The following is a 226,431-nucleotide window of genomic DNA, read 5'->3' as shown; positions in this document are numbered from 1 at the left end:
AGGCCGCTTTGTCAGTATCCCAGACCAGCTTGATCTTCTTCTTTTTCAGCTTTTTCGCATAGGCTAGTTTCCAGTGGCTGTACTTGCCCAATGCGTCCTGCTGCCGTTGCAACATTTCTACAAAAGCCAAACGGTGTTTGTCTTTTTTTAGATCCTTGAACAGTGACTTCTGCGCCTTTGTCATCGAACATCCGATACAGTGCCCGGCGCGTTTGAATTTGCAAACGTCAATGCAGGGGCTGGGAATTTTGGCCATATGATCCTCGCAAATAGCAGGCGACGCCTGTCCTGTTTTGGCTGGGTATGAAGAGATACTTTATATGTGTCATCAGTGTCTGGTGATCTGTGAATTGGTCAACCCGTCGCGTGCCGGATTGTGCCCTCGGACCAGCTCGCGCGTGCCGGTTCCTACCTCTGCGGATAGCAATGCCAGGTGCTCTGCAAATGCGGGCCAAACCAAAAGTGTTGCAATCAGTGATGCCTCGTGCAGATCGCCGTCACTGGCAAAGCGCACCATGTTGGCAAAGACCGCTTCGTCCGATCCGATGCACCGACATGCAACGCCGTGCCGGACCATGGGCCGCACCATATGGGTGTCGATCATCGCAATCAGCCGTTCAAACCGCAAAAGTTCGGCCCGTCCGTCCTTTTGTCCAAAAGCCGTGGCATAGCTGTTCCAGACCAGAGTTTGTCCATTCGGGCCATCCTGCCAAAGGCGGAGGTTGAGGATCAACTCGGCCTCCCAGGCTGTGACTTCGGTCAGCTGCCCCACGGCGGCGGCGCCGCGAATGTCGCGCTCCATTTTCATTTCGTCAGAATTAACTTGCCGGCGCGGGTGATCCGAAGCGTGTAAACCTGCGCGTCGAGCACGATTTTTGCCTGCACCCCGTCAGGGATCAAGGCGCGTGCGTCATGAACCTGAATCTCGCAGTCAGAGTTCGTTGTGGTGGCAGCACTTAGCTTGTCGCTCATGGCGTTCATGTCCGACCTCGCATAACGTCTGACAGCGTCTCAAAGCTGCATTCGCACCCGCCATCTTGTGACAGGCAACCATACAGAGCGTCTCGCCAACACTGCGCGTCTTGTTCGTGTTTTGGAAATAACAAATTCAACAACCGAACCATTGCATGCATCCTCGTTTGTGTCCGGGCTGCCCTGCATCAGACAGGTGGCTGGGATTCTCTCATGGCGATAGTTGTCGACTATTTTAATCAGAAATGCAATCCTTACAAAAACACTCGACTGAAAAAACCTTTTTCCGCCGATGCACCTATGGCGCAGATTGCGACATGTGATCCGGTCTCGCAGCCGGGGTCGATCAGCTTATCCAATATGCCGCGTAAACCAGACTTGACGCACCAGACCGTCAGGGTGCAGATGGACATGTTTACGGTCCGATCGTTGCAAGACGGTTGGTGAAAAGGGAACGCGGTGCTTCTTTCGAAAAATCCGCGACTGCCCCCGCAACTGTGAGCGGCGAGCGACGCTGAAAGTGCCACTGGGTCCGGTGAACGGAACTGGGAAGGCCAGCAGAGCACAGACCCGCAAGTCAGGAGACCTGCCGTAAGCCAACACCCAGTCCGGACGCGGGGTGCGTTGGGGCGGCGGCACGTCCGCAGTGGTGTCTATCACCGTCTGCGGATGCTCAGGCATTCCAGATTATTTATTAAGCCGGCGCGGTGCGCCAGACAAAGCCGGGAGACATGTCATGTCACGCCTCACATCCAAACTTCTTCTATGCACAATCATGGTCGCCCCGTCTTTGGCCGCGGCTCAGGAGACAGGTGGTGCCGTTGTCGAACTCGATGAGATCGTTGTCTACGGGGGCCTTCTGCCGACCAACCTTGAGACCACCGGCGCGACCATTGATGTGGCCGAAGGTCCCGAATTGTCGATCAAAGGGATCGGTGCGTCCGCTGCGCTGGATGCATTGCCGGGTGTGTCGGTGACATCGAACGGTGGTTTGGGCACCCGCGCCACCGTCCGCATTCGCGGACTTGGCGGGTCGTATATTGGCGTTCGGGTCGACGGCATCGACGTTACAGACCCGTCAAGCACCCAGACAGCCTTTAATTTTGGAACGCTTCTTACCGGATCACTGGATCGCATTGCAGTAATCAAGGGCACGCAATCCGCGATTTACGGATCGGACGCGATTGGTGGTGTTGTCGATGTCCAAAGCTGGCGACCCTTGGTCGACGGGTTTTCGGGCAACGCCAAGCTAGAGCTCGGCAGCTTTGAAACAGGGGCCGCCAATCTGAGTTTCGGCTACCTGGACGAACGTGCCGAACTGGCGCTTAGCTTGGGTCGTGTCACATCCGAGGGCTTTTCGGCGCGGGATACCAATGACGAGAATGATGGCTTTGAACAAAGCTCTGTCAACCTGTTCGCAGCCTATCAGGTCAGCGATACGATCCGGTTGGGAATGTCGGGCATCTGGTCTGACAGCACGTCTGAATTTGATCGCTCGACAACGGACGCCTCGGGCGAATTCGACGAGACGCGCAAAGGTGTACGTCTGTTCGGCGAATACCAGCTTGGAGCGTGGTCGCATGAGCTGTCATTCAGCACATACGAGGTTGATCGCTTTGATGCGGGCGGGTTCACGCAAGATTTCAATGGGCAACGTGACACCGTTGCCTATCTTGCGCAGGGCGAAATTTCACCGACCGTCGGCTTGGCGTTTGGTGCCGACTGGACCGAAGAGCGCGCGTCGCTGGACGGCAATAAGTATGACGCGTCCAATGCCGCTGTTTTCGGCGAAATCAAGGCCACGCCCAATGATCAATTGGAAATCTCGCTGACCCTGCGATACGATGATTATTCTGACTTCGACGGCCAGGTGTCAGGTCGCGCGGCACTGTCCTATGCTCTGACCGATACGACAAGCCTTCGCGCGTCTCTGGGCACGGGATACCGCGCGCCGTCGCTTTATGAACGGTTCGGTCCCTTCGCAGGATCGGGCGTTCTTGATCCTGAAACCAGCCGCAGTTTCGATCTGGGCATTGACCACAGCTATGGAACCCGTGGTGCAGTACGCGCGACGCTGTTCTGGTCCGAGATCGACAATCTGATTGATTTTGGGTCTTCACCGGATTGTCTGCCGTCGCAAAGCTTTGGCTGCTATACACAAATTGACGATACGGTCGAAACCCGCGGTCTTGAGCTTAGCGGTTTTTATGCGTTTTCTGACCGGGTCCGGCTGACGGGGGCCTATACTTTGACCAACGCAGAAGAAGGCGGAGATCGCCTTATTCGTGTCCCGCGTCACGATCTTTCGCTGGCATTGGATGCTGACGTGACCGATCAGCTTCAGGTCGGGGTGTCGATGACCCGTGTAGCGGATATTCTTGATGGTTTTGGCTCACCAACGCCGCTTGATGATTATACACTTTGGAACCTGTCAGCCCGCTATGCCATCACGGACAGAGCTGCTGTCTATGGCGCAATCGATAACATCGGTGATGTCGAATACCAGACGGTGCGCGGCTACAATGCGCCAGAGCGGACCATCCGTTTTGGTATCGAAACGACGTTCTAGGCGATGCTGCGTCTGCTGACGCCTTTGCTTTTGGCGCTGACCCCTGTCTGGGCCAGCGCCTCGGATCTGCCGAAAGTCGTGTCGGTCAATGTGTGTACCGATCAACTGGTGATGCTTTTGGCCGATCCGGATCAGATTGTGTCCCTCAGCGATCTGTCCGTCGATCCCCGATCGTCATCCATGGCATCACAAGCACAGCGCTTTGCCCAGAACAATGGTCGTGCCGAAGCGATTGCCGTCACCCAGCCTGACATTGTGGTGGCTGGCAGGTTTACCGATCCGGCGCTGTTGGACATGCTGCGCGAGGTTGGCATCGAGGTGATACAGTTTCCGCTGACCCGCGCGCTGGATGAGATCCCGTCACAATTGCGCGCAATGGGGCGTGTGTTGAAACAGGATGTTGCGGCTGACACTCTGGCCCGCGACGTGGAAGACCGGCTTGCAAACCGGGCCAATGTCGAACCGACCGCCCCGCTCGCCGCGTTCTTTTATCCCAACGGGTTTGCCTTGGGCGAAGGCACGTTGAGCCATGATATCCTGACGGCAGGCGGTGCGCGCAACCTGTCGGCCGAGCTTGGCGTGGCGGGCAATGGGCGGTTGGCTTTAGAACAGGTTGTTCTGCACGAACCTGATCTTTTGGTCGGATCGCCCAGCTATGGTGGTTTTTCACGATCCGAGGAAATGACCACGCATCCCGCGCTGGGCGATTACCCGGTGCTGCACAGCTCGCCCGACTGGGTCTGCGGCACACCATATGCATTGCGGGCGGTTGCCCAGGTGGCGGATGCGGTTGACCGGCTGGTCACTGAACGCCGGTCCGCGACCCAAGGCACCACCCAATAGCAATCCGGGCGCATCCGACCGATCCTGCAATAGACAGTCAGCGCCGCGTCACACTCCGATGTAACGGCCTGAAATCTCGGGAGTAATTTCCGATAGCTTTCCGGTCCAAACGGTTTTCCCACGGGCCAGGATCACGGCACGATCGGCCACTTGCGACAGTTCTTTCAGCGATTTGTCGATCAACAGGATGGATGTTCCGGTTTCTCTTTTTAAACGCGCAATGGCGGTCCAGATCTCTTGACGGATGATCGGGGCCAGACCTTCGGTCGCTTCGTCGAGAATGAGCAAACGCGGGTTGGTCATCAGCGCCCGTCCGATCGCAAGCATCTGCTGCTCGCCGCCCGACAAAGATGCCGCGAGCTGGTGTTTTCTTTCCTCTAGCCGTGGAAACAAGTCCGCCACAGTTGCAAGGGTCCATGCGCCGGGTCGCGATGTGGCCAGCAGATTTTCCTCGACGCTTAGATCACGAAAGCAGCGGCGGCCTTCCGGGGCAAGGCCAATACCAAGGCGCGCGGCTTTGTGGCTGGGCAGGAGGTGAAGGCTTTGTCCGGCAAACGTCAGATGACCTTGGGACGGGATCATGCGACAGATCGCCTTGACCGTTGTTGTCTTGCCCATGCCATTGCGGCCCATCATCGCGACGACTTCGCCTTCGGCTACGCGCAGATCAACGCCAAACAGGGCTTGTGCCGCACCATAACTGGCGGTCAGATCCTGAACGTCCAGTATGGTCATGCGTCATCTCCAAGATAGGCCTGCCGCACCTCGTGGTTGGCGCGGATTTCATCCACGCTGCCGGTGGCAATCACTCGTCCATAAACCAGAACCGTGACCCGGTCGGCCAGCGCGAACACTGCATCCATGTCGTGTTCCACCAACAGGATCGGGGCCTCATCGCGCAACGTGTCAAGAAACCCTGTCAGCTGTTTTGATCCTTCGCTTCCCAGACCGGCCATGGGTTCGTCCATCACAAACGCCCTCGGAGACAGTGTGAGCGCGACCGCGACTTCAAGCTGTCGACGTTGCCCATGGGACAGGTTCGCACAGCGGACATGACGCACATCCCCCAGTCCGACACGCTCTAGCGCCGCCTCGCTTTTGGCGCGCAATGTGTTGTCGGACAGGGCAGGTTGCCAAAACCGCCATGGCCGCCCCGAGGCCCCCAATGACCCAAGCAGCACATTTTCAAGGACGGTATCTTCCATCGCCAGGGCCGAAATCTGAAAGGTGCGGGCCAAACCCGCGCGCGCCCGTATCGCGGTGCTTTGCCGTGTCACGTCCTGACCCAGAAAATGCACCGTTCCGGCATCCGGCTGCAGACCACCGCAGATCTGGGCGATCAGCGTGGATTTTCCCGCGCCATTCGGGCCGATCACCGCGTGTATCTCTTGCGGGCGCAGGTCAATTGACACGTCATCCGTTGCGGTCAAAGCACCAAACCGTTTTTGCAGGTTGTGTGTGGCAAGCACGGGATCAGACATGAGCCCCCTGCTTTCCCGTCAGCAGGCCAATGATCCCGCCGCGTGCAAACAGCACAATCGCCAGAAGGATCAGGCCCAGATAGACGTGCCAAAATTCGGTCAGCCCCCCCAGCCAGTGTTCAAGTGCCACAAACAGACAGGCACCAATGACCGGGCCAAACAGACGGCCAACGCCACCAATGATGATCAGAACGATCAATTCGCCCGACAATTGCCAACTGAACATCGTGGGTGACACAAACCGGTTGAGATCAGCAAAAAGCGCCCCGGCCAGGCCTGTCACCGCGCCGGACAGCACAAAAGCCACCAGTTTTAACCGCATCGGGTTCAGTCCCACGGTTTCAACACGGTTCGGCACCTGTCGCGCGGCATTCAGCGCCAGACCAAAGCCGGACGCTTGCAAGCGTGCCTTGAGGAACAGAACAAGACATAACAACACGAAACAGACGCCGAAAAACTGGATCGGAACCAGTGTATTCAAACCGGGAAACCCGTTGCGCACATAGATCGACAACCCGTCCTCGCCGCCATACGCGCTCCAGGAGATGGCGAAGTAATAGAACATTTGACCGAACGCCAAGGTGATCATGATAAAATAAACGCCCGAGGTCCGCAGGCTCAAAAGCCCGATAATCCACGCAATGCAGGCCGAAATTATCGTGGCAACCAGCCATATCACCGGCATGGACGTGGTGCCCGCCAGTGAGATACCGGCAAACTCAAGCGGCGTATAGGTTTGGGCGTGGAAGGCCAGAATGCCCATTGCATACCCACCAAGGCCGAAAAACACCGCATGTCCAAGGCTGACAAGCCCCCCGATCCCAAGCGCGATATTGAGCCCCACCGCAGCAAGCGCGAGAATGACCGCGCGCGTCACCAAAGTGATGGTAAACGGCTCATCCGCAATCAGCGCCCAAAGCGGCAAGCCAATCAGCCCGGCAAGCACGACCCAGTTGATAACGCGTTCCGGGATCATGCGCGCGCTCCGAACAAACCGGTTGGACGCCAGATCAGCACAATACTCATCAGGATGTAGATCGACATCGATGCCAAAGCCGATCCGGTTTGCGTGGCCGCGCCGGACTCCATGAAAAGTTTGAAAAGTTCCGGCAGGAAAATCCCGCCCAGCGTGTCGGTCAAGCCGACCAACAGCGCCCCGATGAACGCTCCTTTGATCGACCCGATGCCACCGATGACAATCACCACAAAGGCAAGGATCAAAACCGGCTCTCCCATGCCCACCTGAACCGATTGAATGGCCCCAACCAATGCCCCCGCCAAACCGGCCAATGCCGCACCAATCGCAAAGACGAATGTGTAAAGGCGCGAAATATCAACACCCAAAGCGGCGATCATTTCGCGGTCATTTTCCCCAGCGCGGATCTGAATGCCGATCCGCGTTCGTTCGATGAACCGCCACAAACCAAGACCGACCAGCAATCCGGCCAGGATAAGCGCAAGACGATACAGCGGGTATTGAATGCCCCCTGGCAATGTCACCGGCCCGGACAACGCGTCGGGGATATCCAGAAACAAGGGAAACGAGCCGAAAATCCAACGCGTGCCTTCAGAGAAGATCAGGATAAGCGCAAACGTGGCCAGCACCTGATCCAGATGGGCTTTGCCATAAAGCCGACGGATCACGGTAACCTCGATCAAGGCTCCGGCGATAGCCGCAACAGTCAATGCCGCAGCCAGCGCAAGCACAAAAGACCCGGTTGCCCCGGCAACAGCAGCGGCTGCAAAGGCACCGATCATGTAAAGCGATCCATGCGCCAGATTGATCAGCCCCATAACGCCAAAGATAAGCGTCAGTCCGGCGGCCATCAAAAACAGCATGATGCCAAACTGAAGCCCGTTCAGAACTTGTTCGATGATAAGAAGCGTAGACATGCCAGCCCCGACCAGGGCGCGCCGGATGCGATGTCCGGCGCGCCGTATGGACTACATTTTGCAGTCGGTGACATAAGCATCAGCATGGTCTTCAAGCGCCACGCCGATAATCTTATTGGTGAACACGTCCCCTTCCTTGATCACTTCGCGGGCATAGATCGTTTGCACCGGGTGGTGGTTGGGGCCAAATTTGAAATCGCCACGCGTGCTGTCGAAATCAGCGGCTCTCAGCGCTTCGCGAAAGGCGTCTGCATCCGAAACGTCGGCTTTGTCCAGGGCCGACAGGATAAGCTGGGCTGTATCAAAGCCCTGGCTTGCATAGAGCGACGGCAGACGGTCGTATTTGGCAACAAAGCTGTCGACAAAGGCCGCGTTTGCCGGGGTGTCGATATCCTTGTTCCACTGGCTGGTGTTTACCACGCCCAAGGCTGCGTCGCCAACGGCCTGCAAGATCCCCTGATCAAACGAAAACGCGGGTCCGACAACCGGCAGGTCCACACCACTGTCGGCATATTGCTTGAGAAACGAGATCCCCATGCCGCCGGGCAGGAAGAAGAACACGCTGTCCGCACCGGACGCCCGGATCTGAGCGATTTCGGCGGCATAGTCGGTTTGTCCCAGCTGGGTATAAATCTCGCCGGCCAGATCACCTTTGAACATGCGTTTGTAGCCGGTCAAAGCGTCTTTGCCAGCCGGGTAATTCGGCGCAAGGATAAAGCTGTTGGTGTAGCCAGCCTCAGTTGCATATGCGCCGGCGGCTTCGTGCAGGTTGTCGTTCTGCCAGGCGACATTGAAGTAATTTGCGTTACAGCCCCGACCGGCCAATGCGGATGGGCCTGCATTTGGCGAGATGTAGAATTTGCCCTGCGCTGTCACGCTGGGAACAACCGCCATGGCAAGGTTGGACCAGATTATTCCGGTCAGGATATCGACCCGTTCAGATTGCACCATCTTATCGGCGAGCTGCACCGCGATGTCCGGCTTTCGCTGGTCGTCTTCAATGACAACGTCGACATCGCTGCGGCCCGACTGTTCGATGGCCAGCATAAACCCGTCGCGCACATCAATGCCCAGACCGGCACCGCCACCTGATAGCGTAGTAATCATACCGATCTTTGTATCGGCCAGCGCCGTTGTCGCGCCCAAGGCCAAAGCGGCGGTCGCCATGAATAGCTTTTTCACGTATCTCTCCCCGTTGAGAACATTTTTATAGTGACCCCGTCCTGCGCGCTGTGCGCGACACGGACGCGGCCTTTGGATATTGCGCGTGAATGTGTTGAACAATGAACGGCGAAATACAAGACAATGCAGCCATGTCTGAGACTGTTTCCCGGTCAGAACGACAAAAACTGCGCAGGGTTCATGCCAAAACCGGCTGTTGGTAAGGAAGGTCGGGCTTTTACGGACCTGACCCTGCATTCGGATGCACATCGGTGCCGCCATCACTCAATGCCCGGTGGCGATCCTGAATATGCCTGTGTATTGTTCATCGGAATATGGGTGCAAAAAACGCACCCCACCCGCGATTGGCCCAAAGACCGACGCAGTCATCTTGGGGTTCGAACATTAGGAGATGGCGATGCCTGATCTGCTCAGAAAACCGTTCGGCACCAGAGGCAAGGTACACGAGATCACGCCCGCAAACGCAGGTTGGCGGTATGTCGGTTTTTCCGTGTACCGGCTCCAGCCCGGTGATACCGCCAGCGAACACACCGGCACGCGCGAAGTCATTCTTGTTATGATCGAGGGCAAGGCAAACATCAAAGGGGCTGGGCAAGAGTGGGGTGTGCTCGGAGAGCGGCAGAGCGTGTTCGAAAAAACCCCGCCACATTGTCTTTACCTGCCCAATAACAGCGACTGGACCGCCGTTGCGCAAACGGATTGCGTGATTGCGGTATGTTCTGCACCCGGGCGTGGCGGCCATCCGGCGCGTCGGATTGGGCCGGACGGGATCACATTGACCGATCGCGGCATCGGGACCAACACGCGGTATATCAACAATATCGCGATGGAGGCCGAAGATTACGCGGACAGTTTGCTTGTCACCGAAGTGTTCACGCCCGCGGGTCACTGGTCGTCCTTTCCCAGCCACCGCCATGATGAAGATGATTTTCCGCGCATCACCTATCTTGAGGAAACCTATTATCACCGTCTGAACCCGTCATCCGGCTTTGGTGTCCAGCGGGTCTATACAGATGACCGCCTGCTTGACGAAACCATGGCGGTGTCTGACGGGGATGTGGTGCTTGTTCCGCGCGGGCATCATCCCTGTGGCGCGCCATATGGGTTTGAGATGTATTACCTGAATGTCATGGCCGGCCCCTTGCGCAAGTGGCGATTTGTACCCGCGCCGGAAGTGCAATGGATTTTCGACCGGGACGGGTGACATCCGCCGTCAAACGCGCCGCCAAGGGCCTTGCCGGTGCCGGAAAAGACCGGCCGTCCGTCTGTTATTGATCCCGGACTTCGCGGACCCAGGCGATGATGGCGCGTCGCGCCTCGTCATCCATCTGGACCGCGTTCGGCGGGGGCATCGCGTGGCTGACACCCGCCTGCAGGTAAATATCGCTGGCATGACGCGCAACATCCCCCGGTGTTTCAAGGTGAACGCCCTTGGGGGCCCATTGCATGTTGCCCCAGACAGGTTCGCGCGCGTGACACATGGAGCAATTTCCGACCACGACGTCATAGGCGTCTTCAAACCCGTCGGCGGACGCGAATTGCAGTTCGTAGGGTGTCAGCTGTCTGGCTTCGGCCTCGTCCCAGGTTTCGCCTGTTCTGACGGTCGACAACCAGGCAATGGCCACCATCAACAAGACCGTCACCGCCCAGGTCCAGTGCGGACCGGTTCCGGTTTTGTGCATCGTGTTGAAATAATGCCGGATGGTGACACCGGTCAGAAAAATCAGGCTTGCAATAATCCAGGCGAATTCTGTGCCGAACGACAGCGGGTAGTGGTTTGACAGCATCAGGAACACCACCGGGAGCGTCAGGTAATTGTTATGCGTTGACCGGACCTTGGCGATCTTGCCGTATTTGGCATCCGGTGTTCGGCCCGCCTTGAGGTCCTCGACCACGATCCGCTGGTTCGGCATGATCTGAAAAAACACATTGGCCGTCATGATCGTTGCGGTAAAGGCCCCCAGATGCAGCAGCGCAGCGCGGCCGGTGAAGATCTGATTGTAGCCCCAGGACATGATCACCAGGATCACAAACAACAGCAGCATCAGCAGTGTGGGTTGTTCGCTGAGCCGGGATTTGCACATCGCATCATACAGCAACCATCCGATCGTCAATGACCCTGCCGAGATCGCGATGCCCTGCCACAGGGACAGGTCAACCTTTGTGGGGTCAAGCAGGTAAAGTTCACCACCGACCCAGTAAATGATCATCAAAAGCGCCGCACCGGAAAGCCAGGTGGTGTAGCTTTGCCATTTGTGCCAGGTCAGATGCTCGGGCATCCGGGCCGGGGCCACCATATATTTGACGGTGTGGTAAAACCCGCCGCCATGCACTTCCCATTCTTCGCCATAAGCGCCTTCGGGCAAGGCATCATTGGGTTTAAGCATCAGATCAAGCGCGATGAAATAGAACGATGCGCCGATCCAGGCCATTGCTGTGATGACATGAAGCCAGCGAACCGAAAACGCGATCCAGTCCCATAAAATGGCCAAATCATACATGGGGGTCCCTCCAAAACCTGTGTTTGACAGCACTCTATCCGCCGTAAAATTGTTCTGCTATGCATGTCAAACGCCAAGCAGCATCAAAAAAATCAGAATAATGTCCTATCTCGATAACATACGAACCTTTGTGCGCGTCTACGAGCTTGGCAGTATGTCCGCCGCGGGACGTGATTTGCGAATCTCACCTGCGGTTACATCATCGCGCATTTCGCAACTTGAGGAACATCTGGGCGTTCGCCTGTTTCAGCGCACAACGCGCAGCCTGACACCAACCGATCAGGGCAAAACATTTTTTGACGCCGCCTGCGACGTTCTGGACGCCGTTGAAAAAGCCGAGGCGCGCGTGATCAACATGACCGACAACCCCAAGGGATCGCTATATGTCGCGGCACCGCTGGGGGTGGGCCGACGGCTTATCGCACCTCAGGTTCCGGGGTTTCTTGAGATGTATCCCGAAGTGAACATGCGGCTCAGGATGACGGACCGGAAGGTGGATCTGACCACAGAGGGGCTTGATCTTGCGTTTTACCTGGGCAACCCAAAAGACAGCAATCTGCGCATTCGCAAGATTGCCGATGTCGCGCGAGTCCTTTGTGCGTCGCCGGAATATGTGAAACGCAAGGGCCATCCCAAAGACGGGACGGCGCTGATTTCAGACAATCATGAGTGCCTCAACCTGAGGTTTCCCGGCGCGACGGAGTTTCAATGGCGTCTGGTCACAGAGGACGGTCCCAAGAAGTTTCGCGTCACCGGGCGCTACGAATCCGATGACGGAGATGTCCTGACGGATTGGGCATTGCACGGACATGGCATCGCCATGAAGCCGATTTTCGAGGTCAGCGATCACCTGCGGAACGGGCGTCTTGTGCCGGTCGCCGAAGAGACGCCGCCGGAGCCGATCCAGATGGCGTGTCTTTTCACGCACCGTAAAAGGCAGGACCCGAAAACCCGCCTTTTCATGGAATACATCATCGAGGAAATCTCGGATGTGGTCAGCGCGGTTTAACTGCCGCGATAGGTGGAATAGCCGAACGGAGAAAGCAAAAGAGGCACATGGTAATGTGATGCCTCAGACATGCCAAAACGCAGCGGTACAACATCCAGAAAGCGCGGGTCTTCGGCTGGTGTGCCGGATGCGGTCAGATAGTTACCGGCGTGAAACACCAGCTCGTAGACACCGGTTTCAAATTCGGCTTCCGGCAGGATCTGTTCATCGGTGCGGCCATCATCATTGGTCGTCAGGGTCTTGAGATGTGTTCGCGCCTCACCTTGTAGACGGAACAATTCGATCCTAAGACCTTTGGCCGGGCACCCCCGCGCCGTGTCGAGGACATGTGTCGTCAGATAACCGCTCATATTACGCTCCATCAAGTTTGATATATGTGTGCCAGAGCATCGGTTGGCGTCAAAGCCCGATACACAAGAGGCTGTTTTAAGTTTTTTTTGAAAAACTACTTGATTGTTTTGCTCTATTGAGGAGTGGAAGTAAAAAGGAAAAGAGACATGGCTCGTTATCCACGCGATTTGACAGGGTATGGACCAACGCCCCCCGCCGTGACCTGGCCGAACGGGGCTAAAATAGCAGTCCAGATTGTCTTGAACTACGAAGAAGGTGGCGAAAACAACATCTTGCACGGGGACGCCGCGTCCGAAGCATTTCTGTCCGAGATCACCGGTGCCGCGCCTTGGCCAGGTCAACGTCACTGGAACATGGAATCAATCTATGACTATGGCGCGCGGGCCGGTTTTTGGCGCGTTCATCGTTTGTTGGGCGATTTGCCGATTACGGTCTACGGTGTTGCCACCGCCTTGGCGCGTGCGCCGGGACAGGTGGCCGCCATGCAGGCGTCGGGATGGGAAATTGCCAGCCACGGCCTGAAATGGGTCGAACACAAGGATATGCCACCTGAGGAAGAGCGCGCCCAGATCCAAGAGGCTATTCGCCTGCACACCGAGGTCACCGGGGCTCCACCGCGCGGCTGGTACACAGGGCGATGCTCTATGAACACCGTCGATCTGGCGGCGGAGGAGGGCGATTTTGCCTATATCGCCGACAGCTATGCTGACGATCTGCCCTACTGGGTCAAAGCGGGGGGCAAGGATCAGTTGATCGTGCCCTATACCATGGACTGTAACGACATGAGGTTTGCTATTCAGGCCGGTTACACCAATGGCCGCCAATTCGAAAGCTATCTCAAAGACAGCTTCGACATGCTGTATGCCGAAGGGCAGGCAGGGCACCCTGCGATCCTGTCCATTGGTCTGCATTGCCGCCTGATCGGGCGTCCCGGTCGCGCGATTGCGCTTCAGCGCGCGATCGAACATTTCAAGGCGCATGACGGCGTCTGGTTTGCAACACGCGAACAGATTGCCGACCACTGGGCCAAACAGCACCCGCCGACAACCAAACCGCGTCCGTCGGAAATGGATCGCGACACCTTTGTGGCAGAGTTTGGCGGCATTTTTGAACACAGTGCCTGGATCGCAGAAGCCGCGCATGCGCTGGAGCTTGGTCCAACGCATGACACCGCCACCGGGGTTCACAATGCGCTGGCGCGGGTGTTCCGGTCCGCGTCAGAAGAACAACGGCTGTCTGTTCTGACGGCGCACCCGGATTTGGCGGGTAAACTGGCTGCTGCGGGAAAATTGACTGCGGAAAGCACCGCCGAACAAGCGGGCGCGGGTCTTGATCTGTTGACTGATCAAGAGCGCGAGACGTTCCAGGACCTGAACGCGCAATATGTGGCGCGGCACGGGTTTCCTTTCATCATCGCCGTCAAGGACAACACAAAGGCGTCAATCCTTGAGGCGTTCTATCGCCGTATCGACAATGACCGCGGCACAGAGTTTGCCGAGGCGTGCAAACAGGTCGAACGCATTGCCGAGCTGCGTCTGATCGACAAGTTCGCATCATGAGCACAGTATTAAAAGCCGAACCGATCACACAAGCCGCAATCGCCGGTCTGGCCGATCTGATCGAGGCCAGTGGCGAAGCGGACAAGCTGATCAATCAAGGGCAATGCGGCCGTTATCACAACCGCGCAAAGCTGGACATCGTCGACGGAGAGCCAGGTATCAGCGTTTTCAAATCCGTGTCGTTCTCGCTTCCGTTCACGATGGAGATGATGGAACGGCATCCGTTTGGGTCACAGGCATTCCTGCCCATGCAGGATGGGGATTACCTTGTGGTTCTGGCTGAGGACAAAGACGGCGCACCGCACAATCCGCGCGCGTTCATCGCAGGCGCGGGGCAGGGCGTAAATATCGGGCGCAATGTCTGGCACGGGGTTCTGTGCCCATTGTCCGACCCCGGCCTGTTCATGGTTGTTGATCGGATTACAGACGGTCCCAACCTAGAAGAGCATTGGTTCGAAGAGGCCTACACTATCGAGAAATAAGAAGAACTGCTGGCATAAGGCCAGCGCGACGCATCATAAGGGAGGGACAGTTATGTCAGATGCATCTATCGGGACGCCGGAACAACTCCGCGATCCCAATTACACACCAGCCTTACACAAAGCGATTCCGCTGGGCATTCAGCATGTTTTGGCGATGTTCGTTTCGAACGTCACACCGGCCATTATCATCGCGGGGGCTGCTGGCTTTGGCTTTGGTTCAGATGCGGGCGCGCAGGGTTTCCCTGACATGACGTATCTTATCCAGATGTCGATGTTATTCGCGGGCATTGCGACCCTGTTCCAGACCATCGGTCTTGGCCCGGTTGGCGCGCGGTTGCCGATTGTGCAGGGAACCAGTTTTGCCTTTATCCCGATCATGATCCCGCTGGTGGCTGGCAAGGGGGTTGAGGCGCTGCCGGCGCTGTTTGGGGGTGTTATCATTGGGGGGCTTTTCCACACTTTCATTTCAACCTTTATCGGCAAAATCCGCTTCGCGCTGCCACCTTTGGTGACAGGGCTGGTGGTCACGATGATCGGTCTGGCGCTGGTCAAGGTCGGGATCGAATATGCCGCCGGGGGCGTCCCGGCCAAGGCAAATGACCTGCCGGAATATGGCAGCATGTTAAATTGGTCAGCGGCGTTGGTTGTTGTTTTCGTGACGCTGGGTTTGAAATTCTACGCAAAAGGAATGCTGGCTGTTTCAGCCGTCGTGATCGGAATCATCGTAGGCTACTTTTACGCATTGGCCATGGGGATGGTGACGTTTGAGGGCATCGCAACAAGCTGGAATCGTGCAGCGCCAGTCGCTTTCCCTGTTCCTTTCAAATACGGTATCGAGTTCGGATTTGCAGCAATCGTTGGTTTCTGTTTGATGGCCTTTGTCTCTGCCGTTGAAACTGTCGGCGACGTTTCGGGTATCACCAAAGGCGGTGCGGGCCGTGAAGCAACTGACAAAGAGATTCAGGGCGCAACATATGCCGATGGTGTTGGTTCGGCTGTCGCGGGCATCTTTGGCGGTTTTCCGAACACGTCCTTTAGCCAAAACGTGGGTCTGATCGCCATGACGGGTGTGATGTCACGCCATGTAGTGACCATCGGCGCGATTTTCCTGATTATCTGTGGGCTTGTTCCAAAGGTCGGCGCGGTGATCCGCACGATCCCCATCGAAGTGTTGGGCGGCGGTGTGATTGTCATGTTCGGTATGGTTGTGGCGGCCGGGATCTCGATGTTGTCAGATGTGAACTGGAACCGTCGCAATATGGTGATCTTTGCAATTGCCCTGTCGGTTGGCCTGGGCCTGCAACTTGATCCAAAGGCGGTTCAGTACCTGCCTGACACGCTGCGCATCCTGATGACCTCTGGTCTGTTGCCAGCAGCGGTGATCGCCATCGTGCTTAACCTGATCTTGCCAGAACAACTGTCCGGAGAGGCCACCGAAGAGGTTTCCGGTGGGCATCAGGGACATGGCGCGGGGTCGCTCGAAAAGGGATGATCGCATTCTGATCAACAAAAACGGCCCGGTCACTGCGACCGGGCCGTTTTGCATTTTGATGTCCGGCGTGCTTAGTCGTATGCGGCATCCACGATGAATTCGACTTTTAACTCTGGTCTGGCAAGCTTTGCCTCACCACAGGCGCGCGCCGGAGCATGTCCTTTGGGCACCCAAGCATTCCAAACCTCGTTCAGGCCAGCAAAATCTTTCATGTCGGCAAGCCAGATCGTCACGCGCAGCATTTTCTCGCGGGATGATCCGGCCTGGACCAACAGGGCATCAACCTTTTCAAGGCAGGTGCGGACCTGATCCTGAATGGTCTCGCCTTCTGCAACCTGACCGGTCAGATAGGCAACGCCGTTGTGCTTCACAATTTTCGAGGACCGCTCTCCGGTATCAATGCGTTCGATCAACGTGTGTCTCCTTTGTGATCTACGTGATGAAAATACGCTTATCGTGATTGCGCCGGCAGTCCACCTGCAAAGACACTGTTGTGCAGACAATGCACCAGACGTCCGCGCCTAGGGTCAAGAAATCTGCGTCCAAAGGGCGATTACAAAAAACCGCGCGGTGTGTGATCACCGCGCGGTTTCTGGATGTTGTGCCGAAAGGGCGACTGCCGGAACGGGACATTACGATGTCAGAGAGAAAAAGATCAGAAATCGACCTCAATCGCGATGCCTTTTTGAACCGCCAGATCGACGACAGAGGCCGCGACAGCCAAGTCTTGAAGACCGACGCCCGTACCATCAAAAAGCGTAATCTGATCATCCGAAGTGCGACCCGCGTGGGTGCCGTTAATCACAGCACCCAGTTGCGAGACGTCACTTTCCTTGATCAAACCTGCGCCAACCGCGTGCTGGGCTTCGCCGATCGAGATAGATTGGGCGACCTCGTCGGTAAAGACATCGGCTTTGACCAACAGCTCGGCCTCGACCTCTTGTTTGCCTTTGGTGTCAGTGCCCATACACGCAACATGCGTTCCGGGTGATACATGATCGGCCAAAAGCGAGGGCGCGAACGCAGAGGTGATCGAGATGATCACGTCCGCCTCGGTCATCCCCGGCAAATCCACCGCCACGAACGGCAAGCCTGCCTCTTGGGCAACTTTTTCGATATTGGGCAGCATTTCGGGGTGGTAGTTCCAGCCGATGACTTTTTCAAAGTCTCGCTGTTCCAGCGCAGCGCGCAGTTGGAATGTTGCCTGATGCCCGGCACCAATCATACCCAACACCTTGGCGTCTTTGCGGGCCAGATGCTTGATCGACACCGAAGATGCGGCAGCGGTGCGCAACGCGGTCAATAGGTTGCCACCGACCATTGCACTGACCTTGCCAGTGTCGGGATCGAACAGGAATACGGTGGACTGATGGTTGATCAGGCCGCGCTTTTCCAGATTGTTGGGCCAATAGCCACCCGCCTTGAGACCAAGCGTCAGACCTGCCTGATCGAAGCCCCCTTTGAAACCATAAAGCGCATCTTCGTGCCCAATCGCTTCCCGCACGACCGGAAAGTTATAGGCGTCTCCGGCGGCCATCGCCGCAAACACTTTTTCGACGGCGTCAAACGCGGCTTCTCTGGTCATGAGATCGGCAATCTCACGTTCTGGAACGATCAGCATAGTGTCTCCCCTGCTCTGAATTTTCTGCGCCCGAGTGCCATTGCTGGAGGCAGGCATACACAACGGGCGGCGTCCCGGCTCTTGCCAAGCCGGGCCCTCCAAGGTGTGTGTTGGCGTTGATTAGAACGCGCGACCGCGGGCAGATACCGGCCAGACGGTCTCGACCTTGCCGTTGCGCACACCGACATACCAGTCATGCACGTTTGCGGTTGGGTCACAGTGACCGGGAACCAGCTTGAGCTTGTCGTTCACCTTGAGAACGCCTTTGGGATCGGCCACAACGCCATGCTCGTCCGAGCATTTGACGTATTCAACATCATCGCGGCCATAAATCACGGGCAAACCGGAATCGACTGATTGCGCCTTAAGGCCCGCATCGACAATCGCCTTGTCGGCTTTGGCATGCGACATGACCGATGTGAGAATGAAAAACGCGTTTTCCCACTCGCCTTGGTCGATCCGCTTGCCATCCTTGTCGAGGATGCGGCCATAATCGGCATCCATAAACGCGTAAGAGCCGCACTGAAGCTCGTTATACACACCCGAGTTGCTCTCGAAATAATAGGAGCCAGTGCCGCCGCCGCCGACGATGTCACATTCCAGACCTTCGGCCTTGAGCGTATCGACCGCATCTTTGACCATCGCAACCGCCACTTCGATCTTGGCTTTGCGGTCTTCATAGGAATCCATGTGCTGCATCGCGCCTTGATAGGCTTGGATGCCCGCAAATTTCAGACCCTCTGCCGCGTCAATCGCCTTGGCGATCTCGACGACTTCCGGGGTTGTCGTCACACCGCAACGTCCCGCGCCACAGTCGATTTCGACCAGGCATTCGATCTGTGTGCCGTGCTTCTGCGCCGCTGCCGAAAGATCGGCTACGTTTTCGATGTCATCCACACAGCAAATGGCGCGCGCACCCAGTTTGGGCAGACGGGCCAGACGGTCGATCTTGGCCGGATCGCGCACCTGATTTGAAACCAAAACGTCCTTGATGCCGCCGCGCGCAAACACTTCTGCTTCAGAGACCTTCTGACAGCAAACGCCACAGGCACCGCCAAGCTCTTCTTGCAGTTTCTGAACGTCGACAGATTTGTGCATCTTGCCATGGGTCCGGTGACGCATGCCGTGATCCTTGGCATAGTCGCCCATCTTTTTGATGTTGCGCTCCAGCGCATCAAGATCAAGCACAAGGCACGGCGTTTGGATATCTGCCTCGTCCATACCGGGCTTTGCGGGGATGTCGAAGCCGACTTCGTAGTCGTCGAAATGGGTCATGTCTTTCATCGGATCACTCCAGAATTAAAGTGCAGTTGAAGCCGAGTCGGCCGGTTGGCCGAGTCTGTGAATTGTTGTGCGTGTTTCCTATAGGAAACAAAGGGGCTTGAAAAGGCCGTGACGGATGTTCAATCAGCTGTTCAACCACGGCAGTTTATCAAGGTCGACATTGCCGCCCGTGACGATCACACCAACCCGTTTGCCGGCGAATGCCTCTTTGTTTTTCAGGATCACCGCCAAAGGCACAGCGCAGGAGGGTTCCATCACGATGCGCAGGTATTTCCACGTGATTTTCATCGCATCGATGATTTCGTCTTCGCTGGCGGTGTAAATCTCGTCGACAAAATTGGACACAAAGTGCCAGGTGCGATCCTTAAGAGGAACTTTCAGACCGTCGGCAATTGTGACCGGTGCGTCATCGGCAATGATATGACCTGCCTTGAAGCTGCGATAGGCGTCATCGGCCTGTTCAGGTTCGGCTGCGATGATCTTGATCTCGGGTGCCAGGGTGGACAGCGTCAGGCAGGTGCCCGAAATCATCCCGCCCCCGCCGATGGGGGCCACCATCATGTCAAGCGCGCCGCCGCCGATCTCTTCCATCTGTTCGACGAATTCCTTTGAGCAGGTGCCCTGACCGGCAATGACCCGAGGATCATTATAGGGGTGCACAAATTCACCTCCTGTCTTGGCCTGTACCTCGGCGAATACGGCTTCGCGCGATGTGGTCGATGGCTCACATTCGGTGACCACGCCACCATAGCGTTTGACCGCGTCTTTTTTCGCCTGCGGTGCTGTGCGCGGCATCACAACATTACACGGAATGCCGCGACGTCCTGCAGCATAGCTGAGGCACAAAGCATGGTTGCCAGAGCTGTGCGTGCAGACCCCCTTGGCAGCCTGCGCATCACTCAGACCAAACACCGCATTGGACCCGCCACGGACCTTGAACGCACCGGGTTCTTGAAAATTCTCGCATTTGAAGAACAGGTCTGCACCGGATAGTTCGTTCAGATAGGCCGATTGCAAGACAGGGGTGCGGTTGATGTGCGGCTTGATGCGTTCATGGGCATCCAGCATGTCCTGATATGTCGGCAGGTTAAGGTCGTTTGCGTCTTTCATCATGCGGCATCCTTCTGCTTGAGAGCGGGGTTCGCGCGGTAAAATTCCTGTGCTGCGGCCACACCGGAGCCGAGTTTGATATCAAGGCCCAGATCGGCCATGCACATCTCGGCTGTGGCCAGACCGCTGAGCATCATTACATCGGTCAGACTGCCAAGGTGACCGATACGGAACACCTTGCCTGCCACCTCTCCAAGACCCACGCCAAAGGCAACGCCATAGGTGTTGGCGGCATGCGTGACGATGTCCGTCGCGTTGAACCCGACCGGAGTCCGGATCGCGCTGACGGTATCGGAATAGACATCCGGTGACACGGCGCACAGCTCAAGCCCCCAGGCATCAATCGCGGCGCGTACACCTGTGGCGATCCGGGTGTGCCGGGCAAACACGTTGTCCAGACCTTCTTTGAGGATCATGTCGCAGGCTGTGTTCAGCCCGTTCATCAAACCAACGGCGGGTGTGTAGGGATATGCGTTGTTGTCATAGCCTTTGGCCATGTCGTGAACATCAAAGAAGGTGCGCGGCAGGGTGGCCGTCTTGGTCGCGTCCATTGCCTTGGCGCTGAAGCCGACAATCGCCAATCCCGCGGGCAACATGAAACCTTTTTGTGACCCGGTCACAGCAACATCGACGCCCCAGTCATCAAACCGAAAATCCATTGACGCAATGGATGACACGCCGTCCACAAACAGCAACGCAGGGTGGCCCGCGGCATCAAGCGCGCGGCGCACCGCGGCGATGTCGGATTTCACACCCGTGGCCGTTTCGTTATGTGTGGCCAGAACCACTTTGATCTTGTGGTCCTTGTCGGCTGTCAAAATCTCTTCATAGCGATCTGCGGGCAGGCCATGGCCCCAGGGGGTTTCTACGATCTCAACATTCAGGCCGTGGCGCTGGCACATGTCGATCCAGCGATGCGAGAACATGCCATTGCGCGCAGCAAGCACCGTATCGCCCGCCGACAGGCAGTTGGTCAGGGCTGTTTCCCACCCGCCGGTGCCGGTCGATGGGAAAATGAACACCTCCGCGCTCTTGCTTTTCAAGATGGTCTGAACTGCCTTTCGCGCAGGATGCAGGATTTGTCCGAACAAGGGCGACCGGTGGTCGATTGTTGGCATGTCACAGGCCTTGCGGAGAGACTCCGGCATGTTGGTGGGGCCAGGAATGAAGACGGGGTTCTGAAAGCTCATGTCGGTCTCCTTAAGGTTTGGCACACCTTAATGTGCTTCGCGAGTCGTCGACAGATTTTCGTATCCCCCTGCGGAACGCATGGCTTTGTGGTATTATTGTTTATTGTCAAAGTCTTGCATTTTTCATATCGTGAATGGTAATTTCATAGTAACCTGAAGGAGTTTCTGTTTATGGCGAACAATGAACAGGACCACAGGCCAAGAGCCCGTGGACGGCCGCGCGGCTGGCACGATAAAACTGCGCAGAATACGATCAAGTCGCTGGATCGTGCGATGCATGTATTTGGGTATCTCAGTGAACACCAAGGCAAGGCGCTGAGCAGTCTGTCCAAAGAGCTGAACGAAGCACCTGCCACGCTCTACCGCATTCTGGTCACCCTTGAGACACACGGGCTGGTCGAATTCGACCCGGTCGATCAGGTTTGGCATATCGGCGCACAGGCGTTTACCATCGGAACGAAATTTCTGCGGCGCACGTCACTGATCGAACGCGCGCGGCCGGTTATGCGTAAACTGATGGAAGACACCGGAGAGACGGCAAATCTGGGCACAGAGCGGGACGGTCAGGTTCTGTTTCTCAGTCAGGTCGAAACCCACGCCAGCATTCGTGCGTTTTTCCCGCCAGGCACGTTGTCGGACATGCATGCGTCGGGCATCGGAAAGGCGCTAATGGCTGAAATGGATTCAGATCGCTTGGACAGGCTGCTTTCAGACAGGCCGCTGACCGCGTTTACGGACAACACGGTGACGGATGCCGATGCCTTGCGCCAGGAACTGGCGACCATCCGGCGAAACGGGCTGTCGATTGATCGGGAAGAACGCAACGAAGGCATGCGTTGCATCGCGGCCCCGGTCTTTGACGCCAATAACGAGGCCGTCGCGGGAATATCCGTGTCCGGCCCGACCAATCGCATGAAAGATGCTGCGATGGAACGGTTGAGCGGGCATGTCAAAGACGCCGCTCAAGCGCTATCACGGGCGATTGGAGGTCAAGCTATTCTGCAGCAGCCTTGATCCGGGATGGCAGCGCCGGAGCCTGAGAGCCCAAACGCAAATTCATGTGGCGGTTCACGTCTTTGTAGAGCAGATAGCGAAACCGCCCCGGCCCACCGGCATAACAGGCTTGCGGGCAAAACGCGCGCAGCCACATATAATCGCCTGCCTCAACCTCGACCCAGTCATTGTTCAGGTTGTAGACGGCCTTGCCCTCAAGCACGTACAGCCCGTGTTCCATGACATGCGTTTCAAGAAACGGAATGACGCCGCCTGGTTCAAAGGTGACAATGGTCACATGCATGTCGTGGCGCAGATCGGCGGGATCAACAAACCGTGTCGTCGCCCATTTGCCATCCGTGCCCGGCATTTCGGTTGGGGTGATGTCCTGCTCATTCGTTACGATGGGATCGGGTGTGGGTAGGCCCGGAACGGGCTCATACGCTTTGCGCACCCAATGAAACCGCAGCATGTCATCGCTTTTGTTATACAATGACCATTCGGCAGTTGGGGGAATGTAGGCATAACCGCCTTCGGTCATCGCATGCTCTGTGCCGTCGATGGTCAGAACAGCGGTGCCTTCAACAATGAATAAAACGCCTTCGGCTTCAGGGTCAAGCTCGGGTGTGTCCGACCCACCGCCCGGCGACACTTCCATGATGTATTGGGAAAAGGTTTCTGCAAACCCGGACAAGGGGCGCGCAATCACCCACAGGCGGGTCTTGTCCCAGAAGGGCAGAAAGCTGGTCACGATATCGCGCATCGTGCCTTTGGGAATAACGGCATAGGCATCGGTGAATATGGCACGATCCGTCAACAGTTGGTCCTGTCCGGGGTGACCGCCCCGAGGGGCAAAATATTTCGGTGACATATGCGCTCCGCCAAATAAGGATTATCTTTAATATGGGGCCCAGCAGCACCTTCATCCACCCTGGAAAGTGCGACAGGACCTTTCGCATTTTCTTGATAAATGAAAAGATCCGCGTTACCCGGCGAAATCCCGATAAAAACAATCAGACCTACACTCTGTTCGGTTTCCGGGATAGACACCCACGACAGAACACCACCCTGGAAAGAGCCTGCGGCATGGACAAAAAGATAATCACAGGCATCGCGCTTTTTGTTGCTGCGGTGTGCGTTTTGCCGATCATCGGAGTGATCCTTGCAGCCGTGTTTGGCAATTTGGATACGCTTAGCCAACTCGCCGAGACGGTGCTGTGGCGCTATACCTGGACAACCGTGGCATTGGTTGTGCTGGTGGCGGTGGGCAGTATCGTGATCGGTTCCACAACGGCGTGGCTGGTTGTGGCCTGCGAATTTCCGGGGCGACGGTGGCTTGAGGTGGCGCTTGTGATTCCGCTGGCATATCCGGCCTATGTTCTGGCTTATGCTTATACGGATGTTCTTGATCATCCCGGCATCGTGCAATCCACATTACGCAGCATGATGGGGTGGGGGCCACGGGATTACTGGTTTCCGGAAATCAGATCGCTTGGCGGGGCCGCGTTGATGCTGACGCTTGTGTTGTACCCATACGTGTATCTTCTGGCGCGCGCGGCGTTTCGGATGCAGGCCGCGACCCCGTTCTACGCCGCACGGTCGCTGGGTGCGACGCCGTTCAGTGCATTTCTCAGGGTGTCACTGCCAATGGCGCGGCCAGCCATCGCTGCAGGAACGTTGTTGGTTGTCATGGAAACAATCGCAGATTTTGGCACAGTGGCCCATTTCAGCGTCCAGACCTTTGCAACCGGAATCTACACAAGCTGGTTTGGTCTGGCCGATCGTGGCGCGGCGGCGCAGCTTGCGCTGGGCTTGTTGATGTTCGCCCTGCTGATTGCAGCGCTCGAACATATCAACAGAGGGGCGGCTGCCTTTGCGCCAAAAGGACGCCGTGAACCCTTTGTCCGGTTCCCGCTTGGCAAAGGGCAAGCGCTTGCGGCGCAAATTGTCTGCGTTCTGCCCGTTCTGCTAGGTGTTTTGATCCCGTCACTGACTCTGGTGCTGATGGGAATTCGATCGGAGCAGAATATCTTTAGCCCGCGCTACCTGCATTTTGTTCAAAACTCGCTCACGCTTGCGAGCGTCGCGGCGATTGTCACGGTGGCCGCGGCTGTGTTTCTGGGCACGTTCAACCGCATTTCGCCACATCGGATCTCACTGGCGTCACTTTTTATCGGTCGGCTGGGGTATGCGGTGCCCGGAGGGGTGATTGCCGTGGGCCTGTTGGTTCCCTTTGCGACATTCGACAATTGGCTGGATGCCCGCATGGAGGCCTGGTTCGATATATCGACCGGACTTTTGATCACCGGATCTATCTGGCTGATGATCGCGGCCTATATGATACGGTTTCTCGCAGCGGCCATCGGAGCTTATGACAGCGGGCTGGCCACGGTCACACCCAACATTGATGCCGCGTCTCGCGTGTTGGGCAGAACCGCCTGGGGCACTGTGCGCGATATCCATCTTGCAGTCTTGCGGCCCAGTATCCTGACCGCGCTGCTGATCGTGTTTGTGGATACGATCAAGGAATTGCCGGCCACTCTGATCTTGCGCCCCTTCAATTACGACACCCTTGCGGTGCATGCGTTCCGCCTTGCGTCCGATGAACGGCTTGATGGTGCGGCAGTGCCAAGCCTGATGATCGCGGGTATTGGGTTGATCCCGGTTATCCTGCTATGCGCCCAAATCGGCGATTGGCGGCGCGCGCGGGCCTAAACGAAAAAAGGCGCGCCTGTAGTCAGGCGCGCCCTGTTCGAAAGCTCGGGATTGCTTACTTCCAGCCTGCTTCGTTCAGGATGTTCTGGGCCGCCGCGATGTTGTCGGCAATGTCGGAAAGCTTAATCGCATCCGGACGGAAAATACCGAGCGCTGCCACCGATGGGGACAGGCCAACGCCGGGCACAGCCGGGTATTCGTCATTACCTGCCGAGAAATATTCCTGCGCCTGATCCGAGGCCAGATATTCGAGGAACCTGACCGCATTTTCTCGGTTGGGGGCGTTAGCGGCAACGCCGCCACCGGAAATATTCATATGCGCGCCAATGTCGTCTTGGTTTGGAAACACCCAACCGATATTGGCGATATCGTCTTCCGACATGCTCTTGTCGCCTTTGCGCAGAACGCGGGCATAGTAATAGGTGTTGGACATGGCGATGTCACATTCGCCAGACGCGATGCCGCGCAGCTGGTCGGTGTCGCCCCCCTGCGGATCACGAGCGAAATTGCCGACGACAGCGTTGGCCCAGTCTCCGACCGCCTCTTCTCCAAGATGGGCGACTAGGGCTGCGGTTATGTTCTGTGTGTAGACGTTAGAGGATGAGCGAATGCAAACCATGCCTTCGTATTCCGGGTTTGCAAGATCCTGATAAGTCCGTGGTGGGTTCTCGACATCGGTTTTGTCGTAAAACAGGATGCGGGCGCGTTGCGAGAAGGCAAACCACTGGTTGTCTTCATCCTGCAAATAATCCGGGATGCGCTGTTCGAGAACGTCGCTTTCGACAGATTGCAAAAGCCCCAGTTCTTTTGCGCGTGTGATACGGACGGTGTCGACCGTCAGGAACACATCAACCGGAGAGTTCGCGCCTTCTGCTTCCATACGCGCGATCAGCTCGTCTGCGTTGCCCTCGATCCGATTGACGGTGATGCCGGTCGCTTCGGTGAAATCCGAATACAGACGTTCGTCCGTGTCGTAGTGTCGGGACGAATACAGGTTCAGTTCGCCTTCGGCAAAGGCCGGGACTGCCGTGATGCCGACGGCGACTGCCGCAGTTGCGAGCAGCGAGGATTTGAATGACATGAACTTCTCCTTGTTGATCCAAAGTTTACTAAAAACGTCAGGTACCACAGTTGAAATCAATTGCAAGATATCCTGATAAAAATACTCTGAAAATAATCTGCAGGCCTGACATTCTGCGAAATCGCCATAGGCACACGCCGCGCGTCGAAACGCTTCGGTGCCTCGCGCGTTTTGGGCGAGAGACAACCAAAGACGCATTTGTGACCACCCCTACTTGCGAACCATTCTCAACTGTGGTTCTTATTGCGAGTGATTTGCATTTACAGGGCAAATGCCTGTATGTCTCATAAGGAGGGTTCAACATGAAAACACCGTTTCTTGCCGTTTCCATTGCCGCGATCGGGGCGGTCTGTGCCGGACAGGCGTCGGCTGATGACAAGATGAAGGTGGTGACCACGTTCACGGTTCTTGCCGATATGGCGGCGAACGTGGCCGGAGATGCGGCCGAAGTGGTGTCCGTCACCAAGCCAGGCGCGGAAATTCACGGCTACGAGCCGACCCCCCAGGACATTGTGCGCGCATCTGATGCCGACCTTATTCTCTGGAACGGCATGAACCTTGAGCTGTGGTTTGAACAGTTCCTGTCCAATCTTGGCGATGTTCCGTCTGCAACCCTGACCGAGGGCATTGATCCGATCTCCATCTCGTCCGGCAATTACGAAGGAAAACCCAACCCCCATGCCTGGATGGGTTTGGACAATGCGCTGATTTACATCGACAATATCGAAAAAGCCTTTGTCGAACATGACCCGGAAAATGCCGATATCTACACCGCGAATGCCGCTGCCTATAAAGACCAACTGCGTGCTACGCTGGAACCCTTGCGCGAAGAGGTCGCCGCGATCCCCGAAGATCAGCGCTGGTTGGTGACGTGCGAAGGCGCGTTTAGCTATCTGGCCCGTGATTTCGGTATGAAAGAGCTCTACCTCTGGCCAATGAACGCCGATCAAAACGGCACACCCCAGCAGGTGCGCGCGGTGATTGACGGTGTCCGAGAGAACAACATTCCCGTGGTGTTCTGCGAAAGTACGGTGAACACGGCCCCGGCCCAACAGGTCGCGCGCGAAACCGGAGCAACCTATGGCGGTGTGCTTTATGTCGATTCGTTAAGCACAGCCGACGGCAATGTGCCGACTTACCTTGATCTGCTGACCGTGACATCGCGCAGCGTCGCAAACGGATTAACCGCCGCCACCAACTAGGGCGGCAAACTTCAAATAGCGGGTCTGCGGCAACCCAACCGCAGGTTCGCGCATTTCAGAACTGACGGACCGCAAAACCAAGGATATTGCCATGCTCGATGAGCAGAGCCAACCACACGTGACCCACCCCGCCCGCATGGAAAAGCCCGGATTGTCGGCACAGGATGTCACTGTGACCTACCGCAACGGACACACCGCGTTGTGGAATGCGAGCTTTGAGATCCCGCGCGGCACGGTGACCGGGCTGGTTGGGGTCAATGGCGCGGGCAAGTCGACGCTGTTCAAGGCCATCATGGGGTTCGTGCCTGCGTCGCAGGGCGAAATCCGCATTCTGGGGATGGACGTCAAAGAGGCGCTGTCCAAGAACCTTGTGGCCTATGTTCCCCAATCCGAAGATGTCGACTGGGCATTTCCCGTGCTTGTCGAAGATGTTGTTATGATGGGGCGCTATGGTCACATGGGGTTTTTGCGCCGCCCGAGATCCGCAGATCATGCCGCGGTTGACGAAGCGTTGCGCCGGGTGAACATGCAGGACTTCCGTCATCGCCAGATTGGCGAATTGTCAGGCGGCCAACGCAAGCGCGTGTTCCTGGCGCGCGCCCTAGCGCAGGATGGGCAGGTGATCCTGCTTGATGAGCCGTTTACCGGTGTTGACGTCAAAACCGAGGATCAGATCGTGGCCCTTCTGCGCGAATTGCGCGACGAAGGGCGCGTGATGTTGGTGTCGACCCACAATCTGGGTTCGGTGCCCGAATTCTGTGATCGTACCGTGCTCGTCAAAGGCACGGTGCTCAGTTACGGACCGACCGAAACCACCTTTACCCGCGAAAACCTTGAGGCGGCGTTCGGCGGTGTTCTGCGCCACTTTACGCTGGGCGGGGACACGTTGCACGACGATGAAGATGCGCGTGAGGTGACGATCTTTACCGATGATGAACGCCCCTTTGTCCAATATGGGGAAAAGACGCAAGTTACGGACCCAAAGCCATGATGGACAGTCTTTGGGAACCCTTCACCTACACTTACATGATGAACGCGATGTGGGTTTCGGCGCTTGTCGGTGCGGTCTGCGCATTTCTGTCAGCATATCTTATGCTGAAAGGCTGGTCGCTGATTGGCGATGCGCTGTCCCACTCTGTGGTGCCTGGCGTTGCGGGTGCGTATGTTCTGGGCCTGCCATTCGCGCTGGGCGCGTTCATTGCCGGGGGGCTGGCGGCCGCAGCGATGTTGTTTCTGTCTGAACGCTCTGGTCTCAAAGCAGATGTGATCATTGGGCTGATCTTTACCTCGTTCTTCGGCCTTGGCCTGTTCATTGTGTCGATCAATCCCATGTCCGTGTCGATCCAGACAATCACAATGGGCAATATCCTGGCGATTACACCGGAAGATACGCTGCAACTGGCGATCATCGGTTTTGTGTCTCTGGCGGTTCTGCTGGCCAAGTGGAAAGACCTGATGGTTACCTTCTTTGACGAAAACCACGCCCGCACCATCGGGCTTCGGCCGGGTTTGCTCAAAGCCGTTTTCTTTGTCCTGCTGTCTGCTTCTGTGGTGGCCGCGATGCAAACCGTCGGCGCGTTTCTGGTCATTGCGATGGTCGTCACACCCGGGGCCACGGCGTATCTGCTATGCGATCGGTTTCCCCGTTTGATCATCCTGTCCGTCGCGATTGGCGCGTTCACCAGCTTTTTCGGGGCGTATATCAGCTATTTTCTTGATGGCGCGACCGGCGGGATCATTGTGACATTGCAGACGCTGATCTTTCTGATGGCGTTCGTGTTTGCACCGCGCCACGGCATATTGGCGGCCAAACGCAAAGCGCGACACGCCTTGCGCACTGGGCCAAAAGACAGCCTTGTGTCGCAAGATACCGCGCAGGAGGCAGCGTGATGGATCTTGAGACACTGCTTTTGCCGTTTCGGTTCGCTTTTATGCAAAACGCGTTCCTGATTTCGATGATGGTTGCGGTGCCAACAGCGCTTTTGTCGTGTTTCCTCGTGCTCAAGGGCTGGGCGTTGATGGGAGATGCCGTCAGTCATGCAGTTTTGCCGGGAATCGTTCTGGCCTATATTCTGGGCATTCCCCTGATCATCGGCGCGTTTGCGGCGGGCATGACCTGTGCAGTTGCGACCGGGTATCTGGCTTCCAACAGCCGTGTCAAACAGGACACCGTGATGGGGGTAGTGTTCTCGGGCATGTTCGGGGTCGGGATCGTTTTGTATGTGTCGGTGGAGACCAATGCGCATCTTGATCACATCCTGTTTGGAAACATGCTGGGTGTCGAACGTCACGAGTTGTGGACAGCGGGCCTGATCTCGGCGGGTGTTGCAGCGATTTTGGTGCTTAAGTGGAAGGACTGGCTGTTGCACAGTTTCGACCCGGCGCAGGCGCAAGCCTCGGGTCTGTGGGTCAATGCGTTGCATTACGGACTGCTGGCGGCGCTTTCGCTGACGATTGTCGCGACCTTGTCGGCGGCGGGTCTGATCCTTGCCATTGGCCTGTTGATTGCACCCGGCGCGATTGCTTTTCTGCTGGTGCGCACATTCTCGACCATGCTGTGGGTGTCGGTGCTGATCAATGTGGCGGCCATGTTGGCGGGCACGTATTTAAGTTTCTTTCTCGACAGCGCCCCGGCTCCGACGATCGTGCTGATCCTGACCGCCCTGTTTATCGTGGCCTTTGTGCGTCGTCAGGTTTTGACACGCCGCGCCTCGACGTTGCGGCGTGAAGGCGTTCTGGACGTTTGACAGCGTACGGTCCGCCGCCGGGGCGTCAGGTCATCACATCCGGCGCGGTCCGCCCAGTGCGAAGGCGTAGTTCACTGATCCGGTCCACCGCAGTGGCGATGTCCTGCAAGGCGGTTTGGGGTTCAACATCAAGGTCTCCCTCTGGGCGTTCATATCGTTCCAGATAGACCCGAATTGTGGCACCTTCTGTACCGGTGCCGGACAACCGCAGAACCGCGCGCCCCCCACCCTCGAAAGTGATACGCAGCCCCTGATTGTGACTGACTGATCCATCGACAGGATCGTGATATGAAAACTGATCTGCCTGACGGATTTTGCACGATCCAAAAGTCTGGCCAGAAAGCTCCGGCAGGCGTGCTGTCAGATCTTCCATCAAAAGGCGCGCGATGTCGCTGTCAACCGCTTCGTAATCATGGCGGGAATAATAGTTGCGCCCATATGTGCTCCAATGATCCAGCAGGATTTCCCGGACCGACATTTTGCGAACCGCCAGAATGTTCAGCCACAGCAGAACCGCCCAAAGCCCATCTTTTTCTCGGACGTGATCGCTCCCTGTTCCGGCGCTTTCTTCTCCGCACAAGGTGACGCGCCCCGCATCAAGCAGGTTCCCGAAAAACTTCCAACCGGTCGGGGTTTCAAAGCAATCCACCCCCAAGGCGTCCGCCACGCGATCACAGGCTGCGCTGGTGGGCATCGACCGGGCCACACCCGCGATGCCGTTGGCGTAACCCGGGGCCAGATGCGCATTGGCCGCAAGAACGGCAAGGCTGTCAGACGGGGTGACGTAGACGCCTTTGCCCAGGATCATGTTACGATCCCCATCCCCGTCCGAGGCCGCAGCAAAATCGGGTCCATCCGTGGCCATCACCATGTCGACCAAAGGTTTGGCCCAGATCGGGTTTGGATCGGGATGGCCCTTGCCGAAATCCGGCAATGGCACCCCGTTCAAAACACTCCCTTTCGGCGCACCCAACTGATCTTCCAGAAGCGCCGTTGCATAAGGGCCGGTGACGGCGTGCATCGCATCAAAGCGAAGCGTCATACCACCGGCGATCATCGCGCGGATGGCGTCAAAATCAAACAATGTCTGCATAAGCTCCGCATAGTCCGCGACCGGATCGACGATCTCGACCGTCATGTCTCCAAGCAATGTATCGCCCAAGGTTTCAAGGTCGATGTCGGAGGTATCACAGGTTTTGTATTGGGTGATCGACGCGGTTTCGGAAAAGATGCGGTCGGTGATGCTTTCGGGGGCCGGACCGCCGTTTGATATGTTGTATTTCAATCCAAAATCCGCGTCGATCCCGCCGGGATTGTGACTGGCGGACAGGATCAATCCGCCATCTGCCTGCCGCTGCCGGATCAAGTTCGACGCCGCAGGTGTCGACAAAAGCCCGGATTGTCCGACAATCGCACGCGCAGCACCGTTGGCGGACGCCATGCGCAGAATGATTTGAATGGCCTCTGCGTTAAAGAAGCGTCCATCGCCCCCGATCACAAGCGTTTTGCCCGCCACGCCGTCAATGGCATTGAAAATCGACTGAACGAAACACTCAAGATATCCCGGTTGCATAAACACACGTGTTTTTTTCCGAAGCCCCGAGGTGCCGGGTTTTTGTCCCTCGAAAGGTGTGCAGTTTTGGCTCAGGATCGTCATGCAGAAACCTCCTTGGGGTCGTCGGTGTCATCTGTGCTTGGATGCAACTGTCGGTGCATGTTCATGGTCTGGGCAACGTCGCGCAGGGCCGCGTTTTGCCCCATGTCTTCCACGGCAATCGGAAGCCTGCGTCGCCAGTTCGGATGCGCGTCTATGGTGCCGGGCAGGTTCTGGGCTTCGACCTCGCCAAAGATGTCATCCATCTGAACCGAAACCAGCGCCGCCGGCGATTGTGCCAGGGCAGAGTGGATGTGACTGGACACCTCGGCGGCAGATGCGTCTGGTCGCAACCCGCAAACAGAGCGCAGGCTTTGGCGTTGGCGTGAACGATATGCATGGCGTTTCAGGCGATCTATGTCATTGAGCCAGCCAACCTTTTGCCACCAGTCAATATCTGTCCCGTGCCAAAACCCTTGAAGCGTCGGGGTGTCATGGGTTCCAAAACACGCCAGACTGAACCGGGGCAGGGCCGCCGCCGAATGAATTTCACCCGCGTCATTGGTTTCAAATTGCCAGACCGCGTAGCTGTACAGACCGGCAGAGTTCATCGTGTCCCGAAATCCATTTGGCACCAATCCAAGGTCTTCGCCGACAACACTGCAACCGGTCTGGTGCGCTTCGATCAGGATCACCGCCAAAAGCGAGTCAAAGGGCTGTTTGATATACCCCCCGGGACTGCCGTCATCGGGCAACCAGTAGCTGCGCAGCAATCCCAAAGCATGGTCGATGCGCAAAAGCCCGCAGGTCTGCATCAACCGCCTGAGCATCAAGCGAAGCGGCGCGTATTGCGCTTTGGCCAGCGGGCCGGGCGCATGTGCCGCAAGCGCCCAGGATTGGCCTTCGGGGCTCAGATGGTCAGGGGGGGCACCGATGGTCACACCTTTGGCAATTGTCGCGGCGTTCATCCAGACCTCGGCCCCTTCCGGGCGCGGGCCGACGGCCAGATCAAGGTAAAGACCCAACGCCATGCCGGAGTGTTTGGCGTCGCGCTGGGCTGCGTGAATTTGCGCAGAGGCGCGCCATTGCAGCCAAAGATGAAAATCTGCCCGTGGGCCTGCCGCTTTGACCACCGCCGTACCGGGAGATCGCAATGCAGTCGGCCAGGTGCGAAAGTCGTATCCATGCGTTTCGCTGATCGCTTCGAACTGCGCAAAATGATGGACGTCCTGCCCACAGGCCGCCTTCCACGCCTCGAATGTCGATCGAGCACCGCTGGTCTTGAACGCCTGATAGTCTTGCTCCAACCGTGGCCGGTGCTTTTTCCTGAACTCGGAATAATCAACACAGCGGTCGTTTGGCGTCGGCCCCAAGGACTGCGATGTCGCGATATGATCTGTGTTGAACATGCCGCGATGCGATGGGGAATAGGGGCTGATGATGGTGTCCATGGCCCAGCCCAAGGCATGCACGGGGTTGATGCCAAAGAACTGTGCGCCGAAACGGCCCAGCGTCTGCGTTGTCTTGCCAAGATCGGCATAATTTCCCAACCCGCCATTACTGGACGAGCGTAAACCATAAAGCGCACCAGTGCTGCCCCAACACGCCCGCGCAGTGCAGCGCGAAGCCAGATCTGGCGCACGATGCGGGCGCGACAGGATCAAAATGCGCGCATGGCCGTCAGCGTTTTTGATGTGCAGATTAAAGTAGCCCACCTTTAGCGCAGGCAGGGGGATCTGGTCCTCGGCGCGGCCGTCACACACAACCCTGCCCGCGTCATCAAGCAAAGACCAAGTGCAGGGAAAGGGCGTCGGGACGACTGCACTTTGTCCTGCGAACACGATCTTTTCCGAAGGTGGTGTTGCTGTGCATTGTGTTAGCGCATCGTCAATATCGCGCTGGGTTTCAATGTCGACACCCAGCGCTGTCAAAAGGGCTTTCAACGTGTCAGGAGACGCGACATGTCTGTGACCATGCAGGTCATGGAATTCCAGATGAATCCCATGCGCTTGCGCCAATGCGCGCAGCTTATCGTCCTGCGCGTTCATGGCTGATCATCCTGGGCGAGTGAAAACGCGCTGACAGACGCTGCCGGAACATGAACCTCGGGTGTGTCAATCCTGACCGGAACCTGCCGCGCAACCGAGCTGTCGATATGCCTATACCAAAGGCGTGGCAACCGATCCGGAAGATGAAGAACACCGTCCCGGTCGGACCGATTGAACGCCAGATATACTTCATCCTTTAGCGTCTTGCCCGCCGTGTCTTCGGCATTGCCGCGCAGCAATAGGCACAGTTGCGAAAGATCCGGTGCTGTCCAATTCAGTGCCGCACCCTGAAAATCCAGCCATTCCACATCTTTCTGCCCATCGGTGTCACGTATTGACCCGTGCAAAAAACGTGACTGGCGCAAGACCGGATGGGTCTTGCGAAACGCGGAAACCGCGGACGTGAACGCGATCAAGTCAGGGTCCAGTGTTGCCCAGTCAATCCAGCTGGCTTCGGTGTCTTGGCAATAGGTGTTGTTGTTGCCGTCTTGCGTGTTTCCGCCTTCATCCCCGGCCAACAGCATCGGTGTACCTTGTGACAGAAACACGGTGGCCAGCATATTGCGCTGTCGTCTTGCGCGCGCTGCGATCACATCGGGATTGTCGCTCTGTCCCTCGACACCGAAATTGTCGCTGTAGTTGGCGTGGTGCCCGTCTTGATTGTTTTCTCCATTGGCCAGATTGTGTCGGGCCACATAGCGGGTGGTGTCCGCCAGGGTGAAACCGTCATGCGACGCGGCATAGTTCACCGATGACCAGACGCGGCGACCGTGATGGTCAAACACCCGTGCCGTGCCCAAAAGCGCCGATCCAAGGTCTTGGGCACCGTGATCATCGCCGCGCCAGAACCGGCGCACCGTGTCGCGGTATTCATCATTCCATTCGGCCCATTTTGCCGGAAAGTTGCCAAGCTGATATCCGTCAGGCCCGATATCCCACGGTTCTGCGATCAGTTTCACCTCAGACAAAACTGGGTCTTGCCGCACTGCGTTCAGAAATCCGCTATGGCGGTCAAACCCCTGTGCCGTGCGCCCAAGCGTTGTCGCCAGATCAAAGCGAAACCCGTCTATCCCGGTGGCCTGAACCCAAAATCGCAGACTGTCCAGGATCATGCGGGTCACAAATGGATGCCCGACATTCAGGGTATTCCCGCAGCCTGTATCATTCACATAATAGCGCGGGTTGTCATCCTGAAGCCGGTAATAGGCAGCATTGTCGAGCCCCCGGAACGACAGCGTTGGCCCAAGGTGATCTCCCTCGGCAGAGTGGTTGTAGACCACATCCAGAATAACCTCGATCCCGGCCGCGTGAAACCGATCCACCATCGCGCGAAAGCCGGTGATCCCGGCCGGTCCGAAATATCGCGGCTCTGGCGCAAAGAAACCTACCGTGTTGTAGCCCCAATAGTTGGTCAATCCACGCGCGCGCAGTGCGCCTTCGGATTTGACCGTCTGCACCGGAAGCAGTTCGATTGCCGTGATGCCCAGCTTGGTCAGATGCTCCAGCACCGCAGGAGTGGCCAATCCGTCAAAGGTGCCCCGCAGGGGTTCTGTGATATCGGGGTGCATTTTGGTCAGCCCTTTGACATGGGCTTCGTAAATCACCGTATCCTCCCACGAACGGCACAGGGGCTGGCCGTCCATCGCGAACAGATCAGGGTCGGACACCACTGATTTGGCCACATAGGGCGCGCTGTCCCGATCATCGAACGACATGTCTGCGTCCAGGCTAACGCTCTGATAGCCAAATGTCGCGGAGTTGTCGGTAAACACCCCGAAAAATTCGCGCGTATAAGGGTCGATCAAGAGCTTGTTGGGGTTGAAACGATGCCCTTGCTCTGGCGCATAGGGGCCTGCCGCACGATACCCGTATCGCGCGCCGGGTTTCAGGTCAGGCACATAGCCATGCCACACAGCACCCGTGCGTTCGGGCAAGGGGATGCGCAGCACCTCTTTGGTGCCGTCTGGCGAGAAAAGGCACAAAAACACCTGATCGGCGTTTTCGGAAAACACGGCGAAATTGGTGCCCCCACCGTCGTAATGCGCTCCCAGCCGTGTTGGGCTGCCGCGTTCCAATCGGGGTGAAATCGCCGGGGCTTCCTTCATCTGACAAGGTCAGCATAAAGGTCGCGATACGCCTTGGCTGAGCTGTCCCAGCCCACAGGATGGCGCATGGCGGCCCGTTGTATCATTTGCCACAACGACGTGTCGGCATACGCATCGACAACCCGATCAATCGCATCGGTTAATCCGGACTTTGACACATCGTCAAAGACAAAGCCTGTGGCCGTCTTCGCCACAATTGCAGCGACATTGGCATCAATGATCGTATCAGCCAGCCCCCCGGTGCGTGCAACCACAGGCACTGTGCCATAGCGCAACCCGTATAGCTGTGTGAGGCCGCATGGTTCAAAGCGCGATGGGATCAGGATGGCATCGCTGCCGCCCTGAAGCAGATGCGACAAGCCTTCGTCATATCCGATATAGGTGGCCACCCGCCCCGGATGTGCCACCGCCGCGCGTTCAAATCCCTGTTCCAGTTCCGGCTCACCGCTTCCCAAAACGGCAAGCTGCGCACCGCGCTCGACCAGATGCGGAACGGCCTCCAGCAACGCGTCGAGCCCCTTTTGACTGGTCAACCGGCTGATCACACAAAACAGCGGCCCGGTTTGGCCCGCGTCCAAACCTAGTCGGGCGCAGATCTCGGCCCGGTTCTGCGCTTTGCGTTTCAGGCTTTTCGCGTCATAGGTCTGCACAAGGGCCGCATCGTCCGCCGGGTTCCAGACATCCGTGTCGATCCCGTTCAGCAATCCGCTCAGCACATCCGCCCGCGCGCGCAGCACACCGTCCAGCCCCATGCCGAACTCCGGCGTCAGGATCTCGCGCGCATAGGTCGGGCTGACGGTTGTGATCCGATCCGCATACATCAGCGCGCCTTTCAGCATGCTCAGATCGCCGTGAAACTCCAGCCCCTCGGGATGGAACCAGTCGGTTTTCAGATGCAGTTGGCCCAGCACATGCGACCCGTAGCGCCCCTGAAATGCGATGTTGTGGATCGTGATGATTGCCGGTGGCGATGCGTGCCCCGCCATCCTTAGATACACAGGCGCAAGGGCCGCTTGCCAGTCATGCGCGTGCAGGACATCGGGCGCATAGCCGTCAATTGCGCCTTGGCACACCCGCGCCGCCGCCATCGACAAGGCGGCAAAGCGAAGATGGTTGTCGCTCCAATCCGCGCCGGTCTCGTCCAGATAGGGGCCGCCGGGCCGGTCGAACAATTGTGGCGCATCCAGCAGCGATAGGGTCACGCCCTGCGCCGTTACCCGGACCAGCCGTCCCCCGCCACCCGGCAGATCGTCAAACCGGGCCACCTCCTGCCCCTTGGGCAGCAACGGAAACAGCGCGGGATAGGCCGGAAGCATCACCTGCGCATCGACGCCCAACGGCGCAAGCGCCGACGGCAAGGCCCCCACCACATCGGCCAACCCCCCCGTTTTCACGAAAGGCGCGCATTCCGAAGCCACCATCAAGACTTGCATATCAGCCGTCCAGTTTATCAATCATATCTTGCGTGATCAGACAAACCCCGTTTTCGGACCGCCGAAAGCGCTGGGCATCCAGTTTGGGATCTTCGCCCACAACCAACCCGTCGGGGATTTTCACCCCGCGATCCAGCACCACGTTTTTCAGATAGGCGCGACGTCCCACCTCGGCATAGGGCAGGGCGACAACGCCCTCAAGCTGGGAATAGGAATGGGTTTTCACCCCGGTGAACAGCAAACACCGATAAAGCGACGAGCCGGAGATAATGCATCCCCCCGACACCATCGACGACACGGCTTGCCCGCGCCGACCTTCTTCGTTGTGAATAAACTTGGCCGGGGGCACGAGTTCGGAATAGGTCCAGATCGGCCAGTCCGTGGCATAAATATCCAGTTCGGGTTCGAAATCGGTCAGGTCGATATTGGCCTGCCAATAGGCGTCAATCGTGCCCACATCGCGCCAATAGGGTTCGGTCTCAAGCCCGGACATGACACAGGACCGGCTGAACGGATGCGCCCGCGCACCACCGGTCGCAACGATATCGGGGATGATGTCCTTGCCGAAATCATTGTCCGACTCGGGGTTCTCCGCGTCTTTCTGCAGAACCTCGTACAGGTACTCTGCCTCGAACACGTAAATCCCCATGCTGGCCAGCGATTTCGTGTCGTCACCGGGCATGGTCGGCGGCTCGGCTGGCTTTTCCACGAACTCAAGGATCTTGTCATTGTCATCCACATGCATGACGCCAAAGCCCTTGGCCTCTTCGCGCGGCACGGCGATACAGCCGACAGTGACGTTGGCACCCGACCGGACATGTTCCTCAATCATGAAGGAATAGTCCTGCTTGTAGATGTGGTCACCCGCCAGGATAAGAACGTATTTGGGGCCGTAGCCGCGAATGATCTCGATATTCTGGGTGACCGCATCAGCGGTGCCCTTGTACCAGTTGTCCTCATTAAGCTGCTGCGACGCAGGCAGGATATCCAGCGACTCGTTACGTTCGGCGCGAAAAAAGCTCCAGCCGCGCTGGATGTGGCGGATCAGGCTGTGCGCCTTGTACTGCGTCGCCACACCAATGCGCCGGATGCCGGAATTGACGGCGTTGGACAGCGCAAAGTCTATGATCCGCGTCTTGCCACCAAAATACACCGCAGGTTTCGCGCGGATGTCCGTCATTTCTTTCAGACGACTGCCGCGTCCCCCTGCCAGAATGAAAGCCATGGATTGCTGCGCGAGGCTAAATCTGTCTTCTCTCATGTCGTGCTCCCCCAAGTCTTTTGTTCAGTTGAGTGCCAACTGAAAGAAAACCGTTGCCAATGGTGGCACCGTGATCTCGATCGCATGCGAACAGCCATGCATCGAGATCGGTTTCGCCTCGGCCCCGCCCGGCGTTCCGGTGTCCGTACCGCCATAGATCGCGGCGTCGGTGTTCAGTTTTTCGTCCCAATGCCCAGCTTCGGGCACGCCAATGCTGTAATTCGTGCGCGGCACAGGTGTGAAGTTGGACACCACCAGAACCGGCGCGCTGCCGTCCTGGCCGGAACGTAGCCATGAAAACACCGACTCCGCCGAATTGCCGCCGTCGATCCAGCGGAACCCGTCTTCCTTGCAGTCTTTTTCGTACAGTGCGGGTGTTGAAACGTACAAATGGTTCAGATCGCGCACCAGCGCCTGCATCCCCCGATGCGGCGCGTGGTCCAGCAGGTGCCAGTCCAGACTGGTCTCGTTGTTCCATTCCTGCCCTTGGGCAAATTCGCATCCCATGAAGAGCAGCTTCTTGCCCGGATGCCCCCACATGAACCCGTAATAGGCCCGCAGGTTCGCAAAGCGCTGCCAGTCGTCACCGGGCATCTTGCCCAGCATCGACCCTTTGCCATGCACAACCTCGTCATGGGAAATCGGCAGGATGAAGTTCTCGGAAAACGCGTAGTGCAGGCCGAAGGTCATCTTGTCGTGGTGGTATTTCCGGTTGATCGGGTCTTCGGCCATATAGCGCAGGGTGTCGTTCATCCACCCCATGTTCCACTTGAACCCAAAGCCCAACCCCCCCGCATCGGTCGGCGCGCTGACGCCGGGAAAGGCGGTGCTTTCCTCGGCGGCTGTCAGGATGCTGTCATCGGCCCCATACACGGCTTCGTTCATGCGTTGCATGAACGCGATGGCCTCTAGGTTTTCACGGCCGCCGTGCTTGTTGGGCACCCATTCGCCCTCTTGGCGCGAATAATCGCGGTAAAGCATGGACGCCACGGCATCGACGCGCAGACCGTCGATGTGGTATTCCTTAAACCAGAACAGCGCGTTGGCGATCAGGAAGTTCTGCACTTCCGTCCGGCCATAGTTGTAGACCAGCGTGTTCCAGTCCGGATGGAAGCCTTCTTTTGGGTTAGCATGTTCATAAAGTGGCGTGCCATCGAACCGGCCCAGCCCGTGTGGGTCGGTTGGGAAATGCCCCGGCACCCAGTCGATGATCAGGCCCAGACCGGCGGTATGGCAGGCATCCACAAACGCGCGGAAATCCTCCGGCGTGCCAAAGCGCGATGTCGGGGCAAACAGACCCACGGGCTGATACCCCCACGACCCGCCGAACGGGTATTCGGACACAGGCGTGAGTTCGATATGGGTAAAGCCCATGTTTTTGGCATAGCTGACCAATTGATCCGCGTGTTCGCGGTAGGTCAGAGGTCGGTTGCCATCCTCGGGCACACGCCGCCAGCTTTCCAGATGCACCTCGTAGATAGAGATCGGCTGGTCGATCTTTTGTTTTGCACCACGCTTCGACAGCCAGCCAGCGTCAGACCAATCGTATCCGCGCAGGTCGCGCACAACCGAGGCTGTCTTGGGCGGCACTTCCGCGCCAAACCCAACAGGATCAGCTTTCAAAGGCAGCAGATTTCCCGCGCTATCCAGAATTTCATATTTGTAAACCGTACCGTCCTGAAGACCTGGCATGAAAATCTCGTGCACACCGGTCGCACCACGGCGGCGCATGATGTGGCGGCGTCCGTCCCAATCGTTGAAATCCCCAACCACAGACACCCGCGACGCATTCGGGGCCCAGACGGCGAAATGTGTGCCATTGACGCCCTCATGCGTGCAAACATGCGCGCCCAAGGCGTTCCAAAGCTTCGAATGCGTGCCTTCGCCCAGCAAATATTCGTCCAACTCGCCCATCTTGGGGCCAAAGGCATAGGCGTCCTGCTCTTCCCAACTCTCGGTACCGCGCGTCATGCGCAAATGGTAGGCAAAGCGTTTCTTGCGGCGTGGGATCAAGCCAGCATAGACTCCATCCGCAACCATATCCAAAGCGGCGATTTTGCGGCCTGTTTTGGTGTCCAGAACCTCAACACCATCCACGCCGGGGCGCATGATGCGCACCGTCAGTTTGCCGTCCACCTCGTGCAGCCCAAGCACCGAAAACGGATCACTGTGCTGGCCCTGGGCAATCGCTTGCGCGGTATCAGAGTCAAGGGCGGCGGGTCCGGTCATCACGCAGATTTCTCAAGTTTGGGGGATGTCAGGCTATGCACATTCCAGATGTCGCGCGCGTAGCCCTGAATGGTGCGGTCGGAGGAAAACCAACCCATGCTAGCGGTGTTCGCAATAGCCATCGACGCCCAGTTCTGTGTGTTACGATAAGCGATATCGACGCGGCGCTGCGTGTCGAAATAGCTGTCGAAATCGCAGGTCACGAGGAAATAGTCATGGTCATAGAGCATCCCCACAAGGCCATGATAGCGGCTTGGGTCATGTGGCGCAAAGCGGCCCTCGGCAATCTGGCCCAACACGCGCTGCAACCGCGGGCTGGCCTCAATCGCGGCGCGGGCAAAGCCGTGATGTGTGCGGCGCTCCATCACCTCGGCGGCGGTCAGACCAAACAGGAAGAAGTTCTCGGACCCGACATGTTCACGGATTTCCACATTCGCACCGTCCAGCGTGCCAATGGTCAGCGCGCCGTTCAGGGCAAATTTCATATTGCCGGTGCCGGACGCTTCCTTGCCCGCGGTCGAGATCTGCTCTGACAAATCCGCCGCCGGGATCAGGCGTTCGGCCATCGTGACGTTGTAGTTCGGCGGGTAGACGATTTTGAGCATATCGCCCGTCACCTCATCCGCATTGATCACACTGGCCACGTCATTGATCAGGCGGATGATGTCCTTGGCCACGAAATATCCAGGCGCAGCCTTGCCGCCAAAGATTTTGACCCGAGGGGTCCAGTTTGCGTTCGGATTGTCGCGCATGTCATTCCACAACGCGACGGTTTCCAGAAGGTTCATCAACTGCCGTTTGTATTCGTGAATACGCTTGATCTGCACATCGAACATCGCGTCGGGGTTCAGGGTCACGCCGATAGTCTCCCCGATCCAATTCGACAGCGTCACCTTGTTCGCGCGCTTGGCGGCGCTGAACGCATCGACAAACCCGGCATCGCCGCGTTTCGCCTTGAGCGCGGACAACTGCTCTAGGTCTGTCACCCACCCGTCGCCGATCTGGTCGTTGATCACGTTGCGCAAGGCGGGGTTGCAGCCATGCAACCACCGACGCGGGGTGATGCCGTTGGTCTGGTTGATGATCCGCGTCGGGTGGATGCGGTGCAGGTCGGCAAACACTGTTTCCTTGACCAGTTCGGTGTGCAGCGCGGAGACACCGTTCACCTTATGCGCCATCACAAAGGCCAGTTCGCCCATGCGCACATCGCCATGTTCAAGGATGCGCGGGCTGTTCGGAAATTCGGTTTGATGCGCATGTTCAATCGCTCGGATGATCTCCATGTGACGCGGCAGGATGCGCCCCATCAGATGCTCGCTCCACCGCTCAAGAGCCTCGGGCAGAAGCGTGTGGTTGGTGTAGGACAGGCAGCGGCAGGCCAGGTCTATTGCCTCGTCCATCGCCAGCCCGTGGTCATCCACCAACAACCGCACAAGCTCTGGCCCCGCAATCGCTGGGTGCGTGTCGTTCAACTGGATCGCAACAAAATCCGGCAGGGCACGGATGTCGTCATGGTCGCGCAAGTAGCGGCGGACCAGATCCATCAGCGATGCAGCGGTGAAGAAGTATTCCTGTTTGAGCCGCAGTTCCTTGCCGCTCTCGGTGGTGTCATCGGGGTACAACACCCGGCTGATGGTGCGGGCCAAGGCCTCGGACCGACCGGCGGCAAGGTAATCGCCCCGGTTAAAGCTTTCGAGGTCAAACTCATTCGACGGCTCTGCCGCCCACAGGCGCAAGGTGTTGCCCCACATGCCTCTCCAGCCAACAACTGGCGTGTCATAGGCCGTGGCCATCACCACTTCGGTGGGATGCCAATAGGCCTTGCCTTCGTGATGGTCGACATGCCCGCCAAACCCGATGCTGTACTGCGATTCCGGGCGTTCGAATTCCCACGCATGGCGTTGTGTCAACCATGTCTCTGGCTTTTCCACCTGCTGTCCCTGCGCAAAGCTTTGTTCAAAAAGCCCGTGTTCATAGCGGATGCCATAGCCGAACGCCGGGATGCCCAGCGTTGCCAGCGAGTCTATGAAACATGCGGCCAACCGGCCCAACCCGCCATTGCCCAAGGCGGCGTCCGGTTCGTCATGCACAATCGTGTCGTAATCCTGCCCCAGCTCTTCCATCGCTTTGCGCGCGGTGTCTTCCAGGCCCAGGTTCGAGATCATGTCTTCGATCAAACGCCCGATCAGGAATTCCATCGACAGGTAATACACCCGCTTGGGTGACGCCGCGTAGGTTTCCTTGGTCGAGCGAAACCACGTTTCGACCATCTCGTCCCGCAGCACCAAAGACAGCGCGATGCGCCAGTCATAGACAGACGCGTTCTCGGCGTCCTTGCCTTGCGAGTATTTCAGGCGGTTCAGAATGTCGGTTTTCATGGGGTTCCACAGATTTCGATAGCGCTAACGAAAATGCATATACGCGAAGTCGGTCGTTTTGCCATTGCTAGCGCAAAACTTTACGCGCGTAAAGTTTTTATGGAAAAGGTGTGTTTTCACTTTGCCAAGCCGCATTTTTGAACGCTCTCAGGACTTTGCTGTGATTGTTAGGCGGTTTTCAACGGTTTGATTTGTGTTCCGGCCGCATCAAAATTGTCTCGGGACAGCCAATTTTCGAAGCGTGTTTTCAACTTTGGCCACTCGCAATCAAGAATCGAATACCATGCAGTGTCCCGATTGCGGCCCTTGTAATGCGTCGCTTGCCGGAACGTGCCCTCGTAGGTAAAGCCCAAACGCTCTGCTGCTCGGCGGGACGGCGCATTCAACGCGTCGCATTTCCATTCATACCGGCGATACCCCAGTTCATCGAACGCGCGCGCCATCATGAGGTACTGAAATTCGGTTGCGGCAACGGTCCGCTGTAAACGCGGGGACAGGTTGATGAACCCAATTTCGATTGTCGCACTGGCAGGGGTGATCCGCAGGTAGCTAGCGTGACCGATGGCCTGACCATCCACCACGATGGCATGCATCAGCGGATCATCCCTTTTCCGGGCCTTGGACACCCAGTCGCGGAACGCCGCGCGGTCGTGGTAGGGGCCATTCGGCAGATAGGTCCAGATCCGGTCTTCGACGTCGTCCTGAAAGGCCTCGTACAGCGCATCGGCATGTGTGTCCGCCAACGGCTCTACCGTACACACACGCCCTACCATTGGCGTGCGCGGTGGCACGGGGCGCGGGGTGCAATCGGCAAGCGCCAGGCCGATGGGTTGGCCCAGCGCATTCAAGCGCTGGCCCGTGATCAAGGGGTCATTCACCCAAATTCGCGCCCAAGTGCTTCGTCCACGGACGAGATGATCTGGTTGATGTCATCCTTGGTGGCGATCAGCGCAGGGCTGAAGCACAGCGTGTTGTTGTAGCCCGGCAGCGACCGGTTGGTTGCGCCAATGACAACACCCTGCGCCATGCAGTCGCCGACAACCGCGGCGACCCGCTTTTCCTCCATCGGTGCGCGGGTGTCGCGATCCTTGACCAGCTCGGCACCAAGGAACAGACCCTTGCCGCGCACATCGCCAATGACGGCGTGTTTGTCGGCCAGTGCGTGCAACTGATCAAGCATATAAGCGCCCATGTTGGTGGTGTTTTCCAGCAGACCCTCGTCTTCGATGATGCGCATGTTCTCAAGCGCCGCGGCCGGACCGGCGGTGCAGCCGCCAAAAGTCGAGATATCGCGGAAATAGTTCATCGGATCGTCTGCATCGTCCTTGAACATCGAAAACACGTCTTCGGTGGTGACCATGCAGGCAATCGCGGCATAGCCCGATGCGACGCCCTTGGCCATTGTCACCATGTCCGGCTGAACACCGTAGTGCTGGTAGCCGAACCATGTGCCGGTGCGGCCGATGCCACAGACCACTTCGTCGATATGCAACAGAATGTCGTACTTGCGACAAATCTCTTGCACGCGGTCCCAGTAGCCCTGCGGCGGGGGGATGACGCCGCCACCGGCTGTTACCGGCTCGAGACACAGAGCACCCACGGTGTCGGGGCCTTCGCGCAGGATCACCTGTTCGATCTGTTCGGCGGCCCATTCGCCGTAATTCTCGGTCGGCGCGCCCTGATCGCCCGCGCGGTATTCAAGGCAATGCGGCACGCGCACGAAACCCGGCGTGTAGGGGCCATACTGCGCGTTGCGCTCGTCCTGACCGCCTGCGGACAGGTTGGTAATGGTCGTGCCGTGATAATCGCGGTCACGGTAGAGGATCTTGTACTTCTTACCGCCATAACGCTTATGCGCGATCTGGCGGACCATCTTGAAGGCCTTTTCGTTCGCTTCCGAGCCGGAGTTGGTGAAATAGACGCGGCTCATGCCCGGCATCTTGGAGATCAGCTTTTCCGAGAACAGCGCACCGGGGATCGACCCGGCGGAACCGGCAAAATAGTTCAGCTTTAGCAACTGGTCATAGACCGCCTTGGCGATGCTCTCGCGGCCATAGCCCACGTTCACCGTCCAGACACCACCGGACACGGCATCCAAATGCTCTTTGCCCTTTTGGTCCCAGACGCGCATGCCTTTGCCTTCGACAATGATGCGCGGATCGTTCGTTTCAAACGGCTTGTGCTGGGTCAGGTGGTGCCAGACATGCGCGCGGTCGGCTTCGACCACGTGGCTGAGATCGTTTTGGGATAGGGTCCCGTCCATGGCTGTCGCCTCCATATGAGAATCACTGCAGACCTGGTGCGAAGCCCGCCCCGGTTTGAACGTATCTTGATGAGAACATGTCAGAACCGTTAGGGCCAGATATATCTGAACCATAGGTCCAAAGGTACGACGTTCAAAAATGGCACGTGACCGGCGTTAGCCGTGACAAGGCGCGGACTGTCGAAGGTTACGATTGCTCTGTCGGCACGGCCTCAGGTGTTTCGCCCGAATTTGTGCCCAGAATATTGGCGATCTGATTGTCGAGCCAGTTTCGCAGTTGATCCACAAACGCGACATAGCTGTCCATGGGGCCTTTCAGAAGGGCGACCGCATCCCCCATCTGGGGCGCGAAAACATACAGTGACGCAGCAATCGCAAAGATCACAACAACAAAGATGAACCCGCGGCCAAAGCTGCCGCTGTCATCATCGTCATCTTCCAAATCAGCCTGAACTGATCGCAGGTCGCGGCGTTCGGTCGAGGCGCGCAGCGTTTGATTGATTTCATCAATATCCGGCAGCATCTCGCCACGCGATTGGGGGCGGTCCGGCACGGGCGAAGCGGCTGCACCTGCGGCGGTCTCGGGCTCTTGGCCGCGCAGCTGACGCATCCGGTCCTGGGCTTGACGCGCGCGCTTGGCGGCGGCGTCTTCGGGTTCCTGCAAGCCAAGATCGGGTTGTTCTTCCAACGTTCCGGCATTGGCTTCGCGCGCGCGGCTTTCCAACTCGGCCTCTTCGCGCAGAATGTCGGCCACCGCCGGATCAAGCTCCCGGCGTTTTGGGGGCTTGGGGGTGGGCGTCTCACCCGGTGATGCGGCTTGATTGACTGATGGCCCGTCTGCGGCGTCGGTATCGACTTCTGGATGCCAGACCGCATCTTTGGGAGCTGCCGCAGCCGCCGCCAAAGCCTCGGGGGTGTTTTCGGTGTCCTTCGCCTGAAACCAGGTGTTTCCACAATTGGAACATTGCACATCCCGACCTTCATCGGGAATGACATCTTCCGGGACTTCGTACTGTGCCCCGCAGCTTGGACATGTCAGCCGCATATTGCCTGTCGCCCCCGTTTGGCTGCTCCCGATTTTACGGTCTGCCTGTGTTCCTCATCCGTGCAAATAGCATAGGCGCGCCGATCTGCTTGTAAAACCCCATTGTATGGCGTCGGTCGCATTGAAACCGGCACGATGCTCAGGCACAACAGCCACAAACCAAGGGCAGGGGCAATACCGCCGTGATCGAGCTTGAAAATGTCGCATACTCTTATGGCGGGGGCGAATTGCTGTCCGACATCAATCTGACCGTGTCACCGGGATCTTTTCATTTCCTGACCGGTCCATCGGGATCTGGCAAAACCACATTTCTAAAACTGTGTTACGGCGCGCTTCAGGCAACTGCCGGGCATGTACGGTTGTTCGATCGTGATGTCCGCAGCCTTGGGCGTGACGATATCGCGCTGTTGCGCCGAAAAGTGGGAGTGGTTCATCAGGATTGCAAATTTCTTGATCATTTGCCGGTAACGGAAAACGTTGCATTGCCTCTGACGGTCTCGGGTCAGGACGTGGCGTTTGCAGAGGCAAACCTCAAAGAGCTGCTGGAATGGGTGGGCTTGACACAGCGCGCAGATGCGCTGCCGCCTGAATTGTCCGGCGGAGAGCGTCAACGCGCGGCACTGGCGCGGGCGGTTATCATGTCGCCGGATGTGGTGTTGGCGGATGAACCCACCGGAAATATCGACTGGGAGATGTCGACACGGCTTTTGACCTTGCTGGTTGAGCTGAACAGAATGGGCAAAACCATTCTGTTTGCGACACATGACCTAAGTCTGATCCGCGCCGCCAAGGCGCAGGTGCAGACGCGTGTCTTGCGGATCTCGAACAAGCGATTGCAAACCGCGGGGGCGGATCTGTGAAGTTTGATCCCCGCGCGACGGCGCAGATGCTGCGGTTTGATGAAAAGGCGGACCGGGTGGTGCCGCCAACTGGGTTTACCGCGCGCCTGACAGTATTCAGTGCCTTTGCAATGGCGTTTCTTGCCGTCTTTGCGTTGGCGTTGTCCATGGCATCGGGGCGGATTGCCGACCGATGGGGTCAAGAACTGGCCCAGGCCTCGACGCTCAGGATTTCAGCACCGGCCGGAGAGGTCGCGGCCCAGACCGAAGCGGCCTTGCGTGTGTTGCGCACAACGCCGGGTATTGTGGATGCCCGCGCGCTGAGCCTCGACGAGCAACGGGATTTGTTGCGCCCCTGGTTCGGAACGGATCTTCCGATCGAAGATCTGCCGCTTCCCCAACTGATCGACATCATCGAGACAGACGAAGGCTATGACGCGGCGGGACTGCGTCTGCGACTTGCGGCCGAGGCCCCTGCCGCGGTTCTGGACGATCATGCCCGCTGGCGTCGCCCTCTGATCGAGGCGGCGACCCGATTGCGGCTTTTGGGATGGGCGGCGATCCTCTTGATTGCCACAGCGACGGCGGCGATGGTGACACTTGCAGCCAATGCCGCGCTTGCAGCAAATGCGCAGGTGATCGCGGTGCTGCGACTTGTCGGTGCGAAAGACACCTATATCGCCAGCGCGTTTGTTCGACGCTTTGCCTTGCGGGCCTTGACCGGGGCTGCGCTCGGCACGGTTTTAGGGGTTGTAGTCCTGTTTTTCATTCCAAGCCAAAGCGATGCCGCAGGCTTTCTGACAGGGCTGAACATTCAAGGCCTTGGTTGGGTCTGGGTTGCGTTGATCCCACCCTTGTCCGGGCTTGTCGCGCTGATCGCGACCCGGTTTGCCGCAGCGCGCGTATTAGAGGAATTGGCCTGATGGCATACGCAATTCAATGGGTGCGGTCGCTGGTCTATGTGACCTCGGTCTATGTGGTTATTGCACTTGTCGGGATCAGTTTCTTTCCCTTTGCGGTCTTTTCGCGCAAGGCCGCGCGTGCTGCCTGTCTGACGGTGTGTCGTTATGTGCGCTGGGCGGCCCCGTGGATGATCGGTCTTAAAACCGAAATTCGGGGCATGGCACCGGATTATGAATGTGTGATTGCCGCCAAACATCAGAGCTTTTTGGATGTGTTCCTGGTTTTCTCGGCCGTACCAGCGGGCAAGTTCATCATGAAACGCATCCTGATGTACGCGCCCATTGTCGGGCAATACGGTTTGCGAATCGGGTGTATTCCAGTGGATCGTGGCAAGCGCGGCGCGGCGATCAAACAGATGCTTGAGGGGGTTGAAAGAGGCACTCTCACGCGTGGTCAACTGATCATCTATCCACAAGGCACCCGGATCGCACCTGGGGTCAAAGCCCCCTACAAGGTTGGCACAGCGGTGCTTTATGAACAGCTTGGCCAGCCCTGTGTGCCGGTTGCTGCCAATGTGGGGCTGTTTTGGCCGAAACGGGGGATCTACCGCAGACAAGGCACCGCCGTGGTCGAGTTTCTTGAACCGATTGCACCGGGCCTGGAGCGGGCTGAATTCCTGCGCATTCTGGAAGAGCGGATTGAAACGGCCTCTGATCGGTTGAATGCCGAAGCCGGGTTCAAAGCGCCGGATTGACACCTGCGAATAGGCACAGGTGGTGGATCTGGTGGGTTTGAAGGTCTGTCAGGACTGACTTCGCAATCCACTGCGTTTTCCGGATCGGGCGCGGCGCATTCTGTGCCAAAGCTGACGGCAATCGAAATTGTCCAGACTGTAAACGGCGCTTGACATTTCAGTTAAATTCAGAAAAATGAATATGTTTCATGCAAGGAGCCGAGACATGTCACTTGATCGTTTAATGTTTGCCTTCGCTGGCGTCATGATCCTTCTCTCCGTCGCGCTGACCCATTGGGTTTCTGCCTATTTCGTCTGGTTGACGGTGTTTGTCGGCGCAAACCTTTTGCAATCGGCATTTACCGGGTTCTGTCCGGCGGCCCGACTGTTTGCCATGCTTGGCGTCAAACCCGGCAAAGCGTTTTAAGGATACCACTATGCGCATCGCGGTACTGATACTCAGCGTGCTGGCCGCTGGATCGGGTTCGGCCGAGACATTCACACTTGGTGTCTCGATCATTTCCGAATGGAAAACCGTCTATGGCCGGGTCGAAGCCCGAGAAACGGTGCCCGCGCGGGCACGGATCGGCGGATTGGTGGTCGAGCTTTCGGTCACCGAGGGCGATCTGGTTGAGCCGGGCCAGCAGATTGCCTTGGTGCGCGATGATAAAATCGTGTTTCAGATTGCGGCGCTTGAGGCGCAGATCACGGCGCTGAACGTACAGTTGTCGACGGCCGAAACCGAACTGCAACGGGGTCAGGCGCTGGTTGATCGAGGTGTGGCGACGGTGCAGCGGCTTGACCAGTTGCGCACCAGTGTCGACGTCTTGCGCGGCCAGATCGCGACCGCCGAAGCAGAGCGCGATGTTGTCACCCAGCAGGCGGCCGAAGGCGGGGTGTTGGCCCCGGGTGCGGGCCGTGTTCTGACAGTGCCGGCCACACTTGGCGCGGTTGTTTTGCCAGGAGAGCCGATTGCGACGATCGGCGGAGGTGGATTTTTCCTGCGCCTTGCCATCCCGGAACGCCATGCGGCGTCGCTGGTTGAGGGGGCCGGGATCAGAATGCACGCCGAGGGCACAGAGACCACTGGCCGTGTTGCCAAGCTGTATCCCCAAATCGAAAATGGCCGCGTGATTGCCGATGTCGATGTGGCAAACCTCGATACCGCTTATGTCAATTCCCGTGTTCTTGTTGAATTGCCCGTGGGGGAACGGTCGGCATTATTGGTGCCAGAGGGGGCGGTCACCACACGCTCTGGCATTGATTTTGTCACTGTTATGGTGGGCGAGGACCAAATGGATCGTGCGGTTGTGCTGGGCGAGCCAGTTGTTCGGGACGGTGAACATATGGTCGAAGTCCTGAGCGGCCTTTCCTCTGGCGATGTCGTGGTCACACCATGACACAGCCTACACCTCCGCTGGGGATTGCGGGCGGGCTGACGCGGGCATTTATCACATCGCCCCTCACACCGCTGTTCTTGCTTGCCGCCTTTGTGTTCGGCCTTGTCGCGTTGGTGAGTTTGCCCCGCGAGGAAGAGCCGCAGATTTCCGTTCCAATGGTGGATATTCACGTCCGCGCTGACGGGTTGAAAGCCGATGATGCGGTCAAACTGATCACCGAACCGCTTGAGACGATCGTCAAAAGCATCGAAGATGTCGAACACGTCTATTCGCAGTCTTATGACGATCAGGTGGTGGTGACGGCACGCTTTATGGTCGGCACCTCTGGCGATACCGCCGTGCTGCGTGTGCATGACAAGGTGCGCGCGAATTCTGACAAGATTCCTGTGGGCGTGCCTGAACCGATGATCGTTGGACGCGGGATTGATGACGTTGCGATCCTCGCGCTGACCCTGTCGCCGACACAAGAGGCCGCCGGCCGGATAACGCCGAATGATTTGACGCGTATCGCGCGGGAATTGCGAACGGAAGTGGCCAAGATTCCGGATGTGGGCCTGACCTATCTTGTTGGCGAAACCCCGGAAATATTGCGCGTCGCTCCAGATCCGGCGCGGCTGGCGCTGTATGGCGTGACGCTTCAACAGCTTGCCCGCAAGGTGTCTGGTGCGAACACTGCGTTCCCTGCGGGGCGCATTCGCGATGAGGGACAACAGATATCGCTTTTGGCGGGCGAAACCCTGCGGTCCCCGGAAGAGATCGGTAATCTGTTATTGATCACCCGCGACAATCGCCCGGTTTATGTGCGTGATGTTGCCGATATCGCGTTTTCGTCTGATCGCGGTGATCTGCTGGTGTCGACCGTGACCAAAACGGACGGCGTTGTCACGCGGGTTCCGTCCGTGACGCTTGCCGTGGCGAAACGCGCGGGGTCCAATGCGGTGCAGGTTGCCGAAGCCGTCTTGCACAGGGTCGAGGCGTTGGAAGGCACGCTGATCCCGGAAGAGATGCACATTGACGTCACCCGTGATTACGGCGAAAGCGCCAACGAAAAGGCAAACGAGCTGCTGTATCACCTTGGCCTTGCGACGATATCCATCATCGCCTTGGTCTGGCTTGCCATTGGGCGACGCGAAGCGCTTGTCGTGGCATTGGTTATTCCGGTGACAATCCTTCTGACGCTGTTTGCGTCGTGGTTGATGGGCTATACGCTGAACCGTGTGTCGCTGTTTGCGTTGATCTTTTCCATCGGGATTTTAGTGGATGATGCAATTGTCGTGATCGAAAATATCGCCCGGCACTGGGGAATGGCGGACGACCGCCCCCGGCGTCAGGCCGCAATCGACGCGGTGGCAGAGGTTGGCAATCCGACAATTATCGCGACATTGACCGTGGTTGCAGCATTGCTGCCAATGCTGTTCGTGTCCGGCATGATGGGCCCCTACATGAGCCCGATCCCGGCAAATGCCTCTGCCGCAATGATCTTTTCCTTCTTTGTCGCGGTGACGGTCACCCCCTGGCTGATGCTGAAAGCCGCTGGCGGAACTGCATCGACGCATCAAGAAGACGCGCAGGGTGGCAGGCTTGGTCAGATCTACCGCGCGGCTGCCGCGCCGATACTGGCGACCAAGGCACGCAGCTGGCTGTTGATCGCCGGTGTCACTATCCTGACGATTGCGTCACTGGCGCTGTTTTACACCCAGGATGTGACCGTCAAACTGCTGCCATTCGATAACAAATCCGAACTTTCGGTTGTGATCGACCTTCCCGAAGGTTCTTCGGTCGAGGCCACCGACGCCATCGCACAACAGGTGGCCAGACTTGTCCTCGACCTGCCAGAGGTGCGGTCGGTTCAGACCCATGCGGGCGCAGCCGCTCCGTTTAATTTCAATGGCCTCGTGCGACACTCCTACCTGCGCGCGCAACCTGAACAGGGCGATGTTGCGATCAATCTTCTGTCAAAAGAGGAACGGGAGCGGTCGAGCCACGAGATTGCTCTTGATATCCGGGAGAGATTGTCCGGGTTGGATGTCTTTCCTGAAACTAGCCTCAAAGTGGTGGAACCGCCGCCCGGTCCGCCGGTTCTCGCTACCCTGTTGGCAGAGATTTACGGGCCGGATGCCGAAACCCGGCGCGCCGTGGCGGCACGGGTTGAAACCGCCTTTCGCTCGGTTCCCTTTATTGTCGATGTCGACAATTCCTACGGAGATCCGGCCCGTCGGTTGCGCGCTACGGTGTCTACGGATGATGCAGAGTTCTTTCGCGTCGAAGAGGCTGATGCGCTGAACACAATTGCCATTCTGAACGGCGGCATGACCGTGGGGTATTCGCATCGTGGCGACGGGCGGCAACCGATCCCGATCCGGCTTGAGCGCCCCATGGGCCAGCGCATTCTTGACGAGGATTTCCTGACCACACCGATTCCGGCCAACGTTTTGCCGGGGGACCGCAGTGTGGTGGAACTTGGCGATGTGGTGCGGATCACCGAGGAACGCGCGTCCTTTCCGGTCTTTCGGCACAACGGACGGGCGGCAGAGATGGTGATGGCTGAATTGGCGGGCAGCTTTGAGGCACCGCTTTACGGCCTGTTGGCTGTTCAGGACGCGCTGGATGCACAGGATTGGACAGACCTTCCAAAACCCGACATCGCGCTGAATGGCCAGCCCGAGGACGAAAGCCATCCGACCTTGCTTTGGGATGGCGAATGGGAGGTCACCTGGGTCACCTTTCGTGACATGGGGGCCGCCTTTATCGTTGCTCTTCTGGGTATTTATATCTTGGTGGTCGGTCAATTTGGTTCCTTCAAATTGCCTTTGGTGATCCTGACCCCGGTGCCGTTGACCTTCATTGGCATACTTGGGGGGCACTGGCTGTTTGATGCCGCGTTCACGGCAACGTCAATGATCGGATTTATCGCGCTTGCCGGGATCATTGTGCGGAACTCTATCCTGCTGGTCGATTTTATCCGGCATGCCAAGACACCTGACCGCGCATTGACAGAGGTGCTGATCGAGGCCGGATCGGTGCGTTTCAAACCGATTCTGTTGACAGCACTTGCCGCAATGATCGGCGCGGCGGTGATTTTGAACGACCCGATTTTTCAGGGTTTGGCCATTTCCTTGCTGTTTGGCCTTGCCTCATCGACCCTGCTGACAGTGCTTGTCATCCCAGCGATTTACCGGGTTTTGAGAACCTGACGCGGTTTAGTGCTGTTCCGAAGTGCCATTACGGCCAAGGTGACAGCGGTTTGGCAAAGGAAAAGGCCCTGTCAAAGGGCCTTTCGACGAGGTTTCGAAACCTCGTCAAGACGCCTTTTTGAAAAGGCGTCCTACATTATCCGGTCTAATCACATATGGATCGCGCCGTCGCCACAGGCCAGCGCCGCCTCGCGCACGGCTTCGGAATAGGTGGGGTGGGCGTGACAGGTCAGCGCGACATCTTCTGCGGATGCGCCAAATTCCATCGCAACGCAAATCTCATGGATCAAATCGCCCGCCATCGGCCCGATGATATGCGCGCCCAGAATGCGGTCGGTGGTTTTGTCGGCAAGGATTTTCACAAATCCATCCGCGGCGAAATTTGCCTTCGCGCGACCATTGCCCATGAAGCTGAACTTGCCCGCTTTGTAAGCTGTACCGGCCTCTTTCAGCTGTTCTTCAGTCATACCCACAGTTGCAACCTCTGGATGGGTATAGATCACGCCGGGGATCACCCCATAATTCACATGCCCGTGCTTGCCCGCGATAACCTCGGCGCAGGCCATGCCTTCATCCTCGGCCTTATGGGCCAGCATGGGCCCGTCAATGCAGTCGCCGATGGCATAGATACCGGGCACATTGGTGCGCCACTGGGCGTCGGTCTTGATTTGCCCACGCTCGGAAATATCCACTCCAAGCGCGTCCAGTCCCAGACCATCGGTGTACGGACGCCGTCCGGTTGCGACAAGCACGACATCCGCTTCGGCGGTGTGGTCGCTGTCATCCTTGCGCAGCTTGTAGGTGACCGAGGCCTTGTTTTTCGCAGCCGTCACCGATTGCACCGCAGCGCCCATTGTAAAGCTGAGCCCCTGCTTTTTCAGAATGCGTTGAAAGGTCTTTTGAACCTCACCGTCCATGCCGGGGGTGATCTTGTCCAGAAATTCGATAACCTGAACCTTGGTGCCCAAACGGGAATAAACCGATCCCAGCTCCAGCCCGATGACACCTGCGCCGATTACGATCATGGTTTTCGGGATCTTTGGCAATTCCAGCGCCCCAGTGGAGCTGATGATGATTTTTTCATCAAGGGTCACATCCGCTCCTGGAACGGGAGACACCTCTGAGCCGGACGCGATAATGATGTTCTTTGCTTCGTGTACATCATCACCGACCTTTACCTTGCCCGCCTCGGGGATCGAGCCCCAACCCTTGATCCAGTCGATTTTGTTCTTCTTGAACAAGAACTCGATGCCTTTGGTGTTGGCCTCGATGGTTTCCTCTTTGTAGGTCAACATTTGCTTCCAGTCGACCGAAGGGCTTTTGCCCTTGAGGCCCATCTTGGCAAAGTTGTGTTCGGCCTCGTGCAACATATGCGTGGCGTGCAGCATCGCTTTGGATGGAATGCAGCCCACATTCAGGCATGTCCCCCCCAGCGTTTCGCGGCCTTCGACGCATGCGGTTTTCAGGCCCAGCTGTGCGCAGCGGATCGCGGCGACATATCCGCCTGGGCCGGAGCCGATGATGATGACGTCGTAGTTTGCCATTTCGTGTGTCCTTTCTTGTGGGACTGTGTTGGGGGCCAGCCCCCAAACCCCCGGAGTTTCCGGGCAAGATGAAGTTACATGAGCGCCGCGATCAACAGGTAAACGGTGGCACCGAAGCCGACCATCCAGATGATTGACCGCCATGGGGCAAGGCCAATGACATAGGCCGGCACGTACAATACCCGCGCGATCAGATATGCGGCACAGGCGATGGCGGTCTTGTCGGTGTTCTGGCCGGAATAGGTGATGACCATGACCGCGATTCCGAACAGGATCAGCCCTTCGAAATGGTTGTTCATCGCGCGTTGCAGACGGCCTGCGGTTCCGGTGAGGTGGATGGGTTTGTCGCGTGGCGAAGCGGCGTATTTCGAGCCAACCTGCCGCTGAGCGGCCACCGAGTAGGCAACGAAATGAACAACTTGCAACAGTGCGGCGAGCGTGAGGGCGGTGAGTTCGGGGGTCATGGGCACACCAAATGATGCGTGAGATCACGCACCCTACAATGGCGTAGGGTGTGTGTTTACACGCACCGTTTCCTTACAAATCCATCAGCAACCGACGCGGGTCTTCCAGCGCCTCTTTGACACGCACCAGGAACGTGACAGCGCCTTTGCCGTCGACGATGCGGTGGTCGTAGGACAGAGCCAGATACATCATGGGGCGGATCACGATTTCTCCGTTCACGACCATCGGGCGGTCCTGGATTTTGTGCATGCCAAGGATGCCCGACTGTGGCGGATTCAGAATGGGCGCGGACATCAGAGAACCGTAGACGCCGCCGTTCGAGATGGTGAACGTGCCGCCCTGCATTTCGGCCATGGACAGCTTGCCATCACGGGCGCGTTTGCCCTTTTCGGCGATGGCTTTCTCGATCTCGGCAAAGCTCATCTGGTCGGCGTCGCGGATCACCGGCACCACAAGGCCCTGCGGTGTGCCTGCGGCGACGCCCATATGGACGAAGTTTTTGTAGACCACATCCGTGCCGTCGATCTCGGCATTGACTTCGGGCACCTCTTTCAGGGCGTGGCAGCAGGCCTTGGTAAAGAAGGACATAAAGCCAAGGCGCACGCCGTGTTTCTTTTCAAACAGGTCTTTGTATTCTTTCCGCAGGGCCATCGTCTCGGTCATGTCCACCTCGTTATAGGTGGTCAGGATCGCCGCGGTGTTCTGCGCGTCCTTGAGGCGGCGGGCGATGGTCTGGCGCAGGCGGGTCATCTTCACCCGTTCCTCGCGGGCGGCATCATCGGCGCTGACTGGGCCGCGCGGGGCGGCGGGGGTTGGGTCAGGGGCTGGTGCGCTTGATGCGGCGGCGACGGCCTTGGCAACATCGTCTTTCATGATGCGCCCGTCGCGCCCGGTGCCTTGAACCTGATCGGCGGAAAGGCCCGCTTCGGCCATGGCCTTGTTTGCCGACGGCGCGTTTTCGATGTCGCGGCCACCTGTCGAGCTGGGTTGTGCGGCAGGGGCTGGTGCAACGTCCTGCGCCGTGGCCGAGGCCGCTGCACCCGCGCTACCGCCGATGACGCCAAGCTTGCCACCTGCGGCAACTGTGCTGCCTTCGGTGGCGGTGATTTCGGACAGGACACCGGCTGCGGGGGCGGGGACTTCGACCGAAACCTTGTCGGTTTCCAGTTCGCACAGCATTTCGTCCTGCGCGACGGTGTCGCCGACTTTCTTGAACCATGTTGAGACCGTCGCTTCGGTGACGGATTCCCCAAGCGTTGGCACCATCACGTCAACGGATGCGGAGGCATCGTCGCTTTGCGGCGCGGGTGCGGCGGCAGCCGGGGCAGCTGATTTTGCCGGGCTGGCCGGGGCTGCGTCGCCTTCGGTCAAGGTGGCAAGCAGCGCATCGACGCCCACTGTTTCGCCTTCGGCGGCCACAATCTCGGCCAGGGTTCCGGCGGCGGGTGACGGCACTTCGACGGTGACCTTGTCGGTCTCCAGCTCGCAGAGCATTTCGTCCACGGCGACGGAGTCGCCCGGTTTCTTGAACCAGGTGGCAACGGTGGCTTCGGTGACGGATTCGCCCAGAGTTGGGACACGCACGTCTGTGGTCATGGTTTTAGTTCCCTTCGATCGTCAGCGCGTCGTTCACGAGTGCTGCTTGTTGTGCTTTGTGTTGGCTGGCCAGGCCGGTGGCCGGCGAGGCGGATGTGGCGCGACCCACATAGCGCGGTCGGGCATGTTTGGCTTTGATCCGGCCCAGAACCCATTCGAGGTTCGGCTCCATAAAGGTCCAGCCGCCCTGGTTTTTCGGCTCTTCCTGACACCAGATCATTTCGGCATCGGTAAAGCGTTCCAATTCCTTCACAGCAGAGATGGCCGGGAATGGATAGAATTGTTCGAACCGCAGGATGTAGACATCATCGATCCCGCGCGCGTCGCGCTCCTCAAGCAGATCGTAATAGACCTTGCCGGAACACATGACGACGCGCTTGATCTTGTCGTCGCTTTTCAACCGGGTTTCGGAATGGCCCTTTTGGGCGTCGTCCCAGAGGACGCGGTGAAAGCTTGACCCGGTGACGAAATCCTCGGTCGCCGACGTTGCCAATTTGTGGCGCAGCAGTGACTTGGGCGTCATCAGCATCAGCGGTTTGCGGAAGGACCGGTGCAGCTGGCGGCGCAGGATGTGGAAGTAGTTTGCTGGCGTCGTACAATTCGCGACGATCCAGTTGTCCTGACCACACATCTGCAAAAACCGTTCCAAACGCGCGGAAGAGTGTTCCGGCCCCTGACCTTCAAACCCGTGCGGCAGCAGACATACAAGGCCCGACATGCGCAGCCATTTGCTTTCGCCAGAGCTGATGAACTGATCGAACATGACCTGCGCGCCATTAGCGAAATCACCGAACTGCGCTTCCCACAGGGTCAACGCATTGGGTTCGGCCAGCGAATAGCCATACTCAAAACCCAGCACCGCGTATTCTGACAGGGCGCTGTCGATCACTTCGTAGCGCGCCTGACCTTCACGTATGTGATTGAGCGGATAGTAGCGTTCTTCGGTTTCCTGATTGACGAGCCCTGAATGCCGCTGGCTGAATGTGCCGCGCGTGCTGTCTTGTCCGGCAAGGCGCACTGGATAGCCTTCGGTCAGGAGCGATCCGAAAGCCAGCGCTTCGGCAGTGGCCCAGTCGAAGCCTTTTCCGGCATCGAACATCGCAGCGCGGGTTTCGTTCAGACGCGCCACAGTTCTGTGCAATGGGAAGTTTTCAGGTGTCCGGGTGATCGCCTCGCCAATCTGTTCCAGCGTTTCGGGTTTGATGGCGGTTTGACCCCGCTGGTAGTCCTCCTGATCCTTACGATCAAGATGGCTCCAGCGCCCGTCAAGCCAGTCGGCCTTGTTCGGCTTGTAGGTTTTGCCGGCCTCGAACTCTTCGTTCAGATGCGCCTGAAACGCGGCTTTCATATCCTCGATCTCGCCCTCGGGGATAAGACCGTCTTTGACAAGGCGTTCGGTGTAAAGCGACAGGGTTGTCTTGTGTCCTTTGATGCGCTTGTACATCACGGGGTTGGTGAACATCGGTTCATCGCCTTCGTTATGGCCAAAGCGACGGTAACAGAAGATGTCAATCACCACGTCCTTGCTGAATTTCTGGCGAAACTCGGTTGCGACTTTCGCGGCATGGACCACCGCCTCCGGATCGTCGCCGTTGACGTGAAAGATCGGCGCTTCGACCACCAGCGCGTTGTCGGTGGGATACGGCGATGAGCGCGAGAAGTGCGGCGCGGTGGTAAACCCGATCTGGTTGTTGACCACGATATGCATGGTGCCGCCCGCGCGGTGGCCGCGCACGCCGGACAAGGCGAAACACTCCGCAACCACACCTTGACCAGCAAAAGCTGCGTCGCCGTGGAGCAGAATGGGCATCACCTGCGTGCGTTCGGTATCGCCGATCTGGTCCTGTTTGGCGCGCACCTTGCCCAGAACAACCGGGTTCACCGCCTCAAGATGGGATGGGTTCGCTGTCAGTGACAGGTGGACGGAGTTGCCGTCGAATTCGCGATCACTGGAGGCACCAAGGTGATACTTCACGTCGCCAGACCCATCGACCTCTTCGGGTTTGAAGCTGCCGCCTTGGAATTCGTTAAAGATCGCGCGGTAGGGTTTTTGCATCACGTTGGCCAGAACCGACAGGCGACCCCGGTGCGGCATGCCGATCACGATTTCCTTGATCCCAAGGTTGCCACCGCGCTTGATGATCTGTTCCATCGCGGGGATCAGGCTTTCGCCCCCATCAAGGCCGAACCTCTTGGTGCCCATGTATTTGACGTGCAGGAATTTCTCGAACCCTTCGGCCTCGACCATCTTGTTCAGAATGGCTTTGCGGCCCTCGCGGGTGAAGGCGATTTCCTTGCCGTAGCCTTCGATCCGCTCCTTCAGCCAGGCGGATTGTTCGGGATCGGAAATATGCATGTATTGCAGCGCAAACGTGCCGCAATAGGTGCGTTTCACGATATCCACGATCTCTCGCATCGAGGCGATCTGAAGGCCCAGAACGTTGTCGATAAAGATCGGGCGATCCATGTCGGCTTCGGTAAACCCATAGGACTTCGGATCAAGCTCGGGATGCGGGGTTTCATCGCGCATGTTAAGCGGATCAAGATCAGCGGCAAGATGGCCGCGGATCCGGTAGGCGCGGATCAGCATCAGCGCACGAATGCTGTCCAGAACGGCGCGTTGGATCGCTTCATCGGTGACCTCTACGCCTTTCTCCTGCGCTTTGGCCATGATTTTTTCGCCTGCCGCTTTGGCTTCGACCGCAGGCGTAGACCACTGACCATCAAGCGCCGCAGTCAGATCGTCATTCGGCATGGGTGGCCAGTCAGCGCGCGCCCAGCTTGGGCCTTGCGCCTCTTGTTTGACGCTCATCTCGTCGTCGCCCATCTGCCGGAAGAACGCCTGCCAGGCCTGATCAACCGCGTTCGGGTCATTGGCATACCGCGCATACATTTGTTCGAGATACTCGGCATTGTGCCCCTGCATAAAGCTGGAGGCGCGGAATTGATCGTTGGGGCTTTGATCCGTCATTTTGTTACCTCGTCAGGTGCTGGATCGTTCAGAATGGGGCGAGACCGTTTTTCGAGAAGTGGTGGGAAGCGGTTTCAAAACCACTTCCCACCAGGTGATTACCCGATCGCCTCAAGCACAGCTTCGCCGAGCGACGCAGGGCTTTCTGCGACGACGATGCCAGCGGATTTCATGGCTTCGATCTTGTCCTCGGCACCGCCCTTGCCACCGGCGACGATTGCGCCCGCGTGGCCCATGCGGCGGCCCGGAGGGGCGGTGCGGCCTGCGATGAAGCCCGCCGTTGGCTTCCAGCGGCCTTTCTTCTTTTCCGAGGCGAGGAATTCGGCGGCTTCTTCTTCGGCGTTGCCACCGATTTCACCGATCATGATGATGCTTTCGGTCTCGTCATCCGCAAGGAACCATTCCAGCACGTCGATGTGTTCGGTCCCTTTAATGGGATCGCCGCCGATGCCGACGCAGGTGGACTGGCCCAGACCCACATCGGTGGTCTGCTTGACCGCCTCATAGGTCAGCGTGCCGGAACGGGACACAACACCAACGGTGCCACGCTTGTGGATGTGGCCGGGCATGATACCGATTTTGCAGGCGTCGGGGGTGATGACACCGGGGCAGTTGGGGCCGATCAGGCGCGCGGACGAATCCTGCAGCGCGCGCTTGACCCTCATCATGTCCATGACCGGGATGCCCTCGGTGATGCAGACAATGACTTCCATCTCGGCGTCGATGGCCTCAAGGATGCTGTCCGCCGCAAAGGGGGGCGGGACGTAGATGACAGAAGCATTCGCGCCGGTTTCGTGCTTGGCCTCGTGGACCGAGTTGAAGACCGGCAGGTCCAGATGCGTCTGCCCGCCTTTGCCGGGGGTCACACCGCCGACCATCTTGGTGCCATAGGCGATGGCCTGTTCGGTGTGGAATGTGCCCTGCGACCCGGTGAGGCCCTGGCAGATGACTTTGGTGTTTTCGTCGATGAGGACGGCCATGTGGCGTTCTCCTATTTTATGGTGCGTGAATTCACGCTTCCGAAATCCGTTTTCAAAGGTCCGCGAAGTCACGCACCTCACGATTGCTTTTTTACCTGTCCACGACGAGCATTCTCAGCCAAGCGCCTTCGATGTCGCGAATCTCGCTGTTAGCATTGACTGCTATGAAAGTGAGATCATCGCCTAGCCTTCCGCGCCAAGCGCCGGCTATGCCTCGTCCCAATTGCGAGTTGGCAATGCCATTGATGCGCGCCACCCATGGCTGGATTAGTTGCATGCCTTGTGTCGGAGTGAGGCCCATCGCTTGAACGCCGCAAATTTTCTCAAGGCGTCTGGGTGCTGTCGAAACGATTGCGACGGTCTCACCTGCGCCAAGATCATAGATGGCAATTGGGCCCTCTTGCCGAAGTTTAGCATAGCCGCGCTGCCGCAGAGCATTCTGCACAGCGTCCGTATCTGGCATGAAGTTGCTGCAGATGGACACAGCTTCAGATGCTAAAGACAACTGTGCGCTGTTTGCTTGCTGTTGGGCGGGCAGACTGGTCGGCGTGAGTGCATTCCCAGATGTTTCGGGCGTGCAGCCTATAGCGAGCAGTGCGGCGAATACGGCTGTGATACGCAGCACCAGCTTATCCCTTAACCGCTTTCACGATCTTCTGCGCGCCGTCCTTGAGGTCGTCGGCGGCGATCACGTCGAGGCCTGAGGTGTTGATGATCGCCTTGCCCTCTTCGACGTTTGTGCCTTCGAGGCGCACAACCAGTGGCACCTTGAGCCCAACCTCTTTCACAGCGGCCACAACGCCTTCCGCGATCACGTCGCAGCGCATGATGCCGCCGAAGATGTTGACGAGGATGCCTTTGACCTGCGGGTCAGAGGTGATGATCTTGAACGCCTCAGTCACCTTTTCCTTGGTCGCACCGCCGCCCACGTCAAGGAAGTTGGCAGGTTCGGCCCCGTAAAGCTTGATGATGTCCATCGTCGCCATGGCAAGCCCCGCGCCATTGACCATGCAGCCGATCTCGCCGTCCAGAGCGATGTAGTTGAGGTCGTATTTGGACGCCTCCAACTCCTTGGGATCTTCCTCTGTGGTGTCGCGCAGCTCGCCAATGTCGGGGTGGCGGTAGACCGCGTTGCCGTCAAAGCCCATCTTGGCATCCAGGCATTTGAGATCGCCACTGTCGGACACCACCAGCGGATTGATCTCCAGCATCTCCATGTCTTTGTCGACAAACATCTTGTACAGCGTGCCCATCAGCTGAACGCATTGCTTGACCTGTTTGCCCTCCAGCCCAAGCGCAAAGGCGATGCGGCGGCCGTGGAAGGGCTGGTAGCCGGTGGCCGGATCAACCGAGAACGACAGGATCTTCTCGGGTGTGTGTTCGGCGACCTCTTCGATATCCATGCCGCCCTCGGTGGAGGCCACAAAGCTCACGCGGGAGGTCTGGCGATCCACCAGCAGGGCCAGATACATCTCGGTCTCGATGCCTGATCCGTCCTCGATATAGATACGGTTGACCTGCTTGCCTGTGGGGCCGGTCTGATGCGTCACCAAAGTGCGCCCCAGCATTTTCTTGGCTTCTTCCGCCGCTTCCTCCACCGATTTGGCCAGACGCACACCACCGGCCGTTCCGGCATCGGTCTCTTTGAACGACCCCTTACCGCGCCCGCCGGCATGGATCTGCGCCTTCACAACCCAAAGCGGACCATCCAACGCCCCCGCCGCCGTCTTCGCCTCCTCAGCCCTCAGGACAACACGCCCCTCAGACACAGGTGCCCCATAACTGCGAAGCAACGCTTTCGCCTGGTATTCGTGTATGTTCATCGGCCACTGTCCCGTCTATTGCTGCGATTTTTCCCGATATAAGTGTGGTCGGAGATCGGATTTAAAGGCTTTTTTGCCGCACCGGGTCTGAAAGTGAGAAAAAGCGACATTTGTGATCACACGTGAAAATCGTGTGATCACGTTGCTTCGTTCGTCATCGGCGTGACGACAGTACTTTCTCATGTACGATACGATTCTTCGCAAAAAGTAGGATCACAATTTAACGGCTAAGATCGGATCAGTCTGCCGCTTTGCGTGTGAGAACGCGTTGCCCTGTTCCATAGGCACAGTCGGTCAACGTGGACACGGCACCGTAACGCTGTAAGAATGACATCTCGCGTTCAGCTTGACGTTTCCTTAGGTCAAGAATGATCGATCCGTCCGGCGAAATGCCCTCATCAAAGAATTTAGCATATGTTTCGCATGGATAATGAAATCCGCAGGAGATAAAACTGACGGCCAGATCAACTTGCTCCAGCTGTGAAAGGTCATTTTGTTGGGGGTTTACCGTGACGATGTCATCAGCAGAAACGCCATTGTCGAGAAGAAATTGCCGTGCGACTTCAAGACTGGTGTATGCAGCACCGCTGTCTCTAAAGCCAAAGTGACGCTCTTCGCTTTCCTCGATATCGATCAGCAATAGCCGTCCCGGAAAATCCTGCCATGCGAACAGGTCGAAAACCGCGTAACCGCACCCGATATCGGCAATTGAGCGGGGTGCAATCTTTTCCAGCGCGGGTTTGATTTGCAGATATTCTAGCCAGATTATGGCTGCGGCACGGCGCACAAGTTCATCGCCGATCTGTTCGACCGCGGCTCGGATCGGCTTTTCGTCGCCTTCTGTCCAAGCCTTTACGATCCTTCCAGAGCGTGGCAAGTCGCGAATGATCTCTGATCTTTGCAAGATGAGGTTGATCATATCGGGTTCACGAAATGCGCTGAAGTCGATCTGCTGGATAAAGGGTGCCTGACTTGCTTCAAGTGCTTGTTCGAACGTAATCATATCTGGGCTTTCTGCCGAAGAGCGGTGTGCCGTTCCCTGATGAATGGTTTTCAGCATACGTCTTCCAAGGTTGATCGAAAGAGACAACAGAATTCTGGCCCTGACAACAAGTCTTAGATTTGCAAATTAGCTACGCTTCGTATTGCGGTAAAGACGAAACGGCGCATGGTTTAACACCCATCGCGCCGCTTCAGATGAGCTTTGGCTTGAAGTTACTTGAGGCTCTCGTCGATGCCCTTGCACGCCTCGACCAAGCCTTTGACAGCGTTGACGGAGTTGTCGAACATAACTTGTTCATCCTTCGCCAATTCGATGTTTACAACCTTTTCGATGCCGCCAGCACCAATGATTGTCGGGACGCCCACGTAGAAGCCGTCGAGGCCAAACTCGCCGTCACACCATGCCGCGCAGGGCAGGAGGCGTTTTTGGTCTTTGAGGTAGGCTTCGGCCATTTCGATGGCAGAGGTTGCAGGCGCGTAGAAGGCGGAGCCGGTTTTCAACAGGCCGACGATTTCCGCGCCGCCGTCGCGGGTGCGCTGGACGATGGCGTCGAGCTTTTCCTGCGTCGTCCAGCCCATCTTGACCAGATCCGGCAGCGGGATGCCCGCAACGGTGGAGTAGCGTGTCAGCGGGACCATCGTGTCGCCGTGGCCACCGAGGACGAACGCTGTGACGTCTTTCATGGACACGTCAAATTCAAGCGACAGGAAGTGGCGGAAGCGCGCGCTATCGAGAACGCCTGCCATGCCGCAGACCTTGTTTGCGGGAAGGCCAGAGAATTGCTGCAGTGCCCAGACCATCGCATCAAGCGGGTTGGTGATGCAGATGACGAAGGCGTCGGGCGCGTTGGCGGCGATGCCTTCGCCGACGGATTTCATCACCTTGAGGTTGATGCCCAGCAGATCGTCGCGGCTCATTCCTGGTTTGCGAGGAACGCCAGCGGTGACGATGCAGACGTCGGCACCAGCGATGTCGGCGTAGTCCTGCGTGCCTTTGAGGCGGGCGTCAAAGCCTTCGGAAGGGCCGGATTCCGCGATATCGAGCGCCTTGCCCTCTGGGGTGCCTTCGGCGATGTCGAACAGAACAACGTCGCCGAATTCTTTGATTGCGGCAAGGTGGGCGAGTGTGCCACCGATTTGTCCGGCGCCGATGAGGGCAATCTTGGGTCTGGCCATGGAAACTATCTCCGGTCCTATATGAATCTGGCGCTGTGCTAGTCCGAGTGCTGTCATTTCGCAAGTGCGTCGCAGCGAAGCGGAGGGGCGGTTCAGGCCAGCGATTCGGAGATATATTCGGAGATTTCTGTCGTTTACCGGTTCTGTCTTTGCGCGACCGGCGGTCATAATTTTGCGGTTTGGGTCCGTTACGCACCGGCTGAAACGGCAAACTGGAAGCTCGTTTTGGTTCTTTCGGCCGAAGTCAGCGATTCTTGCAGTGATGATGTGGGCGCTGACAGAAGACCCCCCTCTCAGCGCCGTTTTTTAAGCGTCGTCGGACGGTGTGGGCAGCGAGTCTGCCAACGTTTCAAAGGCCTGCCCGCTGGCGACCAGGCATGTGGTGCCGGCCGTATTTGTCATCGCAATCGTCCAAGTGCCTGTGTCACGCGACGCAAAGATTTCGATAACCGTATTATTGTGTCCCAGACCAATGGAGTGGCGCGTTTCGCCATAGGCGCTGGCGAGGCGTTCAACAACCTGACTGCGCGGCGCACAGTTTTGTTGGGCTTTTACCATAGTCGTCGATGCGATTAATGCCCCGAGCCCAAGGAGGCTAAATTTCCAAAAGTCCTGTTTCATGACTGTCCCCATCTGTCTGAAATGCCTGGGAAGCGTCCGCATCACGGCCTTACATTTGGTTAACGGTGCGTGCGATGACGCTGTTTGCGTCGCATATTGGGAACTTTTTTCTGCAGTGCGGCAAATCTGATCTTGCAGTTTTTGCAAAAGAGCGTAGCTGTCTGCGCAATAAAATTTCGCACAAGACTCGCAGGAGATCCGCAATGGACATGCGCAACCGGCCTTACCGCTCTGTTCTTTATATCCCCGGTTCAAAAAGCCGGGCGCTTGATAAGGCGCGCAGCTTGCCGGTGGATGCGATCATTTTCGATCTAGAAGATGCTGTGGCGGTGGACGAAAAGGCCAATGCGCGCGCAACGCTTGGGCATGCTTTGACAGAAGGCGGCTTTGGCGCCCGGGTCAAGATCGTTCGGATCAATGGGCTGGATACTGAATGGGGGCGTGCAGATGCCCAAGCCGTCGCGCAGATGGACTGCGATGCCGTTTTGCTTCCCAAGGTAGAAACCACCGCTCAGCTGGACGCAGTGTCAAGCATTACCGGCGACCTGCCGATTTGGGCAATGATGGAAACGCCGCGGGGGATGTTGAATGCAGCAGAGGTTGCGGAACACCCCAAACTGGCAGGCATGGTGATGGGCACCAACGATCTAGGCAAGGAGCTGCAAGCGCGGTTCCGGCCTGACCGGTTGCCGATGCTGACGTCGCTGTCGCTGTGCCTGCTGGCTGCAAAGGCAGCGGGGCTGGTCATTGTGGACGGCGTCTATAACGCCTTCAAGGATGATGACGGTCTAAAAGCCGAGTGCATCCAGGGCCGCGACATGGGGTTTGATGGAAAAACCCTGATCCATCCCGCGCAGGTCGAAATTGCAAACACCGCCTTTGCTCCGGCTCCCGAAGAGATTGATCTGGCGCGCCGTCAGATCGACGCCTTTGAACAGGCGCAGGCGGCTGGTCAGGGGGTTGCTGTTGTGGATGGGAGGATTGTTGAAAACCTTCACGTTGCCACGGCCCGTGAAATACTGGCAAAGTCCAAGGCGATTGAAACCATCAATGCGGGGTAAACCATGATCGGTGTTCTTATTCTCGGAGTTCTTCTGTGGAGCTTTGCACATTTTTTCAAGCGTTTGGTGCCGGAAAAGCGTGCGTCTATGGGCGATGCCGGGAAAGGTCTGGTTGCGGTTCTTTTGCTGATCAGCCTTGGATTGATGATATGGGGCTATCGCGGGGCGGAGTTTATTCCGGTCTGGTATCCTCCTGCGTTTTTGACACATGTGAACAATCTTCTGATGTTGATCGCGGTGTTTGTTTTCGGGATGAGCGCCACAACCGGGCGGTTGCGCGGCAAAATGCGGCATCCGCAGCTGACGGCGGTGAAAATCTGGGCGTTCGCCCATCTTTTGGTGAATGGCGATGTCGCATCGCTCATATTGTTCGGGGGTCTTCTGGCCTGGGCCGTGGCCGAGGTGATTGTCATCAACCGCGCGGAACCGGTTTGGGATCGACCCGCACCCGGCGAGGCAAAGAAAGATGTGGTTCTTGTTGTGATCACAATTGTTGCCTATCTGGCGATGACCGGTATTCACGCGTGGTTGGGCGTCTGGCCGTTTCCGGGGTAAGCTATGAAAATATTTCGATTTTTAACACATGATGACACGTCTGAGTTTTGCCACAAGGTGTCCGAGGCGCTGAGCAAAGGATGGGAGCTGTATGGCGATCCGACCTATGCGTTTGATCAGGCCAATGGCGTGATGCGCTGCGGACAGGCCGTCACAAAAGAAATCGACAAGCCTTATGCGCCGGACATGAAACTGGGCCAGCAGTAATCTTTGAGAAAGAAAGAGACGTTATGACCAAGACCAATGCGGGCCGGTTTTTTGAGGATTATGCTGTTGGTCAGGTGATCCGTCACGCGGTGCCGCGCACGGTGAAAATGGGCGAACGCGCGCTTTACCACGCGGCGTATCCTGCGCGGCATGCGTTGTATTCGTCAGATCAGTTTGCGCAGAACTGTGGCCTGCCGTTCAGCCCGTTGGACGACATGATCGCATTTCATGTGGTGTTCGGCAAAACAGTGCCGGACGTGTCTTTGAATGCGGTTGCCAACCTTGGCTATGCCGAAGGCCGATGGGTCACACCGGTTTGGCCCGGGGATACACTCAGGTCCGAATCCGAGGTGATCGGGGTCAAGCAGAATTCCAACGGTAAGACCGGGGTTGTCTGGGTGCGGACACGTGGATTGAACCAGCATGATGAACTGGTCATGGAATATGTGCGTTGGGTCATGGTGCGCAAACGCGATCTTGATGCCGATGCACCCGAAACTGTGGTGCCGGAATTGCGCTCGGTGGTGCCTGTTGAGGAGCTGGTGATCCCGAAGGGGTTGAATTTCACCAAGTATGATTTTGAACTCGCAGGGGAGCCACACCGGTTTGGCGACTATGAGATTGGTGAAAAGATTGATCATGTCGACGGTGTGACGATAGAGGAAGCCGAGCACATGATGGCGACACGGCTTTGGCAGAACACCGCAAAAGTGCATTTCGATGCCACGGTGCGGCCTGATGGGAAACGTCTGATCTATGGCGGGCATGTGATCAGCATGGCGCGGGCGTTGTCGTTCAACGGTTTGGCCAATGCCCAGATGATTGTCGGGCTGAATGGCGGCGCGCATGCGAATCCCTGTTTTAGCGGCGACACGGTGCGCGCCTGGTCAGAAGTGCTGGACAAAGCGGACACGGATGCACCGGGTGTCGGTGCCGTGCGCCTGCGGCTTGTTGCCGTGAAAGAAGGCGGATCGTTTGATCTGAAAGGTGATGACGGGAAGTATCTGCCGCATGTTCTGCTGGATCTGGATTACTGGGCTTTGATGCCGGTATGAGACACGCGCTTTGTCTGTGGGCGACGCTGGCTGCAAGTCCAGGCCTGGCAGACAGCGCCGAAGACGCCTTTGTCGAAGCCAATTTGCTGGGCGTCTTCTATCATGAATTGGGTCACGCCCTGATTGACGTGATGCGTTTGCCCGTATTCGGACAGGAAGAAGACGCGGCAGATACTGCTTCTATCCTGCTGATTGATCACCTGTACGATCCCGATGCTGCGGTGCAATTGGCCTACGATGTGTCAGATGGGTTTTGGGCCGAAGCCTTGGCAAACCAGGCCGATCCATCGCCCTATTGGGGGGTCCACGGCCCCGATGAGCAGCGGTTTTATAATACGGTGTGCCTGTTTTATGGCGGCGACCCGGACGGTCGCGATGCGTTCGCCGCCGATATGGGATTGCCCGAAGAGAGGGCAGACGACTGCCCAGAAGAATACGATCTGGCACTGGACAGCTGGGGTGCCGTGTTCGACGATTTGGAGGCGGAAGGTCTGCCGCTGACGTTTAAGGCAGAAGTCCCGCGCAGCCTAACCACAGTGCTGATCAAAGCCGAAATTGCTGCGCTGAATGATGATTTTGCCGTTCCGTCGGCGATTGAGGTGCGCACCGAATACTGCGGCGAAGCGAATGCGTTTTACGAGTCTGGTGATCAATCAATCACAATTTGTGAAGAATTCGAAAGCCATTTGCGCATGCTGTACGCAGTGTTGGAGCAATAAAAACATGACAAATGTGGGGTGATCACTGACGATTAACTGATTTCCGAATGAATAATCGTGTATGTGATCACGGTTTTTAGACGTGTGATCACAGATTTCGGGAAAACTTTCAAATTGCGCCAAAAAACCGCGCCTGTGTGCGGTTGGGGGCCGTGACTCAGAACTGAAATGCAATAGAAAGACTATCAGGAACCGGAAAGGACTCAGAATTATGGCTGACGTCAACCGGGGCAATCGGCCCCTTTCACCACATTTGCAGGTCTACCGCCCGCAGCTGACCTCGATCTCATCCATCCTGACGCGGATCACAGGCAACGCACTGATTGTTGCCTCTTTGATGATTGTTTGGTGGCTGTTCGCGGCGTCAACCGGGCCGGAGTACTTTGCCGTCGCGAACGGGTTTGTCACCAGTTGGTTTGGTGATTTGGTGATGTTCCTGTCAGTGTGGGCGCTTTGGTATCACACGCTGGCGGGGGTGCGTCACCTGATTTGGGACGAGGCCAAGATGTTGGAGCTGGACCGCGCCGAAAAGCTGGGCTGGGCTGTCATCATTGGGTCTGTCGTTCTGACAGTCTTAACCGTAATTATTGTTTGGTAGGGCCGCATCATGCCATTTTTGACGGATCGTAAACGCGCAGTGGGCTGGGGTGCCGCAGGCTCGGGAACCAAACATTTCTGGGCGATGAAGAAATCATCGGTCGCGCTTTTGGTGTTGATCCCTTTCTTTGTCTTTACCTTTGGCAATGTGCTGGGATCTTCTTTTGAAGAGGTGCAGGCCTACTACGCGCGGCCCTTTCCGGCGATCATTGCGGCCCTGACGCTTCTGGTTGGATTCAAGCATTTCAATGATGGTTTCCAAACGCTGATCGAGGACTACGTGCACGGGGTAATGGAGAAAGTTCTCATCCTTGGCATGACCTGCATCAGCTACGGCGCGGCTGCCGTTGGCGTTTTTGCAATCGCCAAAATGGCCCTTTGAAACATCGGAGCTTCTAAGACTATGGCTGCATACGAATACGAGACGCATGACTATGACGTCGTGGTCGTCGGCGCAGGCGGCGCAGGATTGCGCGCGACACTTGGCATGGCGGAACAGGGGTTGCGCACGGCGTGCGTGACCAAAGTGTTCCCGACCCGGTCACACACGGTTGCGGCACAGGGCGGCATTGCCGCGTCCTTGTCGAATATGGGGCCGGATCACTGGCAGTGGCACATGTACGACACGGTCAAAGGGTCGGATTGGCTGGGTGATACGGATGCAATGGAGTATCTGGCGCGCGAGGCCCCCAAGGCGGTGTATGAGCTTGAACATTACGGCGTGCCGTTCTCGCGTACCGAAGAGGGCAAGATTTACCAGCGTCCGTTCGGGGGCCACACGACCGAATTTGGCGAAGGCCCGCCCGTGCAGCGCACCTGTGCGGCGGCGGATCGGACCGGGCACGCGATCCTGCACACGCTTTATGGGCAGTCGCTGAAGAACAATGCGGAGTTTTATATCGAATACTTCGCCATTGATCTGATCATGTCTGACGATGGTGCCTGTACCGGGGTTGTCTGCTGGAAACTGGACGATGGCACGATGCATGTCTTCAACGCCAAGATGGTGGTGTTGGCGACGGGTGGCTATGGCCGGGCCTATTTCAGCGCGACGTCGGCGCATACTTGCACTGGCGACGGTGGCGGTATGGTGGCCCGTGCCGGGTTGCCGCTTCAGGATATGGAGTTTGTACAGTTCCATCCGACGGGCATCTATGGCTCGGGGTGTCTCATCACCGAGGGCGCGCGCGGGGAGGGGGGGTATCTGACCAACTCCGAAGGCGAGCGGTTCATGGAGCGCTATGCGCCAAACTATAAAGACCTCGCACCACGCGATTATGTCAGCCGGTCGATGACGATGGAAATTCGCGAAGGCCGTGGCGTGGGTGAAGAGGGGGATCACATCCACCTGAACCTGTCGCACCTGCCGGCCGAGGCTTTGGCCGAACGTCTGCCGGGGATTTCCGAGTCTGCGAAGATCTTTGCGGGTGTGGATGTCACGAAAGAGCCGATCCCGGTTCTGCCGACGGTGCATTACAACATGGGTGGCATTCCGACGAACTATTGGGGGGAGGTGCTCGACCCGTCCGAAAGCGATCCGAATGCAGTTGTTCCTGGCCTGATGGCCGTCGGCGAGGCGGGCTGTGCATCGGTGCATGGGGCGAACCGGCTTGGGTCAAATTCGTTGATTGACCTGGTCGTCTTTGGCCGCGCCGCCGCGATCCGCGCTGGCAAAGTTGTGGACCCAGAAAGTGCAGTGCCGCCGACGAACACCGCGTCAGTGGACAAAGCTTTCACCCGTTTCGACGCGTTGCGCCATGCAGCCGGGACTGTCCCAACTGCCGAGCTGCGGCTTGAGATGCAAAAAACGATGCAGGCCGATGCCGCGGTGTTCCGGACCGCTAAGACGATGAAAGAGGGGCTCGACAAGATGACCGCGATTGCGGGCAAGCTTGACGATATTCAGGTCACGGACCGCAGTCTTGTCTGGAACTCTGATTTGATGGAGACACTGGAACTGACCAACCTGATGCCCAATGCCCTGGCCACAATTGCAGGTGCAGAGGCGCGTAAGGAAAGCCGGGGCGCGCACGCGCACGAGGATTACACGACGCGGGACGACGAAAACTGGCGTGTGCACACCATCGCGCGGGTCGAAGGCACCAAAACCGATCTGAGTTACCGACCGGTTGTCGTTGATCCGCTGTCGCGCGAAGAAGAGGGTGGAATTGCCTTGAAAAAAATCGCGCCGAAGGAACGCACGTTCTGATGCGGCTTTTGCTGGTCTCTGTGCTGTTGCTTGTGGGCTGTTCGGTTCAGCAGCAGGATCAGCTGGCGCGAGAGGCCGCACGCGCCGCGATCACGCCTGTTCTGGCCGAGCGATTCCCTGGTGTTCCGCTTGATCCGACACTGGACTGCGTGATCGACAACGCCAATTCTGTCCAAATCAGAGCGCTGGCCTTGGATAGCGTGACCGGACCCACCGAAAACACGATACAAATCGTGAGTGATATCGTCTCAAAACCTGAGACACTGACTTGTCTGGCGGCGGAAGGCTTGCCAGCCTTGCTTCGATAAGGAGAGAGACATGGTACAACTGACGCTCCCTAAGAATTCGACGATCCGGACGGGCAAAACATGGCCCAAGCCCGAAGGTGCCACCAATGTGCGGAAGTTCAGCATTTATCGCTGGTCTCCCGATGATGGAGAAAACCCGCGGGTGGATACCTATTTTGTCGATATGGACAAATGCGGGCCGATGGTTCTGGACGCGCTGATCAAGATCAAGAACGAGATCGACCCGACGCTGACATTCCGCCGGTCTTGCCGCGAAGGTATTTGCGGGTCTTGTGCGATGAATATCGACGGGATCAATACGCTCGCCTGTATTTATGGGTTGGACGAGATCAAGGGTGATGTAAAAATCTATCCGCTGCCGCATATGCCAGTGGTGCGGGATCTGATCCCCGATCTGACGCATTTCTATGCGCAGCACGCATCGATCATGCCGTGGCTTGAGACCAAGACGAACCGCCCGGCCAAAGAGTGGAAGCAGTCCATCGAGGACCGTAAAAAGCTGGATGGCCTTTATGAATGCGTGATGTGCGCTTCTTGTTCTACGGCGTGTCCGTCTTATTGGTGGAATGGCGATCGCTACCTTGGGCCAGCCGCGTTGTTGCACGCGTATCGCTGGATCATCGACAGCCGAGATGAGGCCACCGGAGAGCGGTTGGACGAATTGGAAGACCCCTTCAAGCTTTACCGTTGTCATACGATCATGAATTGCACCAAAACCTGTCCGAAAGGGTTGAACCCGGCAAAGGCAATCGCGGAAATCAAAAAGATGATGGTCGAACGGCACGTGTGATTTGGCCGTGGATCACGCGGTTCTACAGGCGCTGATATTACCGACACTTGCCGGTATCACCATCCCGCTTGGGGCGTTCCTCGCGCGTTTCGATGTGCTGATGCCCGGTTGGATGCAGGATGAGTTTCGTCATTCTGTCATGGCATTCGGCGGAGGTGCGCTTTTCTCGGCGATTGCGCTGGTTCTTGTTCCCGAAGGCATTGCACGCGTGCAGGCCGTTCCCGCAATCCTTGCGTTTGCAGCGGGGGGCGTTGTGTTTGGGTTTCTGGATTACACGCTTTCCAGTGGCACAGGTCGGTTTGCGCAATTTATGGCGATGATGCTGGATTACGTGCCCGAAGCGATGGCGTTGGGTGCGATGTTAAGTGGCCAAACCGAGATAGCAGTGCTTTTGGCGGGACTGATCGCTTTGCAGAACCTGCCTGAAGGATTCAACGCATGGCGTGAAATGACCCAGGATCACAACCGGCCCGGATTGATCTGGGTGTTTATGGCTGTGGTCCTTGTCGGTCCGCTTGCTGCGCTGATTGGATTGTTTGTGCTGACCAATGCGCCTGCAATTCTTGGCACGATTATGCTCTTTTCCGCAGGTGGTATCCTGTATCTGATTTTCGAAGATGTCGCACCACATGTGCCGCTTGAACACCGCTGGGGTCCACCACTGGGCGCGGTGGCTGGTTTCTTACTGGGGTTGGCTGGTCATCTGGCCTCTATGTAAATCAATATGCCGATTTTTCTTATCCTTCTCTTGTTGGCAGTCCTTGGCTATCTTTGGTGGAAACGAACGCACACAACGCTGACGCGCAATTGCCGGTGGCGGCGGGTTGCGCCTGAGGAATGGCGGTGCGCGTATTGTGGTGCAGAAACGCAATCCAAAGAAGCGCCTTTGATATGTTTGAACCGTCCTTCGAAATGAGACTTTTCTGATGACCGTTCCATCTGATGCGGATGCGCGTCGCGCTGTTGCACCTGTGATTTGCTATCCGAATGACACCTTGCCGAAACCTGATCTCGGGCTTTATCAGCAGGCTCTTGCGCGATCGAAACCTATTGAGACCGTGTATGCTGCACCTCGGGATGCCTGCACGTTTCAGGTACCTGCAGGCAGCTTTTTTCGAATAACAAGTGTAGAAGGACCGCAAGTTGGGGATTTGAACCTGTGGCATGCGAATGATCTGTCCGAACGGTTCTACTCTGGCAAGACACGCGCTTTGCATGGCACACATGTGACACGCGGGGATCGGTTGTGGTCGACCTTTCCTAATTTACGCCCGATGGCGACCATTGTTGAAGACAGCCTGTCCTGGTACGGGATCGATCCGTTTGGGGGCGCGGTGCATGATGTGATTGGGACACGATGTGATCCCTATACGGGAAACCTGCTTGCCGGATCGCAGTACCATCATTGTTGTCATTCAAATCTGACTCGCGCCCTCGCGGATGCAACCGGGCTTTCGCTGAACGAGGCCGAAAGCAATGTTCACGACGTTCTGAATGTTTTTATGTGTACCGGGTTCACGCGGGATACCGGGCAGTACTTTATGAAGGCAAGCCCTGTGCGACCCGGAGATTTCCTGACCTTTTTCGCGGAAATCGACTTGTTGGGGGCGTTGTCCGCCTGTCCCGGCGGTGATTGTTCAGCCCAGCATTCAAGTGATGTTGCCACCTGTCATCCGCTTCGCGTCGACGTTTTGATCCCGCCAAAATCAGCCTTGGAGGGCTGGAGCGCGCCTGCTTTGAATGCGTATGATCGAAGCCACGGTCGGTAGCTTTATTCACCCATATCTCTGCCGTTCAGGCTTTCATAGGGATGGGTGATGATAATGGTCCAGTACATCAAATAGTGCAGGACAATCGGCCCAAGGCACATGGCAATCACCCAATTTGTCGGTGAACCGCTGCTGGCTGCCAGCTCGTTTCCCAAAATAAGAGCTGTCAGTCTGGCAATGTGCCAATTCGCGGCGTTACGCTTGGCCTCGACCCATGCGTTCCCGAAAGCGTTTGTCGTTGATTTGGCAGAACCGGCAAGTGTGAGGATTGTAAAGCCCAATGCGGTTGCGCCCAAAAGTAAACTGATTGCATGCTGTGCCCATTCCAAAGAAGGTGCGAACACAGCAACCGAACAAAGAACAAAGGGTGCAGCAAAAGCCCTTGGTCCGATAACCCGGCCGTTTTCCCTCTCAAAGCGCTCTGCAGTCATCGGAATGTTCAATCCAACGACGATGACATAGCCAAAAACCGCACATAGTACGGGCAGGATCAGGCCGACCTCTTCAAACGCAGATGCGTGGGGCGCGAGCAATGTGTAGGCGGCAAGAGTCGCAACACCAAACAACATCGTGTTGACCGGAAGCGGGACGCGGGACGTCACAAGGACGTAGAGGCCAAGGATATAGCTGTACATGCCGCCAGATGTGTCGGGAAAATGCGGCAGGAATATGGGTCAGAATTGGGCGTTTATTTGAACGCAGCCGTCAGCGCGACATCGACCATATCGCCAAAGCTGCGTTCGCGATCTTCGGCTGGCAAGGCTTCGCCGGTTTGCAGATGGTCTGACACGGTAAGCACCGCCAGGGCACGCACCGAATGGCGCGCTGCCAGATTGTAAAGTTCGGCGGCTTCCATTTCGACACCAAGAATGCCGTGGCGGGTCATTTGTTCGTTCAGTTCCGGACGTTCGTCGTAAAAAACGTCGGATGAATAGATGCCGCCGACATGCGTTGTCACACCTTTTGCCTGAGCGGCATCAACGGCTGCCCGCAAAAGAGCATAATCCGCACAGGGCGCAAAGTTGAGTTCTTTGAAGATTCCGCGCGATGGTGTCGATATCGTGCTTGCCGTCATTGCGATTACGATATCACGAACAGCAACCTGCGGCTGCATGCCACCGCAAGAGCCGATCCGGATCAGGGTTTTCGCACCATAATCGCGGATCAGTTCATTTGCATAGATAGATAAAGATGGCATGCCCATACCAGAGCCTTGGATCGTCACATAGTGACCATTCCACATGCCAGTATAACCCAGCATACCACGGACATCGTTGACCAATTTGGCGTCTTCCAGAAATGTCTCTGCGGCCCATTTTGCCCGATAGGGATCACCGGGCAGCAGAACGGTTTCAGCGATGTCGCCAGGCAGAGCTCCGATATGGATCGTCATTTCAAATCTTCAGATCGTCCAGGGATTTGCCAGCCGCCAGAGCCTCATTGACCCAATTGGGCTTGCGACCTTTGCCTGTCCAGGTCTGGCTTTTATCCGCCGGGTTGGCGTATTTCGCCGGGCCTTTGGTGCCTTTTTTCTTGGCAGAGCCATCCATCAGCTCATCCAGAGAGAACCCGTATTCCTTGGCAGCGGATTCTGCCGCCTTCTTTGCTTCGGCTAAACGACGGCTTTCAAGCGATTTCAGTGCTTTTTCCGCATCCTTGATAAGCTGTTTCAGCTCATCTTTCGACATCTGATTGACGTCTACACCCATTGGATATCTCCAGTTTATTCATTTTATTTTTCCGGGAAATATCTGACTGCACTTAAAAGTCAATTCGCGTCTCAAAAATGCAATTTATGAGCGTAAACCCGCAATTTGCGGTTGTCCATTGTGTGATTGGCTGTCAAATTATGACGCGGCTTGGCGTCAATTTCCCGCCATTGACTGCATGAGAGCCGCCGTAAACCCGGACGCTTCCATCCGGTCAAGGGAAAGTTGGGTAAGCCCACATTCCGAATTGATCTGGATTGCCAAGTCATCTGTCATGCCGTCCGGAAGAAAATCAAATTCGTCGCCAGACGAGTCGAGATCCATATCTGCCATCTGTGGTATCGCAGCATCCATGGCATCAAGCATTTTGTTGATCTCGTCTTTGCCTGCCGCAGCGTTGTATTTATCAAGCAAGCACGCCCCGGCTTTGCGAAAGCTGTCGTCCCATGCGCCGTCGGGGATCGCCGCGCGCAAGGGGGCAGGGTTTGCGCCCTCTTTTTCGGCCATGCGGACCATGGCTTCGAACATGGCGGCATTCATTTGTTCGGAAATATTTTCCAAACGATCCAATTGGCTTTCCGCGACGGCGGCGAAAGGAAATGTGGCACAAACACAAGTGATAATAATTCTACGCATCAAAGGCCTCTTAAGAAAAATGGGCCCGGAGTAGATACCGGGCACATTGACGATGCGTCAACTTTTACTCTGCCGCAACCGCTTTCGGATCTACCAGAACCACGATATCCATCATGATCGCGTTCAATTCAAAATCCTTTGGTGTGTAAACCTTGGCGACGCCCATGGCGCGCAGGCGGTCGGCGTCGTCGTCAGGGATAATGCCACCCACGATGACGGGGATATGACCAAGGCCCGCATCGCGCATTTTAACCATCATGTCTTCGACAAGCGGGATATGGCTGCCCGACAAAATCGAAAGACCAACGACATGAACTTCGTTATCCTGTGCGGCGCTGACGATCTGATCTGGTGTCAGGCGAATACCTTCGTAGTCGATCTCCATGCCGCAATCCCGGGCGCGGAAGGCGATTTGTTCAGCCCCGTTTGAATGTCCATCGAGCCCGGGTTTTCCGACGAGAAACTTCAATCTCCGGCCGAGCTTATCACTCACCGCATCGACAGCATCGCGGATGTGGTCAAGCCCCTCGGTTTTGTTGGAGATTGATTTGGAGACCCCGGTTGGGCCGCGGTATTCGCCATAGACCGCGCGCATTTCGCCGGCCCATTCACCAGTGGTAACACCGGCTTTGGCACAGGCGATTGAGGCGGGCATCACGTTTTTACCTTCCTTGGCAGCCGAGCGCAGGTCAGCCAGTGCGTTTTGCACCGCATCGCTGTCGCGGTCGGTGCGCCAGGCGTTCAGACGATCAATCTGTTCCTGTTCGACCGCCGGGTCGACCACCATGATCCCGCCATCTTCGGTTTGCAGCGGGCTGGGTTCCCCGTCGATCCATTTATTGACGCCCACAACAATAGTTTCATTGCGTTCGATGCGGTTCAGCCGATCTGCATTGGAATCGACCAGTCGGCCTTTCATGTAGTCTATCGATCCAATGGCACCGCCCATTGATGCAAGATTGGCAAGTTCGGCGCGCGCGCCGTCTTTGAGGGCTTCGACCTTGGCGTCGACGGCGGGATTGCCGTCAAACAGATCTTCATATTCCAGCAAGTCGGTTTCGTAGGCCAGAATTTGCTGCATCCGCATAGACCATTGCTGATCCCAAGGGCGGGGCAGGCCAAGAGCTTCGTTCCAGGCGGGCAATTGCACCGCACGGGCACGGGCGTTCTTTGACAGGGTCACCGCCAGCATTTCAATCAGGATCCGGTAGACGTTGTTTTCCGGCTGTTGCTCGGTCAGGCCGAGGGAGTTGACCTGAACGCCATAGCGGAAACGGCGGTATTTTGGATTTTCAACACCATAGCGCGTTTCAAGGATTTCATCCCACAGGTCCACAAAGGCGCGCATCTTGCACATTTCGGTGATAAATCGGATGCCCGCGTTGACGAAAAAACTGATCCGACCGCACAGCGCAGGAAAGTCCTCGGCCGGGACGCGGGGTTTCAGCTCGTCGAGAACCGCAATCGCGGTGGCTAACGCGAAGGACAATTCCTGTTCCGGCGTCGCGCCTGCTTCTTGCAAATGATAGGAACAGACGTTCATCGGGTTCCATTTCGGAATGTGGGTATAGCAATATTCTGCCACATCCCCGATCATCTTGAGCGATGGTTTCGGTGGGCAGATATACGTGCCGCGCGACAGGTATTCCTTGATCAGATCGTTTTGCACCGTGCCTTGCAGCTTGGACACATCTGCACCCTGTTCCTCGGCAACGGCGACGTAAAGCGACAAGAGCCACGGCGCGGTCGCGTTGATCGTCATCGACGTGTTCATCTGTTCCAGCGGGATCTGATCGAACAAGGTGCGCATATCGCCAAGATGAGAGATGGGCACGCCAACCTTGCCCACTTCACCGCGCGCAAGCACATGGTCGCTGTCGTAACCGGTTTGGGTCGGCAGATCGAAGGCCACGGACAGGCCCGTCTGACCCTTCGCCAGATTGCCCCTGTAAAGTGCGTTCGAGGCTTTGGCGGTCGAGTGGCCGGCATAGGTGCGGATCAGCCAAGGGCGGTCACGGGTCGGGGTCTGTGCGTCGGTCATGTTGGCTCCGTCTCAGGCGTGAAAGCCCGATGTAATCATATTGCGTTACAGTGGTGATACGCGTAACTTTATGTCGCTGTCAATTCGCTGCGCTGCGGCACACGCGAAAATGCTGCGTGAGCAAAGATTATCTGCAAATTGTCCAAATGGGCAGACCCAATTGCGCCTGGCCTAGCACTGGCCTTTTCATTCATTGCGTTGTGACTTGCAGTCTTATCCTGGCAGAGCCACGGTGCAGGCATGACACAAGACGTCACGCTGCCTTTCTGGGCTTTTTTGCTGATCCTGTTGTTTGCGGCGGTGACGTTTGCGTCCCATTTCCTGTTCCCGTCCGTGCGCTGGTTTTTCCGCCGCCGGATGGAGAAAGCGGTGGCGCGGCTTAATCAGCGGCTGGAGCGCCCTATTCAGCCGTTCAAGCTTTTGCGTCGCCAGGATATGATCCAACGGCTTGTGTACGATCCGGAGGTGACACAAGCGATTGTCGAGCATGCCGAGAACATGGGTGTCCGAGAGGACGTCGCCTTTGAGCGTGCGCGCCGGTATGCCCGTGAAATCGTGCCGTCCTTTTCAGCCTGGGCTTATTTTGGTTTTGCGATCCGGGCCGCGAAATTCTTAAGCACGTCCTTGTATCGCGTGAGGATGGTGCATCACGATTCGAAATTGGCGGATCTTGATCCTGAAGCGACAGTTGTATTCGTGATGAACCATCGTTCGAATATGGATTACGTATTGGTCACGTATCTGGCGGCGGATCGGTCTGCGCTGTCTTATGCCGTGGGTGAGTGGGCGCGCGTTTGGCCGTTGTCGCGCTTGATCCGGGCTATGGGGGCCTATTTCATCCGACGCAAATCGCGCGATCAATTGTATCGCAAAGTGCTGGCGCGCTATGTTCAGCAATCGACCAGCGCCGGGGTGACGCAGGCGGTGTTCCCGGAAGGCGGATTGAGCCTTGATGGGGCATTGGCCAAACCCAAGGTGGGAATTCTCAAGTATATTCTGGACGGATCAGTCGCGGCGAACAGGGATGTCGTGTTTGTGCCGATCGCATTGAACTATGACCGGGTGCTTGAAGACGCGATCCTGATCAAGGCGCAAGAGGCCGGAAATCGCAGATTTCGCGCGCGGATCAGCGTGGTGTTCATGGCTATCCTTCGGCAATTGTGGTTGCGCCTTACAGGTCGGTTTCACCGCTTTGGCTATGCGGCAGTCAGTTTTGGCAAGCCACTGCTGTTGAGCGAAGTGCCCGGCGGCACCGACAGTCCGGAAAAGGTGTCGGCACTGATTATGGAACGGATTGCGCAGGCGGTTCCGGTGCTTCCTGTGCCTTTGGTCGCGTCGTTGTTGATCGAAAATGGGCCTATGTCGCACACAGCTCTGTCAGAGGCGTTTAACCGGGCTTTGGACGGTTTGCAGGATGCGCAGGTGCATTTGCCGCGCAATAATCGGACATACGCGTTCGATTTCGGCCTGCGGACACTTATTGAACGGAACATCGTGCGCCAGCAGGATCAGATGGTGCATGTGGTGCCAGAGAAAGCTGTTTTGGCACGATTTTACGCCAGTTCCATCGCGCATCTCATCAAAGGCAGTGCTGCGAGCGCAAAGTGATTTCTGCGACTGCACGGTCATAAAGTTACAAAATTTGCTTTAATCTTGTTGCATAATTTCAAGATCAGCCATATTTCACTTTTAGACGCCGCGATTCTGCAATGCGGCACAATTTGACTCGACCTAAAGGAGGCTTCGATGGCTCTTGATCAACAAACGGGCATTGCGGAATACGACGCACCGGAGAAAGACTTGTACGAAATCGGTGAAATGCCGCCTTTGGGCTATGTCCCGAAGCAAATGTATTCGTGGGCCATCCGCCGCGAACGTCATGGTGAACCGGACCAGTCCTTCGAAGTAGAGGTTGTCGACACCTGGGATATTGACAGCCACGAGGTGCTGGTTCTGGTGATGGCGGCCGGTGTGAATTACAATGGTGTATGGGCTGGTCTTGGACAACCCATCAGCCCGTTTGACGGCCACAAGCAGCCCTTCCACATTGCTGGGTCCGACGCAGCGGGTATCGTTTGGAAAGTCGGTGACAAGGTCAAACGCTGGAAGGTCGGTGACGAGGTTGTGATTCACTGCAATCAGGATGACGGCGACGACGAAGAGTGCAACGGCGGCGATCCGATGATGTCGCCAACGCAGCGCATTTGGGGCTATGAAACGCCGGACGGCGCATTTTCGCAATTCACCCGCGTTCAAGCACAGCAGCTGATGCCGCGTCCCAAGCATCTGACGTGGGAAGAAAGCGCCTGTTACACGCTGACCCTGGCGACGGCGTACCGGATGTTGTTCGGCCATGCGCCGCATGAGTTGAAGCCGGGGCAAAACGTTCTTGTATGGGGCGCGTCCGGTGGACTTGGCTCTTATGCAATTCAGCTGGCCAATACGGCAGGGGCGAACGCAATTGGTGTGATTTCCGACGAGGACAAGCGCGATTTTGTCATGTCGATGGGGGCCAAAGGCGTCATCAACCGCAAGGATTTCAAATGCTGGGGGCAACTGCCAACGGTGAATACGCCCGAATATAAAGAGTGGTTTTCCGAAGCGCGCAAGTTCGGCAAGGCCATTTGGGACATCACTGGCAAGGGGGTGAATGTCGATATGGTGTTCGAGCATCCGGGCGAATCGACATTCCCGGTTTCGACACTGGTCTGTAAAAAAGGCGGGATGGTTGTGATCTGCGCTGGGACCACTGGGTTCAACTGCACCTTCGATGTGCGGTATATGTGGATGCACCAAAAGCGCTTGCAGGGATCGCATTTCGCACATCTCAAGCAAGCCGCGTCGGCCAACCAACTAATGGTAGAGCGCCGTTTGGACCCTTGCATGTCCGAAGTGTTCCCGTGGAACGAGATCCCGCAAGCGCATACCAAAATGCTGCGCAATGAACACAAGCCAGGCAACATGGCGGTTCTGGTACAGGCTCCGATCACGGGTTTGCGCACATTCGAAGATGCGCTTGCTGCGGGATCGTAACCAAGCGCTTACGATTGGCTGTTAAAAGACACCCGCGGTCCTGTCAGGGCCGCGGTTTTTTCTTTTGATAAAGGGTGTCTCAGCCAAATCAGTGTCATGGCGCAACATCCCTCGCTATTTCTGGGGAGTGGGATTCAGGGAATATGCAGATGTCTTTACACATGTTATGGTTGTGTTAACCTTCTATTAACCAGCAATAGGTGACGGTAATTTGGGACATGATTGGATTATAGACGTGTTGACAGATCTCAAGACGTTTGCACTTGCAAACGATCTGAAAGCGCTGGCCGCAAAGCTGGATGATACCCAGCTGGTCGCACTGGATGAGCTTGTGTCGCACGGTAAGGGACGGGACCGTGGGCTTCTTGGAGAAAGTACCTCAACTGGACGATGTGATAGCGCGGTTGGAGTGCGCAGAGCATCTTGACGAATTGCAAAGCGCCATCGAGTGGCTGCGTGATCTCTATGCGGTTGACGACATGGTGTATCACTGGGTGTCGAGTGATGGCGAGCAATATGGCTGCGGCACCTACGATCCGAAATGGGTTCTTCGGTATCTTGAAAAGGGCTATCTAAGGATCGATCCGGTGGTGCTGGGGTGCTACCAGCATTTTCATCCGGTAGACTGGAAACGATTTGACTGGTCCACCAAGTCGGCGCGGGCGTTCCGAAAAGATGCGATAGCCCATGGGATTGGCAATCAGGGATTTTCGATTCCGATCATGGGCCCGAACGGACAATTTGCGCTGTTTACAGTCAGTCATACTTGCGACGATGCGGAGTGGGCTAGTTTTACCGAACTGAACCGCCGGGATCTGATCTTATTTGCGCATTATTTTAATCAAACGGCTTTGCGCCTGGAACCGGGTCGAAAACCGGAACCGACGCAGCCTTTGTCGCCTCGGGAAGTCGAGACAATGACACTTCTCGCGGTTGGGTATAGTCGTGCGCAAGTGGCCGACACCTTGTCGATTTCAGAGCATACGCTGCGTGTCTATATCGAAAGTGCGCGATTCAAACTGGGTGCTTTGAATACGACTCACGCTGTTGCGCGTGCGATGTCGCGTGGCCAGATAGTGGTTTAAGAATCGTTTCCAAAACCGACACTGTTTTGGACGCAACACCGACCGAACGGTTCTGCAAGAAACAATTCATATTTGACCGGCAGGTTTTCCTCCCAAATGGAGGAACTGCTAGTGATTCGATATCTGTATGCCGACCAGTTGGCCCAATTTCCGCGCCTCGCACGCACCATGTTCGAGGACCGCGCAGATCAATTCAAAACGCGACTGGGTTGGGATGTTACCGTGGGCCCCGATGGTCAGGAACGGGACGCTTATGATGATCTAAATCCGCTTTACGTGATCTGGGAAAAAGCCGATGGCACCCATGGCGGATCAATGCGCTTTTTGCCGACAACTGGCCGAACGATGGTGAATGAACATTTCCTGCAGTTGACAGATGGTGTTCCCATTCAAAGCCCCCTGATTTGGGAATGCACCCGCTTTTGCCTGTCGCGACAGACCGAGCAGGGTACTGCCGCTGCTCTGATGCTGGCCGGAGGCGAAATCATGCAAGCGTTTGGTGTTGAACATTTTGTGGGGGTCTTCGACGCACGCATGGTTCGTATTTACAATCGGATCGGGGCCGCGCCAGACGTGCTGGGCACACAGGGCACCGGCAGAAGCGCCATCAGCGTCGGGCTCTGGGAATTCTCAACAGCGGCGCAAAAGCAAGTATCTCGTGTTGCGGGCGTTTCGCTGGCTGCATCCCGCGACTGGTTTGAAACAGCTTTTGGAAATCACACCGAACAAGCCTTTCAGAATGTCGCCTGACGCTGGTGCCTGCTGGCTCGGGCCTATAGGGTCCGGGCATGACGACACAGGCACTCACATATTCTGAAGATCAGGCCGCAGCACATGATCACGTGGCAGATATGCTGCGTGGGGCGGGTGTCGATCTGGAAAACAACCTCTTGCATCCACCACGGGATGGTAAGGCCACGGTTATGGCGATCACCGGTAAGGCCGGGTCAGGCAAGACACTTCTTCTGGCCGAGCTGTGCAAGAGCTTACAAGCAGTCGGTGTGGATGTGGTGTCTGGCGATTATGAAGGTCGCCGTCGCAAGGATCGGCGGACATTGGCGGTGCTTGCGCCCACCAACAAAGCCGCCAGCGTTCTGCGAATGCGCGGTGTGCCGGCCACCACAATTCATCGTATCTTGTACACGCCGGTTTACGATCCGGAATATGAACGGATTGCAGAATGGCTGATGGGCAATGGCGAAAAGCCCGAGATTGATGGCCTGACGGAAGATGCTTTGAACCGGGCGCAGGTCTCTTATGAAAATCATACGTCGATTCCAGCGGCTTTGGCGGCCGCCGGTTTGCGAGGATCAGATTTCATCACGGGCTGGAAGCGACGCGAAGACCCGCTCGATATCGGCTTTGTTGACGAAGCGTCGATGCTCGACGAGCGTCAGGTTGACGATCTGCGAGAAATATTTCCGCATCTTTTGCTGTTTGGTGATCCAGCGCAGCTGGCTCCGGTGAACCAATCAGGCAAGATGGTTTTTGACACATTGGCCCCGTCGCAAGTGATGCATCTGAGCCGCATTCACCGACAAGACGCCGACAATCCGATCCTTGATCTGGCCCATGCTCTGGCCGATCCGGCCCTCGAATTCGAGAGTTTTGAGCGCATGATCGAAGATGTCGCTCGCACGGATGATCGTGTTGTCTGGGGGCAGCGGGTCGAAGTCGATCTGATGGCGCGGTCTCCGGTTTTGGTTTGGCGCAACGCGACGCGCATCAGGCTGATTCATGCCTTTCGAAATGTCCATGGCGCGCCGGAAACAGAGCTTTTGGAAGGTGAGCCGCTGATCTGCGATGGCATTGAACTTCCGATGAAGCACCGCAAGAAACGGCTCGATCTGGAAGCGCGTGGTCTGATCAAGGGCGCTCAGGTTGTGTATCTTGGACCCGGTCGCAAACCCGGATTTTCTCGGCTGCACGTGATGGGGGCGGAAGATCCGCAAGTGTCTGCCGCGTCGATTGTAAAGATTGAAAAGCCGGACGAAGAAGAGCCGTTCATCCCGTTTGCCGCCCGCATGGGTGCCACGTTTCTGCATGGCGCGGCTGTCACAATCCACAAAGCGCAGGGGTCGCAATGGGACGAGGTTCAAGTGTTTGCACCCGACCTATACGCAGCAGCCCGTATGGGTCGGGTCGAAGCGGGTCAGCCGCTTTGGAAACGTTTGGCCTATGTGGCGATCACACGCGCTGCCACGCGGTTGCACTGGGTGGTGCGCAATCGTTTGTCCAAACCCACCGGACCGTTGCAAATAGACGATTTGCGGGCATCACCTGCCGCACCGTTGGCTTTGGAAATGGAAGCCGACGTCTAAAGTTTTACGATCTGCTTGCCGACATTACCGCCTTTCAGCATTTCGATGAACGTCTGCGGCATGTTCTTTAGCCCCTCTGCCACGTCTTCCAGATAAGCGATGTCACCTGACGCCACTTTGGGTCCAACATCAGCCAGAAAGGCAGGGTATTCGTTCCAATGGTCGAAGATGATAAATCCCGAAACATGAAGGCGTTTGACAAGCACGCTGCGCCACAGGCTGGGAAGCTGATTGGTGTCGGCGATGTTGTCGCCTCCATACCACGCGATCATACCACACACCGGAATGCGCCCATGGACGTTCATCAGGGGCAAAACAGCCTCTAACAGTTTGCCCGCCACGTTTTCCCAATAAATGTCGACACCGTCAGGAGCCGCCTTTGCGATGGCCTCGCGCAGGGACTTGGCGTCTTTATGCGCCCGGTGATCAATGGCGGCATCGAAACCGAATGTTTCGGTCGCCAATCTGCACTTTTCTTCGCCGCCCGCGATTGCAATCGTGCGCAGGCCCATGCTTTTGGCAAGCTGGCCAACCATCGACCCGACAGGGCCGGTCGCGGCCCCCACAACAAGCGTTTCGCCTTTTTGCGGGCGACCGTATTTGTGCAAACCCACCCAGCCGGTCAGTCCCGGCATTCCCAAAACGCCCAACGCGGTTGACGGCGGTAAATCGGCGTCGAGTCTGCGGATGTCTGACGCGGGCAGGCAAGCGTGGCTGGCCCAGCCCGTCATCCCGGTCACGATGTCGCCTTTTGTGATCCCATCCGCCCGGCTCTCCAGGACGCGACCAACCCCCTGGCCGGTCATTGTGCCACCGATGTCCACGGAGGGGGCATAGCTTTTGACGTCGTCCATGCGTCCGCGCATGTAAGGGTCAAGTGACAGGTGGGTCACTTCGATCAGAACATCCCCCTGTTCAGGGCTTGGAAGGGGGGCGTTTTCGAGTTTGAAATCCTCGGGCACGGGGCTTCCGTCCGGGCGACGTGCCAACGTAATGCGGGACATGGTTGCGGACATGATGGGACCTCTCTTGCGCGTTAAAGCTTGCGTGTCGTGAGTTGGGTACTCAATGTATCGGAAACAGAGCGGCAGAAGGCAAGGGAGGGCTTGATGCGCGGAATGATGATGAACCGCCCCTTGGCCATTATCGAATTGCTGCAATATGCATCCGAGATTCATGGCGACGCAGAGATTGTCTCGGTCCGGACCGAGGGTGACATTCACCGCCAATCTTATCGTGAAACCTTTGCCCGGACCGGTCAGCTCGCGCATGCGTTGGCTGCTTTGGGCGTATGCCACGGCGACCGCGTTGCAACATTGGCGTGGAATGGACACCGCCATTTCGAGCTTTACTACGGCGTTTCGGGATTTGGTGCGGTTTGTCATACGATCAATCCGCGCCTGTCCGCCGAGCAGATGATCTACATTCTTGACCACGCGGGGGATGTTGCCCTGTTTGTGGATATCACGTTTGTCCCTCTTTTGGAGGCGCTGAAGGATGACTTGCCGCCTGATCTGAAGCTGATTGCGTTGACCGATGCGGCCCATATGCCGGACAGTGCGCTTGATCTGCTCTGCTATGAAGACCTGCTTGCGCCGAAGAATACGATCTATCCTTGGCCTGATCTGCCGGAAGATACCGCAGCCGGGTTGTGTTACACCTCTGGAACGACAGGGCACCCCAAAGGGTCGCTCTATTCGCATCGTTCGACTGTGTTACATGCGCTTTTTGTTGCAGTGACTTTGCCGCGTTCCTTGCATGAAGGGGCGCGTCTGTTGCCGGTGGTTCCGATGTTTCATGTCAATTCCTGGGGCATGCCCTATGCCGCGCCCATTGTCGGGGCGTCCCTTATCATGCCCGGTGGCAAACTGGATGGCGCGTCGCTGTATACTTTGATGGAGTCGGAAAAGGTGACGGCAAGCTGGGGCGTGCCGACCGTCTGGCTGGGACTGCGCGCGGAGATCGAGGCCCGCGGCGCACCGCCCGCTGATCTGGATCAGGTGGTCATCGGCGGGTCTGCCGCGCCACGCAGTATGATCGAGTTCTTTGAAAACGCGGGTATTGATGTCTGTCACGCGTGGGGCATGACCGAGATGAGCCCGGTTGGCACCACCGGCCAGCTTTCCATCAACATGCAGGATGCCCCTTTCAAGGATCGCATGGCGCGAAAGGCCCTGCAGGGGCGGCGCATGTTCGGTGTTGATCTTAAGATCGTTGATGAAAACGGGCAGAGCTTGCCGCATGATGGCGAGGCGGTTGGAGAGCTTTATGTGCGGGGCAATGGCGTCATCTCTGGGTATTTTAACAATCACGAGGCAACAGCAGAGGCCATGGACGCCGAGGGCTGGTTTGGCACCGGAGATGTCGCCAGTCTTTCGCCTGACGGGTTTCTGTCGGTGCAGGATCGGCTTAAGGATTTGGTAAAGTCCGGCGGCGAGTGGATCAGTTCCATTGATCTTGAAAACATCGCGATGTCGCATCCGGATGTCGTGAATTGCGCAGTGATCGCGATTCCGCATCCGAAATGGGGCGAACGCCCGGTTCTGGTGGTGCAGCCGAAAGAGAACACACATCCTGAATTGTCGGAATTCCACACATTGATGTCACCGCATTTTGCCAAATGGCAGCTGCCTGACGATGTTTTGCGTGTTGACGCGTTGCCTTTGACCGCAACGGGCAAGGTGTCAAAGCTGACGCTGCGAAAACAATTTGCAGAATATAAACTGCCCAACGACGTTTGAGACTGGGCTCAACACGTAGCCGGTCAGGCATGGCCGCAAAAGGATCAAACAGCTCAGAATGCGGTCAAAGTGTAAAGCCGCGTGCTATGCTATCCTGCCGCCGCTCGGATTGCTTTGATGTTCTCTCCATAGGGCCCAGGGTTGGACACGGACCCGCCTTTGAATGCAGCAGATCCCGCAACAAGCACATCCGCACCTGCCGCGCGGACCAAAGGTGCCGTGGTTGGATCAACACCGCCGTCAACCTCTATATGCACATCGCGGTCGCCGATCATTTCACGCAGCTCGGTCACTTTCTGAACGCAGGAATGGATGAACTTTTGCCCGCCAAAACCGGGGTTTACTGTCATCACGCAGATCAAATCGACCAAGTCAAGCACGGGTGCGGCGGCTTCGACGGGGGTGCCGGGGTTCAAAGCCAGACCAGCTTTGGCTCCCGATGCCCGGATTGCCTGAAGCGTGCGGTGGATATGCGGGCCAGCTTCGACATGGGCGGTGATCACATCTGCGCCTGCTTCGGCAAACGCCTCGATATAAGGATCGACCGGTGCAATCATCAGATGAACGTCCATCACTGTTTTAATGTGGGGACGAATGGCTGCGCACATGGCTGGCCCGAAAGTGATGTTCGGCACGAAATGCCCGTCCATCACATCGACGTGAATCCAGTCGGCCCCCTGCGACTCGACGGCTTCGATCTCGGCCCCGAAATTGGCGAAATCAGCGGCTAGAATGGAGGGGGCGATTTTTACCGATCGGTCGAATGTCATGGCAGGCTCCTTTGCCCTTGGGCTTAGTACCCTGCGTCGCGGTCCACAAGGTACAAGAACGGTGCGCCGGTTTCGCCCCGGCGGATATTTTCGGCGATCACCCGGCTGGCGCTGGGCACACGGGTTTCCGATGCGATATGTGGTGTGACCGTTACATTTGGATGCGCCCAATAAGGGTGGTCTTGCGGCAAGGGTTCTGTGCGGAACACATCCAACGTCGCATGTGCGATCTGGCCCGCATCAAGCGCGGCAATCAAGGCGTCGTCGTCGATCAACGCGCCACGGCCAGGATTGATAACAAACGCTCCGCGCGGCATCAGCGCGAGGGTCTCGGAATTCAGCGTGTTTTCTGTGGCAGGTGTGCTGGGCAACAGCAGGATCAGGATCTGCGACTGTTTCAGCACTGCGCGCAATCCATCTTCACCGGTTTCGCAGGCAATGCCTTCAATGGATTTGAGGCTGCGTGCCCAACCGGTGACCGGAAACCCCAAAGCGCGTAAGGCCTGCCCGCATGCCGAGCCAAGTTCGCCCAGACCCAGTATTCCCACCGGACGGTCCGCCGCGACAGGAGGAGCATCCGCGATCCAGGCGTGGGTCGGGTTCACGATATGCGCGTCCATTCCAAGATGGTGGCGCAAGGTATGTCCGGTCACCCACTCCACCATGCCTTGCGTCAATCCTTCATCATCCACCATCCTTGCATACGGCACTTTAAGCGTCGGGTTGCCGACGGCGTCTTCGACACCTGCCCAAAGGTTCAGCACGGCTTTCAGCCGGGTGTGGGGGGTAAAGTCTTGCACCGGTGAATTCGGCGCATAGACGATGTAGTCCACCGTGTCCGGAGCCATGTCAGTGCCCAGTCGATAGTCTATGCCAATCGCGTCCAGTGCAGTGTGTAACGGCCCTTCGTAAAGGGCCCAGCTTTTGGGGTGGGCTGCGAACAGGACATTGATTGGCATGGCTTACCTCGGGCGATGGATATGCGCGCTCTGTACCAAGCCGAACGCGATCATCAAGACCAACATCGCCGACCCCCCATAGCTGACCAAGGGCAGCGGCACACCAACGACGGGCGCAAGCCCCATGACCATCGACATGTTTACCGCAAAGAACAGAAAGAAGGTTGCACCGATCCCGAGGATCAAAAGCGACGAGTATCTGTCCCGGTTCTGCAGCGCCGAGACGATGCAGAACATAAGGATCAAAACATATAGGATCAAAAGGGAGATACCGCCGACAAAGCCGAACTCTTCGGCCAGCGTATTAAAGATGAAATCGGTGTGTTTTTCGGGCAGGAAATTAAGCCGCGACTGGGTGCCTTGCATGAAGCCCCGACCGGTCCAGCCCCCGGACCCCATCGCGATCTTGGCCTGCGTGATGTGGTAGCCCGCGCCAAGCGGGTCAGAGCTTGGGTCAAGAAACGTGTCGATGCGGCGGAATTGGTAGTCTTTGATCAGCTGCCAATCCGTGCCCCGGCTAAGAAAGACGGTGTAAATCCCGGCAATGCCTGCGGCGAAGACGGACGCGAAATAGGCCCAATGCACGCCGGCAAGAAACATCATCAATCCACCGCCCGCCACCAGCAGCAGCGCGGTGCCAAGATCGGGCTGGGTCAGGACAAGAAATGTGGGCAACAGGATAAGAAAGACCGGGACCAACACCCAGAACGGGTGAGATGTCTTTTTCATCGGCAACCAGTCGTAATAGGATGCCAACAGCATAACCATCGCGATTTTCATCAGCTCGGACGGTTGCAGGCGCATGAAGCCAAGATCAATCCAGCGTTGCGCCCCCATCCCGACCGCCCCAAAGAATTCAACGGCGACCAAAAGTGCAAGTGCGACAAGATATGCCACAAGGGACATGTTTCGCCAAAACCAGATCGGCACCATCGCAACAAAAAACATCAGCGCCAGGCCCAGCGCAAAGCGTTTCAGCTGCGGTTCCGCCCAAGGCATCATCGACCCACCGGCCACAGAGTAAAGCATCAAGATGCCCACCCCGGTGATAGCGGTCAGCAACAAAACCAGCGGCCAATTGATGAACAGCATCTTTCGCCAGCCCGCCGGGACCGTCTTGACGGTATACTCCAGATAGCTCATGCGCGGCTGCGCCCGTCAACGTCATTGGCCTGCAGAACCTGCTGCAAGCGCGCCTGCTGCGCGCGAATACGCTCGCGATCCTTGGCCGGATAGGCCTCAAGTGGCGGGTCTTCGCCATACAGCGCCTGAAGCGTAACGTCGCGCCCGATCGGTGCCGCTGCGCGCGACCCGCCGCCGCCATGTTCGACAATGACAGACACCGCAATTTTTGGGTTTTGGTAGGGCGCATAGTTTACAAACAGCGCGTGATCGCGGCGGTTCCAGGGAAGATCCTCGTTGCGTGTCACACCCCGAGCGCGTTCCGCAGGTGTGATATTGCGAACCTGGCTGGTGCCGGTTTTGCCCGCCATACGGTAGGCGTCTTCGATGATCCGCGACCCATAGGCCGTGCCGCGGCGATTGTTCGATACAGAATACATCGCGCGCCGGATCTGCCGGAGGTGATTTTCGTTCAGCCCAAGGCTTTCATTCCCCAGAACCGGGCGCTCTAACCCGGCCACACTGCGCACCAGACGGGGCTGGATTGCGGTCCCTGTGGCCAGCCGCGCTGTCATGACCGCCAATTGTATGGGCGATGACAGAACATAGCCTTGGCCAATGGAGGCGTTGACCGTGTCGCCGATCCGCCAATCCGCATCACGCTCTGCCCGTTTCCATTCCTTGTTCGGGATCAGGCCGGTGGTGACGGCTGACATGCCGATGTTATAGGCCTGACCCAGACCAAAACGGCGTGCTGTTTCTGCGATCCGGTCGATCCCGACTTTGAGCGCAAGATCATAGTAATACACATCACAGCTTTGGCGCAGCGATTGTTCAAGGTTCATGTGGCCGTGACCGGCTCGTTTCCAGCAGTGAAAGCGGCGGCCGCCAACTTCCATATGGCCTGGGCACCAGACGGTTTCATCCGGCGCAACCAGACCAGCATCCATCGCCGCCAATGCGGTGATCATCTTGAACGTCGATCCAGGCGGATAGGCATCCTGTACGGTTTTCGACGCAAGGGGGCGGTGGTCATTGTCGCGCAATTCCCCAAAATCCGCGACCGAGATCCCGCGCACAAATTTGTTCGGATCATATGATGGTGATGATGCAATCCCAAGCAGATCGCCATTCGTGACATCCATGACAACTACAGAGGCGCTTTCTTCGCCAAGCCGCGCCTGAATATAGCTTTGCAGCTTGCTGTCCACAGTCAGCTGCATGTCCGCGCCAGGCGTGCCTTCGCGGCGATCCAATTCCCGCATGACGCGACCAACGGCGTTGACCTCGACCCGCTTTGCCCCTGCGCGCCCGCGCAGATCTTCTTCGAACCGGGCTTCGATTCCGACTTTTCCGATTTGAAAGCGCGGGATGCGCAGTACAGGGTCAGGGGTCTCGTAGCGGGCAAGATCACGTTCACTGACCGGCCCGACATAGCCAACCGCATGGGCAAAATCACCACGTCGCGGATAGACGCGCGATAACCCGACCTCTGGTGTGACACCCGGCAAAGCGGGCGCATTTACGGCGACGCGGCTGATATCCTGCCATGTGACGCGTTCTGCGACGGTGACCGGTAAAAATGGCGCGCTACGCTGCATTTCCGCCAAAGCGCGGTTCAGTTCGTCTTCGTCCAGTTCCACAAGGGTGGACAATCGGGCAATCACATCATCCACATTGCCCGCGTCCTCGCGCACCATAGTGATCCGGTAGGATGGTTCATTGGCCGCCAAAGTGACGCCGTTGCGATCGAATATCTGCCCACGGGTGGGGGGGATCAGGCGGATATTGATGCGGTTCTCTTCGGCCAGCAGCCGAAATTCGTCGGCCTGATCGACCTGCAGGTGTTGCATGCGCAACCCCAAAGCTCCGGCAAAAGCCAGTTGCACACCGCCAAGGATAACGCCCCGGCGGGAAACTTTGCGGATGCTGGCCGCAGTGTCTTTTGGTGCCTGTCTCATATCGTGCGCCCCAATCGGTCCACATCACCCGGAGCCGCGCGGCGCACTCCGAACAGGAAAAAGGAGGCGCCGACAACCAGCGGATAAACGGCAATTGTCATGGCAACCTGCACAAAGCTAAGCGTGAGCGTACCCGGTGCCAAAATAAGGATCATGAACACGGCACGATAGAGGGCTGTAATCACAATCAGGGTACCTGCAAAAGTCAGCCATTCAAGCACGAATGTGGTTTCCCGCTGACGCCGTTCGCGGGATTTGAGCCACTCGGCGGCACACACCACAAGCACCGACCACAAACCCGGTGGCCGCTGTAGCATCATATCCGCAAGAAGCATCACCGCAGCCACAAGCAAAATCGGAACGTAATCCGGTCGCCGCACGGCCCAGGCAAAAACAAATGCCACCAAGACATCGGGGCCCGCCCATTGGCTGGGGGCAGGATTAAGCGGAAGCAGGTGAAAAAACAGGATCACCAAAGCGATCAGAACGAACAGCGCCCGCATTGCCCAAATCCGAAGGAGGTTCTGGTCCATCAGGGGGTCACCTTCGCATCCTCGGTTGGCAAGTCTGTTTGTCCCGGCGGTGTTTCCGGCAGGATGAGCGCGGCAGGGTTTGACACCCGGCGCGCGCCGTGATCACGCAGCACGCGCAGAAATTCGAGACGTTCGTAATCTGCGGCAAGGCGCGTGCGCAATCGCCCGCCGGGGTCTTCTGCGACCTGACCGATCAGCAGTCCGGGGGGAAACACATCGCCATCGCCAGAGGTGACAATCCGGTCGCCCGGGCGTACCTGGTCCGGGGTTTCCAGAAAATCTATGGGTGGTGCAGAGGTGTTGTCGCCAACAATCAAAGCGCGTTGGCCCGACGGCTGAATGGTGGCGGGAATCCGGCTTGTGGCATCCGTCAACATAATCACCCGGCTGGTATTGGCCCCGACGCCCGAAATGCGCCCGACAAGCCCGGTGCCATCTACTGTTGCCCAGCCGTCAACAATACCGTCGCGAGAGCCCACGTTGATCAACACAGATTGCCGGAACGGCGATCCGGAATCCGCCAAAACAACGCCGGTGATATAGGTCAGACGCGGATCAATTCGGACATTGTTCAAATCGCGCAGCTTTGCGTTTTCCTGTTCCAGCTGCAAAGCGGCCTCTTTCCAGGCGGTCATCTGCCGCAGTTCGCGCCGAAGCTCTTGATTTTGTTCGTAAATACGCTGATAGCTTCGAAAATCGCGCGCAAGGTTCACGGTGGCCGTCACCGGAGCCATCGCCCAGTCAAAGCTGGGCAGGACCGCATCAATCACCGCTGCGCGAAATCGTTCCACCCGGGGGCTGTCGATGCGCCAAAGAAAAAAGAGGCCAAGCAGGCACAAGATGACAACCGCCAAAAGCAAACGCTTGAGCGGGGTCGTGTAGGTTTCGCTATGAGTGCCGCTTTTCGCCAAAGATCCCCCTTCTTAGCGCAACCACATATGTGGCACCCGGTTTTGTGACCAGGTCGCGCGCCAATCCAGTCACCGAAAGGGTGATGGGTTCAGCTGTCGTAGTCAATCGCGTGGCGCAATTGTTTCTCGTATTCAAGCGCTTTGCCGGTGCCCATCGCCACACAGTTCAGGCTTTCATCGGCGATAGAGACTGCCAGCCCCGTCTGTTCGCGAAGCGCCAGATCAAGATCACCAAGCAATGCGCCGCCACCCGTCAACATCACCCCCCGGTCAACGATATCCGCTGCCAAATCGGGAGGGGTTGCTTCCAGGGCGGTCATCACGGCCTCGCAGATTTGCTGCACGGGTTCTGACAACGCCTCTGCCACTTGTGCCTGGCTGATCTCGGTTTCTTTGGGAACGCCGTTCAAAAGGTCGCGGCCCCGGATTTGCATTGACGATCCGCGACCGTCATCGGGCATACGCGCCGTGCCGATCGAGGTTTTGATCCGTTCCGCCGTGCTTTCGCCCACCAGCAGGTTTTGCTGACGACGCAGATAGTTGATGATTGCCTCGTCCATGCGGTCTCCACCAACGCGCACGGATCTGGCATAGACGATATCGCCCAGCGACATCACAGCAACTTCGGTTGTCCCGCCGCCGATATCCACAACCATGTTGCCAGTCGGATCGGTGATCGGCATGCCCGCCCCGATGGCCGCCGCAATAGGTTCGGCAATCAACCCGGCCTTGCGGGCACCTGCAGACAGCACGGACTGACGAATCGCGCGTTTTTCCACCGGTGTTGCGCCATGTGGCACGCAGACGATGATCTTGGGTTTGGAAAAGGTCGAGCGTTTGTGAACCTTGCGGATGAAGTGTTTTATCATCTCTTCGGCCACGTCAAAATCGGCAATCACCCCTTCGCGCATCGGGCGGATCGCCTCGATGGAACCGGGGGTGCGGCCCAGCATCAGCTTGGCATCTTCACCGACAGCCAAGACTTTTTTCTGCCCGTCCTTGATATGGTAAGCGACCACAGAGGGTTCAGAAAGAACAACACCGCGACCCTTGACGTAGACAAGCGTGTTGGCCGTTCCAAGGTCGATGGCCATGTCTGACGAAAACATGCCCAACATTTTGTCTAGTCCTAGCATCTGCGATTTGCCTCAAGCCAATATGCATTAGGCCAGCGACTCTATCGGGTCGGAAGCCGTGGCTCTTATAGGTGTGGTTGCACAGGTGTGAAAGGCCCTGAACGTGCATAGCAAGCATGAATTTGCCGCAAGAATCCGGATCGGTTGTCAAATCACGCCAGGACCATCCGATATGCAAGATTGTTTCCATTCCGGACACAAACACATGATCCTGCGCGGATGGCGCAAAAACGCGCTTTAATCTCGAAGAGCCCGCCGTTTTTTCGCCGGAGCAAGAGCGTATGCTGGCCATGTTTCAGACCGATTATTGACGTAAATCGCATGGAGCATTTTATGATTTTCGGATTGATAAAGCGTATCGTTAAGCTTGCCGTCTATGGTGTCGGCTTTGGCTGTGTTGTTGGAGTTTGGGACTTTATGCAGCAATCTCAAGCGACAGAAGGCAACTTTACGCTTGAGGACTATGCCGTTTCAGTCACCGACCGCTATGGCGCGCAGGTCCGCGAGTTTGCAGATGACACCATGATTATGGCGCAGACCGGTGTTGACCATGGCCTGACATGGATTGCGTCGTTCAGCGAGAGTGGCTTGCCGATCAGCGACTCTCCGGCCCACGATGAGACCACCGCGTCGGTATCCGTGCCGGAGCACGTTTCCTCTTTAGACGCGCTTGTTGTGCTTGCCTCGGCAGAGCAAAGTGCCGCACCGGAATCATCGCTTTATCCACGCGCACGCGGCGCGCAGTAAGGCTTTGTTGAGAGGCAGGTCGTTTTCCTGCCGCAACGCGTCGGGTAGGTTCGGCGCGGAAAGATGGGGACAGGTATTCACTGGGGGAAACGCCTTGGAGTGAGACCCCATGAAAACCCATGTCAAAGCTTTGGTCGTCGGTGGCGGCGCTGTTGGTACCTCGATTGCCTATCACCTTGCCCGTGCAGGGTGGGAGGATGTGATGCTTTTGGAGCGGGATGAGCTGACATCCGGGTCCACATGGCATGCCGCCGGTTTATTGCCCTACTTCAATATGTCATATGCGACGACGCATATTCATGACTATTCTATCAAGTTCTACAAAACGCTTGAAGAAGAGACCGGGTTGAATGCCGGGTTTTCCGTTGTTGGCAACCTGCGCATCGCGCAGACGCAGGCGCGGATGGATGAATACATGGTTTACGCCACCACGGCCGAGACCTGTGATGTGCCCTATGAATGGCTGTCGCCTGCGCAGATCAAGGAGCGGTATCCGCTGGTCCGGTCCGAGGATTTGGTGGGCGCGATTTATCACCCGACGGATGGCTACATTAACCCGGCTGACGTGACGATGGCGATGGCCAAGGGAGCGCGTCAACGCGGGGTAGAGATTGTGCGCAAATGGCAGGCGGATGCGTATCATTGGACCGGCGATCATTGGGATGTGACCTGCACGAAGATGGTCGAGAAGGGCGGCAACCTTGTGCCGTCTGACGAGCAGATCGTCATTCATGCCGAGCATGTTGTGACGGCAACGGGCAACCATCCGCAGCGGACGGCGAACCTGTTGGGGATCAAGATCCCCGCGATCCCGGTGGAACATCAGTTCATCGTCACGGAACCCGATCCGGCGCTTGTGGAGTGGCGCAAGGAAAACGGCGAACACCCGGTTCTGCGTGATGCGGATGCCAAGTGGTACGTGCGCGAGGAACGCGGCGGTTGGATCTTGGGGCCTTACGAACGCAATGCGCCTGCGCGATTTGAATACGGTGTGCCGGACAGCTTCCGCGCCGACCTCTTCCCATTGGACCTTGAGCGGATCGAAGAGGAATACATGAGCATGATCCACCGGATTCCGTCGTCGGAAACCGTGGGTCTCAAGGACGATTTCAACGGGCCGATTTGCTACACGCCGGACGGGAACCCGTTGGTTGGACCGGCACCGGGGCTGCGGAATATGTGGCTGGCGGAAGGGTTCTCATTCGGGATCACGGCGGCGGGTGGCACGGGCTATTACCTGGCGCAGATGATGGTCGAGGGGGAGGCCGAGATTGACATGGCCTCGCTCGACCCCAAGCGCTACGGATCGTGGATGACCACTGAATACGCCGCGCGGAAAAATGAAGAGGCGTATGAGCACGTTTATATTCTCCACCACCCGGATGAAGAGCGCCCGGCCTGTCGTCCGCTTCGTACGGCACCAGCGTACGACCGGCAAAAAGCGCTGGGCGCGCAGTTTGGCTGTGTGAACGGGTGGGAGCGTCCGAACTATTACGGGCCTTTGGACGCACCGGAGACGTTTGATCACGATGCCCGGTCCTTCCGGCGTGGCGCATGGTGGCAGTACGCGGTTGAGGAAGCGAAGGCCGTGCGCGAGGGCGTTGGCCTGATCGACGCGACCGCGTTCACCAAGCATGTGGTCAAAGGGCCGGGGGCCACGCAGTTTTTGGATTGGTTCACTTGCAACACGCTGCCCAAGGTGGGGCGCATCAACCTGACCTATGCGCTGACGGATCACGGCACGACGCGCACGGAATACACCATCGTGCGGTTGGGTGAGGACGAATATTACCTCGTGTCCGCCGGTGCCTGGACCGCCTATGACGCGGATTACCTGCGCAAGGCGGCTGCGGACAAGGCGGCTGAGTTCGGTTATATCGAAATTCAGGATGTGACGACGCAATGGGGCGTGTTCGCCATCGCTGGGCCGAAGTCGCGGGATGTGTTGAACGAGATCGTAAAGGATGCCGACCCGGCGTTGGTGCTGTCCAACAAGCGGTTCCCGTGGTTGTCTATGCGTGACATCGAATTGGGCATGTGCCCGGTCCGCGCGATCCGCGTGGCGTACACGGGCGAATTGGGTTGGGAATTGCATCACCCGATCGAGATGCAGACCTACCTGTGGGATCAATTGATGGCCGCCGGGGCCAAGCATGACATGAAGCTGGTCGGCGCGCGGGCGCAGAACTGGTTGCGGCAGGAAAAGTCGTACCGGGCGTTTGGGAATGAACTGGGCCGCGATGCGACGCCTTTGGAGGCAGATTTGCCTCGTTTCATTGATCTGTCGAAGGAGTTTCACGGCAAGGCGGCGATGGAGAAAACGGGCGTGCGATCGAAGTGCTGCACCGTGTTGATCGACGGGCTGGCGGATGCCGATCCTTGGGGGCGCGAGGCGCTGTATTATGGAGAGACGCGCGTTGGGCGGTTGACGTCTGGCGGCTATTCTGTGGCGTTCGGGAAGTCGATTGGCATGGGATATGTGACTCCCGATCTGGCAGTGCCGGGAACACGGCTTAGGGTAAAGATGTTCGATCAGTTTTGGGATGCGGAAATTGTTGAAGACAGTCCGTATGACCCGAAAAACGAGGTGATCCGCAAAGACGGATAATGTAAACCGGATGCTGCGAGGCATCCGGACAGGAATTGTGGCGGAACGCTGTGCCTTTGGCACAGATGAGGGCTCTGCCCTCATACTCCCGAGGTATTTTCAGCCCAAAGAAACCGGGCGCGGTCAGCCGGTCAGGTCGTCATAGACCTCAAGGGCCTTGCCTGCATACATAAGGCCCGGTCCGCCCCCCATCTGGACACAGGTTGCAAGCACTTCGGACACTTCTTCGCGGGTGGCTCCCAGACGGATCAGAGCTTCGGTGTGGAACAAGATACAGGGCTCGCACCGCGTTGCGACGGCGATCCCTAGGGCCACGTATTCTTTTTCCTTGAAGGTGAGTGCTGCGTCTTTCTTAACTGATTTGCCAAGCGCGCCGAACGCAGCAGAGGTTTCGGGGATTGCCGCGTTCAACGTTCTGAGTTGGCTCTTGGTGTCGTTCAGTTTTGCTTTCCAGCTCATGTCAGGCTCCTGCGATGTGTTTGGCACGCAAGAGCATTTCGCGACACGGGGGTCTTTGATCCAGATCAGAGGTCAGGAGGTCGGACGGGATACGCCCGACCTTCTTTCATGTTCAGCCCAAGAGGCGTCGGGCGATGACCTGCGCTTGAATCTCTGCCGCCCCCTCAAAGATGTTCAGGATGCGGGCGTCGCACAGGATGCGGCTGATCTTGTATTCCAGCGCAAAGCCGTTACCGCCGTAAATTTGCAGCGCATTATCCGCTGCCGCCCACGCCACGCGCGCGCCCAGCAGTTTCGCCATGCCGGCCTCAAGGTCGCAACGGCGGCCTTCGTCTTTCTCGCGGGCCGAGAAATAGGTGAGTTGCCGTGCCACCATGATCTCGACCGCCATCATCGCCAGCTTTGACGCGACGCGGGGGAAGTTGATGAGCGCTTTGCCGAACTGTTTGCGATCCTGCGCGTAGGCCATGCCTTCGTCGAGCGCGGACTGCGCCACACCAATCGCGCGGGCGGCGGTCTGGATGCGGGCGGATTCAAACGTCTCCATGAGTTGTTTGAAGCCTTTGCCCTCTTCCATTCCAAGAAGGTTCTCACCCTTCACTTTGAAGTCGTCAAAGTTAACGGTGTATTCCTTCATGCCGCGATAGCCGAGGACTTCGATTTCGCCGCCCGAAATGCCCGGGTCCTGCCATGGCGCTTCGTCGGTTCCGGGCGTCTTTTCGGCCATGAACATCGACAGGCCCTTGTAGTTGTCAGTGTCGGGCACAGTGCGGGCCAGAACCGTCATCACATGGGTGCGCGCGGCGTGGGTGATCCAGGTTTTATTGCCATTGATCGTCCAGTCGCCATCGTCGCCTTTGACAGCTTTGGTGCGCAATGCGCCAAGGTCGGAGCCGGTGTTTGGTTCGGTAAACACAGCTGTGGGCAGGATTTCGCCAGAGGCGAGGCCCGGGAGCCACTTTTCTTTCTGTTCGTCGGTGCCGCCCGCGATCACCAGTTCGGCTGCAATCTCGGAGCGGGTGCCCAACGATCCAACGCCGATATAGCCGCGCGATAGCTCTTCGGACACGACGCACATGGAGTTTTTCGACAGGCCAAAGCCGCCATGTTCTTCGGGGATGGTCAGACCAAAGACACCCATTTCCGCCAGATCATCAATGATCTCCATGGGAATTAGGTCATCCTTGAGGTGCCATTCATGCGCAAAAGGTTCGACCTTGTCGACCGAGAAGCGGCGGAATTGTTCGCGGATCATCTCAAGCTCATCGTCCAGCCCGCACGCCCCAACCGTAAGTTCCGCGCTGCGTTCCTGCATAAGATCGACCAAGCGCATCCGCGCGGCTTGGGTGTTGCCGTGATGGGTCAATTGCATGACTTCGGGGGTCATGAGAATGCGCGTGTCGTCTTGGGTCAGGCCAATGTCTTGAAGGCGCACGATCTCGCCCTGGTTCATCTGAATGCCACCGTAGATCTGCCAGAGATATTCGCCGAATGCGATCTGGTGGAGCAATTGCTCGATGTCGCCGAATTTACCATCTTGCTGCAGCCGCTCGGCCCAGCCCTGCATCTGACGCAGGGACTCTACGTATGTGGCCAGCCAGGCCAATCCATGCGCCGCCGTTTGATTGTCTTCGATGAGCGCGCCAGAGATACGGCCATCCGCCTGAACCAGATCCAGAACACGCGTGCGTGCCAGTTCCAGTATGTCGGATGCGGGTTTGATGGTGGACCCGGTCAGGGCCAGAAGATCAGGGAGGATGGTTTCGGTGGTCAGGGTCAAGTCTTGTCCGTCATGGGCCATGAATCACGTCCTTTTCAGCTTTCCGCTTGGATACGTAGTTTGCAGATGCAGCGCAACAAAAATACCAAATGTATAGGTAATTTATTCAATTGTTTCGTCAAGAAATGCCGCATTGCGGCGTGGCTGTTTGTTTGCAAAGGCTTTCCTAACGCTACCAGAGGTAGCCCTTGGTGACAAAAGAGGTATCGGACGTGCTGACGCGGTGGCATTTGCAGCCTTTGTAACCTCTTGGGAGACAAAGCCAATCTGCGCATTCGACGCGGCATTTCTCATTACGTCGACGCAAGTGCGGCTGAAATCGCTGCTGCTGGGCAACAATGTGATGCAAATTAGCCATCCGTAAGGGTTTTTCCGTCTCAATAACGGGGCAAGAGAGAAGTGATTCGCAAAATTGGATTGGCGGGCGGCAAAAAAGTAAGCATACTAATGAAAAAAATATAATTGAGAGCAGTACAAGGAACACAATCCATGTCGAAAATCGCCCTGGTGGACGATGACAGGAATATCCTGACATCGGTCGCGATCACCCTTGAAGCAGAGGGATTCGAGGTCGAAACCTATAATGACGGTCAAGCCGCGTTGGATGCATTCAACAAAAAGATGCCCGATATGGCGGTCTTTGATATCAAAATGCCCAGAATGGATGGCATGGACCTGCTTCAGCGGGTGCGTCAGAAATCCAAGATGCCAGTGATCTTTCTGACGTCCAAAGACGACGAAATTGATGAAGTGCTGGGTCTGCGCATGGGGGCGGATGATTATGTCAAAAAGCCGTTTTCGCAGCGTCTTTTGGTAGAGCGGATTCGTGCCCTGCTGCGGCGACAGGATGCTGTTGCGGGCGATGCGGCCGGAGGTGAGGTCGAAGAAGCCAAGCTGATGGTACGCGGTGAACTGACCATGGATCCGTTGCGCCATTCGGTGTCGTGGAAGGGCATGGACGTGTCTTTGACCGTGACAGAGTTTTTGTTGTTGCAGGCGCTTGCGCAGCGCCCCGGCTTTGTGAAATCGCGGGATCAGCTGATGGATGTCGCCTATGACGATCAGGTTTATGTCGATGATCGCACGATTGACAGTCACATCAAGCGGCTGCGCAAGAAGATGCGCACGGTGGACAACGAGTTCTCTGCCATCGAAACGCTTTACGGAATCGGCTATCGTTATAACGAAGAATGACCATGGCTTTGGTTGAGGGCGCTGAGATCGAACGGTCAGGCGGACGCAAGGATGCAGATGTGGTGCTTGGGGATGACTGGGTCGCCCCCGATCGGACTGTTGAATCCGCTGTCCGTGACAGTCAGGAGCGTCGCGGTCTTTTCTCTCTGAATAGATCGCCTTTGACGCGCAAGATCATTACGTTCAATCTTGTCGCTCTCAACTTTCTTGTTGCCGGCATTCTGTTTCTAAATTCGTCGCGCGACACGCTGGCCGAACAGAAAGCCGAAGCTGTCCGAATCGAAGCAGAGCTAATCGCAGATGTTTTTGAGGCGCAGGTCGACGATGGGGCGAGCGTCAATCTGGGTACCGGACAAGGGGTAAATGTCGCGCAGACGCTTTCCGAGATCGACATACGCCCGGGCCTGCGTATCTTTGTCTTTGATGCCGCACGGTTCCTTGTCGGCGAGGTGGATGGCGGGGCGGATGCGCTTGAACCTGTTGATGCCGCCGAAAAGCCAACGGTCATTTCCGATTTCCTGTTGACCGTCTGGAGCAGCGTTTCATCCGTTTTTCGCGGTGATACCGATCTGGGCGCTTTGGCGCTTGAAGACATCTTGCGGCAACAGATCGAAGAGACAGATCCATCCAGAACCCGTGTGGACCGAAGCGAAGGGTCGGCAGGCGAAACTATTTTCACAGCGCTTAGTCCGATTGAAGTGCCCGGCGGAGTGGCCGGCACGGTTGCGTTGGTCAGTTTCGCCCCTGAAATTGACGCGGCTGTGCGGCTTGAGCGTGAAAACGTGTTGCAGATGTTCGTGATCGCGACACTGGTGTCCATCGGCCTCAGCCTTGTGCTTGCGTCCACCATTTCAAACCCGATTTCCAACCTTGCAGATGCGGCAGAGGTGGGGCGTGACCGGAACCGCCGGAACGTGGCCTCGGGGCGTATCCGCATTCCGGATCTTACGGCGCGGCCGGATGAAATTGGGCGGTTGTCGGGCGCGCTGCGCGGAATGGTTGCGGCACTATACGACCGTATCGATGCAAATGAACAGTTTGCGGCGGATGTCGCGCATGAAATCAAAAACCCGCTTGCATCCCTGCGTTCTGCGGTGGGCACATTGCGGGTGGCGCGACGGCCGGATCAGGTCGATCGTCTGCTCGACGTAATCGACCATGATGTGCGGCGTCTTGACCGGCTGGTCAGTGATATTTCCAATGCTTCTCGTTTGGACAGCGAATTGGTCAAAGAAGAAGAATCCGAATTCAATCTTTTGGACATGCTGGGTAATCTGGCCCAGTTTTTGGGGGAAGATGCAAACCGGCAAGGCATTGAGTTTATCACCGATCTGCCAGATCGGGCCATTCGTGTGCATGGGCTGGAGGCGCGCCTTGCGCAGGTGTTTGTCAACCTCATCACCAACGCGATCAGCTTTTGCGAAGACGGCGATGCCATTCGCCTCTGGGCACGGCAGCGCGAAAACCGCGTGTTGATCGTGGTTGAGGATACCGGGCCCGGTATCCCGGATGAAGCGCTTACCAAGATATTCAAACGCTTCTATTCACAGCGTCCCGAAAACGATTTCGGAAACAACTCTGGACTGGGTCTGGCGATATCGAAACAAATTGTCGAAGCGCATGGCGGCGTTATCTGGGCCGAGAACATTCGCCCGACCGAAGCTGACGCAACGTCCGAGCCTTTGGGGGCACGATTTGTTGTCGGTCTGCCCCTTTGATGTCACCGGGCAATGACCGATGCGGCCCCCCTCACTCTGCATGCCACCGCTGTCGCAGTCGCCGAAACATCAGTATTGCTGATCGGATCAAGCGGAAGTGGCAAATCGGCTTTGGCCCTGGAAATGATGGCCCGAGGCGCGACCCTGATCGCCGATGATCAGGTCATTCTGACGTCGCGCGAAAACGCGATTTATCTGACCTGCCCCGCGCCACTGGAAGGTTTGATAGAAGCGCGCGGGGTAGGGCTTTTACATACGGATCATGTCTCGGATGTGCCATTGGCGCTGGTCGTGGATATGGATCAGGAAGAAACAGAGCGGCTTCCTCCAAAGCGGACGACAACCTTTCTGGGAAAATCGCTTCCCTTGCTTCACAATGTTGCCTCAGGGCATTTTCCTGCCGCACTTATACAATACCTTAGACACGCGCATCGCAACGATGCGCATCTGTAACGCTTAACCGAGGAATCATGCCTGCGACTCTTTCAAAAAATCGCGTTGTTTTGGTCACCGGACCTTCGGGTGCGGGACGTTCCACAGCGATTAACGTTTTGGAAGACCTTGGCTTTGAGACGATTGACAACATGCCGCTGCGCATGGTTCCGCGTTTGTTTGACGGGCAGTCGCTCGATCGGCCGCTTGCTGTCGGTATAGACGTGCGCAACCGCGATTTTTCGTTGTCGGGTTTGCTAGACTTGTACGACCATGTCATGACCGCAACCGACACCGGGGCGACCTTGCTCTATCTTGATAGCAGGCCAGACATCCTTTTGCGCCGTTATTCGGAAACGCGCCGCCGGCATCCTTTGGCTCCAGACAACACGCCGGAAGAGGGGATTTCCCAGGAAATTGAGCTGCTTAAGCCTGTGGAAGATGCGGCAGATATCGTGATTGATACATCCGATTTATCGCCACATGACTTGAAAGCCGAAATGCATCAATGGTTTGCGGATAATTCAACGCAAAAACTATCGGTATCAATTCAATCGTTTTCCTACAAACGTGGCATTCCGCACGGCGTTGATATGGTGTTCGATTGCAGATTTCTTGTCAATCCGCATTGGGATGACGCGCTGCGCAGCAAGACCGGTCTTGATCAGGATGTGAGAGTCTTTGTCGAACAAGACCATCGTCTTCGGCCATTTTTAACCCATATTACACGCATGGTATCGTTTTTGCTTCCCGAGATTGACGCCGAGGGGAAAACGCATTTTGCCATCGGGCTTGGCTGCACCGGCGGGCAACACCGGTCTGTTGTCGTTGCGGAAAGTGTTGCGGCGACCCTTGCAGAGATTGGCTGGCGGGTGTCAATTGGCCACAAGGAATTGTCGCGACGCGGACTTGCGACCCCCGTGTATCAAGACGCGGGTCGGAAGGTGGGAAAGGCTAGACAGTGATCGGGATCGTGATCGTGGCACATGGGGGCTTGGCGCAGGAATATTTGTCCGCGGTCGAACATGTGGTCGGCCGTCAGCCTGGAATGGCAGCCGTTGCCATTGCGGCAGATCACAATCGCGAAGCCAAGCAAGCAGAGATCTGTACCATCGCAGACGAGGTGGACCGCGGCCACGGTGTGGTGATTGTGACGGATATGTTTGGCGGATCGCCCTCTAACCTGAGCTTGCAAGCCTGTCAGCCGGATGATCGCCGGATCATGTACGGCGCGAATTTGCCGATGTTGATCAAACTGGCCAAAAGCCGCGATAAATCGGTTCCTGATGCGGTGCGGGCTGCATTGGACGCGGGGCGGAAATATATTGACAGCCAGAACATATCCTTGGATCAGGGCGCCTGATACTCAAGGTTCGGGAGGCCTGATTGTATGTCCGCTTCAGCAGTACGCGTGTTAAAGATCATTAACGAGAAAGGCTTACATGCCCGTGCCTCCGCAAAACTCGTTGAGGTCGTTGAAGGTTTTGACGCCATCGCGGATGTGCGCAAGGATGGCATGAGCGCGTCAGGCGACAGCATCATGGGGCTTTTGATGTTGGCAGCCTCCAAAGGAACCTCTATTGAGGTACAAACCTCCGGGCCGGACGCAGAAGCCCTGGCTGCCGCGATCGAGACGTTGGTGGCCGACCGTTTCGGAGAAGGCTGCTGATCATAAAGGTTGGCACATGCAACCGGAAACAGGACGGCACACGGCCCTATGGTTGAAAGCTTCCAGCACACCAGCACTGACGCCCAGCCCGCGACCGCTGAACCGTATGACAAACGGAAGCTGAGCTACGCGAATACCTTTACCAATCCCTGGAAGGCCAACACGATCCGCGCCATGGAGTGGGTCAGTGGCAAACTGCCTCTGATCTATCTAGTGCGCAAATTTGAACGTATGGGGCCTGCCGAAGGGCAGGCTTTTTGGGGTCAGGCGTTGGGGTTGATGAAAATCCGATTGCAGACGCCGCCAGAGCAGATCGCACGAATTCCCAAAGAGGGCCCGGTGATTATTGTTGCAAACCACCCGCACGGATTGGTGGATGGGATGATACTGGCCGAGCTGATTGGTCGTGTGCGCACAGATTACAAGATCCTAACGCGGTCGCTGCTGACCGGAGTGAGCGAGATCGAGGAGTTCATGATCCCGGTGCCGTTTCCCCATGAGGAAGACGCGCGTGAGCAGAGCCTTGAAATGCGTAGCCGTGCGATGAGCCATCTTAAGGCGGGCGGGGTGATTGTGCTGTTTCCGTCAGGCGTTGTGGCGTCCAGTGACAGTTTGTTTGGCCCGGCCATTGAACGCACTTGGAACCCGTTTACTGCCAATTTGATCCAGCGCTCTGGCGCAACTGTGGTTCCGATCTTTTTTCCCGGTCAGAATTCCCGTGCTTATCAGATCGCGAACCGTATATCGGCGACACTGCGTCAGGGGCTTTTGATTCACGAGGTCATTCACGCCTGTGGGAAACCGCAAAAGCCGGTGGTCGGAGAGCCGGTTCCTGACGAAATGATCAAAGACTATGCGGGCAAGGGGCGTGAATTTGTGGCGGCTTTGCGCGAGATCACCCTGTCGCTTGGCGGAAAACCCTAGCGGGTTGGCACGGGTGTTTCGCCGCGATAATCGTAAAATCCGCGCTGTGTTTTTCGGCCAAGCCAGCCTGCTTCCACGTATTTTGTCAAAAGAGGGCAGGGCCGATATTTTGTGTCGGCCAATCCATCGTGCAACACGTTCATGATGGCCAGACATGTGTCCAAGCCGATGAAATCAGCCAGTTCCAGCGGCCCCATCGGATGGTTCGCGCCAAGTTTCATGGATTGGTCGATAGAGTTGACGTTTCCTACACCCTCATACAGCGTATACACCGCCTCGTTGATCATCGGCATCAGGATGCGGTTCACGATAAAGGCGGGGAAATCTTCTGCGGAGGCGGCGGTTTTTCCCAGCTTTTCAACAACGCCCAAACAGGTGTCATAGGTTTCTTTGTCCGTCGCGATGCCCCGGATCAGTTCGACCAGCTGCATGACAGGAACCGGGTTCATAAAGTGGAAACCCATGAATTTCTCGGGCCGATCCGTGCGGCTTGCCAAGCGTGTGATCGAGATCGACGAGGTGTTGGATGTCAGGATGGTGTTATCGGCCAGATGCGGCAGCAGGGCGTCAAAGATCTTTTGCTTGGTTGTTTCTTCTTCGGTGGCGGCCTCGATCACCAGATCCGTTTTGGCCACGCGCTGCAGATCCTGTGACATCACGATCCGGGCCATGGCCTGATCGCGGGCGTCCTGGGTGATCTTTTCGCGGCTGACCTGACGGTCCATGTTGCGTTCGATCAGGTCCATGGCGCGTTTAAGCGCATCCTCACTGATGTCATTCAGCACCACGTCATAGCCTGCCAAAGCCATAACATGGGCAATCCCGTTGCCCATTTGGCCGGCACCAACAACTCCAACTGACGTGATCGCCATCGACATGCTCCGTTCGGTTCGGCGCAACAATGACCTGCAGGGCGTTGGGCTGCAAGGCGGATCGGAGCGCTGCGTCGAATTTTAGCTTTAGCATTTTGAGAACCGAATCAGCGGACAAAGGAAGGCGGGTGAAAAGGAGGGTGGGGATATGCATATTTCCTCAATAGGCGATCGGTCGATCGACTATGCGCCATGTCGGTATAACGGGTCTCGGTTGTGGTTCAGGGGGCCAAGGAAGGCCTTGCGCGGGCCGTATGTTGCCTGTCTTGGCGGCTGTGAAATGTACGGCCGCTATGTGGCAGAGCCGCTATCAGATGTGCTTGATGCGCGCGTCGGGCCAAGCGTTGTGAACCTTGGCGTCGAAAACGCCGGCGTTGATGCTTATCTCAATGATCCGGGGGCACTGTGCACCGCCGCCAGTGCGGCAATAACAGTGCTGCAGCTGTCCGGGTGTCACAATACCTCGAACCGGTACTATTCGGTGCATCCGCGGCGAAATGACCGGTTTTTGAAAGCCTCGCCGGACCTGACGACATTGTATCCCGAAATGGATTTTACCGAAGTTCACTTTACGCGGCATATGCTGACCCGGCTGCAAGAAATCTGTCCGGCCCGATATGACAAGATTATCGCGGAAGCCCGACGCGCGTGGCATGCGCGCATTGTGTCGTTGATCCGTCAATTGAATGGAAAGAAGATCTTGTTGTGGTTTGCCCCGCAAGACCTGACCGATACGATCCGGTCGGCAGATCATGTGGACCCATTTCTGTCGCGAACATTGGTCCACGATCTTCACACGCTTGCGGATGGTTTGGTCGAAGTTGTGCCCGAGCGCTGGGCCTTGGCGGAAACAGATGGCGACATCTGCGAATTGGAGGCGGCCCGGATGGAACGGCTACCTGGCCCGCAAGCCCATCAGACTGCTGCTGACGCCTTGGCGAACAGGATAAAATCGCTGCTTTGAAAGGAAAACGGCGCACCGAAAGGCGCGCCGTACATCCATATTATATCCAAGGTTAACCCAATTTTTCGGTCAATTCCGGGACCGCGTCAAACAAGTCGGCCACAAGACCATAGTCGGCGACCTGAAAGATAGGGGCTTCTTCGTCTTTGTTGATGGCGACAATGATCTTGCTGTCTTTCATGCCCGCAAGGTGCTGAATGGCACCAGAGATACCGACAGCAATGTAAAGATCGGGGGCGACCACTTTGCCGGTTTGGCCAACCTGCCAATCGTTCGGGGCGAAACCGGAATCGACTGCAGCGCGCGATGCGCCAACGGCGGCCCCCAACGTGTCGGCCAGTTTTTCGATCATGGCAAAATCGTCTTCGGACCCAACACCACGGCCACCAGAGACAACCACGCCCGCAGATGTCAGTTCAGGACGATCACTTTCAGCAACCTTGTCCTCGACCCATTCGCTAAGGCCCGGATTTTCGCCGGTTGAAACGGCTTCGACAGACGCGGTCCCGCCGGTCGCTGCGGCATCGAATGTGGAGGTCCGGAATGAAATCACCTTTGTCGCATCCGAGGATTTGACCGTCTGGATCGCGTTGCCCGCGTAGATCGGGCGCTCGAACGTGTCCGCGTCCACAACGGCCGTGACATCGGTCAGCACCATAACATCCAGCAACGCCGCAACGCGGGGCAGGATGTTTTTGGCATCTGTTGTCGCGGGTGCCACGATATGTGTGTACTCGCCCGCCATCGACGCGATCAGCGCAGAGACCGGTTCGGCCAGCCGGTGGCCATAAAGATCATCCTCGGCCAGCAACACCTTTGACACACCCTCGATCGTCGCTGCTTCGTCAGCGGCAGCCTTTGCAGTTGCGCCTGCGGCAAGAACGACAACGTCGCCCAATGATTTTGCGGCGGTCACGGTCTTTGCAGTGGCGTCCATGGCCAGCGCGCCATCGGTGATTTCTGCAATCAGAAGTACAGCCATTTACACAGCCCCCGCTTCTTTGAGTTTCTCGACCAGTTCATCGACAGAGCCGACCTTGATGCCCGCCGCGCGTTCTTCCGGCTCGGAGGTTTTTACGATTTCCAGACGCGGTGTGGTATCGACGCCGTAATCTGCAGCAGTCTTTTCATCCATCGGCTTTTTCTTGGCCTTCATGATATTGGGCAGCGACGCGTAGCGCGGCTCATTGAGGCGCAGATCGGTCGAGATAATGGTCGGCATCTTGACCTTGACGGTCTGCAACCCGCCATCCACTTCGCGGGTCACGACGGCATGGTCGCCGTCGATATCGACATTGTTGGCATACATCGCCTGAGACCAGCCCAAAAGCGCCGACAGCATCTGGCCGGTGGCGTTCAAATCGTTGTCGATGGCCTGCTTGCCGCACAGAACCAGACCCGGTTCTTCTTCTTTGACGATAGCGGCAAGGATTTTGGCCACGGCCAAAGGTTCGATATCGGTGTGGACGTCATCGGCGGCAACCACGAGGATGGCGCGGTCGGCACCCATGGCGAGTGCTGTGCGCAGGGTTTCCTGGCTTTGTTTCACCCCGATGGACACAGCGACGATTTCGTCGGCTTTGCCTGCTTCCTTGAGGCGGATCGCCTCTTCTACAGCGATTTCATCAAACGGGTTCATCGACATTTTGACATTGGCGAGATCAACACCGGAACCGTCCGCTTTGACACGAACTTTCACGTTGTAGTCGATCACGCGTTTGACAGGCACCAAAACCTTCATATGCGCGTTCCTCTCCTGAATGCGTCGCTGAAAAAACGACTCAAAATTTCATACACATCGCAAAGGTGATACCGAACAGCTGCGGTTTGAAACAGCACAAAATCGTCGCGTTAGCGCCAACGGACGTCGCGTATTCCGGAATTTCCGATCCTTTCGGAAACCCGGCGGGATCAGTCGCAAATGGATTGCAGCGCTTGCCATTCATCTGCCGTCAGGACCGGCGTTGACACAAATTCGGAGGGGGTTGCATCGCGTGCAGCTTGGATGCGGTCTCCTAGTGCCGGGTGGCTGAGGAAATGAGAGAGGAACGGGGTCGCCTCTTTGCCAATTTCGCGGAACCGTTCAAACATCGCGGCAAGAGCCGATGGCGCAATTCCGGCATTGATCAGGACCTCATGAGCAAAAATATCTGCTCTGGATTCAGCCTCCTGGCTGTAATTTGCTTCGATCAGGCGTTCCGCGATCAACAGAACCACGGCCCCACCGGCAAAGTCGCCGAACAACAGACCCAGGACGCCCAACGATCCTGCGGATCGCAACGCATGGCGGGTTGGATCGCGGCTGACCACGTGGCCGATTTCATGTGCAAAAACAGCAGCCAGCTCTTCCGGAGTTTGGGCGTTGTCGATCAGTCCTTTGAAAAACACCACATTGTTGCCGGGCAGGGCGAAGGCGTTGATCATCTTGTGATTGAGGACCGACACTGTGATGTCATGCCGTTCTGGCAGAGCGGCCTGCAAGCGTGTTTCGATCTTGTCGAGCGCGGCCTGACCTGCGGGCTTGTCGCAAAATGGCACTGGGGGAAATCCGCTTTGAACCAGCGCCTTTCGAATTTGGTTCAGGGTCACTTCCCCCAACGCCTGTTCGCCCTCGGGGGGAATGAACCGTGCCAGTTGATTGGCCATGGTCGGAACAAGGACAAAGATGATCAGCGCCACGGACGCCACTGCTGCAAGGGCCCAGCCGAAAAGTTTGCCGCGCGGCGCGGGTTTCACGGTTTTGGTGCGGTTTGGCAGATGAGGCAGCAAGGAGCGGTCGGTCAAGACAAGCCGCTGCACCGGGTCTGTTGTGCGGCGCAGGATTACAAGATCATTGCCCGCCTGATCGGCGATATCGCGCAGATCGGACAAAGGCCACGATAGGTTGCTGTCGTCTTCGAACACAGCGACAAGGCACTGATCGTCAGTGTCAATGTAGACCGTGACGGTCTGAGGCCGTGCAGCATCGCCTGCAAAATAGGTGGCATTTGACCGGGACTGTTCTGACGGATGCGCGGGTTTGGTCATAATGATGCCCCCACATCCAGCGCCTCGGCAAAACCCTCTGCCTCTTCGAATTCATCGCGCGGACGCTGGCGGATCAGGTCAATCTGCGTGGCGGGGCACAGTGTTAGCGATCCAAAGTAATGCCGAATGATCGGCAGCGTCACAAATGCATTTGTCAATGCGGACCACAGCACGAAGACAAGAAAATACATCATCACGCTTAGCGTCAGCGTGGTGATCCGACCAAACTGCTGAGAAAGGATGATCAGGTTTTCCAAGCCCATCAGTTCAAGCGCTGTTGCCGACTGCAACATCAGGACAAGCGTCGTGAAAAACACAAACGGGATAAAGACACTCACCAGCGCCAAAAGCGTGCCGAGGACATAGATCACCATGACGCGGAAGGGATCAGGGTTCAGGCCAAGTGCCACTCCGTTCACCGTTTTCGTTTCGGTCAGCAAACGCAGCGTTTCGACCCGGTAGTGAACCAATCCGTAAATTGCGAAGAAACTGGCAATGATGGCCAGTCCGGCACCAACAGCGATGCGATCCATGACGATCACAGCGGCACTGATGCCCCCCAACAGAACCGCCGCCGCCATCGGTTTAAGCGCCGGATAGAGCATCTTCCAGTCACCGCCTTGATGCATCCGCGCAGAGCCGAAAAACGTGCGGTCGGTTTTGTATTTTTCCAGCCAGAAGGTCATTCTGGGCCATAACAAACCCAAGCTAAGCAAGGTGATCAGCCAGTGCACAACGGCACGTCCCGCATAGCCCCAGGCACCTGGTTCAAGACCAAAGCGCAATCCCCGCCAGCGGGTGCGTGCCAGGATGTACCGCCGGGCCCGGTATTTCGCAAAAAACCAAAGCGGGATGACCCCGATCAGACTGGCCAGATAGGCGGCAAAGTTGCCCTGAAACAGCGAAAAGCTGGCAAACATCAGGATCAGGTTCACCACCCCGATGTAAAAGGCGAGGATGACAACGGCAAAAAGGAAACCAAGCAGCTTTTCAAACGGATCACCGACATATTCCAACGGATGACCGCCTGGCCGGATCGAAGACCAGAACCAGCGACGCAGGCGGGTTTTCATCCAGAACCGGTAAATCCCGAGTGTCAGAACCGTCAGAACGCCTGTCTTGAACGTAAGCCAAAACAGTGGACCCCGCCCGCCAGCGGTGTCGGTCGTCAGTGTATCAAGTGAAGGTGTTGTCGCGTGGGAACCCGCGGGGGGCCATGCGACCCGAGCTTGCGCGCTTTCCGGTCCACTCGGCAAGCTCTGTCTCGGTTCTGGTGCGCCCTGCCGGGTCGCGCCAGGAGAGGCCTTCTCCCAGGGTGAAGGTGGTCGCATCCGACAAGCCCCCGTCCTTGTACTTTTGCAGCCGCACGCCCTTGCCGCGCCCCATTTCAGGTAGTTCGTCAAGTGCGAAGACCAGCACTTTCCGATTTTCGCCGACCACGGCAACGGCGTCACCTGTTACCGGTTTGCACAGTTTTGCGCGCACATCACCCTTGACGTTGAGCACCTGCTTGCCCGCACGCGTCTGCGCAATCACGTCGGCTTCGGGAACGACAAACCCGTCGCCTGCGCTGGAGGCGACCAGCAGTTTGCGGTCCGGGTGGTGGATAAACAGGTCCACAATCGCCGCCTCGTTCGGCAGGTCCACCATCAGGCGCACCGGCTCCCCCATGCCGCGCCCGCCCGGCAGGTTTGCCGCGCTGAGCGTGTAAAACCGTCCGTTGCTGCCAAACACCAAAAGCCGGTCCGTTGTTTCCGCGTGAAAAACAAACCTGGGACCATCCCCATCCTTGAATTTGAGTTCACGGGTCAGATCAATGTGACCGGTCATGGCCCGAATCCAGCCCATTTGCGAACAAACCACGGTAATGGGTTCGCGATCAATCATGGCCTCGATGGGCACATCTTCGACATCGGTTGCTTCGGCAAATTGGGTGCGTCTTGCGCCGCCTGCGTAATCTTTACCAAAGGTCTTTTTGACGTCTCTGAGTTGTTCAGCAATTGCCGTCCACTGCAGCTCGCCACTGTCCAACAGATCTTCCAGCCCGGCGCGTTCTTCCATCAGGCGGTCGCGTTCGGCGACCAGTTCCATTTCTTCAAGCTTGCGCAGCGACCGCAGGCGCATGTTGAGGATGGCCTCGGTCTGAACCTCGGTCAGGCCCAACTCTCCGCCGGTGGTTGGAGGTGATACATAATCCGCCTCGTCCATCGCGCGGACGTGGTCCTTGCCCCAATCCTCGCGCATCAGGGCGGCCTTGGGATCGTTGTCGTAACGGATAATGTCAATCACGCGGTCGAGGTTCAGGAAGGCGACAATCAGGCCTTCCAAGACCTCTAGACGGTGGTCGATCTTGTCCATCCGGTGCTGGCTGCGCCGGATCAGCACCTCCCGCCGGAAATCAAGGAACGCGCGCAACACCTCTTTCATCGAGCAGACCTTGGGTGTCAGCCCGTCGATAAGGACGTTCATATTCAACGAGAACCGCGTTTCCAGATCGGAATTGCGGAACAGCATGTTCATCAACACGTCTGGATTCACGTTCTTCGAACGCGGCTCTAGCACCATGCGGATGTCATCTGCGGATTCATCGCGGATATCCGCAAGGATCGGCACTTTTTTGGTCTGGATCAGCTCGGCCAGCCGTTCCACCAGTTTGGATTTTTGCACCTGGTACGGAATCTCGGTGACGACGATCTGCCACTGGCCCCGTCCCAGGTCTTCGATCTGCCATTTGCAGCGCAACCGCATAGAGCCGCGTCCGGTGCGGTAGGCTTGTGCGATGGAGTCGCGTGGTTCCACGATGACACCACCTGTCGGGAAATCGGGGCCGGGAACGTATTGCAACAGCGTGTCGTCCCGCGCATCGGGCGTTTTGATCAGGTGAAGACATGCATCAATCAATTCCGCAATATTATGCGGAGGAATATTGGTGGCCATGCCGACGGCAATGCCGGATGACCCGTTCGCCAGAAGATTGGGAAACTGAGCCGGAAGAACGGTCGGCTCTTCCAACGTGCCGTCGTAATTTTCACGAAAATCAACGGCGTTTTCGTTCAAACCGTCAAGCAATGCTTCGGCGACGCTGGTCAGGCGGGCTTCGGTGTAGCGGGCGGCGGCAGGGTTATCGCCGTCGATATTGCCAAAATTGCCCTGCCCATCAACCAGCGGGTAGCGCACCGCGAAATCCTGGGCCAATCGCGCCATCGCGTCATAAATCGCGGCATCCCCATGCGGGTGATAATTGCCCATGACGTCGCCACTGATCTTTGCCGATTTTCTGAAACCGCCAGTGGAACTTAGCCGCAATTCGCGCATTGCATACAGGATACGACGATGCACCGGCTTTAGCCCGTCGCGCGCATCTGGCAGGGCGCGGTGCATAATCGTTGACAACGCATAGGTCAGATACCGCTCGCCAATCGCGCGGCGCAGGGGTTCTGCAACATCCCTTGGGGGTATCTTGGGTGCATCAACGTCATCAGCCATGCATGATGTGATAGACAGCCCCTCTGAGGCCGTAAAGCAATTGCGGGAAAATTTTTCTGCTTTTCCCTTCGGCATGCTTTAAGAATCGCAGTATCAAGGAACCTCGGCGCGATAGGTTCGCCCCGGGGGGATTGATGAACAAATATATTCTTGTTGCTTTTGCCGTGATGGGCGTTGGCTTTTACGAATTGTCTGGCGGTGCCGATTTTGAACCGGGGCCCAATTCGGTTGTTGTGTTTGCTGTGCCCGACCCCGCAGAGCCGCAACCGATCGAGGTGGCGCGTGCGAATATCCAGCCAACTGAACTGACCGGACTTGCAGCGGCTCCTGCAGCAGAGGATGGTACGGAAGGTCTTTCTGGTGTGTCTTTGACAACCGCCACCTTGGCCCCGTCCGATAGCGCCGCCCCGGCAGAGGATGTGCAGGTCGCGGCTGTGGTGTCTGAAGCTGTAGAGCAAGATCCCGTGCCTGAACCGAACGCGGCCCCCGATCTTCGGTTTGTGGATGGTGATCGTGTCAACATGCGCGGAGGGCCGGGCACGGAATTTGCGGTTGTGGGCCGATTGTTGCGCAACGATATGGTCGAAGTCATCAAAGACGATGGCAACGGCTGGCTGCATCTGCGCGTCACGGCCACCGGAGAAGAGGGCTGGATGGCGGACTGGCTGGTGTCGGCGTCAAACTGATATGACACACAAAACCATTCTGATCACCGGCTGTTCAAGCGGTATCGGCCTTGACGCGGCCCGCAGGCTAAAAGCGCTGGGGTGGACGGTTTTTGCCGCTTGCCGTGCAGCCGCCGATTGCACCGCGCGCGAGGCCGAAGGGTTTGTATCGCCGCAACTGGATTACGCGGACCCGGCCAGCCTTGCCGCCTGTGCGGCGGACGTGCTTGCGCAGACGGAGCGCAGATTGGATGCCGTCTTTCACAACGGCGCCTACGCGCTGCCCGGACCGCTTGAGGATATCCCTGCCGAGGGGATGCGTGCGCAGTTTGAGGCTAATTTTCTTGGCTGGCACGACCTGAATCGGCATCTGATCCCGGCGATGCGGGAGGCCGGTCGTGGGCGTATTTTGTTCAACTCATCCGTGCTTGGACTTGTCGGCATGAAATATCGTGGTGCCTATGTCGCGACGAAGTTTGCGCTTGAGGGCTATGCAGACGTTCTGCGGATGGAGATGACGGGCACCGGAATCGACGTCATTTTGATCGAGCCGGGGCCGATTGAAACCGCGTTCCGCAAAAACGCGATCAAACAATTCGAACGTTGGGTGGATTGGAAAGCATCGGCGCGCCGTGCACAGTATGAAACCAGCCTGCTGGACCAGCTGCACAAAGGTGGCAGCTCCAAGGTGCAGTGGCCGGCCTCTGATGTGACCAAAGTGGTCGTCAAAGCGTTGACGGCGAACAGGCCGCGGGCGCGCTATGGGGTGACATCGCCAACCCATGCCATGGCTGTCGCGCGGCGGGTCTTGCCGACGCGCGCCTTGGACTGGGTTTTGTCAAAAGGCTGACTTTTCATTCGCCTTCTGGGCAGGTACGGCTACATGCCCGTGAACATCGAACCGCAAAGGGCTGCACTGCTATGATGAATGATCCGCTTTTTATCGTCGCTGCGATTGCCTGTCTGGCGGTTGTCGGAATTCTGCTTTTTGGCATCGGGAGCTTTGCCAAAGGCGGTGAATTCAACAAGAAACATGCCAACAAGGCGATGCGATGGCGGATCATTGCACAGTTTGTCGCTGTGCTGCTGATCCTGCTTTATGTCTGGATTCGGGGAGAATAAGCGATGGTTGTCCTTAACAAAATTTACACCAAAACTGGCGATGCTGGCGAGACGGCGCTGGGCAACGGGGCGCGTGTGGCAAAACATTCCATGCGTGTTACAGCTTACGGCACAACGGATGAACTGAACGCGATCGTGGGATTGGCGCGTCTTCAGGCCGACGGGGACATGGACACCCAATTGTCACTGATCCAGAATGATCTTTTTGATCTTGGTGCCGATCTGTGTCGTCCCGATATGGAAAAGGACGCCGACGCGGAATATCCGCCATTGCGTATGGTGACAGAGCAGGTTGATCGGCTTGAGACAGAAATCGACTCAATGAACGCTCGGCTGGAGCCGCTGCGCAGTTTTATTCTGCCGGGGGGATCGGCGTTGTCTGCCTATCTGCACCAGTGCCGGACGGTTGCCCGACGTGCAGAGCGTTTGACGGTTGAACTGGCCACAATGGAAACCGTCAACCCGGCGGCTGTCAAATATCTGAACCGCCTAAGCGACTGGTTCTTTGTTGCGGCGCGGATTGCCAATGATGATGGCAAAGCGGATGTGCTTTGGGTGCCTGGCGCAAACCGCTAAAAGCCCTTTAACAGCCCTTCCGAAAGGCGCTGTTCAGGCCCGATGCGACGGGCCTGAACCTTTTGGCGTTTCATGTCACTTACCGTCTTTGTCGGTGACATTCTCTTTGAAAGACACATCAAACGCGGCCTTTTGTTCGGGGCTGGCCTCTGTCTGGTATTTGGCTTTCCATTCTTCAAACGGCATCCCGTAGAACGCCTCGCGCGCCTGGCCCTTGTCCATCTCGATGCCGCGTTCATTTGCGGCTTCCTGATACCAGCGGCTAAGGCAATTCCGACAGAATCCCGCCAGGTTCATCAGGTCGATGTTTTGCGCGTCCGGGCGATCCACCAGCATATGGTGCCGCAAGCGACGAAAGGCGGCAGCTTCGATTTCAAGTTGCGTCTGTTTGTCCATGAGAGGCTCCTATTGTGCAGTCTGTTCTAGCGCAGCAGCCAAGAGCGGGGCCAGTCTTTCGCCCCATGCGGTCTGCGTGGCGTGGGTTTCAATCAGATCGTTGCGCAGTTCGATAAGTGTGTTGAGACGGCCGTGATGCAAGGCATGACGGTCAATCGCATCGCCCGGCAGATGGCCGGGATAGGGTTGATTGCGCCCGACCACCAAATCCGGCTCTTTTTCGAGGGCGGCAATAAACGGATCGGACAGCCGCGCGTCATAGGCATGCAGCACGCCAATATGCCACGGACGGCTGGGGCGGGATTTCAGCTGTCGTGTATAGGAATGCACTGCGACAATAACCGTATCGTCCTGCCGTGCAGCCAGCTTTTCCAGTGCTGCATGGTAGGGGCGGTAATAGGCGTTCAGGCGGCGCTCTTTTTCGGCGGCATCGGCGGCGCGATTGCCGGGAATCACAGACCCGTCATAAAGGCGCATGAGCAGCGTTGGGTCGTCTTCGCTCCGGTTCGGGTCGATGACCAGACGTGAAAAATTCGACAGGATTGCCGGCGCCCCCAACGCATCGGCCAAGGCCCGAGTGACGCCAGCGGCCCCCGGATCAAATGCGATATGCCGCATCATGTCCGCATCCGGCAGCCCGAGCGTGCCGCCGAGATCGGGTGGAACGGTGTTTGTTGCGTGATCACAGGTGATCAGCCAGCGCGAGGACCGGTTCTCTCCGTGAAGGGTATAGGGTTGATATGTCATCGGTATGTGATCTCCCGGGCGCATCTGATAGTTGAGTTGCGCAAGAAAGGGAATTGCGCAATAAGCCGTGAAAGACGTTAGCGGTAACATCGGCTGTCATATATTCGGCGGCTCTATAAATGCGATGCCCAAACGGATAAACGGTGTGAACGAGGCGGCAGGGTAGATTGCCGATTTGTGACGGGCACACCCTGAGGGACAAGAATGAAGGACGGACACTGAATGAGACGTTTGCGGAGTGTAAAAATCGTGGCCACGCTTGGTCCGGCATCCAACACCTACGAGATGATCCGAGCGCTTTATGAAGCAGGTGCGGACGTGTTCCGCCTTAACATGAGCCATGGCACTCAGGATGACATTGCAGAGCGGCACGCGATGATCCGTCAGGTGGAAAAGGATCTTGACACCACGATTGGTATTCTTGCTGACCTTCAGGGTCCGAAACTTCGGGTTGGTGTGTTCGCCAATGACGAAGAAGAGCTTGAGGAGGGCGCGTCCTTCCGATTTGACCTGGCGGATGAGCCCGGAACCAAAAGCCGGGTCACATTGCCCCATCCCGAGATTTTTGCAGCGCTTGAAGAAGGTGCCCATCTGCTGGTCAACGATGGCAAAATCCGTCTTAAGGTTGATCGCTGCGGTACGGATTTTGCCGATTGCACCGTGATTGCCGGAGGAACAATTTCCGACAGAAAAGGTGTGAATGTCCCGGATGTGGTTCTGCCACTGGCGGCGCTTTCGGACAAAGACCGCGATGATCTGCAATTTGTGTGCGGTCTTGGGGTGGATTGGGTCGCGCTGAGCTTTGTGCAGCGGGCAAAGGACGTTTGGGAGGCACAAGAACTGATTGATGGTCGGGCCGCAGTGCTGTCGAAAATCGAAAAACCGGCGGGTGTTCGGCATTTTGATGAAATCCTGGACGCTTCGGACGGCATCATGGTGGCACGCGGTGATCTGGGCGTTGAATTGCCCGTGCAGAATGTTCCTCCAATTCAAAAGCGCCTGATCCGTCGGTGCCGGGCTGCGGCCAAGCCTGTTATCGTGGCGACGCAGATGCTGGAATCGATGATTGAAAGCCCCATGCCGACACGCGCAGAGGTGTCTGACGTTGCCACGGCAATCTACGAAGGGTCGGATGCGATCATGCTGTCGGCTGAATCCGCAGCGGGTGATTATCCGGTCGAAGCTGTCACAACGATGAACAACGTCGCCATAGAGGTCGAAAGCGATCCGACCTATACCGAGATCATCGAAGCCTCGCGCACGGCAAAGCGTCAGACCGTGGCGGACGGCATTGTCGCCGCCGCCCGCGAGATTGCGGAAACCACAGATATCAAAGCGATCTGCTGTTATACGTCTTCCGGCACAACCGCCTATCTGACAGCGCGCGAACGTCCACGCGTTCCCATCATCGCCATGACCAGTTCGCTTAACACCGCACGACGGCTGGCGCTGACCTGGGGAACGGAATGTGTGATCACTGAAGAGCTGGAACGCTTTAAGCAGGCGGTCGTGAACGCCGCGCGCGCTGCGCGGACGGGCGGGTATGCCGATGAAAACAATCAGATCCTGGTCACCGCCGGTTTGCCCTTTAACACGCCGGGCACAACCAATATTTTACGCGTCGCCCCATGCGATGAAAGTTTGATCTACAACACCGATCCAGAGTAACGTTTGGTTAGTTTAACCAAAATGGATTGTTTTCGATGGAGTCAGACACCCTTTTCGTGATTGGCCTTGGCCTTGGCGTGTTGTCGATCCCCGCCATTGTTTCGGCCATTTCGAACGGTCAACGCCCGCGGATTGCGACCATCACCCTTATGATCGCCGGCGGCATGGTGGTATATGCCATGTCCAACAAACCCGGCGGCTACACGCTTGATCAAATTCCATCAATTGTCGCCCGTGTGGTGAACTCTTTTACGTGATCTGACATTGTTCTTGCGCTGCAAAGCACTTGCATCGCGCCCCAAGCCCGCCTATACGGCGCGCTCTACCCGCGTGGCCGGTCAAAGTGGCATACCGAGTCGCGCGTTTACCGACTTACAGACAGGAGACGGAAATGCCGAAGATGAAGACGAAATCGAGCTGCAAAAAGCGGTTCAAGGTGACGGCCACAGGCCGGATCAAGGCCGGACAGGCGGGCAAACGCCACGGTATGATCAAACGCACCAACAAGTTCATCCGCGATGCGCGCGGAACCACCACGCTGTCAAAGGCTGATGAGCAGATCATCAAGCCAATGATGCCCTACGCGCGCTAAGGAGGAATTGATATGCCCCGTACCAAAGGCGGAACCACAACACACGCCCGTCACAAGAAGGTCATCAAGGCGGCCAAAGGCTATTACGGTCGTCGCAAGAATACCTTCAAAGTCGCCCGTCAGGCGGTTGACAAGGCCAACCAATACGCAACCCGCGACCGCAAGAACCGCAAGCGCAATTTCCGCGCCCTGTGGATTCAGCGGATCAACGCGGCTGTGCGCGCACATGACGAGGCGCTGACATATTCGCGCTTTATCAATGGCCTCACCCTGGCCGGGATCGAAGTGGACCGGAAGGTCCTTGCTGATCTGGCCGTCCATGAACCAGACGCGTTCAACGCGATTGTGGATCAGGCCAAAGGCGCGCTCGCGGCCTAAGCCGGTCAAACCACGGAAATTTGTGAAAGCCCTGCCAGATCGGCGGGGCTTTGGCGTTTTTGGGAACGCCATTCCCGAGGTGATTGCAGTGACGCAACAAGATGGCTGGCGCAGGCGGCCACCTGTGTTTTAACGCGCCGGATACGTCACATCATCAAATCGATGTCCGTCATGTCTGATTGACCGACAACCCGGGCCGGGGCTGCAGGGGCCGTCGCGACGTCGATGACGTAGACACCTGCATCTGACGTGCTGCTATAGGCTTCGGCACCAACATAGACGCGGCCTGATACATCGGCGGTGTAAACGATCAAAGCGTTCAGGTCTCCGCCACTGTCATCGTCAAAGGTAAGGAACGTGCCCGCGGCGTCGAACAAGCTTAGAAACGGATCGCTCAGCGCAGTGTTTGTCGCCCCGTCCATCGCAATGAAATAGGTGGTTCCCTGTTCGACATCCAGAATGTGCAAGTCGACATCGCCCGGCATGTCGATCACATCGGTTATGGCGGATCCCGCTTGCAGGAAGGACGTGGTTGTCAGGTCGGCGGGGGTGTCACTTGTCTCGGGAGAGTCAACGGACAGAGCGATTTCGTATGTTCCTGCATCGGTCTGAAGATCGAACGCTTCGGCAGAAATAAAGACCCGGCCATTCGATCCGGCTGTGTAGGTCAAGGCAGAGTTCAAACCGCCACCGCTATCATCGTCAAAGGTGATCAGGTTGCCGTCACCATCGAATAAAACGAGATACGGATCACGGATTGGAGACGCGCCCGCGCTGCTAAGGGTGAAAGTGTAGGTCGCGCCGGCTGTTACATTGACCGCGTACCAATCGGCGTCGCCAGCCTGCTCCAATTCGCCTGGAATGGATTGATTGGCAGCCAGAACTGATGTCGAGGAGGTATCGCCGGGAACATCCTGATTGGTCTGTGAGGCCACGAAAGACGCAAGCGTGTATGCACCGGTCGCGGACCCGCCATAGCCATCTGCGGCGAGGAAGATCGTGTGGTCCGTGAACGCGTTGTAGACGATGAGCGAATTCAACCCGCTGCCGCCATCGTCATCTGACCCGATCAGTTGACCCGAGGAATCATATAACGCCAGCAGCGGGTCGCGCAGCCCGCCTTGTCCTGACGCGCCATCCAGGGAAAACTCGTAAGTCGTGTTGGCCTGAACATCGACGCGAAACCAGTCTTCGTCGCCCGCGAGTTCCAGACTGCCAGTGACAGAGCCGCCATTGGCCTGAAGCTGGCCTTGTGTTGCGACGTTATTGCCAAAATCGTCAGTGATTGCTGCAGCTTGCGCGCTTTCCAGTGTGTATGTGCCTGTCATCGTCGCCGAATAGGCTTCGGCTGATATGAAGAATACATCGGTGCGGTTCGCCGTGAATTCCAACCGCGCATTCAATCCTGAACCGCCATCATCGTCACCCGCAACAAGAGCCCCCGACGCGTCATGCAGGAACAGCATCGGATCAGACAAAGTACCTCCGTCAAGCTCGAACACGTATCGTTGTCCGGCAATCAGGTTCACGGCAAACCAATCGCGATCCGCGCCGAATTCAAGCTCTCCGGACAGGGATTGGCCGATCGTCAGGGCCGCGGCGGTGTTTGGGGTGTCTCCTGCGGCATCCTGTGGTCCGCCAAGTCGCGTTGCTCCTATTTCATAGGTTCCACGACCAGAGCCATAGCCGCTTGCCACCAAATAATGAGGCCCTTCTGTCGTGACTGTGTATTCAAGCAGCGCATTCAGCCCGGCCCCACCATCATCGTTATTGGTGATGTAGCCGCCTGATCCCGACATCAATGCAAGAACCGGATCACCAAGTGTGCCACTGTTGGTTGCTGCACCGTTCAGGGTGAATTGATATGTGCCAGGCGACAGATCAATGCGGAAATAGTCCAGATCCCCATTGAAATCTATCTCACTGTTTGCGGTCGCGCCAACAGACAGCACGGCATTTGTCGCTGTCGAATCCGGGATGGTATCCTCGTCGCTTGGTGGTGGCGGTGGTGGAGTGGGTCCGGTGTTATCTCTCAAGGACAGAATGGCTTCACCGAATGCCAACATATCCACGCGTTGATACTCGACCCCGGTGTTTACAACCCGGTCATCCGGAGATTCATCGTCGCGGAACGTATCCGCCGACTGGGACAAAAGCGTCGTAATTTCATCGGCGGTCAGCAAACGGCCCAATTCCTGCGTCGCAAGCTGTTGCGCGAGGGCGACCATCCCAGCCACTTGCGGTGCGGCCATGCTTGTGCCTGATTTGGTCCCGGTTCCGCCACCTGGAACGGCTGCGATGATTTCGGCACCGGGGGCAAAGATCGTCGGGATGTCGTTCGAACGCTGCGAGAATGATGCGATATCATCTCCTGTCTGAAGTGTTCCGCCAACAGCGCCAACAGAAATCGTGTTGGGGTCAGCTGATAAGTACGAAACACCTTCGACCTGATAATCAATATAGCCATTGCCGGCGGCTGCGATGGTCACAATCCCGAATTGGTCTTGCAGCACACGCAGCTCGTCACCATAGATCGGATGCGTTTCAAGGCGATTGACATTGACGTCGACACCCAGCGACATGTTGACGGCCACAATGTTGAAAGCTTGCGCGTTTTCGACAACCCATTGCAGGCTGGCTTCGATGCTTTGCGATGACCCGCTGCCGGTATTGTCCAACGCTTGCAACGCGACGATATTTACAGCTGGGGCAACGCCGACATACCCGCTGGCGGATGATCCAACGATCGAGGACACATGTGATCCGTGGCTTTGAATGTCGTCTGCCGTTCCGTCGCCTTCACCACTGAAATCGCGGGCATAGGTAATGCGGTCGGCCACCCCGTTTCCGTCAAGATCCGGTCCGAATGCAGGGTGGTTGAGGTCGATTCCGGTATCGATGACAACGACCGTGACGCCCTGACCATCAATTCCGGAAAATCGGGAATCCGCACGAAACCCCGTCAGGTCGAGCACATCTTCGGCGCGGGCAGAAGATTTGGCCTCACTGGACCGATCTGCCGTGTCTGTTACAAACTCTGAAATCGGCCCTTGATCTGCGATGGTTACCTTGTCATCCGGATAGCCATTGTCGACGACACCATTGTCCGCTCCAGATTTGTCGTCAAACGCAGTTGCGAAAAAAGAGTTTGTCTGCGTTTGGGCCAAGACAATGGTTGCGTCATTGTCAGTGACAACATCCAAAATCGAACTTGCAGATGCCGCAGCCGCAGCGGTGTAGGTGAAATCGCCAAAATTGTTTGCTTGATCCTCCCAATAGATGCTGGCGGCCACCTTGTTTTGAACGACGGAAAAATCGGGGTCTGTGGTTGCGCCAGCGATGATTTCTTCGATCATCTGACCCGTATTCACAGCGCCGCTGGTTAGGGCCGACGTCCAGAAGGTTAGACCTGCGTCGTCAGGGTCACGGTTGAACAGGTTTTGATATATGGATGTGATAAACGCTTCGGGGGTCGAACTATCGGGATTGGCAAAATAGGGATACAGTGCGCGAGTTTCGACCTGATCGGCAAAGAAATTGGCGATGTCCAGTGTCGATACGCCGCGTTCATAGGCGTCGATCCAAAATTCAAATCCGGCTGGATCAGGGGCGCGGTTGTAATATCCAACATAATAACGGGCGATAATTTCCTGGCTGGTCAACATCCCAATAGTCCTTCCGTTTACAGGTCTGCTGGGATCGATTGTGCAAGAACATCACATGAATACTTGAAGCGGACGACGTTCAGTCGCTTGAAAAGGCACAAATCAACGTAATCCCCACGGCAGCTCTCGAAATCGTGAGCCGATTTTTCACGTAATTCAAGATTTTTTTGGATCTGATTTTTTCGTATAAACCGATATTTAGAATGCGTTTTTTGGCAAAAGAAATCGTGCGGAATACGATGCCACGGACGCTTTTTTCAATTGGCTGGAACATCTTTCGGATGAACAGCCCCAAAATGGCCTTGCTGGCTTTCGATGCGGTATCCAGACGCAGATATAACGAAAAATGCGTGGATTGAGACAGGGAACAAGCCCGCGCATCTGCAGAAAGGACCCATGATCCTGTATATTCTGTGGATAAGTCTACTAAATCTTGACGTTTTTGTGCATCTTCAAAATACTCGGGCAAACCTAGTAGAAGTGAGCTGAGTCGCTATGAACCTGACCCGATTGGTATATTACAGCCAGCGTAACCCCTCGGAAAAACTTGATACACAGGATCTGATCGCGACCTGCCGGCGGAACAACCAGCGCCTGAATTTGACGGGAATGTTGCACTATAACGGAGACCACTTTCTTCAGGTCATCGAAGGAGGGCGCGTCGAAGTGTCTGCGTTGTATCATGCCATCGCGCGTGATCCGCGCCATGCCAACATCATTCTGTTGTCCTGCAACGATGTCCGGGAACGGGTCTTTCCTGATTGGTCCATGGGGTTGCATCAAGGCATGACAGAAAAAACGCGCAGCATCTTCCTGCGGTATTTCGCAACCGATAACCTGAATCCCGAAAGCGTGAATGTCGACAGCTTGCTTGATGTGTTGCAGGATCTGTCAGTCGAGCTGGGCAACGCCTGATATTCCGGCGTTGGACAATAGCATACAAACTCAGACAAAAATCGGTGGAATAAGCGGGGCAATGTCCACGCTTATTTAATCAAATCTGACATATTCGGCGTGTCTGGCTCTGCGACGCAAGCGCTCTGTTTCCTGGTTGGCCCGTGTCAGCCGGGCGTCAGCGCGATTGGCGTGGCGCTTCAGCCGTGCGAGTTCCGTACTGAATATGCGTTCCTGATAGCCCAGTTCGTTTTCGAAATGCCGACGTGACATCCAATAGGCCAGTCCCGCTGTCACTAGAGCCGTGCATAAAACCACGGTGACGAATACCAGAATGGACATGATTTCCCCCTAAATCCTGCGATGACACGTTTAGTTTTGGCCTTGGGCCTTTAGCTGGACGTTGAATTCGACACGCCGGTCGGCATCTTCGTCTGCGTCCCCTTCGCTCAGGGGGGCACGCGATCCGAACCCGACAGCGCGAAAGTTGGTCGTGTCGTACCCTTCGTCGCGCAACCAGGCGATGGTATTGTCGGCGCGGCTCCAGCTGATCTGCATGTTGCGGGTATCGTCGCCCGACGCATCGGTATGGCCTTCCACGACAATCGTGGCGTCCGGGCAATACTGCGCTGCTATGGCAAGGATTGCGACATTATCCATAACAGGTCCGGATGGCTGCACAGCCCCGACCGGGAACATCACACGCAAATCAGCGGCCAGGGATTTAAGTTCGCTGACGCAAACCGGCACGGGTGCGGTTGGCTGGGTCTGTGCCGGGATCAGATTTGCCAAACGCTCGGTTTCGGCCTGCTGCATCTGCAATTCGGCCAAGCGGGTTTCCACCGCTTGCAGTTTATCTTCGGCCCGTGTTGCCGCGGCTTCCAATTGGTTGCGTCGTGTCTCGGCCAGTTCCAGCATCTCTGCATTGGCCTCTATGATGGACGGGTCCGTTTGAACGATGCCATTTGATGCAAGCCCGGGCGCATTTATCGCGCCGCCGGTCGGTTCATGCAAAAACGCCCATGCCGCGACCGTCACACCAGCGCCGATGATCACGGCAGACCCCGTGATAAGCGCAACCAGCTTTTTTCGCCCAAACGTGGCCGGCGTATAGCTGGCTCTGGCAAGGCTTACGCCTGCGCTTCGCAAGGCTTTGGTGGTCGGATTGACAGAGCGGTTGGAGCGTCCCTTGGCGGTCATGAAAAATCTCTTTTACTTGTAAAATGTCACCGACAGTCCATCGTCATGGGATTGAAAATGAATCTGCAAATTCAGCATGCTCGCGGCTTCACGCATCATCTTTTCATGCTCGGCCAGGTTCAGATCGGTTCGGCTGTCGTCGATCGTGACCGCGAGGCCAAGCTCGCACACCATCTGCTGCAGATAGCTTTTCAGCCGATGGGAATAGAAAATACCGTTCATCCAGACCTCGAATCGTCACCCTGCCGAAACACTACACTATGAAGTGCCAAAGCGTCGATATAGCGTAACGGGTTTTCCGGCATACACAATGTTGTATGTGCGTGAAATCTGTGGATATTTCTGAAAATGGCGCTGCGCCGGGCATTTGGCGCAGGCCGAAATCGGTGGCTGGCTTGCGTCCATGTGAACGGAGGGCTAGGGAAAGCGCAACATCGGGCCGGAGGGTGAAATGGACGACTTGCGCGACAAATATCTGGGACTGATTGCCGAGGCAAACGACGAGTCCGCGCTGGAAAACCTGCGCGTGCAGGCCGTTGGCAAAAAGGGCGAGATCAGCCTGAAAATGCGCGAACTTGGCAAAATGACCCCGGAGGAGCGTCAGATCGCGGGTCCGGCGCTGAATGCGCTGAAGGATGAGATCAATTCTGCGCTTTCGGCAAAGAAAGCCGGGCTTGAGGATGCGGCGCTAGACGAACGTCTGCGCGGTGAATGGCTTGACGTGACCCTGCCGGGGCGGTCACGCCGTCATGGCACCATTCACCCGATCAGCCAGGTCACCGAAGAGGTCAGCGCGATCTTTGCCGATATGGGTTTTGCGGTTGCCGAAGGGCCGCAGATTGACAGCGATTGGTATAATTTCGACGCGCTCAACATTCCCGGCCACCATCCCGCGCGGGCCGAGATGGACACGTTCTACATGCACCGCTCGGAAGGCGACGACCGCCCGCCGCATGTATTGCGCACGCATACCTCGCCGGTGCAGATCCGGTCGATGGAAAAGCAGGGCGCGCCAATCCGTATCATTGCGCCGGGGCGTGTGTACCGGGCTGATTACGACCAAACCCATACACCGATGTTCCATCAGGTCGAGGGGCTTGCGATCGACAAGGACATCTCGATGGCGAACCTGAAATGGGTGCTCGAAGAGTTTGTGAAGGCCTATTTCGAAGTGGACGACGTTGAATTACGCTTCCGCGCGTCGCATTTCCCGTTCACCGAACCGTCCGCCGAGGTTGACATCCGTTGTTCCTGGGAAGGCGGTACGCTGAAAGTGGGTGAAGGCGATGATTGGCTCGAAATTTTGGGCTCGGGCATGGTGCACCCCAAAGTCCTGCAAAACGCGGGCGTCGATCCGCGCGAATGGCAGGGCTTTGCCTTTGGCATGGGCATCGACCGCATTGCGATGCTGAAATACGGCATCCCGGACCTGCGCGCGTTCTTCGATTCCGACCTGCGCTGGCTGCGGCATTACGGGTTCAGCGCGCTGGATGTGCCGACGTTGCATGGGGGGCTGAGTGGGTGATTTTAAGCTGGCTGCTGCCTTTTGGCGGGTTTCTCTTAACTCTAGTTGGCTTCGTTTTAGGAAGAACTGTCAGCGAGTCGGAGAAGATTCTGGCGGAGAAGCGGCGGGTCTACGAACACTTTATCACTCAATGTCCTGTTCCAAATGAAGCGTATGATTTGGCCGACGATGAGACAATAAAGACGAGGTCCGAACGACTGCATAAAGCGCAAGGTGCGCTCCTGCTATACGCAGCACCATCTGTGGCGGTTGCTGTCAGCATATATCTAAAAAAATTCTCTGAAGCAGACATGATATTAGGATCTGAATCGCCCCCGCTGCATGACAAATACAAAGAACTGGCACAGGCGCACAATGATATAATTTTGGAAATGAGAAGGGATGCTTTGGCGTGGTCCGCCTTTGGCTATCGTGGGAAAACACGACTACCTACTTTGTCCAGCAACTAAGAAAGTGGCTCTAGATGAAATTCACCCTCTCCTGGCTGAAAAAGCACCTCGACACCACGGCGACCGTGGACGAGATCACCTATGCGCTGACCGATCTGGGGCTTGAGGTCGAAGGGGTCGAAAACCCTGTCGAAAAGCTCAACGCCTTCACGCTGGCGAAAGTCACCCATGCCGAGCAGCACCCGGATGCGGATCGGTTGCGCGTTTGCACGGTTGCGACGGATGAGGGCGACAAGCAGATCGTCTGCGGTGCGCCCAATGCGCGGGAAGGCATTACCGTGGTTCTGGCGAAACCGGGCGATTATGTGCCGGGGATTGATGTCACCTTGTCTGTTGGCAAGATCCGCGGCGTTGAAAGCCACGGGATGATGGCGTCCGAGCGGGAGTTGGAGCTGTCAGACGAACATGAAGGCATTATCGAGCTGCCCTCAGGCGAAATCGGCCAGCGCTTTGTCGATTGGTTGCAGGAAAACGATCCGGCCAAGGTTGATCCGGTGATCGAGATTGCCATCACGCCGAACCGCCCCGACGCGCTGGGCGTGCAAGGGATCGCACGGGATCTGGCCGCGCGTGGATTGGGGACGCTGATCGCCAAGGATGTCGATCCGGTTCCCGCACAGTTTCAGGCGGAGATGTCGGTGTCTATTGATGACGACACACTGGATGGATGCCCGTTGTTCTGCGGGCGCATCATTCGCGGCGTCAAGAACGGGCCAAGCCCCGCATGGCTGCAGGATCAGCTGCGCGCCATCGGATTGCGCCCGATCAACTTTCTGGTCGATGTGACCAATTTCTTCACCTATGACCGCAATCGCCCGCTGCATGTGTTCGACCTGGCAAAAGTGAAGGGCAACTTGCGGGTGCATCGCGCGGCAGGCGGTGAAGACCTGCTGGCGCTGGATGGCAAGACATATACGTTCCAGCCGGGGCAGATGGTGATCTCGGATGAGCAGGGCCCCGAAAGCATTGCCGGTGTCATGGGCGGAGAGGCCACGGGCTGCACAGACGAAACCACGGATGTTTTTGTCGAAAGCGCGTATTGGAACCCGATCCAGATCGCCTATACCGGCCGAGCGTTGAAGATCAATTCCGATGCGCGTTACCGGTTCGAACGGGGTGTCGATCCGGCCTTCACGCCCGAGGGGCTTGAATTGGCTGTGCGCATGATTGTCGATCACGCCGGCGGCGAAGCATCAGAGCTGATTGTCGCGGGGGCTGTTCCGGATGTTAGCCGCGCGTATCAACTTGAACCGGAACGCGTGATCTCGTTGGTGGGTATGGACATCCCCGAAGTCGAGCAGCGCCAGACATTGACCGCGCTTGGCTTTCGGTTGGAGGGCGATATGGCCCATGTGCCGTCCTGGCGCCCTGATGTGATGGGTCAGGCCGATCTGGTCGAGGAAGTGGCCCGGATTGCTTCGTTGACCAAACTCCAGGGCAAACCCCTGGCGCGCACTGATCCAGGTGTGCCAAAGCCGATCCTGTCGCCAATGCAACGCCGTGAACGCGCCGCGCGCCGGACCGCCGCAGCACTGGGTTATAATGAATGTGTGACCTACAGTTTCATCGACAAAGCGTCTGCTGCATTGTTCGGCGGAGGTGACGATGCCTCTATGTTGGCCAACCCGATCAGTTCAGAGCTGAGCCATATGCGCCCCGCTTTGCTGCCCGGTTTGTTGCAAGCCGCCGCCCGCAACCAGACGCGCGGATTTGCGGATATCGCGCTGTTTGAACTGGGCCACGTATTCTCTGGGGGAGAGCCGGGCGAGCAGCATCTGATGCTTGCAGGATTGCTGGTGGGCCGCACTGGGCCAAAAGATGTGCATGGGTCCTCCCGCGTCGTTGATGCGTTTGACGTGAAAGCGGATGCAGAGGCTTTGCTGGCCGCTATGGGTGCGCCGTCCAAGGCGCAAATCCGTCGTGGAGCAAGTGACTGGTGGCATCCGGGCCGTCACGGCGTGATTTGTCTGGGTCCGAAGAAGGTTCTGGGCGTTTTCGGGGAGCTTCACCCACGGGTTTTGAAGGCGATGGATGTTAAAGGGCCTGCGGTTGCCTTTACGCTCTGGCCCGAGGAAATCCCGATGCCACGTAAATCCGGCGCAACGCGTCCGGCGCTGGTGATCAATGATCTGCAAGCCGTAGAGCGCGATTTCGCGTTTGTCGTCGACAGCACGGTGTCGGCTCTTGATTTGGTGAACGCGGCTGCAGGGGCGGACAAGGCGCTTATCTCGGACGTGCGGGTTTTCGACGAATTCATCGGTGGCAGTTTGGGGGATGGCAAGAAATCCCTGGCGATCACTGTTCGGTTGCAACCGACCCAGGCGACGCTGAAAGAGGCTGACATCGAAATGGTCGCCAAGAAAATTGTCGAGAAGGTCGAAAAAGCCACCGGTGGCGTTTTGCGGGGCTAACGTATGAGGTGTCGCCATGTATGACTCTGCAAAGTTCTGGGACAAGACCGCAGACAAATACGCGGCGATGCCGGTCCGCAACCAAGACGCATATGACGCCTTGCTGGACCAGGTCCGCGCCTTTGCAGCGCCCGACAGCACCGTGCTTGAGCTGGGATGCGGGACCGGGTCGACGGCCATCGCCCTGGCCCCAAGCTTTGATCACATTGTGGCAACGGATGTGTCGTCGGGAATGTTGGAAAAAGGCCGTGAAAAGGCGCAGGATCAGCAGGTCGGAAATGTCGAGTTTGTTCTGGCCGACCCGACAGACGCGCCCGCGGGACCGTTTGACGTGGTGCTTGCCTTCAACCTGTTGCATCTGCTGAAAGATCTGGACGGTGCCTTGTCGGAAATTGCCGCGCGGCTCAAACCTGAGGGGGTTTTTGTTTCGAAAACCTTTTGCATGCCCGAACGTCGCGATCTGATCTGGGCCTTGATCACGGTCGGGCTGCCGCTGATGCAGGCCATTGGCAAAGCGCCTTTTTTCGCGAAACTGTCTGCGGCTGATCTCGAAAACGCGTTCACCCGCGCGGGGCTCACGATCGTTGAAAACCACAAAGCGCCGGGCAAAGATCCGCGCCGTACCATTGTGGCACGCCGGTCTGAATGATTTGCATCGGTCGCATTCTGCGATAGGCGTGAAATAGACATAAAAAGGAGAAAGTCATGGGATTGCGTGTTTACCTGTCCGGCGAAATTCACACCGATTGGCGTGAGCAGATCATTGAAGCCTGCGCTGGTCTGGACGTTACATTCGACAGCCCCGTCACTGACCATGCCGCCAGCGATGATTGCGGTGTTGCGATCCTGGGGGCCGAGGACAACAAGTATTGGCACGATCACAAAGGGGCGATGGTGAATGCCATTCGCACGCGGAAGGGCATCGCGGATGCCGATGTGGTGGTGGTTCGGTTTGGCGAAAAATACAAACAGTGGAATGCCGCATTCGATGCGGGCTATGCCAGCGCGCTGGGTAAATCGCTGATCATTCTGCAACAGCCCGAACATGACCACGCATTGAAAGAGGTGGATGCAGCGGCTTTGGCGATGACGCGCACACCGCAGGAAGTGGCGCAGATTTTGCGCTATGTTTTGACAGGGTCACTTCCCGGCTAGGCGTCTTGCGGCAAAGACCCGCAATTTCCCTGTGTCAAAGAGGTTGTCACGTGACAAATGAGAGGGCGGCGTTAACCTATGTCCGCGCTGCAAATTCTCCAGCGGCTTAAATAACGAGGGACGACCTTTATGATTCAGGAATTCAAGGACTTCATCGCCAAGGGCAATGTCATGGATATGGCGGTCGGCATTATCATCGGCGCGGCCTTTACGGCGATTGTCACGTCGCTGGTGGGCGATTTGATCAATCCGATTATCGCGCTTTTCACCGGTGGGATCGACTTCTCTGGCTGGTTCTACACGTTGGATGGCAGCGAACATGCCTCTCTTGCCGCAGCGCAAGACGCCGGTGCGGCTGTGTTTGCCATCGGGAATTTCATTATGGCGGTGATCAATTTTCTGATCATTGCGTTTGTTGTTTTCCTGCTGGTCAAAATGGTCAACCGGATCAAGGAAGCGGCTGAGAAGCCGGATGATGTCGCACCCGAGGTCGAAACGGGCCCGAGTGAGCTTGATGTTCTGCTGGAAATTCGCGATGCGCTGAAAAAAGGCTGATGCGATTGAGGAGGTGTCCGGCGACGTACATCTCCTGACGCGAATGGCCCTGCAGGCTCTGTTTTCCGCTTGGAGAGCTGTTTTGATGGCGACATTTTGATGGGGCATTCAGGTCAGGCGAACATGGTTCAGGATCCGGTCCTTTGGTCTTTTCGACGCTGCCCCTATGCAATGCGCGCGCGGCTTGCGGTGTTGAGTGCGGGTGTTCGGGTCGAGCTTCGGGAAATTCTGTTACGAGACAAGCCGGACGCCTTTGTTCAGACCTCCCCTTCGGCAACTGTGCCATGCCTTGCGGCGCAGAACCGTATCATTGACGAAAGTCTGGACATCATGATCTGGGCATTGAAACAGAACGACCCTGATCGTCTTTTGGAGATGCCGGACGACGCGTGGGGCCTGATCGAAGAAAATGACGGCCCGTTCAAGTTGGCGCTGGATCATACAAAATACGCAATGCGCTATCCCGACCTGGATCGGGATGCCGAGCGTCACAAGGCCGAGACGTTTCTTTTCGCATTGAACCAAAGGCTGGCAGGTCAGAGCCATCTGTTCGCCAACCGTCCAACGCTTGCCGATTATGCGATTTTTCCCTTTGTGCGACAGTTCGCAAATATTGATCGCAATTGGTTCGACGCGCAACCCTGGCCCAATTTGGCAGCGTGGTTGTCGCGATTTACCGAAAGTTCGGCGTTTGATCAGATCATGATCAAACACCCACCCTGGTCATCCAATGCGCCCCCGACGTGGTTTGGCGCATAGGCGGCCAGTTTTCGAATTGCTGAAGTTTACGCCGTTTTCAGCGCCATCTGCGGGGATGTCACGTCAAGCCCAAGTGCTTTGCCGACCGCAAAATAGGTTAATTTACCAGCATGGATATTCAGCCCGTTCAATAGGTGAGGATCATCTTCACAAGCTTGTTTCCATCCTTTGTCAGCAATGGCCAGCATGAACGGCATGGTGGCGTGGCCCAGGGCAATGGTTGATGTCCGTGCAACGGCACCGGGCATGTTTGCAACGCAGTAATGCATGATACCATCCACTTCGTAGATGGGGTCTTCATGAGTTGTGGCCTTGGAGGTTTCAAAACACCCGCCCTGGTCGATCGCCACATCCACCAGAACAGCGCCGGGCTTCATGGTGGCTAGGTCTGCCTTGCTGATAAGCGTGGGGGCTTCGGCACCCGGGATCAAGACCGCGCCCACAACCATGTCGGCCTGAGTGATCAGGTCTGCCACATTTGCCTGACTGGCATAGAGCGTGCGGAAACTGTTGCCGAAATTGTCATCAAGATAACGCATGCGTGGCAATGAGCGGTCAAGCACTGTGACCCGCGCGCCCATTCCCGCAGCGACACGCGCCGCATGTGTGCCCACGACACCACCGCCGATGACAACGATCTGGGCCGGGTTCACGCCGGGTACACCGCCAACCAGCACACCGCGCCCGCCATTTGCCTTTTGCAACGCCCACGCACCCATTTGCGGTGCCAATTTGCCGGCAACCTCGGACATTGGGGCAAGCAATGGAAGGCCGCCATTGGCATCGGTGACGGTTTCATAGGCAATGGCGGTACAGCCCGATGCCATCAGGTCTTTGGTTTGTTCGGGGTCGGGGGCAAGGTGCAGGTAGGCGAACAGCACCTGACCTTCGTTTAGCATCTTGCGTTCCGTTGCCTGGGGTTCCTTGACCTTCACGATCATGTCAGAGCGGTCATAGATGTCTTCGGCGCTCTCTGCGATTGATGCGCCCACAGACTGATATGCCGCGTCTTCAAACCCGGCTTCAACGCCTGCTCCGGCCTGAATCAGCACATCGTGACCATGTGCAATCGCTTCCTGTGCCGCACCGGGCGTCAGACCAACGCGAAATTCCTGCGGTTTGATTTCGGTCGGGCATCCGATTTTCATACACGTCTCCTTGGGGTCTTTTGATCCTGGCTTGGGGCATTCCAACCAAAATTGATCTGGATTTATGAAGCTATTTTCCCCAATGTTGAAAGACTCTTCTAAAAAATCCAACAATATTCGGAGACGTTTATCAACATGGCGCTGGATGACACAGATCGCCGAATTCTAAGAGTGCTGCAACGCAAGGGCCGCATGTCCAACGCGGAATTGGCCGACACTGTGCATCTTTCTGCATCGGCCTGCCATCGACGGGTGCAGCGACTAGAGGTAGATGGGTATATCCGTGACTATGTTGCGTTGCTGAATGCGCGCAAATTGGGCAAGCCAACGACCGTCTTTGTGGACATTACGCTTAACGGGCAAGCCGATGAGACGCTAGACGCGTTTGAAAAAGCTGTGGCGCGGGTGCCGGATGTTCTGGAATGTCATTTGATGGCGGGAACCGCCGACTATATCTTGAAGGTGGTTGCAGAAGATACGGAAGATTTTGCGCGTATCCACCGACAATATCTGACGCGATTGCCGGGTGTGGCTCAGATGCAAAGCTCTTTTGCGTTGCGGACGGTGTTCAGGACCACAGCGCTGCCCGTCTAAGTCAGCCCGTGTCAGATGGGACCGATTTGAAACTTTGGGCATCACTTGTTAAGATTGAGGCTCGAGAGAGGGTCTTTGAAAGGGAGGGCCGTCTCAAATGCACTTCCAAACATGGAGTTCTCATGACTCAGGTCAAAACGGGCGACACCGTCTCGATCCATTACACGGGTACATTGTCTGACGGGGAAACCTTTGACAGTTCAGATGGGCGCGAGCCTCTGGAGTTTGCCGTCGGTGCCGGACAGATCATTCCGGGCCTCGATCAGGCCATTCCGGGCATGTCGGTCGGCGACAAGAAAGTCGTTCAGGTTCCTGCCGATCAAGCCTACGGTCAGAAAGACCCGAATGCCCGACAGGCCGTGCCGCGTGCAGATATCCCGGCAGACATTCCGCTTGAGTCCGGGACGCAGTTGCAGATGCAGACACCAACTGGTCAGGTTGTGCCGGTGATGGTTGTCGATGTCACCGAAACCGAAGTGACGCTGGATGCAAACCATCCGCTGGCGGGCCAGGATCTGACCTTTGCGATCGAGCTGGTCGAGATCAAGGCAGCCTGATGTCGATCTGACATCACGTCAGAATTGAAACGATTTCCTCAATCGCGGTGCGGATGGGGGGATCGTGCCGGGCGTCCTGATGTGTGACCAGCCAGGCTTCGTGCGTCAGGTCGGTCACTGGTTCGGACAGTCTTTCAAGCGTCCCAAGCGTATCGCCGGCAAAAGTCGGCATCAAAATGCGCCCATGTCCGGCCAGCGCAAGGTCAAGACACAGTCGGGGATCATTTGCGATGGTGCGAATTTCCGACCCGCGATGATCGTGCAGCCAACGCTGCGAGGGGACGTTCGGCGGGGTGGCAATATAACCTGTGGCCCCGGCTGTGCCGTATTCCGCATAGTGAACGGTGGCAAGCTGACGGCGCGCCAGCCACGGGTGATCGGGCGGCGCGTTCCGGATTCCAATATCGGCCTCGCGCCGGGCCAGGTCCAGCGCGGCGTTGGCGGCGACGAAATGGGGATGCCAGGATCGGTTCACGTCGGGTTTCAAGGCGAAAGCGATCGCGCGGGATGTCCAGATCCCTGCAGTGATGCGCACCGGGGGTGCCCCGGTTTCTGCAGATTGCCACTTTGCAATCCGCCGCCGGATATCGGCCAAGCCACCAAGTTCGTCCGCCAAAGCGCGCCCATCCGCAGTGAGGGCGTATCCTGCGGGGCCGCGTTGAAAAAGCGGTCGGGACAGCGCGCGCTCTAACGCAGCCATCCGGCGTGACAGCGTCGGCAGGGGCATCCCGGTTGCACGGCTCGCCGCGCTAAGTGATCCGGATTGTGCGACCGTGGCGAAGAGCGACAGATCATCAAGCGACGCATGGGTTTCATTCATGAAACCCATGTTGCCCAGATCGCCGCATCAAATCCAGAATTTTCCAGCGTAAATTAGATGCACTCATTTCAGGAGTGTTACCAATGGACCGTGACCATCGCTTTCCTTGCCAGACGCCACATCCCATCACAGAGCGCGATATCATTAAGGCGCGCGTGCGCAGCTACAAAAAATGGGCCCGCCGCCGGTTCTGGCTTCGCTTGCGGGTGGCCGTTTTTGGCAGACGTCAGTCGCGTGTGCCCGAAAACCGCTCTTGCCAGCTTTCGCGTTCCTCGTCGGTGATCTTGCGGAACGTGACATCCGGAACCGAGAAAGCATGACCCACCTGCAAAGCGGACAGCGCAGACGCCGCATCTGTTGGCCAGGTCGCGTTCTCGCTATGCATCGCGGTCAACAATTGCGCCGACGCGTCCGGAATGAACGGGCTTGAGATCACCGCGTAAAACCGGATCAGATTGAGCGCGGTGCGGATCTGCATCGCTGCGGTTTGCGGATCTTCCTTGAAAGTTGCCCAAGGTGCTGCGTCCTGCAGATATTCGTTACCCAAGACCCAAAGCGCGCGCAGCGCATTGGCCGCTTTGCGGATTTCTATGGCATCCATATGGGCCTGATATTCGGCCAGCCCGCTGTCCAAAGCGGCGCTCAACTGTGCTTCGCGGTCACCGGGTGTGCCGCCATCGGGCACCTCTTCGCCGAACTTGGAACGGCAGAACTTGGTCACACGGGATGCGAAATTGCCCAACACATCCGCGAGATCCTTGTTCACCGACCCCTGAAAGTTTTCCCAGGTGAATTCACTGTCCGAACTTTCGGGCGCGTGGGACAGAAGCCACCAGCGCCAGTAATCGGCGGGCAGGATTTCAAGCGCCTGATCCATGAACACGCCGCGCCCCTGGGATGTGCTGAACTGGCCGCCATCGTAATTCAGATAGTTGAACGATTTGATGTAATCCACAAGTTTCCAAGGCTCGCCGGACCCAAGGATCGTCGCCGGGAAGGACAGTGTGTGGAAGGGCACGTTGTCCTTGCCCATGAACTGCGTGTAGCGCACATCATCGGCACCTTTGTCGGTGCGCCACCAGCGTTCCCAGTCCGCGTTTGTCTTGCCGTTCGCCTCGGCCCATTCACCGGCGCAGGCGATGTATTCGATAGGGGCGTCGAACCAGACATAGAAGACCTTGCCTTCCATACCGGGCCAGTCCTCGGTGCCTTTCTTGACGGGGATGCCCCAGTCCAGATCACGCGTGATGCCCCGGTCCTGAAGACCGTCGCCATCGTTCAGCCACTTCTTGGCGATGGAGGTGGTGAGCACCGGCCAGTCCGTCTTGCTGTCGATCCACTCTTGCAGTTTGCCGCGCATGTCGGACTGGCGCAGGTACAGATGCTTGGTCTCGCGCACTTCCAGATCGGTTGATCCAGAAATCGCGGAACGCGGGTCGATCAGGTCGGTTGGGTCCAGCTGCTTGGTGCAATTTTCGCACTGGTCGCCGCGCGCTTTGTCATAGCCGCAATTGGGGCAGGTGCCCTCGATATAGCGGTCGGGCAGGAAGCGTCCGTCGGCGTTGGAATAGACCTGCTTTTCGCTGACTTCGCGGATCAGGCCGGCATCAGCAAGACGCCCAGCGAAATGCTGGGTCAAGCGGTGGTTCTGTGGGCTGGAGGAGCGTCCGAAATGGTCAAAGGACAGGCGAAAGCCATCTGCAATTTCGGATTGAACGGCGTGCATCTCGCGGCAGAATTCGTCTACCGGTTTGCCGGCTTTGGCGGCGGCCAGTTCGGCGGGTGTGCCGTGTTCGTCCGTGGCGCACAGGAACATCACCTCGTCACCCCGAGCGCGCAGATAGCGGGCGTAAAGGTCTGCGGGCAGTTGGCTGCCCACAAGATTGCCAAGATGTTTGATCCCGTTGATATAAGGGATTGCCGACGTGATCAGATGCCGTGCCATGTGCTGTGCGCCTGCGTTTGGTATAGAGTTTCGGCCGCTTTAACGGATCGTAGGGCTAAGGACCAGTGGGTCAGTCTGTTTCACGACACACCGTATCAATCTGTTCACACAGCCGAAGCAGCGGCAGAGTTTGGCGGATGTGATGGGGCCAGACCGGAATCGCGATATTCGAGCAGCCATGTCCGGGGCGGAGCCATTCGGGCGCGCAGGCGTTCCAGCCTCCATTGATCGCCATCTGCAGTGTGCGCGGGCTGTAGGGACCAGCGTGTTTCGATGCCCGGTGCGCCGCCATTGTCCGGTGTCAGCAACAGCGCAAGCGGTCGGCATTGCCCCATGCCGCAGCCTGTTTCCGCCGCCAGATGCAGACGCCGCACCGGTGTCATGGCAGGTGCCGCGCCAAGATCGCCAATCACAACCGGGGCACAGCCTGCACGCAGGGCTTCCTCCATTGCCCAAAGCAAAGAGGATTCGCGGTCGGCGCGCACGAACAGCACATCTTTGGGAGAGATCAACGCAGACATGCCATCGGGGTTCAGCGTTTCAGACGATTTGGGTGTGGTGATCCAGATCACAGGCGCGCCGACTTGCGCCGCCAGCGCCAGCGCCAGCGTGCGTCGGGCAGAGCCACAAAGTTCGTGTACGCGACCCAAAGTCAGTGTGATGTCCGCATCCCCCAAAGAGACAAAGGGTGCGGGTGTGTGGGGGCGGCGCGACAAAAGGGCGGAAGCGGTTTGCATAGCCGCTGAGTATATATGTTCTTATTTTGTTCTCAAGAGTTTCCATGCAACTTGCACATGGCCTCTTGCCAGTGTCCACTGCACTTGATCTGTTGCGCGAAATCACTTGGTTTCAAAGCAGGGACTTACCTTTTTCGTGTTCACCCTTCTGCGTGCAGTCTTGTTGGCAACATGTATGGCACCCGCTGCTATGGCAGAAGATATCACGGTGTTTGCGGCGGCCTCTCTTGGCGATGCCTTGAACGATGCCGCACAGGGATGGGAGGCCGAAACCGGCCATTCCGTGACCCTTGTTCTGGCTGGAAGTTCCACGCTTGCCCGTCAGATTGAGGCCGGAGCCCCTGCAGATCTCTTTGTGTCTGCGAATGTCGATTGGATGGATTGGCTGGCCGAAGGCAGGCGCGTGCTGCCAGACAGTCAGCGCGACATTGCCTCGAACCGTTTGGTGCTGATCACGCATGATCCGAAGGCCCGGTCCGAACAGGATGTCTCTGAGGCCACTGATCTGGTGGGTTTGCTTGGTGTTGATGGACGACTTGCCATCGCGTTGCCCGAAGCGGTGCCAGCCGGGCTTTATGGCAAAGCTGCTTTGACCAAGCTGGGCCTTTGGGATGATGTTGCCCCGCGGCTGGCCCCGACTGACAACGTCCGCGCCGCGCTGGCGCTTGTTGCCTTGGGAGAGGCCCCTCTGGGCATCGTCTATGCAACAGATGCAATGGCCGAGCCCCGTGTGAGTGTTGCGGGAACATTTGCCGACAATACGCATCCGCCCATCCGATATGCCGCTGCGGTGGTCGCGGACAGTGGCAATGCAGATCTTGCAGATGCTTTTCTGACATGGCTGCTTGCCGAAACAGGACAAGCCGCCATGGCCTCATATGGATTTTTGCCACCAAGAGCGGTTCCTTGATGGCGTGGTTGGGTCCGGACGAATGGCAAGCGGTGGCATTGTCGTTAAAAGTCTCATTCTGGGCGACACTTCTTAGCCTGCCCTTTGGCCTTCTCTGCGCGATGGCATTGGCGCGGGGGCGGTTCTTTGGGCGTGATATCCTGAATTGGCTTGTCCATTTGCCGCTTGTGCTGCCGCCGGTTGTGACCGGGTATCTGTTGCTTTTGAGTTTCGGGCGGCGCGGACCTGTCGGGGCGTTTCTTTTTGACACGTTCGGAGTGACGTTTGCGTTTCAGTGGACGGGGGCGGCTTTGGCCGCGTCAATCATGGCGTTTCCGCTTATGGTACGCGCGATGCGACTGGCGATCGAGGCGGTTGATCCCAAGCTGGAAGAGGCCGCGGCCACATTGGGCGCAAGCCGCGTTCGGGTATTTTCGACCGTGACACTGCCCTTGATCCTGCCGGGGGTCATTGCGGGGGCTGTTTTGGCGTTTGCCAAAGCAATGGGAGAGTTTGGCGCAACGATCACGTTTGTCTCGAACATCCCTGGAGAGACGCGCACCGTGCCATCCGCGATTTACGCTTTTTTGCAGGTGCCCGGCGGCGAAAGTGCAGCCTTGCGGTTGGTGGCAGTTGCCGTTGTCATCGCAATTGGCGCATTGATCTTGTCTGAATGGTTGTCCCGCCGCGTGGCCAAACGGATTTCCGGCGCGTGACTGTATCGATCGATATCGCGCGCGATTTGGGCGGTTTTCGCCTTGAGACGCGGTTCGCTGCGCCAGAGGGGGTGACGGTTCTCTTTGGACGGTCGGGAAGCGGCAAAACAACCGTGGTGAAAACCATCGCCGGCCTGCTGACGCCGGATGCCGGGCGCATTGCTGTCGGGGGTCGGGTTCTGTTTGACACAGACGCCCGCTTGAATGTTCCGGTGCACAAAAGACGGCTTGGCTATGTGTTTCAGGACAGCCGATTGTTCCCCCATTTAAGTGTGCGCCAAAATCTGAGCTATGCCGCGCGGGTCCGCGGTCGGGAGGGGCCACAAGACAATGATGTGGCGGATTTGCTAGGCATCACACATCTGCTGGACCGCAGGCCCCATGCGCTTTCGGGTGGCGAATCCCAAAGAGTGGCGATTGGCCGTGCCTTGTTGTCCGAACCGGACATGCTTTTGATGGACGAGCCTTTGGCGTCTTTGGATGGTCCGCGCAAAGCCGAGATCCTGCCGTATCTCGAAAGACTGCGAAGCGAGACCGGGCTGTCCATTCTTTATGTAACCCACAACATGGCCGAGGTGGCGCGTCTGGCGACACATATTGTTTTGCTGGATGAGGGCAAAGTTGTTCGATCCGGTGCTCCTGCGGATCTTTTGACCGACCCGGAAATGGTGCGTGTTTTTGGTATCCGCGATGCGGGGGCGGTGTTGTCTGCCAAGGTGGTGGCACAGCCGCTGGACGGGATCAGCGAATTGAAAGTATCAGCAGGGCGGTTGTTTCTGCCCGCCGTCGATGCGCCGGTCGGAGCGCAACTTCGGGTTCGGATTCTGGCGCAGGATGTCATGCTCTCCTCGCATCGCCCCGAAGGGTTGTCTGCGCTCAACATCCTAGCGGTGCGGGTTCTTGCGGTGCGTCGGGGCGAAGGCCCCGGTGTCATCGTCCAGATGCAGGCCGGAGACGACCGGTTGTTGGCGCGGATCACCCGTCGCAGTGCCGACGCGATGGGGATTGTCCCGGGGGCAGAGTGCTTTGCGGTGATGAAGTCGGTTGCGGTGTCGCAGACTGACATTGCCGTCGGCTTGCAGAGCGGGCTTTAACCGCTAGGGTGCGCGGCACGAGAATGAGGGACCTCACAATGAAAATGAACCGACTGGGCAAAACCGACCTCATGGTGTCTGAACTTTGCCTTGGTACGATGACATTCGGCACACACACCTCAGAGGCTGATGCGCATACCCAGATGGAGATGGCGCTGGATGCGGGGATCAACTTTCTTGATACAGCCGAAATGTACCCTGTCATCCCAATCGCGAAAGAAACGATCGGACTGACCGAGGATGTTCTGGGCAACTGGTTTGCCCGGACCGGGCGTCGTCATGAATGGATCGTTGCGACCAAACATTCAGGCGAGGGCATGGAGCATGTTCGGAATGGCGCGCCGATCTCGTCCGAGACTGTGCCTGCGGCGGTCGACGCGTCGCTCAGGCGGTTGCAGACGGATCATATTGATCTCTACCAGCTGCATTGGCCCAATCGCGGGTCTTATATGTTCCGACAGAATTGGGCGTTCGATCCATCCCATCAAGACCGAAACGCGACCTTGCAACACATGGCTGACGTGCTGGGCGCGTTGGGCCGAGAGGTCGAGAAGGGGCGGATACGACATATTGGCATGTCAAATGAAAGCGCCTGGGGAACAACGATGTGGCTTCGGGTTGCCGAAGCAATGGCCGGGCCGCGCATCGAAAGTCTGCAGAACGAGTATTCGCTGTTATGTCGGTTGGCGGATACGGATCTTGCCGAGATGATGATCAATGAAGAGGTGTCGCTCTTGCCTTTCTCGCCCTTGGCGGCGGGTCTTTTGACCGGCAAGTATCAGGACGGGACGGTGCCTGGCGGGTCGCGCATGGCGTTGAATGGCAATCTGGGCGGTCGCAAAACCGAACGCGCCTTTGCTGCGGTCGACGCCTATGCACGCGTGGCGGCTGATGCCGGATTGGACCTTGCCCAAATGGCGCTGGCCTGGTCAGCGCGACGGCCGTTTGTGGCGTCTTCGATCTTTGGAGCAACAACAACAGCGCAGCTTGAAGCGATTTTGCCTGCCGCAGATATTACGCTTGGTTCGGATGTCATAGCGGCGCTGGATGAAGCGCATAAAATGCATCCGATGCCGTTCTGATCCTGTACCAAGACCCAAGAACATATTTGGTCAATTGCGTTTCGATCTGGAAACTGGGTCAGTTTGCACAGGGTGCCGTCACTTCACGCCAAAGACTTGCGAAGCGCCTCAATATGATCTGAAAACCCACGTGCCGTGATATGGGCATTGCGTACCAGATGATCAAAATGATCCGAAAATGCGCGCACACGAGGCGTGTCGCGAAAGGCAAGGTAGTTGCGACCGACATAAATCACAGCAAGCAAAGGCCCGAATACGGTGATAGGCGCTGAATACAGCCGCCGGGCATCAAACAGATACAGCCGCATCCGGGGGTACAAGGCCGTGCCAAGTTCCAGCCAATGCTCAATCTGCTGGGCGCGGATATCTTTCGCCAACCCTGCGTAATAGCCGGTGCCTTCCACAAAGCTCTGCACTTCGAACAGCGGCATTGCGATTTCATAATCCGATTGGGATTGCTGCATCCAGTCCAGTCGCTTTGCAGAGGCGGTGATCGCTTCGGACGCGGTTCGACCCAGATGCGGGCCATATTCCCATTCAAGAACGGCGTGGGTTTTCAGCATGTCGGGCAAGGCCGCAGGCACATGACGTATCTTGTAGCCGTCTGCTTCGCGGTGCCAATTATAGATTTGTTCATCAATCAGCGCTCGGGGCGCGTCTGTCAGCGTCAGCGCATTGGCCATCAGATCGGCGGCGGTTTCGGGATGTTCGGCAAGGCCTAACAACCAATCTGCCGATACGCCAAGCGCTTCTGCACAAGCCCCGACCATCTGGGCATTCGGCAAACGCGCCGCATCGTCGCGCAACAACTGAGAGATCGTCGAGCGATCAACACCGGTCATTCGCGCCAGCGCGCTTTGGTTCGACCCGGCCTGCTGGATCGCGCGGTTCAGGCGGGTGCGGAAAAGATAAGCGCGGCGGCGTTTGTCCATGACCAAAACTGACACATGGGGATAAAAAACACCAGTTTGGAAAATTGTGCACCATTTTCAGAATTCTGGCGGCACGGTGGAGCGCTTAAATATGAGACAAATCACAACACTGGCGATCCCATGACCAACAGGCGGAATTTCCGAGTGTCCGAGCTGACGCGTCGGGCAGAATGGCCGACGCTTCTTGTTCTTGCCCTGACTTATCTACTGTGGGGCGGTGCCACGGTCTGGGTTGCCGACTGGTCGGTGCCTTTGGCCGTGGTGATCTGCACTCTTGCTGGCACGCAGCATTCGTCCTTGCAGCATGAGGCATTGCACGGACATCCTTTTCGCATCCCCGCCTTGAACGCGGCGTTGGTGTTTCCTGCGCTGACGCTTTTTGTGCCATACCAGCGCTTTCGCGACACCCATCTTGCGCATCATCAAGACGAGGCTTTGACCGATCCCTATGACGATCCTGAAACCAACTACCTTGATCCGGATATGTGGATCAGAATGCCCGCGTGGCGGCAGGGTGTGTACCGGTTGAACAACACCTTGGCCGGGCGGCTTTTGCTGGGCCCAAGCCTTGGGCTCATCGCCTTTCTACGCTCTGAGGCACGCTTGATCCGGGCGGGGGATCACCGGGTTCTGATTGGCTGGATTTGGCATCTGCCCGCCGTGGCGATCGTGCTGTGGTGGATGATTGTCGTGGCGGGGATGCCGATTTGGGCATGGGCGCTGTCTGTTTACGGGTCTTTGTCGCTTCTTAAGCTCAGAACCTATCTTGAGCATCAGGCGCATGACCGCACATTGGCGCGCACGGCTATTGTTGAGGAACGTGGGCTGTTTGCCTTGCTCTTTCTGAACAACAATTTGCACGCGGTGCATCACATGTATCCCGGCGTGCCGTGGTATGTGCTACCCGCCGTGTATCATTCCGGAAAGGCGGATGTTCTGGCCGGAAATCTTGGCTACAGATACCGGACGTATTCCGAGATATTCAGAAAACACCTGTTCCGGGCAAAAGACCCGGTGCCTCATCCGATTTACCGTCATGGACAATCTCGCTGACCTCACGCCATAGAGGCGCATGGAATTTTGGATTGTTGCGAGTGTTGCCGCCGCGCTGTTTCAGACGGCGCGGTTCATGTTGCAAAAAGTGCTGAGTATGGACGTGCTGAGCACCGCAGGGTCGACTTTTGCCCGGTTCGCCTATTCGGCTCCAGCCGCCGTTTTGCTGACGGGTGTCTATTTGCTTTACTCGGGTACGTCGTTTCCGCGGCTCACCGCATCTTTCTGGACGTTTGCACTGCTTGGGGCGATTTCGCAGATTCTGGCGACGGCCTGCGTGGTTGCGCTTTTTCGTCAGCGAAACTTTGCAGTTGGGATCACGTTTAAGAAAACCGAGGTCATTCAGGCCGCAATTGTGGGTGTAACACTGTTCGGCGACACCATATCGCTGGTTGGGTGGGGCGCGATCCTGATCGGTTTGCTTGGGGTTTTGTTGCTGTCCAGGGGGGCCGGATCGCATGGGATTTGGGCAAGCCTGACCAGCCGCGCGACTGTGCTGGGGCTGACATCCGGATTTCTGTTCGCCTTGTCCGGCACAACCTATCGTGCGGCATCGCTGGACATCGCCAGCGACGACGCGTTGGTACGCGCATCGGTGACATTGGCCTGCGTGACCCTGTCCCAGTTTTTGGCGATGTCCCTGTGGCTGCGATGGAAAGAACCGGGTCAGGTGACGGCCGTGTGGCGCGCGCGTTCGGTGGCCGTCTGGGTGGGGCTGACGTCGATGGCCGGGTCATTTGGATGGTTCTTGGCCTTCACGTTGCAAACCGCGGCTTATGTGAAAGCGGTCGGTCAGATCGAGCTGGTCTTTTCGATGCTGGCGTCTGTCTTGTTTTTCAAAGAGACGATCACCTTGCGCGAATTTGCCGGGATTGGCTTTCTTGCGCTGTCGATCCTGACATTTGTCTGGGTGATCTAATCCGGCATGGGATGTCCGCGAAGACGCAGGAAAAGACTTTCTTCGTCATCATTGCGGAAAAAAGGAACGGATGCAGGCGGGCGAGGGTCGGCGGCGCGGGCCGCGACCTCGGCAAGCACCACTTCGGTGATGAACGGCAAATCAAAACTGCGCACCTTGTCCAGTGCGATCCATTGAAGATGCGCAAGCTCGTCTGACGCGGCTGAAAAATCATCCGGGTCCGTGGCCAGATCATCGGCATCCAACAGGAAAAACCGCGCGTCAAAGCGGCGGGGCCGACCGGGTGGGGTGATGGCGCGGAAGACGAATTGCATCGGTGCAGCAAAGGGCAAGTGACCCATAGACGCAAAAGCCCGCCAGTTTTCAGGCGGGTCCGGCCATGTTCCGCTCCGCCCCAGGATTTGTCCGGTTTCTTCCCACAATTCCCGGATGGCTGCCGCCGCCAAGGCTGGCGCGCAATTGGCGGGTGCATCATCGGCCAGTCGGTTTGCGCAAAGCGGTGTCAATGGCTGTGCAAAAGGCACCATCGCGTCTTCGGGATCAACAGCACCGCCGGGAAATACGAATTTGTTCGGCATGAATGCCGCTTTCGCACCACGTTGTCCCATCAACACATGGGGATTGCTGGCTCGATCGCGCAAAACGATGACCGTAGAGGCGTCTCGAACGGCTGATTTGTCGATCACATCTTGTTTTTGCATCGCTGACCTCTTGTTGCCAGTCTGGTTATCCCGAAGTCGGCCCAGCAAACCCGTGCATATGGCGTGACCATTGAAATGCCACGACAGCGCCCTTCAACCTGGGCAAAAGGTAGAGCGTCAGCCCGACACAGCCAACCGCAAAGATCGTGAACAGAACCATGGGCTCGGGCCGGAAATTGACAAATACAATGTGCAAAAGCGGTGCCATCAGGTGGCCGACAATCAGGATTGCCAGATATGCGGGGCCGTCATCGGCGCGATGATGGTGCAGCTCTTCGCGGCAGACCGTACAGCTGTCGCGGACTTTCAGATAGCCGCGCATCAGTGGGCCACTGCCGCAATTGGGGCATTTGCGCCGCCAACCACGCCGGAGCGCGGGCCAGGTTGGGCGTTCGTCTTCTGTCGTTAGTTCGTTAATCATGGTGTCCCTCTCCCGTGCGTTAAATGCCGCGTGCGATGTAGAATTCACAGTCGCCAAACTGTCCTTGCGTCTGGATGTCGCAAATCACGCGCCTGTGATGAAATAATGTCCGACCCAGCGACGGAAGTGCCGCCGGTCTTCGTGAAACGTAGTGGATCGCAAGACAACAAGAGCTTGTGCACCCATTACATCGTCAAAGCCGGCCAGAGTGCCGGTTCCTGAAAGGAAAAACCATGAAAACGAGCACGTATATTTCGACCCTGATTGTGGCAGCACTTTTGACCACTGGTGGCGCGATCTCTGTCGCGGCACAGGAGGCAGGATCGCGTGAGGACCGCCGCGCAGAGATGTTTGCGGACCTGGACGCTGACGGCAATGGCGTGGTCAGTGCCGAGGAGTTCGCAGCGGGTGTTGGTCTGTTTGGCCGCGCGGATGCCGATGGCAACGGATTGCTGACTGCCGAAGAAATTGCAGCCAGCAATCAGGATCGGGCAGAACGCCGGGCCGCCCGGATGATCGAGCGGCTCGATACCAACTCTGACGGCATGTTGTCACAAGAGGAAGTCACGGCGCGACGGAGCCCGGCGCAGATGTTTGATCGTCTGGATGCCAATGATGACGGCGAGGTGTCAGCCGAAGAGTTTGCCGATGCCCGCATGGATCGGCGCGGCGGCAAGCATCATGGCTGGGGCCATGGCAAAGGCGGTGGCAAACGCCACGGCAATCGCTGACTGACGCCAGTTACGGGCGGTGCGGGTGCATCGCTCGTATCCGGTGATAGAGTATCGTCAAGAACCAGGTAGCGCGATGATATGACCCAAAGCCCGACTGATCCTGCTGCAGAGGCGGCATTGCTTGCGGCCTATGCCGCAGGTGACAGTGACGCTGCGCGGGCTTTGGCATCGACCTATCTGCCGATGGTGTACGCACATGCGTATCGGATGTTGAACGATAGGGCAGAGGCCGAAGATGTGGCACAGGAAACCATGCTGCGCCTTTGGAAACACGCACCAAGCTGGGATAGCGGCGGTGCCGCGTCTCTTCGGACTTGGATGTACCGGGTGACTGCCAACCTGTGCATCGACCGGTTGCGAAAAACGCGCCCGGACGGGTTGCCGCCAGACCTTGAGATTGCGGACACTCGTCCGAGTGTTGAGGTGCAGATGCAGAATACGGCCAGACATATGGCGCTTGAAGATGCGTTGATGCAGTTGCCGGATCGACAACGCCAGGCCGTGGTGCTGCGTCACATAGATGAATTGGGCAATAGCGAGATTGCCCAGATCATGGATATTGGTCCACGCGCGGTCGAAAGCTTGACGGCGCGTGGCAAACGGGCGCTGACCGCGCTGCTGAGCGACCAACGCAAGAATTTGGGATATACAGATGACACAGTCGGGACCTCCTGAAGACACAGCGCTTGAGGCGCTGTTTGCAAAAGCCCGCGACACGCCACCGCGTGTTCCGGATGCCTTGATGGCGCGTGTGATGGCGGATGCTGTGGCGGAAGCCCCAAAGCGTGCCAGGTTTCGGCGGTGGCGTCAGCTGCTGGATGGGGTGGGCGGATGGCCTGCCATGGCAGGTTTGGCGACAGCGGCGTGTTTCGGCATCTGGACTGGCGGTGTGTTGTCAGACGACCTGATCTGGACCTTTGGCTATACCGAAGTCGCGTCGTTTGATTTCGGCGACGACCTTGGCGCATTTGATATGCTTTTGGTGGATGGATAAGATGGACAACACAGCACGCACCGCCAAAACGCCGCTTTGGATGCGGATAACTCTTTTTTGCTCACTGGCATTGAACCTCTTGGTTGCGGGTGTTGTGGTCGGAGCAATGGTCTTTGGCGGCCCGTCGCGTCATTCAGACATGCCGCGACCGGACAGCGCATCCATCTTCACCCGCGCGCTTGATCCCGAAGATCGCAAAGCCGTGCGCGACCAGTTCGTGTCGCACATGCATAGGCAAGGCCGGGATCGCGGCGCAATTTTTTCGGGGATACAGACAGGGCTGGCCAGCTTGCGGACAACACCGTTTGACGAAGCGGCGTTCCTTGCCGCCATGGCGGATCACACGGATCGCCGCGCCAAACGGGACGCTTTCGGTCGACAGGTATTGGCGGCACATATCGCAAAGATGACCGAGCAGGACCGTCTTGCATATGCAGATCGGGTCGAGCAGCAGCTTAACAAGTGGACCAAACGCATTCGGGACTGAAACCGCCTATCCGATGTTTCGGCTGGGCCCGGCCGGAGGCAGGTGCTTGCGCACCAGAAAATCCTCGGCGGTGGCGCTGCTCAATCTGTTGCGACCTGACTGTTTCGCACGGTACAAGGCGGCATCGGCGGCGCGGGTCAATTCGGATGTCGTTTTTCGATCCATTTTGCCCGCATAAGCAAGGCCAATGCTCATCGTCGGTCGGACATGTGGCCCTTCGTCCAGCCCCAACGGCGTATCGGCAACGGCTTTGCGCAGCCGCTCGGCGATTTGATGGGCTTCGGCAAAGACGACACCTGGCAAGGCTACGATAAATTCTTCGCCGCCAAACCGCGCCAGCATATCGCCTTTGCGCACATTATCTGAAAGCACTGACGCGATATGGGCAAGGATCGCATCACCAATTGGATGGCCATGAGTGTCATTGAATCGTTTGAAATGGTCGACATCCAGAAGAAGAATGGCAAGCGCTTTGGAACGGTGTTCAGATGCACGGTCAAGTTTGTTCAGGAAATCATCCGCAAATCGTCGATTGTTCAGATTGGTCAGGGCATCGGTATACACAAGTTCGCCAAGTGCATTAACCGCTTTGCGGCGCTTGTCCTTTTCGCGTTTACGCTGTGCAAGACGCTGTACCCGCAGGATCAATTCCGGGGATTTCGCGCTGACCGTCAGGTGATCGTCCGCGCCAAGATCAAGCGGAGAAGGGACGTGAATGTCGTTTTCGGTGACGAACAAAACACTGCTGTCGCGGCTTACGGGATGGGATCTTAGGGCAAGCAACGTGTCACGGGCCTCATCCGGCAAACCGTCTTCATAAAGGATAAAGACATCTGTGTCAGGTTCAGGCGCACGCCGCGCTTCAAGTGCAGACGACGTGCAAATGGACAGGCTGTTTACGGCCTCAAGCGCCGCGATCTGACCGTCGCGGTCAAGATTGGGGTCGGTATGAACCACCGTTGTGCGCACACTGCCCTGAAACGGGGCCGCGGCCTCTGCCAGCCCCAGAGCCGCTGGCATCGGGGCAGGTGTCATGGTGTCGGCAAACCCGTGGCGGTCCCGCATGATGCTGCGGATGCGGGCACGCAGATCAGATCGGTCTGCGCCATACTCAACAAGGTCATGCGCCCCTGCGGTCAAAGCGCTGACGCGGGCAGAATGGTTTTCACACGGAACGGCCACCACAACCGTTGTCAGCTGCGTCTGCGTGTTGGATCGCAGCTTTTTGCAAAGCTGGGGCAGTTTCAGGCCCGGAAGGTCATAGGCCAGAATGGCAATTTCGGGTGGGTTTTCCTGGATGCGGGTCAGACCCTCCAGCAACGTTGCGGCCACTTCAACCGCATAGACCTCTCGGTCCAGCTGGGCACAAAGCTGAATCCGGCGGTTGGACAGCGCATCTATGATGAGAACGTGACCGGCCACGGAAGCTCCAGAAAAGGACAGCGTTAAGACTTTGATCACCAATTCTTTGCGGGTATTGGTTAAAAAAGGGTTTGGGAAACAATTAAAAATGACACTTTCTCAGGATATGGTTGAGCAGGTGGCCTTGAAGGCCATTGTATGGCTTGCGGGAAATGATGAGCTTTTGCCGGTGTTCATGGGATCGACCGGCGCAGACGAGGCTGCGTTCCGCGAAAACCTTGGTTCGCCTGAATTTCAGGCATCGGTTCTGGATTTTATCATGATGGATGACGCATGGGTTATGGCGTTCTGTGACGCGCATGATTTGCCTTATGATCGCTTGATGCAAGCCCGCGGCGTGCTGCCCGGCGGTGCGCAGGTGCATTGGACATGACGGCCATGCGCTCTGCCGGGATTGAGGCGCTGCTGTTTGACAAGGACGGCACGCTTTTTGATTTCGAGGCAACCTGGGGCGTCTGGGCGGCAGGTTTGTTGTTAAGGCTTGCAGACGGAGATCTGGGCCGGGCCGCTTATCTGGGCGATATCATCGGGTATGATTATCACAGGTCAAAATTCCTGCCCGACAGTTTTGTCATTGCCGGAACGCCAGATGATCTCGTCACTGCCTTTGCGCCCGAGTTTCCGTCCCATTCCCGGCAAGAGCTGATCACTATGATCAACGATCAGGCCGAAGATGCGCCAATGACCGAAGCGGTGCCGCTTGATCCTTTGCTGCGCCAATTTGCCGGGCATGGCTTGCGTCTGGGCGTTGCAACCAACGATGCGGTCCGTCCGGCCTACGCGCATTTGGATGGTGTCGGTGTTCGGGATCATTTCGATTTCATCGCGGGCTCTGACAGCGGCTTTGGTGCGAAACCCGAGATTGGCCAGTTGACGGCATTCTGCGATGCGGTGGGCGTGGCCCCCAGAGACACGGTGATGATCGGAGACAGCACGCATGATCTGCTGGCGGGTCGCGCTGCGGGTATGTGGACGGTTGCGGTGCTGACAGGGCCAGCCGATACTGACGCCCTGAAAGATCATGCCGATGTTGTGTTGCCCGATATCGGCCATTTGCCAAGCTGGCTTGGTTTGGATTGATGCGTCCGTAAGACGCCAAATGCGACGGAACCGGTCGCGCTCCGGCAGTATCAAACAGTGTACGAGTGCCTTTCTGGGTGCGATAGCGCAGAAGCATATGATAGGCGAGACGGCACTGCCAAGACGCCGGAATGATGGCTGATTAGCGCATATCATGCGTGGCGATGCCTCGGTCAACGAACAAATGCCCTGGAGCCTGCCGGTAAACATAGATCGGCCGATGAAACCGTTATGCGAAGAGGGCGTCGAACGCATTCACGCGGCGGCAACAGTCATTCTAAAAGACTTTGCACCACCCGACATAGACGGCGCGATCCGCGAAAAGCTGGCAGATTTCGTCGCGCGGCGTACAATCGAAGGCAGCCCGCCAACAGGTGTCTAAAACTTGAAGTGTTTGCGGATTGTTAAGGCCATCATGCCAATGTGCAGGCGTTTAACGGGTTTTGACGCATGCATGGTTTGATTTTCCGAACGATCGAGGCTTTTGTCACAGACGGTTTCGGTTCTGAGCGATGGGAAAATGCACTTGCTTTGGCAGGTCTGCAAGGCACGTCGTTCGAAGCGATGTTCCAGTATGATGATGCCTATCTTCCAAAGGTTCTGGATGGATGCGCAGTCAGCCTTTCGCGAACGAAATCCAGTATTCTTGAAGATATTGGAACCTATCTCATTACCCGCCAAAACTATGCTTCGATCCGTCGCCTCATGCGGTTTGGCGGGGACACATTTGTCGAACTTTTGCTCTCTCTTGACGATCTTCCTGGCCGCACGCGTTTGGCGGTCTCTGGGCTGGATTTACCGCAAATCACGGTGCGGGAACACACACCGATGACCTTTACGATCTATTGCAAACCCGGTCCAAAGGGGTTTGGCCATGTCCTTGTCGGCCTTTTGAGGGCAATGGCGGATGATTATGGCGCGCTTGTTGTGGTCGAACATCAGGGCACCGAAGATGGCTGCGAAATCATCAATATAACTGTGATCGACACCTGCTTTGCGGAAGATCGGGGGTTTTCGCTGGCAACGACGGCAACGGGGGGCGCACTATGATCTCTGCTTATGATCTGCTGGCGCAATTGCGGCCCTTGCACATAAGTCTTTGCAAAGCGGGGCATATTGTGCAGATTGGTCATGGCTTTTCCAAGCTGAGCGATCAAGATATCTTGGGGCGTCGCTTTTGGGACGCCTTTCATGTGCTGCGCCCGTTCCATCCAACAAATCTGCCCGAACTGCAGGGGCTAAAGGGACAGACCTTGCGCCTTCACTTGCGACGCGAACCAGAAATTGTGTTGCGGGGCCAAGTGATTGCTGATGGTGCCGGTGGTGTGATCATTGATGCGTCCTTCGGAATGGCCGTTGTCGATGCGGTGCAGCGGTTCGGACTCACTGCTCAGGATTTTGCGGTCAGCGACCTTGCTGTGGAATTGCTTTTTCTCCAAGAGGCCAAATCAAGTGCGATGTCGGCGTCATTCAGTTTGAATGCCCGTCTGGATGGTGCGCGACGCGCTGCCCTAACCGAAGCGCATACCGATGTATTGACAGGTCTTCACAATCGCCGCGCGCTTGACACTGCGCTCGCGCGGCTCAACCAAACCGACACAAGCTATGCGGTCCTTCACTTGGATTTGGACAGATTCAAACAGGTAAATGATAATTGGGGGCATTCCGTCGGGGATATCATTCTCAAACACGCGGCCAGCATCATCCGGCAATCTACGCGACAGGATGATCTCTTGGTCCGCGCTGGGGGCGATGAATTTGTTATTGTCTGCCCCGGGCTTGAGGAGCACGCTCGTCTGATGAAACTGTCCTATGACGTGATTGGCCGGATATCCGAACCGCTTGATATTGAGGGCAACCAGATTGAAACGGGGGCCAGCATCGGTGTCGCCAGCAGCGACCAAAAAGGCAAAATGCCCGGGCATCGCATCCTTGAACGAGCAGACATCGCGCTTTATGCCGCAAAAAGGCTTGGGCGGGGGCAGGCGATGGTCTGGACCCCCGAACTTGGCGAAAAGCTCAATCAAATGAACCTTCCGAACCCGATAATCCGATAAACAAAACAGCTTCACACTTGTGTCCCTGCAGAGGGTCGCGCAGTCTGGCCATATGATTATGCTTCAGCGTTTCCTGATAATTTTTTGTCTGATCTTCGTCGCCAGCGCGCCGCTCTTGGTATCTGCGCAATCAAATGAACAGCCCAGCGGTACCATCGCGGTGGAAGACAGCGCCGAACAGGACGCTGCCATTGCCACACGTATCCGCGAAATTCTGACGCAACTGGACGGCTATGACGATGTCACCGTCACCGTCAGCTCTGGCATCGTGACACTCAGGGGGACCGCCATAGACAGCTCTGCTGTTGCACGTCTCAATGAAATCGTGGGTCGCGTCGAACGGGTGGTCGCCATTGAAAACCAAGTTCAAGAAACGACAGATGTTGCTCAAAGACTTGATCCCGCAATCGACCGCTTTCGCGCGCGATCCGAGCAAGTCATCAACTATCTGCCATTGGCGGGCATTGCGATTGCGGCCTTCGCACTTGTGGTTGTCTTAGGTTTCACAATCGCCCGGTTGCAAAAGCCTTGGGCGCGTTTGGCCCCGAACGCATTTATTGCTGATATTTACCGTCAGGTGATCCGCATCGCCTTCATCGTGGCGGGACTCGTCATCGCGCTGGATATTCTTGGTGCAACGGCCTTGCTGTCAACCATTCTGGGTGCGGCCGGTATTATTGGCCTGGCGATCGGTTTTGCCGTGCGTGACACCGTTGAAAATTTTATCGCCTCTATCATGTTGTCCATTCGCCAACCCTTCCGGCCGAACGATACGGTGGAAATCGAAGGTGATGTCGGCATGGTCATTCGCCTGACCAGTCGGGCCACGATATTGCTGAGTTTTGACGGAAATCATATCCGAATTCCCAACTCCACGGTTTTCAAAAGCCGTATCGTGAATTTTAGCCGTAATGATGAGCGCCGTTTTGTCATTGACCTTGGTGTGGCCTACGACACTGATCTGGCACATGCTCAGGATTTGGCATTGCGTACTGTGGCCGGCTTGCCATTCGTGATTGACGAACCTGCACCTGCCGTCTGGATCGAAGAGCTTGGCGACAGTGCGGTTGTCATTCAGGTGGCCGGGTGGATTCGCCAACACGAGAGCAACTTCCTGAAAGCGCGCAGCGAAGCGTGGCGATTGTGTATGGCGGCGTTTGAGGATGCGGGTATTGTAATGCCAGAAACCACCTTGCGCGTTTTGGGCGTCGACAGCGTGGCCACCGGATCGGCCTCGTTGACGTCTGATCGTGACCTCCGAGGCACCAAGAAAGATTCAGGTGACACCGTCGCTTCGAAGGTCTCCGTTGGTGACGTAAATGCGGTCATGGACCAAGAATTATCTCGAATTGTCGATAACGAGCGGGCCGAAAAAAAGGAAGATGATCTGCTGCAGCGCGATGCTCCGGAAGAGTAGTGCATTTTTTCGCGGCAGAGGTCTTGATCCCGCTTTTGTAGCCGCGTAAAGACCGCATCACGGTTGGGGTGTAGCCAAGTGGTAAGGCAACTGTTTTTGGTACAGTGTACCGTAGGTTCGAATCCTACCACCCCAGCCAGTAATTCCTGACATGACAGTTACAGTCTTTCAACGGACCGACCGGGCGTAAAATGCTCCTGTTTATGCCCCCGCTATGCGAACTGTCATGACGGTTCTCAAGGCTGTTATCTCCCCTCTCGGGTATAGGTCTAAGCAATGGATAACTGCTAAAAGATGATCACCCACGAGAGGAGGAGTCTGAGAAGGAAATCCTAAAAGGGGGTATCTGGCTAGGGGACCCTATACCTCCCCCGAGACTGCATGGTATGGCCTCTTCCCTGTAGACGTGTCGCGTCTTGGTGCCGCTTGACGGACTTGTTCAGGCCACTTTCCAATCGAAGATGAGAGGCGCCTTGCCATCCAAACCGTTCCGTCTTTCTCAAAAGGGCCAGTGGTGTCTAGCTGTCGTCACCAGGGAAGCCGAGGATGAGGTCTGCGGCAGGAAGCAAATAGCGGCAATGTCTCCGATCCTGAGGACAATTCACCGACTTGGCCAAACAGAACATCAGCTTAAACACAATTCACGCAAGCGATCCTCGGCCATCATATAAGGATCGCACGGGCTGAAAGGGCCAATCACCGCTTGCGCGCGTCTGTCGGGGTCATTTCAAAACGCCGATAGAATGTTCTGTTGAAATAGGACACATCACTGAAACCGCAATCAAAGGCAATTTGGCTGATGTGCAACGTATCAAATCGTTGATCCAGCAGCTTTTCCCGCGCCATGACAAGCCGTGCTTCGAGGAGCAGCGATGAAAAGGTCTGGCTGACCTCGGCAAACAGCTTGCGCAGGTAGCTTTCGGAAACCTTGAATTCGCGGGCAAGTTCGGCGATCCGGAAATCTGGTCGGTGTGCATTCTTGCGAATGGCACAAATCGCGGCCAGCCGACGCGCAGCGCGAACGCCGCGATCCTGCGCAACCAGCCAGGCGTCGCGGTTGGCACCGATCGCAAGGGACGCCAGATCAAGCACGTGTTTGTTCATCACGGATCGCGCAGCAGCAGAGCCGCCATCCTGCAGGGCCATCATCATCCGGCAATATCCCGCAAGAAGCCCCAGCGCTTCGGTGCCTCCGGGAATGACGGCCATGCCCAGCCTGTCAATATCGGCCACACGTTCAGTCAGGTGTTCAACAGGCAGGTTCAAAGTCAGAAATTTGCCGGGGCGCAGCAATGTCCGACCCGCTTCGTCGGAGCGACGCACCAGCCCTTCGCCGACCGCGATGCTTTGCGCAAGCTTGCCTTGTTCGGCGTACATTTCCTCGTCGTCCCGTATCAGCAGAACGATGTCGCTATTGCCATCGTTCAGCATCAACCGGGTGCGCGAACAGGAAATTGCGCTGATCTCTCCCTTAGCGATGACCGCATTGCCCAGGTTTAGAAATGTCGTGTCATAGAGCAGCGGCATGTCATCGAGCGGTTCAAAATCCAAATGGACAAGCCGGCGTCCGAATTCTTCGCGCCAAATATCCAGCCGGTCTTTTTCTGGCAGCCAGCGTGTCGAGAACCGCATGGGCGGATCGCATGATCCTGAAATGGCGGATTCACAATTCAATAAACTTCACCAAAGAACACTTTAAGTTCGATGAGGCTGCGCCAGCGCATCTGTCCTGTCAAGTATTCCACCGACCTACGTCCTGCTTTGTCCAAGTGATCGTCCCGTCTGGTCCAAGGCATTGGGCGTAAGCGTCTGTATCATGACAGCGTTGGACACAATTCCGCAGAGGCTTTTATGAGTCATTTCACAGTTTCGGTTCACCGCAGGTATTTTCTGCTTTGCACCACCGCCGCCGTTGCAATGTCTGGTCTGCCAGTCATGATGGCGGCAGAAACCCCTTTCGTGCCGCCGGACACCATAGAGGGCGAGAACGGTTGGGAAACCTACATCGACCCGCTGATGATTGACCGCGCCGCTGCCTCTGCTCTCAGGCCGGGGCTTGATACGCCCGAGGCTGCGGTGGTGTCGTTCCTGGCCAGCCGCATCCGGGGGGATCGGGCCTGGCGGACTGCAATGACGGATGACCCTGATCGCAAGGGCCGGAATGCACTCAAGACATGGAAAAGCTGGACGCTGAACGCGGCCCAGTTGAAAGCGCGCAAGATGCGTGGTCCCGATCGCGGTTATGTCAGCGTCTGGATGGACCTGATGATTGATGGCGATGCTGAATCCGGAACGGATGATTTTACCGTACAGCGCGAGTCAGATGGTTGGCGGATCAAAAGCTTGCCCTCTTGATCAGCGCTGTTCGCCGGCCTAACCCGGAGGCGTTCAGGCAACGGTGGTAGCGGTTGATCGAGTATGCCCCAGGTCATCCATCCGGCCTCCTCTTGATCCGCCAGCACAACAGACGCCACTGGACCAGTTTCAGGGCGAAACAAGACATAGCCCTCTGCTGACACTGTTCCGATTTCTTCGGGAAAGGCGGTTCCCGCGACAGCCCCACAATTGGTCCGTGTTCGTCCAACAGCCGTTGCAAACAGGTCAGAAGAATTGGTGTCAGAAACTCTATTCCAAGCATTGCTATTCACCGCAATTTGGAAATGGCCCCTCTTCGGTGCCGGGGGCGGAATGGACGATGTCCACGCTTCCCGGCGGCAATCCCTGCACCTTGTCAATCCAGGCCAGAGCAGCGGTGATCCCGGAGAGCGAAAACCCGGCAGAGAAGAACTCATCCTGGCAACCGCCGAACTCAAAATCCAGAATATCGCCCAACCTCAGGCGCTCCATCACCGTCTCGGCGCTTGGACCCATCAGATACAATTCGTGAATGCCCGTCAGCCCGTTGCCGACCCGCCCCCCTTGCAATGCGAGCATGTCGGCTTGAAATCCAGGGATCGGCGGTTGATCGTGACCGTAGCGGATGACGCTGGCTTCCAAACCTAGGGCCAGCTTGGGTTCGACCCTGTCAAAGGTGATCGACATCGACCAGCCCTCACCGGTTGGACGCCTTCTAAGGGAAAAGACATGGCCGCTATTGGGGTTCTGCGCATATTCCCAACCGGAATAGGTATAGGCGTCGCAAACCCGACCTTTGTCGCAAAATGTGCGCCAATCCCCGAACGACGCCGTCAGATTGTCCTGAGCAATTACAGCGTCTGGCGCTGCGATAGAGGCGCAAACGTATGTGAGCAAGGTTTGAATTGAACATCTGACCATATCTTGGTTTTCGCCTTTCTAACCATCCGGCGGAATAAAGCGGCAATTCTTGATATCAACGCGGTCCGGGCGACTGTGATAGGTTAGTGCAACCTCGCCTTCGATCACCGTATTCTCGCGGGTGTCCAGAACCGATTGCGGTGCATCGACCTTGCCGTTCTGAAAGCAACCGATGGGTTTGGGCCCCAGAAAGGCGGCCGTTTCCTGCAGATCATGTCGGCTCTCATCGGTTGCACCCGACCAGGTTCTGCCCCAGTAAAATCCTTTGACGCGAACGGTCTGGCCAATGATGCCGAACACAGCGTCGTGCAGGGCGTCAACCGCTTTGGGGGTATCATTGATCTCCCACGGGTCGCCGTCTTGGGGCATCGCACCGCCAATGGAAAGCACCTCACACTCTGTCAATGCGATCTGATCCAACGCGTCTCCGGACCACGGCGGCACGCGCCGTGCAAAAACACCGCGCAGGATGATAAGATCGGTGCTGGTGATCCTGTTTTCATTCGGCGCTGTCAGCACGTCGCAGACAACCAGGGCCGGGGCCTGTGGTTCGGGCTTTGCGCCAAACTCCATTTGTCTGTCTTTCCAACGCCCCGGTGACATGAAAAGCGCCGGATAGGCGGCAATCGTCACCTGCTTGTCGTGCCAGTGCATATAGCGCGCCAGCAACCCGTTCGGCGTATAGACCGTGTCTTGGGCATGGGACGGTGCGGCGCATATCCCGGCCAGTGCAAGGCAGATTGACAGAATTGGCCTGACCATTCGCGTCGACCCTATTCGCCTGCATCCACGTCGCTACACGCCTCCAATGCGGCAACAAGTGTCGTTGTGTCATCTTCGGTCAGTTCACCGTCGCTGGCGGTGAACAGGCGTTCGGCGTCATCGCCCAACTGCGCGACCATGCATTTGGCCATCGCGGCAGGCGCGCCTTCGGCGATCATCGCATCAGCAACGCCACGATCCTGACCCGGTGCTTGTGTTGCAACCATCAACAGCACCAGCCCCTGCGCTTTCAATGTCCTTGCCATGATTAAAAATCCCATTTGTGACAAATTTCACTTTTTCAGACGCGTTCGAATTTCAACGATTGCACATGCGATTCAGCCTACCTGTGAAAGCAATTTCGTTCTTGGACACGGCAGTCCGTTTGCTTGGACAGATCGCGACAGGCATCGCGGGCGATGATCCCTGTCGCGTATTCGACAAGACGTTAAAGCGCAGAGTCCAAGCAGCACGGCACACATATGGCTAGGCTGCTTTGGTGATGGAGCCCTTTTTTCAAACTCCACACCACAGTTTCGAATAGCTAAAACGGAGATTTCACCATGAAACGTGCCCTCACAGCGATCCTCTTCTGCACCCTTGCGGGCCCGGTTCTTGCCGATGATGCAGAGACATATCCGCACTGTTCCTACACCCCGGCCTCTGCAATCGGACCGATGTTCGAAACCCAGTCCGCCGCAGACTGTGAAGCGGCCTGCAAGGAAAACGCGGGCGAAGGCTGCACCGCATGGAGCTATATGGGGCCATCGGCGATGTTTCCGGACAAGCCCGGAAATTGCCGAATGATCAAAGAGATCTTTAAGGAAGAAACCGGCAACGACCGGTTCCGCTGCGGCAAGATCTAAGACGCAGAGCCGGGTATTGGTGGCCGCAATAGGAAAAGACTATGGTGCAGACGATAAAGACCCTATTGGCTCCGGTATGTCTTGCGAGTCTGTTGTTCTGTTCTGCGGCCACCGCCACGCCCCGTCCTGATTGCACGGATTTCAACAACAATGACCAGATGGGGTCGTATGACCGACAATGGTGTCAGGCGCTTGCGATCAAGGAAAATTATCTGGCGGATGGGTTTGTGGAAACCGTTCCGGGCAAAAATGGCCGCGCGCGAGAGGTTTCAAGCCGTCTGGGCAGCCGTTTTTCCAGCGGACTTTTGGGCGATTCCTCCAGCGTCGGTGGTCGCGTCACAATTGGCGACCTCACCGGGCGCTTCCGGCTGAGACTTGCCCGGACCAACAACACGCTCTCCTACGGCAGAAAGATCAAGATCAGCGGCACCGCGAGGTCGGGCGCAGGTCGGTTGGAGATCTACAGCTATGTTGATGTCGATCTATGGAAACTGTCCGCTGTGCTGGTTGACAGCCCCGTGCGCGGTCAGGAGCCGCCCGAGACGGGGTTGATCCTGAAGGGCTATACAAGAACCGAAATCGCGCCGGGAACGGAACAAAAATTCACCGCTAACCTTATTCCGATCGGTGGCGATTTCTTTTTGCTGCTCAGGGCACCGGACGGTATCGCAAAAGACATCCAGCTAGACTTTCAAAAACCGTGAGTCAGGCAAAAGCGATCAAGCAATTTGGGCGGTTAACACCCTGTCGCATGGCCTTCATTTTCCGCGGTGGTCCAGAAAGGGTTTGAACGGTTGCACCGTACAGGTCCGCACGCTTGTTGCATGCAGCAGAAACAGCCTGTCATCTGGCTCGGCCTGGATCATGAAAGCCTCCGCTCCGTCGTTGTCTTTTCCTTTGCATTTTGCGTTGACGTGCAAGCGATCAAGCGAATCCACGGCCAACAGGATAGCCCCTTTGATCCGTGACCGTCGCAGATATATCTCGCCGCCGTCACAAGCCACGAGACAGGCAACAGACCCATCCGGGTCTAGACTGCAATATCCGTGCAGCTGGCCCGCACGTTCACGCGTCGCAATGGCGATGTTAAACGCATATTCGCCCGCGATGTTCTGCAAGTGAAACCGGATGTCCGTGACTTTCTGGCGGGGATGGCGCGCAAGATGAGCGTCATCATAGGTCCGTTCCCAACACGCACCGTCGCTTGGCGGTGGCGGGGCAAGATCGGCCAGAAGATCGGCAGAGCCCGGACTGGCCATGCAGATGGCCAGCACCGTCAGTGCGTTTTTCACACGCCCAGCCGGTCGGCTTCGTCGGGCTCTTGTTTGCGCAGAAGATCGAAAAAAGCATATTGCGTCAGGATGTTCAGCGATTTGATCTTTTCAAAAAATTCCTGATCCTCACCGACATATGCCTTCCAGATGCTTTGGTAGCCAGTGTAGACATCCTTGGTTGCGGGGTCGCGGTGGATCGAGGACACCAAACTGCTTAGCTTGCCCTCAACACTTGCACGATCGCTTGCGCTCATCGCCGCAACGTCGTGTCCCAGTGCCACAAGTTTGGTCACCGCCGCTTCCTTGATCGTGTCGAGGTCTGCGCCGAGTTCGAGAGTGACCGGCGGCGACCCTTCAAGGGCTGCGTTTGTCTGGGTCATTGCGTCAACATAGATTGCATAAATCTGCGCGGCGGTATCGCCAGGATCAGCGGCCCTGACCCCTTTCGCCGCAAAGACCAAGGCACTTGCGGCAATCGAAGATAACAGAATGCGTTTCGTTAGAAGAACTTGCACCGGGGTCTCTCCTCAATTGATTTGTGTAATCCGCGATTATTGCTCCGCACTGCTTGGATTGTCTTGGACTATGCAGTTCCTTGGGTTGGATAAATTGGGACGGCGGCAACTCGTGCTGAACGATCCCAATGGCGTGACCGCGTTAGATCGGCGGTCACACGGCACCTAGCCTGCGCTTTGCAAGGTTTACCGAGCCGCTACAGCCTTTCGGCACATTGCGGCGCGATATCTTGACCGCCAGTCTAGAGGCGTGGGGCCGACAGGAACCAACCATGGCAAAGCTCCGGCGCATACGCGGGACAACACGTCGGTTTGCGTAAATCCCGTGCGGAACCCGTACCCGATGTGCCGCGTTAGCCTGTCATGCCCGCCAATTGATCTTAAAATTCGAGGCCACAATGCAAGACCAACCTTTCCTCCCGTCCCGCAGAGCTCTTCTTCAGATGATTGGTCTCAGTGCCGGGTCCAGTGCTATGCTCAGCGCGATGACCAGCCTCGGCCATGCGCAGCAAAGTCCCTATCGCGGCCCGCCTGATCTGTCTGGGGCACCCGAGGGTGCCAGCGTCGTCGTTCTTGGTGCTGGTCTTGCTGGCATGTGCGCGGCGTTGGAATTGCGCAATGCCGGCTATCAGGTGCGCGTTCTGGAATATCAGGACAGGGCAGGGGGCCGCTGCTGGACGCTCAAAGGCGGCGACACTATCGAAGAGTTGGGCGGCTACACACAGGATGTGAAATTCTCTGAAGGTCAGTACATCAACATCGGCCCCTGGCGTATTCCGCACCATCATCTTGCCCTGCTGGATTATTGCCACCGCCTCAACGTGCCGCTGGAAGTCTTCGTTCAGGAAAACCACAACGCCTATTTGCATTCCACCCGCCATTTTGATGGCAAACCCGTGCGCTATGGCCATGCCTGGGCCGATTATGTGGGCGGAATCACCGAATTGCTGGCCAAGGCAACCAATGCGGGCGCATTGGAGCGGACAGCCAGCGTTGAGGATACCGAAATTCTACTGGAGTCGCTGAAATCCTTTGGCATTCTGGATGGCAATTATCGCTACTCTGCGGGTCTGGATATCGCTGAATATCGCGGTTATCCCGACGCCGGTGCGCCCGGTGGTGGCTTGTGGGAGGCCGCGCCGGAGCCGTCTGAGCCGATCTCGCTGAACGATCTGCTAAACTCGCGGTTCTGGCAATATATGCGCAACCATACCACCTATCGACACCATGCGCCCATGTTCCAGCCCATCGGGGGGATGGAGCAGATTGCGCATGGCTTTCACCGTGAGGTTGGCGACCTCATCACCCACAACGCCCGCGTGACGCGGGTGGTGCAGGGCGAAGATGGCGTCACGGTCGATTACGAGCCTGCCCGTGATGGCGGCGAAGGCGGTCAAGTCACCGCTGACTACTGCGTCTGCACCATCCCCTTCACCATCCTCAGCCAACTGGAGATCAACGTATCCCCCGAGATGCGCCGCGTGATGCGGCAGTTGCATTATCACGAGTCGGTCAAGGCCGGGCTTGAGATGAAACGGCGTTTCTGGGAACGGGACGAACAGATTTACGGTGGCATCACGCTGACCGATCTACCCATCGCCGAAATCGGCTATCCATCCAATGAAATGCACTCGGATGGGCCGGGGGTTCTTCTGGGGGCCTATGTCTATGGCCCGCAGGCCTACGTGTATAATTCCATGTCTCCGGAAGAGCGGCTGGAATCGGTTCTGGCGCAGGGCGCGCAGATCCATCCGCAATATCGCGACGAATTTTCCAATGGTGTCGTGCTCAGCTGGCACCGCGTGCCCTGGATGTTGGGCTGCTACAGCAACTGGGACGACCGCGGCCCGGACTATGAAATCGCCGCGACCATGGACAACCGCTTTGTCTGCGCGGGCGAGCATATCTCCTATCTGCCCGGCTGGCAGGAAGGCTCGCTTCTGTCGGCGCTGGATGCTGTGCGGCAGGTTCATGACCGTGCCACCAGCCAGTAACCCTGCGGGAAAGGACAAGACCGATGAACTATGCACAACCGATCATCTTTGCCACGGCGTTGTCCCTGATGGCCGTGCCGATTGCGGCGCAGGATCACGACACGCCGGTACAACCCGGCACCCAAGATCTGGGAGCCACTACGGATATGTTCACCGATACCGATGGTGCGACGCTGTATCGGCGCGCCTGTTCCGGCTGTCATGGGGCAAAGGGCGAAGGTGCTTATGGCGCGGCGTCCTATCCCGCCCTTGCCGCGAATGCCCGGCTGAACGCAATACGCTATCCCGTCAATCTGATCCTCGAGGGCAATGGGGCCATGCCCTCTTTTGCCGACTGGCTGAACAACGAACAAGTGGCTGCCGTGACGAACTATCTGCGACACAATCTGAACAATGAGTATCAGGGCGACGTCACGGCAGAGGACGTGGCCCGGTTGCGCAAGGAATTTGCCGATCTGGATGGAGGATAGGGCATGACTGTCTCATACGCCATGACGCGTACCCGGATACTTGCCGCTGCGCTGTCGGTTGCAATGGCGGCATCAGCCCACGCGCAGGATGCGTCGCTTGCACAGCGGCTTGACCCGCAACGCAACGCAGAGACGTTCAGCGAAGACCATCTGAAAACCGGGCGCGCCATCGCCAAAGGCGGTGCGCAAGCTGGCGGTGTCAGCATGAAATGTATGGCCTGTCACGGTCTTGCCGGAGCGGGCGGCGCACAGGCACCGCGGCTCGCCGCGCTGCCCTATGATTATCTGGTGACACAGATCCAATACTTTCTGAATGGCAATCGTGCCAGTGCGATCATGGCCCCGATTTCCGCCCGCCTGACACCCCAGGAAGTGCATGCCGTTCTGGCCTATTACGCCGATTTGCCCCCGCCCGATATGACGCCACCAGCCGATCTGGACTGGGAATTGGTGCGCGCTGGTGAACTGCTTGCCTATGCCGGACGGCAACAATCGGGTGAGGCTGCTGAGATCACCGCTTGCGTCATGTGTCACAACGCGGTCGGCGATTTGGACAGAGTGCCCATCGCACCGCCGCTTGCGGGTCATTCGGCGGGTTACATCACCGACCAGTTGAAGGCCTGGCGTTCCGGCCTGCGCCGAGGCAGTCCGCTGGGTGTGATGTCGCGCATCGCCGAGGCAATGACAGATGAGGAGATCGCGGCAGTGGCGGCATTTTACGCGGCGCAGAATCCGGCAGAAACAGAGGCGGATTGAACGACAGTGAGCACGCGCTGCACGGGCAATCCGATCAGCGCTCCGTCACGACGATGGGTCGGCACGCCGCAAAGCCCGCCAACCCGCCTCAAAGCGCTCGAACCGGGCGCTGTCTTCCGGCTTGAAGTCCGCTGCATCGCGACTGACAAAGCGCGTGACCTCGACGCGGCCCTGATCAAGTGTCAACAGGTTGAAATCGTTTTCCTGCCCACGCAACCTGTCAGACAATACGGTTCCCGCATGCACCTGAAGCACCCGCGGTTCGGTCGGGGCGGCGGCAAAAACATCGGCGCGCCAGCTGTGCAGATGCCCCGACAACACAATATCAGTGCCAACCTCTGCCAGCGCGGCAATCGCGGCCTCTGCCCCGCGCATCAGTTTCTTGCGCTCTCCGGGCAGATGTTCCAGCGGGTGATGCACCACAACGATACGCAATGCGCTTTCGGGCGTGTCCGAAAACCCGTCCCGCACGGCGCGGATGTCGCCCGCGTCGAACCAGCCGCGCTGCCAGCCAAGCGGATTGACCGAGTTGATCCCAACGATGGACCAGTCCGGGCCGTGTATTTGCGGCTCCAGATCGGTATCGATCCATTTTCGGTATCGCCGCCAAGGCATGAAAATGCGCTCGATCAGGTTATCCAGCGGCGTGTCATGGTTGCCGGGCACAACCAGGACCGGGCAGGCAATCCGGTCGATCAGCCCGCGCGCCTGTCGAAACTGTGCGGCACGCGCCCGTTGCGTCAGATCGCCCGAGATCGCAACCACATCCGGGGCCAGAGCGTTGATTTTCTGGACCAAAGGCTCCAGCAATTCGGGTCTGTCGCGCCCGAAATGCAGGTCGGACAGATGCAAGAGCCGCTTCATCGCACATCGCCTTTCGGGTCTGTTGGAACAAGGGTTTGAAGCGTGTCGTCGCTCAGGGCAAAATGAAACGGCCCGGTCATACGGCAGCGTTCTCCGTCGCGGGCAACCAGCAGGTTGCGGCGCTGCGCACGGACCTCGAAATCCGTCGCGCAGAGCAGGTGGAAATCACGGTGTCGGGCAGCGCGCCCCATGAGCATGGCCACCGCACTTTTGAGCATCCCAAGGCGGCCCTGATCTGGTGCGATGAGCATGGCAAGCCTGCCCTCTTCGATACAGTCGGCACCCTCCATACCCATCTGGCGCAGTTGGAACGCGTTGTTCAGAACGAAAATCATAGGCGTGCGCAGGGTCTTTTCCTCGGCGTCCGCCCGGATTGTGATAACCAAAGGTTTCGGCCATTGAAACAGAACCTTCAAAGCCGACCAATAGGCTGCCGCGCGGCTGCGCCCCCAGAAATCATAGATATCCTCGCGGGACCGCAAAATCTGTGGATACAGCCCCAGGTTTGCATTGTTAAGAAAGGTTTGACCATTCAACATCGCGATCCGCAACGGGCGCGTTTGCCCCTGTGCAATGATCTGTGCGGCACCGTCAAGATCCTGGGGGATGCCCAGCGACCGGGCGAAGTAGTTGAAGGTGCCACGCGGCAGGATACCAAAGTGGCATTGCTTGCCCAACAGCGCTTGGGCGACGCCGCTGATGGTCCCATCGCCGCCCGCCGCGACAATCGTTTCCGGGTCGTCGCGCAGCAGATCGGCAATCGTGTCCTCCAACGCGCGGTTCGGGTCGAACGGAACCACCCGGACCGCATGCCCAAGCCGTTGAAACGCCGTCTCAATATCGTCGGCATTTGGACCTGCGTCTTTTTTGCCGGATTGATCATTGAGCAATACGGATATGGTCGTGCCGTTCAAACGCGCCGTCTTTTCCGATCCTGTCATGACCCGGCATGCCCGTCTCTTGCCCACAGAAATCTCATTATGCGTCCGCCTTTATGTCATACAAATGTTTAACGGAGCGGCGATGCTGAAGGTTCCGTAGCATGGCAAGGCCAGCGCCATTCTGCGGAACCCGGCCCAGTCTGATGCGTTGATCAGATCGAATTGCTGGCGTTTGTGACCGATCCGCAGCCGCCCGAAACGACCCGCAGCGAACGGAGGCGTGCGATGTTCACCGATGTCACAGTCCTGGATACCGCGCTCAGAGCAATCGCCCTGTCCACTTTGGTTCTGTTATGGGTGATCGTTGTGGTGCGCGTGATCGGGTTGCGGGCCTTTTCCAAAATGAATGCATTTGATTTCGTGGTCACGGTGGCAACCGGTTCGCTTTTGGCCGGAGCAAGCCAGGCGACCAATTGGCTGGAATTTCTGCAACCTGCGCTGGCGATTGCCTCGTTGTTGGGTGTTCAATATACGATAGCGCGGCTTCGCAAAGCGTCTGACGGATTCCAGACCATGGTTCAGAACGCGCCGGTCATTTTGATGCGAGACGGCCAGATCATTGCTCCGGCGCTCAGGCAGACGCGCGTGTCAGAATCCGATCTGATGGCGAAATTGCGTGAAGCAAATGTCGCGGCTATGGCAGATGTGCGAGCGGTGGTTTTGGAAACGACGGGCGACATTTCGGTCCTGCATGGCGGTGAACTGCAAGACACCCTTTTGAATGGGGTCAGGCGCGCCGACTGAGTTGCCCGCATATATAAAACCATTCAGTCCAGATTGCGGAATGGGTTCGATACCATCGTCGAACGCCCGCGAAAGATCGAGCGTTAGTCAATACGGCTGCGGCCGGAAAACGATTTCACCCAGTAACCTGATGATTTTCCAAAAAACATGTCGGCGACGTCCAGGTCTTTTTTGATCCAGAATTACGACACCGGCGGGTTCCGCAGGAACCAGGCCGGTCATCGCGGGTTTTGAAAGAGGTGCCGCCGACCTGCCCGAGCGGCAGAAACAAGACCGAAGGAAACTCTCTCATGACAGACAAAACCCCCCTTTACCGACCCAGCGCCGACACGCAAAGCTCTAACGATCTGACCGACAGGCCAACTGACATCGGCCATGGTGGAGAGCCCCATCAACGCGGCGGACCGGCAATGACAACGGCGCAGGGCATCCGCGTCGATGACGATCAGAATACGCTGAAGGCTGGAGCGCGCGGGCCTGCGTTGCTGGAAGATTTCCACTTTCGTGAAAAGATTTTTCATTTCGATCACGAGCGCATTCCCGAGCGCGTGGTTCACGCGCGCGGCTACGGCGCGCATGGGTATTTCGAAACGACGGACGCGCTGTCCGATCTGACCTCGGCGCATCTGTTTCAGGAAAAGGGCCGCCGGGTGCCTGCTTTCGCGCGGTTTTCCACAGTCGCCGGGAACAAGGGGTCTTTTGACCTGGCCCGCGATGTGCGCGGCTTTGCCGTCAAGCTTTACACCGAGGAGGGCAATTGGGACATTGTCGGCAACAACATCCCTGTCTTCTTCATCCAGGATGCGATGAAATTTCCCGATCTCGTCCATTCGGTAAAGGAAGCGCCCGACCGCGCCTTTCCGCAGGCGCAATCGGCGCATGACAATTTCTGGGATTTCATCTCGCTGATGCCGCAGGCGATGCACATGGTCATGTGGATCATGTCCGACCGGGCGATCCCGCGCTCTTTCCGCTTCATGGAAGGGTTTGGCGTGCATACGTTCCGCTTCGTCAATGCCGAGGGCAAAAGCCACTTCGTCAAATTTCACTGGAAGCCCAAGCAGGGTCTGCAATCGGTGCTCTGGCCCGAGGCGGTCAAGATCAACGGGGCCGACCCCGATTTCCACCGCCGCGACCTCTGGGACGCGATCCAAAGCGGCGATTACCCCGAATGGGAGCTGGGGGTTCAGGTGTTCGACGAGGATTTCGCCGATCAATTCCCGTTCGACATTCTGGATGCGACCAAGCTGATCCCGGAAGAGGACGTGCCGGTGCGGATCATCGGGCGGCTGGTTCTGGACCGGGTTGTCGACAACTTCTTTGCCGAGACGGAACAGGTGGCCTTTTGCACGCAGAATATCGTGCCGGGTGTGGATTTCACCAATGACCCGCTGCTGCAGGGGCGCAATTTCTCCTATCTCGACACGCAGACCAAGCGCCTCGGCGGGCCGAATTTCACCCATATCCCGATCAACGCGCCGAAATGTCCGTTCCATCATTTTCAGCAGGATGGTCATATGGCGATGCACAATCCAAAAGGGCGGGCGAATTATGAGCCCAATGGCTGGGCCGAAGGGGGGCCGCGCGCCGATCCGGACGGGGCCTTTCAGCACTATCCCGAAATGGTCGAGGGCGAAAAGCGCAAGATCAGGCCCGAGCTGTTTGCCGATCACTACAGTCAGGCGCGGCAGTTTTATCAGAGCCAGACAGAGGTTGAGCAGGACCATATCGCCAACGCGATCACCTTCGAACTGTCCAAGGTCGAAACACCGGGCATCCGCGAACGGCTGGTGGCACATTTGCCGAATATCGACACCGATCTGGCCCAAAAGGTCGCCGATGGGCTGGGGCTAATAGAGGTGCCAAAGGCTCATAACCCTGCACGCGCACCGGTCGAGGGGCTGAACCCCTCCGACAAGCTGTCGATCCTGAAAAACGGGCCGGAGAGCTTTGCCGGGCGCAAGATGGGGCTGCTTCTAAGCGATGGCGTGGATGATGCGCTGCTCGATGCGATCATGGAGGCGGTGAAGGATGCCGGCGGCATGGTCGAGGTGGTCGCGCCTCATATTTACGGGATCACCACCGCCGGCGGCAAAGAGGTGCCCGCCGATCAAAAGATCGACGGTGCGCCGGCCGCGTTATACGACGCGATTGTGATGCTTGTGTCCGACGATGGCGCGAAACAGCTGGCGGGGATGCATGCCGCCAAAACCTTCGCGCTCGATGCGTTCGCCTTCGGCAAGTTCATCGGCATTGGCGATGCGGGCATGGATTTCCTGAAAATGGCCGGGGTCGACAGCATGGATGACGGCATCATCCCGCTTGATCAGCCAGACGATGCCACGGGGTTCGTCGAAACCTGCGCCAAACTGCGGTTCTGGGAGCGGATGGTTTGAGACGAGACGCGGCCCGCATTCCATGCCAGATTGCGGGCCGACCACCCACTCTGCGGCGACCAGCGCCGCCGCCCTTGCAATTCCAATCACCTATCCAGCACAGAGAAACCTTCCCACCAATACCGATATTCACAGGCTCGACCTTGACCTGCGCGTCACCCTGCTTGACGCGCGGCGCACCCATCCAGGGCTGATCTGAACGCCGTCACCGGGGAAACCCGGGCACACAACTATCCGGCGACGCTGGACAAGGTGGTGGGGGCATCTGGGTTAGGGGTTGGATGCGTGTGGGCGTTGCCGGGTGGGATCGGTTTGGCCGCAGGGGCGCAAAGCTATTTTTCCTGTCTCGGCCATCCTGCAATATGATCCGCGATGGATGTAAGCGTGACTCCGAAAACCCGTTCGACACGTTTTATCTCGACGACCATTTGGTTCCCCTGCAACCGTGCTATGGACCCATAAAGATCGGTCAGCGCGAAAGCGGTGGCCGGGCTTTGGCATACGGAATGTGTTTGCCGAAGTCCCGGTGCGGGTCGAATATGCGCTGTCACCCGATGGCGAAACATTGAGTCCGGTTCTCAACTCCATGAGCGCCTGGGGGGCCGCACGAACCGGAAACTGATCTTTGCGGTCGCGCGGACCTGTGTTGGCTTATTGAAAGCACGATTTTAACCTCGGTCGGCCTTTCTCACTCCAAAGTCCGTATCATGCCATCTGCCGCTCGCCCCTGACCCGTTGTTCGCCGCGCGAAAAGAGGGAGGCGTAGGCGGGGACGAGGATCATCTGGATCACCAGTACGAACAGGATGCCGAAGCCCAGCGATACGGCGGTCGGCACGAGGAATTGTGCCTGTACCGACGGTTCCAGGATGAGCGGTGAGATGCCCAGAAAGGTGGTCAGCGTTGTCAATAGCACGGGGCGGAATCTGGCGAGGGTGGCTTCTTCGATGGCCTCGAATGGCGCAGCCCCACCATGTTCGCGCTGCTGGATGAATGTCACGATCATTAGTGCCCCGTTTACCACGACGCCCGACAGGCCGATGATGCCGAACATACTGAGCAAGGTGAGATCTAGACCCAGTATGGCATGGCCCATAATCGCGCCGATCAGACCGAAAGGGACGATGCCCAGAACGATCAGGGGGCGCAGGTAGCTGGAAAAGGCCAGCGCAAGAACTGTGTAGATGGCCAACAACGCCAGCGAGAAATTCATGGCAATTGACGATCCGAACCGCCCCGCTTCCTCTTGTTCGCCGCCGGTCGACACGGTGAGGCCCGGATAGTCGCGTTCGAGTTGCGGCACGATGTCCTGCATCAACCATGTGGTTTCCGCACCGCCCGTTGTTTGCGAGGTGTCCACATCGGCGGTGAGCGTCGTCACCGTGCGCCCACCGATGCGTTCGATCTCGATGGGCGCGGGTTCGAGCGCGACATCGGCCAGCACGGTTAGCGGCACGGGGCCATCCGCCGTCTGGATGCGCAGCGCCAGAAGATCGGTGACGCTGTCGCGCTGATCCTCGACAAGGCGCAAGCGCACGTCCACCTCTTCCTGATCGCGGGCGATTTGGTCGATGGTCACGCCGTAGAACGCGCCGCGCACCTCGCTGGCCAGCGTCTGAAGCGGCACGCCATAGCTTTCGGCCGCTGGTTTGAGGCGGATAGCGATTTCCTGTGCCGCCGATGTGCGGTCGTCGCGGATGTCTTGAACACCTGCGCGGCCTTCGAGAGCGGCGCGCAATTCCCCGACGGCAGCATCGCGGTTTTCCTCGTTCTCGGCCGATACCTCAAGCAGGATCGGCGCGCCGACACCGATCAGCGACGAGGAAAAGACCAGTTCGCGCGCGCCCGGGATCTCGCCGACCTCGTCACGCCAGGCGTTGCGAAAGGCCCCGGCGCTGACCTCGCGGGTGGAGGCGTCGAGCAGCTTGGCCGACACGGTGGCGCGGTTGCCCGCAGCCAGACCGCCGCCACCGGGGCCGCCGGACCCGGGGCTGAACCCGATGTTGATGGCGGTGTTCTGCAGCAATTCGGCCCCACCCAGCTCTTCTCCGACGCGGCGCGCAGCGGCGCTCAGTTCGGTGGCGCGCTCCAGCGTCGCGGTGTCGCTGGTGCCTTCGGGAAAGCTTAGCTCGGCGGTGACGAAATTACCTTCGATCTGCGGAAAGAAGGTAAACTTGACCACACCGCCGGTGAAAAGCCCCGCCACGGCCAGGGCAATCGCAAAGGCCCCGATAATGGCCACCAGCGGATGCAGAATGCAGCCCCGCACGACGCGCCGCAGCGGCCCGTCTGCGAACCGTTCAAGCATATCGGCGACGCGCTTGCGCACCGGTTCCTGCAGGCGGCGGGGCGACCATTTATGCGGATCGCGCGCCTTCACGCTTTGCAGGTGGCGCGGCAGGATCAGAAAGCTTTCCACCAGCGACAGTGCCAGAACATAGATCACCACCGCTGCCACCGGGGTGATGAAAGACCCCGACGCGCCGGGCAGGAACAGCAGCGGCACAAAGGCAAGGATCGTGGTGGTAACCGAAAACAGGATCGGCTTCCACACCGTCATGATGCCGTCCTCGGCCGGCGTGTCAGAGCCGCTTTCGATTTGGCTGTAGACGGATTCGCCCACCACAATCGCATCGTCCACCACGATGCCAAGGGCAAGGATGAACCCAAAAAGCGACAGCTGGTTGATGGTGGTGCCATAGACCAGCATCGGTGCAAAGGCGGCGATAAAGGCGATGATGACGCCGGTGGCCACCCAGGCGGCGATGCGGATATCAAGAAACAGCATCAGGACCAGCAGGATGAGCGCCGTGCCGATTGCACCGTTCTTGACCAGCAGGTCAATGCGCCCGCTAAGCTGTTCGCCGGAATTGCGCCAGACCACGGCCTGCACCTGATCGGGCAGGGACGGCTTCAATTCCGTGTCAAGATAGGCTTGCACCTGATCGACGATATTGAGCACCTGCTCGCTTCCGGCGCGGTTGACCGACACGAAAAGCGCCTGCACCCCGTCGATCGTGGCAGCGATGTCGCCTGCGGCCAACGTATCGCGCACTTCGGCGATGTCAGACAGGCGCACCAACGCGCCGTTCTCGCCGGCGAAAACGATCGTCTCGCGATACTCCTCGGCGGTGCGCGCCTCGCCCACGGTGCGCAGTTGCAGATCGGTCCGACCGGTGTCGATGGTGCCGCCCGACAGGTCGAGCGTGCCGGATTCGATCCGTTGGCCAAGCTCGGTCAGGCCGATGCCGTAGGCGCGCAGCGTGTCGCGTGTGACCGCGACCTCGATCTGGTCGGTCGGGATGCCAGACAGGCTGACCTGGCTAATGCCGGTCATGTCGGTCAGATCATCGCGCACCCGTTCGCCAAGCGCCTTGAGCGTGGGTGCGGGCACATCGCCATAAAGGGCAATCTGCACAGCCAGTTCAGTTGGCTCCACCTCGACGATGCGGGGCGCCTGCGCGGCGTCGGGAAACGTGGTGATGCGGGCAACACGGGTTTCGATATCGTTCTTGACCCGCCGGATATCGGCCCCGCTGGTCAGTTCGGCGGTCACCGTTCCAGTGCCCTGCGTCGCGGTCGATGTCATTTCGCGAACACCTTCGAGGCCCTGAAGCTCTTCCTCTATGGGGGTCAAGATCGCGCTTGCCACCTCGGTTGGCGTGGCACCGGGATAGACCACGGTGACGCTGACGGTGTTCACCGCAATCTCGGGGAAGGTGCGCACTGTCAGGTTTTGGATCGACGTCACGCCCGCCGCGATGAGTGCTATCATCAGCAGATTGGCGGCGACCCGGTTGTAAAGAAACCATCGGATCAGGCGTTTCATATCAGGAATCCGCCTCTCGCTCAGCGTTCGCGACGCGCACGACCTGTCCTTCGAACGCGGCAGCGAGATCCGACACCATCACCGGCGCGCCAACATCAAGCGCATTTGACAATACAAGCGCGCGTTCTTCGGCGCGTTGCAGCACCTGAACCTGCGCCCGGCGCAGTTTGCCGTCCTCCACCGTCCAGACGGTATCGCGATTGGTCAGCGCGGCGACGGGCAGGGACAGCACGTTGCCGTCCGACAGTTGTGCGGGCAGGATCAGGTTGACCAGTTCGCCGACCCGCAGGGGGCGGGGATCGCGCGGCGCGAATGCGTCATTGATCCGCACGACAAGCGCAGTGGTGCGGGTGCGGTTCTCAATGCTTGGATCGACATCGCTGACTACTCCGACACCCAGTTGCGGCGCATCAGGGCCGATGCCCCGGATCTCTACCTTGGCACCGCGCATTTTGCTTAGATCGCCAAGCAGCGCGATGTCGGGTGGCACAAGCCCCATCTCGACTTCTGCCGCTTCGAGCGCGACCAGAGTGCCGAGGCTTGCCCCCGGTTGCACGATCTGTCCCGGAGCCGCTGTGCGCGCGGTCACCAACGCGTCGAAGGGGGCCGTGATGGTCGCATTGTCGAGATTGCTTTCTGTGCGGGTGATTGAAGCACGCGCCGCGGCAAGCTCTGCCTGCGCTCGGGCCACGCCAAGAATGGATTCCTGCAACTGCTCCTCGGTGCCAAAGCCACGATCCTCTAGTTCCTGCGCGCGGTCGCGTGTGATGCGCGCCTCTGTCACGGCGGCGCGGGCCTGCTCTAGCCGGGCCCGCGCCTGTGCTTCGTCTGCTTCAAACGTGTCGCGATCCAGCTGGACGAGAACATCTCCAGCCTTGACCTGCGATCCCAGCCGAAAACTCGGACTCAGTTCGGCGATGCGCCCGGCCACTTCGGAGGCAACCTGTACTTCGAACAATGGGCGCACAAATCCCGATTGCCGCACCTCTAGGCGATCCGCCTGTTCCACAAGCGCGACCCGCACCAATGGCGGCTGTGGCGCGTTTTGCGCCTGTTCGTCACCGCCCGAGAATGTCAGCCAAGCGAAAATGCCGCCGCCTATCGCGAGAAAAAGCACCGCAATCAGCGCCCAGAACCAGGCGCCCTTGCGCGACGGCGCGTCCTCTTCGGTGTCGGCATGCGGCTGTGTCTGGTGCCCATCCTCTGGCGGCTTGACCGCGCCTCGCTGCGTTTGTGTCATTCGTTTGATCCTTCGTCCGACCCATCCGGCCGGTCAATGATCAAGCGGTTCTGCAACGGGTCGATTGACAGCGTGTCAAGCGCGACACGCAGCGTTTCGGTGCCGCCCAACCCAAGAAACCCGGTTTCCTGGCTGATCACGAGTGTCTCGATCTGGCCATTGTCGAGCGCCATCAGCAGATCGGACACCACGCCCAGGTCTTCGCCCTCAGGACTGGTGACTGTCTGGCCGAGCAACTCCGAAACCGACGTGACCGACCGCGTCAGAGCGATATCGCGCGCCGCGTCGTCCGATGAGGCGTCTTGCGCCTGATCCTGTTGCTGCGTCGATACCGGGTCCGATGCTGCCTCCGGCGCGGGTTCGGGGGTCAGGACAACGACATTTGGCTCAGGAAGGTCGACAGTATCGACGCCGGACGATTCCGTGCGTTGGGTCCGGGTGTCGGCTTCATCCGGCACTAGGGCGTCGGACGTGCCATCGCCATCGGTGCGCGCCAGCTGCTGTGATAGGGGGTCGGCGGTCTGCGTATCGCTGCCCGTGGCGACCGTCTCGGCCGTGGCCTGATCCTCGGCGGCGGTAATCGCATCGCCAAGTCCCTCGGGCAGCAACACGCGGTCAAGCGGATGTACCAGAAGCGGGCCGATCCGATCGGAATTGGCAGCCCGGATTTGCGCCGCGCTGGCCCGCGCGGCCCGGATCGCATCAGGATCGGTAAGAGACTTGTCAGCCCCAAGACGCAGGGTCAGCGCGCCATCGGTATAGGTCACAAGCAGGCGCTGTCCGCCAAGGCTTTGCATCTCAACGGGCAGATCATCCTGTTCCTGCCATTCCCGGACCAGATGCGCGCCAAGCAAAAGTTCACGCGCCGCATCGCCCCCTGCCGCAGTCAGCGCGTCGCGCAGGTCGTCCGGCAAACGGGCAAAGGCTTCGTCCGTCGGGGCAAAAAGGGTCAGACGCTGGCCCGTATCCAAAGCGTCCTCCGCCCCGTCCGTTGCTTTCAGAATGTTCGCGATACTGCCATAAGGTCCGCTCTGCGACAGCTGGTCGGTCAAGGATTGCGCAATTGCCGGAATGGCGGTGCAGGTGATGAGCGCGGCGGTTGCGAAAGACCGTAGGAGACCGGAAAGGAGCATAAGACGTAATCCCTGTCGCTAGAGGTGGTTAGAGAAACAACCAGCCCGCACGCGACGAGTTCCGCACGATTTCGTGAAGTGGCGACTGCATTTTTACAACCCATGCCTGCGTCTACGACGCGAACCGCAGGGAGTTCCGCCTTTGAAACCGCCTCACGTCCTGCTGATCAGGCACATGCGGGTGCGGCAGCATGCTGTTGTTTGAATATCTGCTCTTCTCCGAGATGTGTTCGCCCTGGTCGCGCAGATCATCCGTCAGCTTGCGATAGCCAGAGACCATGCCGCTGTCCGTCAATGCTTGCAGAGGAATACAGAAACTTAGTCCTGATGGCTCAGAGCAAAAAATTGTTGGAACTCCGACAGCTTTTGGTTCGATCCGGTAAGATGTCACGAGCGACTTTGACAACACGTCAGACCAATGTCGTTACGTTGACGGGTTGTGTCTCTGAACAGTTCAGTAAAACATCCCATCCAAGCGAAAGGATTGCGCGATGATCAAGTACACACCCAGTGATGATGTTGGTGACCTCGACGCGTGGCCGTTCGACAATCCGCTGAGCAACTATCACATCAAAAGTGGCGATCCCAAAGCCTCCGGGCGCTTGGATGCTGGTGGTCCTGGGCATACAACGCGCATGGGCATCTGGCGTTGTACGCGGGGCGTGTTCGAATGTACTGAACAGGGCGATGAGCTTATGACGATCCTGTCTGGCCATTGCCGATTGACAGAGATGAGCACGGGAGAAACCACCGAGCTCAGCACAGGCGATAGCCTCTTCGTGCGAGATGGCAGTCGCGTGACGTGGGACATCACTGAGGACGTGACCAAGGTGTTTTTTGGTTTCAAGTCCGGTGGATTTTAAAGAAAAACCGTATGATCGAATTCCACCAGCTTTCCGACGACCATCCTGACGTCGCATACTCACCTTTGCTGCGCGCCCTGAACCGCACCGGTTTTACCGGAGACTGTTCAGTTCTTCTTACGCGACTTTATCGAGTGTGTTCATGTTTGCATAGAACGCCTCCTCAGCTTCATTTGGCGTGATGTATCCGATTGGTTCGAGCAGGCGGCGATTGTTGAACCAGTCGACCCATTTGAGGGTTTCCCATTCGACTGCATCCGCGGACTTCCATGGCCCTGACCTGCTCCCCTGAAATGTCCTGGAATTTTGGTTAGCCTGTTCTCCAACTGAGGAAACAGACGATGAAGAGAAACCGTTTTAGTGAAGAATAGATCATTGGCATTCTGAAAGAGCACCAGGCTGGGCTTACAATCAACGCCGCGCCTGCCCGGACATGCTCAGATTCAGGGACAGGGGTGGCCCGTTCCTGACCAGCGCTTCCTCAAGGGACCACGGTTCGTCATGCTGCACGACCGAAATTGCCGCGTGCTTGGCGATCCATTCTGTTAGCTTGTCCTCGTGGTGACGATCCATGCGAACCCGGTTTCGTTTGTCGCGCCAGAACGTCAGTTCAAGTTCTTGTTCGAGAAGCGCCGCAAGCGACAAACGCAAGGTCGAGGTGCGCACCGTCCCGCGTAGGTGGTTGCGCCAGAGTCGGCTTTTCACAGGTAATGGCCCATCTCGCCGCACTGGCCGGTCTTTCGGGGGGCAATGCCAATATAGAGCAGGTGCTTCCCGTCGCGCTCGATGCACCCGTCCCTTGGCACAACAGGAAGACCGTGGTCGAACCACCAGCCATAGACGCCGTGCGTAACCGGGTGCCGGTCAATGAAATCCAAGACATGATTGGGCAGCAGGAGGGTGGCAGGCGACAGAACGGCCCTCGCCTCGTCATATAGACTATGAGTAAACCAAGAGGGCGCACGTCCCCCTGCCTCTTCCTGCATTCTTGAATGTCGCCAGTGACTTCGGGCCTCCCGTGAGCCTAAGTCGAATATGATTTATAGTCTATGGTCGAAGACGTGACCGCCATGCGCCATGCCGCGCATGTCAATTCAATCGCGCGTTTCGAGGAATATCCAGAGGATCAGGAGGGAGAAGGACCTTTCGCAAGAAGAGGTCGCCCATCGCGCGGACATTCACCAGACCTATCTGAGCGGCGTCGAGACCGGAAAGCGCAACCCGTCGATCTTGGTGGTCGAGCGCATCGCCAAGGCACTCGGTTTGGACGTCTCGGAAATCTTCAAGCCGAACTAGGGTTATCCCTGACACGCTCCGATCTTGCGTCTTATCGATCTGCATCAGCAACTTAGGAGATCGACATGACCGACATCGCGACGCTCAAGGCCATCTGTGACGAACTCAAGATCGACCCGCGCGAAGCCCGCGAACGCCTGCGCGCCGCCGCCAGAGACGCCAAGGCAAACCCAGAATTGGCAAAGGCACGCAAGCCGCGCACACCGTGGCAATGGGTGAAGGGGTCAGGGGCAGAAAAGGAGGCTAGAGCCGCAATCACAGGTAAGACTGCACCCAAAAAGTGACTTCGAAAATCAGGCTAGGATGCCAGCCACAGAAAGTGTGTGCATTGCTGCTCAACACGACCTCTTACGCGGACTGTACGATCCATGTGGTCAACGCAAGGCTGAACACCGCAGTTTGATCGCCCGTCTGTACCGCAAACGAGTCACGGCAAAACGTGGCTGGCACCCGACTTCAAGTTATCCTAGGCGTAGACGCTGCTCAATTCTATCTTTTTCGATCATGTTCAATAGGTCGATACCATCCCAGCGAACAAACCAATGCTGTTGTTGGATTTCGTCGATTAGCGCTTCGGCCGCTGCAACAGTGATGTTTCCGGGGTTCGCGCCAATCCTGTTCCATGAAGCCCGAAGCAACTTAGCTCTCTTGGCCCTGTCCAGATAGGGACAAGCGAGGGTGTCCAGCAACAGATGCACTGCTTCAGAATCCCTACTTAGGTGCTTCTCTGACGAAACTCGCTTACAGATGAAATCCCAAATTTCGTTCCTCTGGTTAGCGAACTCCGGCCGATCACCATAGATGAATAGCTTTACGACCAACTCGAAGTAACCTTGGCTCCTTCTGTCCAGTTTGGCGAGCGAAATCAGCTCCTGCTCCAGTTGCTCATCGCCCCCAAATTGTTGAAGACTAACCAGAATGTTGAGTATCTCAATAGAGATCACAGAATTTTTTGAGAACAAGCCTTCGAAACTAGGTGCCCTCGCCAATCGTGACGCCCAACGAAGGGAGGCTTCTTTGAGAATGTCAAAACCTTCAGGATCATGTTCTTGCAGATGCTGCGCAGCGCGCACGATGGCGTGAGACAGGCGAAGCGAGGACGCGACGGTCGGGTGAAGCGTAAAGAAGTAAAATCCAACATCGAGCAGGAAAAAGAACATTTGGCGATAGTCCCGCACAACAACAGGACTTTCTTCCATCGCTAAAAGATCACCGTACCCGTCAGCTATATCAATTACTTTCCGGCGCACCGCCCAAATAACATAGTTTGCAACCGCATCGTAACCAAGCTCGGAGGAAAAGCATGCCGCCTTAACCTCTCTGGTGAACTTTCCAAACAATGACCGATACTTGTAAATGTACTTCGGAAGTAACGCCCTTTTGCCGCTCGCAGGTAGGGTAACAGTTTCAAAGAGCTTCTCCCAATGAGCGCCAAGGGAGTTATTGATCTCGTCGATCACCAGAGACTTTTTCGAGTAGAATGGGCGTTTGTCGAACTCTCTTTTCCCAGTATTCAGGTGCAGATTGTACTCTCGCAACGCGATTGATAGCTCGTGCTCCACCTGCTCGGCAATCGCAGGGCCATTGGAAAATACATAGTAGTTGTCCACGTATCGCCTGCACTCATAGTCGACGCCATCACGTGTGGGGGGCTTTTCGCTTCAAGGTTACGGCGTGCGTTCTGGACCTGTCGCGCTTTAGTGCCGCCCCAGGTGCTCGTTTAAGCCACTTGCCGTTCGAATGCGACCGGGCTTTTCCAGCCCAGTGCTGAGTGTCGGCGACGCGGATTGTAAAAGCCGTTTATGTATTCGAAGATCGCCATCTCAGCCTTGCGTCGTGTCTCCCAAGAATGCCGCTAGATCAGCTCTGCCTTGATCGTCTTGAAGAACGTCTCGACAGCCGCATTATCATAGCAATTACCTTTGCCAGACATCGATGCCTTGAACCCGTGCTGGCGCAGGATCTTCTGATAGTCGTGTGAGCAATATTGCGACCCGCGGTCCGTGTGGTGGATGCAGTCCTTTGGTGTTTGCCGGAACGCAATCGCCATTTTCAACGCCCGGATCGCCAGGTCGCGCTTCATCCGGTTGCTGACAGCCCAGCCAATCACACGTCGGGAATGCAAATCCAGGATCACAGCCAAATATAGCCAGCCTTCACGTGTCCAGACATAGCTGATGTCGCCAGCCCATTTTTGATTGGGCTGATCAGCAGTGAAGTCTCGGTCCAGTAGGTTCGGCGCAATATTGAACTTGTGATCGCTGTCCCCCTCTCAGCAGATTGCTTTGCAATCGCCTGCCGGGCAGTGATCGTCACCTTGTGTTTGCGGGTTCTGACAACGGATATGCCGTTCTGGCGCATCAAACGGCCCACACGACGATGACCGACGTCCAGACCGATCTCCTTTAACTCTTCGGTCATGCGCGGCCTGCCATAGCTGCCCAAGCTGAGACGGGATTGTTCTTTGATGTGTGCCAACGTGACCAGATCAGATCGCTGCCTGCGGCTGGCCGGGCGGTTGCGGAACGCTCGTAGCCCACGCGTGCTGACGCCGACAACATGACAAAGCCGCTTGGCTGGAAAGTCCCCAGCATGTTCTTCGATAAACCTGAACCTCATGGCTTTAGGCCCGCGAAGAACTGGGTGGCCTTCCTAAGAAACAGCCATGTCAGCCTCCTGCGGCAATTCTTGCAAATCATAGCCGAATGACTTGGCGCGGCGCTTGAGATTGCCGAGCACGCGATTGCGGTATCGTTCCTCATAATGGGACGCACCGGGGTCCTGATAGGTCATGCCGTGGCGTAGGGTGTTGTAGAACAGGACCGCGATCTTGCGCGCTGCGGCTGTGACTGCTTTGGCCTTGCCTGCTCGGGCGGCCAACCGTCGGTAAAAAGCGCCAAGAGCGGTATCACTTCGCCCGATGGTGACAGCTGCCAATCGCAAGAGAGCAGCGGCGCGGCTGGATGACCGCCGCGTTCGGGATAATAACACCTTGCCGCCGGATATCTTGTTGCCCGGTGCCAGACAGAGCCATGACGTGAAGTGTTTAGCGCTTGGCCATGCGCGCAGATCAGTACCGCATTCGCCAACCAACTTAAGCGACAAGGACGGCCCCATCCCATGGATCTCGGTCAGATCAACGCCGAGGACGCCAAACAGTGCCGCTCGCACATCAAATGAAGGTGTGCTCACCTGCTTGGTCTTTGTGCGTGGACGGGGCAGTTGGCTGGGACCATGTTTTGTGTCGGCACCTAATCCCGCCAGCGTTGCCTCAAGATGGCGATCACATTCCAGCATCTTGGCCTGATAGAAGTCATAGAGTTCCAGCGATTGGGTCAGCGCAAAGATGTGCTCTGGTCGGTCATTCCCATTGAGTGCGGCTTTAATCGTCTCGGTTGAAGCCCGGCAACGGACGTCACGATGAGACGCCAACACATCTAGATCCCGTTCGCCTGCGGCAATGGCCCGGATGATCTTCATGCCCGTAACGCCAGTGATGTCGGACACAACATGATGCAGTTGGAGGTTCATCTCCATTAGTGCTTTCTGCATGTGCTGAATGTGAGCCGCCGCATACTCGACCAGCCGTTCTCGTTGGCGCAGATACGCACGCAGGGTGGCGATCTCGGCAGAAGGCCTGAAGCTTCCACGCAGCAACCCGTAGGAATGAAGTTGCCGAAGCCAGCTTGCATCACTGACGTCGGTCTTCCGACCCGGCACGTTCTTGGCATAACGTGCATTGACTAAAATGACCTCGAAGCCAGCTGTTCGAGTATCTCGTAAGCTGGGATCCAGTACACGCCCTTGGATTCCATTGCGACGCTGGTCACTCCGTGCGATCTGAACCACACAGCCAAGTCATGCAGATCATGCGTGAAGGTGCCAAACGCGCGCACCGGCGCATCCGTCACGTCGGGATTTACCGCTGCCATGTGTTCGCGTGAGCCGATATCAACCGCAGCAGCACCGACGTTCACGGTCTCAATCGCCGGGGTCTTGCGGGTCTTTTGCTTTGCCATCGTTCATCCTCCTGTGGGCAACAGAAGGGCGTGGGTTATGCAAATCCGTCATCTTCCTAACCGGGATCGCCGCAAAAGCAGCGTCACCACTCTCAAGTTCGCATCAACCCATGGATCACGTTTTTTAACGGGGTTCCCGACAGCGCCGGGACCACCAATAAGCGAACGACCGCTGCCCTTCATGGCGCAACTGTAGCACAGGCTGTTTCTACCGCGCACAGGCGGGCTCCAACCCGGAACGGTTTTTTAAGATCTCCCTCTCCTCCTTGAGAAGCCGGTTCTCACGTCGAAGCCGCTCATTCTCTTTAGCGAGGTCCAAATCTTCTTTCGAAACCACATCCGTGTCTCGGTGCGCCGTAATCCATTTGTTCAGCTTCGACATGCCAACACCCAGATCGTCAGCCACCTGCTTACGCGTCAGCCCACTGGTTAGTGCAATACGCACCGCATCCTGGCGGAATTCGTCCGTCCGTTTCAGTCCCATAGTCAGTCTCCTTTATTGCAGTAAATGCTATCAAAGGGGCGGCATCAAACCGGGACAGGTCCATTCTGATCCACCTTTGCAAGAATGATTTCTGCAAAGATGCGGCTGGCCTCCGGGCCAATGCAGATACCACTAGTTTCGTTGTGGTTGAGCCTCTGCATTACCTTATCGAACCGGTTTCCAAAACTATGCGCGAACGTATTTTCTTTCGCCTCCTCCTTGCTCTTGATGGCCCAAGCCATAGAGTGCGTGTAAATGCTGTCAAAACACTTACTAATGTCCAAAGACAACTGGTATCGAAACTTCTTTTCTAAGCGAATGTGATCGTTCGAGGCGAAGAACTTGTAGAGGCGCTCAAATCCTGAATATGCAAAATAGCTTGCCGGGTTTCGCACCAGTTTATCCAACTCCGCCGTATCGACGGTCGCATTCTTGTATTGATTCTTGTCCTGCACCGGAGATGGCACAAAAAAGGAACTCCCAACTTTCTTCGGCGCACGTATGGAGAACGGTCCGCGCCCTGAATATTCGCAGATCAACTCCTCGTACTTCTGATAGAAATCAGCCAATATGACCTGACCCCTCGGATGCAGGAGGCTCAAGGTTCTGACGCTTCGAGAATCTTTGACGATATTGTACCTTAGCGGAACGGTGTAGCTCTTGCCGTCGTCTTTCAGAAAAAGGGCGTTGAACTGGCCCCCATTTCGACCGGACACCTTGGCCTGTCTAAGGAGGCTTAAGGATAGCCTTAAGCACGTGCTTATGTCTGAGATTGAAATCGTTACCGATGGCGGCCGCCGTCGGCGCTGGCCCGCGGCCGAGAAACTGCGGATCGTCGAGGAGACGCTGTATGACAGCGAGAGCATTTCCGCCGTTGCACGGCGCAATGGCGTGGCGCCCAATCTTCTGTATCGTTGGCGCAAACTGATGCTCGAAGGGGCCAGTATCGCCGTGACAGGAGATGACAGCGTCACCAGCAATAAACAGGTGCGGGAGATGGAAGCCCGTATCCGCGAACTCGAACGTCAACTCGGACGCAAGACGCTGGAAGTCGAGATCCTGAAGGAAGCGCTGGAGAGATCACGCTCAAAAAAACCGACCTTGCTTGCGCAGTCGCTGAAACGGGACGGTTCCCGATGAAGGCGGTGGCGACGACATTGGGCGTGTCCCGCTCCAACCTGCACGAGCGGGTGAACGGAAGCGCGAAGCCGCGTCGGGGCTATCATAAAGCCCAGGATGCGGCGGTCTTGCCACGCATCCAGCGGCTGGTGGCAAAGCGCCCGACCTATGGCTACCGGCGCATCACGGCGCTGCTGAACCGGGAGTTGCGAACGCAGGGTTTACCGCCTGTTAACCATAAGCGCGTCTTCCGCATCATGAAAAGCAACGGCCTGCTGCTGGAGCGATCCGGCTTTGACCGGCCCGAACGCAGCCATGACGGCAAGGTGGTGATGATGCGCTCGAATCTTCGGTGGTGCAGCGACGGTCTGGAGTTCACATGCTGGAATAGCGATGTCATCCGGGCGGCCTTGCTGATTGATGCCCATGATCGCGAGATCATCGCCTGGCGGGCCGTAGCCAATGCCGGGATAAGCGGCTCGGACGTGCGCGACATGCTTCTGGAGGCCGTCGAAAAACGCTTTGGCACCCACTGTGCCCCACAGGCAATCGAGGTGCTGTCGGACAACGGCAGCGCCTACACCGCCAAGGAAACGCGCATCTTCGCCCACCAGCTCGGACTGAAACCCTGCTTCACGTCCGTTGCCAGCCCGCAATCGAACGGCATGTCCGAGGCCTTCGTGAAGACGCTCAAGCGCGACTACGTCCGCGTGAACCCGTTGACGGACGCGGAGAGCGTGCTGCCATTGATAGGAAATTGGATCGAAGACTATAACGAAAACCACCCACACAGCGGCTTGAAATGGCGCTCGCCACGCGAGTTCATCAGAGCCAAAACCGAAACCGCTTAGGTGTCCGGTGAAACGGGGGCTGGATCAGGCGTTCAAAAATTCTTGGAAGTGCGCCGATTTCTTAGCCACTCCATGAAGGTTTTTGTAGAAGCCATTGTTATTTACGATTATCGGCACCTCAAAAGGTGACGTGTCTGTGAGTACCACACGCCACTTGTCGGCTCGGTTAAGGTTGACCCGTGACTTTCTCTTGCTAGGCATACTTCCAGCACTCCATTAGGTCGGCCAACCGATCAGCACTGAATCGGAAGTGAACGCGATTAGCGAACCCGCGGACGAATGAGTATTTCAGAAGCTCTTTTCTTTGACGGTTTGTTAGAACCAGTGCGAGCCTCCCGCCAATCGACCCTGAACGGCACAGGACCATCCTTGAGAAAAACTTATCAAGCTCCGCGAGTGCCGGCGCGTTATTGTTGATGAGGCTGTATGTGTGCTGCAGACCCGCGCTTCGCTTCTTTTGCTGCCTTTCGTCAAAGAACTGATAGCCACAGGTCAAAATACGGACGCGATCTATGAGGTCATCAAAGTTTCCGTCAGCCAAGTACTGCAGGAGGGATTTCACGATTCTCGTCTTGTTCTTTTTGACCTTTGACGAAGCGATGTCCAACTCGACTCGACGATCAAAAGGCCGGTCCTTACCGATCCCGTAGACCTTAAACTTAAAGCCGAGATAATCAAACCTATGCTCAACCGATGTCGGCTTTTTCTTCGTGTTTCCGAAGGCGTAGATTCTCGACTTGGAGAAATTCAATTTTAACCCCGCTGGCAAAGCTTCTTCGACCTGCACCCTAAGGGAGTTCGGATTATCCAATTCCGGAAGAATCAGCACTACGTCATCAACATATCGGGCATAGTAATGTGCGTTTAGTTGTTCCCGCATTCTTTGGTCAAAATCTTGCATGTAGAATTCACTAAGTTCGGCACTTATTGCCAAACCTGGGGGCAAGCCCTTCATCGAGTTAGCTTTGCATTGCTCAATCAGTGACACGACAACAGACCTCGTGCTTGGAGCCGTCAAGAGCCTTTTGCCGAGTTGGTTTGACAGAAAATCCTGATCGACGGACGGATAAAATTTCTCGATGTCCATCTTTGCAACGGTAAATGGCAACCCTTCTTCGCAGAGCAATTTTAGACGACGAACGATCTCGACACGACTTCCCTGTTTTGAAGAAGTGATTCTGCGAATGTTCTGAGCAGCTTTTCGCAGGACCAGATCGCACGCCAGATCATTTACTTGATAAATGGTCCGACCTGCCAAGTTATTTGGCGTCAATGGCAGCGAGGAAAAACCATTTCGTGCTGTGGTGACGGCCTTAGTTATCAAAGCTGCCTTGTGGGCCTCGTTCTTCAATGCAGGCTGGTTTAGGAAATCACTTTTTGTTCAGGTGCCTTGCAAGTGCCGCGCTGCCAAATGTGGGATCGTACATTTACTCTGCCTGTGAGTTACTCTTCTGGAATTCACCTCAGGTTAGAGCGAGACGTACTCATAGGCTAGCTAGGATTGCATCTTTGCTGCTCAGTCAATGCGCTCCACGAGAATTTGGCACCCATAGGACACCCAGCCAAAAATCAAAAGACGTTTGCGAGCCAACTAGCGGTATAAGTACCTGATCTTATTTAGAAAAATGGTGCCGGGGGCGGAATCGAACCACCGACACGAGGATTTTCAATTAGCCTTGTGATCCGCACGGCCCGTCTCAGGATCGATCAACCCGTAACGTAGCCGATTGAAAACCTTAACCTTTGCGCATGGCAGATCGTCTCGCCCCGTCTCACGCCGAAGCATTCAAGCTCACCGTTCCTGCTACCCCAGTGATACCCACGGACACCGAAGACCACACGGGTATCACGATCCAGCGCAACCCGATCCAAAACCCTGCAAACCCTCTAGGGTTGTCCCTGACGCGGCTCATCCGCCCATCTTATCATGGGCCTATGAAACGCAAGCTCACCACCAAGTTCATCGAGGGGCAGAAGCCCAACCCGTCGAAACGTCTCGAATTCCGGGACGAGTTGATGCCGGGCCTCGTGCTGCGCATCAGCACGTCCGGCACCAAGACGTTCTGCCTGCACAAGCGCATCAACGGGAAGATGCGTCGCCTGACCATCGGGAGGTTCGGCGTCGTGTCGCTGGCCGAGGCGCGTGAACGGGTGCGACAGGTTCTCTACGAAATCGAGACAGGCCGCTTCGAAGATCGCACGGGCGTTGAGGTCGAGACAAAGCCCACGCTGGGCGACGTGATCCCCGATTACATCGAGAAGCACGCCAAGGTTCACAACCGCGACTGGAAGCGCAAGGAAGCCCTGCTGGCGAAATTCACGACCCTGCACGGCAAACGGATCGACGAGATCAAACGCGCCGATGTCGTGAAAGCCTGCGATGTGATCCACAAATCCGCGCCGGTCAGCGCGAACCGGGCGCTGGCCCACCTCAAGCACCTGATGGGCTGGTGCGTCGAGCGCGGCATGATCGACGCCTCCCCCATCGCCGGGATGAAACCGCTGTCCAAGGAAAGGTCGCGCGAGCGCGTGCTGACCGACGATGAGCTGGGCGCGCTGTGGACGGCCTGTGACGCCGAAGGCTATCCTTTCGGGGATTGCATGAAGCTGCTGATCCTGAGCGGCCAGAGGCGCGCCGAGGTCGCCGAGATGCGCTGGTTGGAACTCGACCTCGAAAAACGCCTGTGGACCCTGCCTTCGCAGCGTGCCAAGAACGGCAGGCAGCACACTGTGCCGATCACCGACGCGATGATGGACGTGCTGCGCAGGGTGCCGAGGTTCCTCGGGTCGGACTACGTGTTCACCACCACCGGCAAATCGCCCGTGTCGGGGTTCGGTCGCCTGAAAGACCGGCTCGACAAGGCGCTGCCCGAGGGCACGGAGCCGTGGATTATCCATGACCTGCGCCGCACGATGTCCACCAACATGGCGATGCTGGGCGTCCCCCAGCCCGTCACCGAGGCGCTATTGAACCACAAGACGGGTGTGGTCTCGGGCGTTGCTGCTATCTACAATGTCTATTCATACGCGGACGAGAAGCGCGGAGCCCTCGGCGCATGGTCGCAACACGTGATGACATTGGTCAGGTCGAAGAATGACGCCACCCAAGCCGAAATTGCGCAAGCGTCAGGTTGACCTCCTGCTTCTCAGCATCATTCGCTCATACGAACATCCCGACAGGAAAAGTGAGGCAGAACGTTTGGCAATCGTGCGCGAGGCCCTGTTCGGCGAAAAGCGTGGGCGTGGCCGAACAGCCGCATTCGATGATCTGGCGCTATTCAAGGTCATTGACGAGGTGCGCAAGCGTGAGCTTGATGGCCTCCGGCATGCCATAGCGAAGAAGGACGAACGGTTTCAAACGCCCAAATGGGAAGCTGAAATCGCGCGCGAGCCCATGAAGGTTCGCGAGGCCGCGCGGCGTTTCGCAGAACTGGCCGGGAAGAGCGACAACGTGAGCGATGACGCTGTTGAACATCGCCTGCGCAGAAAGGCCGGTGCCCAGTTGACCACACGGGAAATGGCTGAGATCGAGTCTTTGTTCGATCCTGACGCGCCCCATACCCGAACGATAATTGCCGTCCTTGAATTGCTCGAAAACCTTGGCGTTCAGTCTGAAACGATCTGGGACGAAAACCCCTGATTTGTGTTCCGCGACTGCGCTCTGCACCCCTGCTAATCTGCCATCACACGTGAACTAATGGGGCGCCCCTTTATCCAACCGATGGAGGACCATCATGAAAATTGACGACGGTCGCAAGACCTTGGCCACACGCGCTGACCTTAAGCGCCTTGGCATCCATGTGAGCAATACGACCCTGCTGCGCTGGGAGGCCCGTGGGCGCTTTCCGCGCAAGATCAGGATGGCCGGGACCAGCGTTGCGTGGTTCCTGTCCGAGATTGAAGACTGGCTCGCTGACCGCGCCGCCGAACGCACCCGCACGCATTACGCCGAATACTGATCGGCGAAGCCTCCCCCTACCGCAACCACGGACCCGCCACGCGCTTTCGCGTGCGCCTCGTGGTGTGCCCGCATGAAAGAAAATACAATGGCAGACCAAAAACCCGAAAAGTACATCTACAGAACCAAATTTCCCGCGCTGATGGCCGAAGGTGCCTCTGAGCGCGACGTGCTGCAAGACCAAGACGATTTCCTCGGTGACCTCTGGTACAAGCCCGCGCATACTGGCCCCGACAAGTTCGGGAACCTCTGCTTTCGTCGCAAAGGCACGACGAAGATGATCGACAAGTTCGTTTCGCTGCGCGATAGAATCAAAATAGACCACCTTCTCCTTCGTTATGATCGATACCGTTTCGATCAGTATTTCAGCCCCAATGTCTATGCGCGCCCCAGCCGGAAAGTCGGAGGCGTCCTCATTACGCGATTGGGGTGGTGCGATGTGGACAAGGCCGATCCTTTCGCCTTCGACCCGAAACCGTCCGTTGTTTGGGAAACCTCGCCGGGACGCACGCAGGCGCTGTGGTTCTGGGACCGGCCACACACGCCCGCGCAGGCGTCAGCCTTTTCAAAGTCGCTCACGTATCGTCACGGCGGCGACAAAGGCGGCAGCGCGGCAAACAAGCTGCTGCGGTTGCCGGGGTCATTCAACCACAAGCCCGAGTACGACAGGCCGTTCATTCCGCTGGTGCATTTCGATCCAAGGCCGATCACGGTCCGTCCTAAGTTGCTGACGGGTCATAACGGCGCCCACGCGGCAGAACCCGAGGCGCTGGACATGAATCCCCATGCCCATGAACGCCTCAATGTCCTGAAAAAGTATCGCTCGAAGTTGGATGCATCGACGCGATCACTGATCAGGCACAACCGTGCGCAGGCATCTGATCGATCCAGCAGGATCTTCGCGATGGTGGCTGGCCTGCACGAGGCAGGCGCAACGCTCGACGAGATCGCCAGCGTGATCTGGTCCAGCCCATACTTCCGCGACAAGTACGGCGACGACATCAACGCGCTGGAAACCGAGGTATCGCGCATCATCACGCGAATGGGGGTGGCGCAATGACGAATGACAACACATTCCGCACGCTTGACGAGATCAAGGCCAAGGAGATCGAATGGCTATGGAAGCCGCTCATCCCATACGAGAAGACGACGATACTCGAAGGTGATCCAGAACTCGGCAAATCATACCTTTGTATGCACCTCGGGGCGTTGGTGACCACAGGAGGAAAGTTGCCCGATGGATCAAGAGTCGAGAAGGGCAACGTGCTCTACATCAGTTCAGAAGATGATGCCGCTGACACGATCCGGCCCCGCATGGAACAGATGGGTGCGAACCTGAAGCGGGTTCGTGTCCTCGACGACTTCCTTCTGTTCGACGAAAAGGGCCTGACGCGGCTTCGTGAGGAGTTGGAAGACCAGACGCCAGACCTCGTTGTGATCGATACCCTTTATTCGTTCCTCTCGGGCAAAGTCGATCTGGGCAAGCCGACTTCGATCCGTGCTGCGCTCCATGAACTTGACCGCCTGTTCAAGGAATATGGCCCAGCGGTCATCGCGCTCCGACATTGGACGAAGGGCGGGAAGGGCAAGGCCATCTATAGGGGCGTCGGGTCAATCGACGTGATCGGCGTGGCACGCACTGCGCTGGCGGTAGCCAAGCACCCTGAGAACGATAACCTTCGCATCCTTGCACAGGTCAAGAACAACATCGGCGCGAAGCCCCAAAGCTATGTCTACGAGATCGTAGAGCAGCCCGAGGGCCTGCCGGTGATTGAATGGCGCGGCACCACCCACTATTCCGCCGACGATCTAGAGCGGCATGGGCAGGACGAGCAGAGCGAGGAAGCGCGCGCCGTCGAGTTCCTGCGCGAGCTGCTGGCAAAGGGACCTCTGCCTTCGGGCGAGCTTTTCATACGGGCCGCTGGCGCCCAAATCTCGCGCCCGACGCTGAACCGGGCAAAGCGTGAGGCAGGCGTCAAATCCGAGAAGAAGGGAAAGACGTGGATTTGGAAACTCGACAAATCCTGAACTCCAAGGTGCTCAAGCTGATCAACTTTCTCAGAATTATCGTGAGCAACATCGAAATCCAAGGTTGTCACGAAATCGGTGAGAAAGATGAGAAGCTTGAGCATCTTCATTTCGGGGCGGCAGCGGCTCAGGGCCAAAAACCTCGGCTGCATGTATGACCCCTTGTCCGTCCACAGGGCGCGCGCCGATAAAAAAACGCCTCCCCCCATCCCCCTGTGGTCACCCTGTGCCAGCGCCGCGCGGAACGCCTCGGACCGACCCGTTGACTATCTATCAGTCTGTCGGATGCGAGCCGGAGCCAAATTTTCGAACCTTTTCATGCGGTCCGCGTTCGTGCTGGGGTTCAGCTTGCCGCGCCGGGTTCCACTCGGGTGGCAAACTGCTCGGGCGGTCATTCTTGCACCCACCCCTTGCGATGGTAATGGCTTAGCACGATAGCGCGGTTGAACAAGGGGAAGCCGACCCACAGGCCGTTGGCCGTGATCAGCGACAAGATCGCCCATAGGAACATGCCCTTGAACAGGTAATAGAACGGGCCGAACAGCAGGCACCACAGGCGGTGCCAGTTGCCCAAGATGATTTTCGTCTGGCCGTTGAAGGCCCATGTCGCGCGTATCGTCATTGCCGATTTCCTCGCTGGCTGGTTTCGATGCCAGCGAAATAAGATCGGGGACCATTGACCGTCAGGGTAATTCCCGCGCGGCCTATGGAGACGACAGAGGTAGCCATGCCGATGCGCCGCGCCTGCGCGGATGTCGGGAGAACCGCCGTGAGCGCGCCACACAGCGTGCCAGCCGGGATTGCGGCGGGATCACCATGCCTGAGGCACGCCCCGGCGCTCCTGGCTCAATACAACGCCGCCGCGCGCGCGTTTCGCTCTCGATCCTCGGGGTTAGTTGCAGAAGCGGTCATTTTCGCCCCAGCACGCGGCGCAGGTCGCTCAGCGTCGATCTGAACGGATGCCCGGACATACTCAGGTTGAGGGGCAAGGGCGGCCCGGTCCTGACCAGCGCTTCCTCAAGGGACCACGGTTCGTCATGCTGCACGACCGAAATTGCCGCGTGTTTGGCGGTCCAATCTGATAGCCTGTCCTCATGGTGGCGATCCATGCGCACGCGGTTTCGTTTGTCGCGCCAGAACGTCAGTTCAAGTTCTTGTTCGAGAAGCGCCGCAAGCGACAAACGCAAGGTCGAGGTGCGCACCGTCCCGCGTAGGTGGTTGCGCCAAAGTCTGCTTTTCACAGGTGTTGATCCATCTCGCCGCACTGGCCGGTCTTTCGGGGGTGCAATGCCAATATAGAGCAGGTGCTTCCCGTCACGCTCGATACATCCGTCCCTCGGCACCAGAGGCAAGCCGTAGTCAAACCACCACCCATAGACGCCGTGCGTGACCGCGTGCCGGTCGATGTAATCCAAGACATGATCGGGCAGCAGGAGGGTCTCAGGCGACAGGACGGCGCTCGCCTCGTCAAATAGACTAAGAGTCAACCATGAGGGCGCACGTCCCCCTGCCTCTTCCTGCATTCGTGAATGTCACCAGTGACTTCGGGCCTTCCGTCAGCCTAAGTCGAATATGACTTATAGTCTATGGTCGAGGGCGTGACCGCCATGCGCCATGCCGCGCATGTCAATTCAATCGCGCGTTTCGAGAAATATCCAGAGGATCAGGAGGGAGAAGAACCTTTCGCAAGAAGAGGTCGCCCATCGCGCGGACAGTCATCAGACCTATCTGAGCGGCGTCGAGACCGGGAAACGCAACCCGTCGATCTTGGTGGTCGAGCGCATCGCGAAGGCCCTCGGCGTGGACGTCTCGGAAATCTTCAAGCCGAACTAGGGTTATCCCTGACACGCTCTGGCCTTGCGTCTTATCGATCTGCATCAGCAACTTAGGAGATCGACATGACCGACATCGTGACGCTCAAGGCCATCTGCGACGAACTCAAGATCGACCCGCGCGAGGCTCGCGAACGCCTGCGCGCCGCCGCCAGTGACGTCAAGGCGAACCCAGAACTCGCGAAGGCTCGGAAGCCGCGCACACCGTGGCAATGGGTAAAGGGGTCCGCTGCCGAGAAGGAAGCGCGACGGGCCTTGCAGCCGAAGAAAGATGGATAGCTGCTCTAAGTGGTAATCAAAAAGGTGAACGGGGCGGGTAACTTGCCCCGTTCTTCTTATTATTCATTCCCCACTTTACCCGCTCACCAATTTTGACCATGCGCTGGCTTCATGAAGTGACACGTGCAGACCGACAGGAAATCCGGCTGTGCCGACAATCACCATCAAGAACGCATTCAACTCATGCTTTGAGCGAGCGAACAGGTCAGACATTGATGAAATGTCAGTTTCAGAAGGGGTGGGAATGGCTTGCGGGTGAGTGTGCCAATCTCCGAAATAGTGCAGCCCAGATTTGTGCAATGTGCTGATCTCCCGGCGTTCCGCAAAACGGTCTGCGATAAAAAAGAAGCGCCCTCGTCGGTCGGACCGCCTAGGACCGGTTGCCAGATTGACTTGGATGCATTGACCTTCGACCGCGCCAAATAGCTGCCCACCAGCTTCAGGCATATTCGGGTCCAACTGTCGCCATTTAGCAAGGTGATCGAGAACAACCTGTTCTAGGGTCAGAAATTGCCCACTTTCTCCAACGGGGTAGCGAATACTCATGCTTCTCCGCAAAAAGCACAGTCTACCCTTTGCCTCCACTCAAATCTCCTCGTTCCGCCGAACTCAGGAACGTCAGAAAAGCAACTTAGGAAGTCCGGGGTGAAGCGCCCTCCTTGCTCGGCAATTTCTTCCTTCGAAGACCAGTAAACGGCCTCCGTCCCGGGGTGCACCTCACCAAGCAGTGCTTTCGTTGAGGTCTTCGCCACTAAGGCCGCTACGCCTGACAACGATACTGGCCCATATGGTTGAAAACTGGCTCCACAATGGGGCTGTTTGCGCGTCGTCTCGGTGTCCCACTCACACACTGTTTGTCGCGCCCTCCCGAAATGGTCCATGCCGCAAGCAAAACATGGACCGTTGGAGCCGATCAATACGGCGTGTCCTGCCACAGAAAAAGGTTCTGCCCACCCATAGATCACAGGGGGGAAATCCGCTTCGTTCCTAGCCACTTGGTTAAGCCTGCCTTCAGCCACCCAACTGCCAACCGTGGACACGATCAAATCGGTGTTGTGGAAAATCTCAGAACGTATGACGTAGAGCGATTGCCAGTCCTCGGCAAAGTACTGGATTGAGCGCATATGCGGGAAGTCACCAGCCAATTTTTCTGCCAGTGACTTGGCTTTAAACGTCCTGACTTGCGTGACCCCGAGCATATGACGCCCAACATTAGGATAGTCCAGAAGTTCCGGGTCGACCAATGTGATCGAGCCGACACCTGTCTTGGCAAGAAGCAGAGCAACCTCGCTTCCCAATGAACCCGCGCCGATCATCAGAACACGCTTGTCAAACAATGGGGCGACTGTAGGGGTGTCACGACCATGTATCCACGATGGGTCCGCGCGCATAGTCTCGTGACGCTCAACCTTGTTCCCCCCGAACAGCCGCTGCATTCGGATATGGGGCGGCACCCTTCCAGGCCGAAAACCCTTCTGCACCATGTCTGGGCGTCGCCCGGCTTTCATACCTTGTTTGACGGGAGGCATAACTTCGACGGCGAAAAATACCGGCCCATCATCCGTGCGCCCCTCGAAGGAAACGGTGAACTTGTCATCAGCGGTTACAGCCGCATCTTCCAGCAGTTCTACGGATTCGGGTGCCAGCTCCCGCAAAAAGCGTAGAATCGCCGCACCCGACCTCGGGTATTCCGAAGGCAGAATAGGCCTATTGAGGGAGATGTGTGTCGCGGTGTTGAATTTGTAGTCCTTCTTGTTCCCCGGAAAACGGTTGCGAAGCCATCTCTCCAAGGCCGTGTGGTCATCTGCCAGATAGTAGTCACCTGTACTGCACCACAGGGACACCCGACGGGAGGGACCGCCGGGCGACAGGAGGCTGACGATGTTTTTGCCCCCATCAGTTTTGCTCCAATAAGAATCGAACTCGTCCGCGAAATCACTGATAAACGCGTCGTCGTATGAAGCGACGATCAATCGAATGGCTTCTTTGATAGCGTCCCATATTAACCCTTTGGGGTTCAAAGGATTGTGCTCTGTCCCCGCTGGGTAAAGGCAAAATGCACCGTCTTTTTCGATGTGCGGATATTGCATAAACCGAAATTTTTCGGTGCAGTACACGCGCGGCTTTGTCCACGGGAAATCCGGCAAGAGCACCACTTGCAGATCAAAGCGGTCAGCTTGATGTTCAAACGGGAGAACCCATCCGTGGATTGGGTCCTTAGCCTCGTATCGAGACAATTCGCCCTGCGTGAGGTCTCGCGCATTCGGACATTGAGCCAGCACCCAGCGGGATAACTCAGCTATCATGAGATCGGTAGGTTCAGACGGCCCAGTCAATGCCGACTACCCGTAGCGGCCTCCGCCCTGCTTGTTCACAGCGGCGAGGTCATTGCTTTGCTCTGCGTCAACCTGGTCCACCATCCCCAAGGTAAGGGCAGCAGGTGCAGCCAACTCGCTTGTCTTTGTCTCAAGGCCAGCGTCGGGCACATAGAGGGTGAGATCGTCTGGGATACGCCCGCCAAATTGGTTTTGCAGGGCTTCGAAAGCTGCCGCGCGGTCTGACGTCTGTGTCAGCGCGTCTTTCAGACGCTCAGCAAGCACTCTGGCCTTCGCAACGAAATCGCTGCGTTCCTCAGGTGACCAGCCCTGATCCAACCGCGCGCCTTCTACGACCGGGTTTGGAATGTTATTGGCGAGAAAGTCGGGCAAGTCTTCCGCGACTCGCAACAAGGCCAGATCGTCCCTGTCGCTGGCAATTGCTGCCGACGCCTTCTCAAAGACCGACACGACTGCGGCCATGAGTGCAATCGATGCCAACCTTCCTTCGGGCCATTGGAAGTCTTTCCAGCCCTTTAGATAGCGGCTGACGGTTCGGACCTGCTCGCCGTATTCTTTCACGGCATCGACAAACCAGTCTTCGAGTTTACGCGGGTCGGATTTCATCCAACCCTCGTTGCGGTGCGCGAGCATCATCTCGTCGTGGGACAACATTCGATACGCAGTATCTTCCATCATCAGTTCGGCTGTGAAATCTACACCACGACTTTGGGCATCTTTCACGATGCGCTGGAAATCAGTATCCGGCACCGAGTAAAGTGCGAGGTCGGTGTGCATGGTGTTGTCAATCTTGACTCGGATGCACGAAGGCTTGTCCGTTACGAGTTGCCAACCCTTCTTGTCGCAAAGTGGCGCTAGGATGCGCTCGATAATGGAAAAGTAGGCTGCGCTTTGGATCACAGGGGATCTGTCTCCGCCCTTTTGAAAATAGGAGACGGGCATGAATAGCCCATCGTCCAAGTCAATCTCTTGAGGCGGCACGTGCGCAGGTTGGTTGCATGTGTGGTATGAGAAGCTGCCCTGCATCTTGAACTTCGGTGTCTGGTAGTTCCGCACAAATACTGGCGCCTGATCTTCGAACAGAACCCGATCACCCAGAGCCTTCGCAAATGCCCCAAACTGCGAGGAGATTTCACTGCGAATGTCATCCCGAGCGTTTCGCAGTGTCTGTTCCTGCTCCTCTGAAAGGTTCAATGCGAACTTGTAACCCGAGGGCCGGGACACGAAGGCTTTATGTGCGTTGACAGGCATTAAACTGTCCCTCTTCTGGTCTTATCTTGTGGTGGTGACGCCGCTTGCGCATATACTTGGGGGCACTAGACCGAGTCTTCAATACCAGAGGTTGAGCATCGTGGCAAAGTTTGTTTCCCTTTCGTTCTGGATTACCTTGGCGGTCTATCTGGCTTTGGCCTCACCGCTTGCCGTTGGCTGGATCGAGACTTGGCTTGCCGCCAACTTGCCTGTTCTGGGATCGCCAGTTGCCAACCTCCTGACTTCTAGAGTTGTCGCGATGGTCATATGGGGTAGCATTGCGCTGTTCATCGTCGCGCCAGGCTGGCGTCTTCTTTGGAAGCTACCTTTGGCGGGGCCATGGTTCGCAAATCGCTACTTTCCTGACCTGAACGGCGAGTGGGTTGTAACGATCCAGTCCAATTGGCCGATTGTAGAACGCCTGAAAACCGCCGCCGCCAGTAACGAAATCACGTTTGATCCTGTCAACGATGAACGTCCCGGGCTTCTGGAAGCGAATTTTGATGTGAAAATCAAACAGACGTGGTTTCGGACCGACGTGGCCTTCCTACCGAACGAAAACACGCCATTGCTGAGTTCCGAGACAATCTCCGTGGAATTTTTCAAGTCAGAGAATGGGCACAAATCGGTTGCATGGGTCTACGAGCAGACAAACAAGCAAGACAATACTCGGCCCCTTGCGGTGACGGACCAACCCAAGTTTTACGGGTCTGCCGTGCTCAATGTGAACGAGGGTGCAACCGAACTAAAGGGACAGTACTGGCAAAACCGATCTTGGAATCTCGGCTTAAACGCCGCTGGTGAGATCACACTTAGGAGAAAGAGCCGATAGAGATCCGGCACGGGGTAGGCTCGAAATGCTACCCAAGTGATACCCACGATCATCTTATCGGCATGAGCTTTGCCACCTTGCCAACCTAAGAGTTTGTTTTAATTTTTTTTAATGGTGCCCGGGGGCGGAATCGAACCACCGACACGAGGATTTTCAATCCACTGCTCTACCCCTGAGCTACCCGGGCACGGGAGAACGATAATCGTTCAGGTGGCCGCGTTCTATGTGACGGTTTCGGGCGTGTCCAGAGTGTTTTGAGGAGAAATGGCATAAATAAATCCTGTGCTTAAAGTCGTGGGTGCCAAGGGTGTAATGCGCCGGTTTGGCTTGCCATTCAGGAGCAGTTCGGCAAGGTGCGATATATGTTGCCAGACTTTCGGTTTGAACGTGATCAGTGGGCACGCGGTTTGGTACGTGTTGCTGGAGTGGATGAGGCCGGTCGCGGACCGTTGGCCGGGCCGGTTGTCGCGGCGGCGGTGGTGTTGGGGCGCGATGCGATCCCGGATGGTATTCAGGATTCGAAAAAGCTGACTTCCGAGCGGCGCAAAGCTGTGCTTGAGCGGATTATGCAGGAAGCTGAGGTCGGTGTCGGCGAAGCGAGTGTGGAAGAGATCGACGAGATCAATATTCTGCGCGCCAGCCATCTTGCCATGTGTCGGGCGATTGATGCCCTTGCCCAAGCTGTGGATCATGTCTTGATCGATGGAAACCTGATCCCGCGCGATCTGGAACTTCCGGCGACCCCGATCATCAAGGGAGACAGCCTGTCGCTGAGCATTGCAGCCGCGTCAATTGTGGCCAAAACAAGGCGTGATGCGATCATGTGGGATTTGGCGCAACACTACCCGGGCTATGGGTGGGAAACAAATCAGGGCTACCCGACGAAGTGTCACAAAGAAGCCCTTCGAAATCTTGGACCGACCCCACATCATAGACGTTCGTTCAAATCTGTCCACAATATGTTGTGACAAGAGGAAATCATAAGCAGTTGATTCAAAAAAGAAATTGACCACGAATCGGCTTTGACTCATCCTTTGAGCCAATCACAGAGCGCAAGAACAGCGCCGGGACGATAGGCAGAGAATGACAAAGATGACCAAGCCGAACAGCGCAGATGCGCTGCCGATCAACACGATTTTGGACGGCGATTGTATCGACGTGATGACCGGCTTGCCGGCCGAGTCGGTTGATCTGATTTTTGCAGATCCCCCTTATAACCTGCAATTGAAAGGCGATTTGCATCGTCCCGACAATTCGCGTGTCGATGCGGTGGATGATGACTGGGATCAATTCTCAAGCTTCAAGGCCTATGATCAGTTCACCCGAGACTGGCTGAAAGCGGCGCGCCGTTTGCTCAAACCGGATGGTGCGATTTGGGTGATTGGGTCGTATCACAACATTTTCCGCGTTGGATCTGCGTTGCAGGATGCCGGTTACTGGATCTTGAACGATGTTGTCTGGCGCAAATCGAACCCGATGCCGAATTTCCGCGGCAAACGGTTCACCAATGCGCATGAGACGATGATCTGGGCCTCGAAATCAGAGGGTGCCAAATACACGTTCAATTACGAAGCCCTCAAGGCGCTGAACGAAGGGATTCAGATGCGCTCGGATTGGGTTTTGCCGATCTGCAATGGCGGAGAGCGGCTCAAGGATGATGCTGGCGAAAAGGCGCATCCAACGCAGAAACCGCAGGCGCTTTTGCATCGTGTCCTGGTGGGCTCGACCAAACCCGGCGACGTCGTACTTGATCCATTCTTCGGGACCGGCACAACCGGTGCTGTGGCCAAAATGCTGGGCCGCGACTGGATCGGGATCGAGCGCGAAGAGAAGTATCGGGCGGTCGCCAGCAAACGGATTGCATCGGTGCGCCGACTGGACAAGGCCGCCCTTGAAGTGTCGGTCAGCAAACGCGCCGAACCGCGTGTGCCTTTTGGCCAGCTCGTAGAGCGCGGAATGCTGCGTCCGGGCGAAGAGCTGTATTCGATGAACAAACGCCATAAGGCCAAGGTTCGTGCAGATGGCACATTGATCGGCAACGATATCAAAGGATCTATCCATCAGGTCGGCGCGCATCTTGAGGGCGCACCAAGCTGCAATGGCTGGACCTACTGGTGTTTCAAACGCGATGGCAAGACCGTGCCAATCGACGTGCTGCGCCAACAGATCCGCTCAGAAATGACCTGACACAGGTCAGTGAACACCGCCGGTGCCTGCGGTCTGGCCGCGGCACACGACTTGCCCCGCCGTTGATCGGCGGGGTTTTTTCATTCCGGCGTATGAGGGGTTACAATGCGAAGGGTCCGATCCGCCCATCGTCACCACCGGTTGCCAGTGTCTGAAACCATGGCAAGCGAATGATATTTTGGTTGCGGATGGCCGAAACCGGAACGATGCCCGCGTCTTGCAAGACAGCAGCGGCACGATCCGACAAAAGGGTCTCTGCACCCGGTTTCATCTGCTGCTCCCCGTCTGCGTCATAAGGCACAAACGGCAGGTCTCCATAAGCCAGATTGGTGTTCAAGCGTGCCGACCAGCCATCCTGCTCAAAAGAGCACGCAATCAGAATGCAGGCAAGCAGCGAAGACGCGCCCCAAAGAAAGGCGTCATGGTCCCGCGCGGGCGACACAATTTCTTCAAAGGGGAAGGCCTCAATCGGATCAAGCTTTTTGCCGTAAGGCGTGCGGATCATGAAACGCGGTGCCAGCGCAACGATATGGTTGGCCATGGGGGTCGACCGCAATAGGGTCCAGTCGTCAATCGGCGTTGCGGGTGCCGGTGACAATGCGACCGCGTCCCACGATGGCACGCCGATCATCCCGGCCTCTGGCGAGGCCAGCACCACAGCGCCGGTGCGCCCGGCAAACGCGCCAAGGCTTGCCAAAAGCCGAACCTCTTCTGGCGTAGGGGCCACTGTGTCCCCCAGCACCATCAGGGTAAACGGCGCATGCGCGGGTTCCTCAACAAGCCGGGAATGCAAAACGCTGTTGTCTACCGCACCGTCCGGGGCGGCAAGGGCCGCGATCAGCTCTGTTTTAGAGGCGTTCAGAACGTGGATCGACATGTCTGTGTCTGTGTCGATATTCGACACCAATAGATGCAATCCCCGCCAAGCCGCCTCAACAGATTGAACCTTTGGGTTGTGCAAGACAGCCCGCATGTGCGCCGCCGCAGCATCATCAAGGGCGGCCCTATAATGCGCGGCCCGTGGATCTGCTTCCGGGGTGATATGTGCGGCCACGGCATCGTGCAGAATTGCGGTCAGATAGTCCGTTGGGGGTGGCGTTGATACAGACTGTGTTGTCGGCTGTGCGCCAAGCGGGCGTGATACCGTATCTGTGTCCGTTTCCGGCTCTGCAGGCGGGGCGCTGGGAACATCAGAGGTTTGCAGCATCGCCTGAACATTCTGAGCTACAGAGTCAAACTGCGCCGGGTCGCGCACACGGTTTTTCAGGTCTTTCAATGTCTGAAAAGACGACAGATTTTGCCAGATCTGGTCGGGGTGGACATCGTCCAGGTCTTTTAGGGTAAAACCCTCTTCATCCAGGTCTATCGCCGGCTTTTCAGTGGACATGAACGTGTCGAACGTGTCGATATCCACCGCGCGCAGGGGGCGGGTTGCAAGGCTATGTTCGGTGCGCGACGCGCAGCTGTCACCAAGATCATTTATGAAAAGAATGCGCAAAGGCTTGGTCGAAGGCAGACGCGCGGCCGGGTCGGCTTTGCCAAATTCAGCCGTAAATTGCAGCGGGTTGAACATTGAAATTCTCCGGATCAAAATGGGATCACCCATAGTATCCGGTGGGCCGAACCAATCCAGACAAATCGCGCCAATGCCGCGGCGCTTGGCGTTGACCGTCTGTGCTCAGCTTATCAAAAGCGGGTGCCGATATCCGTGGCGCGACGATCTTGGCTTTCCCCTCATGGCGTCTGTGGCTATCACCGGCTGACACCGATCCGGAGGGTTAAGAGTGGATATACGTGCAGTTTTTGCCGGGTTGGTCTTTGCGCTCATGTGGTCGTCCGCTTTTACATCGGCACGGATCATTGTCACTGACGCCCCGCCGTTGATGGCACTTGCCCTTCGGTTCATGATTTCCGGTGTCTTGGCGGTGATGATTGCCCGCTGGTTGGGGCAAAGCTGGCGGCTGACACCTTTGCAATGGCGCGCCACGATCCTGTTCGGGATTTGTCAAAACGCGCTGTACCTCGGGTTGAATTTTGTCGCCATGCAAAGCATCGAAGCATCCCTTGCGGCCATCATCGCGTCCTCCATGCCGCTTCTGGTGGCGTTGGCAGGCTGGCTCTTTGTCGGCCAGCGTGTGTCTGCGCTGGGCGTTGCCGGTCTGATTGCAGGTTTCTGCGGGGTTGTGATCATCATGGGTGCGCGATTGGGCAGCGGTGCAGACCTGTTCGGGGTTGGCCTGTGCGTCATCGGTGTGATTTCGCTGACGGTGGCGACCATGGCGCTCCGGAACGCAAGCTCTGGTGGCAATTTTGTTATGGTGGTCGGGCTGCAAATGCTGGTGGGCAGTGCCGTTCTCTGGCCCGCAGCACTGCTTATGGAGACTTTTGCCGTCACATGGTCGCCCAAACTTGTGCTGGCCTTTGTCTACACGACGCTGGTGCCCGGTCTGGCGGCAACGCTGGTCTGGTTTTGGCTGGTGAACCGGATCGGTGCCGTCAAGGCCGCCACATTCCATTTCCTCAACCCGTTTCTTGGCGTCGCCATCGCGGCGGTCGTGCTGTCTGAGACGCTCGGCCTGTCGGACATCATAGGTGTGGTGATCATCACGATGGGTATTCTGGCGGTGCAACTGTCCCGTCAGGGGTTACATCGGCACTAGGGCGGGTTTCCCGCGCGTGTCACCAGCAAGAGAGTTATGGCGTAAAGCGCCTACCCGATTGGTCCCCGGTTTTCACCAATCTGACCGCGGTGCAGCAACATATGGTCAAGAATGACGCAGGCCATCATCGCCTCGCCCACAGGCACGGCGCGGATGCCCACGCAGGGGTCATGGCGCCCTTTGGTGATGATTTCGGTCTCTTCACCGGATTTGGTGATGGTGCGCCGGGTGGTCAGGATGGAAGAGGTCGGTTTTACCGCAAAACGTACCACGATGTCCTGGCCGGTCGAGATCCCCCCAAGGACACCGCCTGCGTGGTTCGAACTGTATTCCGGCCCGTCTGGCCCTGTAAAAATCTCGTCCGCATTGGCGGTCCCGGTCAAGGTGGCTGAGGCCATGCCTTCGCCGATCTCGACACCTTTGACGGCGTTGATGCTCATCATGGCCGCCGCAAGATCGGTGTCGATCTTGCCATAGATCGGCGCGCCTAAACCTGCGGGTACGCCGCGCGCCACCACTTCGATGATGGCCCCCACGCTTTCGCCGGATTTGCGTAGCCCATCCAGATAGGTGGCCCAATCCGATGCCGCCTGCGCGTCGGGCACCCAGAACGGATTGTTGCCGATCTCGTCCCAGTCGAACCGATCCCGATCAATTGCGTGCGGCCCCATCTGGGTCATGTAGCCGGTGATCTGCACCTCGGGCAACAGGGCCTTGATCGCCTCGCGCGCAAGGCCACCCGCCGCCACCCGCGCCGCCGTTTCGCGCGCCGAGGACCGTCCGCCACCGCGATAGTCGCGAATGCCGTATTTCTGCCAATAGGTAATATCGGCATGGCCGGGGCGGAATTTCTCCATGATGTCCGAGTAATCCTTGGACCGCTGATCGGTATTTTCGATCATCAACTGCACCGGCGTGCCGGTTGTCTGGCCCTCGAACACGCCGGAGAGGATTTTTACCTCATCCGCCTCGCGCCGCTGCGTGGTGTATTTGTTCTGTCCTGGTTTGCGCTTGTCCAGCCAGTGCTGAATCATCCTGGCATCAATCGGCACACCCGGCGGGCAGCCGTCTACGGTCGCGCCAAGGGCTGGCCCATGGCTTTCACCCCAGGTGGTGACACGGAAAAGATGTCCAAAACTGTTCAGGCTCATACACAGGCTCCTTGACTGACCTGTGTCCTAGGGCAGGGGGCGTTTGGCCTCAAGATGTTTCGAATGAGCTGTGCTCATCCGACAGGTTGGGGGACCAGTCCCCCAAACCCCCTGAGGTATTTCCGGCCCAAAGAAACTCCAGGCGGCAGGGGCTTGAAGCGGCGGTCATTGACGGCTACGACTTGGATCACCTCGGGGTGCCGATCCTGGCTGAGATGCATATGCGAACCCGTTGAACCTGAACCGGTTAACACCGGCGGAGGGAAGGTCCGGATAGTCTCCTGTCTTGCCCTCTCGCCGCAATATAGGAGGATGCCCATGAAGCCGGCCCTTGTTTTTGCTGCGGGATTTCTTGCGTCGACCACGTTTGTGGCGGCACAGGACACACCCGTTCTGACCGTGTATGCGGGGGATTACATTACCTCGGAATGGGGGCCTGGCCCCAGAATCGAAGAGATGTTCGAGGCGCAGTGCGCCTGTGATCTGCAGTTCAAGCCCGGTGATCTGTTGCCGCGTATTCTGCTTGAAGGCGAACAGACCGATGCGGATATCGTCTTTGGTCTGAACACTGACGTCACCAAACGCGCCCGCGAAACCGGGCTGTTTGCGCCGCATGGGCAGGATGTGTCGTCCCTGACCTTGCCGATCGACTGGACCGATGAGCTGTTTTTGCCGTTCAATTATGGGCACACCGCCTTTGTTTATAATGAAGAGCGGATTTCAGCGGTCCCGGACAGCTTTGATGCCCTGCTGAACGCGCCCGATGATCTTAGGATCGTCATTCAGGACCCACGGTCGTCGGTTTCGGGGCTCGCTTTGGTGCTATGGGTCAAGTCGATTTACGGCGATCAGGCGGAAGCGGCGTGGCAAAAGCTGGCACCCAAGGTGCTGACGGTGACCAAAGGCTGGTCCGAAAGCTATGGCCTGTTCACCGATGGTGAGGCCGACATGGTGCTGAGCTATACCACCTCACCCGCCTATCATATTATTGCCGAAGACGATCGCACCAAGAAGGCGGCGATTTTTCCCGAAGGACATTATTTCATGGTCGAAGTGTCGGCCAAGCTTGCAGGCAGCGATGTGCCGGAGCTTGCGGATCAATTCCTTGAATTTCAATTGTCAGAAGAGTTTCAGACGATGATCGCGACCGGCAATTGGTCGTTCCCGGCGAGACTTGACCGGGCGCAATGGCCTGACGGGTTCAAGGAATTGACCCTGCCGGAAAAGGTGCTGTTTTATTCGGAGGATGAGGCCGCTGCGCTGCGGGATGAAGCGGTTGAGGAATGGCGGCGCGCCTTGTCTCAATAGTCGCCGCACTGACTGTGGCCGGGCTGGTGATTGGCCCGGTCCTAGCAGTCGGTCTGCGCGCAGAAGCCTTTTCAGGCTTTCGGGCCGCCGATTGGCAGGCTCTGAGGTTCACCCTTGTGCAGGCCACGCTGTCGGCGGTTCTGAGCGTCGGTTTCGCCATTCCATTGGCCCGGGCGCTGGCCCGACGGCAGTTTGCCGGGCGTGGGATGCTGGTGGCGTTATTGGGGGCACCTTTTATCCTGCCTGTGATTGTCGCGGTGCTGGGATTGGTGGCGGTGTTCGGACAATCCGGTTTGCTGAACCGGGTGCTGGCCCCGTTGGGAGTTCCAGAGCTGCAGATCTACGGATTGCACGGAGTTCTTCTGGCCCATGTCTTTTTCAATCTGCCCCTGGCGACGCGTCTGATTTTGCAAGCATGGCTTGCGGTTCCGGCGGAACAGTTTCGGCTGTCCGCAACGCTTGGCCTGGGCCGCCGCGCCATGTGGAACGCGATTGAATGGCCTTTGCTCAAACGCATCGTGCCGGGCGCACTGGCGGTGATTTTTGTCATCTGTCTGTCTTCGTTTGCCGTCGCGCTGACGCTTGGCGGCGGACCAAAAGCCACAACTCTGGAATTGGCGATCTACCAATCCGTGCGCTTTGATTTCGATCTTGCCCGTGCGGCGGCATTGGGGCTGATCCAGCTTGGGCTGGCGCTTGCGGCCGGGTTGGTGGCGCTCAAAGTCACCTCCCTGCCCGTAGCGGCGAAAGGGCTGGACCGCGTCGTGCCCCGGTGGGACGGTGTGGATCGCCTGTCCCGTGCGGCAGATATTTTCTGGATCGGAGCGGCTGCGGCTTTTTTGCTGACGCCACTGACGATGGTGGCGGTGAATGGCCTCACCGGGATAACGTCGTTGGGCGCGTCGGTTTGGCAGGCGGCGGGGCATTCGGTATCGGTGGCGCTGGGGTCGACCGCGCTGTGCCTTTTATGGGCGCTGCCGCTGTCGACCCGATGGGGCGAATGGTTAGGCCTGGCCGGTATCGCGCTGTCTCCGCTGGTTCTGGGGATTGGCCTGTTTTTGATCATCCGCCCGTTTGTGAACCCGTTCGAGCTGGCGCTGTATGTGACGGCGACGGTCAACGCCTTTATCAGCTTGCCATTTGCGCTGCGCATCTTGCGCCCGGAGGCCGAGGTGATCCGCTCTGAATATACCCGACTGCGTCAGGCGCTGGGCCTGACGTCATGGGCCTGGTTGCGCTGGGTGTTCCTGCCACGGCTAAAACGTCCGATTGGGTTCGCGGCTGGTCTGACGGCGGCGTTGTCGATGGGGGATCTGGGCGTCATCGCGTTGTTTGCAAACCCGGATCGCGCAACGCTGCCGCTGAAAGTGTTTCAACTCATGGGGGCCTATCGCATGGATCAAGCGGCGGGGGCGGCGCTTTTGTTGCTGATACTCAGTCTGGCATTGTTCTGGCTTTTCGATCGGGGAGGGCGCGTTGGCTCTGGATCTTGATCATATCTGCGCCCGCGCAGGGGGGTTTGAAGTAACGGCCGATTTTTCTGTGCCGGCCGGCGCGCGTGTTGCAATCATCGGCGCGTCCGGATCGGGAAAATCCACGTTGCTGGATGTCATTGCCGGGTTTCGCGCGCCAATGTCTGGCGAGGTGCGATGGCAGGGGGTGCCGCTCACCGACAAGCCACCTGCGGAGCGCCCGATTGGAATTTTGTTTCAGGACACCAACCTGTTTCCAAATCTGACCATTCAGCAGAACCTCGCGCTGGCGCTGAATCCGGTCAGTGGCCGTTTGAAAGCCGGAGCGGCGGACAAAATTGATGCAGTCCTGTCGCGCGTTGGGTTGGATGGTTTTGGACCGCGCCGCTTGTCAGAGATGTCCGGCGGCCAGCAAAGCCGCGCAGCTCTCGCGCGTGTGCTGGTGCAGGCGCGCCCTGTGTTGTTGCTTGACGAGCCGTTTTCTGCCCTTGGCCCGGCGCTCAGAGATGAAATGCTGGATCTGGTGCGCGATGTCGCAGAGGCCGAGGGCACAACGGTGTTGCTCGTCACCCATAACCCGCAAGAAGCGCTCAGGTTTGCGCGACACACCATTGTCGTCGAAGCAGGATGCGCCGCCCCTCCTCGGGACACGCAGGCGCTGTTGGATGATCCACCGCCCGAGCTGCGCCGATATCTGGGTGCGGGGTCGTAGACCAGCGACGTGACAGGCTTTGGCTTATGGCGGTATGTTTGAAAGACTGAACCGCCCGTCGTGTCCGACATCGAAGCGGTCAAAGGGAGGCTGTTTCAGGAAAGAACAGTCGCGCCTCGTATAAAAAAAAGCCCCGCATCTTTGGCGGGGCTTTTCGATGTTGTCAGAGTGTTTACTCTTTCGCGCGGGCCTTCACCGGAGCCCAGATGCGTTTGTTGGTCAGGTACAACAGCACTGACAGGATGGTCAGGAAAACAACACCCACAAATCCGGCTTGCTTGCGCGCCATCATCTTTGGTTCTGCCGCCCACATCAGGAAGGCTGCAACATCTTTCGACTGTTGCTCGATGGTGGCCTCTGTCCCGTCTGCATACTCTACGTCGTCGCCATAGAACACCGGTGCCATCGAAATCCAGCCACCCGGAAACGCGGTGTTTTCATAAAGGATGGTCCCGGCCTCTTCTTTCTCTTCACCGGTGTAGCCGGTCAGTAGAGATGCGATGTATTCCGGGCCACCCATCCCTTTGAAGAACTGGTTGATCCCAAGGCCATACGGCCCGTGGAACCCAGCGCGGGCTTTGGCCATCATGCTCAGGTCCGGGGCACCAACCGCGTCATTTGCCGGGAAATGATCTACCGGGCGGGCAGGGCGGAAATCGTCCAGCTCTGGGTCGAACACTTCGAAGGTCTGTTCAGCATAGGCCAGCACTTGTTCTTCTGACATGCCGACACCGCCTTCGTCATGCAGTGTGCGGATGGGCACGTATTTCAAACCATGGCAGGCAGAGCAGACCTGGGTATAGACCTGCAGACCGCGCTGCAATTGTGCCTGATCATACGTCCCGAACGGGCCTTCGAACGAGAATTCGTAGTTTTCGACGTGCCCGGCTGCTCCGGCGGCGAATGCGCCAGAGACAGGGGTCAGGGCCAGTGTGGCCGCGAGGGCAAGTTTCTTAAGCATTTGTGCTTGTCCTTTCTTACTCGGCCGGGGTCGCTGCAGGAGCGCCATCTGTGGACGAGGACTTGCCATAATTCGCCTTGAAGTCTTCTTCGATGGTTTCCGGCTGCGGCAGCGGCTTTTCAAGCACACCGAGCAGCGGCAGGATCACAAGGAAGTAGGCGAACCAATAGGTGGACCCGATCAGGGCGATATAGGGATAGATACCTTCGGCTGGCATCGCGCCGACCCATGTCAGGACGACAAAGTTTGCAATGAAAACCCAGAACCACATCTTGAACATCGGACGATAACGACCGGACCGAACCGACGATGTGTCCAGCCACGGCACCAGAGCCATGACAACAATCGCACCGAACATCGCCAGAACACCAAAGAACTTGGCGTCGATGATGCCACCGGTCAGGAAGTTGACCGCGATGACCAGCCACACCTCGGTGTCAAAGGCCCGCAGAATTGCGTAGAACGGCAGGAAGTACCATTCTGGAACAATATGCGCAGGTGTCACCAGCGGGTTGGCTTCGATGTAGTTGTCGGGGTGACCCAGGTAGTTTGGCATAAAGCCAACAACCGCAAAGAACACCGCAAGGATCACTGCCAATGCAAACAGATCCTTAATGACAAAATAGGGCCAGAACGGAAGCGTATCTTTCTCGGCTTCGGCTTTCGAGGTGCGACGCACTTCAACACCGGTGGGGTTGTTGTTGCCCGTGGTGTGGAACGCCCAGATGTGTACGATCACGAGACCGGCAATCACAAACGGCAGCAGATAATGCAGCGAGAAGAAGCGGTTGAGCGTGGCATTGTCCACCGCAGGTCCGCCCAGCAGCCAGGTCTGGATGCTGTCACCGATGAACGGGATCGCGCCAAACAGGCCGGTGATCACGGTCGCACCCCAGAAGGACATCTGTCCCCATGGCAGCACGTAGCCCATGAACGCTGTGCCCATCATGCACAGGTAAATCAGCATCCCGATGATCCACGTGATCTCGCGCGGGGCCTTGTAAGACCCGTAGTAGAGACCACGGAAGATGTGCAGATACACCGCGACAAAGAACAACGACGCGCCGTTCATGTGCAGATAGCGCAGCATTGCACCGCCGTTCACGTTGCGCATGATGTGCTCGACGCTGGCAAAGGCCAGATCGACATGCGGCGTGTAATGCATGGCAAGAACGATCCCGGTGATGATCTGCAGCACCAGACAAAACGTCAGGACGATGCCCCAGATCCACATCCAGTTCAGGTTCTTGGGCGTGGGAATCATAATTGTGTCATACATCAAGCCAACAGCGGGCAGGCGGCTGTGAAGCCACTTCTCTGCGCCCGACTTTGGCTCGTAATGGTCGTGTGGAATTCCAGACATTCGCGCGTCTCCTTATCCCAGCAGGATTGTTGTTTCGTCGACGAATTCAGCCGGCGGGACCGGCAGGTTCTCGGGTGCTGGACCTCTGCGGATCCGTCCAGATGTATCATAGTGCGAGCCATGGCAGGGGCAAAACCAGCCGCCGACATTGCCTTCGAGTGTGTAATCACCCGCATCATTCAGCGGCACACAGCCCAGGTGCGTACACACACCCATCTGAACCAGCCATTCGCCGGTGTCATCCAGCGCGCGGTTTTCGTCGGTTGCGGCTGCGGCACCGTCGATATTTGCGTTGCGTGCAATCGGATCGATAAGATCAGACACGTCAACCGATCTAGCATCTTCCACTTCGGCAGGGGTGCGACGGCGGATAAAGACGGGCTTGCCCAGCCATTTAACAGTCAGCTGGGTGCCTTCGGGCAGGCCGGACACGTCCACACGAATAGAGGACAGGGCCAGAACGTCGGCAGAGGGATTCATCTGATCGACCAGAGGCCAAACAGCGGCACCAGTTGCAACAGCGCCCGCACCGGCGGTCGCGTAGTACAAGAAGTCCCTCCGGGTGCCTTCGTGATGTTCTGCGTTGGACACGAGGTTTTCTCCATTAAAAGGCCGATCATCTGGCCAGAATAGGTGTTAGGCCGCTTGGAATGCAGCGCTTCCGGGTATTTAGCGGGCTACCCCCTAGCCGTCCACCTTTTGACGGACTAGGTAGGGAATAAGCGCCGAAGTGTCGCGGCAAATTGGGGCGGTAAAAGGCACAAAACGCAGCTATGCTGCAAATGCACGGTGATACGGACGACAAACCGATGAAAAAAACGATTCTCTCAGGTATTCTTGCCCTTGGCGGACTGGCCTCCCCGGCCATGGCCGAAATGGAGTTGTCGATTTATTCAGGGTGGCAAACGTCCCCGCACAGCCGCGTTTACGGCGATTACCCCGGCACCGGTGCGGATATCGACGCGCTGATCGGCTGGGAAGGCCGGTCGTTCGAGATGCCTCCCTATTACGGTGTGCGTGGCACATGGTGGAAGAACGAACGCCTCGGCTTCGGGCTCGAATTCACCCACACAAAGGTCTATGCACCTGACGACGAAAAAGAGGCAATCGGCTTTTCCGACCTTGAATTCACCGACGGTCTGAACATCGTGACCGTGAACGCCTATCAGCGCTGGCCGGGTCTTTGGGCCGAAGGGGCGTTGACGCCCTATGTCGGCGGCGGAGTCGGCGTTGCAATTCCCCATGTGGATGTCGACACGACCACGGGTGTCGAAACATACGAATTTCAGCTGACCGGCCCTGCAGCACGGCTCACCGCTGGCATGTCCTATGACATCAACGACCGCTTTGCCGTGTTTGGCGAGTATCAGTTCACCTATTCAAGCAATACGGTTGACCTGCCCGATGGCGGATCTTTGGAAACCGATATCAAGACAAATGCGCTGAACGTGGGCCTGACCCTGAAATTTTAACGCCGCAACCCGTTTCAATACGGGTCAGGGGGCCGGGTCGCTGTTCGACTTTTTATCGCGCGCCAAGGCTCGGCGCGAGCTGGGCAGCATCCAGACAACAGCCCCGATATAGATCAGGCTCAGAACAACCAACGCGACCCAGGTGTAAATCGCGATTGCAGCACCGATTGCGGCAAATCCCACTAGAAACACTTTGACCCGCCGCTGGCTGATCCGCGTTGTTTTGAAAGACCAGACCGGAAATCGCCCGATCATCAGAAATCCGATCAACGCGATATACGCCGACAACAGGGCGTCGGGAACGATCTGTTCACTGTCAAAGGCGAATGATGCATACATGGGCAGCATGACCAGAATGGCCCCGGCCGGCGACGGAATCCCCATGAAATAGGCGTTTTCCGGTGATCCGTTTTCGGCCTTTCGCGCCACGTTGAACCGCGCAAGCCGGGTCACGGCGCAGACCGCATAAACAAGTACCGCCAGCCACCCCAATTGCCACGTGTCCTCCAGCGCCCAAACATACAGCAGCAAACCCGGAGCCACGCCGAAGTTCAGGAAATCGGCAAGCGAATCAAGCTCTGCTCCCATTTTGCTGTCACTGCCCAGGGCACGGGCCAATCGCCCGTCTAGACCATCAAGAATGGCCGCCAGCAGGATCAACTGAACCGCAAGTTCGTAATTGCTTTGCAATCCGAACCGGATCGCAGTGAGGCCAGCCACAATCGCCGTCACGGTAATCATGTTCGGCAACAGCTGGACCAGGGTCAGCTTATCCCCACTGCTGTTCGTCATGTGGACAAATCCGCAATCACGGTTTCACCCGCAACCATCGTCTGACCAATCTTGACCGACGGCTCCACCCCGTCGGGCAGATAAATATCAAGCCGCGACCCAAACCGGATCAACCCAAACCGTTCGCCACGGTCCAGAACGGCCCCTTCCTGCGTAAAACTGACAATCCGCCGCGCCACCAGACCGGCAATCTGCGTGACGGTCAGGATGCGATCATCTTGCATGCGGATCACCAGCGAATTGCGTTCATTGTCTTCGCTGGCCTTGTCCAGCGACGCGTTCAGAAATTTACCCGGTTTATAGGCGATCTTCTCGATCTTGCCGGCCACTGGTGACCGGTTCACATGGCAATTGAACACCGACATAAACACACTGACACGGGTCAACGCGACGTCAGGCAAGCCCAACTCTCGGGGGGGAACCGCCGGTTCGATCAGGGACACCACACCATCCGCCGGGCTGATCACCAGACCGGGGGCATCTGGCGTGACACGGTCGGGATCGCGGAAAAAGTAGTAACACCACACGGTCAGGCCAACCCCGATCCAGCCAAGCACATCTTCGATTGCAAACAGCACAAGGGTGATCGCCGCGAAGATCGCAACAAATTTCCGGCCTTCGGGGTGCATCGGTTTTATGAACGTATCGGTCATCCGCATTGCGGTATCATCCTTCGGAAAAGTTGCGTGTCGGTAAACCGATGCGCCCTTTGGCGCAAGGGAACGCGGCGGGCTTTGGGAACAACGCCGCGTCGCCTTGCTTAAATCCCCCGAAAACCGGCCATGTCACCCAACCGGGGCCGTGGCCACTATGCTGTCGCGCTGTGCAAAGGTCTCGTACCAGGCGGCCAACGCATCACGTCCGGTGCGCCAGGACCGGGCCTCATGTCGGAAATCAAGATACCCCAACGCACAGCCAATCGCGATATGGCCCATGTCCATCTTGCCATTCAAATGGCTCATCCAGCGTGTGTTGAGCGCATCCAGCGCCCGAGACACCTTGGACCACTGCCCCTCGACCCAGGGTTCATAGACGAATTCTTCGGGCCGGAACCGCATTTCATAGATCACAAGAACGGCGGCTTCCATAATCCCATCTGCGGTGGCTTCCAGCGTCAGTGTGTCCCAACGCCGCCGCTCCGGATACAATCCGCCACCGGCCCGTTCATCTAGAAACTGGCAAATGACCCGGCTGTCATACAGCGTGGGCCCGTCAGATCGGATCAGGGCTGGGATCTTTCCCATCGGGTTGGCCGCGATCAGTTTTGAATCAGGCTTCAAAGGAGACGCGGTGACATCGACTTGCTCTACATCGTCAAATTGATCCGTTTCGTGCAATGTCACAAGCACCTTGCGAACAAAGGGTGAAGGACCGGCGCGAAGTAGTTGCATGTGAAAGCTCCGTAATAATGTCATCCATAGCTACGCCGCGACACGCCAATTTGCAAAGCCCAAGCTGGCCAGCAGGAGGATGCGATGTGTTGCTGGGGTGGATGCTCTGGCACGCATAAGGCCGTCATCATCACTTCAATATCTTTCACGCCGGTCCTGCATCACACAACTAACCCGCCTTGGGGTGCGATGCCTCGTAGACCTTCATCAGGTGGACCGTATCAACCGAGGTATAGGCCTGCGTGGTCGATAGCGACGCATGTCCCAGCAATTCCTGAATGGCCCGCAAATCGCCCCCGGCAGACAACAAATGCGTGGCAAAGCTGTGTCGCATGGCATGCGGCGTGGCGGTTGCGGGCAGACCCAGTTGCAGCCGCGCCTGTTCCGTCACCTTCTGCACCAGCCGCGCGTTCAATGCGCCTCCGCGCACGCCACGAAAGACCGGCGCGTCGGGCTCCATGTCAAACGGGCACAGCGCGACATAGCGCTGAACCGCCTCGCGGGCGACAGGAAGCACAGGCACAACCCGTTCTTTGCCCCCTTTGCCGACAATCCGCATGGCGTCGCCCAATGGCAGATCCCGCCCTTTCAGGCCAAGCGCCTCGGAAATGCGCAAACCGCATCCGTAAAGCAGCGTCACCACCGCCATATCCCGTGCGCCCACCCAACCCTTTTGGGATTGTTCACCAACCGTTGCGATCATGGCGCGTGCCGCATCCTCGTTCAAAGGGCGTGGCAGCTTTTTCTCGAACTTCGGCGCGCGCGTCGACAAAACGGCTGTGGGTTCAAACCCTTCGCGCTCGGACAGCCAGCGGTAGAAAGATTTCACCGCAGAGAGTTTGCGTGCCAAAGACCGTGCGCTTGCGCCGCCCGTCCGCGTGTGGGCCATCCAGGCCCGCATGTCCGGAACCGTGATCCGCGCCAAAGGGGCAAGCCCCTGCGCCTCTGCTTTGTAGACTGTCATGAACGCAATGAAATCCACCACGTCAGCGCGGTATGCTGTCAAAGTGTTGTCTGCCGTCCCATTCAGCGCCCGGCTGGCCGCGAGCCACCCCTGCACCGCGTCGCGCGCGGCCAGAGAGATCAGAACAGTCACGACAACCAGCGCCGCATCTGACGCTCGAACACACCGGTGAAAAAGGTCAGCAGATCGGTGCCTTTCTGCGGTGTGAATTGATGCGGATCCTCCGCCCCCATCACCAACAGTCCCGGCAGACGCCCCGATCCAAAATCAAGCTTGAGACAGGCCTCCGAACGAATCCAGTCCGCTTTTTCACCATAGATGTCCGGCCTGCCGGTTTCGATCTGGCGCAAAGTGACCTGTCGGGCCGGGACATCCCGCCCGCCGTTCAGATACGCGTCAATAAATCCCGGTGCCGCCACAGACAATACAGACCCAAGCCGTTTTATCGCCGGGTCTTCGTCGTTCTGAACCGATTCCAGCACCAGCTTGATCACATCAACGCGCAAAATCTCGGCGACGTCGCCGCCAAGATCTTTGAGGAAGGGTTCAAATTCAACCGGGTCCAGCATGCGCAGAATCGCACGATGTACCTGATTTGTGCCGGCAAGGTTTTCATAAGCGGCGGCAATCACCGACCGGTGTGTGTCTTCCAGCCGGTCCAGTCGCGCTTCCAGCCGATCCATCGCAATTCCGCGCAGATCGACGATATTGCCGCCCATGGCGCGTTCATTGGCAGCGATCAAAGCGCGCATGAGATCCTGATCTTCCAGAATCACATCAGGGCGCGTCATGATTTTTTCGCGCAATTCGTCGTCGATACGGGGGCTGCTCATGCCATCCTCGTCACATTATTTTCCGGCACACTACCAGCGGCCTGCCGGAAATGCGCGTCGTTTTTTCGGACAGGGTAAAAACTGTGGCAGAAGCGCAGGACCGCTTTTTGAAAAGCGGTCCCAAGCGATTTGGAAATCGCTTACAGCGCCTGTGATCAAACGATCTTGATATTCGCGGCCTGTGCGTCTTTTACAAACTGGTCCAGACCTTTGTCGGTGAGGATATGGTTCGCCATCGCCTTGATCACTGCAGGCGGTGCCGTTGCGACATCTGCCCCGATCTTGGCGCAGTCGCTCATATGGTTGGCTGACCGGATCGACGCGGCAAGGATGTTTGTCTCAAACCCGTAATTGTCGTAAATCTCGCGAATATCCGCGATCAGGTCGAGGCCATCTAGGTTCAGATCGTCCAGCCGCCCAATGAATGGAGAAATAAACGTGGCCCCCGCCTTGGCCGCCAGAAGCGCCTGATTGGCCGAAAAACACAGCGTCACGTTCACCATCTTTCCTTCGTCGGTCAGCGTCTTGCACGCTTTCAGACCATCCCAGGTCAGCGGGACTTTGACGGCGATGTTCTCGGCAATCTCGGCCAGCTTGCGGCCTTCCGCGATCATATCGTCTGCGCTCAACGCGATTACCTCGGCAGAGACCGGGCCAGACACAAGATCACAGATCTCTTTTGTAACCTCCAGAATATCACGTCCGGATTTCTTGATCAGGGACGGGTTTGTGGTCACGCCATCGACCATTCCCAGATCGTTCAATTCTGCAATGGCGTCAATTTCAGCGGTATCGACAAAGAATTTCATGTGCGCTCCGTCCTTTGATGGGTTGGCCTTTTCTGACTTGGGCTTTACCCCATGACAGAGGTCACTGAAACCCCGGAAATGATGGCGCTAACACCCTCCGATACACGTCAGAGCTATTTCGACGCAGGCGCGCTGATTGGCGTGCTCACCACGCAACCGCTGGACCGCGTGCTGGACTACCGCGCGCCCGAGGGCGGCTGCCATCTGGGCGCGTTTGTCGAAGTGCCACTTGGCCCGCGCAAGGTGTTGGGCGTGGTCTGGGGGCCGGGGCAGGGCGGCTATGACCCGGGCAAGGTGCGGCCCGTCATCCGCACCCTTGATGCCGCGCCCATGCGGGACGAGTTGCGCACGTTCTTGGAAAAAGCCGGGGCCTACACGCTGACCCCGCTTACCGCGATGCTCCGCCTCGCCACCCGCGCGCCGGGGCTGGGCGATCCGCCGTCGATGCGCAAGATCTACCGTCTGGGCGGCACCACGCCCGACCGCATAACCGACGCCCGCACCCGCGTGCTCGACGTGCTGCGCGACATGGGCGGCCTGTCCCTGACGCTCAAGGAACTGGCCGAGGCGGCGGGCGTCACCACATCGGTCGTTAAAGGCCTCGCCAAACTCGGCGCTGTCCGCGAAGAAGACAGCCCCCGCGACACACCCTTCCCGACGCTCGATCCAACCCACGCAGGCAAGGACCTGACCGAAGATCAGGCCAGAGCCTCTGCCCAACTTCGCACGGCGGTCGCCACCCGCAGCTACGGCACAACGCTGCTCAAAGGCGTCACCGGCTCAGGCAAAACCGAGGTCTACTTGGAGGCCGTCGCCGAATGCCTGTCCCAAGGCCGCCAAGCGCTTGTACTGCTCCCCGAAATCGCGCTGACCGCCGAATTCCTCACCCGCGTCGAGGCCCGGTTCGGCGCTTTGCCCGCCGAATGGCACTCGGGCGTCACTGTCACCGAACGCCGCCGCGTGTGGAAGATGGTCGGGCAAGGCAACGCGCAACTTGTCGTCGGTGCGCGCTCGTCGCTGTTCTTGCCATTTCGCGATCTTGGCCTGATCGTCGTCGATGAAGAACACGACACCTCTTACAAACAGGAAGACGGCGTCCTCTACAACGCCCGCGACATGGCTGTCCTGCGCGCGTCGATCTGTCAGGCGCAAGTCATCCTCGCCTCCGCCACGCCAAGCCTGGAGTCGTGGGCCAACGCCGACGCAGGCAAATACGCCAAGCTCGAACTGACCTCCCGCTTCGGTGCCGCCATCCTGCCAGAGATGCGCGCCATCGACATGCGGACCGAGGACCTGCCCGGCTCACGCTGGATCAGTCCCACCTTGCAACGCGCGGTGCAACAGCGGCTCAATCAAAACGAACAAGCGCTGCTGTTCATCAACCGCCGGGGATACGCCCCCGTCACCATCTGCCGCGCCTGCGGGCATCAGATTGGCTGCGACCACTGCGACGCGCGCATGGTCGAACACCGCTTTCTCAAACGCCTCGTCTGTCACCAATGCGGCGAGACCAAACCGATGCCCGCCGCCTGCCCCAGCTGCGAGGCCGAAGACCGTCTCGCCGCCGTTGGCCCCGGTGTCGAACGCCTCGCCGAAGAGGCGCAAACGCTTTTCCCCGACGCCCGCCTCGCGGTGCTGTCGTCGGATATGTTCGGCTCCGCCCGCGCGCTGAAGGCCGAGATCGAGACCATCGCCGAGGGCGGCGCGGACCTCATAATCGGCACGCAACTCGTCGCCAAGGGCCACAACTTCCCGCGGCTCACTCTTGTGGGCGTGATCGACGCCGACCTCGGCCTGCAAGGGTCCGACCTGCGCGCGGCGGAACGCACCTTCCAACTCATGCGCCAGGTCGCAGGCCGGGCTGGCCGTGCCGATAAGCCGGGGCAGGCGCTCTTGCAGACCTTCCAACCGGAACACCCGGTCATCCGCTCCATCCTGTCCGGCGATGAACACAGTTTCTGGAAGGCCGAGGCGGATGAGCGCCGCCACGCAGGCGTGCCGCCCTACGGCAGACTGGCAGGCATCATCCTGTCATCAACCGATGTGCAACAGGTGTTCGACCTCGGCAACGCGCTCGCTCGCAACGATACACCGCTCCGTCGCGCCGGAGCACAGGTCTTCGGCCCCGCCCCGGCGCCCATCGCCCGTGTCCGAGGCCGCCACCGCGTGCGCCTTCTGGTCAAGGCCCCCAAAGGCACCCCCCTGCAACCGGCCCTGGCCGACTGGGTCGCCCCCTTCAAACTCAAGGGCGACATGCGCCTGTCCATCGACATAGATCCACAGAGTTTTTACTGATCCGACACAAGCAATTCCCGGCTCCGTCAAAGATGTTTGCTCTGGAACTGGTGCTGCGTTGCAGCTAAAGGCTCCGCGATCTTAACGCCGCGTCATTTACCGCAAAGGACCGTCCCATGTCTGACCGCCCGAACATTCGGCATGTCGTTTTCTTCAGCGCCAAAGACAAGGCCGATCTGCCGCGGATCATGGAAGGCTTGCAGCTCTTGGCAAAGATCCCCCACTCCGATCATTTCGAGGTGCGCCAGAACAACCGCAATGATCCGCTTTCGGGCGAGGTTGACGTTGTGGTCTATGCCGAGTTTTCAAGCGATGCGGCCCTGACGGCCTACAAATCCCATCCGATCTACCTCAAGGCCATCGACATTGTGCGCCCCTTGCGGGACATGCGCATCGCGGCGGATTTCTGACGATGGGGGGCAGGGCTGCTGACCGTCAGGTCATCTTTGATACCGGGCCGCTTCCCGGCGGCACGGCGTTCACGGGTCCCATCGACACGATCCGCGCCGACACCCCCGACGAGGTAGGCGCGGCCTTCGCCGCGATGGAGGACGCCAAGGCGCAGGGCCTTTGGCTGGCGGGCTATGCCAGCTATGAGTTGGGCTACGTGTTCTCGCACAAACTGCGCGACCGCATGCCCGAAAACCGCCGCCTTCCGCTGATGCAGTTCGGCGTCTTCCGCGCGCCGGAACCCAACCGTGCAGAGCCGCCTATGCAGCCCGCACAGCTACGCGATCTGCACCCGGTCTGGGACGAAGCCCGCTACAGTCGCGCGTTTCAGCAGGTCAAAGACTATATCGCGGCAGGCGATATCTATCAGGCCAATCTGACTTTCCCCCTGACCGCCCGCTATACTGGTACTCCGCTGGATCTCTACCGCACCCTGCATGCCCGTCAGCCGGTCCCTTACGGCGCATTCGTCGATCTGGGCGGGGCCGCGCTGCTGTCCCGCTCTCCCGAGCTGTTCTTTGCCGTGGACGCACAGGGGGCTATCGAAACCCATCCGATGAAAGGCACCGCCGCGCGTGGGGCCACGCCGGACGAGGACGCGGCCCAAATCGCGTGGCTGCGCAATTCCGAAAAGAACCGCGCGGAAAACCTGATGATCGTCGATCTGATGCGCAATGACCTAAGCAAACTGGCCAAGGTCGGCAGCGTCAAAGTGCCGGATCTGTTCAAGATCGAAACCTATGTGACCCTGCACCAGATGACCTCGCGCATCGTGGCGCAGTTGCTGCCCGATGTGACTTTGTACGACATTTTCAAAGGGCTTTTCCCCTGCGGGTCCATCACCGGCGCGCCGAAACTCCGCGCGATGCAAATCCTGCGCGATCTGGAGACCGACGAACGCGGTCCCTATTGCGGGGCCATCGGCTGGATTGCGCCGGATGGCGCGATGCAGTTCAACGTGGCGATCCGCACCATTGTGTGCGATCCGGACGGGCGCGCGCGGCTCAGCGTCGGGGGTGGCGTGGTGCATGACAGCCTGGCGGCCGAGGAATATGCCGAGGCGCTTCTCAAGTCCCGTTTTGCGATGACGGGCGCTGACGCGCCGCGCGAAACATGCCTCGCCGGGCATATTTCTTAACATATTTCTTAACAAAACCTTAATAGGTCCGATCCGGCCCCAATGTTTCGCGCGCGAAACAATAGGTCAGCATCCGCACCCTTTGGGCACGGGGCTTTCCATGCAAAGTATGGTGCCTTTTTCAGGCCATGCCTTGTATGCCAGACGGTGCCATTCTACATGGGCGTGAATGAAACGTTTTGTCCCATTCCTCAAATCTGACCCCGTGGTGGCCGTTGTGCGGCTACAAGGCGCGATTGCCGCAGGCGCTCGCGGCACGCTGAGCGACGCGTCGTTGCGCGGTGTTCTGGAAAAGGCATTTCAAAAAGGCAAACCGGTCGCGGTTGCCCTTGAAATCAATTCGCCCGGTGGGTCTCCGGTGCAAAGTTCCCTGATCGGCGCGCGCATCCGGCGCTTGGCAGACGAGGCCGAAGTACCGGTTTATGCCTTTGTCGAGGATGTCGCGGCGTCTGGCGGCTACTGGATCGCCAGCGCGGCAGACGAGATTTATGCCGACCCCAGTTCGATCCTTGGCTCTATCGGGGTGATCTCGGCCAGTTTCGGCGCGCATGTGTTTCTGCAGCGACAGGGGATCGAACGCCGGGTCTATACCGCGGGCAAATCGAAATCCATGCTCGACCCGTTTCGCCCCGAAAACGAGGATGACATCGCGCGGCTGAACCGGCTGCTGGGGCAATTGCATGAGACATTTATCACGCATGTCAAAACCCGGCGCGGCGCAAAGCTGGCCGAGAACCCTGACCTGTTCACCGGTGAAATCTGGGTCGGTCAGGCTGCGGTTGATGTCGGGCTTGCCGATGCGGTCGGGCATATGGTGCCTGCGATGAAAGACCGGTTCGGCGATAAGGTGAAATTTCGCCGCTACGAACAGCGCCGCCCGCTGCTAAGCCGGTTCGGTGCGAAACTGACATCCGACGCCCTAAGCGCGATCGAAGAGCGCGCCGAATTCGCGCGCTACGGGCTGTAACGTGATCACCAAGATCGTTTTCCTATTCCTTATTTTCATGGCGGTGCTGGCCATGTTCGGGAAATTGCGCATTCCGGGGGCCAAGCGATTGGCCAATGCCAAGTGCAAGAAATGCGGGCGCTACCGGATTGGAAAAGGTCCGTGCCCCTGCTCTGGAAAGGGCACATGATATGGTGATGATCTGGGGCGGCGTTGCTGTCGGGTTGGTGATCCTGCTTCTGGCAGGTGATGCGCTGGTCAAAGGGGCCGTGAACCTATCGCTGCGCATCGGTATCCCGGCCCTGATCGTAAGCTTGACTGTCGTGGCCTTTGGCACCTCAGCGCCAGAGCTGCTGATTTCCATCAAAGCGGCGCTCGACAATGTGCCGGGGATTGCCCTGGGCAATGTTGTCGGGTCGAACACTGCCAATATCCTGTTGGTTCTGGGCATTCCGGCCTTGCTTGCCGTGATGCACACCAGTCAATGCAACACCCGCAAAAGTTACGTGATCATGCTGGCGGCGTCGGTGCTGTTTATCGCGCTGGCGTTTCGCGGGGTGTTTGACTGGATATCCGGCATTCTTTTGTTGGTGGTTCTGACGGCCATTCTGGGCGATTCAATCCGGGAAGGGCTGGCGCATCGTAAGGCGGGACGTGAGGCGGCAGAGGAAGAAGAGCCCGAAGGTGCCGATCCCGATATGCCATGGTGGAAGATCGGTGTCTTTCTTGCGCTGGGTCTGATTGGCCTGCCGCTGGGTGCGGACCTGCTGGTGGACAGTTCGGTTCAGATCGCCAAGATCGTCGGGGTCAGCGACACGGTGATCGGCCTGACCCTCGTGGCGCTGGGCACATCCCTGCCAGAGCTTGCGACCACGGTCATGGCGGCACTGCGGCGTCAGGCGGATGTCGCGCTGGGCAATGTGATCGGGTCCAACATGTTCAACCTGCTGGCCATCATTGGGGTGGCCTCTTTGATTGCCCCGATTCCGGTTGACCCGGAATTCCTGCGCTTTGATCTGTGGGTGATGCTGGGCGCGTCCCTGCTGATCTTTCCGCTGGTGTTTCTTGGACGCGACCTGACGCGGATCTGGGGCGTGATCTTGTCGGCGCTGTATCTGAGCTACATTGCGCTTGTCATCATGTAACGACAGGGGTGTCCCATGAGCAAAGCTTTGATCACTGGCGCGGGCAAACGGCTGGGGCGGGCAATGGCCCTGTATCTTGCCGATCGCGGATATGACGTGGCGGTGCATTACGCCAGTTCGCAAGAGGCGGCCGAAGAGGTGGCCAAGGAGATTCAGGCTAAGGGACAACGGGCCGCCGCCGTCCATGCCGATTTGCTGCGCGAGGCCGAGACGCAGACGCTTGTGCAACGGTCCATCGACGCGCTGGGCGGTCCGTTGACCGTCTTGGTCAACAACGCGTCGATCTTTGAATATGACAACATTGAAACGGCGACGCGGGACACCTGGGACCGGCATCTGGAAAGCAATCTGCGCGCGCCATTTGTCTTGACGCAGGCGTTCGCAGCGCAACTTCCCGACCCCACGCGCGACGACATGGACGAGCCGGTGGCGCAGGGGCTGGTGGTGAACATGATCGACCAGCGTGTGCGCAAGCTGACACCGGAATTCATGACATACACCATCGCTAAAATGGGGTTGTGGGCCTTTACGCAAACGGCAGCACAGGGGCTGGCACCGGCCTGTCGGGTCAATGCGATTGGTCCGGGGCCGACGCTCAAAGGCAGCCGCCAAAGCGAAACGCATTTCGCCAGACAGCGCGCGGGAACGGTGCTTGAACGCGGTGCGAATCCAACGGATATCACAGCGGCGTTGGGCTATTTTCTCGACGCTCCGGCGATCACCGGGCAGCTGTTATGCGTGGATGGCGGACAGCATCTTGCATGGCAGACACCGGACGTTCTTGGCGTTGAATGATGTGTACCGACCGCAGGTTTTGCACCGGTTAAATTGACGTTAGGAAAGTGTTACGAAAGTCTTAATGTTTTCAGCATGTTGCGATGCGACGGTTAAAATAGTTAATGATTACAATTGCTTATATTCGTGCCTAAAAAATAGGCAGATTAACGAACCGGCTATAAAACAAGGGGAATTTCATGTTGATCGAAACTTCTCCGCAGACTTATCCACAGAAACAGTGGATGTCTTAACGGTTGCATCAGGGGTTCCATCTATGCACCGGATGACAGAGAATCGAGGCCACTGGCGAAACGCGTCGATGCGATTTTATGATGAGCGAAACTGACACTGAAAACCTGACAGGTTACGCCTGTGTTCAAAGCTATTTGAAGACGCTGGATTCAAGTCCGGGCGTCTATCGCATGCTCGATTCACAGGCGCGTGTGCTGTATGTTGGCAAGGCGCGCAATCTGCGTGCGCGGGTGTCAAACTATTCCCGCCCGTCGCCGCAGCATTCCGGACGGATCGCGCGGATGATCTCGGAAACCGCGTCGATGATGTTTCTGACCACGCGGACGGAAACCGAGGCCCTGCTGCTGGAACAAAACCTGATCAAGCAGTTGAAACCGCGCTACAATGTGCTGCTGCGCGACGATAAATCGTTCCCGAATATTCAGGTCACCGACCACCCGTTTCCAATGATCCGCAAACATCGTGGGGCGAAGAAAGAAAAAGGCGCGTATTACGGACCTTTCGCGTCAGCCGGGGCTGTGAACAGGACCCTGAACCAGTTGCAGCGGGCGTTCCTGCTGCGCAATTGTTCGGACGCCATGTTCGACAGCCGGACGCGGCCGTGTTTACAGTACCAGATCAAGCGGTGCTCTGGCCCCTGTGTGGGCAAGATCAGCGAAGAAGACTACGCGGCCAGCGTAAAGGATGCGCAGCGGTTCCTGTCGGGTAAATCAACCAATGTGCAGGAGAGTTTGGCAAAAGAGATGGCCGAAGCCTCGGAAGCGATGGAATTCGAACGCGCGGCGGCTTTGCGGGATCGTATCCGCGCGCTGACGCAGGTACAAACAGCGCAAGGGATTAATCCCAAGGGGGTGTCCGAGGCTGATGTGATCGCGTTGCATCTGGAAAAGGGGCAGGCCTGTGTGCAGGTGTTCTTTATCCGCGCCAACCAGAATTGGGGAAACCGCGATTTTTATCCGCGTGTCGGGCCGGATGTGGAAGAGGCCGAAGTGCTGGAGGCGTTCCTTGGTCAGTTCTATGATACAAAGGAACCTCCCAAGCTGATCCTGCTGTCACATGGGATCGAGAATGACGATCTGATGATGCAGGCGCTGTCGGACAAGCTGGGTCGCAAGGTCGAGATCGCGGTGCCGTTGCGCGGAGAGAAATCAGAGCTGGTCGATGGTGCCTTGCGGAATGCACGGGAATCGCTGGCACGGCGTATGGCCGAAACTGCGACGCAGGCGAAACTGTTGCGGGGCTTGGCCGACGCGTTCGACCTGGACGCACCGCCCGCGCGGGTTGAGGTCTATGACAACAGCCATATTCAAGGCACCAATGCTGTTGGCGCGATGATCGTTGCGGGGCCGGACGGGTTCATGAAGAACCAGTATCGCAAGTTCAACATCAAGGGCGATGATCTAACCCCGGGCGATGATTTCGGTATGATGAAAGAGGTGCTGACCCGGCGGTTCAAGCGGTTGCTGAAAGAGGACCCGGACCGCGACAAGGGGCTGTGGCCCGATCTGTTGCTGATCGACGGCGGTGCCGGGCAGGTGTCTGCGGTGCAGGAGATCATGGAAGAGCACGGCGTCGAGGACGTGCCGATGGTGGGTGTCGCGAAGGGTGTGGACCGGGACGCGGGCAAGGAAGAGTTTCACCGCACCGGCAAGCGGCCCTTCGCTTTGCGGCACAACGATCCGGTGCTTTATTTCGTGCAACGCCTGCGGGATGAGGCGCACCGGTTCGCCATTGGCACGCACCGGGCGAAGCGGGCGAAGTCGCAGATGGCGAACCCTCTGGACGAGATTGCGGGCGTCGGTGGTGCGCGCAAACGGGCGCTTCTGGCGCATTTCGGCTCTGCCAAGGCAGTGAGCCGCGCCAATCTGGCCGATCTCAAGGCGGTTGACGGGGTAAGCGCCGCCCTGGCAGAGCGGATATACGGGTTCTTTCATGAAAACGGATAGCGCTGGTTGAGACGTCTGGATGCCTCCGGCGGAGGTATTTTTGGCCCAAAGAAGCCAGATCAGCCGCGCTGTACCAGACCGCGGATCAACCGGAGCGCAGCAGGCGGAAGGCGGCGGATGCGCCCCAACCTGCGGCGATGGCGATGGTGAGTGACAACAGGCCGTAGATCAGTGGCTGCTGCCGCGATAGATTGAAGAGCCAGCGTTCAAGGCCCACTTTGCTGACATCGATACTGGTCTCGTATTTTGAGATCACCTTGCCCCCCCGCGTCAGAAAGATGCGGGTGGCGTAGTCGCCCTCGGTCAGGTTTGCCGGCATCTGGATGGCGGTGGTGAACAAGGTGGCATCCCGCAATTCGACCGCGTTTTCCTTGAGCGCATAAGAGCCATTGGCGGTGCGAATGCGGATGATCGCGTCAAGGAACTCTTGCGGGTTGGCAACCTGGGACCATGCGCCAACCGAGCGGATTGCACGCGGGATCGAGATTGTGTTGCGCAGATCGTCGGCTTCGTTGATGACCTCCTCCCAGGGGGCAGAGGTGGCGATGGCATAGAAACTGGGGGCTGCGCTGATCGAGAGCGCATCGGTGTTGACCCAGATCCCAAGACGGCGGTCTTTGCGCCGGATGGTCACGGGTTCAAGAGGCCCTGAAATG

Annotated in this window: 225 protein-coding genes, 2 tRNA genes, 4 pseudogenes and 2 riboswitches (2 of these 233 running past the window's edge); of the genes and pseudogenes, 120 read left to right on the top strand and 111 right to left on the bottom strand. The window is 57.5% G+C overall.

The genetic code is table 11. From position 1 onward, the window contains the following. The 4 genes from ACG74X_RS14020 to ACG74X_RS14005 all read right to left on the bottom strand — a co-directional run. Positions 1 to 256, bottom strand: the 5' portion of a protein-coding gene (locus tag ACG74X_RS14020; protein ID WP_411235588.1) for a DUF1289 domain-containing protein. 2 nt of this gene lie to the left of the window's left edge; only the first 256 of its 258 coding nucleotides appear in the window; it begins with the start codon at positions 254 to 256; the stop codon is cut by the window's left edge — 1 of its three bases falls inside, at position 1. Positions 257 to 328: 72 nt separating this feature from the next. After that, a complete protein-coding gene (locus tag ACG74X_RS14015; RefSeq protein WP_411235586.1) occupies positions 329 to 802 on the bottom strand; it encodes a hypothetical protein in 474 nt (157 codons plus the stop codon). Positions 803 to 804: 2 nt separating this feature from the next. After that, entirely contained in the window at positions 805 to 981 is a 177-nt protein-coding gene (gene hemP, locus ACG74X_RS14010) for a hemin uptake protein HemP (protein WP_411235584.1), read from the bottom strand. A 245-nt stretch (positions 982 to 1,226) separates the two neighbouring features. Next, entirely contained in the window at positions 1,227 to 1,385 is a 159-nt protein-coding gene (locus ACG74X_RS14005) for a hypothetical protein (protein ID WP_411235583.1), read from the bottom strand. Next, a riboswitch (cobalamin riboswitch) is annotated at positions 1,374 to 1,581 on the top strand. (Overlaps the previous gene by 12 nt.) Positions 1,582 to 1,708: 127 nt before the next feature. On the opposite strand from ACG74X_RS14005, the gene ACG74X_RS14000 reads away from it, so the two are divergent. Continuing rightward, entirely contained in the window at positions 1,709 to 3,541 is a 1,833-nt protein-coding gene (locus ACG74X_RS14000) for a TonB-dependent receptor plug domain-containing protein (RefSeq protein WP_411235581.1), read from the top strand. Positions 3,542 to 3,544: 3 nt separating this feature from the next. After that, positions 3,545 to 4,384, top strand: coding sequence for an ABC transporter substrate-binding protein (locus ACG74X_RS13995; RefSeq protein ID WP_411235579.1), 840 nt, complete (start codon positions 3,545 to 3,547; stop codon positions 4,382 to 4,384). Positions 4,385 to 4,432: 48 nt separating this feature from the next. Here the strand turns inward: ACG74X_RS13995 and ACG74X_RS13990 are convergent, their stop codons facing one another. Genes ACG74X_RS13990 through ACG74X_RS13970 form a run of 5 tightly spaced genes read right to left on the bottom strand, consistent with a single transcriptional unit; the run spans position 4,433 to position 8,925 of the window. Then, a complete protein-coding gene (locus ACG74X_RS13990; protein WP_411235578.1) occupies positions 4,433 to 5,119 on the bottom strand; it encodes an ABC transporter ATP-binding protein in 687 nt (228 codons plus the stop codon). Beyond that, positions 5,116 to 5,865 carry an ABC transporter ATP-binding protein gene (locus ACG74X_RS13985; protein ID WP_411235577.1) on the bottom strand — a complete coding sequence of 250 codons (750 nt, stop codon included), beginning with the start codon at positions 5,863 to 5,865 and terminating at the stop codon, positions 5,116 to 5,118. The genes ACG74X_RS13990 and ACG74X_RS13985 overlap by 4 nt, the downstream gene beginning before the upstream one ends. Beyond that, positions 5,858 to 6,841: a branched-chain amino acid ABC transporter permease gene (locus tag ACG74X_RS13980; RefSeq protein ID WP_411235575.1), complete on the bottom strand. Its 984-nt coding sequence runs from the start codon at positions 6,839 to 6,841 to the stop codon at positions 5,858 to 5,860. Before ACG74X_RS13980 ends, ACG74X_RS13985 begins: the two co-directional genes overlap by 8 nt. Next, positions 6,838 to 7,758 carry a branched-chain amino acid ABC transporter permease gene (locus tag ACG74X_RS13975; RefSeq protein WP_411235573.1) on the bottom strand — a complete coding sequence of 307 codons (921 nt, stop codon included), beginning with the start codon at positions 7,756 to 7,758 and terminating at the stop codon, positions 6,838 to 6,840. The genes ACG74X_RS13980 and ACG74X_RS13975 overlap by 4 nt, the downstream gene beginning before the upstream one ends. Before the next feature lie 51 nt (positions 7,759 to 7,809). Beyond that, positions 7,810 to 8,925, bottom strand: coding sequence for an ABC transporter substrate-binding protein (locus tag ACG74X_RS13970; RefSeq protein ID WP_411235638.1), 1,116 nt, complete (start codon positions 8,923 to 8,925; stop codon positions 7,810 to 7,812). Between the two features lie 412 nt (positions 8,926 to 9,337). Between ACG74X_RS13970 and iolB the strand changes: the two genes are divergently transcribed. Then, complete coding sequence (gene iolB, locus ACG74X_RS13965) at positions 9,338 to 10,144, top strand: 5-deoxy-glucuronate isomerase (RefSeq protein ID WP_411235572.1); 807 nt, start codon at positions 9,338 to 9,340, stop codon at positions 10,142 to 10,144. Between the two features lie 64 nt (positions 10,145 to 10,208). Here iolB and ACG74X_RS13960 read toward each other — a convergent pair whose 3' ends face one another. Then, positions 10,209 to 11,441: a urate hydroxylase PuuD gene (locus tag ACG74X_RS13960; protein WP_411235571.1), complete on the bottom strand. Its 1,233-nt coding sequence runs from the start codon at positions 11,439 to 11,441 to the stop codon at positions 10,209 to 10,211. Positions 11,442 to 11,541: 100 nt separating this feature from the next. On the opposite strand from ACG74X_RS13960, the gene ACG74X_RS13955 reads away from it, so the two are divergent. Continuing rightward, positions 11,542 to 12,450: a LysR family transcriptional regulator gene (locus ACG74X_RS13955; RefSeq protein WP_411235569.1), complete on the top strand. Its 909-nt coding sequence runs from the start codon at positions 11,542 to 11,544 to the stop codon at positions 12,448 to 12,450. Here ACG74X_RS13955 and uraH read toward each other — a convergent pair. Next, the gene (uraH, locus tag ACG74X_RS13950) at positions 12,447 to 12,800 is read right to left on the bottom strand and encodes a hydroxyisourate hydrolase (RefSeq protein ID WP_411235568.1); all 354 of its coding nucleotides are present in this window, start codon (positions 12,798 to 12,800) and stop codon (positions 12,447 to 12,449) included. The two genes, ACG74X_RS13955 and uraH, sit on opposite strands and share 4 nt — an antisense overlap. A gap of 147 nt (positions 12,801 to 12,947) precedes the next feature. On the opposite strand from uraH, the gene puuE reads away from it, so the two are divergent. Genes puuE through ACG74X_RS13935 form a run of 3 tightly spaced genes read left to right on the top strand, consistent with a single transcriptional unit; the run spans position 12,948 to position 16,334 of the window. Further along, positions 12,948 to 14,360 carry an allantoinase PuuE gene (gene puuE, locus ACG74X_RS13945; RefSeq protein ID WP_411235567.1) on the top strand — a complete coding sequence of 471 codons (1,413 nt, stop codon included), beginning with the start codon at positions 12,948 to 12,950 and terminating at the stop codon, positions 14,358 to 14,360. Next, the gene (locus ACG74X_RS13940; protein WP_411235565.1) at positions 14,357 to 14,842 is read left to right on the top strand and encodes an ureidoglycolate lyase; all 486 of its coding nucleotides are present in this window, start codon (positions 14,357 to 14,359) and stop codon (positions 14,840 to 14,842) included. The genes puuE and ACG74X_RS13940 overlap by 4 nt, the downstream gene beginning before the upstream one ends. Before the next feature lie 52 nt (positions 14,843 to 14,894). Then, positions 14,895 to 16,334 (top strand): uracil-xanthine permease family protein, encoded by a 1,440-nt coding sequence (locus ACG74X_RS13935; protein ID WP_411235564.1) that lies wholly within the window; start codon positions 14,895 to 14,897, stop codon positions 16,332 to 16,334. A gap of 71 nt (positions 16,335 to 16,405) precedes the next feature. Here the strand turns inward: ACG74X_RS13935 and ACG74X_RS13930 are convergent, their stop codons facing one another. The 5 genes from ACG74X_RS13930 to bhcA form a co-directional block, all read right to left on the bottom strand. Further along, on the bottom strand, positions 16,406 to 16,747 hold the full coding sequence (locus ACG74X_RS13930) for a RidA family protein (protein ID WP_411235562.1): 342 nt from the start codon (positions 16,745 to 16,747) through the stop codon (positions 16,406 to 16,408). A gap of 242 nt (positions 16,748 to 16,989) precedes the next feature. After that, positions 16,990 to 17,955: an iminosuccinate reductase BhcD gene (gene bhcD, locus ACG74X_RS13925; RefSeq protein WP_411235560.1), complete on the bottom strand. Its 966-nt coding sequence runs from the start codon at positions 17,953 to 17,955 to the stop codon at positions 16,990 to 16,992. A gap of 120 nt (positions 17,956 to 18,075) precedes the next feature. Next, positions 18,076 to 19,239 carry a 3-hydroxy-D-aspartate aldolase BhcC gene (gene bhcC / locus ACG74X_RS13920; RefSeq protein WP_411235558.1) on the bottom strand — a complete coding sequence of 388 codons (1,164 nt, stop codon included), beginning with the start codon at positions 19,237 to 19,239 and terminating at the stop codon, positions 18,076 to 18,078. 123 nt (positions 19,240 to 19,362) lie between these two features. Continuing rightward, entirely contained in the window at positions 19,363 to 20,349 is a 987-nt protein-coding gene (gene bhcB, locus ACG74X_RS13915; RefSeq protein ID WP_411235637.1) for a beta-hydroxyaspartate dehydratase BhcB, read from the bottom strand. After that, entirely contained in the window at positions 20,349 to 21,539 is a 1,191-nt protein-coding gene (gene bhcA, locus ACG74X_RS13910; protein WP_411235557.1) for an L-aspartate--glyoxylate aminotransferase BhcA, read from the bottom strand. The genes bhcB and bhcA overlap by 1 nt, the downstream gene beginning before the upstream one ends. A gap of 171 nt (positions 21,540 to 21,710) precedes the next feature. Here bhcA and bhcR point away from each other — a divergent pair, with 171 nt between their 5' ends. After that, positions 21,711 to 22,553 carry an HTH-type transcriptional regulator BhcR gene (gene bhcR / locus ACG74X_RS13905; protein WP_411235555.1) on the top strand — a complete coding sequence of 281 codons (843 nt, stop codon included), beginning with the start codon at positions 21,711 to 21,713 and terminating at the stop codon, positions 22,551 to 22,553. On the opposite strand, the gene ACG74X_RS13900 is transcribed toward bhcR, so the two are convergent. Further along, positions 22,534 to 23,403: a bifunctional allantoicase/(S)-ureidoglycine aminohydrolase gene (locus ACG74X_RS13900; protein WP_411235553.1), complete on the bottom strand. Its 870-nt coding sequence runs from the start codon at positions 23,401 to 23,403 to the stop codon at positions 22,534 to 22,536. The genes bhcR and ACG74X_RS13900 overlap by 20 nt on opposite strands. Positions 23,404 to 23,618: 215 nt before the next feature. Here ACG74X_RS13900 and ACG74X_RS13895 point away from each other — a divergent pair, with 215 nt between their 5' ends. Next, on the top strand, positions 23,619 to 25,247 hold the full coding sequence (locus ACG74X_RS13895; protein WP_411235552.1) for an ABC transporter permease: 1,629 nt from the start codon (positions 23,619 to 23,621) through the stop codon (positions 25,245 to 25,247). Positions 25,248 to 25,302: 55 nt separating this feature from the next. On the opposite strand, the gene ACG74X_RS13890 is transcribed toward ACG74X_RS13895, so the two are convergent. Further along, entirely contained in the window at positions 25,303 to 26,328 is a 1,026-nt protein-coding gene (locus tag ACG74X_RS13890; protein WP_411235551.1) for an extracellular solute-binding protein, read from the bottom strand. A gap of 302 nt (positions 26,329 to 26,630) precedes the next feature. Between ACG74X_RS13890 and ACG74X_RS13885 the strand changes: the two genes are divergently transcribed. From ACG74X_RS13885 to ACG74X_RS13870, 4 genes are all read left to right on the top strand, one after another. Beyond that, positions 26,631 to 27,530, top strand: a complete 900-nt coding sequence (locus ACG74X_RS13885) for a metal ABC transporter substrate-binding protein (RefSeq protein WP_411235550.1) — start codon at positions 26,631 to 26,633, stop codon at positions 27,528 to 27,530. 136 nt (positions 27,531 to 27,666) lie between these two features. Further along, a complete protein-coding gene (locus ACG74X_RS13880; protein WP_411235636.1) occupies positions 27,667 to 28,521 on the top strand; it encodes a manganese/iron ABC transporter ATP-binding protein in 855 nt (284 codons plus the stop codon). Further along, positions 28,521 to 29,420: a metal ABC transporter permease gene (locus ACG74X_RS13875; protein WP_411235635.1), complete on the top strand. Its 900-nt coding sequence runs from the start codon at positions 28,521 to 28,523 to the stop codon at positions 29,418 to 29,420. Before ACG74X_RS13880 ends, ACG74X_RS13875 begins: the two co-directional genes overlap by 1 nt. Then, positions 29,420 to 30,277 carry a metal ABC transporter permease gene (locus tag ACG74X_RS13870; RefSeq protein ID WP_411235548.1) on the top strand — a complete coding sequence of 286 codons (858 nt, stop codon included), beginning with the start codon at positions 29,420 to 29,422 and terminating at the stop codon, positions 30,275 to 30,277. Before ACG74X_RS13875 ends, ACG74X_RS13870 begins: the two co-directional genes overlap by 1 nt. Positions 30,278 to 30,302: 25 nt before the next feature. Here the strand turns inward: ACG74X_RS13870 and ACG74X_RS13865 are convergent, their stop codons facing one another. From ACG74X_RS13865 to ACG74X_RS13820, 10 genes are all read right to left on the bottom strand, one after another. Continuing rightward, entirely contained in the window at positions 30,303 to 31,934 is a 1,632-nt protein-coding gene (locus ACG74X_RS13865) for an alpha-D-glucose phosphate-specific phosphoglucomutase (RefSeq protein ID WP_411235547.1), read from the bottom strand. Then, complete coding sequence (malQ, locus tag ACG74X_RS13860; RefSeq protein ID WP_411235545.1) at positions 31,931 to 33,919, bottom strand: 4-alpha-glucanotransferase; 1,989 nt, start codon at positions 33,917 to 33,919, stop codon at positions 31,931 to 31,933. Before malQ ends, ACG74X_RS13865 begins: the two co-directional genes overlap by 4 nt. Further along, the gene (gene glgX / locus ACG74X_RS13855) at positions 33,916 to 36,024 is read right to left on the bottom strand and encodes a glycogen debranching protein GlgX (protein WP_411235544.1); all 2,109 of its coding nucleotides are present in this window, start codon (positions 36,022 to 36,024) and stop codon (positions 33,916 to 33,918) included. The genes malQ and glgX overlap by 4 nt, the downstream gene beginning before the upstream one ends. Next, positions 36,021 to 37,457 carry a glycogen synthase GlgA gene (gene glgA, locus ACG74X_RS13850; protein WP_411235543.1) on the bottom strand — a complete coding sequence of 479 codons (1,437 nt, stop codon included), beginning with the start codon at positions 37,455 to 37,457 and terminating at the stop codon, positions 36,021 to 36,023. Before glgA ends, glgX begins: the two co-directional genes overlap by 4 nt. A gap of 1 nt (position 37,458) precedes the next feature. Then, positions 37,459 to 38,718 (bottom strand): glucose-1-phosphate adenylyltransferase, encoded by a 1,260-nt coding sequence (gene glgC / locus ACG74X_RS13845; RefSeq protein WP_411235542.1) that lies wholly within the window; start codon positions 38,716 to 38,718, stop codon positions 37,459 to 37,461. A gap of 24 nt (positions 38,719 to 38,742) precedes the next feature. Next, entirely contained in the window at positions 38,743 to 40,947 is a 2,205-nt protein-coding gene (gene glgB / locus ACG74X_RS13840) for a 1,4-alpha-glucan branching protein GlgB (RefSeq protein WP_411235541.1), read from the bottom strand. Further along, complete coding sequence (locus ACG74X_RS13835; protein WP_411235540.1) at positions 40,947 to 43,325, bottom strand: glycogen/starch/alpha-glucan phosphorylase; 2,379 nt, start codon at positions 43,323 to 43,325, stop codon at positions 40,947 to 40,949. Before ACG74X_RS13835 ends, glgB begins: the two co-directional genes overlap by 1 nt. A gap of 167 nt (positions 43,326 to 43,492) precedes the next feature. Continuing rightward, positions 43,493 to 44,203 (bottom strand): GNAT family N-acetyltransferase, encoded by a 711-nt coding sequence (locus ACG74X_RS13830; protein ID WP_411235539.1) that lies wholly within the window; start codon positions 44,201 to 44,203, stop codon positions 43,493 to 43,495. After that, positions 44,200 to 45,588 carry an aspartate aminotransferase family protein gene (locus ACG74X_RS13825; RefSeq protein ID WP_411235538.1) on the bottom strand — a complete coding sequence of 463 codons (1,389 nt, stop codon included), beginning with the start codon at positions 45,586 to 45,588 and terminating at the stop codon, positions 44,200 to 44,202. The genes ACG74X_RS13830 and ACG74X_RS13825 overlap by 4 nt, the downstream gene beginning before the upstream one ends. Positions 45,589 to 45,775: 187 nt before the next feature. Beyond that, positions 45,776 to 46,633, bottom strand: coding sequence for a zinc-ribbon domain-containing protein (locus ACG74X_RS13820; RefSeq protein WP_411235537.1), 858 nt, complete (start codon positions 46,631 to 46,633; stop codon positions 45,776 to 45,778). Positions 46,634 to 46,815: 182 nt separating this feature from the next. Here ACG74X_RS13820 and ACG74X_RS13815 point away from each other — a divergent pair, with 182 nt between their 5' ends. The 6 genes from ACG74X_RS13815 (at position 46,816) to ACG74X_RS13790 (ending at position 53,702) form a co-directional block, all read left to right on the top strand. Further along, complete coding sequence (locus tag ACG74X_RS13815) at positions 46,816 to 47,493, top strand: cell division ATP-binding protein FtsE (RefSeq protein ID WP_411235536.1); 678 nt, start codon at positions 46,816 to 46,818, stop codon at positions 47,491 to 47,493. 26 nt (positions 47,494 to 47,519) lie between these two features. Beyond that, positions 47,520 to 48,395: a cell division protein FtsX gene (locus tag ACG74X_RS13810; RefSeq protein ID WP_411235634.1), complete on the top strand. Its 876-nt coding sequence runs from the start codon at positions 47,520 to 47,522 to the stop codon at positions 48,393 to 48,395. Then, positions 48,395 to 49,129 (top strand): lysophospholipid acyltransferase family protein, encoded by a 735-nt coding sequence (locus ACG74X_RS13805; protein ID WP_411235535.1) that lies wholly within the window; start codon positions 48,395 to 48,397, stop codon positions 49,127 to 49,129. The genes ACG74X_RS13810 and ACG74X_RS13805 overlap by 1 nt, the downstream gene beginning before the upstream one ends. 205 nt (positions 49,130 to 49,334) lie before the next feature. Then, positions 49,335 to 49,535 carry a DUF2892 domain-containing protein gene (locus tag ACG74X_RS13800; protein ID WP_411235534.1) on the top strand — a complete coding sequence of 67 codons (201 nt, stop codon included), beginning with the start codon at positions 49,335 to 49,337 and terminating at the stop codon, positions 49,533 to 49,535. Between the two features lie 10 nt (positions 49,536 to 49,545). After that, entirely contained in the window at positions 49,546 to 50,508 is a 963-nt protein-coding gene (locus tag ACG74X_RS13795; RefSeq protein ID WP_411235533.1) for an efflux RND transporter periplasmic adaptor subunit, read from the top strand. After that, positions 50,505 to 53,702 (top strand): efflux RND transporter permease subunit, encoded by a 3,198-nt coding sequence (locus ACG74X_RS13790; protein WP_411235532.1) that lies wholly within the window; start codon positions 50,505 to 50,507, stop codon positions 53,700 to 53,702. The genes ACG74X_RS13795 and ACG74X_RS13790 overlap by 4 nt, the downstream gene beginning before the upstream one ends. A gap of 149 nt (positions 53,703 to 53,851) precedes the next feature. Here ACG74X_RS13790 and lpdA read toward each other — a convergent pair whose 3' ends face one another. The 10 genes from lpdA to ACG74X_RS13740 all read right to left on the bottom strand — a co-directional run bounded on the left by lpdA (position 53,852) and on the right by ACG74X_RS13740 (position 65,880). After that, positions 53,852 to 55,246, bottom strand: a complete 1,395-nt coding sequence (gene lpdA, locus ACG74X_RS13785; RefSeq protein WP_411235531.1) for a dihydrolipoyl dehydrogenase — start codon at positions 55,244 to 55,246, stop codon at positions 53,852 to 53,854. 74 nt (positions 55,247 to 55,320) lie between these two features. Further along, entirely contained in the window at positions 55,321 to 55,710 is a 390-nt protein-coding gene (locus tag ACG74X_RS13780; protein WP_411235530.1) for an MAPEG family protein, read from the bottom strand. Positions 55,711 to 55,783: 73 nt separating this feature from the next. Further along, complete coding sequence (odhB, locus tag ACG74X_RS13775; protein WP_411235529.1) at positions 55,784 to 57,307, bottom strand: 2-oxoglutarate dehydrogenase complex dihydrolipoyllysine-residue succinyltransferase; 1,524 nt, start codon at positions 57,305 to 57,307, stop codon at positions 55,784 to 55,786. Between the two features lie 4 nt (positions 57,308 to 57,311). Then, positions 57,312 to 60,278, bottom strand: a complete 2,967-nt coding sequence (locus tag ACG74X_RS13770; protein ID WP_411235528.1) for a 2-oxoglutarate dehydrogenase E1 component — start codon at positions 60,276 to 60,278, stop codon at positions 57,312 to 57,314. A gap of 98 nt (positions 60,279 to 60,376) precedes the next feature. After that, positions 60,377 to 61,258, bottom strand: a complete 882-nt coding sequence (gene sucD / locus ACG74X_RS13765; protein WP_411235527.1) for a succinate--CoA ligase subunit alpha — start codon at positions 61,256 to 61,258, stop codon at positions 60,377 to 60,379. A gap of 91 nt (positions 61,259 to 61,349) precedes the next feature. Next, positions 61,350 to 61,883 carry a hypothetical protein gene (locus ACG74X_RS13760; RefSeq protein ID WP_411235526.1) on the bottom strand — a complete coding sequence of 178 codons (534 nt, stop codon included), beginning with the start codon at positions 61,881 to 61,883 and terminating at the stop codon, positions 61,350 to 61,352. 4 nt (positions 61,884 to 61,887) lie between these two features. Then, positions 61,888 to 63,081, bottom strand: coding sequence for an ADP-forming succinate--CoA ligase subunit beta (gene sucC / locus ACG74X_RS13755; protein ID WP_411235525.1), 1,194 nt, complete (start codon positions 63,079 to 63,081; stop codon positions 61,888 to 61,890). A gap of 238 nt (positions 63,082 to 63,319) precedes the next feature. Next, a complete protein-coding gene (locus ACG74X_RS13750) occupies positions 63,320 to 64,141 on the bottom strand; it encodes a class I SAM-dependent methyltransferase (RefSeq protein ID WP_411235524.1) in 822 nt (273 codons plus the stop codon). Positions 64,142 to 64,296: 155 nt separating this feature from the next. Continuing rightward, complete coding sequence (mdh, locus tag ACG74X_RS13745) at positions 64,297 to 65,259, bottom strand: malate dehydrogenase (protein ID WP_411235522.1); 963 nt, start codon at positions 65,257 to 65,259, stop codon at positions 64,297 to 64,299. A gap of 306 nt (positions 65,260 to 65,565) precedes the next feature. Continuing rightward, positions 65,566 to 65,880, bottom strand: a complete 315-nt coding sequence (locus tag ACG74X_RS13740) for a hypothetical protein (RefSeq protein WP_411235521.1) — start codon at positions 65,878 to 65,880, stop codon at positions 65,566 to 65,568. Between the two features lie 203 nt (positions 65,881 to 66,083). On the opposite strand from ACG74X_RS13740, the gene ACG74X_RS13735 reads away from it, so the two are divergent. The 12 genes from ACG74X_RS13735 (at position 66,084) to ACG74X_RS13680 (ending at position 75,150) form a co-directional block, all read left to right on the top strand. Next, the gene (locus ACG74X_RS13735; RefSeq protein WP_411235520.1) at positions 66,084 to 66,941 is read left to right on the top strand and encodes an HpcH/HpaI aldolase/citrate lyase family protein; all 858 of its coding nucleotides are present in this window, start codon (positions 66,084 to 66,086) and stop codon (positions 66,939 to 66,941) included. A 6-nt stretch (positions 66,942 to 66,947) separates the two neighbouring features. Then, positions 66,948 to 67,496 carry an NnrU family protein gene (locus ACG74X_RS13730; RefSeq protein WP_411235633.1) on the top strand — a complete coding sequence of 183 codons (549 nt, stop codon included), beginning with the start codon at positions 66,948 to 66,950 and terminating at the stop codon, positions 67,494 to 67,496. A 3-nt stretch (positions 67,497 to 67,499) separates the two neighbouring features. Further along, on the top strand, positions 67,500 to 67,703 hold the full coding sequence (locus ACG74X_RS13725; RefSeq protein ID WP_411235519.1) for a DUF1737 domain-containing protein: 204 nt from the start codon (positions 67,500 to 67,502) through the stop codon (positions 67,701 to 67,703). A gap of 23 nt (positions 67,704 to 67,726) precedes the next feature. Beyond that, positions 67,727 to 68,758 (top strand): MaoC family dehydratase, encoded by a 1,032-nt coding sequence (locus tag ACG74X_RS13720; RefSeq protein ID WP_411235518.1) that lies wholly within the window; start codon positions 67,727 to 67,729, stop codon positions 68,756 to 68,758. After that, complete coding sequence (locus ACG74X_RS13715; protein ID WP_411235516.1) at positions 68,755 to 69,477, top strand: DUF4344 domain-containing metallopeptidase; 723 nt, start codon at positions 68,755 to 68,757, stop codon at positions 69,475 to 69,477. The genes ACG74X_RS13720 and ACG74X_RS13715 overlap by 4 nt, the downstream gene beginning before the upstream one ends. A 211-nt stretch (positions 69,478 to 69,688) precedes the next feature. Then, positions 69,689 to 70,075 (top strand): succinate dehydrogenase, cytochrome b556 subunit, encoded by a 387-nt coding sequence (sdhC, locus tag ACG74X_RS13710; RefSeq protein WP_411235515.1) that lies wholly within the window; start codon positions 69,689 to 69,691, stop codon positions 70,073 to 70,075. 9 nt (positions 70,076 to 70,084) lie between these two features. Next, positions 70,085 to 70,456: a succinate dehydrogenase, hydrophobic membrane anchor protein gene (gene sdhD / locus ACG74X_RS13705; protein WP_411235513.1), complete on the top strand. Its 372-nt coding sequence runs from the start codon at positions 70,085 to 70,087 to the stop codon at positions 70,454 to 70,456. A gap of 21 nt (positions 70,457 to 70,477) precedes the next feature. Beyond that, positions 70,478 to 72,283 (top strand): succinate dehydrogenase flavoprotein subunit, encoded by a 1,806-nt coding sequence (gene sdhA / locus ACG74X_RS13700; protein WP_411235512.1) that lies wholly within the window; start codon positions 70,478 to 70,480, stop codon positions 72,281 to 72,283. Then, positions 72,283 to 72,591 (top strand): hypothetical protein, encoded by a 309-nt coding sequence (locus ACG74X_RS13695; protein ID WP_411235511.1) that lies wholly within the window; start codon positions 72,283 to 72,285, stop codon positions 72,589 to 72,591. The genes sdhA and ACG74X_RS13695 overlap by 1 nt, the downstream gene beginning before the upstream one ends. 10 nt (positions 72,592 to 72,601) lie before the next feature. Next, positions 72,602 to 73,381 (top strand): succinate dehydrogenase iron-sulfur subunit, encoded by a 780-nt coding sequence (locus ACG74X_RS13690; protein WP_411235510.1) that lies wholly within the window; start codon positions 72,602 to 72,604, stop codon positions 73,379 to 73,381. 7 nt (positions 73,382 to 73,388) lie between these two features. Continuing rightward, on the top strand, positions 73,389 to 74,099 hold the full coding sequence (locus tag ACG74X_RS13685) for a ZIP family metal transporter (protein WP_411235509.1): 711 nt from the start codon (positions 73,389 to 73,391) through the stop codon (positions 74,097 to 74,099). 208 nt (positions 74,100 to 74,307) lie between these two features. Then, positions 74,308 to 75,150 (top strand): urea carboxylase-associated family protein, encoded by an 843-nt coding sequence (locus ACG74X_RS13680; protein WP_411235507.1) that lies wholly within the window; start codon positions 74,308 to 74,310, stop codon positions 75,148 to 75,150. Positions 75,151 to 75,152: 2 nt separating this feature from the next. On the opposite strand, the gene ACG74X_RS13675 is transcribed toward ACG74X_RS13680, so the two are convergent. The 5 genes from ACG74X_RS13675 to ACG74X_RS13655 all read right to left on the bottom strand — a co-directional run bounded on the left by ACG74X_RS13675 (position 75,153) and on the right by ACG74X_RS13655 (position 79,536). After that, positions 75,153 to 75,785 carry a hypothetical protein gene (locus tag ACG74X_RS13675; RefSeq protein WP_411235506.1) on the bottom strand — a complete coding sequence of 211 codons (633 nt, stop codon included), beginning with the start codon at positions 75,783 to 75,785 and terminating at the stop codon, positions 75,153 to 75,155. 53 nt (positions 75,786 to 75,838) lie between these two features. Beyond that, positions 75,839 to 76,543 carry a purine-nucleoside phosphorylase gene (gene deoD / locus ACG74X_RS13670; protein WP_411235505.1) on the bottom strand — a complete coding sequence of 235 codons (705 nt, stop codon included), beginning with the start codon at positions 76,541 to 76,543 and terminating at the stop codon, positions 75,839 to 75,841. A 1-nt stretch (position 76,544) separates the two neighbouring features. After that, on the bottom strand, positions 76,545 to 76,859 hold the full coding sequence (locus ACG74X_RS13665; protein ID WP_411235504.1) for an H-NS family nucleoid-associated regulatory protein: 315 nt from the start codon (positions 76,857 to 76,859) through the stop codon (positions 76,545 to 76,547). 156 nt (positions 76,860 to 77,015) lie between these two features. After that, positions 77,016 to 77,495, bottom strand: a complete 480-nt coding sequence (locus tag ACG74X_RS13660; RefSeq protein WP_411235503.1) for a hypothetical protein — start codon at positions 77,493 to 77,495, stop codon at positions 77,016 to 77,018. 64 nt (positions 77,496 to 77,559) lie between these two features. Further along, positions 77,560 to 79,536 (bottom strand): methylmalonyl-CoA mutase family protein, encoded by a 1,977-nt coding sequence (locus tag ACG74X_RS13655; protein WP_411235502.1) that lies wholly within the window; start codon positions 79,534 to 79,536, stop codon positions 77,560 to 77,562. Between the two features lie 240 nt (positions 79,537 to 79,776). On the opposite strand from ACG74X_RS13655, the gene ACG74X_RS13650 reads away from it, so the two are divergent. The 5 genes from ACG74X_RS13650 (at position 79,777) to ACG74X_RS13630 (ending at position 85,975) form a co-directional block, all read left to right on the top strand. Continuing rightward, positions 79,777 to 81,144, top strand: a complete 1,368-nt coding sequence (locus ACG74X_RS13650) for a 1-acyl-sn-glycerol-3-phosphate acyltransferase (protein WP_411235501.1) — start codon at positions 79,777 to 79,779, stop codon at positions 81,142 to 81,144. A 138-nt stretch (positions 81,145 to 81,282) separates the two neighbouring features. Beyond that, a complete protein-coding gene (ccrA, locus tag ACG74X_RS13645; protein WP_411235500.1) occupies positions 81,283 to 82,569 on the top strand; it encodes a crotonyl-CoA carboxylase/reductase in 1,287 nt (428 codons plus the stop codon). Between the two features lie 365 nt (positions 82,570 to 82,934). Further along, the gene (locus tag ACG74X_RS13640; protein ID WP_411235632.1) at positions 82,935 to 83,654 is read left to right on the top strand and encodes a helix-turn-helix transcriptional regulator; all 720 of its coding nucleotides are present in this window, start codon (positions 82,935 to 82,937) and stop codon (positions 83,652 to 83,654) included. 111 nt (positions 83,655 to 83,765) lie between these two features. Continuing rightward, a complete protein-coding gene (locus tag ACG74X_RS13635; RefSeq protein WP_411235498.1) occupies positions 83,766 to 84,404 on the top strand; it encodes an acyl-homoserine-lactone synthase in 639 nt (212 codons plus the stop codon). Positions 84,405 to 84,442: 38 nt separating this feature from the next. After that, the gene (locus ACG74X_RS13630; protein WP_411235497.1) at positions 84,443 to 85,975 is read left to right on the top strand and encodes an ATP-dependent RecD-like DNA helicase; all 1,533 of its coding nucleotides are present in this window, start codon (positions 84,443 to 84,445) and stop codon (positions 85,973 to 85,975) included. Here the strand turns inward: ACG74X_RS13630 and ACG74X_RS13625 are convergent. Next, entirely contained in the window at positions 85,972 to 86,991 is a 1,020-nt protein-coding gene (locus ACG74X_RS13625; RefSeq protein WP_411235496.1) for an NADP-dependent oxidoreductase, read from the bottom strand. The two genes, ACG74X_RS13630 and ACG74X_RS13625, sit on opposite strands and share 4 nt — an antisense overlap. Positions 86,992 to 87,084: 93 nt before the next feature. Here ACG74X_RS13625 and ACG74X_RS13620 point away from each other — a divergent pair, with 93 nt between their 5' ends. Continuing rightward, positions 87,085 to 88,716 (top strand): long-chain fatty acid--CoA ligase, encoded by a 1,632-nt coding sequence (locus tag ACG74X_RS13620; protein WP_411235495.1) that lies wholly within the window; start codon positions 87,085 to 87,087, stop codon positions 88,714 to 88,716. A gap of 89 nt (positions 88,717 to 88,805) precedes the next feature. Here the strand turns inward: ACG74X_RS13620 and rpe are convergent, their stop codons facing one another. The 7 genes from rpe to ACG74X_RS13585 all read right to left on the bottom strand — a co-directional run bounded on the left by rpe (position 88,806) and on the right by ACG74X_RS13585 (position 96,108). Further along, positions 88,806 to 89,486, bottom strand: coding sequence for a ribulose-phosphate 3-epimerase (gene rpe, locus ACG74X_RS13615; RefSeq protein WP_411235494.1), 681 nt, complete (start codon positions 89,484 to 89,486; stop codon positions 88,806 to 88,808). A gap of 23 nt (positions 89,487 to 89,509) precedes the next feature. Further along, entirely contained in the window at positions 89,510 to 90,445 is a 936-nt protein-coding gene (locus tag ACG74X_RS13610; RefSeq protein WP_411235493.1) for a 2-hydroxyacid dehydrogenase, read from the bottom strand. Between the two features lie 3 nt (positions 90,446 to 90,448). After that, positions 90,449 to 91,588, bottom strand: a complete 1,140-nt coding sequence (gene rodA, locus ACG74X_RS13605) for a rod shape-determining protein RodA (protein WP_411235492.1) — start codon at positions 91,586 to 91,588, stop codon at positions 90,449 to 90,451. Further along, positions 91,585 to 93,528, bottom strand: a complete 1,944-nt coding sequence (mrdA, locus tag ACG74X_RS13600; protein WP_411235490.1) for a penicillin-binding protein 2 — start codon at positions 93,526 to 93,528, stop codon at positions 91,585 to 91,587. Before mrdA ends, rodA begins: the two co-directional genes overlap by 4 nt. Continuing rightward, positions 93,525 to 94,061, bottom strand: coding sequence for a rod shape-determining protein MreD (locus ACG74X_RS13595; protein WP_411235488.1), 537 nt, complete (start codon positions 94,059 to 94,061; stop codon positions 93,525 to 93,527). The genes mrdA and ACG74X_RS13595 overlap by 4 nt, the downstream gene beginning before the upstream one ends. Further along, entirely contained in the window at positions 94,061 to 94,972 is a 912-nt protein-coding gene (gene mreC / locus ACG74X_RS13590) for a rod shape-determining protein MreC (protein WP_411235486.1), read from the bottom strand. The genes ACG74X_RS13595 and mreC overlap by 1 nt, the downstream gene beginning before the upstream one ends. An 89-nt stretch (positions 94,973 to 95,061) precedes the next feature. Further along, positions 95,062 to 96,108, bottom strand: coding sequence for a rod shape-determining protein (locus tag ACG74X_RS13585; RefSeq protein ID WP_411235485.1), 1,047 nt, complete (start codon positions 96,106 to 96,108; stop codon positions 95,062 to 95,064). Positions 96,109 to 96,327: 219 nt separating this feature from the next. On the opposite strand from ACG74X_RS13585, the gene ACG74X_RS13580 reads away from it, so the two are divergent. Then, the gene (locus ACG74X_RS13580; RefSeq protein WP_411235484.1) at positions 96,328 to 96,855 is read left to right on the top strand and encodes a hypothetical protein; all 528 of its coding nucleotides are present in this window, start codon (positions 96,328 to 96,330) and stop codon (positions 96,853 to 96,855) included. A 109-nt stretch (positions 96,856 to 96,964) separates the two neighbouring features. Further along, the gene (locus ACG74X_RS13575; RefSeq protein WP_411235483.1) at positions 96,965 to 99,463 is read left to right on the top strand and encodes a GcvT family protein; all 2,499 of its coding nucleotides are present in this window, start codon (positions 96,965 to 96,967) and stop codon (positions 99,461 to 99,463) included. Positions 99,464 to 99,586: 123 nt separating this feature from the next. Here ACG74X_RS13575 and ACG74X_RS13570 read toward each other — a convergent pair whose 3' ends face one another. After that, a complete protein-coding gene (locus ACG74X_RS13570; RefSeq protein WP_411235481.1) occupies positions 99,587 to 99,922 on the bottom strand; it encodes a carboxymuconolactone decarboxylase family protein in 336 nt (111 codons plus the stop codon). Positions 99,923 to 100,034: 112 nt separating this feature from the next. Continuing rightward, the gene (locus ACG74X_RS13565) at positions 100,035 to 101,723 is read right to left on the bottom strand and encodes an acyl-CoA dehydrogenase family protein (protein ID WP_411235480.1); all 1,689 of its coding nucleotides are present in this window, start codon (positions 101,721 to 101,723) and stop codon (positions 100,035 to 100,037) included. Positions 101,724 to 102,191: 468 nt separating this feature from the next. Here ACG74X_RS13565 and ACG74X_RS13560 point away from each other — a divergent pair, with 468 nt between their 5' ends. Genes ACG74X_RS13560 through ACG74X_RS13530 form a run of 7 tightly spaced genes read left to right on the top strand, consistent with a single transcriptional unit; the run spans position 102,192 to position 107,639 of the window. Continuing rightward, on the top strand, positions 102,192 to 102,896 hold the full coding sequence (locus ACG74X_RS13560; RefSeq protein WP_411235478.1) for a response regulator: 705 nt from the start codon (positions 102,192 to 102,194) through the stop codon (positions 102,894 to 102,896). Positions 102,897 to 102,898: 2 nt separating this feature from the next. Beyond that, complete coding sequence (locus ACG74X_RS13555) at positions 102,899 to 104,614, top strand: sensor N-terminal transmembrane domain-containing protein (protein WP_411235631.1); 1,716 nt, start codon at positions 102,899 to 102,901, stop codon at positions 104,612 to 104,614. Between the two features lie 12 nt (positions 104,615 to 104,626). Next, a complete protein-coding gene (locus ACG74X_RS13550) occupies positions 104,627 to 105,067 on the top strand; it encodes an HPr kinase/phosphorylase (RefSeq protein WP_411235477.1) in 441 nt (146 codons plus the stop codon). Between the two features lie 17 nt (positions 105,068 to 105,084). Further along, a complete protein-coding gene (gene rapZ / locus ACG74X_RS13545) occupies positions 105,085 to 106,011 on the top strand; it encodes an RNase adapter RapZ (RefSeq protein WP_411235476.1) in 927 nt (308 codons plus the stop codon). Further along, positions 106,008 to 106,409 (top strand): PTS sugar transporter subunit IIA, encoded by a 402-nt coding sequence (locus ACG74X_RS13540; RefSeq protein WP_411235475.1) that lies wholly within the window; start codon positions 106,008 to 106,010, stop codon positions 106,407 to 106,409. The genes rapZ and ACG74X_RS13540 overlap by 4 nt, the downstream gene beginning before the upstream one ends. Positions 106,410 to 106,436: 27 nt before the next feature. Then, positions 106,437 to 106,715 (top strand): HPr family phosphocarrier protein, encoded by a 279-nt coding sequence (locus ACG74X_RS13535; RefSeq protein WP_411235474.1) that lies wholly within the window; start codon positions 106,437 to 106,439, stop codon positions 106,713 to 106,715. Positions 106,716 to 106,763: 48 nt separating this feature from the next. Then, positions 106,764 to 107,639 carry a lysophospholipid acyltransferase family protein gene (locus ACG74X_RS13530; protein WP_411235473.1) on the top strand — a complete coding sequence of 292 codons (876 nt, stop codon included), beginning with the start codon at positions 106,764 to 106,766 and terminating at the stop codon, positions 107,637 to 107,639. Here ACG74X_RS13530 and ACG74X_RS13525 read toward each other — a convergent pair. Then, positions 107,636 to 108,511, bottom strand: coding sequence for a 3-hydroxybutyryl-CoA dehydrogenase (locus tag ACG74X_RS13525; RefSeq protein WP_411235472.1), 876 nt, complete (start codon positions 108,509 to 108,511; stop codon positions 107,636 to 107,638). The genes ACG74X_RS13530 and ACG74X_RS13525 overlap by 4 nt on opposite strands. A 148-nt stretch (positions 108,512 to 108,659) precedes the next feature. Between ACG74X_RS13525 and ACG74X_RS13520 the strand changes: the two genes are divergently transcribed. Further along, positions 108,660 to 109,475: a DUF6473 family protein gene (locus ACG74X_RS13520; RefSeq protein WP_411235471.1), complete on the top strand. Its 816-nt coding sequence runs from the start codon at positions 108,660 to 108,662 to the stop codon at positions 109,473 to 109,475. 52 nt (positions 109,476 to 109,527) lie between these two features. On the opposite strand, the gene ACG74X_RS13515 is transcribed toward ACG74X_RS13520, so the two are convergent. The 5 genes from ACG74X_RS13515 to ACG74X_RS13495 form a co-directional block, all read right to left on the bottom strand. Continuing rightward, positions 109,528 to 110,457 (bottom strand): electron transfer flavoprotein subunit alpha/FixB family protein, encoded by a 930-nt coding sequence (locus ACG74X_RS13515; RefSeq protein WP_411235470.1) that lies wholly within the window; start codon positions 110,455 to 110,457, stop codon positions 109,528 to 109,530. Further along, a complete protein-coding gene (locus tag ACG74X_RS13510; protein ID WP_411235469.1) occupies positions 110,458 to 111,216 on the bottom strand; it encodes an electron transfer flavoprotein subunit beta/FixA family protein in 759 nt (252 codons plus the stop codon). 170 nt (positions 111,217 to 111,386) lie between these two features. Next, on the bottom strand, positions 111,387 to 112,502 hold the full coding sequence (locus tag ACG74X_RS13505) for a M48 family metallopeptidase (RefSeq protein ID WP_411235468.1): 1,116 nt from the start codon (positions 112,500 to 112,502) through the stop codon (positions 111,387 to 111,389). Continuing rightward, positions 112,499 to 113,758 carry a DUF898 family protein gene (locus ACG74X_RS13500; protein ID WP_411235467.1) on the bottom strand — a complete coding sequence of 420 codons (1,260 nt, stop codon included), beginning with the start codon at positions 113,756 to 113,758 and terminating at the stop codon, positions 112,499 to 112,501. The genes ACG74X_RS13505 and ACG74X_RS13500 overlap by 4 nt, the downstream gene beginning before the upstream one ends. Next, on the bottom strand, positions 113,679 to 115,988 hold the full coding sequence (locus ACG74X_RS13495; protein ID WP_411235466.1) for a DNA topoisomerase IV subunit A: 2,310 nt from the start codon (positions 115,986 to 115,988) through the stop codon (positions 113,679 to 113,681). The genes ACG74X_RS13500 and ACG74X_RS13495 overlap by 80 nt, the downstream gene beginning before the upstream one ends. A gap of 134 nt (positions 115,989 to 116,122) precedes the next feature. Between ACG74X_RS13495 and ACG74X_RS13490 the strand changes: the two genes are divergently transcribed. The 4 genes from ACG74X_RS13490 to ACG74X_RS13475 all read left to right on the top strand — a co-directional run bounded on the left by ACG74X_RS13490 (position 116,123) and on the right by ACG74X_RS13475 (position 118,351). Next, positions 116,123 to 116,674, top strand: a complete 552-nt coding sequence (locus ACG74X_RS13490; RefSeq protein ID WP_411235465.1) for an SH3 domain-containing protein — start codon at positions 116,123 to 116,125, stop codon at positions 116,672 to 116,674. A gap of 1 nt (position 116,675) precedes the next feature. Continuing rightward, positions 116,676 to 117,503, top strand: a complete 828-nt coding sequence (locus tag ACG74X_RS13485; protein WP_411235464.1) for an SDR family NAD(P)-dependent oxidoreductase — start codon at positions 116,676 to 116,678, stop codon at positions 117,501 to 117,503. A 71-nt stretch (positions 117,504 to 117,574) separates the two neighbouring features. Further along, a complete protein-coding gene (locus tag ACG74X_RS13480; protein ID WP_411235463.1) occupies positions 117,575 to 117,775 on the top strand; it encodes a twin transmembrane helix small protein in 201 nt (66 codons plus the stop codon). Positions 117,776 to 117,778: 3 nt separating this feature from the next. After that, on the top strand, positions 117,779 to 118,351 hold the full coding sequence (locus ACG74X_RS13475; protein ID WP_411235462.1) for a cob(I)yrinic acid a,c-diamide adenosyltransferase: 573 nt from the start codon (positions 117,779 to 117,781) through the stop codon (positions 118,349 to 118,351). 75 nt (positions 118,352 to 118,426) lie between these two features. On the opposite strand, the gene ACG74X_RS13470 is transcribed toward ACG74X_RS13475, so the two are convergent. Together ACG74X_RS13470 and ACG74X_RS13465 are read right to left on the bottom strand one after the other, a co-directional pair. Beyond that, positions 118,427 to 118,747 carry a DUF1244 domain-containing protein gene (locus ACG74X_RS13470; RefSeq protein WP_411235460.1) on the bottom strand — a complete coding sequence of 107 codons (321 nt, stop codon included), beginning with the start codon at positions 118,745 to 118,747 and terminating at the stop codon, positions 118,427 to 118,429. Between the two features lie 9 nt (positions 118,748 to 118,756). Then, positions 118,757 to 119,494 carry an N-formylglutamate amidohydrolase gene (locus tag ACG74X_RS13465; protein WP_411235459.1) on the bottom strand — a complete coding sequence of 246 codons (738 nt, stop codon included), beginning with the start codon at positions 119,492 to 119,494 and terminating at the stop codon, positions 118,757 to 118,759. A 222-nt stretch (positions 119,495 to 119,716) separates the two neighbouring features. Between ACG74X_RS13465 and pyk the strand changes: the two genes are divergently transcribed. The 4 genes from pyk to rplT all read left to right on the top strand — a co-directional run bounded on the left by pyk (position 119,717) and on the right by rplT (position 122,132). Beyond that, a complete protein-coding gene (gene pyk / locus ACG74X_RS13460; protein WP_411235458.1) occupies positions 119,717 to 121,162 on the top strand; it encodes a pyruvate kinase in 1,446 nt (481 codons plus the stop codon). A 35-nt stretch (positions 121,163 to 121,197) separates the two neighbouring features. After that, positions 121,198 to 121,419 carry a hypothetical protein gene (locus ACG74X_RS13455; protein ID WP_411235457.1) on the top strand — a complete coding sequence of 74 codons (222 nt, stop codon included), beginning with the start codon at positions 121,198 to 121,200 and terminating at the stop codon, positions 121,417 to 121,419. A 134-nt stretch (positions 121,420 to 121,553) separates the two neighbouring features. After that, a complete protein-coding gene (gene rpmI, locus ACG74X_RS13450) occupies positions 121,554 to 121,754 on the top strand; it encodes a 50S ribosomal protein L35 (RefSeq protein ID WP_411235455.1) in 201 nt (66 codons plus the stop codon). Between the two features lie 12 nt (positions 121,755 to 121,766). After that, on the top strand, positions 121,767 to 122,132 hold the full coding sequence (gene rplT / locus ACG74X_RS13445) for a 50S ribosomal protein L20 (protein ID WP_411235453.1): 366 nt from the start codon (positions 121,767 to 121,769) through the stop codon (positions 122,130 to 122,132). A gap of 146 nt (positions 122,133 to 122,278) precedes the next feature. Here rplT and ACG74X_RS13440 read toward each other — a convergent pair whose 3' ends face one another. Both ACG74X_RS13440 and ACG74X_RS13435 read right to left on the bottom strand, forming a co-directional pair. Continuing rightward, a complete protein-coding gene (locus tag ACG74X_RS13440) occupies positions 122,279 to 125,797 on the bottom strand; it encodes a S8 family serine peptidase (protein WP_411235451.1) in 3,519 nt (1,172 codons plus the stop codon). A gap of 79 nt (positions 125,798 to 125,876) precedes the next feature. Continuing rightward, complete coding sequence (locus ACG74X_RS13435; protein ID WP_411235449.1) at positions 125,877 to 126,266, bottom strand: hypothetical protein; 390 nt, start codon at positions 126,264 to 126,266, stop codon at positions 125,877 to 125,879. Positions 126,267 to 126,292: 26 nt separating this feature from the next. Here ACG74X_RS13435 and ACG74X_RS13430 point away from each other — a divergent pair, with 26 nt between their 5' ends. Continuing rightward, a complete protein-coding gene (locus tag ACG74X_RS13430) occupies positions 126,293 to 126,712 on the top strand; it encodes a BLUF domain-containing protein (protein ID WP_411235448.1) in 420 nt (139 codons plus the stop codon). 75 nt (positions 126,713 to 126,787) lie between these two features. Here ACG74X_RS13430 and ACG74X_RS13425 read toward each other — a convergent pair whose 3' ends face one another. Genes ACG74X_RS13425 through ACG74X_RS13415 form a run of 3 tightly spaced genes read right to left on the bottom strand, consistent with a single transcriptional unit; the run spans position 126,788 to position 128,113 of the window. Next, on the bottom strand, positions 126,788 to 127,033 hold the full coding sequence (locus tag ACG74X_RS13425; RefSeq protein WP_411235447.1) for a hypothetical protein: 246 nt from the start codon (positions 127,031 to 127,033) through the stop codon (positions 126,788 to 126,790). Between the two features lie 30 nt (positions 127,034 to 127,063). Further along, the gene (locus ACG74X_RS13420) at positions 127,064 to 127,891 is read right to left on the bottom strand and encodes an OmpA family protein (RefSeq protein WP_411235446.1); all 828 of its coding nucleotides are present in this window, start codon (positions 127,889 to 127,891) and stop codon (positions 127,064 to 127,066) included. Between the two features lie 12 nt (positions 127,892 to 127,903). Beyond that, the gene (locus tag ACG74X_RS13415; protein ID WP_411235445.1) at positions 127,904 to 128,113 is read right to left on the bottom strand and encodes a hypothetical protein; all 210 of its coding nucleotides are present in this window, start codon (positions 128,111 to 128,113) and stop codon (positions 127,904 to 127,906) included. A 229-nt stretch (positions 128,114 to 128,342) separates the two neighbouring features. Here ACG74X_RS13415 and pheS point away from each other — a divergent pair, with 229 nt between their 5' ends. From pheS to ACG74X_RS13380, 7 genes are all read left to right on the top strand, one after another. Then, a complete protein-coding gene (gene pheS, locus ACG74X_RS13410) occupies positions 128,343 to 129,416 on the top strand; it encodes a phenylalanine--tRNA ligase subunit alpha (RefSeq protein WP_411235443.1) in 1,074 nt (357 codons plus the stop codon). Then, positions 129,413 to 129,865: a hypothetical protein gene (locus tag ACG74X_RS13405; RefSeq protein WP_411235441.1), complete on the top strand. Its 453-nt coding sequence runs from the start codon at positions 129,413 to 129,415 to the stop codon at positions 129,863 to 129,865. The genes pheS and ACG74X_RS13405 overlap by 4 nt, the downstream gene beginning before the upstream one ends. A 14-nt stretch (positions 129,866 to 129,879) precedes the next feature. Next, positions 129,880 to 132,276, top strand: a complete 2,397-nt coding sequence (pheT, locus tag ACG74X_RS13400; protein WP_411235439.1) for a phenylalanine--tRNA ligase subunit beta — start codon at positions 129,880 to 129,882, stop codon at positions 132,274 to 132,276. Between the two features lie 16 nt (positions 132,277 to 132,292). Then, positions 132,293 to 132,925, top strand: a complete 633-nt coding sequence (locus ACG74X_RS13395; RefSeq protein WP_411235438.1) for a class I SAM-dependent methyltransferase — start codon at positions 132,293 to 132,295, stop codon at positions 132,923 to 132,925. Positions 132,926 to 132,981: 56 nt separating this feature from the next. After that, entirely contained in the window at positions 132,982 to 133,431 is a 450-nt protein-coding gene (locus ACG74X_RS13390) for a YtoQ family protein (protein WP_411235437.1), read from the top strand. Positions 133,432 to 133,560: 129 nt separating this feature from the next. Further along, positions 133,561 to 133,986 carry a large conductance mechanosensitive channel protein MscL gene (gene mscL, locus ACG74X_RS13385; RefSeq protein ID WP_411235435.1) on the top strand — a complete coding sequence of 142 codons (426 nt, stop codon included), beginning with the start codon at positions 133,561 to 133,563 and terminating at the stop codon, positions 133,984 to 133,986. A 123-nt stretch (positions 133,987 to 134,109) separates the two neighbouring features. Continuing rightward, positions 134,110 to 134,745: a glutathione S-transferase gene (locus ACG74X_RS13380; RefSeq protein ID WP_411235433.1), complete on the top strand. Its 636-nt coding sequence runs from the start codon at positions 134,110 to 134,112 to the stop codon at positions 134,743 to 134,745. Positions 134,746 to 134,771: 26 nt separating this feature from the next. On the opposite strand, the gene ald is transcribed toward ACG74X_RS13380, so the two are convergent. Continuing rightward, a complete protein-coding gene (gene ald, locus ACG74X_RS13375) occupies positions 134,772 to 135,893 on the bottom strand; it encodes an alanine dehydrogenase (RefSeq protein ID WP_411235431.1) in 1,122 nt (373 codons plus the stop codon). Between the two features lie 135 nt (positions 135,894 to 136,028). On the opposite strand from ald, the gene ACG74X_RS13370 reads away from it, so the two are divergent. Both ACG74X_RS13370 and ACG74X_RS13365 read left to right on the top strand, forming a co-directional pair. After that, positions 136,029 to 136,487 (top strand): Lrp/AsnC family transcriptional regulator, encoded by a 459-nt coding sequence (locus tag ACG74X_RS13370; RefSeq protein ID WP_411235429.1) that lies wholly within the window; start codon positions 136,029 to 136,031, stop codon positions 136,485 to 136,487. 122 nt (positions 136,488 to 136,609) lie between these two features. Further along, complete coding sequence (locus tag ACG74X_RS13365; protein WP_411235427.1) at positions 136,610 to 137,044, top strand: FKBP-type peptidyl-prolyl cis-trans isomerase; 435 nt, start codon at positions 136,610 to 136,612, stop codon at positions 137,042 to 137,044. 13 nt (positions 137,045 to 137,057) lie between these two features. On the opposite strand, the gene ACG74X_RS13360 is transcribed toward ACG74X_RS13365, so the two are convergent. The 3 genes from ACG74X_RS13360 to ACG74X_RS13350 form a co-directional block, all read right to left on the bottom strand. Continuing rightward, on the bottom strand, positions 137,058 to 137,873 hold the full coding sequence (locus ACG74X_RS13360) for a LysR family transcriptional regulator (protein WP_411235425.1): 816 nt from the start codon (positions 137,871 to 137,873) through the stop codon (positions 137,058 to 137,060). Between the two features lie 217 nt (positions 137,874 to 138,090). Further along, positions 138,091 to 139,809: a methionine--tRNA ligase gene (gene metG / locus ACG74X_RS13355; RefSeq protein WP_411235424.1), complete on the bottom strand. Its 1,719-nt coding sequence runs from the start codon at positions 139,807 to 139,809 to the stop codon at positions 138,091 to 138,093. A 104-nt stretch (positions 139,810 to 139,913) separates the two neighbouring features. Next, positions 139,914 to 140,546, bottom strand: coding sequence for an ImuA family protein (locus tag ACG74X_RS13350; RefSeq protein WP_411235422.1), 633 nt, complete (start codon positions 140,544 to 140,546; stop codon positions 139,914 to 139,916). Positions 140,547 to 140,736: 190 nt separating this feature from the next. On the opposite strand from ACG74X_RS13350, the gene modA reads away from it, so the two are divergent. The 4 genes from modA to ACG74X_RS13330 are packed head-to-tail and all read left to right on the top strand — an operon-like array spanning position 140,737 to position 144,327. Continuing rightward, positions 140,737 to 141,456 (top strand): molybdate ABC transporter substrate-binding protein, encoded by a 720-nt coding sequence (gene modA, locus ACG74X_RS13345; RefSeq protein ID WP_411235421.1) that lies wholly within the window; start codon positions 140,737 to 140,739, stop codon positions 141,454 to 141,456. Then, positions 141,456 to 142,151: a molybdate ABC transporter permease subunit gene (gene modB / locus ACG74X_RS13340; RefSeq protein WP_411235419.1), complete on the top strand. Its 696-nt coding sequence runs from the start codon at positions 141,456 to 141,458 to the stop codon at positions 142,149 to 142,151. The genes modA and modB overlap by 1 nt, the downstream gene beginning before the upstream one ends. Further along, entirely contained in the window at positions 142,148 to 143,245 is a 1,098-nt protein-coding gene (modC, locus tag ACG74X_RS13335) for a molybdenum ABC transporter ATP-binding protein (protein WP_411235417.1), read from the top strand. The genes modB and modC overlap by 4 nt, the downstream gene beginning before the upstream one ends. 38 nt (positions 143,246 to 143,283) lie before the next feature. Further along, positions 143,284 to 144,327 carry an aldo/keto reductase gene (locus ACG74X_RS13330; protein ID WP_411235415.1) on the top strand — a complete coding sequence of 348 codons (1,044 nt, stop codon included), beginning with the start codon at positions 143,284 to 143,286 and terminating at the stop codon, positions 144,325 to 144,327. A gap of 83 nt (positions 144,328 to 144,410) precedes the next feature. Here ACG74X_RS13330 and ACG74X_RS13325 read toward each other — a convergent pair whose 3' ends face one another. Then, a complete protein-coding gene (locus ACG74X_RS13325; RefSeq protein ID WP_411235413.1) occupies positions 144,411 to 145,259 on the bottom strand; it encodes a helix-turn-helix domain-containing protein in 849 nt (282 codons plus the stop codon). 120 nt (positions 145,260 to 145,379) lie between these two features. Between ACG74X_RS13325 and ACG74X_RS13320 the strand changes: the two genes are divergently transcribed. Both ACG74X_RS13320 and ACG74X_RS13315 read left to right on the top strand, forming a co-directional pair. After that, complete coding sequence (locus tag ACG74X_RS13320) at positions 145,380 to 146,312, top strand: fatty acid desaturase (RefSeq protein ID WP_411235412.1); 933 nt, start codon at positions 145,380 to 145,382, stop codon at positions 146,310 to 146,312. Between the two features lie 19 nt (positions 146,313 to 146,331). After that, positions 146,332 to 147,231, top strand: coding sequence for an EamA/RhaT family transporter (locus tag ACG74X_RS13315; protein WP_411235411.1), 900 nt, complete (start codon positions 146,332 to 146,334; stop codon positions 147,229 to 147,231). Here ACG74X_RS13315 and ACG74X_RS13310 read toward each other — a convergent pair. After that, a complete protein-coding gene (locus ACG74X_RS13310; RefSeq protein WP_411235409.1) occupies positions 147,228 to 147,932 on the bottom strand; it encodes an NUDIX hydrolase in 705 nt (234 codons plus the stop codon). The two genes, ACG74X_RS13315 and ACG74X_RS13310, sit on opposite strands and share 4 nt — an antisense overlap. Before the next feature lie 25 nt (positions 147,933 to 147,957). After that, positions 147,958 to 148,353, bottom strand: coding sequence for a DUF983 domain-containing protein (locus ACG74X_RS13305; protein ID WP_411235408.1), 396 nt, complete (start codon positions 148,351 to 148,353; stop codon positions 147,958 to 147,960). A gap of 233 nt (positions 148,354 to 148,586) precedes the next feature. Here ACG74X_RS13305 and ACG74X_RS13300 point away from each other — a divergent pair, with 233 nt between their 5' ends. The 4 genes from ACG74X_RS13300 to ACG74X_RS13285 all read left to right on the top strand — a co-directional run bounded on the left by ACG74X_RS13300 (position 148,587) and on the right by ACG74X_RS13285 (position 150,568). Continuing rightward, entirely contained in the window at positions 148,587 to 149,084 is a 498-nt protein-coding gene (locus ACG74X_RS13300) for an EF-hand domain-containing protein (protein WP_411235407.1), read from the top strand. Between the two features lie 81 nt (positions 149,085 to 149,165). Beyond that, positions 149,166 to 149,762 (top strand): sigma-70 family RNA polymerase sigma factor, encoded by a 597-nt coding sequence (locus ACG74X_RS13295; RefSeq protein ID WP_411235406.1) that lies wholly within the window; start codon positions 149,166 to 149,168, stop codon positions 149,760 to 149,762. Next, positions 149,740 to 150,081, top strand: coding sequence for a hypothetical protein (locus ACG74X_RS13290; protein ID WP_411235404.1), 342 nt, complete (start codon positions 149,740 to 149,742; stop codon positions 150,079 to 150,081). Before ACG74X_RS13295 ends, ACG74X_RS13290 begins: the two co-directional genes overlap by 23 nt. A gap of 1 nt (position 150,082) precedes the next feature. Beyond that, positions 150,083 to 150,568 (top strand): periplasmic heavy metal sensor, encoded by a 486-nt coding sequence (locus ACG74X_RS13285; RefSeq protein ID WP_411235402.1) that lies wholly within the window; start codon positions 150,083 to 150,085, stop codon positions 150,566 to 150,568. 6 nt (positions 150,569 to 150,574) lie between these two features. Here ACG74X_RS13285 and ACG74X_RS13280 read toward each other — a convergent pair whose 3' ends face one another. After that, complete coding sequence (locus ACG74X_RS13280) at positions 150,575 to 151,990, bottom strand: diguanylate cyclase (protein WP_411235400.1); 1,416 nt, start codon at positions 151,988 to 151,990, stop codon at positions 150,575 to 150,577. An 88-nt stretch (positions 151,991 to 152,078) separates the two neighbouring features. On the opposite strand from ACG74X_RS13280, the gene ACG74X_RS13275 reads away from it, so the two are divergent. The 7 genes from ACG74X_RS13275 to ACG74X_RS13245 all read left to right on the top strand — a co-directional run bounded on the left by ACG74X_RS13275 (position 152,079) and on the right by ACG74X_RS13245 (position 156,683). After that, complete coding sequence (locus ACG74X_RS13275; protein WP_411235399.1) at positions 152,079 to 152,363, top strand: DUF3572 domain-containing protein; 285 nt, start codon at positions 152,079 to 152,081, stop codon at positions 152,361 to 152,363. Further along, positions 152,360 to 153,070, top strand: coding sequence for an HAD family hydrolase (locus tag ACG74X_RS13270; protein ID WP_411235398.1), 711 nt, complete (start codon positions 152,360 to 152,362; stop codon positions 153,068 to 153,070). The genes ACG74X_RS13275 and ACG74X_RS13270 overlap by 4 nt, the downstream gene beginning before the upstream one ends. 154 nt (positions 153,071 to 153,224) lie before the next feature. Beyond that, positions 153,225 to 153,452 carry a hypothetical protein gene (locus ACG74X_RS13265; RefSeq protein WP_411235396.1) on the top strand — a complete coding sequence of 76 codons (228 nt, stop codon included), beginning with the start codon at positions 153,225 to 153,227 and terminating at the stop codon, positions 153,450 to 153,452. Positions 153,453 to 153,520: 68 nt separating this feature from the next. Continuing rightward, on the top strand, positions 153,521 to 154,120 hold the full coding sequence (locus ACG74X_RS13260; protein WP_411235394.1) for a heme NO-binding domain-containing protein: 600 nt from the start codon (positions 153,521 to 153,523) through the stop codon (positions 154,118 to 154,120). Then, on the top strand, positions 154,117 to 155,127 hold the full coding sequence (locus tag ACG74X_RS13255) for a diguanylate cyclase domain-containing protein (protein ID WP_411235393.1): 1,011 nt from the start codon (positions 154,117 to 154,119) through the stop codon (positions 155,125 to 155,127). Before ACG74X_RS13260 ends, ACG74X_RS13255 begins: the two co-directional genes overlap by 4 nt. 52 nt (positions 155,128 to 155,179) lie before the next feature. After that, positions 155,180 to 156,544: a mechanosensitive ion channel domain-containing protein gene (locus tag ACG74X_RS13250; protein WP_411235392.1), complete on the top strand. Its 1,365-nt coding sequence runs from the start codon at positions 155,180 to 155,182 to the stop codon at positions 156,542 to 156,544. A gap of 64 nt (positions 156,545 to 156,608) precedes the next feature. Next, a tRNA-Gln gene (locus ACG74X_RS13245) sits at positions 156,609 to 156,683 on the top strand. Positions 156,684 to 157,240: 557 nt separating this feature from the next. On the opposite strand, the gene ACG74X_RS13240 is transcribed toward ACG74X_RS13245, so the two are convergent. Beyond that, a complete protein-coding gene (locus ACG74X_RS13240) occupies positions 157,241 to 158,176 on the bottom strand; it encodes a helix-turn-helix transcriptional regulator (RefSeq protein ID WP_411235391.1) in 936 nt (311 codons plus the stop codon). 219 nt (positions 158,177 to 158,395) lie between these two features. Here ACG74X_RS13240 and ACG74X_RS13235 point away from each other — a divergent pair, with 219 nt between their 5' ends. Beyond that, positions 158,396 to 158,899, top strand: a complete 504-nt coding sequence (locus ACG74X_RS13235) for a hypothetical protein (RefSeq protein ID WP_411235390.1) — start codon at positions 158,396 to 158,398, stop codon at positions 158,897 to 158,899. A gap of 285 nt (positions 158,900 to 159,184) precedes the next feature. Here ACG74X_RS13235 and ACG74X_RS13230 read toward each other — a convergent pair whose 3' ends face one another. The 3 genes from ACG74X_RS13230 to ACG74X_RS13220 are packed head-to-tail and all read right to left on the bottom strand — an operon-like array spanning position 159,185 to position 160,863. Beyond that, positions 159,185 to 159,796, bottom strand: coding sequence for a hypothetical protein (locus ACG74X_RS13230; RefSeq protein WP_411235388.1), 612 nt, complete (start codon positions 159,794 to 159,796; stop codon positions 159,185 to 159,187). Between the two features lie 42 nt (positions 159,797 to 159,838). Then, entirely contained in the window at positions 159,839 to 160,582 is a 744-nt protein-coding gene (locus ACG74X_RS13225; protein ID WP_411235387.1) for a hypothetical protein, read from the bottom strand. Positions 160,583 to 160,593: 11 nt separating this feature from the next. Then, on the bottom strand, positions 160,594 to 160,863 hold the full coding sequence (locus ACG74X_RS13220; RefSeq protein WP_411235385.1) for a hypothetical protein: 270 nt from the start codon (positions 160,861 to 160,863) through the stop codon (positions 160,594 to 160,596). Between the two features lie 282 nt (positions 160,864 to 161,145). On the opposite strand from ACG74X_RS13220, the gene ACG74X_RS13215 reads away from it, so the two are divergent. Next, entirely contained in the window at positions 161,146 to 161,448 is a 303-nt protein-coding gene (locus ACG74X_RS13215) for a hypothetical protein (RefSeq protein WP_411235384.1), read from the top strand. Between the two features lie 41 nt (positions 161,449 to 161,489). Beyond that, positions 161,490 to 162,152, top strand: coding sequence for a hypothetical protein (locus tag ACG74X_RS13210; RefSeq protein ID WP_411235383.1), 663 nt, complete (start codon positions 161,490 to 161,492; stop codon positions 162,150 to 162,152). 54 nt (positions 162,153 to 162,206) lie between these two features. On the opposite strand, the gene ACG74X_RS13205 is transcribed toward ACG74X_RS13210, so the two are convergent. After that, complete coding sequence (locus tag ACG74X_RS13205; RefSeq protein ID WP_411235382.1) at positions 162,207 to 162,740, bottom strand: hypothetical protein; 534 nt, start codon at positions 162,738 to 162,740, stop codon at positions 162,207 to 162,209. Further along, positions 162,737 to 163,237 carry a hypothetical protein gene (locus tag ACG74X_RS13200; protein ID WP_411235380.1) on the bottom strand — a complete coding sequence of 167 codons (501 nt, stop codon included), beginning with the start codon at positions 163,235 to 163,237 and terminating at the stop codon, positions 162,737 to 162,739. The genes ACG74X_RS13205 and ACG74X_RS13200 overlap by 4 nt, the downstream gene beginning before the upstream one ends. A gap of 473 nt (positions 163,238 to 163,710) precedes the next feature. On the opposite strand from ACG74X_RS13200, the gene ACG74X_RS13195 reads away from it, so the two are divergent. The 3 genes from ACG74X_RS13195 to ACG74X_RS13185 are packed head-to-tail and all read left to right on the top strand — an operon-like array spanning position 163,711 to position 166,457. Next, entirely contained in the window at positions 163,711 to 165,231 is a 1,521-nt protein-coding gene (locus ACG74X_RS13195) for a flavin monoamine oxidase family protein (RefSeq protein ID WP_411235378.1), read from the top strand. 23 nt (positions 165,232 to 165,254) lie between these two features. Further along, positions 165,255 to 165,701: a c-type cytochrome gene (locus ACG74X_RS13190; RefSeq protein ID WP_411235377.1), complete on the top strand. Its 447-nt coding sequence runs from the start codon at positions 165,255 to 165,257 to the stop codon at positions 165,699 to 165,701. Between the two features lie 3 nt (positions 165,702 to 165,704). Then, entirely contained in the window at positions 165,705 to 166,457 is a 753-nt protein-coding gene (locus tag ACG74X_RS13185; protein WP_411235376.1) for a c-type cytochrome, read from the top strand. A gap of 45 nt (positions 166,458 to 166,502) precedes the next feature. Here ACG74X_RS13185 and ACG74X_RS13180 read toward each other — a convergent pair whose 3' ends face one another. Continuing rightward, positions 166,503 to 167,321 (bottom strand): metallophosphoesterase family protein, encoded by an 819-nt coding sequence (locus ACG74X_RS13180; protein ID WP_411235375.1) that lies wholly within the window; start codon positions 167,319 to 167,321, stop codon positions 166,503 to 166,505. Next, positions 167,318 to 168,262 carry a diacylglycerol/lipid kinase family protein gene (locus ACG74X_RS13175; RefSeq protein WP_411235374.1) on the bottom strand — a complete coding sequence of 315 codons (945 nt, stop codon included), beginning with the start codon at positions 168,260 to 168,262 and terminating at the stop codon, positions 167,318 to 167,320. Before ACG74X_RS13175 ends, ACG74X_RS13180 begins: the two co-directional genes overlap by 4 nt. 225 nt (positions 168,263 to 168,487) lie before the next feature. On the opposite strand from ACG74X_RS13175, the gene ACG74X_RS13170 reads away from it, so the two are divergent. The 4 genes from ACG74X_RS13170 (at position 168,488) to ACG74X_RS13155 (ending at position 172,024) form a co-directional block, all read left to right on the top strand. Next, positions 168,488 to 169,006 carry a DUF421 domain-containing protein gene (locus ACG74X_RS13170; RefSeq protein WP_411235373.1) on the top strand — a complete coding sequence of 173 codons (519 nt, stop codon included), beginning with the start codon at positions 168,488 to 168,490 and terminating at the stop codon, positions 169,004 to 169,006. A gap of 290 nt (positions 169,007 to 169,296) precedes the next feature. Then, positions 169,297 to 171,402 (top strand): catalase, encoded by a 2,106-nt coding sequence (locus ACG74X_RS13165; protein ID WP_411235371.1) that lies wholly within the window; start codon positions 169,297 to 169,299, stop codon positions 171,400 to 171,402. Between the two features lie 22 nt (positions 171,403 to 171,424). Beyond that, a complete protein-coding gene (locus ACG74X_RS13160; protein ID WP_411235370.1) occupies positions 171,425 to 171,601 on the top strand; it encodes a hypothetical protein in 177 nt (58 codons plus the stop codon). 246 nt (positions 171,602 to 171,847) lie between these two features. After that, positions 171,848 to 172,024 (top strand): winged helix-turn-helix transcriptional regulator, encoded by a 177-nt coding sequence (locus ACG74X_RS13155; RefSeq protein ID WP_411235369.1) that lies wholly within the window; start codon positions 171,848 to 171,850, stop codon positions 172,022 to 172,024. A gap of 83 nt (positions 172,025 to 172,107) precedes the next feature. Here the strand turns inward: ACG74X_RS13155 and ACG74X_RS13150 are convergent, their stop codons facing one another. The 3 genes from ACG74X_RS13150 to ACG74X_RS13140 are packed head-to-tail and all read right to left on the bottom strand — an operon-like array spanning position 172,108 to position 177,603. After that, complete coding sequence (locus ACG74X_RS13150) at positions 172,108 to 175,230, bottom strand: efflux RND transporter permease subunit (protein ID WP_411235368.1); 3,123 nt, start codon at positions 175,228 to 175,230, stop codon at positions 172,108 to 172,110. Between the two features lies 1 nt (position 175,231). Continuing rightward, positions 175,232 to 176,470: an efflux RND transporter periplasmic adaptor subunit gene (locus ACG74X_RS13145; RefSeq protein WP_411235366.1), complete on the bottom strand. Its 1,239-nt coding sequence runs from the start codon at positions 176,468 to 176,470 to the stop codon at positions 175,232 to 175,234. Next, positions 176,467 to 177,603, bottom strand: a complete 1,137-nt coding sequence (locus ACG74X_RS13140) for a fasciclin domain-containing protein (RefSeq protein WP_411235364.1) — start codon at positions 177,601 to 177,603, stop codon at positions 176,467 to 176,469. The genes ACG74X_RS13145 and ACG74X_RS13140 overlap by 4 nt, the downstream gene beginning before the upstream one ends. Before the next feature lie 491 nt (positions 177,604 to 178,094). On the opposite strand from ACG74X_RS13140, the gene ACG74X_RS13135 reads away from it, so the two are divergent. Further along, entirely contained in the window at positions 178,095 to 178,466 is a 372-nt protein-coding gene (locus ACG74X_RS13135; RefSeq protein ID WP_411235363.1) for a cupin domain-containing protein, read from the top strand. A 411-nt stretch (positions 178,467 to 178,877) separates the two neighbouring features. Here ACG74X_RS13135 and ACG74X_RS13130 read toward each other — a convergent pair whose 3' ends face one another. Beyond that, the gene (locus ACG74X_RS13130; RefSeq protein WP_411235361.1) at positions 178,878 to 179,171 is read right to left on the bottom strand and encodes a GIY-YIG nuclease family protein; all 294 of its coding nucleotides are present in this window, start codon (positions 179,169 to 179,171) and stop codon (positions 178,878 to 178,880) included. Positions 179,172 to 179,176: 5 nt separating this feature from the next. Between ACG74X_RS13130 and ACG74X_RS13125 the strand changes: the two genes are divergently transcribed. The 3 genes from ACG74X_RS13125 to ACG74X_RS13115 all read left to right on the top strand — a co-directional run bounded on the left by ACG74X_RS13125 (position 179,177) and on the right by ACG74X_RS13115 (position 180,046). Next, complete coding sequence (locus ACG74X_RS13125; RefSeq protein WP_411235360.1) at positions 179,177 to 179,404, top strand: hypothetical protein; 228 nt, start codon at positions 179,177 to 179,179, stop codon at positions 179,402 to 179,404. Positions 179,405 to 179,552: 148 nt separating this feature from the next. Further along, complete coding sequence (locus ACG74X_RS13120) at positions 179,553 to 179,762, top strand: helix-turn-helix domain-containing protein (protein WP_411235358.1); 210 nt, start codon at positions 179,553 to 179,555, stop codon at positions 179,760 to 179,762. 65 nt (positions 179,763 to 179,827) lie between these two features. Next, positions 179,828 to 180,046, top strand: a complete 219-nt coding sequence (locus tag ACG74X_RS13115; protein WP_411235357.1) for a hypothetical protein — start codon at positions 179,828 to 179,830, stop codon at positions 180,044 to 180,046. 177 nt (positions 180,047 to 180,223) lie between these two features. Here ACG74X_RS13115 and ACG74X_RS13110 read toward each other — a convergent pair whose 3' ends face one another. The 6 genes and pseudogenes from ACG74X_RS13110 to ACG74X_RS13085 all read right to left on the bottom strand — a co-directional run bounded on the left by ACG74X_RS13110 (position 180,224) and on the right by ACG74X_RS13085 (position 184,834). Then, entirely contained in the window at positions 180,224 to 181,372 is a 1,149-nt protein-coding gene (locus ACG74X_RS13110; protein ID WP_411235355.1) for a hypothetical protein, read from the bottom strand. Positions 181,373 to 181,482: 110 nt separating this feature from the next. Beyond that, a pseudogene (locus ACG74X_RS13105) lies at positions 181,483 to 182,414 on the bottom strand (IS3 family transposase); the annotation flags it as partial. After that, positions 182,415 to 183,611 carry an IS110 family transposase gene (locus ACG74X_RS13100; RefSeq protein WP_411235353.1) on the bottom strand — a complete coding sequence of 399 codons (1,197 nt, stop codon included), beginning with the start codon at positions 183,609 to 183,611 and terminating at the stop codon, positions 182,415 to 182,417. Next, positions 183,506 to 183,781, bottom strand: a complete 276-nt coding sequence (locus ACG74X_RS13095) for a hypothetical protein (protein ID WP_411235351.1) — start codon at positions 183,779 to 183,781, stop codon at positions 183,506 to 183,508. The genes ACG74X_RS13100 and ACG74X_RS13095 overlap by 106 nt, the downstream gene beginning before the upstream one ends. A 244-nt stretch (positions 183,782 to 184,025) precedes the next feature. Further along, positions 184,026 to 184,265 (bottom strand): annotated as a pseudogene (locus ACG74X_RS13090) (transposase); the annotation flags it as partial. 44 nt (positions 184,266 to 184,309) lie between these two features. Next, a complete protein-coding gene (locus ACG74X_RS13085) occupies positions 184,310 to 184,834 on the bottom strand; it encodes an RNA-directed DNA polymerase (protein ID WP_411235350.1) in 525 nt (174 codons plus the stop codon). 193 nt (positions 184,835 to 185,027) lie between these two features. Between ACG74X_RS13085 and ACG74X_RS13080 the strand changes: the two genes are divergently transcribed. After that, positions 185,028 to 186,235 (top strand): IS3 family transposase gene (locus ACG74X_RS13080; RefSeq protein WP_411235348.1). Its coding sequence is split into 2 segments (ribosomal slippage): positions 185,028 to 185,352 and positions 185,352 to 186,235, totalling 1,209 coding nucleotides; the frame shifts between segments, so codons are not numbered across the junction. 193 nt (positions 186,236 to 186,428) lie between these two features. Here ACG74X_RS13080 and drt3a read toward each other — a convergent pair. After that, positions 186,429 to 187,595, bottom strand: a pseudogene (gene drt3a, locus ACG74X_RS13075) (antiviral reverse transcriptase Drt3a); the annotation flags it as partial. A 575-nt stretch (positions 187,596 to 188,170) separates the two neighbouring features. Between drt3a and ACG74X_RS13070 the strand changes: the two are divergent. The 6 genes from ACG74X_RS13070 to ACG74X_RS13045 all read left to right on the top strand — a co-directional run bounded on the left by ACG74X_RS13070 (position 188,171) and on the right by ACG74X_RS13045 (position 192,379). Beyond that, positions 188,171 to 189,370 (top strand): tyrosine-type recombinase/integrase, encoded by a 1,200-nt coding sequence (locus tag ACG74X_RS13070; RefSeq protein WP_411235347.1) that lies wholly within the window; start codon positions 188,171 to 188,173, stop codon positions 189,368 to 189,370. Further along, entirely contained in the window at positions 189,330 to 189,875 is a 546-nt protein-coding gene (locus tag ACG74X_RS13065; protein ID WP_411235345.1) for a hypothetical protein, read from the top strand. Before ACG74X_RS13070 ends, ACG74X_RS13065 begins: the two co-directional genes overlap by 41 nt. 94 nt (positions 189,876 to 189,969) lie before the next feature. Further along, entirely contained in the window at positions 189,970 to 190,194 is a 225-nt protein-coding gene (locus tag ACG74X_RS13060) for a helix-turn-helix transcriptional regulator (protein WP_411235344.1), read from the top strand. A 72-nt stretch (positions 190,195 to 190,266) separates the two neighbouring features. Continuing rightward, complete coding sequence (locus ACG74X_RS13055) at positions 190,267 to 191,253, top strand: DNA-primase RepB domain-containing protein (protein ID WP_411235342.1); 987 nt, start codon at positions 190,267 to 190,269, stop codon at positions 191,251 to 191,253. Continuing rightward, positions 191,250 to 192,221, top strand: coding sequence for an AAA family ATPase (locus tag ACG74X_RS13050; protein WP_411235340.1), 972 nt, complete (start codon positions 191,250 to 191,252; stop codon positions 192,219 to 192,221). The genes ACG74X_RS13055 and ACG74X_RS13050 overlap by 4 nt, the downstream gene beginning before the upstream one ends. Positions 192,222 to 192,229: 8 nt before the next feature. Beyond that, the gene (locus ACG74X_RS13045; RefSeq protein WP_411235338.1) at positions 192,230 to 192,379 is read left to right on the top strand and encodes a hypothetical protein; all 150 of its coding nucleotides are present in this window, start codon (positions 192,230 to 192,232) and stop codon (positions 192,377 to 192,379) included. Between the two features lie 233 nt (positions 192,380 to 192,612). On the opposite strand, the gene ACG74X_RS13040 is transcribed toward ACG74X_RS13045, so the two are convergent. Continuing rightward, positions 192,613 to 192,843 (bottom strand): hypothetical protein, encoded by a 231-nt coding sequence (locus ACG74X_RS13040; protein ID WP_411235337.1) that lies wholly within the window; start codon positions 192,841 to 192,843, stop codon positions 192,613 to 192,615. A 286-nt stretch (positions 192,844 to 193,129) separates the two neighbouring features. Next, the gene (locus tag ACG74X_RS13035) at positions 193,130 to 193,708 is read right to left on the bottom strand and encodes a GIY-YIG nuclease family protein (RefSeq protein ID WP_411235336.1); all 579 of its coding nucleotides are present in this window, start codon (positions 193,706 to 193,708) and stop codon (positions 193,130 to 193,132) included. A 136-nt stretch (positions 193,709 to 193,844) separates the two neighbouring features. On the opposite strand from ACG74X_RS13035, the gene ACG74X_RS13030 reads away from it, so the two are divergent. Both ACG74X_RS13030 and ACG74X_RS13025 read left to right on the top strand, forming a co-directional pair. After that, complete coding sequence (locus ACG74X_RS13030) at positions 193,845 to 194,054, top strand: helix-turn-helix domain-containing protein (protein WP_411235335.1); 210 nt, start codon at positions 193,845 to 193,847, stop codon at positions 194,052 to 194,054. A 65-nt stretch (positions 194,055 to 194,119) separates the two neighbouring features. Then, a complete protein-coding gene (locus ACG74X_RS13025) occupies positions 194,120 to 194,332 on the top strand; it encodes a hypothetical protein (protein ID WP_411235333.1) in 213 nt (70 codons plus the stop codon). A 75-nt stretch (positions 194,333 to 194,407) separates the two neighbouring features. Here ACG74X_RS13025 and ACG74X_RS13020 read toward each other — a convergent pair whose 3' ends face one another. The 3 genes from ACG74X_RS13020 to ACG74X_RS13010 are packed head-to-tail and all read right to left on the bottom strand — an operon-like array spanning position 194,408 to position 197,919. Next, positions 194,408 to 194,878, bottom strand: coding sequence for a Mov34/MPN/PAD-1 family protein (locus ACG74X_RS13020; RefSeq protein WP_411235332.1), 471 nt, complete (start codon positions 194,876 to 194,878; stop codon positions 194,408 to 194,410). Beyond that, on the bottom strand, positions 194,875 to 196,638 hold the full coding sequence (locus ACG74X_RS13015; protein WP_411235330.1) for a ThiF family adenylyltransferase: 1,764 nt from the start codon (positions 196,636 to 196,638) through the stop codon (positions 194,875 to 194,877). Before ACG74X_RS13015 ends, ACG74X_RS13020 begins: the two co-directional genes overlap by 4 nt. Positions 196,639 to 196,674: 36 nt before the next feature. Beyond that, positions 196,675 to 197,919, bottom strand: coding sequence for a CBASS cGAMP synthase (locus tag ACG74X_RS13010; protein ID WP_411235329.1), 1,245 nt, complete (start codon positions 197,917 to 197,919; stop codon positions 196,675 to 196,677). A 100-nt stretch (positions 197,920 to 198,019) separates the two neighbouring features. Here ACG74X_RS13010 and ACG74X_RS13005 point away from each other — a divergent pair, with 100 nt between their 5' ends. After that, on the top strand, positions 198,020 to 198,751 hold the full coding sequence (locus ACG74X_RS13005; RefSeq protein ID WP_411235328.1) for a hypothetical protein: 732 nt from the start codon (positions 198,020 to 198,022) through the stop codon (positions 198,749 to 198,751). 112 nt (positions 198,752 to 198,863) lie between these two features. Here ACG74X_RS13005 and ACG74X_RS13000 read toward each other — a convergent pair. Continuing rightward, a tRNA-Phe gene (locus ACG74X_RS13000) sits at positions 198,864 to 198,938 on the bottom strand. 175 nt (positions 198,939 to 199,113) lie between these two features. Between ACG74X_RS13000 and ACG74X_RS12995 the strand changes: the two genes are divergently transcribed. Then, positions 199,114 to 199,719: a ribonuclease HII gene (locus ACG74X_RS12995; protein WP_411235327.1), complete on the top strand. Its 606-nt coding sequence runs from the start codon at positions 199,114 to 199,116 to the stop codon at positions 199,717 to 199,719. Positions 199,720 to 199,834: 115 nt separating this feature from the next. Then, on the top strand, positions 199,835 to 200,938 hold the full coding sequence (locus tag ACG74X_RS12990) for a site-specific DNA-methyltransferase (protein WP_411235325.1): 1,104 nt from the start codon (positions 199,835 to 199,837) through the stop codon (positions 200,936 to 200,938). A 100-nt stretch (positions 200,939 to 201,038) separates the two neighbouring features. On the opposite strand, the gene ACG74X_RS12985 is transcribed toward ACG74X_RS12990, so the two are convergent. Further along, complete coding sequence (locus ACG74X_RS12985) at positions 201,039 to 202,511, bottom strand: type VI secretion system contractile sheath domain-containing protein (RefSeq protein WP_411235324.1); 1,473 nt, start codon at positions 202,509 to 202,511, stop codon at positions 201,039 to 201,041. Positions 202,512 to 202,722: 211 nt separating this feature from the next. On the opposite strand from ACG74X_RS12985, the gene ACG74X_RS12980 reads away from it, so the two are divergent. Beyond that, positions 202,723 to 203,598, top strand: a complete 876-nt coding sequence (locus ACG74X_RS12980; RefSeq protein WP_411235323.1) for a DMT family transporter — start codon at positions 202,723 to 202,725, stop codon at positions 203,596 to 203,598. 50 nt (positions 203,599 to 203,648) lie between these two features. On the opposite strand, the gene aroC is transcribed toward ACG74X_RS12980, so the two are convergent. Continuing rightward, on the bottom strand, positions 203,649 to 204,749 hold the full coding sequence (aroC, locus tag ACG74X_RS12975; RefSeq protein ID WP_411235322.1) for a chorismate synthase: 1,101 nt from the start codon (positions 204,747 to 204,749) through the stop codon (positions 203,649 to 203,651). 183 nt (positions 204,750 to 204,932) lie between these two features. Further along, positions 204,933 to 205,031: riboswitch (TPP riboswitch) on the top strand. Positions 205,032 to 205,067: 36 nt separating this feature from the next. Here aroC and ACG74X_RS12970 point away from each other — a divergent pair. The 3 genes from ACG74X_RS12970 to ACG74X_RS12960 are packed head-to-tail and all read left to right on the top strand — an operon-like array spanning position 205,068 to position 208,241. Then, complete coding sequence (locus tag ACG74X_RS12970) at positions 205,068 to 206,057, top strand: thiamine ABC transporter substrate binding subunit (protein WP_411235321.1); 990 nt, start codon at positions 205,068 to 205,070, stop codon at positions 206,055 to 206,057. Further along, complete coding sequence (locus ACG74X_RS12965; RefSeq protein ID WP_411235320.1) at positions 206,033 to 207,550, top strand: thiamine/thiamine pyrophosphate ABC transporter permease ThiP; 1,518 nt, start codon at positions 206,033 to 206,035, stop codon at positions 207,548 to 207,550. Before ACG74X_RS12970 ends, ACG74X_RS12965 begins: the two co-directional genes overlap by 25 nt. Further along, positions 207,534 to 208,241, top strand: a complete 708-nt coding sequence (locus tag ACG74X_RS12960) for an ATP-binding cassette domain-containing protein (RefSeq protein WP_411235318.1) — start codon at positions 207,534 to 207,536, stop codon at positions 208,239 to 208,241. The genes ACG74X_RS12965 and ACG74X_RS12960 overlap by 17 nt, the downstream gene beginning before the upstream one ends. Before the next feature lie 172 nt (positions 208,242 to 208,413). Here the strand turns inward: ACG74X_RS12960 and ACG74X_RS12955 are convergent, their stop codons facing one another. Genes ACG74X_RS12955 through petA form a run of 3 tightly spaced genes read right to left on the bottom strand, consistent with a single transcriptional unit; the run spans position 208,414 to position 211,156 of the window. Further along, entirely contained in the window at positions 208,414 to 209,202 is a 789-nt protein-coding gene (locus ACG74X_RS12955; RefSeq protein WP_411235316.1) for a cytochrome c1, read from the bottom strand. 16 nt (positions 209,203 to 209,218) lie between these two features. Continuing rightward, positions 209,219 to 210,565: a cytochrome b gene (gene petB / locus ACG74X_RS12950; RefSeq protein ID WP_411235315.1), complete on the bottom strand. Its 1,347-nt coding sequence runs from the start codon at positions 210,563 to 210,565 to the stop codon at positions 209,219 to 209,221. A gap of 12 nt (positions 210,566 to 210,577) precedes the next feature. Next, positions 210,578 to 211,156 (bottom strand): ubiquinol-cytochrome c reductase iron-sulfur subunit, encoded by a 579-nt coding sequence (petA, locus tag ACG74X_RS12945; protein ID WP_411235313.1) that lies wholly within the window; start codon positions 211,154 to 211,156, stop codon positions 210,578 to 210,580. Positions 211,157 to 211,374: 218 nt separating this feature from the next. Between petA and ACG74X_RS12940 the strand changes: the two genes are divergently transcribed. Continuing rightward, a complete protein-coding gene (locus ACG74X_RS12940; protein WP_411235312.1) occupies positions 211,375 to 212,037 on the top strand; it encodes an outer membrane protein in 663 nt (220 codons plus the stop codon). 24 nt (positions 212,038 to 212,061) lie between these two features. On the opposite strand, the gene pssA is transcribed toward ACG74X_RS12940, so the two are convergent. The 6 genes and pseudogenes from pssA to fsa all read right to left on the bottom strand — a co-directional run bounded on the left by pssA (position 212,062) and on the right by fsa (position 216,826). Further along, positions 212,062 to 212,829: a CDP-diacylglycerol--serine O-phosphatidyltransferase gene (pssA, locus tag ACG74X_RS12935; RefSeq protein WP_411235310.1), complete on the bottom strand. Its 768-nt coding sequence runs from the start codon at positions 212,827 to 212,829 to the stop codon at positions 212,062 to 212,064. Beyond that, a pseudogene (locus ACG74X_RS12930) lies at positions 212,826 to 213,491 on the bottom strand (phosphatidylserine decarboxylase); the annotation flags it as partial. The gene pssA and the pseudogene ACG74X_RS12930, both read right to left, overlap by 4 nt. Positions 213,492 to 213,614: 123 nt before the next feature. Further along, a complete protein-coding gene (locus tag ACG74X_RS12925; RefSeq protein WP_411235308.1) occupies positions 213,615 to 214,220 on the bottom strand; it encodes a glutathione S-transferase in 606 nt (201 codons plus the stop codon). Between the two features lie 169 nt (positions 214,221 to 214,389). Beyond that, positions 214,390 to 215,316 carry a tyrosine recombinase XerC gene (locus ACG74X_RS12920; RefSeq protein WP_411235306.1) on the bottom strand — a complete coding sequence of 309 codons (927 nt, stop codon included), beginning with the start codon at positions 215,314 to 215,316 and terminating at the stop codon, positions 214,390 to 214,392. Next, positions 215,313 to 216,017, bottom strand: a complete 705-nt coding sequence (locus tag ACG74X_RS12915; RefSeq protein ID WP_411235305.1) for a DUF484 family protein — start codon at positions 216,015 to 216,017, stop codon at positions 215,313 to 215,315. The genes ACG74X_RS12920 and ACG74X_RS12915 overlap by 4 nt, the downstream gene beginning before the upstream one ends. A gap of 155 nt (positions 216,018 to 216,172) precedes the next feature. Further along, positions 216,173 to 216,826 carry a fructose-6-phosphate aldolase gene (fsa, locus tag ACG74X_RS12910; protein WP_411235304.1) on the bottom strand — a complete coding sequence of 218 codons (654 nt, stop codon included), beginning with the start codon at positions 216,824 to 216,826 and terminating at the stop codon, positions 216,173 to 216,175. Between the two features lie 81 nt (positions 216,827 to 216,907). On the opposite strand from fsa, the gene ACG74X_RS12905 reads away from it, so the two are divergent. From ACG74X_RS12905 to uvrC, 7 genes are all read left to right on the top strand, one after another. Beyond that, positions 216,908 to 219,121: a primosomal protein N' gene (locus ACG74X_RS12905; RefSeq protein WP_411235630.1), complete on the top strand. Its 2,214-nt coding sequence runs from the start codon at positions 216,908 to 216,910 to the stop codon at positions 219,119 to 219,121. A gap of 116 nt (positions 219,122 to 219,237) precedes the next feature. After that, positions 219,238 to 219,531: a Dabb family protein gene (locus ACG74X_RS12900; RefSeq protein ID WP_411235303.1), complete on the top strand. Its 294-nt coding sequence runs from the start codon at positions 219,238 to 219,240 to the stop codon at positions 219,529 to 219,531. A 2-nt stretch (positions 219,532 to 219,533) separates the two neighbouring features. Then, entirely contained in the window at positions 219,534 to 220,709 is a 1,176-nt protein-coding gene (locus ACG74X_RS12895; protein WP_411235301.1) for an aminodeoxychorismate synthase component I, read from the top strand. A 169-nt stretch (positions 220,710 to 220,878) separates the two neighbouring features. Further along, on the top strand, positions 220,879 to 221,676 hold the full coding sequence (locus ACG74X_RS12890) for a S49 family peptidase (RefSeq protein WP_411235300.1): 798 nt from the start codon (positions 220,879 to 220,881) through the stop codon (positions 221,674 to 221,676). Between the two features lie 176 nt (positions 221,677 to 221,852). Continuing rightward, positions 221,853 to 222,800, top strand: coding sequence for a calcium/sodium antiporter (locus tag ACG74X_RS12885; protein WP_411235629.1), 948 nt, complete (start codon positions 221,853 to 221,855; stop codon positions 222,798 to 222,800). Between the two features lie 15 nt (positions 222,801 to 222,815). Next, the gene (locus tag ACG74X_RS12880) at positions 222,816 to 223,595 is read left to right on the top strand and encodes an SDR family oxidoreductase (protein ID WP_411235298.1); all 780 of its coding nucleotides are present in this window, start codon (positions 222,816 to 222,818) and stop codon (positions 223,593 to 223,595) included. A 314-nt stretch (positions 223,596 to 223,909) separates the two neighbouring features. Further along, the gene (gene uvrC / locus ACG74X_RS12875) at positions 223,910 to 225,775 is read left to right on the top strand and encodes an excinuclease ABC subunit UvrC (RefSeq protein WP_411235297.1); all 1,866 of its coding nucleotides are present in this window, start codon (positions 223,910 to 223,912) and stop codon (positions 225,773 to 225,775) included. A gap of 85 nt (positions 225,776 to 225,860) precedes the next feature. On the opposite strand, the gene ACG74X_RS12870 is transcribed toward uvrC, so the two are convergent. Next, positions 225,861 to 226,431 carry the 3' portion of a TIGR02186 family protein gene (locus tag ACG74X_RS12870; RefSeq protein WP_411235295.1) on the bottom strand. Its footprint extends 188 nt past the window's final position, so only the last 571 of its 759 coding nucleotides appear in the window; the start codon falls outside the window, past its right edge; its stop codon occupies positions 225,861 to 225,863.

It is taken from the genome of Marivita sp. S0852, from assembly GCF_046591575.1.
Taxonomy (GTDB): domain Bacteria; phylum Pseudomonadota; class Alphaproteobacteria; order Rhodobacterales; family Rhodobacteraceae; genus Marivita.
Note: the sequence above shows the minus strand (reverse complement) of the source record. Positions and strands in the feature narration are given on the sequence as shown.

Bases quoted from the DNA above. Each gene is read 5' to 3' on its own strand.
- ACG74X_RS13795 (WP_411235533.1), top strand. From the start codon at position 49,546: ATGCGCATCGCGGTACTGATACTCAGCGTGCTGGCCGCTGGATCGGGT.
- ald (WP_411235431.1), bottom strand. From the start codon at position 135,893: ATGAAAATCGGATGCCCGACCGAAATCAAACCGCAGGAATTTCGCGTT.
- ACG74X_RS13135 (WP_411235363.1), top strand. From the start codon at position 178,095: ATGATCAAGTACACACCCAGTGATGATGTTGGTGACCTCGACGCGTGG.
- ACG74X_RS13580 (WP_411235484.1), top strand. From the start codon at position 96,328: ATGGCGCAAAAACGCGCTTTAATCTCGAAGAGCCCGCCGTTTTTTCGC.
- ACG74X_RS13020 (WP_411235332.1), bottom strand. From the start codon at position 194,878: ATGAGTATTCGCTACCCCGTTGGAGAAAGTGGGCAATTTCTGACCCTA.
- glgA (WP_411235543.1), bottom strand. From the start codon at position 37,457: ATGCAAGTCTTGATGGTGGCTTCGGAATGCGCGCCTTTCGTGAAAACG.
- ACG74X_RS13415 (WP_411235445.1), bottom strand. From the start codon at position 128,113: ATGAACGGTATTTTCTATTCCCATCGGCTGAAAAGCTATCTGCAGCAG.
- ACG74X_RS13140 (WP_411235364.1), bottom strand. From the start codon at position 177,603: ATGCTCCTTTCCGGTCTCCTACGGTCTTTCGCAACCGCCGCGCTCATC.
- ACG74X_RS13480 (WP_411235463.1), top strand. From the start codon at position 117,575: ATGATGAATGATCCGCTTTTTATCGTCGCTGCGATTGCCTGTCTGGCG.
- ACG74X_RS13325 (WP_411235413.1), bottom strand. From the start codon at position 145,259: ATGGACAAACGCCGCCGCGCTTATCTTTTCCGCACCCGCCTGAACCGC.
- lpdA (WP_411235531.1), bottom strand. From the start codon at position 55,246: ATGGCAAACTACGACGTCATCATCATCGGCTCCGGCCCAGGCGGATAT.
- ACG74X_RS12885 (WP_411235629.1), top strand. From the start codon at position 221,853: ATGATCTGGGGCGGCGTTGCTGTCGGGTTGGTGATCCTGCTTCTGGCA.
- ACG74X_RS13125 (WP_411235360.1), top strand. From the start codon at position 179,177: ATGGCCCATCTCGCCGCACTGGCCGGTCTTTCGGGGGGCAATGCCAAT.
- malQ (WP_411235545.1), bottom strand. From the start codon at position 33,919: ATGAACGCGCAGGACGATAAGCTGCGCGCATTGGCGCAAGCGCATGGG.
- ACG74X_RS13770 (WP_411235528.1), bottom strand. From the start codon at position 60,278: ATGACGGATCAAAGCCCCAACGATCAATTCCGCGCCTCCAGCTTTATG.
- pheT (WP_411235439.1), top strand. From the start codon at position 129,880: ATGAAATTCACCCTCTCCTGGCTGAAAAAGCACCTCGACACCACGGCG.
- ACG74X_RS14015 (WP_411235586.1), bottom strand. From the start codon at position 802: ATGGAGCGCGACATTCGCGGCGCCGCCGCCGTGGGGCAGCTGACCGAA.
- ACG74X_RS13310 (WP_411235409.1), bottom strand. From the start codon at position 147,932: ATGCAAAAACAAGATGTGATCGACAAATCAGCCGTTCGAGACGCCTCT.
- aroC (WP_411235322.1), bottom strand. From the start codon at position 204,749: ATGAGCCTGAACAGTTTTGGACATCTTTTCCGTGTCACCACCTGGGGT.
- ACG74X_RS13985 (WP_411235577.1), bottom strand. From the start codon at position 5,865: ATGTCTGATCCCGTGCTTGCCACACACAACCTGCAAAAACGGTTTGGT.
- ACG74X_RS13720 (WP_411235518.1), top strand. From the start codon at position 67,727: ATGACCAAGACCAATGCGGGCCGGTTTTTTGAGGATTATGCTGTTGGT.
- ACG74X_RS12880 (WP_411235298.1), top strand. From the start codon at position 222,816: ATGAGCAAAGCTTTGATCACTGGCGCGGGCAAACGGCTGGGGCGGGCA.
- ACG74X_RS13440 (WP_411235451.1), bottom strand. From the start codon at position 125,797: ATGTTGACCAGCCAGGAAATTATCGCCCGTTATTATGTTGGATATTAC.
- bhcR (WP_411235555.1), top strand. From the start codon at position 21,711: ATGGCGAACAATGAACAGGACCACAGGCCAAGAGCCCGTGGACGGCCG.
- ACG74X_RS13885 (WP_411235550.1), top strand. From the start codon at position 26,631: ATGAAAACACCGTTTCTTGCCGTTTCCATTGCCGCGATCGGGGCGGTC.
- ACG74X_RS13030 (WP_411235335.1), top strand. From the start codon at position 193,845: ATGTCAATTCAATCGCGCGTTTCGAGAAATATCCAGAGGATCAGGAGG.
- ACG74X_RS13810 (WP_411235634.1), top strand. From the start codon at position 47,520: ATGCTGCGGTTTGATGAAAAGGCGGACCGGGTGGTGCCGCCAACTGGG.
- ACG74X_RS13395 (WP_411235438.1), top strand. From the start codon at position 132,293: ATGTATGACTCTGCAAAGTTCTGGGACAAGACCGCAGACAAATACGCG.
- ACG74X_RS13040 (WP_411235337.1), bottom strand. From the start codon at position 192,843: ATGACGATACGCGCGACATGGGCCTTCAACGGCCAGACGAAAATCATC.
- ACG74X_RS13975 (WP_411235573.1), bottom strand. From the start codon at position 7,758: ATGTCTACGCTTCTTATCATCGAACAAGTTCTGAACGGGCTTCAGTTT.
- glgX (WP_411235544.1), bottom strand. From the start codon at position 36,024: ATGAAGGAAGCCCCGGCGATTTCACCCCGATTGGAACGCGGCAGCCCA.
- ACG74X_RS13525 (WP_411235472.1), bottom strand. From the start codon at position 108,511: ATGGCGATCACGTCAGTTGGAGTTGTTGGTGCCGGCCAAATGGGCAAC.
- ACG74X_RS13990 (WP_411235578.1), bottom strand. From the start codon at position 5,119: ATGACCATACTGGACGTTCAGGATCTGACCGCCAGTTATGGTGCGGCA.
- ACG74X_RS12955 (WP_411235316.1), bottom strand. From the start codon at position 209,202: ATGCTTAAGAAACTTGCCCTCGCGGCCACACTGGCCCTGACCCCTGTC.
- ACG74X_RS13690 (WP_411235510.1), top strand. From the start codon at position 72,602: ATGGTACAACTGACGCTCCCTAAGAATTCGACGATCCGGACGGGCAAA.
- ACG74X_RS13065 (WP_411235345.1), top strand. From the start codon at position 189,330: ATGACGCCACCCAAGCCGAAATTGCGCAAGCGTCAGGTTGACCTCCTG.
- pheS (WP_411235443.1), top strand. From the start codon at position 128,343: ATGGACGACTTGCGCGACAAATATCTGGGACTGATTGCCGAGGCAAAC.
- ACG74X_RS12915 (WP_411235305.1), bottom strand. From the start codon at position 216,017: ATGAGCAGCCCCCGTATCGACGACGAATTGCGCGAAAAAATCATGACG.
- ACG74X_RS13350 (WP_411235422.1), bottom strand. From the start codon at position 140,546: ATGCAAACCGCTTCCGCCCTTTTGTCGCGCCGCCCCCACACACCCGCA.
- ACG74X_RS13530 (WP_411235473.1), top strand. From the start codon at position 106,764: ATGGTTGAAAGCTTCCAGCACACCAGCACTGACGCCCAGCCCGCGACC.
- modB (WP_411235419.1), top strand. From the start codon at position 141,456: ATGGCGTGGTTGGGTCCGGACGAATGGCAAGCGGTGGCATTGTCGTTA.
- ACG74X_RS13805 (WP_411235535.1), top strand. From the start codon at position 48,395: ATGGCATACGCAATTCAATGGGTGCGGTCGCTGGTCTATGTGACCTCG.
- bhcC (WP_411235558.1), bottom strand. From the start codon at position 19,239: ATGAAAGACATGACCCATTTCGACGACTACGAAGTCGGCTTCGACATC.
- ACG74X_RS13505 (WP_411235468.1), bottom strand. From the start codon at position 112,502: ATGACCAAACCCGCGCATCCGTCAGAACAGTCCCGGTCAAATGCCACC.
- rapZ (WP_411235476.1), top strand. From the start codon at position 105,085: ATGCCTGCGACTCTTTCAAAAAATCGCGTTGTTTTGGTCACCGGACCT.
- ACG74X_RS13390 (WP_411235437.1), top strand. From the start codon at position 132,982: ATGGGATTGCGTGTTTACCTGTCCGGCGAAATTCACACCGATTGGCGT.
- ACG74X_RS13980 (WP_411235575.1), bottom strand. From the start codon at position 6,841: ATGATCCCGGAACGCGTTATCAACTGGGTCGTGCTTGCCGGGCTGATT.
- ACG74X_RS13675 (WP_411235506.1), bottom strand. From the start codon at position 75,785: ATGTACAGCTATATCCTTGGCCTCTACGTCCTTGTGACGTCCCGCGTC.
- ACG74X_RS13780 (WP_411235530.1), bottom strand. From the start codon at position 55,710: ATGACCCCCGAACTCACCGCCCTCACGCTCGCCGCACTGTTGCAAGTT.
- ACG74X_RS13360 (WP_411235425.1), bottom strand. From the start codon at position 137,873: ATGGGTTTCATGAATGAAACCCATGCGTCGCTTGATGATCTGTCGCTC.
- ACG74X_RS13490 (WP_411235465.1), top strand. From the start codon at position 116,123: ATGAACAAATATATTCTTGTTGCTTTTGCCGTGATGGGCGTTGGCTTT.
- ACG74X_RS13260 (WP_411235394.1), top strand. From the start codon at position 153,521: ATGCATGGTTTGATTTTCCGAACGATCGAGGCTTTTGTCACAGACGGT.
- ACG74X_RS13750 (WP_411235524.1), bottom strand. From the start codon at position 64,141: ATGCTGAAAACCATTCATCAGGGAACGGCACACCGCTCTTCGGCAGAA.
- ACG74X_RS13715 (WP_411235516.1), top strand. From the start codon at position 68,755: ATGAGACACGCGCTTTGTCTGTGGGCGACGCTGGCTGCAAGTCCAGGC.
- ACG74X_RS13880 (WP_411235636.1), top strand. From the start codon at position 27,667: ATGGAAAAGCCCGGATTGTCGGCACAGGATGTCACTGTGACCTACCGC.
- sucD (WP_411235527.1), bottom strand. From the start codon at position 61,258: ATGGCCGTCCTCATCGACGAAAACACCAAAGTCATCTGCCAGGGCCTC.
- ACG74X_RS13300 (WP_411235407.1), top strand. From the start codon at position 148,587: ATGAAAACGAGCACGTATATTTCGACCCTGATTGTGGCAGCACTTTTG.
- ACG74X_RS13015 (WP_411235330.1), bottom strand. From the start codon at position 196,638: ATGATAGCTGAGTTATCCCGCTGGGTGCTGGCTCAATGTCCGAATGCG.
- ACG74X_RS13875 (WP_411235635.1), top strand. From the start codon at position 28,521: ATGGACAGTCTTTGGGAACCCTTCACCTACACTTACATGATGAACGCG.
- ACG74X_RS13535 (WP_411235474.1), top strand. From the start codon at position 106,437: ATGTCCGCTTCAGCAGTACGCGTGTTAAAGATCATTAACGAGAAAGGC.
- ACG74X_RS12905 (WP_411235630.1), top strand. From the start codon at position 216,908: ATGGCGCTAACACCCTCCGATACACGTCAGAGCTATTTCGACGCAGGC.
- rpmI (WP_411235455.1), top strand. From the start codon at position 121,554: ATGCCGAAGATGAAGACGAAATCGAGCTGCAAAAAGCGGTTCAAGGTG.
- ACG74X_RS13940 (WP_411235565.1), top strand. From the start codon at position 14,357: ATGAGCACAGTATTAAAAGCCGAACCGATCACACAAGCCGCAATCGCC.
- ACG74X_RS12990 (WP_411235325.1), top strand. From the start codon at position 199,835: ATGACAAAGATGACCAAGCCGAACAGCGCAGATGCGCTGCCGATCAAC.
- ACG74X_RS12970 (WP_411235321.1), top strand. From the start codon at position 205,068: ATGAAGCCGGCCCTTGTTTTTGCTGCGGGATTTCTTGCGTCGACCACG.
- ACG74X_RS13560 (WP_411235478.1), top strand. From the start codon at position 102,192: ATGTCGAAAATCGCCCTGGTGGACGATGACAGGAATATCCTGACATCG.
- iolB (WP_411235572.1), top strand. From the start codon at position 9,338: ATGCCTGATCTGCTCAGAAAACCGTTCGGCACCAGAGGCAAGGTACAC.
- ACG74X_RS13220 (WP_411235385.1), bottom strand. From the start codon at position 160,863: ATGGGATTTTTAATCATGGCAAGGACATTGAAAGCGCAGGGGCTGGTG.
- pyk (WP_411235458.1), top strand. From the start codon at position 119,717: ATGAGACGTTTGCGGAGTGTAAAAATCGTGGCCACGCTTGGTCCGGCA.
- ACG74X_RS13495 (WP_411235466.1), bottom strand. From the start codon at position 115,988: ATGGCTGATGACGTTGATGCACCCAAGATACCCCCAAGGGATGTTGCA.
- odhB (WP_411235529.1), bottom strand. From the start codon at position 57,307: ATGACCACAGACGTGCGTGTCCCAACTCTGGGCGAATCCGTCACCGAA.
- ACG74X_RS13825 (WP_411235538.1), bottom strand. From the start codon at position 45,588: ATGGACGGGACCCTATCCCAAAACGATCTCAGCCACGTGGTCGAAGCC.
- ACG74X_RS13025 (WP_411235333.1), top strand. From the start codon at position 194,120: ATGACCGACATCGTGACGCTCAAGGCCATCTGCGACGAACTCAAGATC.
- ACG74X_RS13225 (WP_411235387.1), bottom strand. From the start codon at position 160,582: ATGGTCAGGCCAATTCTGTCAATCTGCCTTGCACTGGCCGGGATATGC.
- ACG74X_RS13695 (WP_411235511.1), top strand. From the start codon at position 72,283: ATGCGGCTTTTGCTGGTCTCTGTGCTGTTGCTTGTGGGCTGTTCGGTT.
- ACG74X_RS13475 (WP_411235462.1), top strand. From the start codon at position 117,779: ATGGTTGTCCTTAACAAAATTTACACCAAAACTGGCGATGCTGGCGAG.
- ACG74X_RS13070 (WP_411235347.1), top strand. From the start codon at position 188,171: ATGAAACGCAAGCTCACCACCAAGTTCATCGAGGGGCAGAAGCCCAAC.
- hemP (WP_411235584.1), bottom strand. From the start codon at position 981: ATGAACGCCATGAGCGACAAGCTAAGTGCTGCCACCACAACGAACTCT.
- ACG74X_RS13195 (WP_411235378.1), top strand. From the start codon at position 163,711: ATGCTCAGCGCGATGACCAGCCTCGGCCATGCGCAGCAAAGTCCCTAT.
- ACG74X_RS13865 (WP_411235547.1), bottom strand. From the start codon at position 31,934: ATGACGATCCTGAGCCAAAACTGCACACCTTTCGAGGGACAAAAACCC.
- ACG74X_RS13365 (WP_411235427.1), top strand. From the start codon at position 136,610: ATGACTCAGGTCAAAACGGGCGACACCGTCTCGATCCATTACACGGGT.
- ACG74X_RS13095 (WP_411235351.1), bottom strand. From the start codon at position 183,781: ATGGCAAAGCAAAAGACCCGCAAGACCCCGGCGATTGAGACCGTGAAC.
- ACG74X_RS13935 (WP_411235564.1), top strand. From the start codon at position 14,895: ATGTCAGATGCATCTATCGGGACGCCGGAACAACTCCGCGATCCCAAT.
- ACG74X_RS13370 (WP_411235429.1), top strand. From the start codon at position 136,029: ATGGCGCTGGATGACACAGATCGCCGAATTCTAAGAGTGCTGCAACGC.
- ACG74X_RS13190 (WP_411235377.1), top strand. From the start codon at position 165,255: ATGAACTATGCACAACCGATCATCTTTGCCACGGCGTTGTCCCTGATG.
- ACG74X_RS12965 (WP_411235320.1), top strand. From the start codon at position 206,033: ATGGCGGCGCGCCTTGTCTCAATAGTCGCCGCACTGACTGTGGCCGGG.
- ACG74X_RS13215 (WP_411235384.1), top strand. From the start codon at position 161,146: ATGAAACGTGCCCTCACAGCGATCCTCTTCTGCACCCTTGCGGGCCCG.
- ACG74X_RS13900 (WP_411235553.1), bottom strand. From the start codon at position 23,403: ATGTCACCGAAATATTTTGCCCCTCGGGGCGGTCACCCCGGACAGGAC.
- ACG74X_RS12895 (WP_411235301.1), top strand. From the start codon at position 219,534: ATGGGGGGCAGGGCTGCTGACCGTCAGGTCATCTTTGATACCGGGCCG.
- ACG74X_RS13290 (WP_411235404.1), top strand. From the start codon at position 149,740: ATGACACAGTCGGGACCTCCTGAAGACACAGCGCTTGAGGCGCTGTTT.
- ACG74X_RS13610 (WP_411235493.1), bottom strand. From the start codon at position 90,445: ATGCCAATCAATGTCCTGTTCGCAGCCCACCCCAAAAGCTGGGCCCTT.
- ACG74X_RS13660 (WP_411235503.1), bottom strand. From the start codon at position 77,495: ATGCGTAGAATTATTATCACTTGTGTTTGTGCCACATTTCCTTTCGCC.
- ACG74X_RS13595 (WP_411235488.1), bottom strand. From the start codon at position 94,061: ATGGACCAGAACCTCCTTCGGATTTGGGCAATGCGGGCGCTGTTCGTT.
- fsa (WP_411235304.1), bottom strand. From the start codon at position 216,826: ATGAAATTCTTTGTCGATACCGCTGAAATTGACGCCATTGCAGAATTG.
- sdhA (WP_411235512.1), top strand. From the start codon at position 70,478: ATGGCTGCATACGAATACGAGACGCATGACTATGACGTCGTGGTCGTC.
- ACG74X_RS13680 (WP_411235507.1), top strand. From the start codon at position 74,308: ATGACCGTTCCATCTGATGCGGATGCGCGTCGCGCTGTTGCACCTGTG.
- ACG74X_RS13555 (WP_411235631.1), top strand. From the start codon at position 102,899: ATGGCTTTGGTTGAGGGCGCTGAGATCGAACGGTCAGGCGGACGCAAG.
- ACG74X_RS13790 (WP_411235532.1), top strand. From the start codon at position 50,505: ATGACACAGCCTACACCTCCGCTGGGGATTGCGGGCGGGCTGACGCGG.
- ACG74X_RS13870 (WP_411235548.1), top strand. From the start codon at position 29,420: ATGGATCTTGAGACACTGCTTTTGCCGTTTCGGTTCGCTTTTATGCAA.
- ACG74X_RS13835 (WP_411235540.1), bottom strand. From the start codon at position 43,325: ATGAAAACCGACATTCTGAACCGCCTGAAATACTCGCAAGGCAAGGAC.
- ACG74X_RS13800 (WP_411235534.1), top strand. From the start codon at position 49,335: ATGTCACTTGATCGTTTAATGTTTGCCTTCGCTGGCGTCATGATCCTT.
- ACG74X_RS12925 (WP_411235308.1), bottom strand. From the start codon at position 214,220: ATGCAACTACTTCGCGCCGGTCCTTCACCCTTTGTTCGCAAGGTGCTT.
- ACG74X_RS13735 (WP_411235520.1), top strand. From the start codon at position 66,084: ATGGACATGCGCAACCGGCCTTACCGCTCTGTTCTTTATATCCCCGGT.
- bhcA (WP_411235557.1), bottom strand. From the start codon at position 21,539: ATGAGCTTTCAGAACCCCGTCTTCATTCCTGGCCCCACCAACATGCCG.
- ACG74X_RS13585 (WP_411235485.1), bottom strand. From the start codon at position 96,108: ATGCTAGGACTAGACAAAATGTTGGGCATGTTTTCGTCAGACATGGCC.
- sdhC (WP_411235515.1), top strand. From the start codon at position 69,689: ATGGCTGACGTCAACCGGGGCAATCGGCCCCTTTCACCACATTTGCAG.
- ACG74X_RS13725 (WP_411235519.1), top strand. From the start codon at position 67,500: ATGAAAATATTTCGATTTTTAACACATGATGACACGTCTGAGTTTTGC.
- ACG74X_RS13180 (WP_411235375.1), bottom strand. From the start codon at position 167,321: ATGAAGCGGCTCTTGCATCTGTCCGACCTGCATTTCGGGCGCGACAGA.
- ACG74X_RS13115 (WP_411235357.1), top strand. From the start codon at position 179,828: ATGACCGACATCGCGACGCTCAAGGCCATCTGTGACGAACTCAAGATC.
- uvrC (WP_411235297.1), top strand. From the start codon at position 223,910: ATGAGCGAAACTGACACTGAAAACCTGACAGGTTACGCCTGTGTTCAA.
- ACG74X_RS13240 (WP_411235391.1), bottom strand. From the start codon at position 158,176: ATGCGGTTCTCGACACGCTGGCTGCCAGAAAAAGACCGGCTGGATATT.
- ACG74X_RS13210 (WP_411235383.1), top strand. From the start codon at position 161,490: ATGGTGCAGACGATAAAGACCCTATTGGCTCCGGTATGTCTTGCGAGT.
- ACG74X_RS13650 (WP_411235501.1), top strand. From the start codon at position 79,777: ATGACACAAGACGTCACGCTGCCTTTCTGGGCTTTTTTGCTGATCCTG.
- ACG74X_RS13270 (WP_411235398.1), top strand. From the start codon at position 152,360: ATGACGGCCATGCGCTCTGCCGGGATTGAGGCGCTGCTGTTTGACAAG.
- bhcB (WP_411235637.1), bottom strand. From the start codon at position 20,349: ATGAAAGACGCAAACGACCTTAACCTGCCGACATATCAGGACATGCTG.
- ACG74X_RS13570 (WP_411235481.1), bottom strand. From the start codon at position 99,922: ATGAGCTGGAAAGCAAAACTGAACGACACCAAGAGCCAACTCAGAACG.
- ACG74X_RS12900 (WP_411235303.1), top strand. From the start codon at position 219,238: ATGTCTGACCGCCCGAACATTCGGCATGTCGTTTTCTTCAGCGCCAAA.
- ACG74X_RS13275 (WP_411235399.1), top strand. From the start codon at position 152,079: ATGACACTTTCTCAGGATATGGTTGAGCAGGTGGCCTTGAAGGCCATT.
- ACG74X_RS13250 (WP_411235392.1), top strand. From the start codon at position 155,180: ATGATTATGCTTCAGCGTTTCCTGATAATTTTTTGTCTGATCTTCGTC.
- bhcD (WP_411235560.1), bottom strand. From the start codon at position 17,955: ATGCTGATCGTTCCAGAACGTGAGATTGCCGATCTCATGACCAGAGAA.
- puuE (WP_411235567.1), top strand. From the start codon at position 12,948: ATGGCTCGTTATCCACGCGATTTGACAGGGTATGGACCAACGCCCCCC.
- rpe (WP_411235494.1), bottom strand. From the start codon at position 89,486: ATGACATTCGACCGATCGGTAAAAATCGCCCCCTCCATTCTAGCCGCT.
- ACG74X_RS13430 (WP_411235448.1), top strand. From the start codon at position 126,293: ATGAACCTGACCCGATTGGTATATTACAGCCAGCGTAACCCCTCGGAA.
- ACG74X_RS14005 (WP_411235583.1), bottom strand. From the start codon at position 1,385: ATGTCCATCTGCACCCTGACGGTCTGGTGCGTCAAGTCTGGTTTACGC.
- sdhD (WP_411235513.1), top strand. From the start codon at position 70,085: ATGCCATTTTTGACGGATCGTAAACGCGCAGTGGGCTGGGGTGCCGCA.
- ACG74X_RS13235 (WP_411235390.1), top strand. From the start codon at position 158,396: ATGAGTCATTTCACAGTTTCGGTTCACCGCAGGTATTTTCTGCTTTGC.
- petB (WP_411235315.1), bottom strand. From the start codon at position 210,565: ATGTCTGGAATTCCACACGACCATTACGAGCCAAAGTCGGGCGCAGAG.
- mscL (WP_411235435.1), top strand. From the start codon at position 133,561: ATGATTCAGGAATTCAAGGACTTCATCGCCAAGGGCAATGTCATGGAT.
- ACG74X_RS14000 (WP_411235581.1), top strand. From the start codon at position 1,709: ATGTCACGCCTCACATCCAAACTTCTTCTATGCACAATCATGGTCGCC.
- ACG74X_RS13425 (WP_411235447.1), bottom strand. From the start codon at position 127,033: ATGTCCATTCTGGTATTCGTCACCGTGGTTTTATGCACGGCTCTAGTG.
- ACG74X_RS13330 (WP_411235415.1), top strand. From the start codon at position 143,284: ATGAAAATGAACCGACTGGGCAAAACCGACCTCATGGTGTCTGAACTT.
- ACG74X_RS13145 (WP_411235366.1), bottom strand. From the start codon at position 176,470: ATGACACAAACGCAGCGAGGCGCGGTCAAGCCGCCAGAGGATGGGCAC.
- ACG74X_RS13175 (WP_411235374.1), bottom strand. From the start codon at position 168,262: ATGACAGGATCGGAAAAGACGGCGCGTTTGAACGGCACGACCATATCC.
- ACG74X_RS13185 (WP_411235376.1), top strand. From the start codon at position 165,705: ATGACTGTCTCATACGCCATGACGCGTACCCGGATACTTGCCGCTGCG.
- sucC (WP_411235525.1), bottom strand. From the start codon at position 63,081: ATGAACATACACGAATACCAGGCGAAAGCGTTGCTTCGCAGTTATGGG.
- ACG74X_RS13170 (WP_411235373.1), top strand. From the start codon at position 168,488: ATGTTCACCGATGTCACAGTCCTGGATACCGCGCTCAGAGCAATCGCC.
- ACG74X_RS13010 (WP_411235329.1), bottom strand. From the start codon at position 197,919: ATGCCTGTCAACGCACATAAAGCCTTCGTGTCCCGGCCCTCGGGTTAC.
- ACG74X_RS13150 (WP_411235368.1), bottom strand. From the start codon at position 175,230: ATGAAACGCCTGATCCGATGGTTTCTTTACAACCGGGTCGCCGCCAAT.
- ACG74X_RS13890 (WP_411235551.1), bottom strand. From the start codon at position 26,328: ATGTCATTCAAATCCTCGCTGCTCGCAACTGCGGCAGTCGCCGTCGGC.
- ACG74X_RS13265 (WP_411235396.1), top strand. From the start codon at position 153,225: ATGCGTGGCGATGCCTCGGTCAACGAACAAATGCCCTGGAGCCTGCCG.
- ACG74X_RS13255 (WP_411235393.1), top strand. From the start codon at position 154,117: ATGATCTCTGCTTATGATCTGCTGGCGCAATTGCGGCCCTTGCACATA.
- ACG74X_RS13575 (WP_411235483.1), top strand. From the start codon at position 96,965: ATGAAAACCCATGTCAAAGCTTTGGTCGTCGGTGGCGGCGCTGTTGGT.
- ACG74X_RS13465 (WP_411235459.1), bottom strand. From the start codon at position 119,494: ATGACATATCAACCCTATACCCTTCACGGAGAGAACCGGTCCTCGCGC.
- ACG74X_RS13665 (WP_411235504.1), bottom strand. From the start codon at position 76,859: ATGGGTGTAGACGTCAATCAGATGTCGAAAGATGAGCTGAAACAGCTT.
- ACG74X_RS13285 (WP_411235402.1), top strand. From the start codon at position 150,083: ATGGACAACACAGCACGCACCGCCAAAACGCCGCTTTGGATGCGGATA.
- ACG74X_RS13565 (WP_411235480.1), bottom strand. From the start codon at position 101,723: ATGGCCCATGACGGACAAGACTTGACCCTGACCACCGAAACCATCCTC.
- ACG74X_RS13630 (WP_411235497.1), top strand. From the start codon at position 84,443: ATGACGACACAGGCACTCACATATTCTGAAGATCAGGCCGCAGCACAT.
- ACG74X_RS12995 (WP_411235327.1), top strand. From the start codon at position 199,114: ATGTTGCCAGACTTTCGGTTTGAACGTGATCAGTGGGCACGCGGTTTG.
- ACG74X_RS13320 (WP_411235412.1), top strand. From the start codon at position 145,380: ATGACCAACAGGCGGAATTTCCGAGTGTCCGAGCTGACGCGTCGGGCA.
- rplT (WP_411235453.1), top strand. From the start codon at position 121,767: ATGCCCCGTACCAAAGGCGGAACCACAACACACGCCCGTCACAAGAAG.
- ACG74X_RS13960 (WP_411235571.1), bottom strand. From the start codon at position 11,441: ATGTATGATTTGGCCATTTTATGGGACTGGATCGCGTTTTCGGTTCGC.
- mdh (WP_411235522.1), bottom strand. From the start codon at position 65,259: ATGGCCAGACCCAAGATTGCCCTCATCGGCGCCGGACAAATCGGTGGC.
- ACG74X_RS13380 (WP_411235433.1), top strand. From the start codon at position 134,110: ATGGTTCAGGATCCGGTCCTTTGGTCTTTTCGACGCTGCCCCTATGCA.
- ACG74X_RS13470 (WP_411235460.1), bottom strand. From the start codon at position 118,747: ATGGACAAACAGACGCAACTTGAAATCGAAGCTGCCGCCTTTCGTCGC.
- ACG74X_RS13520 (WP_411235471.1), top strand. From the start codon at position 108,660: ATGCATATTTCCTCAATAGGCGATCGGTCGATCGACTATGCGCCATGT.
- glgB (WP_411235541.1), bottom strand. From the start codon at position 40,947: ATGACCGGACCCGCCGCCCTTGACTCTGATACCGCGCAAGCGATTGCC.
- glgC (WP_411235542.1), bottom strand. From the start codon at position 38,718: ATGAGAGAAGACAGATTTAGCCTCGCGCAGCAATCCATGGCTTTCATT.
- ACG74X_RS13995 (WP_411235579.1), top strand. From the start codon at position 3,545: ATGCTGCGTCTGCTGACGCCTTTGCTTTTGGCGCTGACCCCTGTCTGG.
- ACG74X_RS13620 (WP_411235495.1), top strand. From the start codon at position 87,085: ATGCGCGGAATGATGATGAACCGCCCCTTGGCCATTATCGAATTGCTG.
- ACG74X_RS13055 (WP_411235342.1), top strand. From the start codon at position 190,267: ATGAAAGAAAATACAATGGCAGACCAAAAACCCGAAAAGTACATCTAC.
- ACG74X_RS13165 (WP_411235371.1), top strand. From the start codon at position 169,297: ATGACAGACAAAACCCCCCTTTACCGACCCAGCGCCGACACGCAAAGC.
- ACG74X_RS13315 (WP_411235411.1), top strand. From the start codon at position 146,332: ATGGAATTTTGGATTGTTGCGAGTGTTGCCGCCGCGCTGTTTCAGACG.
- ccrA (WP_411235500.1), top strand. From the start codon at position 81,283: ATGGCTCTTGATCAACAAACGGGCATTGCGGAATACGACGCACCGGAG.
- modA (WP_411235421.1), top strand. From the start codon at position 140,737: ATGGCAGAAGATATCACGGTGTTTGCGGCGGCCTCTCTTGGCGATGCC.
- metG (WP_411235424.1), bottom strand. From the start codon at position 139,809: ATGGCACGGCATCTGATCACGTCGGCAATCCCTTATATCAACGGGATC.
- ACG74X_RS13550 (WP_411235477.1), top strand. From the start codon at position 104,627: ATGACCGATGCGGCCCCCCTCACTCTGCATGCCACCGCTGTCGCAGTC.
- ACG74X_RS13485 (WP_411235464.1), top strand. From the start codon at position 116,676: ATGACACACAAAACCATTCTGATCACCGGCTGTTCAAGCGGTATCGGC.
- ACG74X_RS13820 (WP_411235537.1), bottom strand. From the start codon at position 46,633: ATGCGGCTGACATGTCCAAGCTGCGGGGCACAGTACGAAGTCCCGGAA.
- ACG74X_RS13515 (WP_411235470.1), bottom strand. From the start codon at position 110,457: ATGGCTGTACTTCTGATTGCAGAAATCACCGATGGCGCGCTGGCCATG.
- ACG74X_RS13740 (WP_411235521.1), bottom strand. From the start codon at position 65,880: ATGAAACAGGACTTTTGGAAATTTAGCCTCCTTGGGCTCGGGGCATTA.
- ACG74X_RS13050 (WP_411235340.1), top strand. From the start codon at position 191,250: ATGACGAATGACAACACATTCCGCACGCTTGACGAGATCAAGGCCAAG.
- mrdA (WP_411235490.1), bottom strand. From the start codon at position 93,528: ATGAGACAGGCACCAAAAGACACTGCGGCCAGCATCCGCAAAGTTTCC.
- rodA (WP_411235492.1), bottom strand. From the start codon at position 91,588: ATGAGCTATCTGGAGTATACCGTCAAGACGGTCCCGGCGGGCTGGCGA.
- ACG74X_RS13655 (WP_411235502.1), bottom strand. From the start codon at position 79,536: ATGACCGACGCACAGACCCCGACCCGTGACCGCCCTTGGCTGATCCGC.
- ACG74X_RS12890 (WP_411235300.1), top strand. From the start codon at position 220,879: ATGAAACGTTTTGTCCCATTCCTCAAATCTGACCCCGTGGTGGCCGTT.
- ACG74X_RS13060 (WP_411235344.1), top strand. From the start codon at position 189,970: ATGAAAATTGACGACGGTCGCAAGACCTTGGCCACACGCGCTGACCTT.
- ACG74X_RS13510 (WP_411235469.1), bottom strand. From the start codon at position 111,216: ATGAAGGTTTTGGTGCCTGTCAAACGCGTGATCGACTACAACGTGAAA.
- ACG74X_RS13970 (WP_411235638.1), bottom strand. From the start codon at position 8,925: ATGGCGACCGCCGCTTTGGCCTTGGGCGCGACAACGGCGCTGGCCGAT.
- uraH (WP_411235568.1), bottom strand. From the start codon at position 12,800: ATGAGCGGTTATCTGACGACACATGTCCTCGACACGGCGCGGGGGTGC.
- ACG74X_RS13455 (WP_411235457.1), top strand. From the start codon at position 121,198: ATGGAGTCAGACACCCTTTTCGTGATTGGCCTTGGCCTTGGCGTGTTG.
- ACG74X_RS13295 (WP_411235406.1), top strand. From the start codon at position 149,166: ATGACCCAAAGCCCGACTGATCCTGCTGCAGAGGCGGCATTGCTTGCG.
- ACG74X_RS13120 (WP_411235358.1), top strand. From the start codon at position 179,553: ATGTCAATTCAATCGCGCGTTTCGAGGAATATCCAGAGGATCAGGAGG.
- ACG74X_RS13895 (WP_411235552.1), top strand. From the start codon at position 23,619: ATGGACAAAAAGATAATCACAGGCATCGCGCTTTTTGTTGCTGCGGTG.
- ACG74X_RS13305 (WP_411235408.1), bottom strand. From the start codon at position 148,353: ATGATTAACGAACTAACGACAGAAGACGAACGCCCAACCTGGCCCGCG.
- ACG74X_RS13420 (WP_411235446.1), bottom strand. From the start codon at position 127,891: ATGACCGCCAAGGGACGCTCCAACCGCTCTGTCAATCCGACCACCAAA.
- ACG74X_RS13625 (WP_411235496.1), bottom strand. From the start codon at position 86,991: ATGTCCGCAACCATGTCCCGCATTACGTTGGCACGTCGCCCGGACGGA.
- ACG74X_RS12985 (WP_411235324.1), bottom strand. From the start codon at position 202,511: ATGTTCAACCCGCTGCAATTTACGGCTGAATTTGGCAAAGCCGACCCG.
- deoD (WP_411235505.1), bottom strand. From the start codon at position 76,543: ATGACGATCCATATCGGAGCTCTGCCTGGCGACATCGCTGAAACCGTT.
- ACG74X_RS13955 (WP_411235569.1), top strand. From the start codon at position 11,542: ATGTCCTATCTCGATAACATACGAACCTTTGTGCGCGTCTACGAGCTT.
- ACG74X_RS13160 (WP_411235370.1), top strand. From the start codon at position 171,425: ATGCCAGATTGCGGGCCGACCACCCACTCTGCGGCGACCAGCGCCGCC.
- pssA (WP_411235310.1), bottom strand. From the start codon at position 212,829: ATGACGAACAGCAGTGGGGATAAGCTGACCCTGGTCCAGCTGTTGCCG.
- ACG74X_RS12940 (WP_411235312.1), top strand. From the start codon at position 211,375: ATGAAAAAAACGATTCTCTCAGGTATTCTTGCCCTTGGCGGACTGGCC.